195 protein-coding genes, 4 pseudogenes and 2 riboswitches (2 of these 201 cut by a window edge) are annotated in these 229,459 nt (G+C 71.3%); of the genes and pseudogenes, 118 read left to right on the plus strand and 81 right to left on the minus strand.

From position 1 onward, the window contains the following. Positions 1-45, plus strand: partial view of a polyprenol monophosphomannose synthase gene (locus tag ABZT06_RS18805; protein ID WP_355741558.1) — the 3' end only. The gene continues 717 nt to the left of window position 1, outside the view; 45 of the gene's 762 nt are visible here — the last part of the coding sequence; its start codon lies beyond the left edge, outside the window; its stop codon occupies positions 43-45. 8 nt (positions 46-53) lie between these two features. Continuing rightward, positions 54-581: a GtrA family protein gene (locus tag ABZT06_RS18810; RefSeq protein ID WP_355741560.1), complete on the plus strand. Its 528-nt coding sequence runs from the start codon at positions 54-56 to the stop codon at positions 579-581. 51 nt (positions 582-632) lie between these two features. Here ABZT06_RS18810 and ABZT06_RS18815 read toward each other — a convergent pair whose 3' ends face one another. Continuing rightward, the gene (locus tag ABZT06_RS18815; protein WP_355741562.1) at positions 633-1,523 is read right to left on the minus strand and encodes a hypothetical protein; all 891 of its coding nucleotides are present in this window, start codon (positions 1,521-1,523) and stop codon (positions 633-635) included. Between the two features lie 325 nt (positions 1,524-1,848). On the opposite strand from ABZT06_RS18815, the gene rplM reads away from it, so the two are divergent. The 3 genes from rplM to glmM all read left to right on the plus strand — a co-directional run bounded on the left by rplM (position 1,849) and on the right by glmM (position 4,405). Then, positions 1,849-2,292, plus strand: a complete 444-nt coding sequence (gene rplM, locus ABZT06_RS18820) for a 50S ribosomal protein L13 (protein WP_355741564.1) — start codon at positions 1,849-1,851, stop codon at positions 2,290-2,292. A gap of 42 nt (positions 2,293-2,334) precedes the next feature. Further along, positions 2,335-2,856: a 30S ribosomal protein S9 gene (gene rpsI / locus ABZT06_RS18825; protein ID WP_007384094.1), complete on the plus strand. Its 522-nt coding sequence runs from the start codon at positions 2,335-2,337 to the stop codon at positions 2,854-2,856. A gap of 190 nt (positions 2,857-3,046) precedes the next feature. Next, the gene (gene glmM, locus ABZT06_RS18830) at positions 3,047-4,405 is read left to right on the plus strand and encodes a phosphoglucosamine mutase (protein WP_355741567.1); all 1,359 of its coding nucleotides are present in this window, start codon (positions 3,047-3,049) and stop codon (positions 4,403-4,405) included. A gap of 182 nt (positions 4,406-4,587) precedes the next feature. Here the strand turns inward: glmM and ABZT06_RS18835 are convergent, their stop codons facing one another. Both ABZT06_RS18835 and coaA read right to left on the minus strand, forming a co-directional pair. Further along, complete coding sequence (locus tag ABZT06_RS18835) at positions 4,588-5,508, minus strand: DUF389 domain-containing protein (protein ID WP_355741569.1); 921 nt, start codon at positions 5,506-5,508, stop codon at positions 4,588-4,590. A gap of 26 nt (positions 5,509-5,534) precedes the next feature. After that, positions 5,535-6,503, minus strand: a complete 969-nt coding sequence (gene coaA, locus ABZT06_RS18840) for a type I pantothenate kinase (RefSeq protein WP_355741571.1) — start codon at positions 6,501-6,503, stop codon at positions 5,535-5,537. Between the two features lie 194 nt (positions 6,504-6,697). Between coaA and glmS the strand changes: the two genes are divergently transcribed. Continuing rightward, positions 6,698-8,545 (plus strand): glutamine--fructose-6-phosphate transaminase (isomerizing), encoded by a 1,848-nt coding sequence (gene glmS, locus ABZT06_RS18845; protein ID WP_355741573.1) that lies wholly within the window; start codon positions 6,698-6,700, stop codon positions 8,543-8,545. Here the strand turns inward: glmS and ABZT06_RS18850 are convergent. From ABZT06_RS18850 to ABZT06_RS18865, 4 genes are all read right to left on the minus strand, one after another. Beyond that, positions 8,532-10,310 carry an insulinase family protein gene (locus ABZT06_RS18850; RefSeq protein ID WP_355741575.1) on the minus strand — a complete coding sequence of 593 codons (1,779 nt, stop codon included), beginning with the start codon at positions 10,308-10,310 and terminating at the stop codon, positions 8,532-8,534. The two genes, glmS and ABZT06_RS18850, sit on opposite strands and share 14 nt — an antisense overlap. A gap of 17 nt (positions 10,311-10,327) precedes the next feature. Continuing rightward, positions 10,328-11,287 carry a hypothetical protein gene (locus ABZT06_RS18855; protein WP_355741576.1) on the minus strand — a complete coding sequence of 320 codons (960 nt, stop codon included), beginning with the start codon at positions 11,285-11,287 and terminating at the stop codon, positions 10,328-10,330. A gap of 66 nt (positions 11,288-11,353) precedes the next feature. Beyond that, the gene (locus ABZT06_RS18860) at positions 11,354-11,542 is read right to left on the minus strand and encodes a DUF397 domain-containing protein (protein WP_355741578.1); all 189 of its coding nucleotides are present in this window, start codon (positions 11,540-11,542) and stop codon (positions 11,354-11,356) included. Between the two features lie 8 nt (positions 11,543-11,550). Further along, positions 11,551-12,387 (minus strand): helix-turn-helix transcriptional regulator, encoded by an 837-nt coding sequence (locus ABZT06_RS18865; protein WP_355741580.1) that lies wholly within the window; start codon positions 12,385-12,387, stop codon positions 11,551-11,553. A 174-nt stretch (positions 12,388-12,561) separates the two neighbouring features. Between ABZT06_RS18865 and ABZT06_RS18870 the strand changes: the two genes are divergently transcribed. Next, entirely contained in the window at positions 12,562-12,963 is a 402-nt protein-coding gene (locus ABZT06_RS18870) for an ATP-binding protein (protein WP_355741582.1), read from the plus strand. Between the two features lie 8 nt (positions 12,964-12,971). Here ABZT06_RS18870 and ABZT06_RS18875 read toward each other — a convergent pair whose 3' ends face one another. Both ABZT06_RS18875 and ABZT06_RS18880 read right to left on the minus strand, forming a co-directional pair. Continuing rightward, the gene (locus tag ABZT06_RS18875) at positions 12,972-13,595 is read right to left on the minus strand and encodes a histidine phosphatase family protein (protein ID WP_355742216.1); all 624 of its coding nucleotides are present in this window, start codon (positions 13,593-13,595) and stop codon (positions 12,972-12,974) included. A gap of 23 nt (positions 13,596-13,618) precedes the next feature. Continuing rightward, a complete protein-coding gene (locus ABZT06_RS18880; protein WP_355741584.1) occupies positions 13,619-17,947 on the minus strand; it encodes a choice-of-anchor D domain-containing protein in 4,329 nt (1,442 codons plus the stop codon). 294 nt (positions 17,948-18,241) lie between these two features. Between ABZT06_RS18880 and ABZT06_RS18885 the strand changes: the two genes are divergently transcribed. Next, on the plus strand, positions 18,242-18,613 hold the full coding sequence (locus ABZT06_RS18885; RefSeq protein WP_355741586.1) for a holo-ACP synthase: 372 nt from the start codon (positions 18,242-18,244) through the stop codon (positions 18,611-18,613). A gap of 23 nt (positions 18,614-18,636) precedes the next feature. On the opposite strand, the gene ABZT06_RS18890 is transcribed toward ABZT06_RS18885, so the two are convergent. Beyond that, positions 18,637-18,924 carry a hypothetical protein gene (locus tag ABZT06_RS18890; RefSeq protein ID WP_355741588.1) on the minus strand — a complete coding sequence of 96 codons (288 nt, stop codon included), beginning with the start codon at positions 18,922-18,924 and terminating at the stop codon, positions 18,637-18,639. Positions 18,925-19,429: 505 nt separating this feature from the next. Here ABZT06_RS18890 and ABZT06_RS18895 point away from each other — a divergent pair. The 8 genes from ABZT06_RS18895 to ABZT06_RS18930 all read left to right on the plus strand — a co-directional run bounded on the left by ABZT06_RS18895 (position 19,430) and on the right by ABZT06_RS18930 (position 25,920). Beyond that, a complete protein-coding gene (locus ABZT06_RS18895) occupies positions 19,430-19,558 on the plus strand; it encodes a hypothetical protein (RefSeq protein WP_355741590.1) in 129 nt (42 codons plus the stop codon). 15 nt (positions 19,559-19,573) lie between these two features. Beyond that, positions 19,574-19,765, plus strand: coding sequence for a hypothetical protein (locus ABZT06_RS18900; protein WP_355741592.1), 192 nt, complete (start codon positions 19,574-19,576; stop codon positions 19,763-19,765). 71 nt (positions 19,766-19,836) lie between these two features. Continuing rightward, positions 19,837-21,270: an NAD(P)H-hydrate dehydratase gene (locus ABZT06_RS18905; protein ID WP_355741594.1), complete on the plus strand. Its 1,434-nt coding sequence runs from the start codon at positions 19,837-19,839 to the stop codon at positions 21,268-21,270. 716 nt (positions 21,271-21,986) lie between these two features. Continuing rightward, entirely contained in the window at positions 21,987-22,502 is a 516-nt protein-coding gene (locus ABZT06_RS18910) for a M23 family metallopeptidase (protein ID WP_355741596.1), read from the plus strand. A gap of 104 nt (positions 22,503-22,606) precedes the next feature. Then, positions 22,607-23,776, plus strand: a complete 1,170-nt coding sequence (gene alr / locus ABZT06_RS18915; protein ID WP_355741598.1) for an alanine racemase — start codon at positions 22,607-22,609, stop codon at positions 23,774-23,776. 83 nt (positions 23,777-23,859) lie between these two features. Then, positions 23,860-25,113 (plus strand): alpha/beta hydrolase, encoded by a 1,254-nt coding sequence (locus ABZT06_RS18920; RefSeq protein WP_355741600.1) that lies wholly within the window; start codon positions 23,860-23,862, stop codon positions 25,111-25,113. Then, the gene (gene tsaE / locus ABZT06_RS18925; RefSeq protein ID WP_355741602.1) at positions 25,085-25,591 is read left to right on the plus strand and encodes a tRNA (adenosine(37)-N6)-threonylcarbamoyltransferase complex ATPase subunit type 1 TsaE; all 507 of its coding nucleotides are present in this window, start codon (positions 25,085-25,087) and stop codon (positions 25,589-25,591) included. The genes ABZT06_RS18920 and tsaE overlap by 29 nt, the downstream gene beginning before the upstream one ends. Before the next feature lie 155 nt (positions 25,592-25,746). Further along, a complete protein-coding gene (locus tag ABZT06_RS18930) occupies positions 25,747-25,920 on the plus strand; it encodes a hypothetical protein (RefSeq protein ID WP_355741604.1) in 174 nt (57 codons plus the stop codon). 5 nt (positions 25,921-25,925) lie between these two features. Here ABZT06_RS18930 and ABZT06_RS18935 read toward each other — a convergent pair whose 3' ends face one another. After that, positions 25,926-26,468 (minus strand): hypothetical protein, encoded by a 543-nt coding sequence (locus ABZT06_RS18935; protein ID WP_355741605.1) that lies wholly within the window; start codon positions 26,466-26,468, stop codon positions 25,926-25,928. 141 nt (positions 26,469-26,609) lie between these two features. Here ABZT06_RS18935 and tsaB point away from each other — a divergent pair, with 141 nt between their 5' ends. The 7 genes from tsaB to ABZT06_RS18970 all read left to right on the plus strand — a co-directional run bounded on the left by tsaB (position 26,610) and on the right by ABZT06_RS18970 (position 30,968). After that, on the plus strand, positions 26,610-27,266 hold the full coding sequence (tsaB, locus tag ABZT06_RS18940) for a tRNA (adenosine(37)-N6)-threonylcarbamoyltransferase complex dimerization subunit type 1 TsaB (protein ID WP_355741607.1): 657 nt from the start codon (positions 26,610-26,612) through the stop codon (positions 27,264-27,266). Then, positions 27,263-27,817, plus strand: coding sequence for a ribosomal protein S18-alanine N-acetyltransferase (rimI, locus tag ABZT06_RS18945; protein ID WP_355741609.1), 555 nt, complete (start codon positions 27,263-27,265; stop codon positions 27,815-27,817). The genes tsaB and rimI overlap by 4 nt, the downstream gene beginning before the upstream one ends. Then, positions 27,810-28,895, plus strand: coding sequence for a tRNA (adenosine(37)-N6)-threonylcarbamoyltransferase complex transferase subunit TsaD (gene tsaD / locus ABZT06_RS18950; RefSeq protein ID WP_355741611.1), 1,086 nt, complete (start codon positions 27,810-27,812; stop codon positions 28,893-28,895). Before rimI ends, tsaD begins: the two co-directional genes overlap by 8 nt. Next, positions 28,892-29,149 carry a hypothetical protein gene (locus ABZT06_RS18955; protein WP_355741613.1) on the plus strand — a complete coding sequence of 86 codons (258 nt, stop codon included), beginning with the start codon at positions 28,892-28,894 and terminating at the stop codon, positions 29,147-29,149. The genes tsaD and ABZT06_RS18955 overlap by 4 nt, the downstream gene beginning before the upstream one ends. A gap of 235 nt (positions 29,150-29,384) precedes the next feature. Then, positions 29,385-30,140: a hypothetical protein gene (locus tag ABZT06_RS18960; protein WP_355741615.1), complete on the plus strand. Its 756-nt coding sequence runs from the start codon at positions 29,385-29,387 to the stop codon at positions 30,138-30,140. Positions 30,141-30,157: 17 nt separating this feature from the next. Further along, positions 30,158-30,439, plus strand: a complete 282-nt coding sequence (locus tag ABZT06_RS18965) for a hypothetical protein (protein WP_355741616.1) — start codon at positions 30,158-30,160, stop codon at positions 30,437-30,439. Between the two features lie 10 nt (positions 30,440-30,449). Continuing rightward, positions 30,450-30,968 (plus strand): hypothetical protein, encoded by a 519-nt coding sequence (locus ABZT06_RS18970; protein ID WP_355741618.1) that lies wholly within the window; start codon positions 30,450-30,452, stop codon positions 30,966-30,968. On the opposite strand, the gene ABZT06_RS18975 is transcribed toward ABZT06_RS18970, so the two are convergent. Continuing rightward, entirely contained in the window at positions 30,965-33,301 is a 2,337-nt protein-coding gene (locus ABZT06_RS18975) for a glycoside hydrolase family 3 N-terminal domain-containing protein (RefSeq protein ID WP_355741620.1), read from the minus strand. The genes ABZT06_RS18970 and ABZT06_RS18975 overlap by 4 nt on opposite strands. Before the next feature lie 135 nt (positions 33,302-33,436). On the opposite strand from ABZT06_RS18975, the gene ABZT06_RS18980 reads away from it, so the two are divergent. From ABZT06_RS18980 to ABZT06_RS19010, 7 genes and pseudogenes are all read left to right on the plus strand, one after another. After that, positions 33,437-34,513 carry a LacI family DNA-binding transcriptional regulator gene (locus ABZT06_RS18980; RefSeq protein ID WP_355741622.1) on the plus strand — a complete coding sequence of 359 codons (1,077 nt, stop codon included), beginning with the start codon at positions 33,437-33,439 and terminating at the stop codon, positions 34,511-34,513. Positions 34,514-34,714: 201 nt separating this feature from the next. Further along, a pseudogene (locus ABZT06_RS18985) lies at positions 34,715-35,263 on the plus strand (cellulose binding domain-containing protein); the annotation flags it as partial. 124 nt (positions 35,264-35,387) lie between these two features. After that, complete coding sequence (locus ABZT06_RS18990) at positions 35,388-36,371, plus strand: LCP family protein (RefSeq protein WP_355741624.1); 984 nt, start codon at positions 35,388-35,390, stop codon at positions 36,369-36,371. Between the two features lie 83 nt (positions 36,372-36,454). After that, positions 36,455-37,846, plus strand: coding sequence for an FG-GAP-like repeat-containing protein (locus ABZT06_RS18995; RefSeq protein ID WP_355741626.1), 1,392 nt, complete (start codon positions 36,455-36,457; stop codon positions 37,844-37,846). A gap of 136 nt (positions 37,847-37,982) precedes the next feature. Continuing rightward, positions 37,983-38,339: a YciI family protein gene (locus ABZT06_RS19000; protein ID WP_355741628.1), complete on the plus strand. Its 357-nt coding sequence runs from the start codon at positions 37,983-37,985 to the stop codon at positions 38,337-38,339. A gap of 132 nt (positions 38,340-38,471) precedes the next feature. Continuing rightward, the gene (locus ABZT06_RS19005; RefSeq protein ID WP_355742218.1) at positions 38,472-39,680 is read left to right on the plus strand and encodes a sigma-70 family RNA polymerase sigma factor; all 1,209 of its coding nucleotides are present in this window, start codon (positions 38,472-38,474) and stop codon (positions 39,678-39,680) included. 125 nt (positions 39,681-39,805) lie between these two features. Further along, positions 39,806-41,848, plus strand: a complete 2,043-nt coding sequence (locus ABZT06_RS19010) for a cell wall-binding repeat-containing protein (RefSeq protein WP_355741630.1) — start codon at positions 39,806-39,808, stop codon at positions 41,846-41,848. On the opposite strand, the gene ABZT06_RS19015 is transcribed toward ABZT06_RS19010, so the two are convergent. After that, the gene (locus tag ABZT06_RS19015; protein WP_355741632.1) at positions 41,826-43,019 is read right to left on the minus strand and encodes a methyltransferase domain-containing protein; all 1,194 of its coding nucleotides are present in this window, start codon (positions 43,017-43,019) and stop codon (positions 41,826-41,828) included. The two genes, ABZT06_RS19010 and ABZT06_RS19015, sit on opposite strands and share 23 nt — an antisense overlap. Positions 43,020-43,110: 91 nt before the next feature. Between ABZT06_RS19015 and ABZT06_RS19020 the strand changes: the two genes are divergently transcribed. The 4 genes from ABZT06_RS19020 (at position 43,111) to groL (ending at position 47,080) form a co-directional block, all read left to right on the plus strand. Further along, complete coding sequence (locus ABZT06_RS19020) at positions 43,111-44,043, plus strand: polysaccharide deacetylase family protein (protein WP_355741634.1); 933 nt, start codon at positions 43,111-43,113, stop codon at positions 44,041-44,043. Further along, entirely contained in the window at positions 44,040-44,831 is a 792-nt protein-coding gene (locus tag ABZT06_RS19025; RefSeq protein WP_355741636.1) for a polysaccharide deacetylase family protein, read from the plus strand. Before ABZT06_RS19020 ends, ABZT06_RS19025 begins: the two co-directional genes overlap by 4 nt. A gap of 202 nt (positions 44,832-45,033) precedes the next feature. Continuing rightward, entirely contained in the window at positions 45,034-45,342 is a 309-nt protein-coding gene (gene groES, locus ABZT06_RS19030) for a co-chaperone GroES (protein WP_028807844.1), read from the plus strand. Between the two features lie 112 nt (positions 45,343-45,454). Continuing rightward, entirely contained in the window at positions 45,455-47,080 is a 1,626-nt protein-coding gene (gene groL / locus ABZT06_RS19035) for a chaperonin GroEL (protein ID WP_355741639.1), read from the plus strand. 90 nt (positions 47,081-47,170) lie between these two features. On the opposite strand, the gene ABZT06_RS19040 is transcribed toward groL, so the two are convergent. From ABZT06_RS19040 to ABZT06_RS19050, 3 genes are all read right to left on the minus strand, one after another. Then, positions 47,171-47,860, minus strand: a complete 690-nt coding sequence (locus ABZT06_RS19040) for an ester cyclase (RefSeq protein ID WP_355741641.1) — start codon at positions 47,858-47,860, stop codon at positions 47,171-47,173. 64 nt (positions 47,861-47,924) lie between these two features. Next, the gene (locus ABZT06_RS19045) at positions 47,925-48,698 is read right to left on the minus strand and encodes an SDR family oxidoreductase (RefSeq protein WP_355741643.1); all 774 of its coding nucleotides are present in this window, start codon (positions 48,696-48,698) and stop codon (positions 47,925-47,927) included. A 50-nt stretch (positions 48,699-48,748) separates the two neighbouring features. After that, positions 48,749-49,417: an MOSC domain-containing protein gene (locus ABZT06_RS19050; protein WP_355741645.1), complete on the minus strand. Its 669-nt coding sequence runs from the start codon at positions 49,415-49,417 to the stop codon at positions 48,749-48,751. A gap of 80 nt (positions 49,418-49,497) precedes the next feature. Here ABZT06_RS19050 and ABZT06_RS19055 point away from each other — a divergent pair, with 80 nt between their 5' ends. Then, on the plus strand, positions 49,498-50,394 hold the full coding sequence (locus tag ABZT06_RS19055) for a LysR family transcriptional regulator (RefSeq protein ID WP_355741647.1): 897 nt from the start codon (positions 49,498-49,500) through the stop codon (positions 50,392-50,394). A 56-nt stretch (positions 50,395-50,450) separates the two neighbouring features. Here ABZT06_RS19055 and ABZT06_RS19060 read toward each other — a convergent pair whose 3' ends face one another. Then, positions 50,451-50,777, minus strand: a complete 327-nt coding sequence (locus tag ABZT06_RS19060; RefSeq protein WP_355741649.1) for a WhiB family transcriptional regulator — start codon at positions 50,775-50,777, stop codon at positions 50,451-50,453. A 381-nt stretch (positions 50,778-51,158) separates the two neighbouring features. Here ABZT06_RS19060 and ABZT06_RS19065 point away from each other — a divergent pair, with 381 nt between their 5' ends. From ABZT06_RS19065 to ABZT06_RS19080, 4 genes are all read left to right on the plus strand, one after another. Further along, positions 51,159-51,770 carry a response regulator transcription factor gene (locus ABZT06_RS19065; protein WP_003948568.1) on the plus strand — a complete coding sequence of 204 codons (612 nt, stop codon included), beginning with the start codon at positions 51,159-51,161 and terminating at the stop codon, positions 51,768-51,770. 286 nt (positions 51,771-52,056) lie between these two features. Next, positions 52,057-52,644: a sigma-70 family RNA polymerase sigma factor gene (locus tag ABZT06_RS19070; protein ID WP_007384137.1), complete on the plus strand. Its 588-nt coding sequence runs from the start codon at positions 52,057-52,059 to the stop codon at positions 52,642-52,644. Positions 52,645-52,807: 163 nt separating this feature from the next. Continuing rightward, positions 52,808-54,310 carry an IMP dehydrogenase gene (guaB, locus tag ABZT06_RS19075; RefSeq protein ID WP_355741652.1) on the plus strand — a complete coding sequence of 501 codons (1,503 nt, stop codon included), beginning with the start codon at positions 52,808-52,810 and terminating at the stop codon, positions 54,308-54,310. A 117-nt stretch (positions 54,311-54,427) separates the two neighbouring features. Beyond that, positions 54,428-55,552: a GuaB3 family IMP dehydrogenase-related protein gene (locus ABZT06_RS19080; RefSeq protein WP_020135750.1), complete on the plus strand. Its 1,125-nt coding sequence runs from the start codon at positions 54,428-54,430 to the stop codon at positions 55,550-55,552. A 700-nt stretch (positions 55,553-56,252) separates the two neighbouring features. Here the strand turns inward: ABZT06_RS19080 and ABZT06_RS19085 are convergent. Both ABZT06_RS19085 and ABZT06_RS19090 read right to left on the minus strand, forming a co-directional pair. After that, positions 56,253-56,837: a hypothetical protein gene (locus ABZT06_RS19085; protein WP_355741655.1), complete on the minus strand. Its 585-nt coding sequence runs from the start codon at positions 56,835-56,837 to the stop codon at positions 56,253-56,255. Positions 56,838-56,960: 123 nt separating this feature from the next. After that, positions 56,961-58,166 (minus strand): nucleotide sugar dehydrogenase, encoded by a 1,206-nt coding sequence (locus tag ABZT06_RS19090; RefSeq protein WP_355741657.1) that lies wholly within the window; start codon positions 58,164-58,166, stop codon positions 56,961-56,963. Between the two features lie 312 nt (positions 58,167-58,478). Here ABZT06_RS19090 and ABZT06_RS19095 point away from each other — a divergent pair, with 312 nt between their 5' ends. After that, entirely contained in the window at positions 58,479-60,185 is a 1,707-nt protein-coding gene (locus ABZT06_RS19095; RefSeq protein WP_355741659.1) for a glycerol-3-phosphate dehydrogenase/oxidase, read from the plus strand. Positions 60,186-60,288: 103 nt separating this feature from the next. Here the strand turns inward: ABZT06_RS19095 and ABZT06_RS19100 are convergent, their stop codons facing one another. Next, on the minus strand, positions 60,289-61,350 hold the full coding sequence (locus ABZT06_RS19100; RefSeq protein ID WP_355741661.1) for a serine hydrolase domain-containing protein: 1,062 nt from the start codon (positions 61,348-61,350) through the stop codon (positions 60,289-60,291). A gap of 386 nt (positions 61,351-61,736) precedes the next feature. Between ABZT06_RS19100 and ABZT06_RS19105 the strand changes: the two genes are divergently transcribed. The 8 genes from ABZT06_RS19105 (at position 61,737) to ABZT06_RS19140 (ending at position 77,266) form a co-directional block, all read left to right on the plus strand. Further along, entirely contained in the window at positions 61,737-63,881 is a 2,145-nt protein-coding gene (locus ABZT06_RS19105; protein WP_355741663.1) for a serine/threonine-protein kinase, read from the plus strand. A 144-nt stretch (positions 63,882-64,025) separates the two neighbouring features. Next, the gene (locus ABZT06_RS19110; protein WP_355741666.1) at positions 64,026-66,758 is read left to right on the plus strand and encodes a protein kinase; all 2,733 of its coding nucleotides are present in this window, start codon (positions 64,026-64,028) and stop codon (positions 66,756-66,758) included. 152 nt (positions 66,759-66,910) lie between these two features. Next, complete coding sequence (locus ABZT06_RS19115) at positions 66,911-68,632, plus strand: serine/threonine-protein kinase (protein WP_355742221.1); 1,722 nt, start codon at positions 66,911-66,913, stop codon at positions 68,630-68,632. A 762-nt stretch (positions 68,633-69,394) separates the two neighbouring features. Further along, entirely contained in the window at positions 69,395-70,978 is a 1,584-nt protein-coding gene (locus ABZT06_RS19120; protein WP_355741669.1) for a serine/threonine-protein kinase, read from the plus strand. Positions 70,979-71,088: 110 nt separating this feature from the next. Further along, entirely contained in the window at positions 71,089-72,660 is a 1,572-nt protein-coding gene (locus ABZT06_RS19125; protein WP_355741672.1) for a serine/threonine-protein kinase, read from the plus strand. 56 nt (positions 72,661-72,716) lie between these two features. After that, positions 72,717-73,667 carry a serine/threonine-protein kinase gene (locus ABZT06_RS19130; RefSeq protein ID WP_355741675.1) on the plus strand — a complete coding sequence of 317 codons (951 nt, stop codon included), beginning with the start codon at positions 72,717-72,719 and terminating at the stop codon, positions 73,665-73,667. 136 nt (positions 73,668-73,803) lie between these two features. Continuing rightward, on the plus strand, positions 73,804-75,417 hold the full coding sequence (locus ABZT06_RS19135) for a succinic semialdehyde dehydrogenase (protein WP_355741678.1): 1,614 nt from the start codon (positions 73,804-73,806) through the stop codon (positions 75,415-75,417). 73 nt (positions 75,418-75,490) lie between these two features. Next, a complete protein-coding gene (locus tag ABZT06_RS19140; protein WP_355741681.1) occupies positions 75,491-77,266 on the plus strand; it encodes a GMC family oxidoreductase in 1,776 nt (591 codons plus the stop codon). Positions 77,267-77,369: 103 nt separating this feature from the next. On the opposite strand, the gene ABZT06_RS19145 is transcribed toward ABZT06_RS19140, so the two are convergent. Then, positions 77,370-78,395, minus strand: coding sequence for an LPXTG cell wall anchor domain-containing protein (locus ABZT06_RS19145; protein WP_355741684.1), 1,026 nt, complete (start codon positions 78,393-78,395; stop codon positions 77,370-77,372). A gap of 178 nt (positions 78,396-78,573) precedes the next feature. On the opposite strand from ABZT06_RS19145, the gene ABZT06_RS19150 reads away from it, so the two are divergent. Next, entirely contained in the window at positions 78,574-79,716 is a 1,143-nt protein-coding gene (locus tag ABZT06_RS19150; protein ID WP_355741687.1) for a hypothetical protein, read from the plus strand. Between the two features lie 532 nt (positions 79,717-80,248). Here ABZT06_RS19150 and ABZT06_RS19155 read toward each other — a convergent pair. Beyond that, the gene (locus tag ABZT06_RS19155; protein WP_355741690.1) at positions 80,249-80,503 is read right to left on the minus strand and encodes a chorismate mutase; all 255 of its coding nucleotides are present in this window, start codon (positions 80,501-80,503) and stop codon (positions 80,249-80,251) included. Between the two features lie 315 nt (positions 80,504-80,818). Here ABZT06_RS19155 and guaA point away from each other — a divergent pair, with 315 nt between their 5' ends. Next, complete coding sequence (guaA, locus tag ABZT06_RS19160; protein ID WP_007384156.1) at positions 80,819-82,396, plus strand: glutamine-hydrolyzing GMP synthase; 1,578 nt, start codon at positions 80,819-80,821, stop codon at positions 82,394-82,396. Between the two features lie 30 nt (positions 82,397-82,426). Here the strand turns inward: guaA and ABZT06_RS19165 are convergent, their stop codons facing one another. After that, on the minus strand, positions 82,427-82,894 hold the full coding sequence (locus tag ABZT06_RS19165) for a pyridoxamine 5'-phosphate oxidase family protein (RefSeq protein ID WP_355741694.1): 468 nt from the start codon (positions 82,892-82,894) through the stop codon (positions 82,427-82,429). Positions 82,895-83,033: 139 nt separating this feature from the next. Between ABZT06_RS19165 and ABZT06_RS19170 the strand changes: the two genes are divergently transcribed. After that, entirely contained in the window at positions 83,034-83,840 is an 807-nt protein-coding gene (locus ABZT06_RS19170; protein WP_355741697.1) for a class II aldolase/adducin family protein, read from the plus strand. Here the strand turns inward: ABZT06_RS19170 and ABZT06_RS19175 are convergent. Continuing rightward, positions 83,837-84,727, minus strand: a complete 891-nt coding sequence (locus ABZT06_RS19175) for a DUF4429 domain-containing protein (protein ID WP_355741700.1) — start codon at positions 84,725-84,727, stop codon at positions 83,837-83,839. The genes ABZT06_RS19170 and ABZT06_RS19175 overlap by 4 nt on opposite strands. A 233-nt stretch (positions 84,728-84,960) precedes the next feature. On the opposite strand from ABZT06_RS19175, the gene ABZT06_RS19180 reads away from it, so the two are divergent. Both ABZT06_RS19180 and ABZT06_RS19185 read left to right on the plus strand, forming a co-directional pair. Continuing rightward, positions 84,961-86,250 carry a hypothetical protein gene (locus ABZT06_RS19180; RefSeq protein WP_355741703.1) on the plus strand — a complete coding sequence of 430 codons (1,290 nt, stop codon included), beginning with the start codon at positions 84,961-84,963 and terminating at the stop codon, positions 86,248-86,250. An 82-nt stretch (positions 86,251-86,332) separates the two neighbouring features. Then, positions 86,333-86,863: a DoxX family protein gene (locus ABZT06_RS19185; protein WP_355741706.1), complete on the plus strand. Its 531-nt coding sequence runs from the start codon at positions 86,333-86,335 to the stop codon at positions 86,861-86,863. A gap of 40 nt (positions 86,864-86,903) precedes the next feature. Here ABZT06_RS19185 and ABZT06_RS19190 read toward each other — a convergent pair whose 3' ends face one another. Continuing rightward, positions 86,904-87,161 (minus strand): hypothetical protein, encoded by a 258-nt coding sequence (locus tag ABZT06_RS19190; protein WP_355741709.1) that lies wholly within the window; start codon positions 87,159-87,161, stop codon positions 86,904-86,906. Next, entirely contained in the window at positions 87,148-88,644 is a 1,497-nt protein-coding gene (locus ABZT06_RS19195) for a PspC domain-containing protein (RefSeq protein ID WP_355741712.1), read from the minus strand. Before ABZT06_RS19195 ends, ABZT06_RS19190 begins: the two co-directional genes overlap by 14 nt. A gap of 144 nt (positions 88,645-88,788) precedes the next feature. Here ABZT06_RS19195 and ABZT06_RS19200 point away from each other — a divergent pair, with 144 nt between their 5' ends. The 3 genes and pseudogenes from ABZT06_RS19200 to ABZT06_RS19210 all read left to right on the plus strand — a co-directional run. Then, positions 88,789-90,117, plus strand: a complete 1,329-nt coding sequence (locus tag ABZT06_RS19200) for a PspC domain-containing protein (RefSeq protein WP_355741715.1) — start codon at positions 88,789-88,791, stop codon at positions 90,115-90,117. Continuing rightward, the gene (locus tag ABZT06_RS19205; RefSeq protein WP_355741718.1) at positions 90,114-90,824 is read left to right on the plus strand and encodes a response regulator transcription factor; all 711 of its coding nucleotides are present in this window, start codon (positions 90,114-90,116) and stop codon (positions 90,822-90,824) included. Before ABZT06_RS19200 ends, ABZT06_RS19205 begins: the two co-directional genes overlap by 4 nt. Before the next feature lie 62 nt (positions 90,825-90,886). Next, positions 90,887-91,614: pseudogene (locus ABZT06_RS19210) on the plus strand (transposase); the annotation flags it as partial. A gap of 205 nt (positions 91,615-91,819) precedes the next feature. Here the strand turns inward: ABZT06_RS19210 and ABZT06_RS19215 are convergent. After that, on the minus strand, positions 91,820-94,567 hold the full coding sequence (locus ABZT06_RS19215) for a hypothetical protein (protein WP_355741721.1): 2,748 nt from the start codon (positions 94,565-94,567) through the stop codon (positions 91,820-91,822). A 599-nt stretch (positions 94,568-95,166) separates the two neighbouring features. Here ABZT06_RS19215 and ABZT06_RS19220 point away from each other — a divergent pair. Next, entirely contained in the window at positions 95,167-95,541 is a 375-nt protein-coding gene (locus ABZT06_RS19220; RefSeq protein WP_355742223.1) for a M48 family metallopeptidase, read from the plus strand. A gap of 40 nt (positions 95,542-95,581) precedes the next feature. Here the strand turns inward: ABZT06_RS19220 and ABZT06_RS19225 are convergent, their stop codons facing one another. Further along, positions 95,582-96,643 carry an NlpC/P60 family protein gene (locus ABZT06_RS19225; RefSeq protein WP_355741724.1) on the minus strand — a complete coding sequence of 354 codons (1,062 nt, stop codon included), beginning with the start codon at positions 96,641-96,643 and terminating at the stop codon, positions 95,582-95,584. Between the two features lie 465 nt (positions 96,644-97,108). On the opposite strand from ABZT06_RS19225, the gene ABZT06_RS19230 reads away from it, so the two are divergent. Continuing rightward, on the plus strand, positions 97,109-97,462 hold the full coding sequence (locus ABZT06_RS19230) for a hypothetical protein (protein ID WP_355741727.1): 354 nt from the start codon (positions 97,109-97,111) through the stop codon (positions 97,460-97,462). On the opposite strand, the gene ABZT06_RS19235 is transcribed toward ABZT06_RS19230, so the two are convergent. Then, positions 97,440-98,423, minus strand: coding sequence for a tellurite resistance/C4-dicarboxylate transporter family protein (locus ABZT06_RS19235; RefSeq protein WP_355741730.1), 984 nt, complete (start codon positions 98,421-98,423; stop codon positions 97,440-97,442). The genes ABZT06_RS19230 and ABZT06_RS19235 overlap by 23 nt on opposite strands. A gap of 114 nt (positions 98,424-98,537) precedes the next feature. After that, positions 98,538-99,671 (minus strand): NlpC/P60 family protein, encoded by a 1,134-nt coding sequence (locus ABZT06_RS19240; protein WP_355741733.1) that lies wholly within the window; start codon positions 99,669-99,671, stop codon positions 98,538-98,540. A gap of 8 nt (positions 99,672-99,679) precedes the next feature. Next, positions 99,680-99,849: riboswitch (cyclic di-AMP (ydaO/yuaA leader) on the minus strand. 1,052 nt (positions 99,850-100,901) lie between these two features. Here ABZT06_RS19240 and pcrA point away from each other — a divergent pair. Next, a complete protein-coding gene (gene pcrA / locus ABZT06_RS19245) occupies positions 100,902-103,385 on the plus strand; it encodes a DNA helicase PcrA (RefSeq protein ID WP_355741736.1) in 2,484 nt (827 codons plus the stop codon). 36 nt (positions 103,386-103,421) lie between these two features. Here pcrA and ABZT06_RS19250 read toward each other — a convergent pair whose 3' ends face one another. Together ABZT06_RS19250 and ABZT06_RS19255 are read right to left on the minus strand one after the other, a co-directional pair. Beyond that, positions 103,422-104,900 (minus strand): M23 family metallopeptidase, encoded by a 1,479-nt coding sequence (locus ABZT06_RS19250; protein WP_355742226.1) that lies wholly within the window; start codon positions 104,898-104,900, stop codon positions 103,422-103,424. A gap of 291 nt (positions 104,901-105,191) precedes the next feature. Continuing rightward, positions 105,192-106,061, minus strand: coding sequence for an alpha/beta fold hydrolase (locus tag ABZT06_RS19255; protein ID WP_355741739.1), 870 nt, complete (start codon positions 106,059-106,061; stop codon positions 105,192-105,194). Positions 106,062-106,618: 557 nt separating this feature from the next. Between ABZT06_RS19255 and ABZT06_RS19260 the strand changes: the two genes are divergently transcribed. Beyond that, positions 106,619-107,035: a cobalamin B12-binding domain-containing protein gene (locus tag ABZT06_RS19260; RefSeq protein WP_355741742.1), complete on the plus strand. Its 417-nt coding sequence runs from the start codon at positions 106,619-106,621 to the stop codon at positions 107,033-107,035. A 181-nt stretch (positions 107,036-107,216) separates the two neighbouring features. On the opposite strand, the gene ABZT06_RS19265 is transcribed toward ABZT06_RS19260, so the two are convergent. Further along, complete coding sequence (locus ABZT06_RS19265; RefSeq protein WP_355741745.1) at positions 107,217-108,827, minus strand: DUF5691 domain-containing protein; 1,611 nt, start codon at positions 108,825-108,827, stop codon at positions 107,217-107,219. 74 nt (positions 108,828-108,901) lie between these two features. After that, positions 108,902-110,257 (minus strand): SWIM zinc finger family protein, encoded by a 1,356-nt coding sequence (locus tag ABZT06_RS19270; RefSeq protein WP_355741747.1) that lies wholly within the window; start codon positions 110,255-110,257, stop codon positions 108,902-108,904. Between the two features lie 157 nt (positions 110,258-110,414). Between ABZT06_RS19270 and ABZT06_RS19275 the strand changes: the two genes are divergently transcribed. The 7 genes from ABZT06_RS19275 (at position 110,415) to sucD (ending at position 122,207) form a co-directional block, all read left to right on the plus strand. Further along, positions 110,415-111,545 (plus strand): AAA family ATPase, encoded by a 1,131-nt coding sequence (locus ABZT06_RS19275; RefSeq protein WP_355741748.1) that lies wholly within the window; start codon positions 110,415-110,417, stop codon positions 111,543-111,545. A 480-nt stretch (positions 111,546-112,025) separates the two neighbouring features. After that, positions 112,026-114,704, plus strand: coding sequence for a DUF5682 family protein (locus tag ABZT06_RS19280; protein WP_355741751.1), 2,679 nt, complete (start codon positions 112,026-112,028; stop codon positions 114,702-114,704). A 481-nt stretch (positions 114,705-115,185) separates the two neighbouring features. Beyond that, positions 115,186-116,316, plus strand: coding sequence for a VWA domain-containing protein (locus ABZT06_RS19285; protein WP_355742229.1), 1,131 nt, complete (start codon positions 115,186-115,188; stop codon positions 116,314-116,316). Positions 116,317-116,562: 246 nt separating this feature from the next. Beyond that, the gene (locus ABZT06_RS19290) at positions 116,563-117,600 is read left to right on the plus strand and encodes a hypothetical protein (RefSeq protein ID WP_355741754.1); all 1,038 of its coding nucleotides are present in this window, start codon (positions 116,563-116,565) and stop codon (positions 117,598-117,600) included. 177 nt (positions 117,601-117,777) lie between these two features. Then, entirely contained in the window at positions 117,778-119,700 is a 1,923-nt protein-coding gene (locus tag ABZT06_RS19295) for a hypothetical protein (protein ID WP_355741756.1), read from the plus strand. Between the two features lie 422 nt (positions 119,701-120,122). Continuing rightward, on the plus strand, positions 120,123-121,301 hold the full coding sequence (sucC, locus tag ABZT06_RS19300; protein WP_355741759.1) for an ADP-forming succinate--CoA ligase subunit beta: 1,179 nt from the start codon (positions 120,123-120,125) through the stop codon (positions 121,299-121,301). Between the two features lie 21 nt (positions 121,302-121,322). After that, positions 121,323-122,207 (plus strand): succinate--CoA ligase subunit alpha, encoded by an 885-nt coding sequence (gene sucD / locus ABZT06_RS19305; protein WP_355741762.1) that lies wholly within the window; start codon positions 121,323-121,325, stop codon positions 122,205-122,207. A gap of 215 nt (positions 122,208-122,422) precedes the next feature. Here the strand turns inward: sucD and ABZT06_RS19310 are convergent, their stop codons facing one another. Further along, positions 122,423-123,307: a sigma factor-like helix-turn-helix DNA-binding protein gene (locus tag ABZT06_RS19310; protein ID WP_355741765.1), complete on the minus strand. Its 885-nt coding sequence runs from the start codon at positions 123,305-123,307 to the stop codon at positions 122,423-122,425. 45 nt (positions 123,308-123,352) lie between these two features. Here ABZT06_RS19310 and ABZT06_RS19315 point away from each other — a divergent pair, with 45 nt between their 5' ends. Beyond that, positions 123,353-125,014, plus strand: a complete 1,662-nt coding sequence (locus ABZT06_RS19315; protein ID WP_355741768.1) for a DUF6350 family protein — start codon at positions 123,353-123,355, stop codon at positions 125,012-125,014. A gap of 3 nt (positions 125,015-125,017) precedes the next feature. Here ABZT06_RS19315 and ABZT06_RS19320 read toward each other — a convergent pair whose 3' ends face one another. After that, the gene (locus tag ABZT06_RS19320) at positions 125,018-125,860 is read right to left on the minus strand and encodes a hypothetical protein (protein WP_355741771.1); all 843 of its coding nucleotides are present in this window, start codon (positions 125,858-125,860) and stop codon (positions 125,018-125,020) included. Positions 125,861-126,152: 292 nt separating this feature from the next. On the opposite strand from ABZT06_RS19320, the gene purN reads away from it, so the two are divergent. Next, positions 126,153-126,800 carry a phosphoribosylglycinamide formyltransferase gene (gene purN / locus ABZT06_RS19325; RefSeq protein WP_355741774.1) on the plus strand — a complete coding sequence of 216 codons (648 nt, stop codon included), beginning with the start codon at positions 126,153-126,155 and terminating at the stop codon, positions 126,798-126,800. Then, positions 126,797-128,371, plus strand: coding sequence for a bifunctional phosphoribosylaminoimidazolecarboxamide formyltransferase/IMP cyclohydrolase (gene purH, locus ABZT06_RS19330; protein WP_355741777.1), 1,575 nt, complete (start codon positions 126,797-126,799; stop codon positions 128,369-128,371). The genes purN and purH overlap by 4 nt, the downstream gene beginning before the upstream one ends. A 28-nt stretch (positions 128,372-128,399) precedes the next feature. Here the strand turns inward: purH and ABZT06_RS19335 are convergent, their stop codons facing one another. Together ABZT06_RS19335 and ABZT06_RS19340 are read right to left on the minus strand one after the other, a co-directional pair. Then, positions 128,400-130,064, minus strand: coding sequence for a protein kinase (locus ABZT06_RS19335; protein ID WP_355741780.1), 1,665 nt, complete (start codon positions 130,062-130,064; stop codon positions 128,400-128,402). Between the two features lie 199 nt (positions 130,065-130,263). Further along, complete coding sequence (locus ABZT06_RS19340; RefSeq protein ID WP_355741783.1) at positions 130,264-130,917, minus strand: RDD family protein; 654 nt, start codon at positions 130,915-130,917, stop codon at positions 130,264-130,266. Positions 130,918-131,156: 239 nt separating this feature from the next. Between ABZT06_RS19340 and ABZT06_RS19345 the strand changes: the two genes are divergently transcribed. The 7 genes and pseudogenes from ABZT06_RS19345 to ABZT06_RS19375 all read left to right on the plus strand — a co-directional run. Then, positions 131,157-132,011, plus strand: a complete 855-nt coding sequence (locus ABZT06_RS19345) for a bifunctional methylenetetrahydrofolate dehydrogenase/methenyltetrahydrofolate cyclohydrolase (RefSeq protein WP_020118645.1) — start codon at positions 131,157-131,159, stop codon at positions 132,009-132,011. Next, the gene (locus tag ABZT06_RS19350) at positions 132,001-132,729 is read left to right on the plus strand and encodes a DUF3017 domain-containing protein (RefSeq protein ID WP_355741787.1); all 729 of its coding nucleotides are present in this window, start codon (positions 132,001-132,003) and stop codon (positions 132,727-132,729) included. The genes ABZT06_RS19345 and ABZT06_RS19350 overlap by 11 nt, the downstream gene beginning before the upstream one ends. Before the next feature lie 247 nt (positions 132,730-132,976). After that, a complete protein-coding gene (locus tag ABZT06_RS19355; protein ID WP_355741790.1) occupies positions 132,977-133,450 on the plus strand; it encodes a helix-turn-helix transcriptional regulator in 474 nt (157 codons plus the stop codon). Between the two features lie 235 nt (positions 133,451-133,685). After that, positions 133,686-134,861: a DUF2690 domain-containing protein gene (locus ABZT06_RS19360; protein WP_355741793.1), complete on the plus strand. Its 1,176-nt coding sequence runs from the start codon at positions 133,686-133,688 to the stop codon at positions 134,859-134,861. Between the two features lie 325 nt (positions 134,862-135,186). Beyond that, the gene (locus ABZT06_RS19365) at positions 135,187-136,176 is read left to right on the plus strand and encodes a malate dehydrogenase (RefSeq protein WP_355741796.1); all 990 of its coding nucleotides are present in this window, start codon (positions 135,187-135,189) and stop codon (positions 136,174-136,176) included. Positions 136,177-136,303: 127 nt separating this feature from the next. Next, on the plus strand, positions 136,304-137,173 hold the full coding sequence (locus ABZT06_RS19370; RefSeq protein ID WP_355741799.1) for a hypothetical protein: 870 nt from the start codon (positions 136,304-136,306) through the stop codon (positions 137,171-137,173). 194 nt (positions 137,174-137,367) lie between these two features. Then, positions 137,368-137,823 (plus strand): annotated as a pseudogene (locus ABZT06_RS19375) (LysR substrate-binding domain-containing protein); the annotation flags it as partial. Here the strand turns inward: ABZT06_RS19375 and ABZT06_RS19380 are convergent. Next, positions 137,784-138,680, minus strand: a complete 897-nt coding sequence (locus ABZT06_RS19380; protein ID WP_355741802.1) for a bifunctional helix-turn-helix transcriptional regulator/GNAT family N-acetyltransferase — start codon at positions 138,678-138,680, stop codon at positions 137,784-137,786. The pseudogene ABZT06_RS19375 and the gene ABZT06_RS19380 sit on opposite strands and share 40 nt — an antisense overlap. A gap of 140 nt (positions 138,681-138,820) precedes the next feature. Between ABZT06_RS19380 and ABZT06_RS19385 the strand changes: the two genes are divergently transcribed. The 8 genes from ABZT06_RS19385 to ABZT06_RS19420 all read left to right on the plus strand — a co-directional run bounded on the left by ABZT06_RS19385 (position 138,821) and on the right by ABZT06_RS19420 (position 149,544). Then, positions 138,821-140,605, plus strand: a complete 1,785-nt coding sequence (locus ABZT06_RS19385; RefSeq protein WP_355741804.1) for a hypothetical protein — start codon at positions 138,821-138,823, stop codon at positions 140,603-140,605. Then, the gene (locus tag ABZT06_RS19390; protein WP_355741807.1) at positions 140,592-140,948 is read left to right on the plus strand and encodes a hypothetical protein; all 357 of its coding nucleotides are present in this window, start codon (positions 140,592-140,594) and stop codon (positions 140,946-140,948) included. The genes ABZT06_RS19385 and ABZT06_RS19390 overlap by 14 nt, the downstream gene beginning before the upstream one ends. Before the next feature lie 94 nt (positions 140,949-141,042). Further along, on the plus strand, positions 141,043-142,230 hold the full coding sequence (locus ABZT06_RS19395; protein WP_355741810.1) for a hypothetical protein: 1,188 nt from the start codon (positions 141,043-141,045) through the stop codon (positions 142,228-142,230). Between the two features lie 208 nt (positions 142,231-142,438). Then, complete coding sequence (locus ABZT06_RS19400) at positions 142,439-143,965, plus strand: aldehyde dehydrogenase family protein (protein WP_355741813.1); 1,527 nt, start codon at positions 142,439-142,441, stop codon at positions 143,963-143,965. Positions 143,966-144,013: 48 nt separating this feature from the next. Next, complete coding sequence (locus tag ABZT06_RS19405; protein WP_355741816.1) at positions 144,014-145,543, plus strand: GMC oxidoreductase; 1,530 nt, start codon at positions 144,014-144,016, stop codon at positions 145,541-145,543. After that, complete coding sequence (locus ABZT06_RS19410) at positions 145,543-146,649, plus strand: glycine betaine/L-proline ABC transporter ATP-binding protein (RefSeq protein ID WP_355741819.1); 1,107 nt, start codon at positions 145,543-145,545, stop codon at positions 146,647-146,649. The genes ABZT06_RS19405 and ABZT06_RS19410 overlap by 1 nt, the downstream gene beginning before the upstream one ends. After that, positions 146,649-148,595 (plus strand): ABC transporter permease subunit, encoded by a 1,947-nt coding sequence (locus tag ABZT06_RS19415; protein ID WP_355741822.1) that lies wholly within the window; start codon positions 146,649-146,651, stop codon positions 148,593-148,595. The genes ABZT06_RS19410 and ABZT06_RS19415 overlap by 1 nt, the downstream gene beginning before the upstream one ends. A gap of 1 nt (position 148,596) precedes the next feature. Further along, positions 148,597-149,544, plus strand: coding sequence for an ABC transporter substrate-binding protein (locus tag ABZT06_RS19420; protein ID WP_355741825.1), 948 nt, complete (start codon positions 148,597-148,599; stop codon positions 149,542-149,544). Between the two features lie 6 nt (positions 149,545-149,550). Here ABZT06_RS19420 and ABZT06_RS19425 read toward each other — a convergent pair whose 3' ends face one another. The 3 genes from ABZT06_RS19425 to ABZT06_RS19435 are packed head-to-tail and all read right to left on the minus strand — an operon-like array spanning position 149,551 to position 151,207. Next, positions 149,551-150,273, minus strand: a complete 723-nt coding sequence (locus ABZT06_RS19425) for an isocitrate lyase/phosphoenolpyruvate mutase family protein (protein WP_355741828.1) — start codon at positions 150,271-150,273, stop codon at positions 149,551-149,553. Then, complete coding sequence (locus ABZT06_RS19430; RefSeq protein WP_355741831.1) at positions 150,270-150,713, minus strand: carboxymuconolactone decarboxylase family protein; 444 nt, start codon at positions 150,711-150,713, stop codon at positions 150,270-150,272. Before ABZT06_RS19430 ends, ABZT06_RS19425 begins: the two co-directional genes overlap by 4 nt. Continuing rightward, the gene (locus tag ABZT06_RS19435; protein WP_355741834.1) at positions 150,710-151,207 is read right to left on the minus strand and encodes a carboxymuconolactone decarboxylase family protein; all 498 of its coding nucleotides are present in this window, start codon (positions 151,205-151,207) and stop codon (positions 150,710-150,712) included. The genes ABZT06_RS19430 and ABZT06_RS19435 overlap by 4 nt, the downstream gene beginning before the upstream one ends. 46 nt (positions 151,208-151,253) lie before the next feature. On the opposite strand from ABZT06_RS19435, the gene ABZT06_RS19440 reads away from it, so the two are divergent. After that, entirely contained in the window at positions 151,254-152,654 is a 1,401-nt protein-coding gene (locus ABZT06_RS19440) for a PLP-dependent aminotransferase family protein (protein WP_355741837.1), read from the plus strand. Between the two features lie 75 nt (positions 152,655-152,729). Continuing rightward, on the plus strand, positions 152,730-153,215 hold the full coding sequence (locus ABZT06_RS19445) for a carboxymuconolactone decarboxylase family protein (protein ID WP_355741840.1): 486 nt from the start codon (positions 152,730-152,732) through the stop codon (positions 153,213-153,215). Between the two features lie 52 nt (positions 153,216-153,267). On the opposite strand, the gene ABZT06_RS19450 is transcribed toward ABZT06_RS19445, so the two are convergent. From ABZT06_RS19450 to ABZT06_RS19480, 7 genes are all read right to left on the minus strand, one after another. Next, positions 153,268-154,062 carry an aminotransferase class IV gene (locus ABZT06_RS19450; RefSeq protein WP_355742232.1) on the minus strand — a complete coding sequence of 265 codons (795 nt, stop codon included), beginning with the start codon at positions 154,060-154,062 and terminating at the stop codon, positions 153,268-153,270. A gap of 19 nt (positions 154,063-154,081) precedes the next feature. Beyond that, a complete protein-coding gene (locus ABZT06_RS19455; protein WP_355741843.1) occupies positions 154,082-155,251 on the minus strand; it encodes an FAD-dependent oxidoreductase in 1,170 nt (389 codons plus the stop codon). Beyond that, positions 155,248-156,810, minus strand: coding sequence for an AMP-binding protein (locus ABZT06_RS19460; RefSeq protein ID WP_355741846.1), 1,563 nt, complete (start codon positions 156,808-156,810; stop codon positions 155,248-155,250). Before ABZT06_RS19460 ends, ABZT06_RS19455 begins: the two co-directional genes overlap by 4 nt. Positions 156,811-156,866: 56 nt before the next feature. Beyond that, positions 156,867-158,393, minus strand: coding sequence for an AMP-binding protein (locus ABZT06_RS19465; RefSeq protein WP_355741849.1), 1,527 nt, complete (start codon positions 158,391-158,393; stop codon positions 156,867-156,869). Continuing rightward, on the minus strand, positions 158,390-160,630 hold the full coding sequence (gene pabB, locus ABZT06_RS19470) for an aminodeoxychorismate synthase component I (protein WP_355741852.1): 2,241 nt from the start codon (positions 160,628-160,630) through the stop codon (positions 158,390-158,392). Before pabB ends, ABZT06_RS19465 begins: the two co-directional genes overlap by 4 nt. Positions 160,631-160,659: 29 nt before the next feature. After that, complete coding sequence (locus ABZT06_RS19475; RefSeq protein ID WP_355741855.1) at positions 160,660-161,238, minus strand: antibiotic biosynthesis monooxygenase; 579 nt, start codon at positions 161,236-161,238, stop codon at positions 160,660-160,662. A gap of 143 nt (positions 161,239-161,381) precedes the next feature. After that, the gene (locus ABZT06_RS19480) at positions 161,382-162,245 is read right to left on the minus strand and encodes a hypothetical protein (RefSeq protein ID WP_355742235.1); all 864 of its coding nucleotides are present in this window, start codon (positions 162,243-162,245) and stop codon (positions 161,382-161,384) included. Positions 162,246-162,678: 433 nt separating this feature from the next. Between ABZT06_RS19480 and ABZT06_RS19485 the strand changes: the two genes are divergently transcribed. After that, positions 162,679-163,530, plus strand: coding sequence for an LLM class flavin-dependent oxidoreductase (locus tag ABZT06_RS19485; RefSeq protein ID WP_355741858.1), 852 nt, complete (start codon positions 162,679-162,681; stop codon positions 163,528-163,530). A 110-nt stretch (positions 163,531-163,640) separates the two neighbouring features. Continuing rightward, a riboswitch (ZMP/ZTP riboswitch) is annotated at positions 163,641-163,730 on the plus strand. A 41-nt stretch (positions 163,731-163,771) separates the two neighbouring features. After that, positions 163,772-165,223: a glycine hydroxymethyltransferase gene (locus ABZT06_RS19490; protein WP_355741861.1), complete on the plus strand. Its 1,452-nt coding sequence runs from the start codon at positions 163,772-163,774 to the stop codon at positions 165,221-165,223. Between the two features lie 38 nt (positions 165,224-165,261). On the opposite strand, the gene ABZT06_RS19495 is transcribed toward ABZT06_RS19490, so the two are convergent. From ABZT06_RS19495 to ABZT06_RS19505, 3 genes are all read right to left on the minus strand, one after another. Further along, a complete protein-coding gene (locus tag ABZT06_RS19495; RefSeq protein WP_355742238.1) occupies positions 165,262-165,906 on the minus strand; it encodes a hypothetical protein in 645 nt (214 codons plus the stop codon). A gap of 265 nt (positions 165,907-166,171) precedes the next feature. Next, entirely contained in the window at positions 166,172-167,086 is a 915-nt protein-coding gene (locus tag ABZT06_RS19500) for a hypothetical protein (protein WP_355742241.1), read from the minus strand. After that, positions 167,079-167,639, minus strand: a complete 561-nt coding sequence (locus ABZT06_RS19505) for an RNA polymerase sigma factor (protein WP_355741864.1) — start codon at positions 167,637-167,639, stop codon at positions 167,079-167,081. Before ABZT06_RS19505 ends, ABZT06_RS19500 begins: the two co-directional genes overlap by 8 nt. Before the next feature lie 142 nt (positions 167,640-167,781). Here ABZT06_RS19505 and trpS point away from each other — a divergent pair, with 142 nt between their 5' ends. Both trpS and ABZT06_RS19515 read left to right on the plus strand, forming a co-directional pair. Then, entirely contained in the window at positions 167,782-168,795 is a 1,014-nt protein-coding gene (gene trpS / locus ABZT06_RS19510; protein WP_355741867.1) for a tryptophan--tRNA ligase, read from the plus strand. A gap of 187 nt (positions 168,796-168,982) precedes the next feature. Then, on the plus strand, positions 168,983-169,567 hold the full coding sequence (locus ABZT06_RS19515; RefSeq protein WP_355741870.1) for a 2'-5' RNA ligase family protein: 585 nt from the start codon (positions 168,983-168,985) through the stop codon (positions 169,565-169,567). A 91-nt stretch (positions 169,568-169,658) separates the two neighbouring features. Here ABZT06_RS19515 and ABZT06_RS19520 read toward each other — a convergent pair whose 3' ends face one another. Together ABZT06_RS19520 and ABZT06_RS19525 are read right to left on the minus strand one after the other, a co-directional pair. Continuing rightward, positions 169,659-170,414 carry a decaprenylphospho-beta-D-erythro-pentofuranosid-2-ulose 2-reductase gene (locus ABZT06_RS19520; protein ID WP_355741873.1) on the minus strand — a complete coding sequence of 252 codons (756 nt, stop codon included), beginning with the start codon at positions 170,412-170,414 and terminating at the stop codon, positions 169,659-169,661. A 130-nt stretch (positions 170,415-170,544) separates the two neighbouring features. Then, positions 170,545-171,272, minus strand: a pseudogene (locus tag ABZT06_RS19525) (FAD-binding oxidoreductase); the annotation flags it as partial. A 224-nt stretch (positions 171,273-171,496) separates the two neighbouring features. Here ABZT06_RS19525 and ABZT06_RS19530 point away from each other — a divergent pair. Then, complete coding sequence (locus ABZT06_RS19530; RefSeq protein ID WP_355741876.1) at positions 171,497-172,408, plus strand: YihY/virulence factor BrkB family protein; 912 nt, start codon at positions 171,497-171,499, stop codon at positions 172,406-172,408. Here the strand turns inward: ABZT06_RS19530 and ABZT06_RS19535 are convergent. Beyond that, a complete protein-coding gene (locus ABZT06_RS19535; RefSeq protein ID WP_355741879.1) occupies positions 172,353-173,648 on the minus strand; it encodes a D-alanyl-D-alanine carboxypeptidase in 1,296 nt (431 codons plus the stop codon). The genes ABZT06_RS19530 and ABZT06_RS19535 overlap by 56 nt on opposite strands. 91 nt (positions 173,649-173,739) lie before the next feature. Between ABZT06_RS19535 and ABZT06_RS19540 the strand changes: the two genes are divergently transcribed. The 4 genes from ABZT06_RS19540 to ABZT06_RS19555 all read left to right on the plus strand — a co-directional run bounded on the left by ABZT06_RS19540 (position 173,740) and on the right by ABZT06_RS19555 (position 177,500). Continuing rightward, complete coding sequence (locus ABZT06_RS19540) at positions 173,740-174,000, plus strand: hypothetical protein (RefSeq protein ID WP_355741882.1); 261 nt, start codon at positions 173,740-173,742, stop codon at positions 173,998-174,000. 6 nt (positions 174,001-174,006) lie between these two features. Then, positions 174,007-175,323 carry a metallophosphoesterase gene (locus tag ABZT06_RS19545; RefSeq protein ID WP_355741885.1) on the plus strand — a complete coding sequence of 439 codons (1,317 nt, stop codon included), beginning with the start codon at positions 174,007-174,009 and terminating at the stop codon, positions 175,321-175,323. Positions 175,324-175,517: 194 nt separating this feature from the next. Further along, positions 175,518-177,074 carry an ABC transporter substrate-binding protein gene (locus ABZT06_RS19550; RefSeq protein WP_355741888.1) on the plus strand — a complete coding sequence of 519 codons (1,557 nt, stop codon included), beginning with the start codon at positions 175,518-175,520 and terminating at the stop codon, positions 177,072-177,074. A gap of 27 nt (positions 177,075-177,101) precedes the next feature. After that, on the plus strand, positions 177,102-177,500 hold the full coding sequence (locus ABZT06_RS19555; protein ID WP_355741891.1) for an ATP-binding protein: 399 nt from the start codon (positions 177,102-177,104) through the stop codon (positions 177,498-177,500). Positions 177,501-177,557: 57 nt separating this feature from the next. Here ABZT06_RS19555 and ABZT06_RS19560 read toward each other — a convergent pair whose 3' ends face one another. Beyond that, positions 177,558-179,018, minus strand: a complete 1,461-nt coding sequence (locus tag ABZT06_RS19560) for a HAMP domain-containing sensor histidine kinase (RefSeq protein ID WP_355741894.1) — start codon at positions 179,016-179,018, stop codon at positions 177,558-177,560. Then, a complete protein-coding gene (locus ABZT06_RS19565; RefSeq protein ID WP_355741897.1) occupies positions 179,015-179,716 on the minus strand; it encodes a response regulator transcription factor in 702 nt (233 codons plus the stop codon). The genes ABZT06_RS19560 and ABZT06_RS19565 overlap by 4 nt, the downstream gene beginning before the upstream one ends. Positions 179,717-179,883: 167 nt before the next feature. Here ABZT06_RS19565 and ABZT06_RS19570 point away from each other — a divergent pair, with 167 nt between their 5' ends. Next, positions 179,884-182,295: an MMPL family transporter gene (locus ABZT06_RS19570; RefSeq protein WP_355742244.1), complete on the plus strand. Its 2,412-nt coding sequence runs from the start codon at positions 179,884-179,886 to the stop codon at positions 182,293-182,295. Between the two features lie 5 nt (positions 182,296-182,300). Here the strand turns inward: ABZT06_RS19570 and ABZT06_RS19575 are convergent, their stop codons facing one another. From ABZT06_RS19575 to ABZT06_RS19590, 4 genes are all read right to left on the minus strand, one after another. Continuing rightward, on the minus strand, positions 182,301-183,053 hold the full coding sequence (locus ABZT06_RS19575; RefSeq protein ID WP_355741900.1) for a TetR family transcriptional regulator: 753 nt from the start codon (positions 183,051-183,053) through the stop codon (positions 182,301-182,303). Positions 183,054-183,064: 11 nt separating this feature from the next. Beyond that, positions 183,065-183,571, minus strand: coding sequence for a DCC1-like thiol-disulfide oxidoreductase family protein (locus ABZT06_RS19580; RefSeq protein ID WP_355741903.1), 507 nt, complete (start codon positions 183,569-183,571; stop codon positions 183,065-183,067). After that, entirely contained in the window at positions 183,568-183,963 is a 396-nt protein-coding gene (locus tag ABZT06_RS19585) for a hypothetical protein (protein ID WP_355741906.1), read from the minus strand. The genes ABZT06_RS19580 and ABZT06_RS19585 overlap by 4 nt, the downstream gene beginning before the upstream one ends. Positions 183,964-184,080: 117 nt before the next feature. Beyond that, positions 184,081-184,491 (minus strand): VOC family protein, encoded by a 411-nt coding sequence (locus ABZT06_RS19590; RefSeq protein WP_355741909.1) that lies wholly within the window; start codon positions 184,489-184,491, stop codon positions 184,081-184,083. A gap of 126 nt (positions 184,492-184,617) precedes the next feature. Here ABZT06_RS19590 and ABZT06_RS19595 point away from each other — a divergent pair, with 126 nt between their 5' ends. Together ABZT06_RS19595 and ABZT06_RS19600 are read left to right on the plus strand one after the other, a co-directional pair. Next, positions 184,618-185,082, plus strand: coding sequence for a TM2 domain-containing protein (locus tag ABZT06_RS19595; protein ID WP_355741912.1), 465 nt, complete (start codon positions 184,618-184,620; stop codon positions 185,080-185,082). Then, the gene (locus ABZT06_RS19600) at positions 185,054-185,500 is read left to right on the plus strand and encodes a DUF2752 domain-containing protein (RefSeq protein WP_355741914.1); all 447 of its coding nucleotides are present in this window, start codon (positions 185,054-185,056) and stop codon (positions 185,498-185,500) included. The genes ABZT06_RS19595 and ABZT06_RS19600 overlap by 29 nt, the downstream gene beginning before the upstream one ends. 234 nt (positions 185,501-185,734) lie before the next feature. On the opposite strand, the gene ABZT06_RS19605 is transcribed toward ABZT06_RS19600, so the two are convergent. The 6 genes from ABZT06_RS19605 to ABZT06_RS19630 all read right to left on the minus strand — a co-directional run bounded on the left by ABZT06_RS19605 (position 185,735) and on the right by ABZT06_RS19630 (position 190,558). Beyond that, a complete protein-coding gene (locus ABZT06_RS19605) occupies positions 185,735-186,280 on the minus strand; it encodes a hypothetical protein (RefSeq protein WP_355741917.1) in 546 nt (181 codons plus the stop codon). Between the two features lie 127 nt (positions 186,281-186,407). Continuing rightward, complete coding sequence (locus ABZT06_RS19610; RefSeq protein ID WP_329266536.1) at positions 186,408-187,187, minus strand: succinate dehydrogenase iron-sulfur subunit; 780 nt, start codon at positions 187,185-187,187, stop codon at positions 186,408-186,410. Next, a complete protein-coding gene (gene sdhA / locus ABZT06_RS19615) occupies positions 187,187-188,941 on the minus strand; it encodes a succinate dehydrogenase flavoprotein subunit (protein ID WP_355741921.1) in 1,755 nt (584 codons plus the stop codon). Before sdhA ends, ABZT06_RS19610 begins: the two co-directional genes overlap by 1 nt. Before the next feature lie 19 nt (positions 188,942-188,960). Further along, positions 188,961-189,443 carry a succinate dehydrogenase hydrophobic membrane anchor subunit gene (locus ABZT06_RS19620; protein ID WP_355741924.1) on the minus strand — a complete coding sequence of 161 codons (483 nt, stop codon included), beginning with the start codon at positions 189,441-189,443 and terminating at the stop codon, positions 188,961-188,963. Positions 189,444-189,448: 5 nt separating this feature from the next. Beyond that, positions 189,449-189,829, minus strand: a complete 381-nt coding sequence (gene sdhC, locus ABZT06_RS19625; protein ID WP_007384241.1) for a succinate dehydrogenase, cytochrome b556 subunit — start codon at positions 189,827-189,829, stop codon at positions 189,449-189,451. Positions 189,830-190,018: 189 nt separating this feature from the next. Continuing rightward, on the minus strand, positions 190,019-190,558 hold the full coding sequence (locus tag ABZT06_RS19630) for a 2-oxo-4-hydroxy-4-carboxy-5-ureidoimidazoline decarboxylase (RefSeq protein WP_355741928.1): 540 nt from the start codon (positions 190,556-190,558) through the stop codon (positions 190,019-190,021). 155 nt (positions 190,559-190,713) lie between these two features. Here ABZT06_RS19630 and ABZT06_RS19635 point away from each other — a divergent pair, with 155 nt between their 5' ends. The 4 genes from ABZT06_RS19635 to ABZT06_RS19650 all read left to right on the plus strand — a co-directional run bounded on the left by ABZT06_RS19635 (position 190,714) and on the right by ABZT06_RS19650 (position 194,531). Then, on the plus strand, positions 190,714-192,375 hold the full coding sequence (locus tag ABZT06_RS19635) for a glycoside hydrolase family 20 protein (RefSeq protein ID WP_355741931.1): 1,662 nt from the start codon (positions 190,714-190,716) through the stop codon (positions 192,373-192,375). A 139-nt stretch (positions 192,376-192,514) separates the two neighbouring features. Next, positions 192,515-193,282 (plus strand): DUF4328 domain-containing protein, encoded by a 768-nt coding sequence (locus ABZT06_RS19640; RefSeq protein ID WP_355741934.1) that lies wholly within the window; start codon positions 192,515-192,517, stop codon positions 193,280-193,282. 87 nt (positions 193,283-193,369) lie between these two features. Further along, positions 193,370-193,873 carry a hypothetical protein gene (locus ABZT06_RS19645; protein WP_355741937.1) on the plus strand — a complete coding sequence of 168 codons (504 nt, stop codon included), beginning with the start codon at positions 193,370-193,372 and terminating at the stop codon, positions 193,871-193,873. 76 nt (positions 193,874-193,949) lie between these two features. After that, positions 193,950-194,531 carry a hypothetical protein gene (locus ABZT06_RS19650; protein WP_355741940.1) on the plus strand — a complete coding sequence of 194 codons (582 nt, stop codon included), beginning with the start codon at positions 193,950-193,952 and terminating at the stop codon, positions 194,529-194,531. Positions 194,532-194,575: 44 nt separating this feature from the next. Here ABZT06_RS19650 and ABZT06_RS19655 read toward each other — a convergent pair whose 3' ends face one another. Beyond that, complete coding sequence (locus tag ABZT06_RS19655; RefSeq protein WP_355742247.1) at positions 194,576-195,037, minus strand: DUF1877 domain-containing protein; 462 nt, start codon at positions 195,035-195,037, stop codon at positions 194,576-194,578. Positions 195,038-195,261: 224 nt separating this feature from the next. Between ABZT06_RS19655 and ABZT06_RS19660 the strand changes: the two genes are divergently transcribed. Then, on the plus strand, positions 195,262-195,654 hold the full coding sequence (locus tag ABZT06_RS19660) for a hypothetical protein (protein WP_355741943.1): 393 nt from the start codon (positions 195,262-195,264) through the stop codon (positions 195,652-195,654). A gap of 106 nt (positions 195,655-195,760) precedes the next feature. On the opposite strand, the gene ABZT06_RS19665 is transcribed toward ABZT06_RS19660, so the two are convergent. Further along, entirely contained in the window at positions 195,761-197,995 is a 2,235-nt protein-coding gene (locus tag ABZT06_RS19665) for a peptidoglycan recognition protein (protein WP_355741946.1), read from the minus strand. A gap of 266 nt (positions 197,996-198,261) precedes the next feature. Between ABZT06_RS19665 and ABZT06_RS19670 the strand changes: the two genes are divergently transcribed. The 5 genes from ABZT06_RS19670 to ABZT06_RS19690 all read left to right on the plus strand — a co-directional run bounded on the left by ABZT06_RS19670 (position 198,262) and on the right by ABZT06_RS19690 (position 205,559). Then, the gene (locus ABZT06_RS19670; RefSeq protein ID WP_355741949.1) at positions 198,262-198,879 is read left to right on the plus strand and encodes an RNA polymerase sigma factor; all 618 of its coding nucleotides are present in this window, start codon (positions 198,262-198,264) and stop codon (positions 198,877-198,879) included. Continuing rightward, entirely contained in the window at positions 198,876-199,742 is an 867-nt protein-coding gene (locus ABZT06_RS19675; RefSeq protein WP_355741952.1) for a hypothetical protein, read from the plus strand. Before ABZT06_RS19670 ends, ABZT06_RS19675 begins: the two co-directional genes overlap by 4 nt. Before the next feature lie 407 nt (positions 199,743-200,149). Beyond that, positions 200,150-201,655 (plus strand): ATP-binding protein, encoded by a 1,506-nt coding sequence (locus ABZT06_RS19680; protein ID WP_355741955.1) that lies wholly within the window; start codon positions 200,150-200,152, stop codon positions 201,653-201,655. Positions 201,656-201,770: 115 nt separating this feature from the next. Further along, positions 201,771-202,208 carry an ATP-binding protein gene (locus tag ABZT06_RS19685; protein ID WP_355741958.1) on the plus strand — a complete coding sequence of 146 codons (438 nt, stop codon included), beginning with the start codon at positions 201,771-201,773 and terminating at the stop codon, positions 202,206-202,208. 453 nt (positions 202,209-202,661) lie between these two features. Then, positions 202,662-205,559, plus strand: a complete 2,898-nt coding sequence (locus ABZT06_RS19690; protein ID WP_355741960.1) for an AAA family ATPase — start codon at positions 202,662-202,664, stop codon at positions 205,557-205,559. Positions 205,560-205,823: 264 nt separating this feature from the next. On the opposite strand, the gene ABZT06_RS19695 is transcribed toward ABZT06_RS19690, so the two are convergent. The 3 genes from ABZT06_RS19695 to ABZT06_RS19705 form a co-directional block, all read right to left on the minus strand. After that, a complete protein-coding gene (locus ABZT06_RS19695; protein ID WP_355741963.1) occupies positions 205,824-206,522 on the minus strand; it encodes a tetratricopeptide repeat protein in 699 nt (232 codons plus the stop codon). Positions 206,523-206,744: 222 nt separating this feature from the next. After that, on the minus strand, positions 206,745-207,257 hold the full coding sequence (locus tag ABZT06_RS19700) for a hypothetical protein (protein ID WP_355741966.1): 513 nt from the start codon (positions 207,255-207,257) through the stop codon (positions 206,745-206,747). Between the two features lie 209 nt (positions 207,258-207,466). After that, positions 207,467-207,985 (minus strand): hypothetical protein, encoded by a 519-nt coding sequence (locus tag ABZT06_RS19705; RefSeq protein WP_355741969.1) that lies wholly within the window; start codon positions 207,983-207,985, stop codon positions 207,467-207,469. A gap of 764 nt (positions 207,986-208,749) precedes the next feature. Between ABZT06_RS19705 and ABZT06_RS19710 the strand changes: the two genes are divergently transcribed. The 3 genes from ABZT06_RS19710 to ABZT06_RS19720 all read left to right on the plus strand — a co-directional run bounded on the left by ABZT06_RS19710 (position 208,750) and on the right by ABZT06_RS19720 (position 210,737). Continuing rightward, on the plus strand, positions 208,750-209,412 hold the full coding sequence (locus ABZT06_RS19710) for an RNA polymerase sigma factor (RefSeq protein WP_355741971.1): 663 nt from the start codon (positions 208,750-208,752) through the stop codon (positions 209,410-209,412). Next, positions 209,412-210,458: a hypothetical protein gene (locus ABZT06_RS19715; RefSeq protein ID WP_355741974.1), complete on the plus strand. Its 1,047-nt coding sequence runs from the start codon at positions 209,412-209,414 to the stop codon at positions 210,456-210,458. Before ABZT06_RS19710 ends, ABZT06_RS19715 begins: the two co-directional genes overlap by 1 nt. Before the next feature lie 141 nt (positions 210,459-210,599). Beyond that, positions 210,600-210,737 (plus strand): hypothetical protein, encoded by a 138-nt coding sequence (locus tag ABZT06_RS19720; protein WP_355741977.1) that lies wholly within the window; start codon positions 210,600-210,602, stop codon positions 210,735-210,737. 226 nt (positions 210,738-210,963) lie between these two features. Here ABZT06_RS19720 and ABZT06_RS19725 read toward each other — a convergent pair whose 3' ends face one another. Next, a complete protein-coding gene (locus ABZT06_RS19725) occupies positions 210,964-211,851 on the minus strand; it encodes a L,D-transpeptidase family protein (RefSeq protein WP_355741980.1) in 888 nt (295 codons plus the stop codon). Positions 211,852-211,972: 121 nt separating this feature from the next. Between ABZT06_RS19725 and ABZT06_RS19730 the strand changes: the two genes are divergently transcribed. Together ABZT06_RS19730 and leuE are read left to right on the plus strand one after the other, a co-directional pair. Continuing rightward, entirely contained in the window at positions 211,973-213,553 is a 1,581-nt protein-coding gene (locus ABZT06_RS19730; RefSeq protein WP_355741982.1) for a methylmalonyl-CoA mutase family protein, read from the plus strand. Between the two features lie 17 nt (positions 213,554-213,570). Further along, positions 213,571-214,221 carry a leucine efflux protein LeuE gene (gene leuE, locus ABZT06_RS19735; protein WP_355741985.1) on the plus strand — a complete coding sequence of 217 codons (651 nt, stop codon included), beginning with the start codon at positions 213,571-213,573 and terminating at the stop codon, positions 214,219-214,221. Here the strand turns inward: leuE and ABZT06_RS19740 are convergent. Beyond that, the gene (locus tag ABZT06_RS19740) at positions 214,211-215,611 is read right to left on the minus strand and encodes an FAD-dependent oxidoreductase (RefSeq protein ID WP_355741988.1); all 1,401 of its coding nucleotides are present in this window, start codon (positions 215,609-215,611) and stop codon (positions 214,211-214,213) included. The two genes, leuE and ABZT06_RS19740, sit on opposite strands and share 11 nt — an antisense overlap. A 70-nt stretch (positions 215,612-215,681) precedes the next feature. On the opposite strand from ABZT06_RS19740, the gene ABZT06_RS19745 reads away from it, so the two are divergent. Beyond that, positions 215,682-216,329, plus strand: coding sequence for a TetR/AcrR family transcriptional regulator (locus ABZT06_RS19745; RefSeq protein WP_355741991.1), 648 nt, complete (start codon positions 215,682-215,684; stop codon positions 216,327-216,329). Positions 216,330-216,520: 191 nt separating this feature from the next. Here ABZT06_RS19745 and ABZT06_RS19750 read toward each other — a convergent pair whose 3' ends face one another. Beyond that, positions 216,521-217,636, minus strand: a complete 1,116-nt coding sequence (locus ABZT06_RS19750) for an acyltransferase (protein WP_355742250.1) — start codon at positions 217,634-217,636, stop codon at positions 216,521-216,523. 240 nt (positions 217,637-217,876) lie between these two features. Between ABZT06_RS19750 and ABZT06_RS19755 the strand changes: the two genes are divergently transcribed. Genes ABZT06_RS19755 through ABZT06_RS19765 form a run of 3 tightly spaced genes read left to right on the plus strand, consistent with a single transcriptional unit; the run spans position 217,877 to position 223,369 of the window. Further along, complete coding sequence (locus tag ABZT06_RS19755) at positions 217,877-219,340, plus strand: glycosyltransferase family 29 protein (protein ID WP_355741993.1); 1,464 nt, start codon at positions 217,877-217,879, stop codon at positions 219,338-219,340. Then, positions 219,337-221,670, plus strand: coding sequence for a glycosyltransferase (locus tag ABZT06_RS19760; protein WP_355741996.1), 2,334 nt, complete (start codon positions 219,337-219,339; stop codon positions 221,668-221,670). Before ABZT06_RS19755 ends, ABZT06_RS19760 begins: the two co-directional genes overlap by 4 nt. A gap of 7 nt (positions 221,671-221,677) precedes the next feature. Further along, positions 221,678-223,369: a hypothetical protein gene (locus ABZT06_RS19765; protein WP_355741999.1), complete on the plus strand. Its 1,692-nt coding sequence runs from the start codon at positions 221,678-221,680 to the stop codon at positions 223,367-223,369. Here the strand turns inward: ABZT06_RS19765 and ABZT06_RS19770 are convergent. The 6 genes from ABZT06_RS19770 to ABZT06_RS19795 all read right to left on the minus strand — a co-directional run. Further along, entirely contained in the window at positions 223,359-224,627 is a 1,269-nt protein-coding gene (locus ABZT06_RS19770; RefSeq protein WP_355742002.1) for an NAD(P)/FAD-dependent oxidoreductase, read from the minus strand. The two genes, ABZT06_RS19765 and ABZT06_RS19770, sit on opposite strands and share 11 nt — an antisense overlap. Then, a complete protein-coding gene (locus tag ABZT06_RS19775; protein WP_355742005.1) occupies positions 224,624-225,046 on the minus strand; it encodes a GtrA family protein in 423 nt (140 codons plus the stop codon). Before ABZT06_RS19775 ends, ABZT06_RS19770 begins: the two co-directional genes overlap by 4 nt. Further along, complete coding sequence (locus ABZT06_RS19780; RefSeq protein WP_355742008.1) at positions 225,036-226,058, minus strand: glycosyltransferase family 2 protein; 1,023 nt, start codon at positions 226,056-226,058, stop codon at positions 225,036-225,038. Before ABZT06_RS19780 ends, ABZT06_RS19775 begins: the two co-directional genes overlap by 11 nt. Before the next feature lie 99 nt (positions 226,059-226,157). After that, on the minus strand, positions 226,158-227,000 hold the full coding sequence (locus ABZT06_RS19785; protein ID WP_355742011.1) for an FkbM family methyltransferase: 843 nt from the start codon (positions 226,998-227,000) through the stop codon (positions 226,158-226,160). Positions 227,001-227,134: 134 nt separating this feature from the next. Beyond that, positions 227,135-228,478: an alpha-2,8-polysialyltransferase family protein gene (locus ABZT06_RS19790; protein WP_355742013.1), complete on the minus strand. Its 1,344-nt coding sequence runs from the start codon at positions 228,476-228,478 to the stop codon at positions 227,135-227,137. Continuing rightward, positions 228,478-229,459, minus strand: partial view of a glycosyltransferase family 2 protein gene (locus ABZT06_RS19795; RefSeq protein WP_355742015.1) — the 3' portion only. 5 nt of this gene lie beyond the right edge of the window; 982 of the gene's 987 nt are visible here — the last part of the coding sequence; its start codon lies off the right edge, out of view — the gene reads right to left on this strand; the stop codon is at positions 228,478-228,480. Before ABZT06_RS19795 ends, ABZT06_RS19790 begins: the two co-directional genes overlap by 1 nt.

The raw sequence follows: 229,459 nt of genomic DNA on the forward strand, positions 1-229,459 counted from the left end.
GCGGTGATGCCGGTACGGCTGCGACTGCGCAACCGACGGGGCTGAGCGGCACGGTGAGCAGCGGACGTCACGCGCTTCCCTCCAGGGGCGGGAAGCTGTACCGCGAGATCGCGAAGTTCGGCATGGTGGGCGCGTCGGGCTTCGTGGTCAACCTCGCGGTCTTCAACCTCATCAGGACCGTCACGGACTGGCAGACCGTCCGGGCGAGCGTCCTGGCCACGGTCGTCGCGATCCTGAGCAACTATCTCGGCCTGCGCTACTTCGCGTACCGCAACCGGGAGCAGGAGGACCGCAACAGCCGCAGGAAGGAGCTGACCCTCTTCCTGTTCTTCAGCGCGATCGGACTGGTCATCGAGAACTCGGTCCTCTACGCGACGACCTACGGGCTCGGCTGGGACGGGACGCTCGCCACCAACGTCAGCAAGTTCCTCGGCATCGGGGTGGCCACCCTCTTCCGCTTCTGGTCCTACCGCACCTGGGTCTTCAGGACGGCCGGGAGCCGGGAGACGGCCGACAGCCTGCCGGAACCCGTCGTGCCGTATCCCGAGCCGGTCCTGAGCGGCTCCTGGGAGCGGAACTGAACCGGTAGCCCACCTGAACGAACCGGACCCGGTGCGCCTCGGCGCGCCGGGTCACTCGCTCGCGGCCGTGGAAGCCTGAGCCTCGCCGCGGCGGTGGATCTGGCGGAAGGTGAACTCGGCCAGGTTGTCGCCGATGCCGAAGACCGCGGTGTCCTTCTCCGTGACGTTCTTGCCGCTGGCGAAGCCGGCGATGGTGAAGTACGCGTAGCGGCCGTAGGAGTTCGAGGTCGTGCGGCAGATCGCGGAGTTGCAGAAGGCCTTGACCGCACCGCCGGACAGCGACTTGACGATGTCCTTCTTCGTGTTGACCTGGCTCTTCGCCTTCGCCGCCTGGGCCTCGGTGTCGAAGACGGCCACGCCGACCGTCACCGAGACGCCGTCCTTGGTGTAGCTGACGCGCATGAACTGGGTGCAGCTGTTGGCGGTGAGGATCTTGCCGAGGCTGGCCTGGACGTTGTCGGCCGCGGCGCAGTTCTTCGTGTCGGAGGTCGTGCCCTTCTTGTACACGGTCGAGCCCATGGTCAGCTGGGTGCCCGGGAAGAGGATCGGGGCGCTGAGCGGTGCCGTGTCCTTGGCCTTGCTGGCGATGAAGTCCTTCGGGTCCAGCGGTGGCGGGGCGCTGGTCGGCGCGAACGACGGGGCGGTCCCGGTCGCGCTGGGGATCGCGGCGGACGACACGGAGGACGTCGGCTTGTTCGCCTCGTCGTCGCTGCCGTTCGCCGAGACGACGGCCATCGCCACGGCGGTGCCTATCCCGACCGTGGCGAGCGCTCCGCCGACGATGAAGAACAGCCGACGCCGTCTGTTGCGGATCTCGGAGGCCTCGGCGAGCGCGGCCCAGTCCGGAGTCTGCTCGCCCCCGCCGCTGCTCCACGGCTGCTGTGACTGCGGTTTCCAGGGATCCCACTGGGACGGGGGTCCACCCTGCTGCCCAAAGCTCATGGGGCGCATCTTAGACGGGGGACGGGAGGTGCCGTCGGGCCTGTGGAGACTGGCCTCGGGACCTTTCCGGCACTGGTGCACATCTCGGCCGCGGAGGTGCCGTGAGGGCCTCGTTTTGACCCGTCCGTGGAACCACGGGTATCCTGCCTCTTCGTTGTGTATTGGCTCGCTCGTTCTCACGCGAGAGACCTTTACCTAGGTTCCCTGGAGCAGTTACCAGTGGGCGGCATACGGGCAGTGCCCCGGCCATTGTCGTCCCCAGCTGCACGATCGCTTCAGTGATGCCATGTCTCAGCACCCATCCACTGAAGAAGAAGGCTGCGAAGTGCGTACGTACAGCCCTAAGCCCGGCGATGTGACTCGCCAGTGGCACGTCATTGACGCTCAGGACGTCGTCCTGGGTCGTCTGGCTACCACTGCCGCGAACCTCCTCCGTGGCAAGCACAAGCCGACCTATGCCCCGCACATGGACATGGGCGACTTCGTCATCATCATCAACGCCGACAAGGTTCACCTGTCCGGCAACAAGCGGACCCAGAAGATGGCGTACCGCCACTCCGGCTTCCCGGGTGGTCTGCGCTCCGTCCGCTACGACGAGCTCCTCGACAAGAACCCCGAGAAGGCCGTCGAGAAGGCCATCAAGGGCATGATCCCCAAGAACAGCCTGGGCCGTCAGATGCTCTCCAAGCTGAAGGTCTACTCGGGCGACCAGCACCCGCACGCTGCCCAGCAGCCGGTGCCGTTCGAGATCACCCAGGTCGCGCAGTAAGTCCGGCCACCCCCTAAGACTGAACAGAATCTGAGGAGAATCGTGGCCGAGACCACCGTCGAGACGCCCGTCGAGGGCGAAGAGATCGTCGACATCGACAGCTACACCACCGAGTCCGAGGTTCCCGTCGAGGGCGAGTACACCTCGGAGTCGCTCGCGGGCCGCTTCGGCGACCCGCAGCCCGCGGCCGGCCTGGGCCGTCGCAAGAACGCCATCGCCCGCGTCCGGATCGTCCCGGGCACCGGCAAGTGGAAGATCAACGGTCGCACCCTTGAGGACTACTTCCCCAACAAGGTGCACCAGCAGGAAGTCAACGAGCCCTTCAAGGTGCTCGAGCTCGAGGGCCGCTACGACGTCATCGCCCGCATCGCGGGTGGCGGTGTCTCCGGTCAGGCCGGTGCGCTCCGTCTCGGTGTCGCCCGCGCGCTGAACGAGGCCGACGTGGACAACAACCGCGGCGCCCTCAAGAAGGCCGGCTTCCTCCGTCGCGACGACCGTGCGGTCGAGCGCAAGAAGGCCGGTCTCAAGAAGGCCCGTAAGGCTCCGCAGTACAGCAAGCGTTAATCTTCGCTGCCTGTTCTGCTCGTACCTGCTCGTTCCCGCGAGTCAGCAGTACGTCCGTTCGCCCCGGCGGCACGCCACAGTGCCGCCGGGGCGTTCGTTTATCACTGCCCTGGGCGTATAACGGCACAAGACGCTCAAAGGCTCATGTGATCGGATGATCTCCGTAACTGACGCTTCCTCAGGAGGACAAGTGGGACGACTCTTCGGCACGGACGGCGTGCGCGGTGTCGCCAACGCGGATCTGACGGCCGAGATGGCGCTCGGTCTCTCCGTCGCGGCGGCGCACGTGCTGGCCGAGGCGGGTTCGTTCCAGGGCCACCGGCCGACCGCGGTGGTCGGACGGGACCCGCGCGCGTCCGGGGAGTTCCTGGAGGCCGCCGTGGTGGCGGGCCTCGCGAGCGCCGGCGTGGACGTCCTGCGCGTCGGAGTGCTGCCCACGCCGGCGGTGGCGTATCTCACCGGTGTGCTCGGCGCCGACCTCGGTGTCATGCTCTCCGCCAGCCACAACGCCATGCCCGACAACGGCATCAAGTTCCTCGCACGCGGCGGGCACAAGCTCGACGACGCGCTGGAGGAGCGCATCGAGGCCGTCTACGAGGAGCACAAGGGCGGTGAGCCCTGGGAGCGGCCGACCGGCGGTGGCGTCGGCCGGGTCCGCGAGTACACCGAGGGCTTCGACAAGTACGTGGCGCATCTGATCGCCGTACTGCCCAACCGCCTCGACGGACTGAAGATCGTCCTCGACGAGGCGCACGGCGCTGCCGCCCGGGTGTCGCCGGAGGCCTTCTCCCGGGCCGGCGCCGAGGTGATCACCATCGGCGCCCAGCCGGACGGGCTCAACATCAACGACGGGTGCGGCTCCACGCACCTCGGGCTCCTGAAGGCCGCCGTCGTCGAGCACGGAGCCGATTTCGGCATCGCGCACGACGGGGACGCGGACCGGTGCCTGGCCGTCGACCACACCGGTGAGGAGGTGGACGGCGACCAGATCATGGCCGTGCTCGCGCTGGCGATGAGGGACCGGTCGGCGCTGCGGTCCGACACCGTGGTCGCGACGGTCATGTCGAACCTGGGGTTCAAGCTGGCGCTGGAGCGGGAGGGGCTCCGGCTCGTCCAGACCGCCGTCGGTGACCGGTATGTGCTCGAGGAGATGAAGCAGCACGGGTACGCCCTCGGCGGTGAGCAGTCCGGGCACGTCATCATCCTGGACCACGCCACGACCGGGGACGGGACGCTGACCGGGCTGATGCTGGCGGCTCGCGTCGCGGAGAGCGGGCGGTCGCTGAAGGAGCTGGCTTCCGTGATGGAGCGGCTGCCGCAGGTGCTGATCAACGTGCCCGACGTGGACCGGTCGCGGGTCGCCACGTCCGGGGAGCTTTCGGCGGCGGTGGCTGAGGCCGAGCGTGAACTCGGGGCGACGGGGCGGGTGTTGCTGCGGCCGTCGGGTACCGAGCCGTTGGTTCGGGTGATGGTCGAGGCGGCTGACATCGATCAGGCTCGGTCGGTCGCGGGGCGGCTGGCTGATGCGGTGAAGTCGGCGCTGGGCTGATTTTCGGGTGCGGGTGCGTGGGGGCTGGTCGCGCAGTTCCCCGCGCCCCTGAGGGCGCCGCGGCGGTGTCCGAGGCCGAGCGGGAACTCGGGGCGGCGGAGGCTCGGTCGGTTGCGGCCGGCCGGCTGACGCGGTGAAGTCGGCGCTGGGCTGATTTCTGGGTACCGGGTGGGGCCTGTGCGTCAGGTGCGTTTCCGCCAGGCCCACTTCTGGAGCAGCAGGGTCACCGTTCCCGCCAGGATGATGCCCAGGAGGTTCAGGAGGAGTTGTTCCGTCGAGCCCCAGGTCTGTTCGGTGTCGCCGTAGCTGAGGGCCACCGCCGCGTTGGCGGCCGCGGGGACCGTGGTGACCGAGATGGCCACACCCACCAGGGCACCGGACTTCGCCGAGGTCAGGGAGAGGGTGCCGGCGGCGCCGGCCAGGACGGCGACGATGAAGGAGAAGGCGTCGGGGGCGTAGACGAAGCCGGTCTGGGGGCGGTCGGCCTCCAGCTGGTCCTTGCTGAACAGGTCCAGCGCGTCCATGAAGAGGCTGAAGCCCACGGTCACCACCATGGCCACGGCGAAGCCCACCAGGAGCGCGATCAGTGAGCGCAGGGCCAGGCGGGGGGCGCGCTGCACTATCGAGGTGGAGATGCCGGCGAGCGGGCCGAACTCCGGACCCACGGCCATCGCGCCCACGATGAGGACCGCGTTGTCGAGCACCACACCGCAGGCCGCGATCATCGTGGCCAGGGTGATGAAGGCGAGGTAGGTGGCCGAGAGCGTCGACTCCTCGTGCGTGGCTTCCGTCAGGTGCTCCCACAGGACCGCGTCCGCCCCTTCGCCGGGAGCCTCCGCCTCGGCCTTGTCGGCGCGTTTCGACAGGGACAGGTCGATGTTCTCGACCGCGATGGAGCCGGTGTTGTCGAGGCCCAACCTCTGGAGTTCGGTGAGGAGTTCGTCCCCCGCCTCGCGCGCCACGTCACACATCACGACGTCGCCCTCCGGATTGCGGGCGGTGCCCGGCAGCACGACGAGGTGGGTGGTGCCGACCGTCCTCTCGATCAGTCGGACCACGTCGTCGGTCTTCTCGGCCGGGGTGATCAGGCGCAGATGCAGCATGACGCCTTTTTAACAGGCGGCGGTTGCTAGAGCTTACGGAGGCTGAGCTTGCGCACCTTGTGGTCCTGGCCCTTGCGGATGACGAGGGTGGCGCGGCCGCGGGTGGGGGCGATGTTCTCCACCAGGTTGGGCTTGTTGATGGTGCGCCAGAGGGTGCGGGCGTAGTCGACGGCCTCCTCCTCCGAGACCTGCGTGTACTTCCTGAAGTACGAGTCCGGGTTCTGGAAGGCGGTCTGCCGGAGCTTCTTGAACCGGCTGAGGTACCAGCGCTCGATGTCCTCGGCGCTCGCGTCGACGTACACGCTGAAGTCGAAGTAGTCGGCGAGACCGACGCGGGTGCGGCCGTCCGTGCCGGGCAGGGCGGGCTGCAGGACGTTGAGGCCCTCGACGATCAGGATGTCGGGGCGGCGCACGGTGAGCCGCTGGTCCGGGACGATGTCGTAGATCAGGTGGGAGTAGACGGGGGCGGTGACCTCGCCCTTGCCCGCCTTGATGTCGGCGACGAAACGGGTCAGCGCGCGACGGTCGTACGACTCCGGGAAGCCCTTGCGCGACATGAGCCCGCGGGCCTCCAGTTCCCGGGTGGGCAGCAGGAAGCCGTCGGTGGTGACCAGCTCGACGCGCGGGTGCTCGGGCCAGCGGGAGAGGAGGGCCTGGAGGAGACGGGCGACGGTCGACTTCCCCACGGCGACCGATCCCGCGACCCCTATGACGAACGGGGTGCCGGACTGGGAGCCCTGTTCGCCCAGGAAGGTGTTCAGGGCGCCTCTGAGGCCGTCCGTGGCGCCGACGTAGAGGTTCAGGAGCCGGGACAGCGGGAGGTAGATGTCCCGCACCTCGTCGAGGTCGATGACGTCACCGAGGCCGCGCAGCTTCTCGACCTCTTCGGCGTTCAGCGGGAGGGGCGTCTTCTCGCGCAGCGCACTCCACTCTGAGCGGGTGAGATCGACGTAAGGAGTCGCCTCCGGCTTGTGCCGGTGGGCGCTCCGGGGCATCGGGGAGACCGGAGAGATCACAGTCCATTGTTAACGGAGTTTGAACGGGGTGGGGGGTGGGGTGCGTCACGCGGGGCGGTGAGACCGTGGGGGTGACGAGGGCAAAGTCGGCCCGATACCGCCCCTGCCGCAATATCCGGAATCGGGCACGAAGAGCCGTGTTCTGGTGCCGCTCGCCCCCTAGGCTGCCGCGCATGTGCGGAATCGTGGGTTACGTGGGGTCGCAGTCGGCGCTTGATGTCGTGATGGCCGGGCTGAAGCGGCTGGAGTACCGGGGGTACGACTCGGCGGGCGTCGCCGTGCTGGCGGACGGCGGGCTGGCGGCGGCGAAGAAGGCCGGGAAGCTGGTCAATCTGGAGAAGGAGCTGGTGCACCGGCCGTTGCCGACGGGGCTCACCGGCATCGGGCACACGCGGTGGGCCACGCACGGTGGGCCGACGGACGTCAACGCGCACCCTCATCTGGACAACGCGGGCCGGGTCTCGGTCGTCCACAACGGGATCATCGAGAACTTCGCCGCGCTGCGGGCCGAGTTGGAGGAGCGGGGCCACGAGCTGGCGTCCGAGACCGACACCGAGGTCGTCGCGCATCTGCTCGCCGAGGAGTTCTCCGCGACCGCCGACCTCGCGGAGGCCATGCGGCTGGTGTGCCGGCGGCTGGAGGGGGCGTTCACGCTGGTGGCCGTCCACGCGGACGAGCCGGACGTCGTCGTGGGCGCCCGCCGGAACTCGCCGCTGGTGGTGGGCGTGGGGGAGGGGGAGGCGTTCCTGGCCTCGGACGTGGCGGCCTTCATCGCCCACACCCGCTCCGCGATCGAGCTCGGTCAGGACCAGGTCGTGGAGCTGCGCAGGGACGGGGTGACCGTCACCGGCTTCGACGGGCGCCCGGCCGACGTCCGCTCGTTCCATGTCGACTGGGACGCCTCCGCCGCCGAGAAGGGCGGCTACGACTACTTCATGCTCAAGGAGATCGCCGAGCAGCCGAAGGCGGTCGCCGACACACTGCTCGGCCGTATCGACGCGGCCGGCTCCCTGACGCTGGACGAGGTCCGGATCTCCGACGCCGAACTGCGGGAGATCGACAAGGTCGTCATCGTGGCCTGCGGTACGGCCTTCCACGCGGGGATGATCGCCAAGTACGCCATCGAGCACTGGACCCGTATCCCCTGCGAGGTGGAGCTGGCGAGCGAGTTCCGCTACCGGGACCCGATCCTGGGCCCCCGGTCCCTCGTGATCGCCATCTCCCAGTCCGGGGAGACCATGGACACGCTCATGGCGCTGCGGCACGCCCGCGAGCAGGGTTCCAGGGTGCTGGCGATCTGCAACACCAACGGGTCGACGATCCCGCGGGAGTCCGACGCGGTGCTGTACACGCACGCGGGGCCCGAGGTGGCCGTCGCGTCGACGAAGGCGTTCCTCACGCAGCTCGTGGCGTGCTACCTGGTGGCGCTGTACCTGGGGCAGGTGCGCGGGACCAAGTGGGGCGACGAGATCACCGCCGTGATCCGGGACCTGTCGCACATCTCCGGCGAGGTCGAGCGCGTCCTCGAGACCATGGAGCCGGTACGGGCGCTGGCGCGGTCGCTGGCGGACAAGGACACCGTGCTGTTCCTCGGCCGTCACGTCGGCTACCCGGTCGCCCTCGAAGGCGCGCTGAAGCTGAAGGAACTCGCCTACATGCACGCCGAGGGCTTCGCGGCGGGCGAGCTGAAGCACGGGCCCATCGCGCTGATCGAGGAGGACCTGCCGGTCGTGGTGGTCGTACCGTCGCCCCGGGGGCGGTCGGTGATCCACGACAAGATCGTGTCCAACATCCAGGAGATCCGGGCCCGGGGCGCGCGGACCATCGTGATCGCGGAGGAGGGGGACGAGGCGGTGGCGCCGTACGCCGACCACCTGATCCGGATCCCGGCCACGCCGACGCTGCTTCAGCCGCTGGTGGCGACCGTGCCGTTGCAGGTGTTCGCGTGTGAGCTGGCGACGGCTCGCGGGAACGAGGTGGACCAGCCCCGGAACCTGGCGAAGTCGGTCACTGTGGAGTAGTCGGCTGCCCGGTCCGGTACAGGTTGCGCGCCGCGCGGATCAGCAGGAACTCCAGCGCGAACCCGGCGATCGCGGCGAGTCCCATCGGGGACGAGTCCTTGATCCCGTTGACGACAAGGGCGACGAGGAGGACGGGCCACAGCGTGGCCAGCGCGGTCACGAGGAGGAAGTGGCCCGTCACGCGTCCGACCGGCTCCCGGCCTTCGGGCTCCTTCCGTCCGTCGGTCGGGGCCGGGGCCGTCCGTTCGCGCGGCTGGGGGATCACCTCAGCCGGGCGGGCCGGGAGGGGAACGATCGCTGCCGCGGGAACGGCCCTGTCCAGTACGGCGATCCGCTCGGCCGTGACGTCGCCGAACAGGGTCGGCTCCACGGCCACACCGAAGCCGTCGAGGCCGGTCAGGCTCCGGGCCCCGTCGGGGCGGGTGGTCATCGCGGCGCAGGCGTCGTACCGCACGGTGACCAGGCCGCCCGGCGTCGACAGCGTCACGCCCGCCTCCCCGATGATCAGGGTGACGTCGTCGTCCTCCAGGGACGGGTGCAGGGTGCCGGAGACACCGGACGCCGAGAAGCGCGGGGCGTGGGTGAGGCCCGCCCAGCCGGCGTCCCGGGCCGGTACCTGGAGCAGGCCGCCGTCCCACGCCTCGCGGGCGACCGCGCGCAGATCTTCCACGTCGACCGCCTCCAGGTCTTCCCTGAGCTGCTCGGGGCTCTGTATCCGGTGCCCGGTCAACAGACTGAGCGCGTACGACGGAAGCAGGGTCGCGCCGAGGTCGGGGACGTCGTAGCGCTTGAGCAACTTGCCGCGCGCGGAGTCCAGTTCGGCCTGCTCGATCCGGCCCGCGCGCAGCCGGGCGAAGGCGTCGACGAACCCGCCGACCGCCGCGTCCTGCTTCTGCGGCAGCGCGTCGGCGTACGCGGTGAGGGTGGCGAACTCGGCGTCGCGCGAGGAGTAGTCGGCCTCCGCCGAGTAGGAGTAGCCGCCCTTCTGGCGCAGGTCCTGGAACAGTGCGCGGCCCAGCACCTCGGCGAACACGGCGGCCGCGGTGGAGCGGCGCACGACGGAGGTGAAGACGAGGTGACCGTCCTCGCCGCGGAGACAGGCGGGCGTGACGGGGAGCGCGCTGGACGGGGCGGGTGTGGGGAAGCGGCGGCCAGCGGGCAGGGTGAGGTCCAGGCCGGCCGGAACGCGGTCCGCGGTGAGGAACAGCACGGCGTTGTCCCGGGTGAAGCGGGTCTCGGCCCAGTGGCGCACCTGGTCGGCCGTCAGGCTCCGGGTGCCGAGTTCGTCGTAGCTGGACAGGCCGTAGCCCTGGGCGCCGTAACGCCACAGCGGCATCTGGGAGAGGGGGCCTTTCCCGCGGCTGCCCGCCTCCGTGCGCAGTATCTCCTTCTCCGTCTCCAGTCGCTCCATCGGGAGATCGCGCAGGGCCGCGCAGACGCTGTTGAGGTACGTGACGACCTCGTCCTCGTCGCCCGTGACGTGGAAGAGGGTGTAGGTGTCGGCGGTGGCGCCGTTGTAGTGCAGGTCGGACAGGCCCAGGTGGTACAGGGCGAGGTGTTCGACGAGATGGGTGATTCCGGAGGTGGGCAGGGTCTCGTCGGCGTGGCCCACGCGGAAGGCGAGACCGGCGGTGATCTCGCCGGGGCGCGGGGCGAAGAGGGTGGGGACGCCGTGGACGGTGGTGTGGCGGACGAGGCCGTCGAGGGCGTCGAGTTCCGGGCGGGCGTCGAGTTCCGGGGCGGTCGGGTGCTCGTGCGTGGTCATGTCGGGTGTCGTCTTCCTCAGAGCGTCGCCGACGCGGCGGTGCGGTACTCCGTGAACCGGGTCTTCCAGTCGGGCACGTTCCGCCAGAAGGACTCGGACACCGTGTCGCCCAGGGCGGCGAAGTGCCGGGCGGCGTCGCCGAGATGGCCGCCGAGGGAGAAGGCCAGGGCGAAGGTGCTGTGGCTGTCGGTCCAGTGCCAGTCGCGGTGGTGGTCGGGGTGCAGGACGGAGGCGTGGGCGGCGCGGCGCAGTTCGTCGCGGACGGACACGTTCCGCAAGTACTCCCTGGCCTGGGCACCGGCCAGCTCGGCGCAGTGCTCGATGTGGGCCTCGGCGACCAGGACGGCGGAGTGCGACCCCTCGGGCGCGGCGCTCGCGCACTCCTGGGCGAAGCCGTGCGCGGCCTCCCACGAACCGCCCCACTTGGGGCACAGCTGCTGCAGCAGGTGCGACTGCGCGCGAACGTGGTGCGGGTGCTGCTCCGCCAGCCGGTCGTAGCGCCGCCGGGCCTCGGACTGCCCCAGCACCAGCCCGCGGGCCGTCGCCAGCCGGGCGGTCCACGCCGGGACGTACGCCGGCTGCTCCGCGCACACCTCGATCAGCAGCAACTCCGCCTTGCGCAGCCAGTCGTGGAACAACTCGGCCTGGTCCCACGAGACATCCTTGCCGAGACCCCGGCCGCGGGCACGCCAGCCGAGGTGGATGTACCGCTCGGCGAGGAGGGTGCGGGGGAGGGGGTCGGCGGGTTGTGCTTTCGCCGCCTTCTCCAGGTACCACTCGGTCCGGTCGACACCGGCGAGGAGCGCTGCCGCGAAGGAGACGTCGGCGGGGGAGGTGATCTTCTCGAAGAATGCCTGCGTGGCCGCCCAGTCCCCGTCCCACGCGGCGGTGCGGAGCGGGGCGAGTTCGGGCACGGCGTCGAACGGGTCGGTCACCAGTGGTCTGGCCCCGCCGGCAGTACTTTCGCTTTCGCCCATACGACGGTCCCCCTGGCCTGGTCGATACGCGGTGCTGCGCAGGCTAGCAGGAGGGGTTACGCGGGGTTACTGGGTTTCTGAGGTGCGCTTGAGGGCGTTGAGGAAGGTGGTGAAGGTGAGGGTGGGGAGGGTGAGGGTGGCCCTGGCAGGGGCCTTGGAGTCACGGATGGATACATGGGTGGGGGAGTTGGCTATCTCGACGCATTCGTTACCGTCGCCGCCGCCGGAGTGGGACGACTTCCGCCAGTTGTCCATGGGGTCCCTCACAACTCCTCTGCCAGCCGGTGGATGAAGTCACGGGTATGGTCCGGTTCGAGTGATACGGCCTCCACCTTATGGAAGCGCGTTCGATAAGTGCGGAGCTGAGCCTCGGCGTCGACAAAGATTGAGCCATGGGGCGTGTCCCGTACCACCGTGTCCAGCTTGGGCAAAGGGCCGCCCACGTACGTCATGGTGCTTGAGGCTCTGGCGAAGCCGTCCAGGTCGAAGGGGATGGCGCGCAAGGTGATGTGGTCCGCCTCGGACAGCTCAAGGAGCCGGGCGAGTTGGGCCTTCGAGGCGGTGCGGTCGCTGACTCTGATCCGAAGCGCGGCCTCATGGATCACCGCTCTGTACGGGATGGTGATCTGCTGGCGTGCCTTTCGGTGCTGGATGCGCACCTCGATCTCGTCATAGGTGAGTTCGGGCAGCCTGTCCGAGAAGACGGCACGGGCGTAGTCCTCCGTCTGCAGCAGGCCCGGCACGTACAGGACGGCAACGTGGTGCTGGAACCGGGCATGGTGCTCCAGCTCGGACAGGTCCAGGAAAGACGTGGGCAACAGGCCTCGATACTTCTCCCACCAGCCACGGGTCCGGTCGGTCGCCATCGCGACCAACGCTTCGATGAACTCCTTGTCCGTACAGGCGTAGTGGCTCGCGAGGCGACGTAGACGATCCTCGCTCACGCCTGCGAGCCCGGATTCGATGTGGCTCATCTGGGCGCGGTTCGCCCCGAGTAGTGCTGCGGCCTCGATAGCGGTGAGTCCTGCCGCCTCGCGGAGTCTGCGCAGTTCGGTCCCCAGCCGCACCTGGCGTGCGGTGGGTTCGCGCCTCAGGACCATGGGTTGCTCCTCGTTCGGGGGCGGCTCACGTGATCCGCTTGCTCCGGTCCACATGTTAGCCCTACCGTCGGTGACGCAACGCACACGCTGCGGAAGCGCACCGCTCCGTCCTGCCGTGACGGCCGCGGCACTGCCACCGCGCCCAACCACCCACCACCGAAACGGAGTTGACGCATGTCCGAAAGTCAACCCTGGGAGTACACCCTCTACATCCCGAACGACCTCCGAGCCGTCACCGTCGCCCGCCGCACCCTCCGCCTCATCCTCACGATGCACGGCCTGATCCGCCTGACCGACACCGCGGAGCTCCTCGCGGCGGAGTTGGTGTCGAACGCCGTACGGCACACCAAGGGGCCCGGCGCGCTGCGGGTGCGGTGGGCGGCGGGGGTGTTGCGGATCGGGGCGTGGGACGCCGATCCCCAACCTCCAGAGCCGCCAGGGGAGTTCGATCTGCTGGAGGAAAACGGGCGGGGGCTGGCCCTGGTCGCGGCCTGTGCGGATCTCTGGGGGTGGCAGCCGTTGGCCAGGCATGGCAATCGGGGGAAGTTGGTGTGGTGTGAGCTGGCCGCGGCCTGAGGGTGCGTTCAGATGTGCTCCTCGGGAGGGAAGCCCGTCCAGCGCAGTTCGGTGGGCAGGTGCCGCATGTCGTTGGAGACGAGGACGGAGGCCGCTCGGCCGGGCGCGTAACGGATGACCGTGAGCGCCGCGTTGGCGTGGTTGAGGCCGAGCCAGCGCCACTCGGGTGCGTACATGGCGTGCCGGACGAGCCAGGCGACGAGGAAGTTGTGGGTGACGACCAGCTCGTGCCGGTCCTCCTCGCCGTCCACCGGTCCGGTGAACAGGTCGAGTGCCTGGCGGGCCAGCGCGGCGCCCTGCTTCCGCTCCTCGTCGGTGGTGTCGGCGAGGAAGCGGAGGTACAAGTCGGCGGATTCGGCGGGGAGTTCGTCTCGCCGGGGGAAGTGGGGCACGTAGTCGCCCGCGACTTCCGACACGAGCAGGGGGACGTCCTTGAGCTGGTCGTGGATCAGGCGGGCGGTCTGTGCCGCTCGTGGCAGTGGACCGTGGTGCACGGCCGTGAAGGGGACGTCCTGGAGGCGCCGGCCGAGCAGGGTGGCCTGCTGGCGGCCGGCCAGGGTCAGCCCGCTCTCGTCGGGCAACGCCTCGCCGTGCCGGACGAGATAGAGGTATCGGGTGGCTGTGCCAGGCAACTTGAACTCCACGGTGAGCGGTCTCATTGCCTGACGGTGAAGTACTGCCAGGCGCCCCAGGTGCTGAGGTTGGTGTTGTCCCTGCTGCTGTGGACGTACTCCGCGGCGATGCGGAACCTGCTGCCCACGGAGCTGGTCAGCGACATCTTATGGCGGCCGGTGCTGGTGGAACTCAGGGCCGCGCAGGGAGTGGTGGTCTGCGTGTGCCAGGCGCCGCTGTAGTAGCGCTGCACGCGGAAGAGGAGGCACTGGCCGGCCTTGTTGGGGGTGACGGTGACGTCCAGTTGCTCCTTGGCGGTGTGGTGGTACACCCGGTAGGGAGTGCTGCCGTACTGCGTGTTCGTGTAATAGCCGGACAACGTCTCCGAGACCCGTACCTGGGTCTGCGCGGTTCGGGCGACGGTTTTCGGGGCGTACCGGTAGTCGCCGGCGAACACCGCGCTGATGGTGGTGTTGCGGGTGAGTTTGTAGGACCCGACCAGGTTGCCGTTGCTGTCCACCGTGCCCGACTTCACCAGGACCGACGTGCCGCCGAACGGCTGGGCGTAGATCGCCACCGTGCGCTTGTTGTACGTCGTACCGAGGTGAGCGGTGACCTTCGCGGTCTGACCGTACGCGTACGTCGTGTGGTTGGTGGCGATGGTGAGGGACGTAGCGGTCCGGGAGACCTGGATGGTGGCGCTGGTGCTGCCCGGCTTGTGCGAGACGTCGCCGCCGTAGGCCACCTTGTAGGTGTTGGCGCCGCCGATCTGCGGGGTGTCCGAGAAGGTGAACGAACCGTCCGCGGCGACCTGCGCGTCGGCGAGGGCGGTGCCGGAGGTGTGGCCGAGGTCGGTCTTCGTCACCTTGACGACCCCGCCGGCGGCGAAGGGCGAACCCGAGAGCGTGCCGGACACGGTCAGCTTCTGTGCGCGGGTGGCCGTGGCCGGGGCCGTCAGACCGACCGAGGTGGTCAGCCTGGACACCTGGACGAGGCTCGTCGTGCTCGCCGCCCCGTGTGTCACGTCCCCCGCGTAACTCGCGGCGTAGGTGCAGGTGCCCTCCGCCGGCGGGGTGTCGGTGAAGGTGAAGGAGCCGTCCGCCTGCGTGGTCACGTCGGGCAGCGCCGTCCCGTTCCGCGTGATGTGCGCGACCTGGCCCGCTGGAAGCGCCGCGGACGAGGTCAGGGTGCCGGTGACGGTCAGCGCCCGGCCCGGGACGCCCGTGCTCGGGGCGGTGAGGTGGAGCGAGGTGGCCGCCGGCGGCCCCTGGGCGATGACCGGGCCGCTCACCGTCTGCACGTCGGAGCTGTCGGCGTTGGCACCGGAGAAGGCGAGCAGCGCGGTGGAGGTCAGCGTCGGTGTCGCGTCCACCACCTGGGTCCCGTCGACCCAGACGTACACATGGCCGGTGGCCACCTGGACGTCGACCTGGTGCGTGCCCTGGCGCAGGGAGGTGGTGAGCGGGACCACCGACTGGTAGTTGATCGTCGACGAGCCGGCCGAACTGCGGCCGACCCCCACGAAGTTCTGTGCCTTCAGCGTCTGGTTCCAGCCGGTGCCGAGCGCTATCACCGTGCCGGGCCGCCCCGCGATGCCCAGGCTGTCACCGGACCCGCCCAACGCCGAGGCGGAGTTCTGGGCCGGGTCGAGGAGAGCGAGCGTCATTCCCTTCCCGCCGGTGCCGGGGCCCAACTTGGTGGTGAAGGTGGCCCGCAGACCGTCCGTGCGCAACGGCTTGGTGTAGACCGCCGAACCCGCCTGGTTGCTGGTGGCCGGGGTCAGCTGGACGCCGCCGCCGTCGGCCTGCACCGCCGAGCCGTTGGTCTGCCACAGTCCGTCGGCGGTCGACGTGCTCGTGGCCGTGCCGGTACCGGTGCCCTTGACCTGTACGTACATGGCGCCCTGTGCGTTGCCGTTGGTGTCGGTCCCGGTGCCGGTGACCTCGTAGGAGGCGCTCAGGTCCGCGGCCGAACGCGGAGTGAACGTCACGCTCTGCACCGCGGTCTGCTCGGGACCGATGACGAGGCCCTCCGACAGCTGAACCGGGCTGTTGAAGTCACCGGTCGGCGCCTTGGCCTTGGTCACCGTCACCGGGATGTTGCCGGTGTTGGTGAGGGTGAACGACAGCGACTTCGAGCTGCCGATGGGGACCTGGCCGAAGTCCAGCGAGCTCGCGGAGAACTCCAGGTGCCCCTGCCCGGTGATGGCCGTCGCGCTGACCGGCACGCTCAGGGTGTGGGCGGCGCCTCCGCCGCTGCTGCTGACCACGAGCGCGTCGCTGTCGACCTGGGCGCCGGCCGGCGTGTAGGTGACCGAGAGCACGAACGAGCCACCGGCCGGTACGACCGTCCCCGTGCTCGGCAGACCCGAGGCGGAGAAGGCGCCGCCGGGCGCGTCGACGGAGGTGATGGTCTCCGGCGCGGTACCGGTGTTGGTGACCTGGAGGTTCAGCGTCGAGGTGCTGCCGGTGGGCACCGCGCCGAAGTCCAGGGCGGCGGGCGCCGCCCCGAAGCCCGGCTTGGTGCCGATGCCGTGGAGGGCGAAGACCAGCTTCTGGCCGTCCGACAGGTTCGCGGTCAGTGTGCCGTTGACGCCGCCGGTGGTGGTGGGGGCGAAGCTGATCGGAACGTCGAGGGTGGCGTCCGCCGCCAGCGGGGTGGGCTGATCGGGGGTGGGTACGACGGACGGGTCGACCGAGAACGCCCCGGAGGCCTTGAGTCCGGTGATGCTGACGTCCTGCGTGGCGGTCAGCTTCATGTCGGCCGAACCGCTGCCGCCCACGCCGACCTGGCCGAAGTCCAGCGAGGCCGCGGTCAGGGCGGTTCTGGCGGGGCTGCCGAAGCCGTAGAGCACACCGTCCCGGGTGCCGACGTACACCTTGCCGCTCTCGGCGGTCGGTGTGCTGAACTTCGTCGCGGTGCCGATCGGTGCCGACCACAGCAGCTGGAGGCGGCCGTTGCCGTCGGGGGTGGGGCTGTAGGCGCGCAGGGTGCCGTCGGCCCCCGAGGCGTTGCTCGCCGAGGTCATCCACACCAGGGCGCTGGACTCGTCCGTGCCGTCGGAGGTGACCAGGGGTGAGCCGCTGGTGTAGCCGAAGGTGTCCTGGCTCTGGCCGGTGAGGGTGAGCGTGGGCGTACCGCCGTTGCGCACGCCGTACTTGAGGGCGCGCAGCGGACCCTGGTTGCCGACGACGTAGACGTAGCCGCCGTCGCCGCCCCAGAACGCGGGGTGACCCCACATGCCCTGGTACGGGCCGGACACGCTCACCGCGGCGTCGCCGCCCTGGGGGCCCTGGCCCATGCCGCCGAGGTTGTCGCGGTCGAGCAGGAACACCCGCCCGTCCTTGCCCTGCTGGACCAGCAGATGCGGGTGCTCGGCGGTGCCGAAGCCGTCCGGCAGGGCCATCGGGGCGCCCGAGGAGATGTCCTGGTCGTTGAGGTCCAGGGTGGCGGCGTTGCTGGGGCTGAAGAAGTCGGCCGTACTGAGGCTGTTGTCGGCGCCGACCTGGAGGCGTACGACGGACTCGGCCAGGGTTCCCTGAACGGTCTTGCCCGGGCCGGGCGCCGGGCTGATGCCGTTCCCGGTGCTGAAGAAGATCCGGCCGGACCCGTCCGAGACCAGTCCGCCGCCTGCCTGCCAGATGCCGGCGCCCCCGATGCCGGCACCGGTAGCCGTGGCCCACATCGAGGTGATGCTGTGCCCGGTGGTGCTCACGCCGACCACATAGCCGCGGTACGGCCATGCGTCGCAGTGGGCGCCGAAGCCCGCGTAGACGACGCCGTTCATCAGCAGCAGGCCGGGGCGCTGCTGTTCGTAGTAGGCGTCGAAGGTGGCGCTCGGGTCGTTGACGGGGCTGCCGGCGATGGTGACCGGCCACCCGGAGCGCTCGGCCCCGGAGGCCGGGTCCACCGCGTGCATCAGCCACTTGGGGTGGCGGTGGGTGGAGGTGCCGTCGTCGACCTTGGTGGTGAAGTAGAGGGAGTTGGTGGCGGGGTCGTAGACGGGCGTCGCGGTCGCGCCGATGTCGGGGACCAGGTCACCGCAGCCGATCGCCGACGCAGGCCACGAGGGTCCGTAGTTCTTGCTCCACTCGATCGCGCCGGTGGTGCGGTCGAGGCCGTACAGGGTGTTGCTCTCGGTGACGGCGATCACCTGGTCGCCGAGCACCAGCGGCTGGGCGTATATCTGCCCGTTCAGTTTGGTGGCGAAGAGCCGGCCGAAGGCGGAGGACTGGACGGTCGCCGGGGAGAGAGTGGCTTCGTCCTGGTCCCAGTTGGTGCGCAGGTTGTCCACGCCCTGGGTGGTCTGGTCGGCCTGGGCCGACGGCATCAGCAGACCGACCGTCGTGCCGATCAGCGCAGCTGCGGCCACGGCCGCCAAGGCCAACAGACGTCTGTGTCGTCGGTCGCGGTGGCGGCCACGGCGTACAGGCAAGGGAAACCCGGACAAACCAGGACCTCCTCCAGTGTTCGCTCCTGGAGCGGTCACAGGTGCGGGGCAAAAGTAACGACCGAGCGGTTTTTCCTATCATCAACTGCACTATTTCTGCACGTGTTGCACACAGGTCGTGTCTGGAACGTCATGTGTGGGCGTGGCGTGGTGCCGCGAGTGCATCACCCGCCGGGAGCCGAGCCCAGAGGGCCGGGCGGATCGTAAAGTGCGCGGATGAGCATCATCGGGGTCGGTATCGACGTAGCCGAGATCGAGCGGTTCGCGGCGTCGCTGGAGCGTACGCCGGGCATGGCCCGGCGGCTGTTCCTGGACAGTGAGTTGACGCTGCCCAGCGGGGAGCGGCGGGGGGTCGCCTCGCTCGCCGCCCGGTTCGCCGCGAAGGAGGCGCTGGCCAAGGCGCTCGGCGCTCCGGCGGGGCTGTACTGGACCGATGCCGAGGTGTACGTCGAGGAGAGCGGGCAGCCTCGGCTGCGGGTCACCGGGACCGTCGCCGCGCGGGCCGCCGTTCTCGGGGTGCGTTCGTGGCACGTGTCGCTCAGTCATGACGCCGGGATCGCATCGGCCGTGGTGATCGCGGAGGGGTGACCATCGACGCCCCGCGTCGGCTCTCAGGCGGCCTGGTCCCAGTCCGTGCGGACGTCCTGTTCGCTCAGGGGGTCGCGGCGCCCGCCGCCGGTCGACTTCTCGCGAGCGCGCAGGGCGGCCCAGGCGGCGGCCGACGCGCAGGTGAGGTACCAGGGCAGCGGCCAGAGGGTGTGCCACCAGCCGGTGTGCGGCGAGGCGGTGATGTCGACGGCGGCCGTGGCCATGGCGGTGGCCAGGCTCCAGCACAGCAGGCGTCCGGCCCGGCGGACAGCCAGGGTGAGGGATCCGACGGGTCTGTCCGGGTCGGTCATCGCGGGAACGTCCTCCACGGGATGGGCGACGGCCGCGGATGCGGCTGCGCTCGCCGAAACGCCCTCAGTGTGCGGTTTGTGGAGCGTTCCGCACAGGGTTGAGACGGGGCGGCCGTGACGTCTGAGACGCCCTCAGGTCCGGGCATATGCCCACAAGTGCGTGATGGTGCCTGGTGAGCGCTTACGTGTCCAGTAGGGAACGGGAATGAATCTGGCCGAAAGTGATCGTCTCGGGCCCCATTTTCCTGCCCGGTCTGGCCGAGAATGCGCTTTCGGACAACCTTGCGGACCTCTGTCGGCCGGAACTGATCGTTCCTCACCTCTGCGTGGACCGACGGGGTGCTTTCGTCCTGGTATTTCCCCACGAAGAGGTGGGTCTGATTCCGGCCCGTATGCAAAGTGCCTTCAGGGGCATGGCGGGCCAACTCGTCTGCGATCCCGGGCACCCGGCATGTACTCCGGCCCTGCCGACCACACCTTCTGACACGCCACGGGGAGACCGTCCATGCCTGCGTTCATCAGCCTCGCCAACGACCGGCCGGACGGCCCCTCGTGGTCTCCTTACCTGGCTATCGGCCTGTTCATCGCGGCCGCGATCTTCGTCGGCATCATGTATGCCAAACGTCGTCGCTGAGTGGGGAGAGCCGACATGAACGTCGTCGTGGGTGTCCTCATCGCTCTCTTCGGGCTGATCATCGCGTTCATGGGCCCGCGTATGGCGACCACGCTCGGTGGCCGGTCCAACGGGCGGTTCGGAGCGTCCAACGCGCTTGCTTTCCGCCTGATCGGGACGGTCCTGGCCGTCCTCGGGCTGCTCTATGCCACAGGCGTGGTGGGCTGACACTGCCGGGCATGGCGGTCCTCAGCGGCAGGGCTGCTCCCTGAGCCGGTTGCGCCTGCAAGACTCGACCCATGCGTACTGCGTACAACGTGGAGACCGTCAGGGCCGCCGAGCGGGAGCTCATGGCACGGCTGCCGGAGGGCGCGCTGATGCAACGGGCGGCCGCCGGGCTCGCCGCCGCCTGCGCGGATCTGCTGGGGCGGGTGTACGGCCGCCGGGTCGTGCTGCTCGTCGGCAGCGGGGACAACGGCGGCGACGCCCTGTACGCCGGGGCCCGCCTCGCGCGCCGGGGCGCCGGGGTCACCGCCGTGCTGCTCGCACCCGAACGCGCCCACTCCGCGGGGCTGTCCGCACTGCGGCGGGCCGGAGGGCGGGCCGTGGGGGCCGACGGCGCCGAGCGGCTCATCGAGCAGGCCGACCTCCTCCTCGACGGGATCGTCGGCATCGGCGGAAAGGGCGGGCTGCGGCCCGACGCCGCCCGGCTGGCCGAGGTCGCCGACCGTGCCCGCGCCGCCGTGGTCGCCGTGGACCTGCCGAGCGGGGTCGACGCCGACACCGGGGAGGTGCGCGGCGCGGCCGTGCGGGCCGACCTGACCGTCACGTTCGGGACGCACAAGCCGGGACTGCTGATCGATCCCGCGCGGGAGTACGCCGGGTCGGTGCGGCTCGTCGACATCGGGCTCGCCCTCCCGCAGGAGGCCGAGCTGGAGGCCCTCCAACACGCCGACGTACGGCGGCTGTTGCCCGTGCCCGGCGGTGAGAGCGACAAGTACCGGCGAGGCGTCGTCGGGATCGCCGCCGGGTCCGCGCGGTATCCGGGAGCCGCCGTGCTCGCCGTGTACGGGGCGCTGCGGGGCGGCGCCGGGGCCGTGCGGTACGTCGGGCCCGCCGCGGACGCCGTGATCGCCCGCTTCCCCGAGACGCTCGTCTCCGACCGGGGGCCCAAGCACGCCGGGCGGGTGCAGGCGTGGGTCGTCGGACCGGGGGCCGGTGACGACGCGTCGGCCGTCGCGGAGGTGCTGGCGTCGGACGTGCCGGTGCTCATCGACGCGGACGGGCTGCGGCTCGCCGACCGGGACGCCGTACGCGCGCGTACCGCGGCCACCCTCATGACCCCGCACGCCGGGGAGGCCGCCGCGCTCCTCGGGGTGCCGCGTGAGGAGGTCGAGGGGGCCCGGCTGGCCTCCGCGCGGGAACTCGCCGGGCGTTATGACGCGACCGTGCTGCTCAAGGGGTCGACCACGCTGGTCGCCGACGCCGGCGGCGGGGCCGTACGCGTGAACCCGACCGGGACGGCATGGCTGGCCACAGCAGGCAGCGGGGACGTCCTGTCCGGTCTCGCGGGGTCCCTGCTCGCGTCCGGGCTGAGCGCTCTGGACGCCGGCAGCGTGGGCGCGTATCTGCACGGCCTGGCCGCTCGGTTCGCGGCGGACGGGGCGCCGGTGGGGGCGCACGACGTGGCGGAGGCGGTGCCGGTGGCCTGGAGGGACGTGACGGACGCGTGACGCGATGGCCAGGCGGTGGGGGAACGCGCGACCACGGTCCGCCGGACGGACGCCGACAGCGCGGGGCGCGTATCTGCGCGGCCTGGCCGGTCGGTTCGCGGCGGACGGGGCGCAGGACGTGACGGACGCGTGACGCACGGCAGGAACGCATGATGGCCGGACAGCGGGAGAACGCGCGACCACGGTCCGCCGGACGGACGCCAGCAGCGTGGGCGCGTATCTGCACGGCCTGGCCGGTCGGTTCGCGGCGGACGGGGCGCCGGTGGGGGCGCACGACGTGGCGGAGGCGGTGCCGGTGGCCTGGAGGGACGTGACGGACGCGTGACGCGATGGCCAGGCGGTGGGGGAACGCGCGACCACGGTCCGGCGGACGGACGCGGGCAGTGTGGGCGCGTATCTGCACGGCCTGGCCGGTCGGTTCGCGGCGGACGGGGCGCAGGACGTGGCGGACGCGTGACGCACGGCAGGAACGCATGATGGCCAGTCAGCGGGAGAACGCGCCAGCACGGGTCCGGCAAACGGACGACCGGCCGCGAACTACTACCTGATGGGACCAATACCGGTCGGCCGAATATGCGGAGCCGAAAGGGCGATGTTTCGCTGGCCGCATGGATGAGCCAAATATACGCGGCACCACCCGGCGTGAATTGCTGGGAGGAGCGGCAGTCGTTCTGGGGAGTCCCGTTCTCGGTTTCCGAGGGGACCACCCGGAACCCTTGGAGGAAGAGCCCGGCGGTAACTGCGGCAGCGACTACGACGATGAATACGAGGAGCTGCTGGCGGCCGCCGAGGATGTCGAGGTCAGCGACCGCTCCCTCGCACCGGCCAAGTGGAGTCGCCCCATCCGAAAGCGGGTCAGGGTGACGATGCGGTACGGAGTGCGGGGGAACTGGCTGGCCGGATACCACACCGGAGTGGATCTTGCTGTGCCCACCGGAACCCCGGTTTACGCGGTCAGTACTGGCGTCGTCGTCCTGGCCAGCTGGTCGGGGTCGTACGGAAAGGCCGTGACGCTCAAGCTGAGCGACTCCCGGTACGTCGTCTACGGCCATCTCTCGCGCATCTCGGTCGCGCGCGGCGCCAAGGTCAAGGCCGGCACCCGGCTCGGGAGCAGCGGCGCCACCGGGCGCGCCACCGGCCCGCACCTGCACTTCGAGGTGCGCGCCCGGCGCCCGTACGGCTCCGACATCGACCCGGTGAAGTACCTGGCCCGGCACGGTCTGATCCTCTGAAACACCCGCGCACGCGCGCGTGGGTGCGTCCTGGGTGCGTCCTGGGTGCGTTCCGGGACGTGCTCATCGGCGGTGTCAGTCGCCTCTGAGACACTGGGGGCGCCATGAACGAGACAGCAACCGCCCCGACCGCACCGCTGCGCGCCCGCGCCGAGATCGACCTGGCCGCGCTGCGGGCCAATGTGCGGACCCTGCGCGCCCGCGCGTCGGGTGCCGCCCTCATGGCCGTGGTCAAGTCCGACGCGTACGGCCACGGCGCGGTGCCCTGTGCCCGCGCCGCGGTCGAGGCGGGGGCGCGATGGCTCGGGACCGCCACGCCGGAGGAGGCTCTGGCGCTGCGGAAGGCGGGGCTGCCGGGGCGGATCATGTGCTGGCTGTGGACGCCCGGCGGCCCCTGGCGGGAGGCGATCGAGGCCGACCTCGACGTGTCCGTCAGCGGGATGTGGGCGCTGCGGGAGCTCGTCGCGGCGGCCCGCGAGGCCGGCGTCCCCGCGCGCGTGCAGCTCAAGGCCGATACCGGCCTCGGGCGGGGCGGCTGCCAGCCCGGCGAGGACTGGGCCGAGCTGGTCGCCGAGGCCCTGCGCGCGGAGGCCGAAGGACTTCTGCGCGTCACCGGGCTCTGGTCGCACTTCGCCTGCGCCGACGAGCCCGGGCACCCCTCCATCACCGCCCAGCTCACCCTCTTCCGGGAGATGCTGGCCTACGCCGAGGGCCAGGGCGTGCGCCCCGAGGTGCGGCACATCGCCAACTCGCCCGCCACGCTCACCCTTCCGGAGAGCCACTTCGATCTCGTCCGCACCGGCATCGCGACCTACGGCATCTCGCCCAGCCCCGAGATCGGTGACCCCGCCGACTTCGGACTGCGCCCGGTGATGACGCTGTCGGCGTCGCTCGCGCTGGTCAAGCGCGTTCCGGGCGGCCATGGCGTCAGTTACGGCCATCACTACGTCACCCCCGGCGAAACCACCCTCGGCCTGGTGCCCGTCGGCTACGCGGACGGCATCCCGCGCCACGCCTCCGGTGCCGGACCGGTGCTGGTCGACGGCAAGTGGCGCACGGTCGCCGGGCGGATCGCGATGGACCAGTTCGTCGTGGACCTCGGCGGCGACGAGCCGCCCACCGGCACCCGGGCCGTGCTCTTCGGGCCCGGCGACGCGGGCGAACCCACCGCCGAGGACTGGGCGCAGGCCGCGGGCACCATCGCGTACGAAATCGTGACCCGCATCGGAACGCGCGTTCCCCGCGTCTACGTGAATGAGGAACAAGCGGGGTAACCGCACAGTGCGCGTCAGTACAGCGAGTCCCGCGACACCGGTATCACCAGACTGTCACCCGACCCAGCGAACAGGAGCGGTACGTGAGCGAGAGCAGTGCGGAGGCCGTCGTAGAGGCCGCCGCCTCGGTGGCCCTCGCCTCCGCGACGGGGGCGGGCGCCGGCTGGCGCCGGGCGACCGGGATCGCCGGCGCCGCGATAGGCGTGATCGCCGCGGGTGCCGCGGCGGGGGTGGCCGTGGAGCGCCTCACCGTCGGACGCGGGATGCGGCAGCGGGCGAGGCTCGCCCTCGACTCGACCGGGCCGTACGGCTCCCTGCGTGGCACTCCGGGCAAGGCGTACGCCGACGACGGCACCGAGCTGTACTACGAGGTCGACGACGTCGACCCGGAGGCCGCGCCCGCCCTGTCACCGCGCCGGCGCCGGCTGTTCGGGCGCAAGGCCCCGGCTCCCGTCACCGTCGTCTTCAGCCACGGCTACTGCCTCAGCCAGGACTCCTGGCACTTCCAGCGCGCGGCCCTGCGGGGTGTCGTACGGACCGTGCACTGGGACCAGCGCAGCCACGGGCGGTCCGGGCGGGGCATGCGGCAGGTGCGGGACGGGGTGCCGGTCGACATCGATCAGCTCGGGCAGGACCTGAAGGCCGTCATCGACGCGGCCGTGCCGGAGGGGCCGATCGTGCTCGTCGGACACTCCATGGGCGGGATGACCGTCATGGCACTCGCCGACCAGTGCCCCGAACTGATCCGCGACCGGGTGGTCGCGGTGGCCCTGGTCGGCACGTCGTCCGGACGCCTCGGCGAGGTCAACTTCGGGCTGCCCGTCGCGGGCGTCAACGCCGTACGGCGGGTGCTCCCGGGCGTACTCAAGGCGCTGGGGCAGCGGGCCGACCTGGTGGAGAAGGGGCGCCGGGCCACCGCCGACCTGTTCGCCGGGATCATCAAGCGGTACTCCTTCGCGTCCCGGGACGTCGATCCTGCCGTCGTCCGGTTCGCCGAGCGGATGATCGAGGGCACCCCGATCGACGTGGTCGCCGAGTACTACCCGGCGTTCGACAACCACGACAAGACCGCCGCCCTCGCCCACTTCGCGGACCTGCCGGTGCTCGTGCTGGCCGGCGTGGGCGACATGGTGACGCCCAGCGAGCACAGCGAGGCGATCGCCTCCCTGCTGCCGGAGGCGGAGCTGGTGCTGGTCCCGGACGCCGGGCACCTCGTCATGCTGGAACACCCGGAAGTGGTCACCGACCGCCTGGCCGACCTCCTCACCCGCGCGGGGGCGGTCCCCGCAGGGGCTACCGTTGGCGGTTATGGAAGCAGTACCGCGCAACCCGGTTGAGACCGAGCTGACCGTCACCTCCCCCGAGCAGATGTGCGAGCTGGGTCTGAAGCTCGCCAAGCTGCTGCGCGCCGGGGACCTCGTGATGCTCAGCGGCGAGCTCGGCGCGGGCAAGACGACGCTGACCCGTGGACTCGGTGAGGGCCTCGGGGTGCGAGGGGCCGTCACCTCGCCGACCTTCGTGATCGCCCGGGTGCATCCCTCCCTGGGGGACGGGCCGCCGCTCGTCCACGTGGACGCGTACCGCCTGGGCGGCGGACTCGACGAGATGGAGGACCTCGATCTCGACGTCTCGCTGCCCGACTCGGTGATCGTCGTGGAGTGGGGCGAGGGCAAGGTCGAGGAACTGACCGACGACCGGCTCCAGGTGCAGATCCACCGCGCGGTCGGTGACACCACCGATGAGGTGCGGCACGTGACGCTGACGCCGGTCGGCGAGCGCTGGGCCGCGGCCGACCTCGGCGTCCTCACGGCCTGAGAACGCCTCGCGGCTTCCCGCGGACTTTTACTGTGAACGTTCCGACAAACGGTCGGCAAGATATTGCACTGGACGTCTTGTGCGTGGTCACATGGTACCCAGCTCGTAGTTAGGTGTACCTAACCACGCCCGCCCCCGAACTTCAGGAGGCGTCCATGTCGGCCACCGAGAACCGGCCCCAGCCGCAGCCGTACGCGATCGTCGGCGGCGTGTCCATGCGTGACCTGCTGGCGTCCTGCGCGGCGGCGGAGGCCGTCTCCACACCGCCGCGGCTGCCCGATCCGGGGACGGCGCGGGCCGCTGCCGCCGAGCGTCCGAAAGCGGCCTGACCCGCTCAGTGGATCACCGCGACCTTCGCGCCGATCGTCGCGAAGGCCCACATCGCGTCGCCGTCCTCGCGGGACTCCCGGATGCCGCCCGTCGGCACGGTGGTGGCTGGAGCACCAGCCTTCCGCACGGCCGCGCTGAAGCCGATCGCCACACCGTCGATGCTGGTGAAGCGGACCACGTGCTCGATGGGGATGCCGTCGGTGCCGGTCACGGAGTTCGAGCGGGAGGTGACCACGTAGACGCCGGGGGCGGGATCGATGGTGCCGGGGGCGACCTCGAAGGTGCGGGTGACCGTGTTGCCGGCGCTGACCAGCCAGACGCGGTTGTCGTCCAGGGAGTACACGACGCGTGCGCCGGCGCCGGAGCCCGGCGGCAGGGGGGCGGGGTTGCGCTCGTCGCGCGAGACCTCCGAAGTGACGGCCGCGGCGGTGCCGCCGGTGTGTGCCCTGGTGGGGACCGTCGCGGAGGCCTGGTAGGCGAGGAAGCCGACGGTCGCGACGGCCGCCGTGGTGAGGGCGGTCACAAAAGCCGCGTTGCTGATTGCCACCGGTCACCTCTCGAGTATTTGGTCCTGATTTGTGGCGACCGTAGCAGGTCGTCGAGCCGGTGCCGTGCCGTCGTGGCTGGTCGCGAGCGCCTGTATCGGCCTGCGGCAACTCAGGCCCTCCCGGAGCCGTAGGCTGTTTGCGTGCTCTTGCTCGCTCTGGATACCGCCACCCCCGCCGTGACCGTCGCCCTGCATGACGGGCGGGACGTCGTCGCCTCGTTCAGTCAGGTGGACGCCCGCCGGCACGGGGAGCTGTTGTTGCCGGCCGTCGACCGGGTGCTCGCGGACGCGGGGGTGAAGCTGGACGCGGTCACCGGGATCGTCGTGGGAATCGGACCCGGGCCCTACACCGGGCTGCGCGTCGGGCTCATGACCGCCGACACCTTCGGGCTCGCGCTCGGCGTCCCCGTGCACGGGATGTGCACCCTGGACGGACTCGCCTACGCGGCCGCCCTCGAGGAGGGCCCCTTCGTCGTGGCGACCGACGCGCGGCGCAAGGAGGTCTACTGGGCCACCTACTCCGACCCGCGCACCCGGCTCGGCGATCCCGCGGTCGACCGCCCCGCCGACATCGCCGAGCGGGTCGGGGGACTGCCCGCCGTGGGCGCCGGTGCGCTGCTCTACCCCGACACCTTCCCCGACGCCCGCGAGCCCGAACACGTCCAGGCCGCCGCGCTCGCCGCCCTCGCCGCCGAGCGGATCGAGGCCGGGGAGGAACTGCCCGCCCCGCGGCCGCTGTATCTGCGGCGGCCCGACGCACAGGTGCCCAAGAACTACAAGGTGGTCACCCCCAAGTGACCACACCCGTGATTCCCGTACTGCGTGAGATGCGCTGGTGGGACATCGACCCCGTCCTGGAGCTGGAGAAGGACCTCTTCCCGGAGGACGCCTGGTCCCGGGGCATGTTCTGGTCCGAACTCGCGCACTCCCGGGGGCCCGAGGCCACCCGGCGGTACGTGGTGGCCGAGGCGGGCGAGCGGATCGTGGGGTATGCCGGGCTCGCCTCCGCCGGTACTGCATCCGACAGCGACTCCGCCGCGGGGGCCGACGTCCAGACGATCGCCGTCGCCCGCGACCACTGGGGCACCGGACTCGGGGCGACGCTGCTGACCGAGCTGCTGCGGGCCGCCACCGCCTTCGAGTGCGCCGAGGTGATGCTGGAGTGCCGGATCGACAACATCCGCGCCCAGAAGCTCTACGAGCGCTTCGGCTTCGAGGCCATCGGCTTCCGGCGCGGCTACTACCAGCCGGGCAACGTGGACGCCCTGGTCATGCGACTGACCACAGCATCCGACAGCGGCTCCGCCGCAGGACCGACATCCGACCGAGGAACCGAGATCAATGGCTGACGAACCGCTTGTCCTGGGCATCGAGACCTCCTGTGACGAGACCGGCGTCGGCATCGTCCGGGGGACCACCCTGCTGGCCGACGCCATCGCGTCCAGCGTCGACGAGCACGCCCGGTTCGGCGGCGTGGTGCCGGAGGTGGCCAGCAGGGCGCACCTGGAGGCGATGGTGCCGACCATCGAGCGCGCCCTGAAGGAGGCCGGCGTCTCCGCGAAGGACCTCGACGGCATCGCCGTCACCGCCGGCCCCGGCCTCGCCGGTGCCCTCCTTGTCGGGGTCTCCGCCGCGAAGGCGTACGCCTACGCCCTCGGCAAGCCCCTCTACGGCGTCAACCACCTCGCCTCCCACATCTGCGTCGACCAGCTGGAGCACGGGGCGCTGCCCGAGCCGACGATGGCGCTGCTGGTGTCCGGCGGGCACTCCTCCCTGCTGCTGTCCTCGGACATCACCTCCGACGTCCGTCCGATGGGCGCGACCATCGACGACGCGGCCGGCGAGGCCTTCGACAAGATCGCCCGGGTGCTGAACCTCGGCTTCCCCGGCGGTCCGGTCATCGACCGGTACGCGCGCGAGGGCGACCCGTCGGCGATCGCGTTCCCGCGCGGACTGACCGGGCCGCGCGACCCGGCGTACGACTTCTCCTTCTCCGGTCTGAAGACGTCGGTCGCCCGCTGGATCGAGGCCAAGCGGGCCGCGGGGGAGGAGGTGCCGGTGCGCGATGTGGCCGCGTCCTTCCAGGAGGCGGTGGTGGACGTGCTGACCCGCAAGGCCGTGCGGGCCTGCAAGGACGAGGGCGTCGACCACCTCATGATCGGCGGCGGTGTGGCCGCCAACTCCCGGCTGCGGGTCCTGGCCCAGGAGCGCTGCGAGGCGGCCGGTATCCGGCTCCGGGTGCCCCGGCCCAAGTTGTGCACCGACAACGGCGCCATGGTCGCGGCGCTGGGCGCGGAGATGGTCGCGCGGAACCGGCCCGCGTCCAGCTGGGACCTGTCCGCCGACTCCTCCCTGCCGGTGACCGACCCGCACGTGCCGGGCCACGACCACGTGCACGAGGTCAGCAAGGAGAACCTGTACTCGTGACGGTCGCGTTGATGTGGGAGGCGCGGGCGGTCGAGGGCCGGGGGCGTGAACTGCTGACCTGGGCGCGCGCGCAGACACTGCCCGCGCGCCCCCTGCGCCGTGAGACCTTCCACGGCTCGCACGACCGCGTCCTCGTCATCACGTGGTGGGATGCGGAGTTGGACGCCGAGCTCCCCGAACTCCCGGAGCCTGAAGGGGAGTTGGTGACCCGGATGGTGCACCGGTGGCGGTTCGAGTCGATGGGGTCCGACTGATTTCACCCGAAATCCCATGACATGCATGGCATATGACCTATGCCTATCTGTTCCGTTACATGTCTCGCTTGTGTAAAACTCAATAGCTTCACCTGCCCTTCACACCTTTCGGACCGCTACATTCCTCTCCTTCGGTATGCGCCTTCTGGCCGCTCCGTCCCATGACGGACCGACATGTCCGACGGCCGGCGCACACCATCGGGGGAAGGGCTGGGGACCCATGCAGGTGAGTGACGTGGCGGTCGACGCTGTCCGCATCCTGGCGCAGCACATCGCATCGGCGACGGCAGGCGCCGGCGAGGTCGTACAGGGGGTGGCGACCCGGCTGCTGGGCGATCTGGTCGCGCAGCGCCTGCGGAGCAGGGGCAACGAGCGTGAGTGGCAGGACTTCACCCGCGACCCGCGCAACAACTCCCTCGTCGAGTACCTGCTTAGACAGGCCGTCGAGGAGGACGAGGACTTCCGGCTCGCGCTGGCCGACGCGGTGCGCGGAGCGAAGTCCGAGCGGCCGGCCGGCACCAGCGTGAGGTCGATCAGCATCGGCCGGGACGGCGACGCGCAGATCGGCGACCGAGGTGACACCTACGGCGACCACAACCGTGTGGTCAGCGGCGGCGGTTCGTTCTACGAGGGTGACGTCACCCAGCACCGGGACGGCGACACCTACGAGGGTGACGTCACCCACCACAGTCCGGTCGGACGCTATGTGGTGATCGCCCTCGTCGTCCTGGCGCTGATCCTCATCGTGTTCAAGGCGGTTCCGGCCGTCCTGGGCGACGGCGGCGACGGCCTCTCCGCCTCCTCGACCTGCCAGGAGTTCCTGAAGACGGACCAGGGGACCGAGGCGCAGGCCCTGGTCGACATCGCCACGTCCAAGGGGCTCGGCGGCTTCGGCAGCCCGCTCGCGCTGCCCGCCATCCGCTACGAGTGCAGCTTCCATCCGACCGAGTCACTGGGCTCGGTGATCGAGCAGTACAAGGGTCAGTTCTGACAATGGGGGGATCGATCATGCATTGGGGTGTCCACGAAGTCTTCTCCGTGATCTCGGGGATCATTCTGCTGGTGTGCGGGCTGCTGCTGCCCAACGTCACCGTGAAGGACAGGGCCTGGTCGGTGATCGGCGGTGCATTCCTGCTGGTCTACGGCATCTATGTGGCCAAGCAGACCACCGGTACGTACGTCTTCCCGGTCGGCGTCTTCATCATCCCGGTGGGCGCGGTGATCTATCTGCTCGCCGCCGCCTTCGGCGTGACGGAGTCCGGGGCCGCCCGCGTCGGCGACGACGAGTGAGGGGCACGCCATGACCGACGACATCGTGTACGGCCCCACCGACGCCCGTCCCGGGCAGCCCACCTGCCTGCGCCCCGGCTGCCGGCAGTTCAACAAGCTGGAGCTCGGCCTGAGTTGCCGGGGCTGCGGACACCGTACGGCGATGCGGCCCCAGCCGGACCTGTTCCAGACGCTGGGCTACCAGTCGCGGACCACACCGGCGCCGCCCATGCCATCGAATGCGCCCCCGGTGCCTGGGGTATCACCGACACCGGTGGTACCGCCGATGCCGGCGGCACCACCGTCGCCCCTGGACAACCTGGCGCCCTTGCCGCCGCGCGCCGGGCTCGGCGCGCGGGAGACCGCCTCCCGTGCGATCTTCGGCGGCTTCTGGTGCCTTGTCGCGGTGGGCGGGGTGATCGCCGCGTTCTCGCGGCTGGCGGACGGTGACTTCGGCAGCTTCCTGCTGTTCGCGCTGGTCGCCACGGCGAGCGGCTTCTACGCCCGCTACATCATCCGCGGCGGCCGGTTCCGCGTGCTCTTTTTCTAGAGGGACCCTCTTCCGGCAGGGGCCGCCCCGCCGGAGGGTCCCGTCACCTCCGACTCGCACCGCAGGCGGCGGTCCGTTCCGAGCGTTCTCACTGGTCCCGTGAGGTTCAGTCGCGTGGTGTGCCGTACATCCGCGCTGGATGCTCCCAGCCGTAGTTCCAGGGCGCCCGATTCGACCACCCTCGCACCCGAGCGGTCGGTGAAGGCCGACAGGTCAGCATGGAAGCGGAAGGTGACCCGGGCCGTCCCGCCCGGCTCCAGCTCCAGCCGCTGATAGCCGACCAGGCGGACGTCCGGGCGGGTCACCGAGGCGACCGGGTCGTGCAGATACAGCTGGACGACCTCGGCGCCCGCGCGCTCGCCCGTGTTGCGGACCGTGACCTGCAGGTCGTACGAGCCGTCCGTGCCGATCTCCGCCTCGGCGGCATCGGACTCCCAGGCGAACGTCGTGTACGACCGCCCGTGCCCGAAGGCGTACAGCGGGGTCGGGTCCAGGTTGCTGGCCCCGCCCGCGAGGCCGAGCGGCGGCTGGAGGTAGGTCCACGGCTGGCCGCCGGGCACCCTCGGCACACTCACCGGGAGGCGGCCCGAGGGGTTGACCCGGCCCGACAGCACGCCCGCGACCGCCGGGCCGCCCTCCTCGCCGGGGAAGAAGGCCTGGACGACCGCGCCGAGCCGGCCGTCCCAGCGGCCGAGCGCGTAGGGGCGGCCGGTCAGCAGGACCAGCACGACGGGAACCCCGGTCGCGACCAGCGAGTCCAGCAACTCGCCCTGGACGCCCGGCAGTCGCAGGTCCGTCACATCGCAGCCCTCGCCCGACGTGCCCCGGCCGAACAGGCCCGCCCGGTCGCCGAGCACCGCCACGCAGACGTCCGCCTCGGCGGTGCGGGCCACCGCCTCCTCGAAGCCCCCGGTGTCCGGGTCGTCGACCCCGCAGCCCTCGGTGAACGTCACCTTGGCGTCGGGGAGTTCGGCTCGCAGTGCCTGAAGGACCGTGGGGACCTCGATGCCCATCGGGACGTCGGGGTGGTGGGTGAGGACGTGGGAGGGGAAGGAGTAGCAGCCCAGCATGGCGAGGGCGTCGGCCGCGCGGGGGCCGACGACCGCGATCCTGGTGTCCGGGGCCAGCGGGAGCAGGCCGTCCGGGTTGTCGAGGAGGACCACCGACTCCTCGGCGAGACGTCGGGCCAGGGCGCGGTTCACCGTCGAGTCGAGGTCGATCCGCTCGGTGGGCTCCGGCGTCCAGTCCTCGTCCAGAAGGCCCAGCTCACACTTCTGGAGCAGGACCCGGCGGGCCGCCCGGTCGATCAGCGCCTCGGGGATCTCACCCGCGCGGACGGCCTCGATCAGGGGGGTGCCGTAGCACTTGAGGGTGGGCAGTTCGACGTCGAGGCCCGCCGCGAGCGCCGCGTGGGCCGCGCCCGCCTCGGTGCCGGCGACCCGGTGCTGGGTCTGCAGGAAGCCGACGCCGAAGTAGTCGGCGACCACCGTGCCGGTGAACCCCCACTGCTCGCGCAGCAGTTCGGTCAGCAGGCCGGGGTCGGCGGAAGCCGGGACGCCGTCGGTGTCGGTGTACGCGGCCATCACCGAGCGGGCCCCGCCCTCGCGCAGGGCGAACTCGAAGGGCGGCAGGGTGATGTCGGCGAACTCCCGCACGCCCGCCCGCACGGGCGCGAGGTTGCGGGCGCCGGCCGAGGAGGCATACCCGGCGAAGTGCTTGAGCGTGGCGACGATCCCGGCTGACTCCAGGCCCCGGACGTACGCGGCGCCGATCGTGCCCACCAGGTACGGGTCCTCGCCGATCGTCTCCTCGACCCGTCCCCAGCGCGGGTCGCGGACGACGTCCAGGACGGGGGCCAGGCCCTGGTGGACGCCGACCGCGCGCAGGTCGCGGCCGATGGCGCCGGCCATCTCCTCGACCAGTGCGGCGTCCCAGCTCGCGCCCCAGGCGAGCGGGACCGGATAGGCGGTGGCCCGCCAGGTGGTGAAGCCGGCCAGGCACTCCTCGTGGGCCAGCGCCGGGATGCCGAAGCGGCCGGCCTCGGCGATACGGCGCTGGGCGCGGGCCAGTGCCTGCGCGCCCAGCGCCGGGTCCACGGGGGCGGTGCCGAAGGGGCGGGTGAGCTGGCCCAGGCCCCGGGTGATCAGGTCGTCCCAGTCGTAGTCGGCGGTCATCTCGCGCTGGAGCGGGGCGACTCCGTCCCCGTCCGTGCTGGCGCCCACCCACACGCCGTAGAGCTGGGCGGTCTTCTCCTCCAGGGTCATCCGGGAGAGGAGGTCGTCGACTCGGGCGGAGGCGGTCAGGGCGGGGTCACGCCAGGGCGCGGTGGTCATGTAACTCCTGTCGGGCTCGACTGTCCGGTCGACGACGAACTTCGCGAATGTTTCGATATACGATCCGAATGTTTTGGGAACCTAGGGCCGTCAGGAGGGTTCGTCAAGAGGTCGTGCAGGGATACGATCGCCGCCATGACACCCCCGGAGCCCGCTGAAACCCGGACGACTTCCCCTGCGGTGGGACGGTCGCAGCAGACCGCGACCCTCGCCGAGATCGCTCGGGAGGCCGGCGTCTCGGCGCCGACAGTTTCGAAGGTCCTCAACGGCCGGGCCGACGTCGCGCCCGCGACCCGCGCCCGCGTCGAGGACCTGCTGCGCGCGCACGGCTACCGGCGCCGACGTGCCGAGGCGAGCCGTTCGCCCCTGATCGACCTGGTCTTCCACGAGCTGGAGAGCGCGTGGGCGATGGAGGTCATCCGGGGCGTGGAGAACGTGGCCCGCGACGCCGGGCTCAGTGTCGTGCTGAGCGAGAGCGCGGGGCGGCTGACACCCGGGCGCACCTGGGCCGACCAGGTCGCCGCCCGCCGCCCGCACGGGGTGGTCCTCGTGCTGTCCGGGCTCGACGAGTCCCAGCGCGCGCTGCTGGGCAGCAGGTCGATCCCGTTCGTGGTGATGGACCCGGCCGGCGACCCGGGCGCCGACGTGCCCTCCATCGGGGCCACGAACTGGCAGGGCGGGCTCGCCGCGACCCGGCACCTCGTCGAGCTCGGGCACCGCAGGATCGGCGCGATCACCGGGCCCTCCCGCATGATGTGCAGCCGCGCCCGTATCGACGGTTACCGGGCCGCCCTGGAGACCGCGGGTCTGCCCGTCGATCCCGAGCTGATCATGGCCGGCGACTTCCACCACGAGACCGGCTACCGCCAGGGCCTGGACCTGCTGCGCCGCCCGGACCGGCCCACCGCGGTCTTCGCCGGCAACGACCTCCAGGCGCTCGGCCTGTACGAGGCGGCCCGCGAGCTGGGGCTGCGCATCCCGGAGGACCTGAGCGTGGTCGGCTTCGACGACCTTCCGGTGGCGCCCTGGGTGGGGCCGCCGCTGACGACCGTACGGCAGCCGCTGACCGAGATGGCCGAGGCCGCGGCCAAGCTGGTGCTCGACCTGGGCCGGGAGGGCGGGAGCCCGGCGGCGACCCGGGTGGAGCTGGCGACGAGCCTGGTGGTGCGCAGCAGCACGGCGCGCTGCGCTGGGCTTGAGCGGGGCGCCTAGGGGGTGCTGGGCGGGTGCGGGCCGGCGGGGGCTGGTCGCGCGCGCCTTGAGTGGGTGACCTTGGCGGGTGGGATGGCTGGCGCCCACACTTCACCGAAGCCAATCGGTTGTACGACCGAAACTTTCGGAGGCACCCGCAAGTGGGATCTCTGAGAACCGGGCCGCGCGCCCCGAACGGTCTTGGGCGAGCTGGTCCATGGCCGGATGACGCTGCCCTCCGACAGCGCCAACTTCGTGCAGCAGGCCGCCGACTACAAGGCCGTCATGAACGCGTGCGTGGCGGTCGCGCGCTGCGCGGGCGTCACCGTCTGGGGCTTCACCGACTCCGACTCCTGGATCCCGAGCACCTTCCCGGGACAGGGCGCGGCGACTCCGTACGACGAGAACTACGCGCCGAAACCGGCGTATTACGCGATCGCGGAGGCGCTCGGCGCTACGACCACACCGCCGCCGACGGGTGCGTGCAGCGCGGCCTACAGCGTGAACAGTCAGTGGAACACCGGCTTCACGGGTCAGGTGAGGATCTCCTGCTCGGGTGCCGCACTGTCGTCCTGGAAGGTCGGCTGGACGTACGGCGCAGGGCAGCGGGTCACCCAGGTCTGGAACGCGACCTGCACCCAGTCCGGGACCGCGGTCAGCTGCTCCGACGCCTCCTACAACGGGACCGTGCCGGACGGTGGTTCGGTGACCTTCGGATTCAACGGCTCGTGGAGCGGCAGCAATCCGGTACCGGTCGTGACGCTGGAATGAGAAGTCTGAGATTTTCCGAAGAAAGCCCTCGGGGAGGCGTGCCTCGTAATAATTCGGACTTACGTTCCTCCCTGTGACCGGAGACGATGCGGGAAGGCGAGTGGGCCGGCGGCCGAGAGTGCTGATGGCCGTCGGTCTCACCCTCGCGGGTGTGCTGGTCGCGGGGTGCGCGGCGGCGGGCTGGGCGTACTGGCACCTCAACAGCAACATCAAGAGTGTCGACATCGACAGCGCGCTCGGCGACGACCGCCCCGCCAAGGTGACCCCGACCCCGTCGGCCTCGCAGGAGGCGCCGCTGCCCACCGGGGCCGTCAACATCCTGGTCCTCGGCTCCGACTCGCGCAGCGGCAAGGAGAACCAGGCGCTCGGCGGCGGGAGCAGCACCGGGGCCCGGTCCGACACCGCGATGGTCGTGCACATCGACGCGGGCCGCACCACGGCCACCGTCGTCAGCATCCCGCGCGACACCCTCGTCACCCGCCCGTCGTGCCCGCTGTCCGACGGCGGCTCCACGGCGGTGGCCTACGGCGCGATGTTCAACAGCGCCTATGCGGTGGGCGGTCCGGTGTGCGCGGTCAAGACCGTCGAGTCGATCACCGGCGTCCGCATGGACCACTACATCGAGGTCGACTTCTCCGGCTTCGCGAAACTGGTGAACGCCCTCGGCGGGGTCACGGTCACCACGGACGAGGACATTGACGACGACGACAGCCACCTGCATCTGAAGGCGGGCACCCACCACCTGGACGGCCGGCAGGCCCTCGCGCTCGCCCGCACCCGGCACGGCATAGGCGACGGCAGCGACCTGGGCCGCATCGGCCTCCAGCAGAAGCTGGTGAAGGCCCTGCTGCAGCAGATCTCCGCCACCAGCCTCCTGACCAGCCCCACCAAGCTGTACTCCGTCGCGGACGCCGTCACCGGCAGCCTCACCACCGACACCGGCCTCGACTCCCTGACCGAGCTGATGAGCCTCGGCGAGAGCCTGAAGGGCCTGTCGAGCGACGACGCGAAGACGGTGACCATGCCGGTCGTGACCGCGCCCTCGAACCCCAACCGGGTGGTGGCGGAGGAACCGGCGGCGAGTGAGCTGTGGGAATCCCTGCGCTGAAAGTGAACCGGCGCAATGCAACCCTCGGATGACCCGGATGGTCTCTTGCGGTGACCACACTGCAGTAACCAGGGGGATTTCCGATGTCCAACTCGCGTTCGTACAAAGCCTGGTCCGTGCCGCTGATCGCCGGAGTGCTCGCGCTCGGCGGGATACCCGCCCTCGCGGGCAGCGCCGCGGCGGCCGAATCGAAGGCCGTCCAGGACGACTTCAACGGCGACGGCTACAAGGACCTCGCCGTCGGCGCCCCGATCGCCACCGTCGGCGGCAAGCAGGGGGCGGGGTACGTCACCGTCATGTACGGCGGCCCGCACGGCCTGGCCAAGGACCACCGCACCATCATCAGCCGTTCCACCAGCGGAATCCCGGGCGATCCCGCCGCGCGCGAGAACTTCGGCTACCAGCTGTCCACGGGGGACCTGGACGGCGACGGGCGCACCGACCTGATCATCGGACAGGCGGACTCGAACCGGGACGCGGTCGTCGTCTGGGGCGCCAAGGAGGGCCTGTCCGGCGGGGTGTCCGTGCCCGCGGCGACCACCCAGGCGGGCGACTTCGACGGCGACACCTGGCCGGACCTGGTCCTGTTCCGCGGCGGCCGTGCCCCGGGCGACGACCCGCTCGGCACCGAGGCCACCGTCTGGCGGGGCCCGATCTCCAGGGCCGGGAAACCGACCGCCACGCAGGACTTCGGCTCGACCAGGGTGGAGTCCTTCGACGTGATGTACGCGGCATCCGGGGACGTCAACGGCGACGGCCGCGACGACCTCGCGCTGACCGTCTACACCGGCGACGGCGGCATCGGCTCCCAGCTCTATCTGGCCAACGCCTCCGGAGGCGCCTTCACCTATGCCGCCGGCCCCGAGGGCTCCGGCCAGGTGGCCTTCGGCGACGTCAACCACGACGGCTACGACGACGTCGTCCGGGGCGTCCCGAACCAGTCCACGGTCACCGTGGCCCTCGGCTCGGCCTCCGGTCTGAAGCCGGAGTCGACCTGGAAGTCGTACAGCCAGGACACCGAAGGGGTCCCCGGCGCCACGGAGGAGGAGGACCGTTTCGGCGACGCGGTGACGGCCGGTGACGTCAACGGCGACGGCTACGCCGACGTGGCCGTGGGCGCGCCCGGCGAGAAGCTCGGCGACAAGGACGGGGCGGGCATGGTCGACGTCCTGTACGGCAGCCGCGGCGGCCTGACCGGCAAGGGCGCCCAGGGCTTCACCCAGGACACCAAGGGCGTCCCGGGGGCCGTGGAGGCGAGCGACACCTTCGGTGGCTCGGTCAGGCTCCTCGACATCAACGGGAACGGCTACGCGGACCTCGCCGCGGCGGCGCCGCGCGAGAACACCGGTGAGGGCGCGGTCTGGTCGCTGCGGGGGCGTCCGACGGGCATCGTGACGGACGCGGCGTTCACCTTCGGCCCCCGCTCGGTCGGGGCGCCGTACGCGAAGGCATGGTTCGGCGGGTCGCTGTCGTAGCAGGTCAGGCCGATGCTTGAGGGCCCGGGAAAAACTCCCGAAGAAATCCGTGGAGTCTGTCGATCCCGGGCCCTCCCGATCGACGCACTGGTGAGAGGCCGGGAAGGACCGGCCCCGCAGCGACCGAGGAGTCACCATGCCGCGTTACCTGTCGATGGTCCAGATCGACGAGAAGACCGCCCCCGCCGAGGGGCCCAGCGACGCCCTGATGCAGCGCATGGGCGAGCTGATCGAGGAGATGACGAAGGCCGGGGTGCTGCTCGACACCGCCGGGCTCACGCCGGCCGCGCAGGGCGCCAGGGTGCGCTGGGAGAAGGGGCAGCTGTCGGTGACCGACGGGCCCTTCACCGAGGCGAAGGAGGTCGTCGGGGGCTACGCGATCGTCCAGGCCAAGGACATGGCCGAGGCGATCGAGTGGACCAAGCGCTTCCTGAAGGTGCACGAGGAGCACTGGACGGTCACCTGCGAGGTCCGGGAGATCGCGGAGGGCTGAGCGCCTTCCCCGGCCGCGGGACCGGCTCACCTTCCTTGGCTGGACGGCCGTGACGGTGTCGAATGGGGGGCTGTGACCACCTCACAGCCCTCCCACACCGACGCCCGAGCCTCCGTCGAGACCGTCTTCCGCATGGAGTCGCCGCGCATCATCGCCGGTGTCACCCGTGTCGTCCGGGACGTCGGCATCGCCGAGGAGCTCGCGCAGGACGCGCTGGTCGCCGCCCTGGAGCAGTGGCCGCGCGACGGCGTCCCCGACAACCCGGGCGCCTGGCTCATGGCCATCGCGCGGCGCCGCGCCGTGGACCTGGTCCGCCGCCGGGAGAACTACGCCCGCAAGCTGGCCGAGATCGGCCGGGACCTGTCGGAGACCGCCCCACCGGAGGAGCCCGCCGACCCCGAGGACATCGACGACGACCTGCTCAGGCTCGTCTTCACCACCTGTCACCCGGTGCTGTCCGCCGAGGCCCGCACCGCCCTCACCCTGCGTCTCCTCGGCGGTCTGACCACCCCGGAGATCGCCCGGGCCTTCCTGGTCCCGGAGGCGACGGTCGCCCAGCGCATCGTGCGCGCCAAGCGGACCCTCGCCACGAAGAACATCGCCTTCGAGGTGCCCTACGGCCCCGACCGCGAAGCCCGTCTCGGGTCCGTCCTGGACGTCATCTACCTGATCTTCAACGAGGGTTACGCGGCCACGGCGGGCGACGACTGGCTGCGCCCCTCCCTGTGCGAGGACGCTCTGCGCCTGGCCCGCCTGCTGTCCGCCCTCATGCCCAAGGAACCCGAAGTGCACGGCCTGGCGGCCCTGCTGGAGTTCCAGGCCTCCCGTACGGCCGCCCGCACCGGGCCGGGCGGTGAGCCGGTCCTCCTCAGGGACCAGAACCGCAGCCGCTGGAACCGCATGCTCATCGCCCGCGGCATCAAGGCCCTGGGCCGTGCCGAGGCCACGGTCACCGGAGCCCCCGGCCCCTATGTCCTCCAGGCCACCATCGCCGCCTGCCACGCGCACGCGTACTCCTACGAGGAGACCGACTGGCCGGCCATCGCCACCCTCTACGCCCTGCTCGCCGCCCGGGCCCCCTCCCCGGTCGTCGAACTCAACCGCGCGGTCGCGGTCTCGATGGCCCAGGGCCCGGCCCCGGCCCTGGAGATCGTCGACGCGCTCACCAAGGAACCCGCCCTGCTCGACTACCACCTGCTGCCGAGCGTGCGCGGCGATCTCCTCGCCCGCCTCGGCCGTACGACGGAGGCGCGGGCCGAGTTCGAACGGGCGGCCGCGCTGACCCGCAACGAACGGGAGCGGGAGCTGCTGCTGGCCAGAGCGCGGGAGTGCGGTCCCTGACGGTCAGCGATCCGCAGTCGAACGGTTGCGCATCAGCAAATTCGTTCCCTTCGCGTCCCGTTCACGCTTTACAGTGACCCAGCCTCTGTGGAGAGGCTGTGAAGACCTGTGTGGGGGATGACAACTTGAGACTGTTCACGCGCCGCCGTGCCGCGGCGCTCGCGACCGCGGCGGCGCTCGCCGCGGTGGGCACCCTGGCCGCCGCGCCCGGCGCCGCCGCCGACGACGCGGGGCCCTGGCCGGGCACCGAGGGCCGGATCCTGACCGACGGCCCGGTGCTCGTCGACACCGTCACCGGCAAGCAGACCGCGGTGCCCAACACCTACGGCACCTATGCCGCCTGGGCCCCGGACGGCAGCCGGCTGGTCACCTCCTGGAGCCAGATCAGCAGCATCCGCCCCAGCGGCGGCTCGAAGTTCACTCTGCCCTGGGCGGAGGGAGTGCGCTCCAGCGCCCAGTACCAGGACCTCACCTTCTGGTGGGGTGGTCGGTACGTCGTCTTCTCCACCGGCGGCCAGCTCGCCTACGGCCCCTCCGACGCCTCCTGGGCGCCCCGCCCGCTGCTTTCGTCGGCCCTGGAGCCGTCCACCGTCTGCGACACCGACCCGACGGTGAGCCCGTCCGGCACGGTCGCTTTCGAACGCCGTATCAACTACGGCTGCTACGACAACGCCGGCGTGTACGTCTACGACCCGTCCGCCAAGACGGTCAAGCGGGTCCTCGCCAACGCCGGGCAGCCCGCCTACTCGCCCGACGGCACCAAGCTGGCCTTCGTCCGCAAGGACACCGACGGCAAGCAGCAGATCTTCACGGCCAAGGCCGACGGCACCGACGTCGAGCAGCTCACCACCGGCCCGGGCTACGTCGCCAACCCGTCCTGGTCGCCCACTGGCAAGCGCATCGTCTTCGACGCGCACACCACGGGCGACAGTACCGACGTACAGACCACCGAGTACGCCGACCCGGCCACGGGTGAGCGCACGGCCGTCCCGGGCACCCCGCAGGGCAGCAACCCGAGCTGGCAGCCGCTGCGCAAGAACAACACCGCCCGGATCTGGGGTTCCGGCAGCACCCCGACCGCAGTCGCGGCCTCCCGCTGGACCTGGAACAAGGTCGGCACCAGCGTGCCGGGCCTGATGGACGCCAAGGCGGCCGTGCTGACCAACCAGGACAGCACCGCGTACTCGCTGACCGCGCCTGCGCTGGCCGGCAAGAAGCAGGGGCCGGTCCTGGGGACCCCGAAGGGCGGGCTGTCGGCGGCGGTGAAGGCCGAGCTGAAGCGGGTGCTGAAGCGGGGGGCCAACGTCTATCTCCTCGGCTCCACGTCCGTCCTGAGCTCGACGGTCACCTCCCAGGTGCAGTCCCTCGGCTTCACCCCCAAACGGCTGACCGGCGCGGACCGCTTCGCGACCTCGGTCGCCGCCGCCAAGACGATCACCACCAGCCCGAAGTACGTCTTCCTGGCCTCCGGCACCGACGCCTACGCGTCCCTCCCGGCGGCCGCCGCGGCCGGCGCCGACGGCACGAGCAGCGCGGGCGGTCTGGTTCTCACCAACGGCAAGAAGCTGTCGGCGTCGGTGAAGTCGTACCTCAACGGTCTGAACCCCAACAAGACCATGGTCATCACGGTGGGTTCGGACGCCAGGTACGCGCTGACCCACACGAACTTCTCCAGGTGGCCCTCCTCGTGCTCGTACTACCCGATCACGGGGACGACCAGAGCGGCCCTCTCGGTGGCCGTCGCCAAGTTCTGGTGGAGCACGCCGAGCAACGTAGCCCTCGCCTACTCCGGTTCCTGGCGCGACGGACTGTCGGCGGCCGGGGCGATGAGCGTCTTCGGGCCGGTGCTGTGGACCTCCCGCGCCACCCTCTCGTCCGAGCTGACGAGCTATCTGCTGCGCGAGTCCGCGAGCACCAACTCCGTGGTCGCCTTCGGTGGTACGGGCAACCTCTCGGCGGGCACTCTCAGTTCGGCGGGTGCCTCGGTCGCCGCGAACGGCGCCCAGGTCGTCTACACGCCGTTCCCCAACGGCGACGAGCCGGCGAGCAGCCGGACGAGCGCCCTGCGCACCGGCGGCGACGAGACCCGGAACGCCACCGCGGCGCGGACCGGCCCGGTCGGCGCCGACCCGCACCTGGAGCAGCTCAGGACGGTCCAGCACCAGTGACGGCCCGCGCGGGGGCGCCGATCAGCATGGTCGGCGCCCCCGCGACCCGGGTCAGGAACACCGTCGCCGAGTGCGGCCCCTGCGGCTTGGGCAGAGCCTTCCGCCGCAACTCCTCCGGCTCGACGGCCGACCCCCGCTTCTTCACGGTCAGGATCCCGACCTCCCGCTCCCGCAGCAGGGCCTTCAACCTCTTCACGTTGAAGGGGAGCCGGTCGGTGATCTCGTAGGCGGTGGCGTACGGCGTCGGACGCAGCGAGTCCGACGTCACGTACGCGATGGTGGCGTCGACGAGTCCGCCCTCGACCTCCTCCGCCACCTCGGCGACCAGATGGGCCCGGATGGCGGCGCCGTCGGGCTCGTACAGGTACCGCCCGACGGAACGGACTTCGGGGTCGGGGAGCCCCCGGCCGAGCAGCGTCCGGGGGCCCGGCAGCAGCGTCGCCCGCACCGCCCCCGGCGCGGTGCCGAACCACAGCACCGCCTCCTTCACGTCCCCGCCGTCGGAGATCCACTCCGCCTCGGCCTCCGCCGGGACCGCCTCGTGCGGAATGCCGGGCGCGACCTTCAGCGCGGCGTGCGGGGCCTTGAGGGCCGCCTGCACGGCCCAGGACAGCGGCGGCGAGTAGGCCTCCGGATCGAAGATGCGGCCCCGCCCGCCCCGCCGCGCGGGGTCCACGAACACGGCGTCGTACGAGGCCGTGTCGACCTCCGTGACGTCCGCCTCCCGTACGTCGATCAGGCCGGCGAGTCCGAGCGCGTCCGCGTTCGCCCGTGCGGCCGCCGCCGTCAGCGGATCCCGGTCCACCGCGAGGACCCGGATCCCGGCGCGGGCCAGCGCGATCGCGTCGCCGCCGATCCCGCAGCACAGGTCCGCGACGGAGCTGACGCCCAGGGCGCGCAGCCGCTCCGCCCGGTACGCCGCCACGCTCGCCCGCGTCGACTGCTCGACGCCGTTCGGTGTGAAGAACATCCGCGCCGCGTCCTCGGCCCCGAACTTCACCCCCGCCCGCTGCCGCAGCCGGGCCTGGCCGAGCGCCGCGGAGACCAGTTCGGCGGGGTGCTCGCGGCGCAGCCGGGTGGCGACGGCGAGTTCGTCGGCGGGGGCGGTGCCGCGCACTTCGTCGAGGAGGGCACGGCCCTCGGGGGTGAGGAGGAGGGCGAGGTCGTTCACCGGGTCATTGTGGGCCAGTCGGTGGACGGTCCGCTTCCGAGCGGCGTTGTCAGCCCGGGGGTGACGCCGTGACCTGCGAGGATCCGGCGCCATGGGAACAGTAGGACAAAACTATAAAAATGGTTCGTTGAGGGTATCGATCCACGGCGGACTGGTCCTCCTGGCCGTGGCCGCACTGGTCTCCGGCTGCGCCCGCCCGGCCGAGACCGACGCACGGCCGCAACGGCCCCTCAAGGCACCCCCGGCCCCCGTCGCCGATCTCCAGGCCGACAAGGCGGTCGTCCGGGCCGCCAGGCTCCGCGCCGAGCAGGCCCGGATCGCCGCCGCCAGACGCTGGGGCCTGAAGGAGGTCCCGCTGACGGCCCCGCCGGCGCCCGTGACCAAGCCCCGCATCACCACCCGCGACGGCTTCGAGGTCGACGGCCATGAGAAGGGGCTGCCGCCGGTCTTCACCACGATCCCCACCGAGCAGAAGATCGTCTTCCTCACCATCGACGACGGCGCCGAGAAGGACCCCGCGTTCCTGCGGATGATGAGCGACCTGAAGATCCCGTACACCGCCTTCCTCAGCGACTACCTGATCAAGGACGACTACGGCTACTTCCGGAAGATGCAGGACACGGGGGTCGTGCTCGACAATCACACGCTCCACCACCCCTATCTGCCCGGGCTGTCGTACGCCCGCCAGAAGCGCGAGATCTGCGGGATGCAGGACGTCATGGAGAAGCGCTACGGCACGCGGCCCGCGCTCTTCCGCCCGCCCTACGGCAACTACAACGAGGACACCCTGCGCGCGGCCGGGTCCTGCGGCATCAGGTACGCGCCGATCTGGAACGAAGAGGTCTTCGTCGACCACTGGGAGTACCGCGAGGAGGATCAGCGGATCCACCCCGGCGACATCGTGCTCAGCCACTTCCGCGGCCGCGAGGACTGGAAGGGCACGATGCCCGACATGGTCCGCCGCTTCCTGGACAAGGTCACGGCCGAGGGATACGCCGTCGCACGCCTCGAGGACTACCTGTGAGACCGCGGACGCTGGTCGCCGCGGGGCTGGCGGCCGTACTCCTCGCCGGCTGCGCCCAGTCCGTCGACCCCATCGAGCGGCTGGGGAAGAAGGCGGCCCAGCGGGTCGGGTCGTACGGGCCGGCGAGGGCGGACGGGCGGCCGTACCGCCGCTGGGGCCTGGCGGCCCCGCTGCCGGAGCCCCCGCGGGAGCCGCGGCGCGCGGCGGTGGGCCGGGGCGGCCTGCCACCGGTCGTGAGGCGGGTCAGGACGTCCGACAAAGTCGTCTTCCTCACCTACGACGACGGCGCGGAGAAGGACCCGCGGTTCGTCGACCTGGTCCGTGAACTGCGGCTGCCCGTCAGCATGTTCCTCACGGACAGCGTCGTCGGCCCCGGGTACGGCCACTTCGCGCGCCTCCAGTCGGTCGGCGCGAGCATCCAGAACCACACCCTCGACCATCCGGCCCTGCCCGGCCTGCCGTACCCCGGCCAGCGCGCCGAGATCTGCGGCCAGCAGGGGAAGGTCCGCTCCCGCTTCGGCATCCGGCCGCGGCTGTTCCGGCCGCCCTACGGCACGTACGACCGCACGACCCTGCGCGCGGCGGCCGACTGCGGCCTCTCGGCGGTGGTGCTGTGGAGCGTGACGGCGCCGGACGGCACGCCGGAGCGGCCGCTGCGGGCGGGAGACATCGTCTCGGTGGCGTCGGGGGAGACGACAGGGCCGACCCTGACGGAGCGGACGACGAGGGTGCTGCGGGAGATCCAGCGCGAAGGGCTGACGGTGGGGCGGCTGGACGACTATCTGTAGGGCCCCGGACCGCCCCGCCGGAGACGCGATTGGCACTCCGCTTGACCGAGTGCTAATCACGGTCATAGTCTCGGGTCTGGCACTCCCCCCTGGAGAGTGCCAACACAGCGACGGGCAGGTCCGGCACCCGCGACGACGGATCGACCTGGTCGCCACCTCAGACAGTTAACCCCGTGAGATCTCCGAAGGGGGAGGTCGGATCGTGACGACCACCAGCTCCAAGGTTGCCATCAAGCCGCTCGAGGACCGCATTGTGGTCCAGCCGCTCGACGCCGAGCAGACCACCGCCTCTGGCCTGGTCATCCCGGACACCGCGAAGGAGAAGCCCCAGGAGGGCGTCGTCCTCGCGGTGGGCCCGGGCCGCTTCGAGAACGGCGAGCGCCTGCCGCTCGACGTTCAGACCGGCGACATCGTGCTGTACAGCAAGTACGGCGGCACCGAGGTGAAGTACAACGGCGAGGAGTACCTCGTCCTCTCGGCCCGCGACGTGCTCGCGATCATCGAGAAGTAATTCACCCCAGCATTTCTCTGAGCTGCGCCCCTGGCCCCCGCGATCACCAACAAGCCGGGCGCCCGGGGCGCAGTCTCTTTTCACCTAGATTTCCGAGAGGGCTCACGCTCCCATGGCGAAGATCCTGAAGTTCGACGAGGACGCCCGTCGCGCCCTCGAGCGCGGCGTCAACAAGCTTGCCGACACGGTCAAGGTGACGATCGGCCCCAAGGGCCGCAACGTCGTCATCGACAAGAAGTTCGGCGCTCCCACCATCACCAACGACGGCGTCACGATCGCCCGTGAGGTCGAGATCGAGGACCCGTACGAGAACCTCGGCGCGCAGCTGGTGAAGGAGGTGGCGACCAAGACCAACGACATCGCGGGTGACGGCACCACCACCGCCACCGTGCTGGCCCAGGCGCTCGTGCGCGAGGGCCTGAAGAACGTCGCCGCGGGTGCCTCCCCGGCCGCCCTGAAGAAGGGCATCGACGCCGCCGTCAAGGCCATCTCCGACGAGCTGCTCGCCACCGCGCGCCCGATCGACGAGAAGTCCGACATCGCCGCCGTCGCCGGTCTGTCCGCCCAGGACTCCCAGGTCGGCGAGCTCATCGCCGAGGCGATGGACAAGGTCGGCAAGGACGGTGTCATCACCGTCGAGGAGTCCAACACCTTCGGTCTGGAGCTGGACTTCACCGAGGGCATGGCCTTCGACAAGGGCTACCTGTCCCCGTACATGGTGTCCGACCAGGAGCGTATGGAGGCCGTCCTCGACGACCCGTACATCCTGATCAACCAGGGCAAGATCTCCTCGATCCAGGACCTGCTGCCGCTGCTCGAGAAGGTCATCCAGGCGGGCGCCTCCAAGCCGCTGCTGATCATCGCCGAGGACGTCGAGGGCGAGGCCCTGTCGACCCTGGTCGTCAACAAGATCCGCGGCACCTTCAACGCGGTCGCCGTCAAGGCCCCCGGCTTCGGTGACCGCCGCAAGGCGATGCTCCAGGACCTGGCGACCCTCACCGGCGCCGAGGTCATCTCCGAGGAGGTCGGCCTCAAGCTCGACCAGGTCGGCCTGGAGGTGCTGGGCACCGCCCGCCGCGTCACGGTCACCAAGGACGACACCACGGTCGTCGACGGCGCCGGCGACTCCGCCGCCGTCGCGGGCCGCGTGGCCCAGATCAAGGCCGAGATCGAGAACACCGACTCCGACTGGGACCGCGAGAAGCTCCAGGAGCGCCTCGCGAAGCTGGCCGGCGGCGTGTGCGTGATCAAGGTCGGCGCCGCCACCGAGGTGGAGCTGAAGGAGAAGAAGCACCGTCTGGAGGACGCCATCTCCGCGACCCGCGCCGCGGTCGAGGAGGGCATCGTCTCCGGTGGTGGCTCTGCTCTGGTCCACGCCGCCAAGGTGCTCGAGGGCGGCCTCGGCAAGACCGGCGACGAGGCCACCGGTGTCGCCGTCGTCCGCAAGGCCGTCGTCGAGCCGCTGCGCTGGATCGCCGAGAACGCCGGCCTGGAGGGCTACGTCATCACCTCCAAGGTCGCCGAGCTCGACAAGGGTCAGGGCTTCAACGCCGCGACCGGCGAGTACGGCGACCTGGTCAAGGCCGGCGTCATCGACCCGGTCAAGGTCACCCGCTCCGCCCTGGAGAACGCCGCCTCCATCGCCTCCCTCCTGCTCACGACCGAGACCCTGGTCGTCGAGAAGAAGGAAGAGGAGGAGCCGGCCGCCGGTGGTCACAGCCACGGCCACTCCCACTGAGCCCACAGCTCGAAAAGGAGCCCCCGCTTCCTCTCTTTCCGGAGAGGGAGCGGGGGCTTTCCCCTTCGCGGGCCTTGTCGGGTCACCCGGTCACTGCCCGAGCACCCCGAGCTGTTCCAGCAGCCCCGCCCGGTCGTACTGCCACCAGCCCTCGCAGATCATCCCGTCCCGGAACCGGTGCCAGGTGGTGCCGCTCATGGTGACGTTCTGGCCGGTGGCCGGGATCCCGAGGAAATCGCCCTTGTGCCGGCCGGCCACGGTCCACCGGGTGCACACCCGGTCGTCCTGGGCGATCTGGTCGTCGACCCGGAAGGCGAGTTCGAAGGCCTGTAGCCACCCGGCATACACCTCGCGCGACCCCTGCAGCCCGACGTCGCCGGGGTTGGCCGGGTCATGCTCCAGGTAGTCGTCGGAGAACCGTTCGTACACCACGTCCGTCTCGGACCGCCCGGCCCGCTCGAAGAACTCCCGTGACGTCGCCGGGTTGAGCCGCTCGTCCCGCACCACGTCCAGATCCGTGAAGGTCGGCATCTCGTCGCACAGCGCGACCATCCCCTGGAAAATCCGCTCGGTCTCCGGCAGTCCCGAGTTCCGCATCGCCTCCTCGTACGACGGGAACTCCACGATCTCGACGAAGTGCGATGTGTCGGACCGGTCCTTGCCGACCACCGCGTGCGTCGCGGTCCGCTTCCCCTTGGTCTGCTCGACCCAGGTGTCCATCAGCCGGTCCATCTCGTCGAAACGGCTGGTCCTGCAGTCGATGAGCTGTACGAACGTCATACGCGATCACCTCCGGCCCCCCTGGGTCCGGTTCGAACAGCACCATTGTCCGCCTTTTCGGGCCCTACTGCGGCCCGTACTTACGCCCCGTCCTCGACGTGATCCCGCCCAGCAGTCCTCGCGGTGCCACCTTCACCAGTCCCATGAGGGCCTTGTACCGCGGGTCCGGGATGGACAGGGTCTTGCCGTGGGACAGGTCGGTGAGGGCCGCGGCGACCAGCTTGTCCGCGTCGAGCCACATCCAGCCGGGGATGTTGTCCGTGCCCATACCGGCCCGCTGGTGGAACTCGGTCCGCACGAAGCCCGGGCACAGGGCCATCAGACGGACCCCGCTGCCCGCCAGATCCCGCGCCGCGCCCTGCGTGAACTGCACGACCCACGCCTTCGAGGCGCCGTACGTCCCGCGCGGCACGAAGGCCGCCACCGACGCGACGTTGACGACACCGCCCCGCCCCCGCTCCCGCATCGCCTCCGACGCCGCCGACGTCAGTCGCAGCACCGCCTCGCAGTGCACCTTGAGCATCTTCAGCTCGTCGGCCATGGAGACGTCGAGATAGCGCCCCTTGTTGCCGAAGCCGGCGTTGTTGACGAGGAGGTCGACGGGGGACCTGCGGTCACCGAGGCGGGCGGCGACCGCCTCGATGCCGGGGTCGGTGGCGAGGTCGGCGGTGAGGACCTCGGCCTCGATGCCGTGGCGGTCGTGGAGTTCGGTCGCCTGTTCCTGGAGCCGCTTGGTGTCGCGGGCCACCAGCACCAGGTTGTGCCCGTCAGCCGCCAGCCGTCGTGCGAACGCGGCACCGATGCCCGCGGTCGATCCCGTGATCAATGCCGTTGTCATGGCGCAAGGTTAATGACCGGGGCCGACAGTGTCCGCTTGCCGAGGGCCGGTCAGGCGCCGTGCTTCTCCACATACTGAAGCGCCGACTTCCGCAGCTCCGGATGGAGAGCCTCGCCCGCCGCCAACAGCCGCGGCTGGAGCGGCCGTTCGGTGGTCATGGCCCGGAACGCCAGAGCGACGGTCACGTCGTGGTCCGGCCGGTGCACGATCTCGACCGGGTCTCCGGTCCGGATCTCGCCCGGTCGGATCACCCGCAGGTACGCCCCGGGCGCGCCCTTCTGCGTGAACCGCTTCACCCAGTGCTGTTCGCCCATGTGGCCCTGGAAGGTGCCGCACGGGATGCGCGCGCTGGTGACCTCGAGCACCACCTCGGGTCCGATGCGCCAGCGTTCGCCTATCAGCGCGCCGGAGACGTCGATGCCCTCGGTCGTGAGGTTCTCGCCGAAGGCGCCGTCGGCCAGCGCGCGGCCCAGCTCGCCCTCCCACTCGTCCAGGTCCTCGCGCGCCATCGCGTACACCGCCTGGTCGTCACCGCCGTGGTGCTGCCTCTTGCACACCGCGTCCCCGGCGAGCGCGCTCCCGCCGATGCCCTTGGGGCCGGGCGCGGCCACCCGCACGGCTCCGTCGACCCGTCGCTTGGCGATACCGGTGACGCCCTCCGGGTTGTCCGTGTACGGAACGGCCTTCGCGCGGCCCACATTCACCGACAGAAGCTTCATGGCGGCACGCTAGGGGAGCGGGGCCCAAAGGTGCCACGCATTATTCGGCGCCGTATCAAAGCACCGCTTATCCTCGAAGGGTGATCGAGGCCCGACATCTCCGAGTCCTGCGCGCCGTCGCCGCCACCGGCTCCTTCTCCGCCGCGGGGCGCGAACTGGGCTGCACCCAGCCCGCCGTCAGCCAGCAGATGAAGGCTCTGGAGACGTCCGTGGGCACGCCGTTGCTCATCCGCAGCGGACGCGAGATGCGGCTGACCGAGGCGGGCCAGGCCCTGGTGCGGCACGCCGCCGGCATCCTGGCGGGGCTCACGGCGGCGGAGGAGGAGGTCGCCGCCATCGCCGGGCTGCGGGCCGGGCGCGTCCGGCTCGTCTCCTTCCCCAGCGGCAGCTCCACCCTCGTCCCCACCGCCCTCGCGGCCCTGCGCGCCGCCCACCCCGGCACCCGGGTTTCCCTGGAGGAGGCCGAACCCCCGCAGTCCGTGGGCCTGTTGAGGGAGGGCGACTGCGACATCGCGCTCGCCTTCCGGTACGAGGGGGCCGCGGGCGGCGACGAGTGGGACGACCTCGTCGTACGGCCCCTGCTGAGCGACCGGCTCGTCGCCCTGGTACCGGAGCGGCACCGGCTCGCGCGCGCGGGGTCCGTGGCCATCGGGGAGCTCGCCGGGGAGTCGTGGATCGCCGGATGCCCGCGCTGCCGCGGCCAGTTGGTCGAGGTGTGCGAGGGTGCCGGCTTCATCCCCCGCATCGACTTCGCCACCGACGACTACCCGGCGGTCGTCGGCCTGGTGGGCGCCGGTCTCGGCGTCGCCGTCCTGCCCCAGCTCGCCGTCGAGTCCGTACGGCCACGGAGCGCGCGCACGGTGACGCTGGAACCGGCGGTCCGGCGGGAGATCGTCGCGCTCACCCTGCCCGACCTGGCGCAGGTGCCCGCGGTGGCGGCGACGCTGGAGCAGCTGGCCCGCGCTGCCGACCGGTAGGCCCGCGGACACAGGGAAGGGCACGCGCGTGCGTGCCCTTCAGGAGAAACGTTCCTTCAGTTGTTCGACGTGCCGCTCCCGATGGCTGACGCCGACACCAGCCGGTGCCGCGCCCGCCCCATGAGCTCCTCGCGCTCGTCCTCGGTCAGCCCGCCCCACACGCCGTACGGCTCTCTCACCGCCAACGCGTGCGCCGCACACTGTGCGCGCACCGGGCACCTCATGCAGACCTCCTTGGCCGAGTTCTCGCGAGCGCTCCTCGCCGCACCGCGCTCACCCTCCGGATGGAAGAAGAGCGAGCTGTCCACCCCGCGACAGGCGGCCAGGAGCTGCCAGTCCCACAGGTCCGCGTTCGGTCCGGGAAGGCGGGAGAAATCTGCCATTGCGTGACCCCTTGTAGCCGTTCTGGGCGGATACGGTGTCCACGACCGTACATCTACGATCTAAGGAGATGAAAATATGACTCATTGCGAATCTAGCCTCAGACACCAGAAAATGGGAAGAAAAGGGTCTGAATGGGGCATGGGTTGTGATGAAACGTTGTGGGTCCGTCGTGCATGTCTGCACCGTGTCCGCGCCCTCACGTAGAGTGCCGAAGACAGTGCGCAGCCCCGTAACTCTTTCGGGTGACCGTCGTTGAGAGTGCGGAGGCGGTTGAAGCAACAAGCGCTCGGGCAGGCGTCCGAGACGGTCGACCGCACAGGTGACGATTTCGTACCAGCCTGGAGGCTCAAGGTGACGTGCATCAGCTGCGGAGGGCGGCCATGACATCCGTCCTCGTCTGCGACGACTCCCCGCTTGCCCGAGAGGCGCTGCGCCGCGCGGTCGCGACCGTGCCCGGCGTCGAGCGCGTGACGACCGCGGCCAACGGCGAGGAAGTCCTCCGCCGCTGGGGCGCGGACCGCTCGGACCTGATCCTGATGGACGTACGCATGCCCGGCCTGGGCGGCGTCGAGACCGTGCGGCGGCTGCTGTCCGCGGACCCCGGTGCGCGCATCATCATGCTCACGGTCGCCGAGGACCTCGACGGGGTCGCTCTCGCGGTCGCCGCCGGGGCGCGTGGCTACCTCCACAAGGACGCCTCGCGCGCGGAGTTGCGCGCCACGGTGACGCAGGCGCTCGCCGACCCGACCTGGCGGCTCGCTCCGCGCCGGCTGCGGTCGGCGGAGATGGGCGCGGCGCCGACGCTCACCGCGCGTGAGATCCAGGTGCTCGAAGGAATGAGCCACGGGCGGTCCAACGCGGAGATCGGGCGCGAGCTGTTTCTCTCCGAGGACACCGTCAAGACGCACGCGCGGCGGTTGTTCAAGAAGCTGGGTGCTTCGGACCGGGCGCACGCGGTGGCGCTCGGGTTCCGGTGGGGCCTGGTCCGCTGAGTGTTCCGTCGCGTGCGGTCGTAGTAATGCTGCGGGTTGTTCGTGGCTGGTCGCGCAGTTCCCCGCGCCCCTGAGGGGGCGCGGTCGAGCGGCCCCTTCGATGCCCCGCTGCCTGTTTCGTGGCGGATGCCGCATCCTTGGAGATGTGGAGTCTCTCGGGGACGAGTCGGTCGAGCGGAAGGGGAGGGCGCAGGGTATGGGTTCCGGCGCACCTGCTCATAACGCTTCGGTGCACAACAACCAGCGCGATGCCACGGATCCAACGACGCCAGGGCACCATGGACCGATGCGTGACGACGAGGCGGCTCATCCCCATGGGGCGATCGGTGCGCTCGTCCACAGTGCCGTGGAGGGGGACGAGCAGGCCACGCACGACCTGCTCGCCCATGTCCACCCGCTGGCCCTGCGCTACTGCCGCACCCGGCTGTCGCGTCTTCCGGGTGATGCCCGGCACTTCGTGGAGGACCTCGCGCAGGAGGTCTGCGTAGCCGTCCTCCTCGCCCTGCCGCGCTACCGCGACACCGGGCGCCCCTTCGAGGCGTTCGTCTTCGCCATCGCCGCGCACAAGGTCGCCGACCTGCAGCGCGCCGCGATGCGCCACCCCGGTTCCACGGCCGTCCCCTCGGACGAGATGCCCGAGCGGCCGGACGACTCGCTCGGGCCCGAGGAGCGGGCACTGCTCAGCAGTGACGCCGAATGGGCCAAGAAGCTGCTGGCCAACCTCCCCGAGAACCAGCGCGAGCTGTTGCTGCTGCGCATCGCCGTGGGGTTGACGGCGGAGGAGACGGGTCAGATGTTGGGAATGTCACCCGGTGCGGTCCGTGTGGCCCAGCACCGGGCGCTGAGCAGGCTGCGGGCGCTGGCCGAGCAGTAGGGCGGCGCTGGGCAGGGCGCGCTCCTGAACGGGCGGCACGCCGCTTCCGTACGAACATACGAAGCCCGGAGCGGGTCCGGACCGTGAAATCGGTGGAATTTGCCACCCTTGCTTCCCGTTAGCATGGACATCCGCACCGATCAAGGCCATTGGGGAAGGTGTCATGACTGCAAACGTCGACGGAGTGCCCGCTAAATTCGCGACGCTCGGGCTCACCTACGACGACGTGCTGCTGCTGCCGGGAGCGTCCGAGGTGCTCCCCAACGCGGTCGACACCTCGTCCCGCATCTCCCGCAACGTCCGGGTCAACATCCCGCTGCTCTCGGCCGCCATGGACAAGGTGACCGAGTCCCGCATGGCGATCGCGATGGCCCGCCTCGGCGGCGTCGGCGTGCTGCACCGCAACCTCTCCGTCGAGGACCAGGTCAACCAGGTCGACCTGGTGAAGCGGTCCGAGTCCGGCATGGTCACCGACCCGATCACCGTGCACCCGGAGGCGACCCTCGCCGAGGCCGACGCGCTGTGCGCCAAGTTCCGCATCAGCGGCGTCCCGGTCACCGACCCGGCAGGCAAGCTCCTCGGCATCGTCACCAACCGCGACATGGCCTTCGAGTCGGACCGCGGCCGTCAGGTGCGCGAGGTCATGACGCCGATGCCGCTGGTCACCGGCCAGGTCGGCATCTCCGGCACCGACGCCATGGAACTGCTGCGCCGCCACAAGATCGAGAAGCTTCCCCTCGTCGACGAGGCGGGCGTCCTCAAGGGCCTGATCACCGTCAAGGACTTCGTCAAGGCGGAGAAGTACCCCAACGCCGCCAAGGACTCCGAGGGCCGCCTGCTCGTCGGTGCCGCCGTCGGCGCCAGCCCCGAGGCCCTGGAGCGCGCCCAGGCGCTCGCCGAGGCCGGGGTGGACTTCCTCGTCGTGGACACCTCGCACGGCCACAACAGCAACGCGCTGAGCTGGATGTCGAAGATCAAGTCCAGCGTCGGCGTCGACGTGATCGGCGGCAACGTCGCCACCCGCGACGGCGCCCAGGCGCTGATCGACGCCGGTGTCGACGGCATCAAGGTGGGCGTGGGCCCCGGCTCGATCTGCACCACCCGCGTGGTCGCCGGCATCGGCGTCCCCCAGGTCACCGCCATCTACGAGGCCTCCCTCGCCGCCCGTCCGGCGGGCATCCCGCTGATCGGTGACGGCGGCCTGCAGTACTCCGGTGACATCGGCAAGGCGCTCGCCGCCGGCGCCGACACCGTGATGCTCGGCTCGCTGCTCGCCGGCTGCGAGGAGTCGCCCGGCGAGCTGCAGTTCATCAACGGCAAGCAGTTCAAGTCGTACCGCGGTATGGGTTCGCTGGGTGCCATGCAGTCGCGCGGCCAGGCGAAGTCGTACTCGAAGGACCGCTACTTCCAGGCCGAGGTCGGCTCCGACGACAAGCTCGTGCCCGAGGGCATCGAGGGCCAGGTGCCCTACCGCGGCCCGCTCTCCAGCGTCCTGCACCAGCTCGTCGGCGGACTGCGCCAGACCATGGGTTACGTGGGCGCGGCCACCATCGACGAGATGGAGTCCAAGGGCCGCTTCGTGCGGATCACCTCGGCGGGTCTGAAGGAGTCGCACCCGCACGACATCCAGATGACGGTCGAGGCCCCGAACTACAGCCGCAAGTGAGCCTTTGCTGAGAGCCACGCACGCGTGAGGGCGGTCCCGGGGCATCCGGGGCCGCCCTTGTCGTACCCGTCGGGGATACTGGAAGGCGCTGCAACGCATCAGGGAAAGGCCACACACGTGACTGAGATCGAGATCGGGCGCGGCAAGCGCGGCCGCCGGGCGTACGCCTTCGACGACATCGCCGTCGTCCCCAGCCGTCGTACGCGCGACCCGAAGGAGGTCTCGATCGCCTGGCAGATCGACGCCTACCGCTTCGAGCTGCCGTTCCTGGCCGCCCCCATGGACTCGGTCGTCTCCCCGGCCACCGCGATCCGCATCGGCGAGCTCGGCGGCCTGGGCGTGCTGAACCTCGAGGGCCTGTGGACGCGGCACGAGGACCCGCAGCCGCTGCTCGACGAGATCGTCGGCCTGGACTCCGAGACGGCGACCCGGCGGCTCCAGGAGATCTACTCCGCCCCCATCAAGGAGGAGCTGATCGGCGCGCGCATCAAGGAGGTGCGCGACTCCGGCGTGGTCACGGCCGCCGCGCTCTCCCCGCAGCGCACCGCGCAGTTCTCCAAGGCCGTCGTGGACGCGGGCGTGGACATCTTCGTCATCCGCGGTACGACGGTCTCGGCGGAGCACGTCTCCGGTTCGCACGAGCCGCTGAACCTCAAGCAGTTCATCTACGAGCTCGACGTCCCGGTGATCGTCGGCGGCTGCGCCACGTACACGGCCGCCCTGCACCTGATGCGCACCGGCGCCGCGGGCGTCCTGGTCGGCTTCGGCGGCGGCGCGGCGCACACGACGCGGAACGTGCTGGGCATCCAGGTCCCGATGGCGACCGCGGTGGCCGACGTGGCCGCGGCCCGACGGGACTACATGGACGAGTCCGGCGGCCGGTACGTGCACGTGATCGCCGACGGCGGTGTCGGCTGGTCCGGCGACCTCCCCAAGGCGATCGCCTGCGGCGCGGACGCCGTGATGATGGGCTCCCCGCTCGCCCGCGCCACCGACGGGCCGGGCCGCGGCCACCACTGGGGCATGGAGGCCGTCAATGAGGAGCTTCCGCGCGGCAAGAAGGTCGACCTCGGCACGGTCGGCACGATCGAGGAGGTGCTCACCGGTCCGTCGCACATCCCCGACGGTTCGATGAACTTCTTCGGGGCGCTGAAGCGGGCCATGGCCACCACCGGGTACAGCGAGCTGAAGGAGTTCCAGCGCGTCGAGGTGACGGTGGCTGACTCGCAGCACAAGCGGTAGCGGCAGGGCTTACGGCGGCTTGAGGGCCGGTCATCCCGGATGGGGTGGCCGGCCTTTCGCGTGCCCTGGGCCCTGCGAGGCGGGCGGCGCGTGGGGTGGTGCGGGGGCGCGCGGTTGCGTTCGGGGCGGAAACAGGCTGGTCAGCCGGGGTGGGGGCGATAACGTCCGTCTCGGCGCCCCAGTCTTCTGGAGCGCCCCCTTCCAAGGATTTGGTTCCGGACCCCGCTCCTCGGGGCCCGGCCCGATTTCCGACGAACCGTCTCACCGGGCCACTGGGCGGTGTCGTGGAAGGGGGCGCCGATGGGTCGCCACCGTAAGCCCACCCGTTGGGACCGGATCCGTCTTCGGATGGTGAAGTGCCGGAGGAGGTGGATCTTGCGGATTTTCGGATGGTGAGCGGCCGCCCCCAGAAGACGTAGGGGCGGACACTCCGTGAACCATCCAGGAGCCTGCCGCAGCGGTCACTGCGGTGGGCTCCACCCGGTGGGTGTGAAGGTGAGCGGCCGCCCCCAAGTGGACTAGGGGCGGACACTTCGTGATCCATCCACGAGCCTGCCGCAGGGCCTACTGCGACCGACCCCCACCTGTCTCCGTAAGGTACCCGCGCCGCCCCCCGCGTGCCACCAGCCCCGGAGCCCGCCGCACCCGCGCGCCCCCCTTCACCACCGATGCGCCGCCCCTTCGCCGGGCACCGGCAGCGTCAGAGCGCCGCCTTCCTGGCGCCGGTGAAGGCGACGTACGCGGCGATCGCGAAGAACACGAACGTCAGCGGGTCGGCGTCCGCCTTCCAGGCCTCCTGGAGGACGTCGAAGTGCTGGAAGAAGAGTTCGCTGAAGCTCAGCGGGGTCTCCTTGGCGGCGATCATGGCCTCGCCCACCAGCTGGCCGATGTAGACGGCACCCAGCGACAGGACCGCGCTCGCGACCGGCAGCACGGGGTTGCGGCCACCGAGACGCCCTGCGGCGAGGCCGACCAGGAAGCCGACGCCGACCGCCGCCCAGCCGATCTCGTGCTTGGTCAGGCCGATGATCGCGCCGTAGACCCCGCCGGCGACCACGGCGGCGACGAAGGCGGCCACCAGACCGAGGCCGACGTTGTTGCGCACCGGAGCGGGGGCGGGGACGGCCCCGTACGGGACCCCCGGTGCCGGAGGCGGGGGTACGGCGCCCGGCTGCGGGGCGTCCGGAGCGCCGTCGGCAGGCTGCTGCGCGTACGGGTTGCCGTCGACCGGCTCGGGCTGGGGCTGGGCAGGCGGCTGGGCAGGCGGTGGAGCTGACTGGCTCATGACAGGAATCCCCCCACGGGATGGAACGAGCGGAATGGTGAAGCAGAGAAGCGTGCGCACGACTGTGCGACGAGTGAGGGGAGATTAACAGGTGGGTCCGACAGAGCCACCGGCGTTTTGGCGTCAGAGGCGGTGCGCCGCGCCTGTCGGTGTTGCCCCCCGCGTGTCCAGCAGCAGCTGCGCCTTCACCGACAAGCCCTGCAGGTCGTACGTCCGGTGCTGCTGGAGCAGGATCGTCAGGTCCGCGTCGGCCGCCGCCTCGTAGAGGGAGTCCGCGCGGGGGACCGGGCGGTCCAGGACGCTCCAGGACGGGATGTGGGGGTCGTGGTAGCTGACGGACGCGCCGAGTTCCATCAGGCGTACGGCGACCTCCTGGGCGGGCGTGCCCTGCTGGTCGGCGAGGTCGGGCTTGTAGGTGATACCGAGGAGGAGGACACGGGCACCGCGGGCGGACTTGCCGTGCTCGTTGAGGAGGGCCGCGGCGCGCTGGACGACGTAACGGGGCATCTGGTCGTTGACCTGCCGGGCGAGTTCGACCATGCGCAGGGAGCGGCCGGCGCCGCGGAAGTCCCGGGGGACCGCGTGGCCGCCGACGCCCGGGCCGGGGCGGAAGGCCTGGAAGCCGAAGGGCTTGGTCTCCGCGCAGCGGATGACGTCCCAGAGGTCGACGCCGAGGTCGTGGCAGAGGACGGCCATCTCGTTGACGAGGGCGATGTTGACGTGCCGGAAGTTTGTCTCCAGGAGCTGGACCGTCTCCGCCTCACGCGGGCCACGCGCGCGTACCACCTTGTCGGTGAGACGCGAGTAGAAGGCGGCTGCCGACTCCGTGCACGCGGGCGTGAGGCCGCCGATCACCTTGGGGGTGGTGGCGGGCGTGAAGTCGCGGTTGCCGGGGTCCACGCGGGTGGGGGAGTAGGCGAGGTGGAAGTCACGGCCCGCGCGCAGACCCGAGCCCTTTTCGAGGAGCGGGCGCAGGAATTCCTCGGTGGTGCCCGGCGGGACCGGGGACTCCAGGATGACGGTGGTGTGCGGGCGCAGGTGGGTGCTCAGGGTGCGGGCGGCCGCCTCTACCTGGCTCAGGTCCAGGCCGCCGTCCGGACCCGCCGGGGTCGGCGCGCAGATGACCGCCGTACGGACGCGGCCGAGTTCGGCCGGGCCCGCGGCCGTCCGGAAGCCCCCCGAGAGCATCCGGCGCAGTTCGGCGGGGCTGAGGGAGCCGGCCTCGGGGCCGGTGCGGTAGCCGAGGGTGGAGATGCCGGCGGCGACAGCGGCCTGGGCCAGGGGCAGTCCGTAGGGACCGAGTCCGATCACGGCGAGATCTGCGGGCATGGCGTGGGCCGTCCTTCCCAGTAACCGAAGCGGGACAGGTGCGCAAGCCCTGTGGACTGGACGAGCGAGCGCAATGTCAGACTAGGAGTAAATATGACCGAAATACGGGATTGATCCCGTGTGTCTTCCTGTGGGGTTGTGAGCTTTGGCCTACGCAGCGGTGAAAGTTATCCACAGGCTGAGGGCGACTGGTGGCTGAAGTCGGGCAACCCGGTCAGAATTTGGGCATGGGGGATACGGACCGGGCCACTCCCCAAGGAAGATCCGGCCCTCGACGGTGACCGGTGCGATCTACAGCTGGAGGCAGCAGTGGTGAGGACAGCGACACTGGGGCCGGCGCAGCGCGCCGAGTCACTCGCGGCGATGGCCGAGCGCGAACTGGACATTCTGGTGGTGGGAGCCGGCGTGGTCGGTGCGGGTACCGCGCTCGACGCGGTGACCCGGGGCCTGTCCGTGGGGCTGGTCGAGGCGCGTGACTGGGCGTCAGGCACCTCCAGCCGCTCCAGCAAGCTGATACACGGCGGCCTGCGCTATCTGGAGATGCTCGACTTCGCCCTCGTACGCGAGGCGTTGAAGGAGCGGGGGCTCTTGCTGGAGCGGCTCGCCCCGCATCTCGTGAAGCCCGTTGCCTTCCTGTACCCCTTGCAGCACAAGGGCTGGGAGCGCCTGTACGCGGGCTCGGGCGTCGCGCTCTACGACGCCATGTCGATGGCCCGGGGACACGGCCGGGGTCTGCCCGCCCACCGCCACCTGAGCCACCGTCACGCCCTGCGTGTCGCGCCCGCCTTGAGGAAGGACGCGCTGGTCGGGGCGTTGCAGTACTACGACGCCCAGATGGACGACGCCCGCTTCGTGGCCACCCTCGTGCGCACGGCGACCGCCTACGGCGCCAAGACCGCCAACCGGGCGCGGGTGACCGGGTTCCTGCGCGAGGGCGAGCGCGTGGTCGGGGCCCGGGTGCAGGACGTCGAGGCGGGCGGCGAGTACGAGATCCGCGCCAAGCAGGTGGTCAACGCGACCGGGGTGTGGACCGACGACACCCAGGCGATGGTCGGCGAGCGGGGACAGTTCCACGTCCGCGCCTCGAAGGGCATCCACCTCGTCGTGCCCAAGGACCGCATCCACTCCTCGACCGGACTGATCCTGCGCACCGAGAAGTCCGTGCTGTTCGTCATCCCCTGGGGCCGGCACTGGATCATCGGCACCACCGACACCGACTGGGACCTCGACAAGGCCCACCCGGCCGCCTCCAGCGCGGACATCGACTATCTGCTGGAGCACGTGAACTCGGTGCTCGCGGTGCCGCTGACCAGGGACGACGTCCAGGGCGTGTACGCGGGCCTGCGGCCCCTGCTCGCCGGTGAGTCGGACGCCACCAGCAAGCTCTCCCGCGAGCACACCGTGGCGCATCCGGTGCCGGGACTCGTCGTCGTGGCGGGCGGCAAGTACACGACCTACCGCGTGATGGCCAAGGACGCCGTCGACGAGGCGGTGCACGGGCTCGACACCCGGGTCGCCGAATGTGTCACGGAGGACGTACCGCTGCTGGGCGCCGAGGGCTACCGGGCGCTGTGGAACGCGCGGGCGCGGATCGCGGCGCGGACGGGGCTTCACGTCGTCCGGGTCGAACATCTGCTGAATCGGTACGGCAGCCTCGCGGAGGAGGTCCTCGACCTCATCGCGTCCGACGCCACGCTGGGCGAGCCGCTGCAGGCCGCCGACGACTATCTGCGCGCCGAGATCGTCTACGCCGCCTCGCACGAGGGTGCGCGGCATCTGGACGACGTCCTGACCCGGCGCACCCGTATCTCCATCGAGACCTTCGACCGGGGGGTGCGCTCGGCCCGCGAGGCCGCCGAGCTGATGGCGCCGGTGCTGGGCTGGGACAAGGACCAGATCGAGCGCGAGGTCGAGCACTACGAGAAGCGGGTGGAGGCGGAGCGGGAGTCGCAGCGGCAGCCGGACGACCTGACCGCGGACGCGGCGCGGTTGGGGGCGCCGGACATCGCGCCGCTCTGAAGCCGGGCTGAGTCCGCGTACGGCTCAGCTGCCGACCCCGTTTGACCGAGCGTCACTCGAACGAGTGTCGCGAGCCGGGATCTTCGTTCGGAACCCGGTCGTTCTACGAGGTGCGGGGGCAGAACTCGGCGGCGAGCAGGGCCGGTTCGAGGTCGGGGTCTGCGACCGACGTCGTGTTCACGCGGAAGGTGAGGACGCGACGGCCGTCGACCGTGGCTGCGGTGCGCACGTAGCTGCCGGTGATGCGGCCGTTGTGCCCCCACACCGTCGTGCCGCACGGCAGCTTCACCGGGAACAGCCCCATGCCGTACAGGCCATGTGCGGTGCGGGTGTCCGTCATCTCGTGCAGCCAGTACGGGGACAGCAGCCGTCCGCCGAGCAGTGCCGCGTAGAAGCGGTCCAGATCGGCGAGGGTGCTCACCAGCTCGCCCGCGGCCCCGGCCACCCGCGGGTCGAGCGCGGTGATGTCGGACCCGCCGGCGGTGTAGGCACGGCCGTGCGGGGAGGGGAGCGAGGTGCGCGAACCAGGAAAGGAGGTGCCCGTCAGACGCAGCGGGACGATGATTCGCCGCTCGGCCTCGGCGGCGTAGGAGTCGCCGGTGACCTGCTGGATCACCATGCCGAGCACGACGTAGTTGGTGTTCGAGTAGGAGTAGCGGCCGGGATGGGCCGGAGGGTGGGTGAGCGCGATACGGACGGCTTGGACAGGAGTGAGGGGAACCAGGCCCCGGGTGTCCGCGGTGAAGTCGTGCAGGCCGCTGGTGTGGGTGAGCAGAGCGCGCAGGGTCAGCGCGCGGCCGTCGTTGCCCGCTCCGCGCACCAGGCCGGGCAGGTGCTGCTCGACCGTGTCGGACAGCTTCAGCCGGTGTTCCGCGGCCAGTTGGAGGACGACCGTCGCGATGAAGGTCTTGGTGATGCTGCCGGCGCGGAAGTGGTCGGCGCGGGTGATCCCGGGGCCCGCCTCGGCGTAACGGGTTCCGGTCTGCTCCCGGGCCAGGAGCGCCGTGGCGGGGGCGCCGCCCTGCGCCACCAGCAGCGGGAGCAGCGCGTCCGTGGGCGATGACGAGGGCGATGGCGATGACGAGGGGGCCGGGGAGGCGGGCGGAGACAGGGCGAGCAGCGCCACGGACACCGGGACGGCCAGTAGTGTCCGTAGTGGCGGCATCGCGAACCTCCCTTGTCAGGGCCATCATGCACGGTCGCGCAGCGGGATCTGCCCCCGGTCCACGAGGGGGGCCTGCCGGGGTGACGGAGGTCGGGCGCCGGTGGGTGCCGGGGACCGGCCGGGCCGGGTGCGGAAGGAGAGGGCGAGGGGGCTCGCGGGGGCCGGGTGCGAAAGGGGGTCGAGGGCGGTCGGGGTCTGTGGGAGTGACGGTTCTGTGAGCAGGCGGGAACTGTGCGTCGAGGGTGGCCGCGGGCCGACGGGACCTTTGTGCCGACATCGCCGGGCCGTGCCGCGGGCGAGGCGGAGCCAGGGGCACCCTGGGCGTCGCGCACTTGTCGGGTGAGGGACAATGGAGGCTCTGTCAGGGCGGGTTCATGAGGGGACGCATGTCGGACGCGGAGCGGGCGGGAGCATCCCGGCAGGACGAGAGCAAGCGTCTCCTCGCCGGGCGGTACCGGCTGGGAGGAGTGCTCGGCCGCGGAGGCATGGGCACGGTGTGGCGCGCCGAGGACGAGACCCTGGGCAGGACGGTGGCCGTCAAGGAACTCCGGTTCCCGTCCAGCATCGACGAGGACGAGAAGCGCCGGCTGATCACGCGCACGCTGCGTGAGGCCAAGGCGATCGCGCGGATCCGCAACACCAGCGCGGTGACCGTGTACGACGTGGTCGACGAGGACGACCGGCCGTGGATCGTGATGGAGCTCGTCGAGGGCAAGTCGCTCGCCGAGGTCATCCGGGAGGACGGGCTGCTGGAGCCCAAGCGGGCGGCGGAGGTGGGCCTCGCCATCCTCGACGTGCTCAGGTCCGCGCACCGCGAGGGCATCCTGCACCGGGACGTGAAGCCGTCCAACGTGCTGATCTCCGAGGACGGCCGGGTCGTGCTCACCGACTTCGGCATCGCCCAGGTCGAGGGCGACCCGTCCATCACCTCCACCGGCATGCTCGTCGGGGCGCCCTCCTACATCTCCCCGGAGCGGGCCCGCGGGCACAAGCCGGGGCCCGCGGCAGACCTGTGGTCGCTCGGCGGGCTGCTGTACGCGGCGGTCGAGGGCGCGCCGCCGTACGACAAGGGGTCCGCGATAGCCACGCTCACGGCGGTGATGACCGAGCCGCTGGAGGAGCCGAAGAACGCGGGTCCGCTGAGGGACGTCATCTACGGCCTGCTCACCAAGGACCCCGCCCAGCGGCTCGACGACAGCCGTGCGCGGGCCATGCTCACCGCGGTGATCCACGCGCCCGCGCCCAAGGAGGCCGAGCCGGAGCCGGAGGCTGACGCGACCCGGGTGGTGCCGTTGCCGGCGCAGCCGCAGGAGCGTGCGGGTGGGGAGCGGCTGCGCGGGGCGCTGCGTTCCGTGCGGAAGGTCGCCGGGGCGGCCGCGACGTCCGCGGCCGTGTCCCGCACCAAGTCCGGGAGCGGTACGGCGGGTTCGGGCAGCGCGGGTTCCAGTGGCGGCAAGGTGCCCGCCCAGGCGTCCGAGGCTGCTTCGGCCGCCCAGGCTTCCCCGCCGTCTCCGGCTTCTCCGGCGGCTTCTGGCTCCCCGGCTTCCTCGGCGACTTCCGCGTCCCGGGAGAAGGGCGCGGCGAGTGTGTCGTCCGCGTCCGGGGCGGCCTCGGCTCCGGCGTCTGCGTCGGCCTCGGCATCGAGTGGGGCGGCCGGGGTCCGGGACGGGAAGACCCGGCAGGCCGACGCGGTCTCGGACGGCCGCAGTTCGGGATGGCCCGTGATGACGCCGCCGCCGGACCTGGCGCCGAGGCCGGTGCCCAGGGCGCCGTTGACCGACGTGGTGCCGCGGCGGACGCTGGTGATCATCGCGGTGGTCGTGGCGCTCGCGGTGATCGGCACCGTGCTGGCCCTCACGCTCGGCGGGGACGATGGCAGCGGCGACGGGGCGAAGGGCGGCGGCACCAAGGTGACGGCCGGCGCGAGCGCCAGTGCCGACACCAAGGAGGACGAGAGCGGGGGCACCCAGACCGACGCGTCCACAACTGCGTCCGCGTCCGCGTCGTCGGAGGCGGGTTCCGCCAACACGCCGAGTACGGAGGAGAGCGGCCGGAGTTCGGACGGGTCCTCCGGTTCGGGGGGCTCTGCCGATGACGGTGCGGTGGCCTCGACGTACCAGGGCAGCCAGGGGTACTCGATCGGGCTGCCCGCGGGGTGGAAGTTCCGGACCAGCAGTTCCGCGGGCGACCGGTTCACCGGGCCCGACGGGCAGAAGCTGCTCGTCGCCTGGACCAGCACGCCCAAGGGCGACCCGGTGGCGGACTGGGAGAACCAGGAGCGGGGCATGCGCCGCTCGGGGTACACCAAGATCCGAATAGAGAAGGTGAGCTACCGGGGCTGGAACACGGCCGACTGGGAGTTCACCTATGTGGAGAGCGGGACGAAGTACCGGACGATCGACCGTGGATTCGTCGTCAACGGCCATCTCGGATATGCGTTGATGTACACCGCGAAAGCCGCGAACTGGGGCACTGAGCTGCGCAAGGAGACATGGCAGACGCTCGCTCGCACCTTCGAACCGAAGTCGTGAAGCCCTGTGCGGTAAACGGTCATGTGTTTGAGCCCTGATATCTGGATTCCCCTCTTTGCGGGTTGCCTCCGGCACGTATCGTGAATGAGCGTGGACCGTCCGCATCCAGGTTCGGATACGGAACGGGCCGCGAGGCGAACGGAATTGACCAACCGGGCGGCCGGGGGAGGCAACGTGGACGACTATGCGGGTCGGGTACTCGCCGACCGCTACCGCCTGCCGCTGCCTCCGTCCGACGAGTACGAACTCACCGAGACGCGCGCCTTCGACACGTACAGCGGGCAGGAAGTCCTGGTCAGGCAGGTCCCGTTGCCCGAGGTCCTCGAGGCGGAGGTGCTGGACGCGGAGGGGCTGCCCGACGGGTTCACGGCCCGGGAACCGCAGGGTGCGCGGCGGACCTCGGGGCGGGGCGGCGCACGGCGGCCCACCGAGCCTGCCGTGCGGCGGGCCGTCGAGGCCGCGCAGGCCGCCGCCCGGATCCCCGACCATCCGCGCCTCGACCAGGTCTTCGACGTGTTCGCCGAGGGCGGTTCGCTGTGGGTGGTCAGCGAGTTGGTCGCCGCGCGGCCGCTGGCGGCACTGCTCGCCGAGAAGCCGCTGACGCCTTATCGGGCGGCCGAGGTCGCCTCCGACGTGCTCATGGCGCTGCGGGTGCTGCACGCCCACGGCTGGGTGCACCGCAACATCACCGCCCGCACGGTGCTGGTCTGCGACGACGGCCGGGTCATGCTCACCGGCCTCGCGGTGGGCGCGGCCGAGGAGGCGCTGTGCGGCTATGACCCGGTGCCGGCCGAGGCGGGCGAATGGGGCGCCGGGGGCGGGGAGCCGGGGGCCGGGGCGGGCGAGGGCCCGGGCCATGGGACCGACCGGCGTGGCGGACCTGGCGCACACCCGGTTCCCGGGCAGTCGACGGGCCCGGCCGGTGGACGAGGCGGTGCGGGCGGCGCTCGTACGGCTCCGGGCAACGGCGGCACCGGTGCGGCCTTCGGGCTGGGCGCTCAGAACGCCGGGCCGGGTCCGGGTGGTGCGGTCACCTTCGGTGGAGGCGATCCCGAGGCCGCCCGGCGGGCCGCGATCGAGGCGCGGGAGGCCCGAGGGCTGCCCAGCGCCGGTGTGGAGGGGGCGGAGGGCACCGGGGCGTCGGCCGAGCTCGTCCGCCGGGAGCCCGACGGCGGTACGGACATCCGGGCGGCGCGGGCCGGGGCGATCGCCGCCTATCGCGCGGGCGCCCGGGCCGCGGCCCGGGTCCAGGAGGCGCAGAACGGCAGGGCCGCACTGCCCGGAGCCCGCCCGGCACCGGAAGCCGGTCCCGCCGCACGAACGCGCGGCGCCGACCCCGCCGTACAGACCAACGGGGGCGTGCCGCAGTCGCCGTATCCGTCGGCCAACGGGCTTGCGCAGTCGCCGTATCCCGCCGTGGGTGGTGTCGAGCAGGCGCCCGGGGGTGGGGCTGCGGGGCGGACAGCCGACCCCTATGGAGTGCGCCCCGCTCCCTGGCACGGTGCTGTGCCGCGGGGTGGGGGTGCGGCGCCCGTCGACGAGGTGCCCGCTTCTGACGCCGTGCCCGCCGTTGACCGGGCGGCCGCGCCCACCCGCTGGGAGGACCTCCCGCCCACCGACGCCCCCGCCCGCCGCGGCCCCGCCACCGCGCTCGCCGCCGAGCGGGCGCGGCAGGCGCGGATGGCCGTGGTGGGGCCCGTCACCGAGCGATGGGCGCCGGAGCAGGCCGGGCCGGTGCACGAGAACTGGCAGCTGGCCGCGCCCATCGGGCCCGCGACCGATCTGTGGGCGCTCGGGGCGTTGTTGTTCCGGGCCGTGCAGGGGCACGCGCCCTATCCCGAGGAGTCGACGGCCGAGCTGGTGCAGCTGGTGTGCGCCGAGCCGCCCGCCTTCGCGGAGGAGTGCGGCCCGCTGAGGCCGGTCGTGGAGTCGCTGCTGCGGCAGGACCCGACCGAGCGGCTGGACTTCGAGGAACTGCGCGGCTGGCTGCGGTCGCTGGTGCGGTCCGCGCCCGAGCCGGAGGCCGGTGCCCATGTCGTCGCCGCGCCGCCCGTGGACGCGAGCCGGCTGCCGATCGTGCGGCGGCGGGGCGAGTTGGTGCGCAGGCGGCGCGCCGGACTGCCCGCGACGCACGGACGGCACAAGCGGGCCCGGGAGGAGGTTGCCGCTTCACCGCGCCGTCTCGGCCGCAATCTGCTGCTGCTCATCCTGCTGGTGATGGCCGCGGCGATCGCGTACGCCATGTACTTCATGCCGAAGGCGGGCTCCGGCGACAAGGGCGCCGCGCAGGAGACGGGTTCCACCAGTCAGGCCGGTCCGGCGCAGTCCCCGGAGGCCGGCGGTGGGCCCCGGCCGGAGCCGACCACCCCTGAGCCGTCGCAGTCCAGCGGTGCCGCCGAGACCCAGACCGCCGGGCCCGAGGTCGCCGACGGCTTCACCCTGCGCACGGACGCCGAGGGCTTCAAGGTCGCGGTGGCCGACGGCTGGGACCGCACCCCGAGGAACGGCCGCAGCCAGGTGGTCTACTCGCGGGGCGGCTTCGAGCTGATCGTCGTCCCCGGGCGGGACACCGCGGCCGCGAACGGCGGCGATCCGATGGTCTACCAGCGCGAGAAGGAGCCCGAGCTCCAGCCGTACCGCGACTCCAGCTGGGCCACCGCCACCGGGCTGAAGTCGATCCAGGTGGGCACCAGGAGCATGGCCGAGGGGCAGTTCACCTGGACCGGCGACGACGGGCGCGAGCTGTACGTGCGCAATCTGTCGATCCTGATCGGCGGGAAGTACCACGTGGTGCAGGTGCGCGGCCCGGAGGCGGAGCGGGACGAGGTGACCCGGCTGTACGAGCAGGCGTCGGCCACATACCAGGTGACCGGCTGACGGACGCCGTGGCGGCGGCGCGGGTTCACTCGTACTTCGCGGAAGCGACAACCGTCACAGTGAGGTCTCCTTGAGGCCCCCCTGGTTCCCCTCGGTGCGGGCCGGTCCTTAGTCTGACTGCGTCAAGAGCATTGCGGGGCAACGTGAATCAGATGCAGGGCCTGCTCCTCGCGGGGCGCTACCGGCTCGCCGACCCGATAGGCAAGGGCGGCATGGGCCGGGTCTGGCGTGCCCACGACGAGGTGCTGCACCGGGCCGTGGCGATCAAGGAGCTGACCGCCGCGCTCTACGTTTCCGAGAGCGACCAGGCCGTGCTGCTGGCCCGTACCCGCGCCGAGGCCCGCGCGGCCGCCCGGATCAACCACTCGGCCGTCGTCACCGTGCACGACGTGCTCGACCACGACGGCCGGCCCTGGATCGTGATGGAGCTGGTCGAGGGCCGCTCGCTGGCCGACGCCGTCAAGGAGGAGGGGCGCGTCGAGGCGCGTGAGGCGGCCCGGATCGGGCTGTGGGTGCTGCGGGCCCTGCGTGCCGCGCACTCCGCCGGGGTCCTGCACAGGGATGTGAAACCCGGCAACGTCCTCCTCGCGCGGGACGGCCGCGTCCTGCTCACCGACTTCGGGATCGCCCAGATCGAGGGCGACACCACCATCACCCGCACCGGAGAGGTCGTCGGCTCGGTCGACTACCTCGCCCCCGAGCGGGTCCGCGGCGCCGACCCCGGTCCCTCCGCCGACCTGTGGGCGCTCGGTGCCACGCTGTACACGGCGGTCGAAGGACGGTCGCCGTTCCGCCGTACGACCCCGCTGACCACCATGCAGGCCGTCGTCGACGAGGAGCCCGCCGAGCCGCGGAGCGCCGGCCCGCTCGGGCCCGTCATCGCCGCCCTGCTGCGCAAGGACCCCGCCGTGCGGCCCGGCCCCGCCGAGGCCGAGCAGATGCTCGCCGAGGCGGCGGAGGGGCGGCGGCCGGGCACGGCACAGGCGTATCTGCCGACGCAGCACATGGATTCCCGCTATGAGCCGGGGGCGCACAGGAACTCCCACAGTGGGCTCGGCGCACCGACCACGGGCACACCGGTCGGCGGAACGTCGTATCCCTCGGCCACGGGACCGTCGTACTCCTCGGGCACGGGCCCGACGTACCAGTCGGGCACCCCGTACGCCCAGGCCCCCGTTTCCACGGTCGTCGGCCCGCCGCACCACACCGGCACGACCTCGGCAGCCCCGCCCAGGCGCCGCCGGCTGCGGTCCGTCGCGCTCGTCGTCGCGCTCGCCGCGGTCGTCAGCGCCGGGACCGCGGTCGCCCTGCAGAAGTGGGACGAGGGGCGGGACAAGGGCGGCACTTCGGCCTCGTCGAGCACCTCGCCCAGCCCCACGTCGAGCCCGGCCACGGGTGGGGTTCCGGCCGATTGGGAGCGGCGCAACGACCCGGTGGGGTTCAGTGTCTCCTTGCCCAAGGGGTGGAAGCGGTCCGTCTCCATCGACCAGGACGGCCTTCGGCAGGTCGACTACTCGCCCGACAAGGGCAAGCACCTCGTGCGGATTGCCGTCGACACCGCGCCGGACTTCAGCACCGCGTATGAGCACATGAGCAACTTGGAGCAGCGGGTCTCAAAGCTGCAGCATTACCATCGGGTGAGCCTCAAGGAGGAGCTGTTCCGCGACCTGCCGGGCGTCCGTTGGGAGTACACGTGGAACGCACTGGCCAAAGACCCGCCGCACTACTTCCCGGGGCCCTACCGTGCGATTGACGTCGGGTACGTGGACAGTGACGGCACCGAGTACGCCATCTACGCGGCTTCGCCGGCCGACGAGTGGCCTACCACCAGAAAGCAGTTCGACTGGATCCTGCGGGGCTTCCAGGAGGGTTGATCCGAGTGGAACAGAAGGTTCCGCTGTCGCCGGTTCCGCGCCCCCGCCCGAGGGGGCGTCAAAAGGCGGCACCCGGCTCGATCGCAAGACACTGTTCGGGCTCGGCGCGGTGGTCGTCGTGGCCTCGGCCCGTTCGTGGGGCCGCTGCCGGTCGGCCGGGAGAGTGGCGTAGAAGACGGACGTCGCGGTGTCACCGGCGATGCCGAAGGGCTATGTGCGCTTCCCGATTGTTCCTGGGCACCCGAGGTCGCTCAACGTCGCCTTGATCGTCTGCGTCGATTCCGTCCCCGTTGCCACCTCAGGCAGAGCCGGAGCTGGAACGAACTATTTTATCCCCAGGGCCATTCCGTTACCCATGAAGTGCCGGCATCCACGGAAAACAGCCGTATGGCCACGTGGTGGCCATCGGCGGCGGTGTCCTTGGCCCAACCGCTGATGTCCACATGGTGGGCCGTCCAGTTGGTGAACGTGAGGCTTCCCGAGGCGCCAGTCACCGAGCGCGCGGCTCAGCCACTCGCCGCGCCGGCATTGGTCACTGTGGTCGTGGCAAATGTTGCCACCGCAGCGACACTCGTGACAGGTTTGGCCAAAAATGATCATCTCTGGCCGCCGGCCCGACTGGTCACGCATGCCGACGAACCGACCGAACGGTGGCGGGCGTTGCGGCGCCGTGGCGTTGTGTACCAGCCGTCCCGGGGCGGAGGCACACTTGGCCGGTCACCGCCCCGGAAGGGGTCCGTCCGTTGCGGCATGATGAGGCGCATGGGGACCGAGGGGGCCAACTTCCTTGTGATCGCGGGGCGTTACCGTCTCGAAGCGAAGCTCGGGCATGGTGGCATGGGCGTCGTATGGCGGGCCACGGACCAGTTGCTCGGGCGCGGTGTGGCGGTCAAGGCGCTTCCCCTGGACGAGACGTTCTCCGCGGAAGAGGCCAGGTGGCAGCGTGAGCGCACCCTGCGGGAGGCGCGTGCGGTCGTGCAGTTGCGCCACCCGAACATCATCGTCGTCCACGATGTCATCGAGCACGACGAACGCCCCTACATGGTCATGGACTTGATCGAGGGAGGCTCCCTCGCCGACCGACTCGCGGCGAACGGCCCGGTCGACGCCGCCGAGGCCGCCCGGATCGGCGGCGACCTGCTGAGCGCGTTGCACACTGCCCACGCGGCCGGGGTTCTGCACCGCGACATCAAGCCGGCGAACGTCCTCATCGAGTCCGGCACCGGCCGGGTCGTCCTCACTGACTTCGGTATCGCTCAAGTCGCGGGCGCCACCACGCTCACCGAAAGCGGGTCCTTCGTCGGTTCGCCCGAGTACACCGCCCCCGAGCGGATGACCGGCGTCCGGACCGGACCCGAGTCCGACCTGTGGTCGGTGGGTGCACTGCTATGTGCGGCGCTGAGTGGGGAATCGCCGTTCCGCCGCGACTCGTTGGGCGGCACCGTGCACGCCGTCGTCATCGACGAGATCCGGCCGCCCACGCAGGCAGGGCCGCTCCTTCCGGTCGTACGCGGACTGCTGGAGCGGGACCCCGAGCGGAGGCTGGACGCGGTGGAGGCGCAGCGGATGCTGCGGGCCTTCCTGGAGACGGGCCGCACGCCGCCGCGCCGGGCCCCCGAGCGGGCGTACACGCCTACCCAGCGGGATCTTCCGCTACGGCGGTCCCCGGCGCCCGAGCGGTCGAGGAGCGGCGGGCTACTGGCGCCGGCGCGGTCGAGGCGGGGCGTGCTCACGGCGGCGCTGCTGGTCGCCGTGCTGGCGGCGGCGGGGGTGTCGGCGGCGGTGCTGTGGACGGACCGGGGTGGGCGGGACGGTCGTACGGCGGTGGGGACCTCGGCACCCGGGACGCCCGCGAGCGGCTCCAGCGCCACGGCGGCGCCCGCGCCCACCACGACCCTGCCCTCCGCCCCCTCCGGGTACCACGTCGCCGAGGACCCCGCCGGGTTCGCGCTCGCCGTCCCCGACGGGTTCACCCGGGAGCCGCAGGGGGAGCGGGTCTTCTACCTGTCGCCCGGCGACACCTTCCGCCTCGGCGTCAAGGTCACCGATCCCCGGCCCGGCGGCCCGCTGGGCGTGATGCGGCGCGCGGCCGCCAAGGGCCCGGAGGCCAACCCCGGTTACCGCGACGGCCGGGTCACCTCGCTCACGCACCGCGGACACCCCGCCGCACTCTGGGAGTTCACCTGGGACGGCTTCAGCGCGGCCGAGGGCGCCCGGCACACCTACGACGTGTGCTGGGAGGAGGGCGGGCGGCTCTACGACGTGTGGGTGTCGTCGCCGGCCGGGAAGGTGCGGGAGGCCAAGGAGCACTTCGACGTGGCGGTCGACACGTTCACGGTGCCGTAGGGATTCGTCACGGGTTGGCGCCGTGGGGAACGTGGGGATACGTCACGGGTGTGTGACCGGAACGCATCACCTCTGGATGCCTGTGTGCCTGGCGCGATATGGATGAACCCATGAGCAGCAGCGGGGGAGTCGGCCACGAGTCCGACGAGACGACGAGTTATGTTCTGCAACCTCCCAGGCCCCCTCAGCCGGAGCCGGGGGTCGGCCGGCTCATCGCGAGCCGTTACCGCCTGCTGGCCAAGCTCGGGCACGGTGGCATGGGCACGGTATGGCGGGCCAAGGACGAGACGGTCGACCGCGAGGTGGCCGTCAAGGAACCCCGGGTCCCGGACCACCTTCCCGAACGGGAACAGGGAAACGCCTTCGAGCGGATGCGGCGGGAGGCGCGGGCCGCGGCCCGTCTCGACCACCCTTCCGTCGTGAACGTGCACGACGTGGCGGTCGTGGACGGCCGGCCGTGGATCGTGATGGAGCTCGTACAGGGCCGTTCGCTGGGCGACGCGTTGCAGGAGGGCACCCTCGGGGCGCGGGAAGCGGCGAGAATCGGCCTCGAGGTGCTCGGCGCGCTGGAGGCCGCGCACGCGGCGGGCATCCTGCACAGGGATGTGAAACCGGACAACGTCCTGCTCGGCCGCTACGACCGGGTCGTCCTCACCGACTTCGGCATCGCCCAGATCGAGGGCGAGACCAACCTGACCGACAACGGCGGCTTCGTCGGCTCGCCCGAGTTCATCGCCCCCGAGCGGGTGCTGGGTCAGCGCCCCGGCCCCGCCTCCGACCTCTGGTCTCTCGGCGTGGTCCTGTATGCGGCGACGGAGGGCGTCTCGCCGTTCCGCCGCAGCAACACCCCCGCTACCCTCCAGTCCGTCCTCAACGCCACGCCCGCGCCGCCCGCCGCCGCGCACGGCCCGCTCGCCGACGCCATCAACGGCCTCCTCCAGAAGGACCCGGCGCGCCGCCCGAACGCCGCGCAGGTCAGGGCACTTCTGGAGGCCACCGCCCACCCGCCCGTCCCGGAGCCCACCCAGATCGTGCGGACCGTGGAGGTGCCGGCGGGCGGCGGTCTGCGGCTGGGCCGCAAGGCGTGGCTCGGGCTCGGCGCGGCGGTCGTCGCGGCCGCGGTGGCGGCGTACCTGGTGATCGCCGACCCGTTCGCGGGCCCGCTGCCGGACGGCTGGACGAAGAAGCACACCAAGGATGTCGCCGCGACGCTGGCGGTGCCGGCGCACTACCGGCCCAGCACGCCCGACCGGAAGACGGACAAAACCCACTGGATCACGTACTCCGACTACAGCGGCAGCATCTGGATCGGGGTGACCCTGGACCGGAAGGCCGAGGACACTGCCCACGACATCGCGGGTTCCGCGGCCGCCGAGATGTACGACGACGACAGCCGGTTCAAGGAGAGCGGCGAGTACGACCTCAGCATGCCGAACACGGCGAAGACCCGGCCCGAGGACCAGACGTACCAGGGCCGGAAGGCCGCCAAGAACACCGTCACGTACACCACCACCGACAGCCAGCGCCCCCTCCCGCGCGAACTCCAGATCTTCTACTACCGCACCTCCACCGGAGACATGTACAAGCTCACCGTCAGTTATCCGGGCAAGGGGGACTTCACCGAGCGGGGGCGCGAGGTGGCGCGGGCGGCGATCGCGAATCTGGAGGTGGACAGGCTCTGAGTGGGCCTGAGCATGCCGCTTAGACAAGGGCATGACGCGCACGGTACTCATGTGCCATGAGTGAAGACGGCGAACACCCGCCCGACGGAGGTCTGGTCGGGGGGCGGTACCGGCTCGTCGAGCGGATCGGCTCCGGGCCGAGCGGCACGGTGTGGCGGGCTCGCGACGAGCAGGACGACCGGTACGTCGCCGTCAAGGAGCCCCGGCTGACCGGGGATCCGGAGGACGAGGAACGGCGCCGGGCCGCGCGCCGGCTGCCGCACGAGGCCCGTGCCGCCGCGCAGGTCGACCACCCGGCCGCCGTCGCCATCCATGACGTACTCCTCGACGACGAACTGCCTTGGATCGTCATGGAGTTGGTGGAGGGGGAGTCGCTGGACGCGGCTCTGGCCGGGCGGGGGCCGCTGGCGGACGCCGAGGCCGCCCGGATCGGGCTCGCCGTCCTCGGCGCGCTGCACGCCGCCCACGGCGTCGGCATCGTCCATCGCGACCTCAAGCCGGCCAACATCCTCCTCGAAGCCGAGAGCGGACGCGTCGTCGTCACCGACTTCGGGATCGGCGGCGCCGGGCATGCCGGTGGCCGGGAGGCCTCCGCCGGGTTCGCCGCACCGGAGTGCGCGTCGGGGCCCGGCGCGGGGCCCGCTTCCGATCTGTGGTCCCTCGGGGCGGTGCTCCGGGTGGCCGTGGCGGACGCGCGGTCCGGTCCGCTGGGGCCGTTGCTGGAGCGGCTCCTCGACTCCCGGCCGCAGGAGCGGCCGACGGCGGAGGAGACCGCCCGTGCGCTGGCCGAGGCCGCCGGGGCGAGCACGCCGGAGTGGGCCCTGGAAGCGGGCACGCCCGGTGCGCGACAGGATTCCGGGCGGGAAAGGGCCACAGCGGACCCCGCGCTCCCCGCTGCCGACCTCCACGACCCGTCCGGCGATCCGGTGACCGTTCCCGAACCCCGGCGCCTCTCCGCCCTGTCCGCCTTCGGTCTCCTCCTGCAGAAAAAACCGGAGCGTGGCTGAGCCGCGCTCATCATCGCCGCACAACGCCCTGATCAGCACATTCGCTGCCAGTCATCACTGGCGATGTGTGCGTACTCGGTGAACGCCCGTTACCGACGGGTACCCAAAGCCCCCGCTCCCGAATACCCTGCGGCTCATGACGGACGCGCAGGCCCCGGCCAAGACCGGCACGAACCCCCTCGCCCCCGCCCCGGAGGGCGCCCGTACCGCGGCCGACGTGGTCACCCCGGAGCTGGTCGTCCAGCTCGCGAAGGGGGTGACCGGGTCCGGCCGTACCGCCAACCACACGCCGTTCACCGGCGAGAAGCTGGCCGACCTGCCCGAGTCCACCCCCGAGGACGTGGAGAAGGCATTCGAGGCGGCCCGCCGGGCGCAGGCGGTGTGGGAGCAGACCCCCGTACGGCAGCGCGCGGCCGTCCTGCTCCGCTTCCACGACCTGATCCTGGAGCGCCAGGCCGAGGTCCTCGACCTCATCCAGCTGGAGACCGGCAAGGCCCGCCTGCACGCCCACGAGGAGGTGCAGGCGGTCGCCGTGGCCGCCCGGCACTACGGCCGCAAGGCGCCCGCCTATCTCCGGCCGAAGCGGCACACCGGTGCCGTGCCCACCCTCACCAAGGTCACCGAACTGCGTCACGCGCGTGGCGTCGTCGGCCAGATCGCCCCCTGGAACTACCCGCTCGAGCTGTCCGTCGGTGACGCGCTCCCCGCCTTCGTCGCGGGCAACGCGGTCGTGATGAAGCCGGACACCGAGACCTGCCTGACCGCCCTGTGGGCCCGCGACCTGCTCGTCGAGGCCGGACTGCCCGCCGAGGTCTTCCAGGTCGTCCTCGGCGAGGGGCCCGTCGTCGGCCCCGAGGTCGTCCGGCACGCCGACTACGTCTCCTTCACCGGCTCCACCCGCACAGGGCGTGAGGTCGCCCAGGGCGCCGCCGCCCGTCTGGTCGGCGTCTCCCTCGAACTCGGCGGCAAGAACGCCATGCTGGTCCTCGAGGACGCCGACATCGAGAAGGCCGCCGCCGGTGCCGTCCGCGCCTGCTTCTCCTCCGCCGGCCAACTGTGCATCTCCATCGAGCGGTTGTACGTCCACGAGTCGATCGCGGACGCGTTCGTCGAGCGTTTCGCCGCCCGTACGAAGGCCATGCGGCTCGGCACGTCCCTCGCCTACGGCGCCGACATGGGCTCCCTGGTCGGGGAACGGCAGCTGGAGACCGTCACCCGGCATGTCGAGGAGGCCGTGTCCAAGGGCGCGAAGGTCGTCGCCGGTGGTGTCGCCCGCCCGGACATCGGCCCGTACTTCTTCGAGCCGACCATCCTCGACGGGGTCACCGAGCCGATGGCCGTGTGCTCCGAGGAGACCTTCGGCCCGGTCGTGTCCATCTACCGCTTCAAGACCGAGGACGAGGCGGTCCAGCTCGCCAACTCCACGCCCTACGGCCTGAATTCGTCGGTGTGGACGAAGGACGGCAAGCGCGGCCGCGAGATCGCCTCCCGGGTGCGGGCCGGCACCGTCAACGTCAACGAGGGCTACGCCTCCGCCTACGGCAGCGTCCAGTCCCCGATGGGCGGCATGAAGGACTCCGGCCTCGGCCGCCGACACGGCTCCGAGGGCATCCTCAAGTACACCGAGGCCCAGACCATCGCCCAGCAGCGACTGCTGCCGATGGCGCCCTCGCTGGGGATGGACGACGAGGCGTACGCCCAGTTCATGAGCCGCAGTCTCCGGCTGATGAAGGCATTCAGGTTCAGGTAGCCGATCCAGGGGCGCGGGGAACTGCGCGCCCAGCCACGAATCACCCGCACGCGAGACTCAACGAGGAGCACCCGTGCCTCAGGACACCTACGACTACGACGTCATCGTCGTCGGCTCCGGCTTCGGCGGCAGCGTCACCGCCCTTCGCCTCACCGAGAAGGGCTACCGCGTAGGTGTCCTGGAAGCCGGGCGCCGCTTCACCCGCGAGACGCTCCCGAGGAACTCCTGGGACCTGAAGAACTACCTCTGGGCGCCGAAGCTCGGCATGTTCGGCATCCAGCGCATCCACCTCCTGGGCAACGTCATGGTCCTCGCGGGGGCAGGCGTGGGCGGCGGCTCCCTCAACTACGCCAACACCCTCTACGTCCCCCCGAAGCCCTTCTTCGAGGACCCCCAGTGGCGTGACATCACCGACTGGCAGGAGGAGCTCAAGCCGTACTACGACCAGGCCCGGCGCATGCTCGGCGTACGGCTCAACCCGACGATGACCCCCTCCGACGTCCACCTGAAGGCGGCCGCCGAACGGATGGGCGTCGGCGACACCTTCCACATGGCCCCGGTCGGTGTCTTCTTCGGCGACGGCGAGGACGCCGAGGGCAGGACCAAGGCGGCCCCCGGCGAGCAGGTCGAGGACCCCTACTTCGGCGGCGCCGGCCCTGCCCGCAAGGCCTGCATCGAGTGCGGCGAGTGCATGACCGGCTGCCGGCACGGCGCCAAGAACACCCTGAACGAGAACTACCTCTACCTCGCCGAGAAGGAGGGCGCGGTCGTCCACCCCCTCACCACCGTCGTGTCCGTCACGGACGACTCCCAGGGTGGCTACGCGATCGCGACCCTGCCCACCGACGACCGCAAGGCGAAGGGCCGCACCTTCAAGGCCCGCCAGGTCGTCATCGCCGCCGGCACCTACGGCACCCAGACCCTCCTGCACCGCATGAAGGCGGGCGGCCAACTGCCGTACGTCTCGGAGAAGCTGGGCGAGCTCACCCGCACCAACTCCGAGGCCCTGGTCGGCGCCCAGACCGACAACCGCCGCTACCGCAGGGCGACGGGCGTGCCGAAGGTCGACTTCACCCAGGGCGTCGCCATCACCTCGTCCATCCACCCGGACGAGAACACCCACATCGAGCCGGTCCGCTACGGCAAGGGCTCCAACTCGATGGGCGGACTGTCGATCCTGCAAGTGCCGTACACGGAAGGGTCCTCGCGCGTGCTGGCCTGGCTGCGCAACGCGGCCCGCCACCCCACCCTCGTGCTGCGCTCCCTGTCCAATCGCCGCTGGTCGGAGCGGACCATCATCGGGCTGGTCATGCAGTCGCTGGACAACTCCCTGACGACGTATCTGAAACCGGACGGTGTCGGCAAGGGCCTGCTCACCGCCCGCCAGGGCCACGGCGCCCCCAACCCCAAGCAGATCAGGGCCGCTTCGGAGAGCGCCTCGGTGATCGCCGCCGACATCAACGGCTTCGCCGGCTCGAACGTCGGCGAGCTGATGGGCACCCCGCTCACCGCCCACTTCCTCGGCGGCTGTCCCATCGGCTCCTCCCGCGAGACCGGCGTCATCGACCCGTACCACCGGCTCTACGGCCACCCCGGGATCTCGGTCGTGGACGGCGCCGCGGTCTCCGCCAACCTCGGTGTGAACCCCTCGCTGACGATCACAGCCCAGGCCGAGCGGGCGATGTCGTACTGGCCCAACAAGGGCGAGGAGGACCCGCGTCCGGCGCAGGGCGAGGCGTACGTCCGTCTCGGCGCCGTCGAGCCCAGGTCGCCCGCGGTCCCGGCGGAGGCCTTCGGCGCGCTGAAGCTGCCGTTCCTGGGGATGCCGGCGGTCCCGAAGAAGTCGTAGCGCCGATAGAGCCGGAAAAAGGCAGAAGAGAAGGACCCGCACCCCCCTCCGAGTGCGGGTCCTTCTCTTTTCCTGCGTCAAGCCGTGCTTACCGCGCTACGACTCAGGCGTGGGCGCCGGCGGCACCCTTGCGGCGCTTCATCGCGAAGACCACACCGGTTCCGGCGACGACGGCGAAGCCGCCGACGAGGCCGAGGACCGGCAGGGCCGAGCTCGAACCGGTCTCGGCGAGCTGGCCGTCCACGTCGACGCCGTTGACGTCGGAGATCGGGTTCTTGCCACCGGTCTGCGGCTTGGTGTCGTTCGGCTTGCCGGCGTCGGAGCCGGCGGGCAGGACCTCGAAGTAGTAGATGCCCATGTTCTCGTCGTCGGAGATCCAGCAGCCCTGGTCGTCCGAGTACTCGGCGAGACCGATGGCGATGCCGATCGCGCTCGGGACCTCACGGTCGACCTTCACCCGCAGCTGGTAGCTGAGGGAGTCGCCGCCGTCGAGGTCGAAGGCGTTGAACGAGCCGCCCTCGCCGAACTGCGTGGCCACGTCGACCCAGGAGCCGCCCTGCTTCACCTGCACGGTGACCAGGTCGCTGTAGTCCTCCTCGAAGTCCCAGTCGACCGCGCCGACACCGACGATGGGCTGAATGCCCTTGATCGTCTCGTCGCCGGAGTTGCTGACGTTGAACTTGAAGTTCGTCCAGCCGCTGCCCGCCACGATGCTCTCGGGCAGACCGGTCAGCGAGCTGTGCAGCACGTCGCTGTCGCCGGGGACCGGGGCGTCCTCGTCGTCGACCTCGCACTGGTCGACAGGCTCGCCGCTCTCGCCCGGGGAGGGGCTGGCGCTCGCGGAGCCGGACGGGCTTCCGGAGGGGGTTGTGGAGGCGGCCGGGCTGGACTCGCCGGCGGCGGGGGAGCTCTCGCCCGTGGCGGGCGTGGTCTCCGGAGCGGCCGGGGTCGTCTCCGGGGCCGCCGGGGTGGTCTCAGGGGCCGCCGGGGTGGTCTCGCCGGCGGGCGTGCTCTCGGCCGCGGTCGGCGTGGGGGTCTCGTCCGCGAACGCGCTCGGCGCGGCGAACAGGGCCAGCGGCGCTATCGCGGCGGTCGCGGCGGCGGCGGCCAGTGCACGACGAAGCTTCATGAAGACCTCGGAAGTCAGGTGCGCCGCACTTTCCGCGGCACGCGTCAGGGAGAGGCCTCCGCGTGTGGGGCGCGGGTGGGGCCCGTGGTTCGTGAGGTTTGATCCGCGACACCTGTGAATGGTTGTGCGAACGTTCACAGAAAACTTATGTGGGCTGAGTCACACATGGGTTCTTCTTGTGAACGGCCTTTCCCAGGCCCTAGAACTGACCCACGTGTCAGAAGACCCCAAGATCCCCGACGACGTCTGGGAACAGTTCGCCCGTGACTCCGAGCGGGACATCCGAGACTCCGCCCCCAAGGAACCGTCCGCGCGGGCCCGTGAGGTGACGGAGCGACTGCGGCGGCAGGAAGCGCGCGGCGAACTGCCGGAGGGCTGGCGCACCGGGCCGGCCTGGCAGGAGAAGAAGAGCCGAAAGGGCCTGTGGGGCGTCCTCGGTGTCGCCGTCGCGGTCGTGGTGGCCGTCGTCGCGGTGAAGCCCTCGCTGGTGCCGGGCGACCTCTTCGGCGGGGGAACTGCCCCCGAGGCCGCGTCCTCCCCGCTGCCTCAGGAGACGGCAGCGCCGACCGCCGCGCCTTCCGCCGAGGCCTCCCAAGTCCCCACCCTGGACGACCCGTTCGCCGGTTCGCCCGCCAAGCGCTGGGCCGACGGCGCCGCCGGGATCGCCGTACCGAAGGCGAAGTCCGTCGGCGGCCAGTCCGAGGCGAAGGCCGAACAGGCGCTGGAGCTGACCAAAAAGCTTCTCGTCGAGTCCAACCTCGACCCGGCGACCCTGCGCGGCGAACGGCCCGAGGCGGCGCTCGATGTGCTGGACCCGCTGCAGAAGAACGTCCGCGGGATCCTTGAGGCCGGCCTGCGCAAGCCGGACGACAAGCATGACCCGCTGTGGATGTTCAGCCGCTTCGACCCCAAGGAGGTCCGGACGGTCGGCGACGTCGTGAAGACCCGCGGCCGTATGACCTTCAAAGCCGGCGACCACGCCTCGGTCCTCGTGCACGCCGACTACACCTTCGTCTACCCGGTGGTGCAGACCAACGGCTCCCCCGAGGTCACCCGCACCATCGTCCGCCGCATTCTCGACGTCGAGATCTCCGACCCGGCCAAGTACCAGGTCACCCCGGGCAAACTCAGTGTCGTGAAGTGGGACCAGGACATCAACAACTCGGCCTGCGAGGTGTACGACGGTTATCTGCACCCGTCGTTCCGCTCGGCCGAACCCACGGGACCGGACCCGACGGGACCGACCAAGGACCCGTACGACCGCAGCAAGCCCCTCGATCCCGGCCGTGACAAAGCCTGCGGAACGGTCTCCCGCGTCTGAACCCCGGTACCGGGCAGGCGAAGGGCCCCGCGGGACGGATCCGCGGGGCCCTTCTTTCGTCAGCACCGACGTCAGGGCAGCGCCGGTGCCTGGGAGCGGCGCCGGGGGGGTTGCGCCGCTTGCTCGTGTCTCTGTGTGCGCCCGCAGATGGTCTGGACCTCTGGCAGTACGGTGACGCACGGCGAATGCGGTTGTCTGCGGAGGGACTTGGGGGCTTTCTAGGCATCGTGCTGGATGGACGCGGCCTCCGCAACCGTTTGACCCAGCCTTGTGCCGGTATTTGCCCCGCCGGCCGGCCCCGGGCGTCCCCGGAGCCGGCCGTCTCTTGGGTGACCGGGCTGCTGTCCCCTGCCGTCCGGTCACTTCCTGGAGCGAGGTCCCACGGCGCACGCACGCACGATCCGTACGCCTCATCGCTCCAGCGAGCCACGCGTGGTTCAGTCGCGCCCGCCCCTGGCTGGCGCGGACACCACCACCAACGAAGCGGTGCGCGCCGCGGTCACGCGCCGTACGGGTGAGGCGGGACCCGAACTCAGATGCGACCGCGGGACAGTTCGAGGAGCGTCATGGCGAGGGAGGTGCCGGGCCTGCCGAGGGCCTTGCGGTAGCGGCCGAGGATCTCCATCTCGCGGGCCAGGTGGACCCGTCGGCCGCCGGAGGCGATGCGGGTCTGCTGGACGACGGACGAGACGGCCATCCGCTCCTGGATCAGACCGATGATCCGGTCGTCGAGCGCGTCGATGCGCTCGCGGGCGTCCGCAATGGTCGCTTCCGGTGTGGTGGTCACGTAGGGCTCCTGGGTGGGGTGGATGCCCCGGAGCGGCAAGGTCCGGAAAACACCAGGCGCCCCGGACCTTGTCGGCCCGGGGCGCCTGGGAAGTCGCTTGTCAGTTGCTCAAGCAGCACGACCATGGCAGCCGGCGGGCCGGGTGCCATAGGTAAAGAGGAAGGTCGTCTGCGTGAGCATGGCAGCAGTATGCCGGGCCCCGGGGGAGTGTCCAACCCGGTTCGCATCCTGAGACGAGCTCGGCCCCGAGCCGGCCCCGCGGCTCCCGGTAGACTCGGTACCACACACACCTCGCTCACCGCCGGAAGGCAACCCGTGTCATCAGCGAACCCCGCCGCCGCCCCCGACACCGTCCTGGTCGTCGACTTCGGTGCGCAGTACGCCCAGCTCATCGCCCGTCGTGTCCGCGAGGCCCGGGTCTACAGCGAGATCGTGCCGAGCACCATGCCGGTCGCGGAGATGCTCGCCAAGAACCCGGCGGCGATCATCCTCTCCGGCGGTCCCTCGTCGGTGTACGCGGAGGGTGCCCCGCGCCTGGACCGCGAGCTGTTCGAGTCCGGCGTCCCGGTCTTCGGCATGTGCTACGGCTTCCAGCTGATGGCCACCACCCTCGGCGGCACCGTCGACAACACCGGAGCGCGTGAGTACGGCCGTACTCCGCTGCACGTCTCGAAGTCCGGCTCGACCCTCTTCGAGGGCACCCCGGACGAGCAGTCGGTGTGGATGTCCCACGGCGATGCCTGCTCCGCCGCCCCCGAGGGCTTCACCGTGACCGCGTCCACGGACGTCGTCCCGGTCGCCGCCTTCGAGAACGACGAGAAGAAGCTCTACGGCGTCCAGTACCACCCCGAGGTCATGCACTCCACGCACGGCCAGCAGGTTCTGGAGCACTTCCTGTACCGGGGCGCCGGTCTGAAGCCTGACTGGACGACCGGCAACGTGATCGAGGAGCAGGTCGCTGAGATCCGCTCGCGCGTCGGCGACAAGCGTGCGATCTGCGGTCTCTCCGGCGGCGTCGACTCCGCCGTGGCCGCCGCCCTGGTCGCGCGCGCCATCGGCGACCAGCTGACCTGCGTGTACGTCGACCACGGTCTGATGCGCAAGGGCGAGACCGAGCAGGTCGAGAAGGACTTCGTGGCCGCGACCGGCGTCAAGCTGGTCGTCGTCGACGCGGAGGAGCGCTTCCTGACCGCGCTCAAGGGCGTCTCCGACCCCGAGGAGAAGCGGAAGATCATCGGCCGGGAGTTCATCCGGGTCTTCGAGCAGGCGCAGGCCGAGATCATCGCGGACGAGGGCCCGGCGGTGGAGTTCCTCGTCCAGGGCACGCTCTACCCGGACGTCGTCGAGTCCGGCGGCGGCACCGGCACCGCCAACATCAAGTCCCACCACAACGTGGGCGGCCTCCCCGAGGACCTCGAGTTCCAGCTCATCGAGCCGCTGCGCAAGCTGTTCAAGGACGAGGTGCGGATGGTCGGCCAGGAGCTCGGGCTCCCCGACGAGATCGTCCAGCGCCAGCCGTTCCCCGGCCCCGGCCTCGGCATCCGGATCGTCGGCGAGGTCACCAAGGAGCGCCTGGACCTGCTGCGCGACGCCGACGCCATCGCCCGCGAGGAGCTCACCGCGGCCGGCCTCGACCGCGACATCTGGCAGTGCCCGGTCGTCCTGCTCGCCGACGTCCGCTCCGTCGGCGTCCAGGGCGACGGCCGCACCTACGGTCACCCGATCGTCCTGCGCCCGGTGTCGAGCGAGGACGCCATGACGGCCGACTGGTCGCGACTGCCGTACGACGTCCTCGCGAAGATCTCGACGCGGATCACCAACGAGGTGGCCGACGTCAACCGCGTGGTGCTCGACGTGACGTCGAAGCCGCCGGGGACCATCGAGTGGGAGTAGGGCTCCCCTTTTGAAGGTCAGATTTGAAGGTCAGGTCCGCTTGAGAGTGCGCACCGGCTCTCCGGGCTTCCAGATCTGGACGACGAGATACGTGTCGTCCTCGACGTAGGTCCGCACGACCTCGGTCAGCTCGGTGCGGAAGAGGTGGAACGGCTCCGGCGGTTTCACCTCTTCGACGTATGCGGCCCTGGTCCGCGCGTCGTCGACCTCGATCGCCCGCCCGGCGATCCGTACGTCGCCCCCGCCCATGGACTGCCCCTCCCCGGGGTTCGCCTGGAGCGCGAACCGCGGGTCCCGGCGCAGGTCGAGGGCCTTGAGCGAGTCCGGCATCATGCCGAACCACAGCTCACCGTCCAGGAAGCGGACCTCCAGGCCGGTGGTGCGGGGGGAGCCGTCCTTGCGAAGCGTGGCGAGGACGTGGTGAGTGAAGGCGCCGAAGCGTGCCTCGACGGTCTTGGCCAGGTCGGGTTCCGCGGAGTCGAAAGCTGCCCAGTTCATATCGGTCAGTGTTCCGTCGATACCCGACATCTGCTGTCCGGTATCGACTCCGTGCGCCATCTTTACAAACCACCCCTGTTCTCTTGCGCGGACCGACGGTAACTTCCGCCCCGTAAGCAACCCAGTGCTGGAGGAGCACATGCACGAGACGCCCCTCGGGCCCACTCCGCCGATGCCGCTGCCCACCGAGAAGCTGCAGTTCGCGATGCCGCCGATGTACGACTCCGTCGAGGAGGAACGCCGGCACCGCAAGGAGCGGCTCGCGGGCGCGCTGCGGATCTTCGGACGGCTCGGCTTCGAGGACGGGGTGTCCGGGCACATCACGGCACGCGACCCGGAGTTCACCGACTGCTTCTGGGTCAACCCCTTCGGCATGCCGTTCAAGCACGTCACCGTGAGCGACCTCGTGCTCGCCAACTCCGACGGGCAGGTGCTCGACGGCCGCTACCACGTCAACCAGGCGGCCTTCACCGTGCACTCCCAGGTGCACGCCGCCCGCCCCGACGTCGTCGCCGTCGCCCACTGCCACTCCGTGCACGGGCGGGCGCTGTCCGCCCTCGGTGAGCTCCTCGACCCGATCAGCCAGGAGAGCTGCGCCTTCTACGAGGACCACGCGCTGTACGAGGCCTACACCGGGGTCGCCGTCGACGCCGAGGAGGGCCGCCGGATCGCCGCCGCGCTCGGATCCCGCAAGGCACTGGTGCTGCGCAACCACGGGCTGCTGACCGTCGGGGATTCGGTGGACGCGGCGGCCTGGTGGTTCCTGTCGATGGAACGCTCCAGCCAGGTGCAACTGCTGGCGCGGGCGGCGGGACGGCCCGTGCTCATCGACCATCGCGCGGCGGTGGCGACCCGGGAGCAGCTGGGCGGGGATCTGGTGGCCTGGATCAACTACCAGCCGACGTGGCAGGACATCAGCCGCAGCGAGCCGGACCTGCTGAGCTAGAAGCCCCGGAGCACAGCGGCCTTCGTCATCGCGAACTCCTCGTCCGTGAGCACCCCGTCCCGGTGCAGCTCGCCCAGCTCCCGCAGCCTGCGCAGGAGCACGTCGTGATGGTCGGCCGAGGGGGGAACGGCGAGCCGGCGGCGGTGGGCGCGTTCGCCGTCGTACCCGATGTCCCCTCTGGTGGAGGGGTGCGGCAGCCGGGCCGTGACCGCCGTCGCCACGAGGGCCGTGAGCAGGTCGCGGCGGGTGCTGCCCCACAGGTCGAGGGCGTACGGGTCCTTCTCCGGCGGCAGTTTCGAGAAGGACGTCTCGCGGGTCACGAACCGCATGAAGCCGTCCTCGTAACCGGAGTTGGGCAGCCACTCCACCTGGACGAGGTCACCCACGTCGATGATCCGCGGGCCGGTCGCCCGCTTGACGCGGTCGGAGGTCTCGGTCCAGTCGATGCGGACCTGGGTGCCGTCGAAGGAGACCGTGCCGTCGGAGGAACGCACCGAGACCGGAACCGGTGGGCCGGACAGCAGATACGTCTTCGTCGGCTCCTTCGGGATCTCGTCGAGGAGGAGGGCGCGGCGGATCTCCTCGGCCACGTACTCGGCGACCCCGGCGCGGTCGACGTCCACGATCAGGCGATAGGGATCGGCCGGGTCCGGCAGTCGTCCGCCGGTCGCGTGCAGCAACGGGTCCGCGCCCTCGCGCAGCCGCATCCGCAGCCGGCCGCGCCTGCGTTCCGGCTCGAACGCCACGCCCGAAATGGCCTCCAGGGGTACGGCGACCTCGCCGTACGTCTGCCGGAACAGCGGCACGGAGCGGTGGAGTCCCGGCGTGATTCTGACCGTGGTGCCGTCGAAGGCCCAGGTCCCGTCACGCTGGATGATCTCGGACATAAAGAAATTCTCGCAGCCGGGTCAACACGGCGGGCCGCCCTTCACCCGCGCTGACCACACCTGCCGGACGCGGGTGGTGTGCCGTAGGGCACAATTCGCTGTCATCACGGGGGAGTTGTCCGGGGTTCTTCGTGGGGCGTGGGGCGTGGGAGCCTGCGGGTGCTGCGGCCGGTCCGGCCGTGCGGTCATATGGGGCCAGAGGGCCAAGGGTTGTGGGAAGGCGGGCGTCGGGCGTGGCGGTGCAGGAAGCGAGACAGAGCGCGGCCGGGGGCGTGCCCTCAGGTGTGCACGAGGGCGGCTGCACCTGTGGGGACTGTCCGCACGGGGCGCGGGCCGGACATCGGCGGGCGGTGGCCGAATTCCTCCTGAAACGGGACGAGTTCGCCGCCGGGCAGGGCCTGCCCGCGGCCGTGGCGCACTCCGCGTCGGCCTCCCGGCAGTGGGTCTCGGAGGAACTGACCCAGTCCGCGGAGGCCGTGGCCGAGCGGGGGCGGGCGGACGGTGTCGCCTGGCTCACGCGGCTGTGGCGCCGTACCGCGTACGCGGTGTGGGCCGCTGTCGTGGTGCTGCTCCTCGTGCAGGCGCTGACGGCCATCGGGGCGGGGTGGACCGCGGCGCGTACGGCCGGGCTGGTGGCCGCGCTCGTGGTCGCGGGTGCGCTGACCGCGGCGTCCTGGTTCCACCGGGCCCGGGGCGGGGTGCTCGCGCCGGTCATCGGTGAGGACAACCGGCTGTCCACCTCGCGGGCCGTCGCGGTGGCGTGGGTGCTGTTCGTCGCCTACGCGGTGCTGGTCCTGGTGGGCCGGCTGACCGCGGCCTCCGACGGCCGCGAGCGGGACGCGCTGATCTCCGGGCTCGGACTCGCCCGGGGTGCGGGGATCGTGACCGTACTGGCCGTGGTGTGCGGGATCGCCGTGCTGGTGCGGCGGGTGATCGGGCTGCGGGTGCTCGGGCAGCGGCTGCAGAAGGTACGGGCGGACCGGCCCCGCGCCACCGACCTGCTGACGGACGACTCCGGGCGGGGCGCCTTCGCCGACATCCAGTACGTCGTGATCAGCGGGGTCGCTCTGCTGTTCGCGGCGGTGCGGCTGGCCCGGCGGCCGGATCAACTGCCGGATCTGCCCTGGGGTCTGGCGGTGGTCGTGCTGGTGTCCGCGGCCACCTATGTGGCGGGGAAGTACGCGGAGGGCGGGCGGCCGGTGATCCTGTCCGTGGTGCGGTCGCGGGAGGCCGGCGACCTGGACGGGCCCATCCGCACCGGGGACGACATCGAGATCCGGGGGGCCGGGTTCGTGCCGCCGGGGGCGCAGCGGGCGGACCGGCTGTCCCGGATGGTGGTGCGGATCGGGCCGGTGAACGTGCACGTGCCGTTGGTGCCGGTCGCCGGGGGCTTCAGCAACCCCACCGACGAGGTGCTGACCGTGCCGGTACCGGCGGATGTGGAGCCGGGGCGAGTGGAGGTACAGGTGGTGACGGCCGCCGGGGTGGAGACGAACCGGTACGCGATCGATGTGACGGATTGACATCGCATTGAGCCCCGCCGCCCCGCCGTACGTATCGTCCTGTGAGGGGTCTCGGCACGCTGTTGAGAGGCGGCTCGGAGCGATGACTCACAGTTTTCGTACAGACACGCACGCCCCCTATTACGACGAAGAACGATCCTGGCGGGACAGCATCGGCCAGTACGCCCTACTGCCCTTGCGCATCTTCCTCGGTGTCACCTTCATCTACGCCGGGTTGGACAAGCTGACCGACAGCGCCTTCATGAAGAGCTCCGGCTCGGGCTCCATCGGCGACATGATGCGCAGCGTCCGGGACTCCTCGGCCATCCCCGCACTGGTCGACCTGTCCCTGAAGAACCCCGTCGGCTTCGGCTACGCCATCGCCTTCGGTGAACTCGCCGTCGGTATCGGCACCCTGCTCGGCATCCTCGCCCGCCTGGCCGCACTCGGCGGTGCGCTGATCTCGCTCAGCCTGTGGCTGACCGTGAGCTGGGCGTCCGACCCCTACTACTACGGCAACGACCTCGCCTATCTGATGGCCTGGCTGCCCCTCGTCCTCGCGGGCGCCTCCGTGTTCTCCGTGGACGCCGCCTTGCGGACCCGACGACGGCAGCGGGCGGGAGGCTATCGGTAGCGCCCTGGCCGGCCGTCGCGCCCGTGCCGAGTGCCCGTGCTCAGTGGGGTGTTGACGGCCCGGGCGTGCCGTCGGCCTCGGCCGGTGCGCTGGTACGTCGGCGGTCGCGGCGGTTGCGTACGGCCCGGGCCAGCAGGCCCACCGTGCCCGCGAGGCAGAGGCCGCCGACGACCATGGGGATCACCGCGAACCACGGGGTGTCCCAGGCGCCGCCCGCGTCACCGGCGTAGGTGATGCCCGCGGCGGTCAGGAAGAGGCCGGCGACCAGCTTTCCCGGTCGGAACTCATGACGCAGCACGGCTCACCTCCGCCTGGCCGATGCCGACCCGTAGATCGAGCTCGAGGGTAGCGGTGTTCTTGGCGCCCGGGTCCGGTTTCAGGGTGATCTCCTTGCGTTTGCCCGGTGCCACGTCCACGTCCGCCTGGTCGTCGCCCGGCAACTGGATGTCGCCCACTCCCACGTCGACGACGGCCTTCACGGTCACGTCCGGCGGCACGATCACCACCAGTCGGCCCACGCCGACCTCGGCCTCGGTCGTCATCGTCCGGCCCTTGGCGAAGTCGACGCGGGACAGGTCCAAGGTGCCCACTCCGGTGCCGAGTTCGTAGTGCTGGCGGATGTTCTGCGTCGCTGCCGGTGTCCAGTTCGTGCGGACCCAGTGGGTGGTGATGTCCTTCGGGAGAGCGGCCGACGTGGCGAGCAGGCCCGCTGTGATGATCGCCAGGAGGATCGAGCCCGCTCCGGTGCGGCCCAGGAAGGAGCTGATCGCTATGCCGAGGCCCAGGACGATCAGCGCGCAGGACAGACCGGTCTGCAGGCTGGTGCCCAGGGCGTGGTCCTGCCAGGTCGCCTCTGTGCCGAGGCCGCCCGCCAGCAGGGCCAGCAGGAAGACCCAGCCGCCGATCCAGCGGGGGCCCTGGGGCTTCGGCGGCTGGATCCGGGCCGACTGGATGTCCTCGCGTCGGCTCCAGGAGGCGCCCCGGCCGATGTTGACGGCCGCCGCGATGTCACGGTCGCGGGAGTCGCTCGGGCCCCACAGATAACCCGTGCCGCCGACGTGGGTGCCGTCCTTGACGATGGGGTCGCGCCACCAGGACGGGTAGCCGGCGGGCACCGGAGGCGCCTGGGCCTCCGGCGGGGCGTCGGCGACGGCCTGGGCGGAGAGCGGATCGGGGTCGGGGGTGCCGCGGTTGCGCGACCAGTACCCGGCGCCTGCCAGGAGCAGGGAGAGGACCACGGCGAAGGTCAGCACGCTGGTGTTGCCCAGCATGGTGAGGAAAACCCCGCAGCCGACCAGGGCGAAGAGCACGCCGGTCAGGGCCTGGCCGTCCACCCGGCCGGTGAGCAGCTTGCGCACCTCGTTCTCGTCGTCGTCCTCGTACGGGACGAAGAGCCAGGCGAAGCCGTAGAAGATGAGACCGATCCCGCCGGTGGCCGACAGCACGGCCAGCGTGATCCGGAAGATCACCGGGTCCATGTCGCACTGCCGCCCGAGTCCGGCGCACACCCCGGCCAGCAGCTGGTGCCGCCGGTCCCGCCGGAAGCGCGGGGGGGCCGTGTCCTGGGGTGTGACGGGCGGGGCGGGAGGCGCGGTCGTCGTCCGGTGCCCGAGGGGCTCGGTGGGCGGGTCCGCCGGTGTGCCTCCTTCTTTCCGCATGCCCGCCCGCACGTGCGCGCGGGAGGCCTCGCCGGTGTCGGCGGACGCGCCCGCACCGGGGCCGGTGCCCGGGTCCGGACCGCCGCCGGATCCGGCGCCCGCGGCGTGCTGGTGATCTGTCATGTGTCCATGGTGACGGGCGAGGGGGCGCGACGGGAGTCGGAACGACCCTGGCCCGACCCTGATATCGGCCCTGAGAGGGGGGCGGGGGAAGCATTCGCAAGGCGCGCCGTCCGAAGATCAGGGGAGTCTCGGGGGCCGACCCTGATGCCCCCGTACTCCGGCCGTGTGACCATCGATGGCATGCCGGAAGCCGCAGCAGCGCCACTCGTCGAACCGCGGCCGCCGCGCAAGCTCTACCGCAGCAGCGACGGACGCTGGCTGGGTGGTGTGGCGCGGGGGCTCGCCGGGCATCTCGGGCTGCCCGTGATCTGGGTGCGGCTTGTCTTCGTCGGCCTGTTCATGGCGGACGGTCTCGGCGCGTTGCTGTACGCCGCGTTCTGGTTCTTCGTGCCGCTCGGCGTCGGCGGGGTCGGCGGGCAGAAGCCCCCGTCCCTGGTCTCCACCGAGACCTCCCCGGACGGCCGCCGCAGACTGGTCGCCCGCCGCCCGGACAAGGGCCAGATCGTGGCCCTGCTGCTCATGGTCGTCGTGGCCATGGTCTTCGTCGGCAATGTCAACGTGGGCAACGGTGCCAAGGCCTACCTCTGGCCCGCGGTGCTGGTCGGCGCGGGTGTCGCCCTGGTCTGGCGCCAGGCGGACAACGCCCGCCGGGCCCGCTGGATGGAGGTGGGCCGCCGCCGGCGCACCCTGAGTCTGCTGCGTGCCGCGGGCGGCGTCCTCCTCGTCACCGCCGGTGTCTCCGGGGTCTTCGTCCTCCAGGGCTCCGCGGCCCACCTCGGCTCCGTCCTCCAGGCGGCCCTCGCGGTCCTCGTCGGGACAACGCTCCTCGCGGGGCCGTATCTCGTCCGTATGACCCAGGACCTCTCCGAGGAGCGCCTGATGCGCATCCGTGCCCAGGAGCGCGCGGAGGTCGCGGCCCACGTCCACGACTCGGTGCTGCACACCCTGACCCTGATCCAGCGCAACGCGGAGAACCCGGGCGAGGTGCGGCGCCTCGCCCGCGCCCAGGAGCGCGACCTGCGCACCTGGCTGTACAAACCCGAGGGCACCGGCAAGGACGAGGCCGACGAACCCACCGACCTCGCCGACGCCGTGCGACGTAACGCGGCCGAGGTCGAGGACAAGCACGGCGTCCCCATAGAGGTGGTCGTCGTCGGCGACTGCCCGCTCGACGAGAGAACCGGCGCGCAGATGCAGGCCGCGCGTGAGGCGATGGTCAACGCCGCCAAGTACGGTGGCGAGGGCGGTGCCGTACAGGTCTACGCCGAAGTCGAGGGCAGGACGGTGTTCGTGTCCGTCCGGGACCGCGGCCCCGGCTTCGACCTCGACTCGATACCCGCCGACCGGATGGGTGTCAGAGAATCGATCATCGGCCGCATGGAGCGCCATGGCGGCACGGCCCGGCTGCGTGCGGTGCCGGGCGGCGGCACGGAGGTCGAGCTGGAGATGGAGAGGGCGGAGAAGACGTCATGAGCGACGAGGCGAACGGCACGGCGGAGGTCACCGGGGGCGCGGACGGGCGCCGGGTGCGTGTGGTCCTCGTCGACGACCACCGCATGTTCCGTACGGGCGTCCAGGCCGAGATCGGCCGGACCGAGGAGACCGGCGTCGAGGTGGTCGGGGAGGCCGCCGACGTCGACCAGGCCGTCACCGTCATCACCGCGACCCGTCCCGAGGTCGTTCTCCTCGACGTCCATCTCCCGGGCGGCGGCGGGGTCGAGGTGCTGCGCCGGTGCGCCCCGTTGATGGCCGACGCCGAACAGCCCGTCCGCTTCCTCGCGCTGTCCGTCTCGGACGCGGCCGAGGACGTGATCGGGGTGATCCGGGGCGGTGCGCGCGGCTATGTGACCAAGACGATCACGGGCACCGACCTCGTCGACTCCGTCTTCCGCGTCCAGGAGGGCGACGCCGTGTTCTCGCCGCGCCTGGCCGGCTTCGTCCTGGACGCCTTCGCCTCCACCGACGCCCCGCCGGTCGACGAGGACATGGACCGTCTCACCCAGCGCGAGCGCGAGGTGCTGAGGCTCATCGCGCGCGGTTACGCGTACAAGGAGATCGCCAAGCAGCTGTTCATCTCGGTGAAGACAGTCGAGTCCCATGTCTCGGCGGTGCTGCGGAAGTTGCAACTGTCGAACCGTCACGAGCTGACCCGGTGGGCGACGGCGCGCCGGCTGGTGTGACCGTGCGGTAGGCGCGCTGACGATCACACCGTTACGCTGTGGCCGACGCGAGGAGGGCTCACATCCTCATCCGCACCGACAGCGCCCGATCCGCGAAAGCCTTCCTCGCCCACGTCCGCGCCCTGCACAAACGAGGAATCCGTACCTCCTTCTCCGTCGGATACGCCATCACCGAACCGGTCCGCCGCGCCATCCGGGCCATACCCGACCGCCTCGGGTTCCCGCCCTCAACCAGGACGGGACACTGCGAGACGGCGCCGAGGTCACCGAGCTGACCGGCATGGTCGACCTGGACGGCTAACCGGCCGGCACGCGCATCATCCTGCGCCTCGAGCGCCCGCACCCCGGAGCCCAGCTCTCCCTGTTCGACCAGGACGAGGGCCTGCGCCACCAGGTGTTCCTCACCGACACCCCGCACTCCGGCGGCGGCTCCGCCCAGTTCCTGGAGGTCCGTCACCGCGGGCACGCATGCGTCGAGGACCACATCCGGTGCGGCAAGACCACCGGCTTCGGCCGCTTCCCCTCCCGCGGCTTCGCCGTCAACGCCGTCTGGCTCGAACTCAGCCTCACGGCGATCGACCTGCTGGCCTGGATGCGTGTCCTGCTGCTGGACGGCGAGCTCGCGGCTGCCGAGCCGAAGAAGCTCCGCTACCGGCTGCTGCATGTGGCCGCCCGTCTCACTCGCGGCGGCCACCGCCTGCGCTTGCGGATATCGGCGACCTGGCCCTGGAGACACGAACTCGCCACAGCCTTCCATCACCTCGCCGCACTGCCCCGTCCCGCCGGCTGACCGGCAGACCCTGGCCGCCACGACTCGAAGGACCTTGGAGAACCCGACCAATGCGTCGGGACTCCGCCATACCCGAACACCGAAACTGCCTCGGCCACTCGACACCGGGCCCTCAGCGGCACCTCATCACCCGAACCGAAACGGCGAGGCTAACCAACTACCGCTAATTGATGGTGCCCGCGCAGCGGATCACGTTCCGGTGCCGCTACTGCTGCACCTTTTCCGGTGCCGGGCACCAGTCCGCCCCGTCGTCCTTCCCCTGCCGCCCGCAGAATCCCATCTGCTTCGGGCGCTGTGCCCCTTCCACCCGCTGGATCGAGACGAGCTTGTCCAGCGGCACCTGCTGGTCCACCCGTCCGCCGAAGTCGATGCGGCCGCTCTCCCCGGCGAGCGCGGCGTCGTCGTGGATACCGCTGAGAGCGTGCCAGACGGCGCTCGGCGTCAGCGGTACGTCGGGGGCGGCGGACCGGAGGCGGGTGATGGCCTTCACGTAGAGGTTCACGGCGTCGAAGGCCAGTGCCGCGTGCCCGTCCAGCGAGGTGTCCCTGACATCGCGGCACTCGTCGGGGAACAGGTCCTTCATCGTGCTGTAGAGGTCGCTGGGGTCGTCGCAGGAGGCCGATCCGACGGTGAAGTCGAGGAACTCGTAGGGGACTCGCGGGAAGGCCTTGCGTCGGACCGGGTCGGCGCCGAGACGGGCCACGTCGTCGCCGCCGAGGAAGACCGGCGTATTGGAGCCGCCACAGGTGTTGTTGGTGGCGTTCAGGATCGTCTCGAAGTCCTCGCTGCGGCCCGCGAAGAAGACCAGCCCCGAGAATTTGCAGGCCTCCTCCCCGACCTTCAGCGCGGACGGCCCGGGCGGGGTCCCGGCGGCCGGGTGCGCGGGGACGTACCCCCGCGGATACGTGTCAAAGCCCGCATCATGGAAGGAGTTCAGGGTGTCCAGGCGCAGGTTGTCGCTGTACTCGTCGGTCGGGTCGAGGGAGTACACGATGCGCACGGCCTTCCGCTTCAGCCGCTTCTCGGTGAGGAGATGGCCCGCGTACGCGACGGAAATCTGCGCCTCGCGCCTGTTCTGCGGTGAGACCTGGTAGTACAGCGCGGACGCACCGGGCAGCGAGTCGGCGGACAGGGTCGTGGCGACCATGGGCAGTCCCACCCGGGTCAGTTCGGCGATCGTCCTGAAGGTGGCCTTGCGGCTCTGGTCGAGGCCGGTGACGCCGACGATCGTCGAGTCGCTCTTCATCATCCGCTCGATCATGCGCACGGCATCGGCCCCGAACCCCATGCCGGCTCCCGCGCTGGCCGGGTAGATCCGCAGGACGGGGTCATCGTTGCCTGTCCCCAGCAGGCGCTGCTGCGCGCTTGCCACGCCCTGCAACTGCTCGCGGGCGTAGGACAGGGTCTGGGAGATGCCGCTCTTGGGGGTGCTGAGCAGAGCGGAGAGATGGACGAGAGTGACGATCGGGCGGGTGGGGTCCCCGGCATGTATCTCCTCGGCCCTCCGGTTTTGCCTGGCGATGATGCTCAGGGTCCTGCGCACGGCCGGGTCCTTGGCGCCGAAGGCGAACCCGTGCGGGGCGACACCGACGCACTCGCCGGTCGAGGCCCGCCACACCGTGCGCGCGTCGGGGTCGGAGGGGCCCAGCCCGCAGTGCTGCTGTCGCCAGTCCCAGGCGTCGACCACGGTGATGCCCACGCCGGTGGCGAGCACCGCCAGTGCGGTGGTGGCGGCCACGGCGGTCGCCGCGCGGCCCGCCCAGACGGGAGGGCGGGGAACGGTCAGCCGGCTCGCGATCGTCGTGCGTTCACCCTGCTGGACCCGTCTGTCGTCGCCGTCCGGTATCGGCTCCGGCACCCGCACCGGCAGGTGCCAGAACTCGGCGTTCCGGCCGCCGCCGGCCGCCCGCAACCGCTCGCACCAGGCCTGGTAGGGAGTGGGGCTGTCGGTCAGCTCGCGCACCAGCACCGGCTCGACCGGTTCCTCGGGCCGACTGGTCACAAGGAGCAGCGGGTCGAAGGCACCGGTGTCGTTGCGCACCTCGGCGAGCAGCCGTACCAGTTCCAGGCCGCCGTTCTGGTCACTCACCCCTTGCAGAAAGGCGACGCAGTAGGCCGTACGACGGTGGGCGTGCCGACGCCACGGCCGCCGGCGGTAGGCTACCCGCAGATCCTCCAGGAAGGCGTTGATCATCAACTTGCTGATCTGCTGCGGGTCTTCACGCCCCCACCGGGGCTGGGTGAGACGTAACGCGAACCCGATGAAGGTCCCCGGATCGGCCGGCGCCATGTACGGCTGGCGCAGCAGCCACCGGTACTCGCTGCCTACACCGCGCCAGACACGGAACCAGAAGACCGGCAGCAGATGCAGTCCCAGGAGGTAAGCCCACCAGGGCACGTGCCCCTGCAGGGCGACCTCGGTGCTCGGGCTGCGCATGAACCCGAACAGCCGTCTGCGCTCCAGCTCGCGGTCGCGTAGCCGGCGCAGCATGATCTGGCCGTGGTCGCTGTCGGGCTGGTCGGCCGTGTGCGTCATCTCCAGCAGCCAGTTAACGAGCCCCAGCCGCCGGAACCGTACCCGCCTGTCGTGTCCGTGGCGTGCGGAGGAGAACTCGGCGGCGAGGTCGACGAGGACGCGTCGGCACAGTTCGGCCCGTTGCCATTCGACGGACAGATACTTGGCCTCCGCCGGGTTGCCGCGCTCAGCGACGACCTCGCTCCACTTGGCGGTCATGTCGACCAACTGGTTCGGGACCACCTGGGGTTCGGCCGCTTTCAGCGCCTGCTCGACCTGGAGCGCGAGGGCGTCCTCCTGCCGGCCGAGCAGGCCGAGTATCGGTATGCCGTCGCGCTTGGGGACCTCCCCCGGCAACTCGCCCCTCTTCGGCCTGCGCACCAGGGTGCCAAGCAGCTCGAAGAGCCGGTCGCCGTGCTCGAACACGGGTCCGTCCACGGATCCCCCGATTCCCTGGTACTCACCCACCGCATCCGACACGGCCGGATTGGAGCACTCACTCTAATAATCGGGGAATACGCTTTCCGGCCCTGTCACGAACCCTTTACAAGCGGCACAACCGGCACGCGCGCATCAGCGGAGTATCCGCGCCGCCTCCCCTCGGATCGACCCGGCCGTCTCATGCCGGAGTGCACCGACTGCGGCGTGCCAGGACGCCCCGCCGCCTTCTCCGGCGGCCTGTGCCGGGGCTGCCGTACTCCCACCACCGCCTCACCGGGCGCCCCCATGGCGGCGTCTCGGACCAGTTCGCCACCGTGCCGTCAGAGCGCGCTCGTCCTCGCCCGTGAAGCTCTCGCCGCCCGGGACCGTCGACAAGCGGCCTCCCGTCCCAGCATGGCAGGACAGCGGCAGTAGCTGCGCGGACTCGTGTCACCCGCGCCCCACCCGCCGCAGAATGAGGGAACGGTCAGCGGCTTGACGGTCGTTGTCCGAAACGACAGCGCGGTCGTACGGAGGGGCACCGGGTACATGACGCGAGGTACGGCCGAGCGGGACGAGACGCTACTGCCGATCATCGACCAGTTGAAGGCGATGGGCTGGCGGCACGTCCACGGGCCCGACGGGGAACGGGACAGCGTTGGGCAACGGGAAGGCTTCAGCCGTGGGCCGCGCGGATGGAGGTCCAGGAGCCAGACGTCGTTGTACGTGATGTCGGCAACCGATGGGGGACCTACCGGCCGGGCGACGGCGCTCGCGGGACCATGGCGCTGCATTGGGCTCTGTTCCAGCTGCCCGCTCATCTCGTCGACTACGTGATTGCCCACGAACTCCCTCACATAAGGATCCCGGGTCACGGAGGCGACTACTGGGCCCTGCTCCGACAAGCCATTCCCGAGTGCGAGGAACGCAAGGAAGAGTTGGATGATCTTGGGCGTCGGCTGGGGCTTGGAGACATTCGCGACAATGGATGACGCCCCGGTTCCCTTGGCAGCGCAGTCCTCCGATGAGCTCTCACACGACCCGAGTAGCCCCCGCGAACGGCATCTGGTCGATCGGCGCCACCCGTACCGGTGCGGACGGGTTCGGGGCGTGGATCATCTGCCCGTTGCCGATGTAGAGGCCGACGTGGCTGATGCCCGAGTAGAAGAACACCAGGTCGCCGGGGAGGAGTTCGGAGCGGGAGACGCGCCGGCCGGCGTCGATCTGGGCGTAGGTCGTGCGGGGCAGGGAGATGCCCGCGGAGCGGTACGCGGCCTGGACGAGGCCCGAGCAGTCGAAGGCGTCCGGCCCGGTGGCGCCCCAGACGTAGGGGCTGCCGAGCTTGCCGTAGGCGTAGGAAACGGCCGCTGCGGCACGGGAGTCGGGGGCTTCGGTGGTCGCCGCGCCGGGCGTCGTCAGATCCTCGCGTGCGCCCGTCACGGCTCGTGAGGCGCGATCCCCGCCGTCCCCGAGCACCGCCCGTTCCTCGGTCGGCAGCTGGGACATCAGTCGGCGGGCGGTGCCCAGTTTGCCGGTGATCGTCTTCTTGTGGCGCTTCAGCTCCGCCTGGCGCGACTTCAGCGAAGCCAACTCGATGTGCGCGGCCCCGCGCAGCTGCTCGATCTCCCGCAGCTGCTGGCGTACGTTCGCCACGGAGGCGGCCTGGCGGGTGCCGGCCCGTTCGACGAACTCGGCGCTGTCCAGGTACCGGTCGGGGTCGTCGGTGAAGGCGAGCTGCATCGCGGGGTCGAGGCCGCCGCCGCGGTACTGCGCCGCGGCGATCGTCCCGAGCGCGTCCCGCGCCTCGTTGAGCTGCTGCGTCCTGCGGGCCGCCTCGTCCCGCAGGGTGTCCAGCCGGGTCTCGGCCGCCTCCGCCTTCTCCTTCGCCCCGTTGTACTTCTCGGTGGCGGCCTCGGCCTCCTGGTACAGCTGGTCCACCTTCGCCTTGACCTGCTCCGGTGTGAGCTGCGGCTCGGCGTGTCCGATCCCGTTGAAGCCCGTCGCGCTCGCGGCCCCCGCGAGGGCGATCGTCGCTGCCGTACGGACCGTATGGCCGCCGGCCGAGCGGCTACGGGGCTTGCGGTGTGCTGCCAAGTGGACTGCACGTCCTTTCCTACGATCGGCCGCCCCGAGGCTCGCGGACGTACGAACGCCAGGGGAAGCGGCCGTACGACCGCCAGGGGCGGTGTGCGCGTCCGGCGACGGCCTGCACAGGGGGAGCGGGCCGCCGCCGGACCTTCTCGGCGGTGGTGGCCGACTGCCGCCCCTGGCCCGGGCGGCGGTGGGGAGCCGGTCACCTGGTGGAGGACGCTAAACCTGACCGTGTCCGGGAGGTAACGCGTTGTGCGGAAGTGCCGCCAGGGGACCGCCGGGTGACCGAAGGTGACCGTGATCCCGGGGTGGCACCGTCGACTTCGCGCGGTGCGCTGACCGAAGTCGCGATTCCGGGACCGGTGACGGGCGGGGAGTGCTATGGGCCGCATATATGCACCCTCTGCCCCGGACCGCTCAAGGGGCCGGTGCGAGTCGCCCTGGCACCCAGGAATAGGCTCCCGCCTCATGGACGTACTCATCCATCTCTTCGTCGGCCTGCACATCATCGGCATCGCCTCGCTGCTCGGAGGCTTCCTCACGCAGATGAAGGCGATGGGCCGGGGCACCGCCCGGTTCGTCCCCGCGATGCTCCACGGCGCCGCGACGATGCTGGTGACCGGCGTGATCCTGGTCGGCCTCAATCAGGCCGACGACCAGCACGTCAACAACATCAAGATCGGCGTGAAGCTGGCCCTGCTGATCGTGATCCTGGGCCTGGTCTATGTGAAGCGGGACGACGAGAAGGTGGACAAGAGGCTGTTCGGCCTGGTCGGCGCGCTGACCACGGCCAACGTCTTCATCGCGGTGCTGTGGACCTGACGGCGGCACGGGCGGCGTCGACGGTCCCCGCGGCGACGGCCAGCCAGGCCGCCACGGAGACCCACAGCAGCACCTCACCCGGCGTCCTGAGCCACGGGACGTCCACGGTGGCGCAGACCGACAGGGCCGCGACCGCCGTCATGCCCATGGGGAACACGGTGGCCCAGCGGCGCACGTCGTAGCGCAGGCGCGGCCGTACGAACTCCGCCAGCAGCAGGACGGCGTACCAGGCCAGGTCGAGCACCAGCAGGGCGACGGTCACCGCGCGCAGGACACCGCGGTCGTCGTCGTTCCACAGGTACAGGCGCGCGCTGTCGGCGGCGAGGAGTTTCGAGCCGGCGAGTGCCGAGATCGCGAGCGCGCCGCCCGCGATCCACTGGTCGCCCGGCCCCTCCAGCACCTGGCGCGGGTCGAAGAGGAAGAGCGCGACGCCGTAGAGGACCAGGCCGAGCCAGAACAGCACGAGCGCCGCGTGCGCGAGCCAGGCCGCCGACTCGGCCGCGGCGAGCGTGGCGCCGAGGACCGCGAGGCCCTGGGTGGCCACACAGCAGAGGAACACCCCGCCGGGCATCCGCCGCTTCCAGTGCCGCACGACGAGCACGAGCAGCACCGGCCACAGCAGCGCCGACAGGGCCAGCAGCGCCTCGGCGAGGGTCTGCCGGCCGAGTGCGGAGAACCGGGTGCCGAGTACGGTGGTCGCCGCCACGGCCGTCAGGGCGCCCGGTGTCCCGGCGTCCGCGACCCATCGCGGGCGCTCCCGCAGCAGTCGTACGGCGAACTCGGCGGCCAGCCCCAGCCAGGCCGCGCAGCTGATCACCAGGGCGATCCGGGACAGCGTCTCGTGACCGGTCAGAAGGAGCCCGACCGACACGATGCCGGTCGCCATCACGGCGGACGCGGCCGCGGGTGGGTGCCGCGTCCACCAGACGCGCAGGGGGGAGTGGGGGGAGGTACCGGGCATGTGCCGATGCTAGGAAGCTCCCCGTGCCGTGCGAGCGGGGCGCGCACGCGCGCGTGGGGAAATGGGGGAAATGCACGCGAGTGCGGGCTCTTCGCCCGCCCCCGGTACCCGGCCTCAGGCCGGGCGGACCACGCTGTGGATCCCCGACTCGCCGTCGTAGTAGATCGACTCCTCGCGGACGTACGCGCCCGGCTTCGGGGCGTGGATCATCATGCCGTTGCCGATGTAGAGGCCGACGTGGCTGATGTCGTCGTAGAAGAAGACCAGGTCACCGGGTTGGGCGTCGGCCAGGGAGACCGTGGTGCCGGCGTTGACCTGGTCATAGGTGACGCGGGGGAGGTCGACGCCGGCGGCCTTCCAGGCGGCCTGGGTGAGCCCTGAGCAGTCGTAGGAGTCGGGGCCGGTGGCGCCCCAGACGTACGGCTTGCCGATCTGTGCACGGGCGAAGGCGAGGGCCTTGGCGGCCTTGGTGGCGTACGAGGAGTCGGTCGCCGGCGACGTGCTCTCCTGCGGGGCGGTGGTCTCCTGCGCCGCCTTCTCCGCCGCGGCCTGCTGCTGCGCCAGCTCCGCCGCCTTGCGGGCCGCCTCCTGCTGCTTGCGCTTCTCGATCACCGCGAGACGCGCCTTCTCCTGGGCGGTCAGTTCCGACAGCAGCTCGCGCGCGTCGGCGAGCTTCTTCTGGACGGTCGCCTTGGCGGTCTTCAGGTCGCTCTGCGTCTCGTTCAGCGTCTGAAGGCTCTGGGAGGCCTCCTGGCGCTTCTTCATCGTCGCGGACTGCTCGGAGACGTAGTCGTCGACCGCGCCCTTCTGACGGCTCGTCAAGCGGCTCATCAGCTGCGCCTGGTCGAAGTAGTCCTGCGGGGTGTCGGCGAGCAGGAAGGTCGCCGTGTCGGGCGCGCCGGCGCCGGTGCGGTACTGGGCCGCGGCGAAGGAACCGAGTTCCTCCCGCGCCTCGTTGAGCTTCTGGGTGCGCTGGGCGACGTCGTCGAGGAGCGTGTCGACCTGCTTGCGCTGCTTGGCCGTCTTCTCCTTGGCCGCGTTGTAGCCGTCGGTCGCCGACTCGGCCTGGCGGTAGAGGTCGTCGACCTTCTTCTCGACCTCTTCGAGACTCGGCTTGTCATCGGCCGGCGCGGCGTTCGCCGACTGGGACAGCAGGGCCACGGAGGTGAGGGCGGCCGTCGCGAGGGCCGGGGTCCGTATGCCTGCCACGCGCGTACCGGCGGGACGCGACTTGCGGTGCGACGCCAAGGGAGGCGACTCCTTCCCATGCTCCGCCTACCGGGTTAGCTGTCGGGTTCGGGCGAAGTGCTTCGGAAGGTTTGCCCTACGGCGCTCCCCTGCGCGGGAGTCGGCCGATTCACCCCGGGTTCGGTGGGTCCCCGGCTCCGGGCGCGCGGCGGCGCTGCGGACTCGGCGGAGGCCGTGCGGCCCGGCGAGGTTCGCCGGAGGGGGTCGTACGGCCTGATCGGAACGGTAGCCAACTGGTGTGGCCCCTGTGAAGGTTGATGTTCGATATGCCCGATACATTTTCGTGACCTTGGCCCCAGGGGGCGCTCCGCATGGCCGATTCGGTGTGATGTGCCGTGGATGGGGCGGTCTCTTGCTGGAGTGCCCCTGTTCGATCGCCTTTGGGGACTGGCTCGGGCAACCGGTGACCCGCGTGATCGCCGAGGGGGCAACGATCCGTGCCGTCTGCTCTGCCGACGAAGAGCGACTCGCGCAAGGCGGTGGTGGAGTCCCACGCGTACGGCGTCGCTGCCACCCGGAGGGCTGAGGATCGCCGTCGGCGCGGGCGGGGTGGCCTGACCCTCGTTCCTGCCGGACGACAGGGCGGGCGGCGGGGCCCTTCATGGTCTCCGGGCCACGACGAAAGGGGGCTTGCGCAAGGCGTGAGTGGAGTCCCACGCGTACCGCGTCCTCGCCCTTCCGGAGGGTCGAGGGTCGCCGCGGGCGCGGGCGCGGGCGCGGGCGCGGGCGCGGGCGCGGGCGGGGTGGCCTGACCCTCGTTCCTGCCGGACGACAAGGCGGGCGGCGCGGCCTTTCATGGCTCCGGGCCACGACGAGGGGGGCTCGCGCTAGGCGCTGGTGGAGTCCCACGCGTACCGCGTCCTCGCCCTTCCGGAGGGTCGAGGGTCGCCGCGGGCGCGGGCGCGGGCGGCCTGGGCGTCGTCCCTGCTGCGCGGCAGGGCGCTGCGCGGCCGTTCATGGTTTTCCGGGCCACGACGAGAGGCGGCCCGTCCGCAGGTCCCCGGCGCTCGGCCCTGACGGCCGGCCGGGTCGGCGCCCGTGCCGTGACGAAGGTCTCGTACGGCATGCGCGGGAGCGTGCGGGTGCCGTGCCGCGGCGGGTCTCGCCGTCGACCAGGAAGGCAGGAGGGCGCCGGGAGGCCGGGTCCGGAAGATCGTCGGGTTCCGGTACGGGTGGATGTTCTCGGGGCGGCGGCGGGCTGTCAGTGGGGAGCCCTAGACTCGGAGAGCGATGAGCAGCCTCTTTGACGACAGCTTCCTGGCGGACCTCCAGGCCCCTCGCGGGCATGGGGAGGAACCCCCGCCGCCGCCCGAGGACGAGCACGGACCGGAGCAGGTTCCGGACGACCTGTTCGGTGGGAAGTTCGACGTGCCCCCGGACCGGGACGCCTACTACCGCGACGGCGCCCCGCGCCCGGTGGTGGACCCGGCCACCCTCCTGGAGGGGCTGAACGAGAACCAGCGCGCGGCCGTCGTGCACTCCGGCACCCCGCTGCTCATCGTGGCCGGCGCCGGCTCCGGCAAGACCCGGGTCCTCACCCACCGCATCGCCCACCTCCTCGGCGAGCGCCATGTCCACCCGGGCCAGATCCTCGCGATCACCTTCACCAACAAGGCCGCGGGCGAGATGAAGGAGCGCGTCGAGCAGCTCGTCGGCCCGCGCGCGAACGCGATGTGGGTGATGACCTTCCACAGCGCCTGCGTGCGGATCCTGCGCAGGGAGTCGAAGAAGCTCGGTTTCACCTCCTCCTTCTCGATCTACGACGCCGCTGACTCCAAGCGGCTCATGGCGCTGGTCTGCCGCGACCTGGACCTCGACCCCAAGAAGTTCCCGCCGAAGTCCTTCAGCGCCAAGATCAGCAACCTGAAGAACGAGCTGATCGACGAGGAGGACTTCGCCGCCCAGGCCACCGACGGCTTCGAGAAGACCCTCGCCCAGGCCTACGCCATGTACCAGTCGCGCCTCCGCGAGGCGAACGCCCTCGACTTCGACGACCTGATCATGACGACGGTCAACCTGCTCCGGGCGTTCCCCGACGTCTCCGAGCACTACCGCCGCCGCTTCCGGCATGTCCTGGTCGACGAGTACCAGGACACCAACCACGCGCAGTACGCGCTGGTCAGGGAGCTGGTCGGGACCTCCGAGCACCCGGTGGACGTACCCCCGAGCGAGCACGACCTGCCGCCCGCCGAGCTCTGTGTCGTCGGTGACGCAGACCAGTCGATCTACGCCTTCCGCGGCGCGACCATCCGCAACATCCTCCAGTTCGAGGAGGACTACCCGGACGCGACGACGATCCTCCTGGAGCAGAACTACCGCTCCACCCAGACGATCCTCACCGCCGCCAACGCCGTCATCGAGCGCAACGAGTCCCGCCGCCCCAAGAACCTGTGGACCAACGCGGGCGCGGGCGCGCGCATCACCGGCTATGTCGCCGACACCGAGCACGACGAGGCGCAGTTCGTCGCCGACGAGATAGACCGCCTCACCGACGCGGGCGACGCGAAGGCCGGCGATGTCGCCGTCTTCTACCGGACCAACGCCCAGTCCCGTGTCTTCGAAGAGGTCTTCATCCGCGTGGGCCTGCCCTACAAGGTCGTCGGCGGCGTCCGCTTCTACGAGCGCAAGGAGGTCCGGGACGTCCTGGCCTACCTGCGGGTCCTCGCCAACCCCGAGGACTCGGTGCCGCTGCGCCGGATCCTCAACGTCCCCAAGCGCGGTATCGGTGACCGCGCCGAGGCGATGATCGACGCCCTGTCCCAGCGCGAGAAGATCAGCTTCCCGCAGGCCCTCAAGCGCGTCGACGAGGCGTACGGCATGGCCGCGCGCTCCACCAACGCCGTGAAGCGGTTCAACGTGCTGATGGAGGAGCTCCGTACGATCGTCGAGTCCGGCGCGGGCCCGGCGACCGTCCTGGAAGCGGTCCTCGAACGCACCGGCTATCTCGCCGAGTTGCAGGCCTCCACCGACCCGCAGGACGAGACACGGATCGAGAACCTCCAGGAACTCGCCGCCGTGGCCCTGGAGTTCGAGCAGGAGTCGGGCGAAGGCGAGGAGACCGGCTCGCTCTCCGACTTCCTGGAGCGGGTCGCGCTTGTCGCCGACTCCGACCAGATCCCCGACGAGGACGAGGACGGCTCCGGCGTCATCACCCTGATGACCCTGCACACCGCCAAGGGCCTGGAGTTCCCGGTCGTCTTCCTCACCGGCATGGAGGACGGCGTTTTCCCGCACATGCGCGCCCTCGGCCAGACCAAGGAGCTGGAGGAGGAGCGGCGCCTGGCGTACGTCGGCATCACGCGTGCGCGTGAGCGGCTGTACCTGACCCGGTCCTCCCTGCGCAGCGCGTGGGGGCAGCCGTCGTACAACCCGCCCTCCCGCTTCCTGGAGGAGATCCCGGCGCAGCACGTCGACTGGAAGCGCACCGGGGCGGCCGGCGCTCCCGCGGGGCCGGTCTCGGGGGTCGCCGCGTCGCTGTCGTCGTCCCGTTCCCGCTCCTCGGCGTCGGGTGCGTCCGGCTTCGCGACGCGCAGGACCTCGGAGAAGCCGGTGGTGTCCCTGGCCGTCGGCGACCGTGTCACCCACGACCAGTTCGGGCTCGGCACGGTGGTCGGCGTGAAGGGCACGGGCGCGAACGCCGAGGCGACGATCGACTTCGGGGAAGCGAAGCCGAAGCGGCTGCTGCTGCGGTACGCGCCGGTGGAGAGGCTGTAGCTCAGGAAGCTCAGGAAGGGGGCTGGGCCCGCAGGGTTACGTCGGGTCCAGCCCGTGGCTGCGCAGCCACGGCAGCGGGTCTATGGCCGAACCGCCCGCCGGGTGCACCTCCAGGTGCAGGTGCGGGCCGGTCGAGTTGCCCGAGTTGCCGGAGTACGCGATCGGGTCGCCGGCCTTGACCGTCGTACCGGAGGCGACGCGGTAGCTGGAGAGGTGGCAGTACCACGTCTCCGTGCCGTCCTTCGCCGTCACGACCATCATGTTGCCGTAGGCGCTGTTCCACTGCGTGCGGACGGTGCCGTCGGTCACGGCCATCACCGTCGTGCCGTACGACACGGGGAAGTCGATGCCGGTGTGGACGGACATCCAGTTGACGCCGGACTGGCCGAAGTAGGCGCTGAGGCCCCGCTGCGCGACCGGAAGCGCGAATTTCGGGCGCAGCCGCTCCTTGCGGGCCGCCTCCTCCGCCGCCTTCCTCTTCTCGGCCACCTGCTGGGCCTTGAGGTCGATGCGTTCCTGCGTACGGCTGGCCCGGTCGGCGAAGTCGTCGGCACCGGCCGAGAGGCTCGCGAGCTGGGTGTCCAGCTTGTTGTTCGCGATGGCCGGGTGGACGGCGGTCGTGTCCGCGAGGGTCGTCGAGGTGGTGCCGTTGTCGTCGCCGGTCAGCGTGCCCACGGAGGCAGCGGCGATCCCGGCGACACCCATGACGCACGCCGAGGGGACGGCGATCGTCAGCAGCGCGGAGCGCTTGGCGGGCATACGGCGGCGGGAGCGGTTGGCGTTGCGCGCGGCGACGCGGGAGCCGGGGGCGGCGGCCGGAGGAACCTCTTCCTGGTCGTCCAGGAGGGGGGCGTCGGCGTCGTGTACGGCCGGCATCTCACCGGTGGTGGTGAGGGCGTCGGCGTCCGGCTCGTTGTCGTGCGTGGTGTGTTCGGCGTACGGGTCGCCGTAGGGATTCGCCTCGTCGTGCGCGTGGCTCTCGCCGTACGCGTCGGCCGCCGTGCCCTCGGAGTTCCACTGCGTGGCGTCGTACGCACCGGTGTCGAAGGTCTGCGTGCCCCATTCCCAGTGCTGGGTCTGGTCGGCCGGGGCCGCGGACTGGTCCGGCTGGTGCCAGGAACTCGCGTCCCACTGGCCGCTGTGCTCGGTGCTGCCGGCCTGCGGCGGGATCGCGGCGAGCTGCTGCTGGTCGGCGCCCCACTGCGTGGCGTCGTACGCGCCGGTGTCGTAGGCGGCGTGGTGCTGGGCCGCGTACATGTCGTAGTTCAGGGTCTGGTGACCGCCGGTGGTCCACGTGCAGGCTTCGTACGAACCGGTGGCGTCGCCGGGCATGTTGCCGAAGAGCGGGTCGGCCTCGAAGGTGCCGGTGGCGTGCGCGCCGTTCGTGCCGGTGGCGTCGAAACCAGTGGCGTCATAGCCGCCGTACGGGGTGAGGTCGCCGTACTGGGCCTCCTGGGTGCCGTACGGCGCGTAGTGCGACGAGTCGGCGTCGGAAGCCGGAGCCGGGGTGGTCATGGTCCCCGACGGGTGACGGTCGTTCACCAACTTCTCTTTCGCCTCGACAACAGGGGCTGCCAGAGCAGTGCGGCGACTGTACCCGGCGGTACGCGGGCGCGACAATCTTCAACTGGTTTTGGGCGCGCAGGAAACGGGCATTCGGCTGTGTTTCGGGGGACTGCGGGCGCGACTTTGGTTCTGTGTTCGAAGACTGTTCGATGTCGATCCGGCGTCCGGCGACTGTCGACGCGCTGTCGGCGGCCTGCGGGGCGGACTTTCGGTAACCCGGGTCGGTGACCTATATGACCGTTATGCCACGGTCAGTCCGCCCGCGCGCTCGGCCGTCTCCTCCCCGGGCCGCGCGGTGTCCAGCACCTGCCGTATGCCGGTCGCGACGGCGGGGTGCACGGGCAGGGCGAGATGTCCGATCCCGCTGACCTGGACGTTCTCCACCATCAGGTCCTCGTGGTCGATGCAGGCGCTCTCCAGCGGGTCCATCAGGTGGTCGAGGTCGCTCCAGAAGCTGACGAAATGCGTACGGCACCCAGGGGCCGGCTGGGTGAGCTCCTCGAGCAACTCCGAGCCGGGGCGCATCTGGCGCACGATCGGGTGCGCGTTCGCCAGCGGCGCCACCCGGGTGCCGGAGTGCGGGGTGCCCAGCGTCACCAGCGTGCGGACCCGCGTGTCGCCGCCGAGCCGCTGGACGTAGTACCGCGCGATCAAACCGCCGAGGCTGTGCCCGACGACATCGACCCGCTCGCTGCCGGTGCGCTCGCAGATCACCTCTATGTGGCGGCCGAGCAGCTCCGCCGCCGCGCGGATGTCGCAGGTCAGCGGGGAGTAGTTGAGCGACTCGATCTGCTGCCTGCCGTGCTGGGCGAGGCTGCGGCGCAGGAGCACGAAGACCGAGCGGTTGTCGACGAGACCGTGCAGCAGGACGACCGGGGGCTTGGCCTCCGTCGGGAGCTGTGCCGCGCCGTCCTCCGGGCCAGGGAGCGGGGGAAGGGGGGAGCGGCGCTCCTGGACGATGCCGGACGGGTACAGGAGGAGGTGTCCCGCGAGGATCGCGATCTCGAGCGCGGTTGCCTTCAGGAGGGCCAGGGACAGTCCCGCCAGCCTGCCGGGAAGCAGACGCTGGCAGAGCGGGAGAAGGGGCAGCGCCACCTTGGTGACCTTCATGGCCGACCTCCTGTCGGCACACGGGAGGACTGCTCCGTCCCCCGTGTGCGCTCATGGGGAGTCGCGGTGAAGGCCGTCGTCGACGCGGCGCGAGAGGGGCGCGGGGGGTGGGTGTGGCGGTCGGCGCCCGGTTCCGGAGCCGCCGGGTGGGCCGGCGGAGCTGACGGAGCCGGTGGTGCGGGCGATGCCGACGGTGCCGGTGCTTGTCCCGGTCGTATCGGTGGTGCCGATGGTACTCGCGGTGCTGGTGGTGCGCCGGTGACGTGACGGGTAGCCCTGTCGGTGTGGCGACGAGGCTCCCCGCTGTCGTGCCTTACCTGTCCTACGTGCCCTTCGTGCCGTCGCCGGCGCGCCGCACCACCGCGGCGCGCGGTCTGCGGCGCGGCGGTGCGGCGACCTCGTTGCGGCTCCCGAACGTGTCCCACCATATGATTTCCCCCTCGGTGTCCACTGCGAAACTGCATGGTGCGAGATGGTGGCGATAACGTTCGTTCACATTCCCGGTCTGTGCGGTACTAGTCGGTGGGAATGGACGCAGTCGCTTCATGGAGGCAGTGATGGGTGTGACAGCCGGTCCGATCCGCGTAGTGGTGGCCAAGCCGGGGCTCGACGGTCACGATCGCGGAGCCAAGGTGATCGCGAGGGCGCTGCGCGACGCGGGCATGGAGGTCATCTACACCGGCCTCCACCAGACTCCCGAGCAGATCGTCGACACGGCGATCCAGGAGGACGCCGACGCGATCGGTCTCTCCATCCTCTCCGGCGCCCACAACACGTTGTTCGCCGCGGTGATCGACCTGCTCAAGGAGCGGGAGGCCGAGGACATCCTGGTGTTCGGTGGCGGGATCATCCCGGAGGCGGACATCCCTCCGCTGAAGGAGAAGGGGGTCGCGGAGATCTTCACGCCGGGGGCGACGACTCAGTCGATCGTGGACTGGGTCCGGGAGAACGTGCGGCAGCCTGCGGGGGCGTAGGGGCCTGGCCTGTCGGATCTGGCCTGTGGGATCTGTCCTGCTCGGATCCCGGGTGCGGACCGGTGGGGGCTGGTCGCGCAGTTCCCCGCGCCCCTGGTGCCTGGTGTCGGGCGGATCCTCACCCTCCCCCTCCGCCTCCCCTCGCTCCCACAGGGAACCGTCGCCGGACAGCACCCTTGAGCTACAGCGCGCCCAGCTCCTCCGCCATCGCCGCCCGCAACCGCAAGGTCGTCACCAAGCGCTGGAACGCCTCGGCCCAGTAGCCCCCCGCCCCGGGGCTCGCGTCCTCCCCCTCGTCCGGCACCGCCATCAGGCCCTCGAGGCGTCCCGCCTCGGCCGGATCGAGACAGCGCTCCGCCAGCCCCATCACCCCGCTGAAACTCCACGGATAACTCCCCGCGTCCCGAGCGATGTTGAGCGCGTCGACCACCGCCCGCCCGAGCGGCGCGGCCCACGGCACCCCGCACACCCCCAGCAGCTGAAACGCCTCCGACAACCCGTGCGTCGCGATGAACCCGGCGACCCACTCGGCCCGTTCGGCGGAGCCCAACGTGCCCAACAGCTTGGCCCGCTCCGCCAGTGACACCGCCCCCGGCCCCCCGGCCTCCGGCGCCGCGGGCGTCCCGAGCAGCGCGCGCGCCCACCCGGCGTCCCGCTGCCGTACGGCAGCCCGGCACCACGCGGCGTGCAGTTCGTTGCGCCAGTCGTCCGCCACCGGCAGCGCCACGATCTCCGCGGGCGTCCGACCGCCGAGCCGCCCCGGCCACACCCGCAACGGCGCGGCCTCCACCAACTGCCCGAACCACCACGACCGCTCCCCGCGTCCCGAGGGCGGCTTCGCCACGACGCCGTCGCGCTCCATGCCCGGGTCGCACTCATGGGGCGCCTCGACGAGGATCGTCGGCGTGTCCTGGGTGTGGTCGACGGCCACGCACGCCCCGGCCCTGACCGCCATCCGCGCCGCCAGCGCCGAACCCGGAAGCGCCGACAGCAACTCCGCGGCCGTGGCCCGTACGTTGCGGCTCCGGTCGGCCAGCGCCTGCTCCAGGAACGGCTCGTCGTCCGGCCCCAGACCCGTGCGCAGCGAGTCGAGGAACATCAGCCGGTCCTCGGCCCGCTCGGTCGCCCAGGTCGTCGCGAGCAGCTCGCGCGCGGCGCCGGGCTCCCGGGCGCGGATCGCCGCCAGGAGGGCCACCCGCTCCGCGAACAGGCCTTCCTCCCAGAGCAGTTGGATACCGGCCGTGTCCTGCCGCGGCGGCAGCGCCGTTCCGCCGCCGGGTGCCGCCCGCAGGGCGAACCGCCAGTCCGGGTTCAGCCGGGCGAGCCAGGTGGCACGCGAGCCCGCGAACGCCAGCGCCGCCGGCCGCAGATCGGTACGCCCCCGGGCCGCGTCCAGCAATGCGGGCAGCAGCTGCGGGGGCGCCGCGTAACCGCGGGCGTTCGCCGCCGCGAGCCACTGCGGGAGCAGCTCCATCAGATCGGGTGCCGTACCCCTGCGACCGCCGCCGCCCGTGACCGGCCGGTCGGCGAGCAGCATCGAGAGCCGCCGGGCCGCCGCCGCGGGCAGCGCAGGGCGCGAGTCCTCGGGTGCCGGCTGCGGCCGCCGCGCAGCGCGCGCGGGCCTGAGACCGGCCCGCCGCCGTACGGTCTCCACGGCTGCCGCGTCCAGCAACGCCACCGGCGCCTCGGGACCGGGCGCGACCGCGGGTGGCGTGCGGCGCGCGGTGCCGAGCAGGGCCGAGGTGACGAGCTCCTCCCAGGCGTCCGGCGCGGGAGCGGAGGTCTTGTCCATGCGGTTCCTTTCCGTCCGGTCGGGTGCTGGGCCGGATCCGTTAAGCAGCCGACCCGGTGCTCGGTCGGTTCCGTTCAGCACAGTCGCACCGCCTCGCCCGCACCCTCCGGCCACGCCGTCAGCGGGGTGAAGCCGCGGTGGCCGCACTCGCCGAAGACCTTCACCGGGGCCCCGCCCGAGAGCGAGACCAGGCGCCACAGGCCCGGACGGGAGCGGGCGGAGGCGGTCAGCGGCAGCGCCGAGTCGTCCTCGGCGTCGGCCAGTTGCCAGGAGTCCCCGTCCGGGGCCGGTATCACCCGATCCAGGGTGACGGGGACGGAGTCGAGCCACGGGTCGTCCCGCAGCGCTTCGCCGTAGTGGGCGGCCGCCTGTTCGGTCGTCACTCCCGGCGGACGGGCCGCCGAGGGCGCGGGCGGTGCGAACTGCTCGCCGAGCGCCGCCCGCAGCTGACCGGTACCGGGATGGGCGGACACCTCCGCGTCCAGCTCCAGCCCCACCGGCAGCGCCAGTTCGGGAGCGCGGCCGGCGGCGCCGTAGGAGAGGAGCAGGGCCGTGCGGCCCGAGTCCGTGCCGTGCAGCCAGATCCGGCGGGTGGTCAGGCGGGCGTCCGCGGTGTCGTACTGGGCGAGGACCAGCCAGCGGTCCCGTATCGCGGGTCCGTCCGCCGAGGCGGGCAGGCCGATCCGGGAACGGACCGTCGACGCCAGGCCTTCCGGCAGCCGCTCGCGGCGCAGCCAGCCCTGGTCGAGGAGGTGGATGAGGGCACACTCCTCCAGCAGCCGCACCGGCCAGCCAGGACCGGACGACGGGATCGACCCCAGCTCCCTGACTCGCGCGGCGAGTCCCGGCGCCTGGGCATCGACCATGCGGGCGGCCGTCTCCTCCCACATGCCGTATCCCGCCTGCTCCGCCCCCGCCAGACCACCGCGCAGCAGATCCGTCAGCCGCTGCTCCAGCTCCGTGGCGCCCGCCGTGATCCGCACGGCCCGGCGCTCCGCTCTGCGCCGCGCCGCCTCGGGATCACCGGACCCGGCGGCGGCACCGGCCGCGCCCGCCGTCCGCTTCTCCTGCGCGCGCTGCCTTCTTCCCGCTATCCACTGCTCCGCCCAGTCCGGCGTCGGCCCCGGCGGCACCGCGCCCTCCCCGCCTGCCCAGAGCAGCAGCAGCCCGAGCGCGTGTTTGCACGGGAACTTGCGGCTCGGGCAGCTGCACTTGTACGCGGGCCCCGCGGCGTCCGCGATGTCGATGACCGTCTGATACGGCTTGCTGCCACTGCCCTTGCACAGCCCCCACACCGTCCCCTCGTCGGAACTCCCCGCCTCGGACCATGGCCCGGCCGCGCCGAGTTTGCTTCCCGCTTTGCGTGAGGCGGCGTCAGGAGCCAGTGCCAGCACCTGATCCGCTGTCCAGCGCACCCCCTGCTGAGTCATGTCATCGAAGGTAGATCCCCCCACTGACAATCGACCCCGGGCCGACCGCCGCGCCAGCCCTCGTGAGCACGTTTCCGCAGGTCGGATCGCATTGTCAGTGGCGTGGTGCACGGTTGGTGACAGATCCGAACCGGCCGAGCTGGAGGGGGCCTCAGCCATGTCTGTGTCCGTAGAACCGACGACCATGGAACCGAAGCAGGCAGAACCTGACGAGGCGTTGCGGCCGCATGCCGAGGAAGCCTTCGCCGCCGAGCTCGCCGGGCTGGCCGCGCAGGACGACCGCCCGCGCCCGGCCCGCTGGAAGCTGTCGCCGTGGGCGGTGGCCACGTACCTTCTCGGCGGCACCCTGCCGGACGGCACGGTGATCACGCCGAAGTACGTGGGCCCCCGGCGCCTCGTCGAGGTCGCCGTCACCACCCTCGCCACCGACCGCGCCCTGCTCCTGCTGGGTGTGCCCGGCACCGCGAAGACCTGGGTGTCCGAGCACCTCGCCGCGGCGGTCAGCGGCGACTCGACGCTCCTCGTGCAGGGCACGGCGGGCACGCCGGAGGAGGCGATCCGCTACGGCTGGAACTACGCGCAGCTGCTCGCCAACGGCCCGAGCCGCGACGCCCTCGTGCCCAGCCCGGTGATGCGGGCCATGGCGGAGGGGATGACGGCGCGGGTGGAGGAGCTGACCCGTATCCCGGCCGACGTACAGGACTCGCTGATCACGATCCTGTCCGAGAAGACACTGCCGATACCGGAGTTGGGCTCGGAGGTGCAGGCGGTGCGCGGCTTCAACCTCATCGCCACGGCCAACGACCGCGACCGCGGGGTGAACGACCTGTCCAGCGCCCTGCGCCGCCGTTTCAACACGGTCGTACTGCCGCTGCCGGAGAGCGTCGAGGCCGAGGTCGACATCGTCTCGCGCCGCGTCGACCAGATCGGCCGCTCCCTCGACCTGCCGGCCGCGCCCGACGGCATCGCCGAGATCCGCCGTGTCGTGACGGTCTTCCGCGAGCTGCGGGACGGGATGACGTCCGACGGCCGTACGAAGCTCAAGTCGCCCAGCGGCACGCTGTCGACGGCCGAGGCCATCTCCGTCGTCACCAACGGTCTCGCCCTCGCCGCCCACTTCGGCGACGGCGTCCTGCGGGCCGGAGACGTCGCCGCGGGCATCCTCGGCGCCGTCGTCCGCGATCCAGCGGCAGACCGGGTCATCTGGCAGGAGTACCTGGAGGCGGTCGTCCGCGAGCGGGACGGCTGGAAGGACTTCTACCGGGCCTGCCGGGAGGTGAGTGCGTGAGGGACAGCCTGGGGCGGGGCCGCAGGGAGCCCACGGGGGCAGAGGTGCGAGGGCGGCCCGCCGTTCGGGGACGCACCGGGACGTACGGAAGCGCCGGGGATGGGCGCGGGGGCCGGTGCGGAGTGCCGAGGGACGCGGAGACAAGGGGGACGGCTATGACGGGCCTTGAGGGGTACGGCGACGGCGTAGGGGTCGGGAGCGTCGGCGAGGACGACTCCAAGTGGCCTCGGAGGCGAGGGGGACGGTGTGACGGACGCGGGTGAGGAAGGGAGCGGGGGCACTGGCGGCGCCGGGTCGCGGAGTGAAGCGGCGGGCGGCTTCGGAGAGTCTCGGGGCGCGGGGAGCACCGGGGCCGGCGGGCCGGGATGCGGGGGTGTGGCTCAAGACGACACGTCCGGGAGCGGAGCGGCGAGCGGCTCGCGCGCGTCAGCCGAAGAGGGAAGGAGGGGAGGCAGGGTGTCCGGGAGGGGGAGCGGGAGCGTGGTCGGCGTAGAGGGTCGCGGGGGCCGGGAGGCCGGTGTGGGGCCCTTGCTGCTCGGGGTGCGGCATCACGGGCCCGGGTCGGCGCGGGCCGTGCGGGCGGCGCTGGACGCGGCCCGGCCCCGGGCCGTGCTGATCGAGGGGCCGCCCGAGGCCGACGCGTTGATCGCGCTGGCCGCCGAGGAGGACATGCGACCGCCGGTGGCGCTGCTCGCCCATGCCGTGGACGAGCCCGGCCGTTCGGCGTTCTGGCCGCTGGCCGAGTTCTCCCCGGAGTGGGTGGCGATCCGCTGGGCGCTGGAGCATGAGGTCCCGGCCCGTTTCGTCGACCTGCCGGCCACACACACGTTGGCGTGGGGGAGGGAAGAGGCGGACGAGAGGGCAGCGGACCTACCGGACGGACCCGCCACCGAGGTGTCGGCCCCGAGCGGTCCCGGGACGGAGGCCGGTGGTGCCGCCGGACCGGGCGCGCAGGGCACCCCGGCGTCGGGTGCGGGCGGCGTCGGGGCGCCGGACGCGCGTGGTACCGGCCCGGTCGGTGGGCGCTCTGCTCCAGCCGACGAGAACACCGACCCGGGAGGCGTGGAGGGCCCTTCCGCCGGTGAGGACACCGCTCCGGGCGACGAGCCCGCCGTTCAGAACGCGGTCCGTGTCGATCCGCTCGGTGTGCTGGCCGAGGCTGCCGGATACGACGACCCCGAGCGGTGGTGGGAGGACGTCGTCGAGCACCGGGGAGCGGGGCAGGGGGACGTGTTCGAGCCGTTCACCGTCCTGGAAGAGGCGATGGGGGTGCTGCGGGAGACGTACGGGACCGGCGGACATGACCGGGACCTCGTACGGGAGGCCTACATGCGGCTCCAGATGCGGGCGGCACAGCGGGAGTTCGGGGACGACGTGGCCGTGGTGTGCGGGGCATGGCACGTGCCCGCGCTGCGGCGCAAGAGCACGGTCGCCGCCGACAAGGCGCTGCTGAAGGGGCTCCCCAAGGTCAAGTCGGACATGACCTGGGTGCCGTGGACGTACCGCAGGCTCTCGCGGCACAGCGGCTACGGCGCCGGGATCGACTCGCCCGGCTGGTACGGGCACCTGTTCGGCGCGCCGGACCGGCCCGTCGAGCGGTGGCTGACCAAGGTGGCGGGGCTGCTGCGGGACGAGGACCGGATCGTGTCCTCGGCGCACGTCATCGAGGCCGTACGGCTGGCCGAGACGCTCGCAGCGATGCGCGGCCGTCCCCTGCCGGGTCTGAGCGAGACGACCGACGCGGTACGGGCCGTGATGTGCGAGGGCTCGGACGTCCCGTTGGCGCTGGTGCACGACCGGCTGGTGGTCGGGGACGTCCTGGGGGAGGTGCCGCAGGCGGCGCCCGCGGTTCCGCTGCAGCGGGACCTCGACCGGATCCAGCGGCGGCTGCGGCTCAAACCGGAGGCATTGGAGCGGGAGCTGGAGCTGGACCTGCGCAAGGAGAACGACGCCGAGCGCAGCAGGCTGCTGCACCGGCTGCGGCTTCTGGGCGTGGCGTGGGGTGAGCCGGCGGTCGCGCGGGGGAGCACGGGCACGTTCCGCGAGACGTGGCGGCTGCGGTGGGAACCGGAGCTGTCGGTGCGGGTCGCCGAGGCAGGCGTGTGGGGCACCACCGTGCTCGACGCCGCGACGGCCAAGGCGGAGGCGGACGCCGTTTCCGCGTCGGGGCTCGCCGATGTCACCGCCCTCGCCGAGCGCTGCCTGCTGGCCGAACTCCCCGACGCCCTGCCCACGGTGATGCAGATCCTCGCCGACCGCGCCGCACTGGACGCGGACGTCGGCCACCTCGCCCAGGCCCTGCCGGCCCTCGTCCGCTCCCTGCGCTACGGCGATGTGCGCGGCACCGACACCGGCGCGCTGACGGAGGTCGCCGCGGGCCTCGCGGAGCGGGTCTTCGTCGGCCTGCCCCCGGCCTGTGCCGCGCTCGACGCGGAGGCGGCGGAGGAGATGCGGCGTCATGTGGACGCGGTCCACGGGGCGGTGGGGCTGCTGGGCGAGGCGGCGGCTGCCGGGGAGGCGACCGTCGCTTCGGGGCAGGGCGGCAGGGGCGATGCGCAGGCTCACCGGGGTCTCCGTGGCCGTTGGCAGGCCGTGCTCAAGGTGCTGTCCCTGCGGGACACCGTGCCCGGTGTCATTCGGGGGCGGGCCGTTCGACTGCTGCTGGATGAGGGGGAGTTGGCGCAGGACGAGGCGGCGCGGCTCATGGGGCTCGTGCTGTCGCCGGGGACGGAGCCGGGGGACGCGGCCGCGTGGATCGAGGGTTTCGTCGGGGGCGGGTCCGGCGGCGGGATGCTTCTCGTGCACGACGAGCGGCTGCTCGGACTGGTCGACGCCTGGCTGACCGGGGTGTCGGCGGAGGCGTTCACCGATGTGCTGCCGTTGCTGCGGCGCACGTTCTCGGCGTACGAGCCGGGAGTGCGCCGGACCCTGGGTGAACTGGTCCGGCGGGGCCCGGGACAGCGGGGGAGCGCGGCGAGCGCCGGTTCCGGGATACCGGGCTTCGGGGCCGGCCTCGACAGCGACCGGGCCGACGCCGTGCTGCCGGTGCTGCGGCTGCTGCTCGGCCTGGACAACGAGCACGACGAGCACGATCACCGCGACGAGCACGATGGCTTGGCGCAGACCGAGGACAACGACCTTTCGGGGGTGGCGGGATGATGACCCAGGTATCGCGGACACCGAGGGGCGGGGCCGGCAGGACGGTCGCCGCTGCCGGGGACGGTCGCGCAGTCGCACCCGGGAACAGGACCGGGGCACGGGCGAAGCGCGGCTCGTTGACGAGCGTGGCCGTGGTCCCGCTCTGGGACCGGTTCCGGACGGGGGCAGGGGCATGACGACCGAGCCGAACGACGGGACGGCACCGGTGACTCCGAGGACGACGGAACCGGCCACGAGCCCGCGCCCCCGGATGAATCCGGTGCGGCATCGGGCCGGGGGGCCGGAGTCGGTCCCGCCCGTGAAGCGGTCGGCGCACCCCGTGCGGGATCCGGCTGACGGGCAGGCACCGGACACCGGGCAAGGGGCGGACGTGAACCCGGCGGAAGAGGCGACCACAGCACGGGACCCAGCCGACGCTTCCCCCGTACCCGTACCCGCACCCGCACCCGCACCCGCCCCCGCTTCCACCCCCGACGAGCGCCTGCGGCGTTGGCGGCTCGTGCTGGGCGGGGACGCGGCCGACGGGACCGGGTGTGCGCTCAGTGGCCAGGACGCGGCGATGGACGGGGCGTTGAGCGCGCTCTACGGCAGGGGAGACGGAAAGGGGCAGGCGGGGAAGGAGCGTTCGGCGGGGCTCGGGGCCTCGGCACCGTCCGTGGCGCGGTGGCTCGGGGACATCAGGACGTACTTCCCCTCCTCCGTCGTCCAGGTCATGCAGCGGGACGCCATCGACCGGCTCGGGCTGTCCACCCTGCTTCTCGAACCGGAGATGCTGGAGGCCGTCGAGGCCGACGTGCACCTGGTCGGCACGCTGCTCTCGCTCAACAAGGCGATGCCGGAGACGACGAAGGAGACGGCACGGGCCGTCGTGCGCAAGGTCGTCGAGGATCTGGAGAAGCGGCTCGCCACCCGCACCCGCGCCACGCTCACCGGCGCCCTCGACCGCAGCGCCCGGATCAGCCGGCCGCGCCACCACGACATCGACTGGAACCGCACGATCTCGGCCAACCTCAAGCACTATCTCCCGGAGTACCGGACGATCGTGCCGGAGCGGCTGGTCGGATACGGCCGGGCCTCCCGGTCGGTGAAGAAGGAAGTCGTCCTCTGCATCGACCAGTCGGGGTCGATGGCGGCGTCCGTCGTCTACGCGTCCGTGTTCGGCGCGGTGCTGGCGTCCATGCGGTCGATCGACACGCGGCTCGTCGTCTTCGACACGGCCGTCGTCGACCTCACCGACCAGCTCGACGACCCGGTGGACGTGCTCTTCGGCACGCAGCTCGGCGGGGGCACGGACATCAACCGGGCGCTGGCGTACTGCCAGTCGCAGATCACCCGGCCCGCGGAGACGGTGATGGTGCTGATCAGCGACCTCTACGAGGGCGGCATACGCAACGAGATGCTCAAGCGGGTCGCGGCGATGAAGGCGTCCGGGGTGCAGTTCGTGACGCTGCTCGCACTCTCGGACGAGGGGGCGCCCGCCTACGACAGGGAGCACGCGGCCGCGCTCGCCGCGCTGGGCGCACCGGCCTTCGCCTGCACTCCCGACCTGTTCCCCGAGGTGATGGCGGCGGCCATCGAGAAGCGCCCGCTTCCGATACCGGACCCCGTGTGAACCCGAGCCGCCGGTTGGTGATTTGTCGACCCGGCGACCTGCGGCTACGTCCAGCAAAACGGACATGACTACGCATCGGTAACAGGGGACTTGCGCGACCTCGGGCTCCCCGTGCAAGGATCGGCTTCTCCACAGTTTTCACCCTTCCCCTCCGTTTCCCTTTCGCGTTTGTTCCGCTTGGCCTGCGTTCTGTTTCACTTCGTTCCGTTCAGCTTCGTTCTGTCGCACGGAAGGATCCGCCCCCTCTTGATCTGGTCAGCAGCCTTTCCCGGTGCCGCTGTGCGCGTGCTGCGCGCGGTGGCCGGGCGGCGAGCGCTGCAACTGGGACTGCTGGTGGGCGGGTTGTTCGTGCTCGGCTTCCTCTGCGGGGAGCAGGCACACGCGGCGGACGGTATCGGGGCGTTGCCGGGCCAGACGGTCGGTCAGCTGGTGAACCCCCCGGTCGAGCCGAGGCCCACTCACACGGCCGCCGCCATACCCACGGTCACGGGGACGGACACGGAGACAGGCGCTGACACGGACGGGGATGCAGACACGGACACGGCGACGACTGGCGTTCCCGAGCCGGTCGCTTCCGACCCGGTTGCCTCCGATCCCCTCGCCATCACCCCTCTCGCCCACCCGGCCGACGACAAGGTTCTCCGTCCGGAGGCTGAGGACGTCGTCGGGGCCGTGGCCCACCGTGTCGTGCAGCCGGTGGGTGATCTGGTCGAGACGGTGACCGCGGGGTTGACCGAGGCGGTCGGGACACCGGCGCGGCCCACGCTGCCGGGGTGGCCGACCTTGCCGTCGCTCCCGGCGTCCCCGTCGTGGCCGACCCTGCCGACACCGACGGTGCCGGGTCTCCCCACGGTGCCGGGCCTGCCCGGAACCCCGGGCCAGACCCTGCCCGCCCCTTCGCCGGTCACCTCGGCGCCGCAGCCCCAGGCGGGTGAGCACGCGGCGAGGAAGCCCGCCGGTGGCGAGGGCTCCGCGGACGCCGGTGCCCGGTTCGGGCCGCGGTTCGCCGGTCGTGGCACCGTGACCGAGCCCGTCGCACATCCCTCCGGCCACCGAGCCACCTCTCCGGCCCACGCCCCCGCCCACCAGGCACCCTCCGACAACCCGGGCGGGGCCCTGGGCGGCAAGCCGGCGGTGGACAACGGCTCGTCGCGCCACGTCGACGCACATGCCCTCACCCCCGACCACCGGGCGCCGCTGCGGCTCGTGCCCGGTGCCGCCGCGGGTGTCGACGCGGCCGGGACCCGGGACAGGCACCGGGACATCCCCGTCTTCCCCGGCTAGGGCAGACCTCCCCCCCGTCGCCGACCTTCAGCGCGGCGGCGGAACAGGTCTGCCCCAGCCGTTCGGACACCCCCCAGATCTCCTCAGATCTCCGGACGGATCCCCCTGGAGCCCCGTGGCTCCGGATGTCCCCATGCCTCTCCAGGCACCCCCAAGATCCAGGGATCTGACGCACTCATGAACAAGAACATCCGCCGTTCCCTCGTCATAGCCGCCGGCGTCACCGGTGCGTGGGCACTCGGCTCCGCCGCGGCCAGCGCGGACGAGCTCCCGGCCACCTTCCTCTCCGCGACGGACACGGCATCCGACACGACGTCCAACACGACGTCCGACGCCGCCTCCGACACGACCACCACCACCGTCACCGACACCCTCGGCACGGTCACCGACACCCTCGGCACGGTCACCGACACCCTCGACGGCACGGTCGACGGCCTCGTCTCCGACGTCACCACCACCGCGCACACGGCGGCCACCGGCACCGCCGGTCAGGCCCACCGTGACGCGGCCGCGAAGGCCACCGTCGTCCCGCAGGTGTCTCAGGCCGCCAGGACGAAGGCGTCCAAGGTGAAGGGCGCCGCGGCCATCCAGGGCGCGAAGGCGGCCCGGGCCGCGCAGGCCGAGGCGAAGGCCGACGCCGCTCAGGCGACCGCCACCAAGGCCGCCGACCTCACCGCGACCACCGCCTCCAGCGCGCCCAGCGCCCCCACCACCCCCCACCCCGACGTCGACTACCTCTTCGGCCCCCTCTCCGCCTTCGCCCCCGAGGTGGAGCGGGCCCTGGCCGGCGCCCAGACGAAGCTGCAGGGCGCCCAGACGGCGGCCCGTGCCCAGGCGCAGGGCGTCGACGGCGTCGTACGGACGAAGAAGCAGCACACCCTCGCGGGCGCGGGCCGCACCGCGACGGGTGCGACCGGCGCGGCGCAGGCCACGCGCACCGCAGCGCAGGGCCGGATCGCCGGCGTCCTTGCCACCGCCGGGACCGAGGCCACCGCCGCGACGGCCACCGTCGAGGCCACGGCCTCCTCCGTCCCCGGCCACGTCACGGGCACGGTGAACGGTGCCGGCGGGCAGGTCGTCGGCACGGTCACGCCCGTCGTCGGCCAGACGGCGGCCGCCGTCGTGCCGCCCGTCGTGGCGGTCACCGTGGACGGCGTGGTGCCCGTCGTCGCGCACGCGGTGGACGGGGTGGCGCCGGTCGCCGAAGGTGTCGTGCCCGTCGTCGGGCGGACCGTGGACGGCGCGACCCCGGTTGTCACCGGCGCGGTGGCCGGAGTGACGCCGGTCGCAGCGGGAGCCGTCGGCGGGGTCGCGGGGACCGCCGGGCACGCCGTGGGCGCCGCGACCGCGGTGGCGTACGGCGTCGTCGGGGACGTGTCCCCGGCCGTGGGCGGCACCGTCCAGGGCGTGCGGCCCGTGGTCGGCGGCGCGGTCGCCGGAGTCGGGGAGATCCAGGACGGCGTCGCCGGGTACGCCACCGGCACGGTCGCCGGCGTGCTCCCGGTCGCCGGCGGTGTCGTCTCCGACGTCCCGCCCTACGCCACCGGTCTCGTCGGACAGGTCGCCCACCACACCACCGACGCCGTGCTGCCCCCGGTCGTGAACACCGCCGTGCACGGGGTGGTGCCGGTCGCCGGGCAGGCCGTCGCCGACGCGTCCACCCTGGCGTACGGAGTCACCCAGGACGTCCGGCCCTTCGCGTCCGGGGTCGCCGGCGACGTCGCGCCGCTCGCGTACGGCGTGACGGGCCACACCACCGACCTGGCGTACGGCGTCGCGGGCGAGGTCCCGGCCTTCGCGCACGGTGTCACCGGGGCGGTCCGGCCCGTCGTCGACACCGTCACCCGAACGGTGGAACCGGTCGCCGACAGCGCCACGGCGGCGGCGTACGGCGTGACGGGTGACGTCACGCCCTTCGCGTACGGCGTCGTCGGCGAGGCCGCCCCCGTCGCCGGGCGGGTCGGCCCCTTCGCCGACGGCCTGACGGGGACCGTCCAGGACACCGCGGGACCGCTCGCCGGGCACGCCGTCACCGGCGTCCAGGGCGTGGCCGGGTCCGTCACCCCGGGTTGGGCGCAGGACCTCCGGTACCGCGCCTGACCGTCCCCCACCACCGACTCCGTGAGGCGACGGGCCCGGACGGCCGAAAGCCGTCGGTCTGTCCTGCCGGAACCTCACGGGCGGGGCGAAGAGGTCCCCATTGGGGTGGGGATCAACCGCCCTGAGCCCCTCGCAGGGCTGTTCAAGGGGCCTCACCGGGCCAACCCCAGCCCGGTGAGGCCCTTCACCTGCGGCACGCCGTGCCAGTGAGCGCGGCATCATGTGACAGGTATCACCGCTCAGGTGTGACCCTCGATTTAGGGGCCTCCCGCAAGCAGCGATAACCTGCGAGACGGACATGCCGCGCGCTCGGACACCGTGTGCGCCTCCCTTGTGACAGACAGCGGTCGGACGTCACGTTGCCCTCGCGGCACGCCCACGCAGACAACGAACCGCGAGATCACTGATAGGGACGGAAGCGCGTGGACCTGTTCGAGTACCAGGCGAGGGACCTCTTCGCCAAGCACGATGTACCGGTGCTGGCCGGTGAAGTCATCGACACGCCTGAGGCGGCCCGCGCAGCCACCGAGCGTCTCGGTGGCAAGTCCGTAGTCAAGGCCCAGGTGAAGGTCGGCGGCCGCGGCAAGGCCGGTGGCGTCAAGCTCGCCGCCTCGACCGACGAGGCCGTCGAGCACGCCACCAACATCCTCGGCATGGACATCAAGGGCCACACGGTCCACAAGGTGATGATCGCCGAGACGGCCCCGGAGATCGTGGAGGAGTACTACGTCTCCTTCCTCCTGGACCGGGCCAACCGCACCTTCCTCTCCATCGCGTCCGTCGAGGGCGGCATGGAGATCGAGGAGGTGGCGGAGACCCGCCCCGAGGCCGTCGCCAAGACGCCGATCGACGCCAACGTGGGTGTGACCCCCGAGGTCGCCCGCCAGATCGTCGAGGCCGCGAAGTTCCCGGCCGAGGTCGCCGACAAGGTCGCGAACGTCCTGGTCACCCTGTGGAAGACCTTCATCGAGGAGGACGCTCTCCTCGTCGAGGTCAACCCGCTGGCCAAGGTCGCCTCCGGCGAGGTCATCGCCCTCGACGGCAAGGTCTCCCTCGACGAGAACGCCGAGTTCCGTCAGCCGGGACACGAGGCACTCCAGGACAAGGACGCGGCCAACCCGCTCGAGGCCGCCGCCAAGGAGAAGAACCTCAACTACGTCAAGCTCGACGGCGAGGTCGGCATCATCGGCAACGGCGCGGGTCTCGTCATGAGCACCCTGGACGTCGTCGCGTACGCCGGTGAGGCGCACGGTGGCGTCAAGCCCGCCAACTTCCTCGACATCGGCGGCGGCGCGTCCGCGGCCGTGATGGCGAACGGCCTGGAGATCATCCTGGGCGACCCCGACGTCAAGTCGGTCTTCGTCAACGTCTTCGGCGGCATCACCGCGTGCGACGAGGTCGCCAACGGCATCGTGCAGGCGCTGCAGCTGCTCGCGGACAAGGGCGAGGAAGTCACCAAGCCCCTCGTCGTCCGCCTGGACGGCAACAACGCCGAGCTGGGTCGCAAGATCCTCTCCGACGCCAACCACCCGCTGGTCCAGCGCGTGGACACCATGGACGGCGCGGCCGACAAGGCCGCCGAGCTCGCGGCTGCGAAGTAAGGGAAGAGGGACAGAACAGCCATGGCTATCTTCCTGAACAAGGACAGCAAGGTCATCGTCCAGGGCATGACCGGCTCCACGGGCATGAAGCACACCAAGCTCATGCTCGCCGACGGCACGAACATCGTCGGTGGCGTGAACCCGCGCAAGGCGGGCACGTCCGTGGACATCGACGGCACCGACATCCCGGTGTTCGGCACGGTCGCCGAGGCGATCGAGAAGACGGGTGCGAACGTGTCCGTCCTCTTCGTACCGCCGGCCTTCGCCAAGGCCGCCGTGGTCGAGGCGATCGACGCCGAGATCCCGCTCGCGGTCGTCATCACCGAGGGCATTGCGGTCCACGACTCGGCCGCGTTCTACGCGTACGCCGTTTCCCAGGGCAACAAGACCCGGATCATCGGCCCGAACTGCCCCGGTCTCATCACCCCGGGCCAGTCGAACGCCGGCATCATCCCGGGCGACATCACCAAGCCGGGCCGCATCGGCCTGGTCTCGAAGTCCGGCACGCTGACGTACCAGATGATGTACGAGCTGCGTGACATCGGCTTCTCCTCCGCCGTCGGCATCGGTGGTGACCCGATCATCGGCACCACGCACATCGACGCGCTCGCCGCGTTCGAGGCCGACCCCGACACCGACCTGATCGTGATGATCGGTGAGATCGGTGGCGACGCCGAGGAGCGGGCCGCGGCCTTCATCAAGGAGAACGTGACGAAGCCGGTCGTCGGCTACGTCGCGGGCTTCACCGCGCCCGAGGGCAAGACCATGGGCCACGCCGGCGCCATCGTCTCCGGCTCCTCCGGCACGGCCGCCGCGAAGAAGGAGGCCCTCGAGGCCGCCGGCGTCAAGGTCGGCAAGACGCCGACCGAGACGGCGAAGCTGGCGCGGGAGATCCTCGCCGGCTGAACGGTACCCAGCTGAACGTCTATGGGCTCGCTCCGTGGGTTGGGGCGGGCCCATCGACGCGTTATGGGGTGCCTGTCGGGTTGTCGGGCGGCCGCGGGTGCGTCGTGGTTGCTCGCGCAGTTCCCCGCGCCCCCAAGAAGAGGCAGGTCCAGTGGAGGCTCTTTCAGGGGCGCGGGGAACTGCGCGAACAGCCCCCACCGGCCCGCAGCCGGCCCCTAACGAGCAAGTGGCACCACCTTCTCCGGGCCGCTCCCCATCGACTCGCGCAGCTTCCTGCGCAGCGACACCTCCGCCTCCGACAACGCCCCCTGCCCCACCCTCGGCGGCACCCCCTGGATCTCCGCCCCCGGCGGGACCGGCGGCTCGTAATGCGTCGGAGCCGTCCGCAGCGTGAGCGCCGTCGTGCCGATCAGCGTCACCGTGAACGCGATCGCCGCCCGCGTCCAGAAACGTGCCCGGCGCTCGCTCCCGGTCCTCACCGCGGGCGGCTGCGCGGCCCGCAGGCGTTCCACGGAGGCCAGCACGGTCAGGCTGTCGTGCAGGGCGGACGGGTCGGCCAGATCGGGAAGCCGGGCCGCGATGGCCGACCGCGCGTTCATCAACCGGTACGCCGTCGCCGGTGTACTCGCCTCCGTCTCCGCCGCCGTCTCCGGAAGGTCGAGGCCGACGCCGTCGTACAGCAGGAGCGTGCGCCGCTGCGACGGCGGGAGCTTCAGGAGTACGGCCATCAGCGCGCGGGCCGACGGGTCGGCGACGGGTGCCTCGGGGTGGCGGTGGCGAGGGCGGAAACGGTGCCAGGGAGAGAGGGCGTACTCGTACGCCATGATCCGTACCCAGCCCGCCGGGTCCCGGTCCAACGCCACCTCGGGCCAGCGCTGCCAGGCGAGTTGGAAGGCCCGCTCGACCGACTCGCGGGCGAGTTCGCGGCGCCCGGTGAGCAGGTAGGTCTGCCGGACGAGGGCGGGCGCGCAGAACGCGTACAGCGCGTCGAAGGCCTGAGCGGGTGTCAGGGAAACGCCGACCGGGTTCGCGACCTGATCCTGCGTCACAGGACGCCCCTTCGTGCGAAAAAGTACATAGTCATATATTGAGCGACACATCGGGTGTTGGCATGTTGCGACGAGAAAGCGCGTGTCGTTGGGAGCATGGCGGTCGTGATCCAGCTGACCGCTCGCCGAACGTCGTTGTCCCCCCTGCTCACCCGGTTGCGCGACCGGACACCCGGCCTGGCCGCCGGCCTCCTGGGAGGTGTGGTGGCCGCCGGGCTGGGGCTCGGTTCGTTCGCCGTGCTCGTGATCGCGCTGTGGATCAGCTCGCCGTATCCCGACAGCGGTCCGGGGGGTGCGCTGCACGTGGCCGCGGCGCTGTGGCTGCTGGCGCACGGGGCGGAGCTGGTCCGCACGGACACGCTCTCCGGTGTCCCGGCGCCCGTCGGCGTCACCCCGCTCCTGCTGCTCGCGCTGCCGTTGTGGCTGGTGCACCGGGCGGCGCGGGACGTGGCCTCCGGGGAGGAGGAGCCGCCGCGGGCGTCCGGGCGGACGGCGTGGACGGGGGTCGTGCTCGGGTACCTCGCCGTCGGCGCGGCCGTCGCCCTGTACGCGTCCGGCGGGGCGCTGCGCCCCTCGTGGACATGGACCTGCGTGTGCCTGCCGGCCGTCGTCATGGGCGCGGCCGGCGTAGGCGTGTGGACGGCGTACGGCCGTCCCTCCGAGGCGTTGGACGGAGTGCTGGTGCTGCTGCCCGCCGGGGTGCGGCGCCTCGTCCTCGGTGCGGAGGCGCGGGCGCGGCTCGCCGTGGCGGCACGAGCGGCGGGGGCCGGGGTCTGCGTGCTCGCCGGGGGCGGGGCGGTGTTGCTGGGGGTGTCGCTGGTGGCGCACGGCGATGCGACACGGGAGTCGTTCCTCCGGCTGACGGAGGGGTGGTCGGGGCGGTTCGCGGTCCTGCTGCTGTGTCTGACGCTGGTGCCGAACGCGGCGGTGTGGGCGGTGGGGTACGCCGCCGGACCCGGGTTCGTCCTCGGCGCGGGACATGTCGTGGCGCCGCTGTCGTCGGATCCCGCGCCGATGCTGCCGCCGTTCCCGCTGCTGGCGGCGGTACCGGAAGCGGGGGCCGGGGGGCCGGTGCACTGGGCGGCGGGGGCGGTGCCGGTGGTGGCCGGGGCCGTGGTGGGGTGGTTCGTGGGGCGGGACGCGGGCGCGGGAGGGCCGTGGCGGCGGACGGCGGGCGCGGTGGTGTGGGCGGCGGCGCTGTGCGCGGGGGCGGTCGCCCTGCTGACCGCGCCGGCCGGCGGACCGCTCGGGGTGGGGGCGCTGGCCCGGTTCGGACCGGTGTGGTGGCAGGTCGGCGCCGCGGTGATGGGGTGGATCACGGCGGTGGGGGTTCCGGTGGCGTGCGCGGTACGGGCTTGGCGGGGCCGCTCACGGGGCGGGCTGTGGACCCTGGTGCCGTCGGTGCGGGGCCGGCTCTCGCGGCGCGAGCGCGGGGAGGCGGGCGGGGCCGAGACCGCTCCCGGGGCCGTTTCCGCGGGCGCGCCCGGCACCGCCCCGGTGGCGGCGAGTGGCCAGGACACCCCTCATGGGCACGGCGCCCTGCACGGCCAGGAATTCTCGTACGACGAAGACGACACCTACGGCCAGGACGACTCCTACGAGCCCTACGACTTCCTGCCCGCCGACCCTCGGGCGGAGCCGGTGCCTTCGCCGACGCCCTGGTACGACGACGCCTCGCGCGAGTCCCGCTGGGCGGTCCTGAAGGAGGCGGCCACGCCGCTGGAGGAGTCTCCCGAGAAGTCTTCGCCCGCCGACTGACCGTCAGCCGTTCGTGCTCAGCACACCCCGGAGTTCCTTCGGGAGGAGGTCCGCGCAGGACTGCTGGGCCTGGTTGGTGAGGGCGTCGTTCATGCAGGTGTAGTAGTCGTCGTAGACCAGTCGCGCGGTGAAGCTCGCCGCCACGAAGACGATGGCCAGGGAAGCCGTGACCACGCCACTCACCGCGGCCGTGGTCTGCGGGCGGGCCGACTGGGGCGGGGCCGGGCTGTCGGGGTCCGGGTTGCGCGGCTTGGCGCGCAGGGCGCTGATGCCCCAGTAGAGGGCCAGCGCGCCCAGCAGCAGGCTCACGTACGGCCAGCCGAAGAGGACGAAGAAGAAGGCCCACATGCCGCACAGCAGGGCGTAGCGGGCGCGGCGCTGGGAAGGGTCCGTGGGGTCCCAGCGCAGACCGGGTCCGGTGCTGCCCTGCCCCTGCGGGCCGCCCCCGGGGCCCGCGCCGGGGCGCTCGCCGAAATTGCCGTCGGAGCGGCCCGGCTGGCGGTCGCTCCACTGGCTGCCCCACGGGGTGCGGCTGCCGTCGCCCCGGTCGCCGTCGCCCCGGTCGCCGTCCGAGTCCTCGGGGCGGCGCGGCTGCCACGGGCGGTCCGGGCTGCCCTCCGGCGGCGGGGCGAAGGGGTTGTCGCCCTCTGTCGCACCGCCCTGCTCCTCGCCGCTCTTCCTGCCGGACCGCTTGTCGGCCTTCTCCGACTTCTCGGACTTCTTGTCGGAGGAGGAGGGGGCGTCCGGCGGCGAGGCGGGCTGCTCCCGCAGCAGCATGCCGCTGCGCTTCCCTTCCTGCACCGACTGCTGGGGGAGCGTGAGGAGTCGCAGGCTGCGGTCGGACATCAAGTGAGCGTCTTCCCCTTGAAGGATGTGACTGGCCATGGCTTACGTGGATCGAGCGGTGCGGTGGGCCCGTCGGCGCGAGCCTCACCCCGTGAACGCACCGCGTACCACCCGCGTTCCCGGACCGGTCCCTCCCAGACGCTACCTTCCGGCCACGCCCCCGTCCCGTGGGGGCCTTCCGATGTGCCGGTATCGTTGCTGACGTTCGGCCGCTTCGTAGACTTCCCCGTATCCCGGGGCTCGAAGCATTCGTACGACCGTACAAACGCTCCCCCGAGAAAGGGCCCCCGCCGTGGCCGCCAAGCCCGTGGCCGAGCAGGCCAGGCCGGTTCAGCGCCTGGTCGTGCTGGTCTCCGGATCCGGTACGAACCTCCAGGCGCTGCTGGACGCCATCGCGGCGACCGGCGCCCAGGCCTACGGTGCCGAGATCGTGGCCGTAGGGGCCGACCGGGAGAACATCGAGGGGCTGGCGCGGGCCGAGCGGGCCGGGATTCCCACCTTCGTCAGCAAGGTCAAGGACTTCGGGACGCGCGAGGAGTGGGACGCCGCGCTCGCCGAGGCCGTCTCCGCGTACGAACCCGACCTCGTGGTGTCCGCCGGGTTCATGAAGATCGTGGGGAAGGAGTTCCTCGCGCGCTTCGGCGGGCGGTTCGTGAACACCCACCCCGCGCTGCTGCCCAGTTTTCCGGGGGCCCACGGAGTGCGCGACGCGCTCGCGTACGGAGCCAGGGTCACCGGCTGCACCGTCCACTTCGTCGACGACGGCGTCGACACCGGTCCGATCATCGCCCAGGGCGTGGTGGAGATCCGGGACGAGGACGACGAGAGCGCTCTGCACGAGCGCATCAAGGAAGTCGAGCGAAGACTGCTCGTCGAGGTCGTGGGGCGGCTCGCCCGCAACGGCTATCGCATTGAGGGACGAAAGGTAGTTATCCAGTGACCGCCGAGAGCATCGAGAACGGCAAGCGGGCCATCCGTCGCGCGCTCGTCAGCGTCTACGACAAGACCGGGCTCGAAGAGCTGGCCCGCGGGCTGCACGAAGCCGGCGTCGAACTCGTCTCCACCGGGTCCACCGCGGGCCGTATCGCCGCCGCCGGCGTCCCGGTCACCAAGGTCGAGGAGCTCACCGGCTTCCCCGAGTGCCTGGACGGCCGCGTCAAGACCCTGCACCCGCGCGTGCACGCCGGCATCCTCGCCGACCTGCGCCTCGACAGCCACCGCGAGCAGCTCGCCGAGCTCGGTGTCGAGCCGTTCGACCTCGTCGTCGTCAACCTGTACCCGTTCCGCGAGACCGTCGCGTCCGGTGCCTCCCCCGACGAGTGCGTCGAGCAGATCGACATCGGCGGCCCGTCCATGGTGCGCGCCGCCGCCAAGAACCACCCGTCGGTCGCCGTCGTCACCAGCCCCGAGCGGTACGCCGACGTCCTGACCGCGGTGAAGGACGGCGGGTTCGACCTCACTTCCCGCAAGCGGCTCGCCGCCGAGGCCTTCCGGCACACCGCCGAGTACGACATCGCGGTGTCGAGCTGGTTCGCCAGCGCCTACGCCCCCGCGGACGACTCCCCCTTCCCCGAGTTCATCGCCGCGGCCCTGGAGCGCAAGAGCACCCTGCGCTACGGCGAGAACCCGCACCAGCCCGCCGCGCTCTACGTCGACGGCACGGGCGTCGGTCTCGCCGAGGCCGAGCAGCTGCACGGCAAGGAGATGTCGTACAACAACTACACGGACACGGACGCCGCCCGCCGTGCCGCGTACGACCACACCGAGCCGGCCGTCGCGATCATCAAGCACGCCAACCCCTGCGGTATCGCGGTCGGTTCGGACGTCGCCGAGGCGCACCGCAAGGCACACGCGTGTGACCCGCTGTCGGCCTTCGGCGGGGTCATCGCGGTGAACCGTCCGGTCTCCAAGGAGATGGCCGAGCAGGTCGCCGAGATCTTCACCGAGGTCATCGTCGCGCCGGACTACGAGGACGGCGCCCTCGAAGCCCTCGCCAGGAAGAAGAACATCCGCGTCCTGAAGGCCCCGGCCGCGCCCGCGCACCCCGCCGAGGTCAAGCCCATCGACGGCGGCGCGCTCCTCCAGGTCACCGACCGCCTCCAGGCCGAGGGCGACGACCCGGCGAACTGGACCCTGGCGACCGGTGAGGCCCTGAGCGCGGACGAGCTGGGCGAGCTGGCCTTCGCGTGGCGGGCCTGCCGGGCCGTCAAGTCCAACGCCATCCTCCTCGCCAAGGACGGTGCCTCGGTCGGCGTCGGCATGGGGCAGGTCAACCGGGTCGACTCCGCGAAGCTCGCCGTCGAGCGGGCCGGTGCCGAGCGCGCGCAGGGCTCGTACGCCGCCTCGGACGCCTTCTTCCCGTTCCCGGACGGCCTGGAGGTCCTCCTGGAGGCCGGTGTGAAGGCGGTCGTCCAGCCGGGCGGCTCGGTCCGTGACGAACTCGTCGTCGAGGCCGCCAAGAAGGCCGGCGTCACGATGTACTTCACCGGGACGCGGCACTTCTTCCACTGACGGAACCGGAACACCGACCTGGGCGGCGCTACGTGGAACTGCGGAGCGCCGCCCACGTGTTGGGTCCCACCTGGCCGTCCACCTCCAGCCCCTTGGCGCTCTGGAACTGCTTGACCGCCGACTGGGTGTCCTTGCCGAACTCGCCGTCCACGCCCGAACCGCCCACGCTGTAGCCGCGCTTGGTGAGCATGCACTGCACCTGGACGACCCGCTGGCCCTTGTCGCCGTATTCGGTCTGTTCGGTGCCCGAGTAGTAGGTGCAGCCGGAGATCCAGGCCGGGGTGGCCGGGGGCGCGGCCGTCTTCGTCACGGTGGCGGTGGGGGTGGGGGCTTCGGTGCTGCCGCCGCCCTGAGCGGCTGTCGCGGACGGCGTGCTGTCCGGTGCGCTGCTGCTCTCCTCGGGGGCGGCCGTCTGCACCTCCCTCTTGTCCGTCTTCTTCTCGTCGGCCTTCTTCTCGCCGGCGTCCTTGCCGGAGGGCGAGGCGGAGGCGCCGGCCTTCGCAGCGGTCGGTGTGGCGGAGGCGGTCACGCTGCTCGCGCCCGTCGGGGCGGCGGCCGGGGAGCCGGCGTCCGGGCGGGTGAGGAGGAAGGCGCCGACGGCCACGGCCCCGACGGCGATGCCCGCGACGGCGGCCAGCAGGGCCCTGCGCCGCTTGCCGGTCCCGGTGGCCGGGGCCGAGACCGGTGAGAGCACCGGCTCCAGGGGCGTGCGGAAGTGGGGCGACTGCCGGACGGACCCGCCTTCCAGCACCGCGCACCCCTGCTGCCGGTCGCGGAGCCGGGCGGCCAGCGGGCCGTGCCAGTCGGTCGCGCGCCCGTGCCCGGCGGCCGTGGCCGCGTCGATCAGCTGCCGTGGGGTGGGGCGCCCGGCGGGGTCCTTGGCCAGGCAGGCGGACAGCAGCGCGGCCAACGCGGAATCCCTTTGCGCGAGTTCGGCCATGACCTCGGTGTCGGGTGCCTCGAAGGCGACCCGGTGCATGACGTCCACGCCGGTCCCGTCGCCGAACGGGGCGTGCCCCGTGGCGGCGTAGACGATGGTGCAGCCGAGGGAGAAGACGTCGGAGGCGGCGTCGCAGCGGCCCTCGCGCAGATACTCGGGCGCCATGTACGCGGCCGTGCCGACCCGGTGGCCGGTCGTGGTGATCGCGCTGCTGTCGGCCGCGCGGGAGATGCCGAAGTCGATGACGTGCGTGCCCCGGGGGGACAGGATGACGTTGGACGGCTTGAGGTCCCGGTGCACGACCCCGGCGGCGGCCAGCGCCGACAGGGCCTCGCCGAGCTCCGCCACCAGCCGCCACACCCCGGCCGGCTCCAACAGCCCGCACTCGCGGACGGCCTCGGCGAGGCTGAGGCCGGGCAGGTACTCGGTGGCCATCCACAGCAGCGCGTCGTCGAACCCGGTACCGAGGAGGTGCGGCGCGCGCGGGGTGCGGACCCGCCCGTGCACGGCGGCCTCCCGCTCGAACCGCCGCCGGAAGTCCGGCCCTTCGGCGTACTCGGGCCGGATCACCTTCACGGCGGCGAGCCCCGGGCCGTCGTCGGCGCGCCGGGCCAGGTAGACGCGGCCCATGCCGCCGCTGCCCAGCAGCCCGAGCGGGGCGTAGGGCCCGATGCGCCCGGGGTCGGCGGGCAGCAGCGGGACCGCGCCCGCCTGCCGCAGCGCGGTGTCACCGGCCGCCGGTATGTCTGTCACGGTCCCCCCGACCTGCCTCTTCGTTGCTCAACGTGCTCTCGCGTCACGCCAGTTGACTGAGGAGAGGCTAGCGCCCCGCTGCCGGGAGTGCCGGGATACGGGGGGAACCCGGCGGGCGCGCAGCCGGCGGACCAACGCCTCGGGGCCGTGTCACGACGTGACACGGCCCCGAGGAAAGCACGGCGACAGGCAGATGCGCTCAGTTGGTGCGGATGACGATGGTCGAGCAGACCTTGTCGGCGAAGGTCTGACGCTTGGCGTCCCAGGCCGGCCACAGCCAGCCGAGGTAGCACGCGAGGCTGTCCAGGAAGTGCGCGAGACGGCGGACGAAGGCCATGCCGACGCCGATGGGCTGCCCGTCGATCTCCCGCACCAGGCGGATGCCGAGCGCCTTCTTGCCGAGCGTCTGGCCGTTCTTGCCCTCGATGATCAGCTGGTAGATCGCGAGGCCGAGGAGCGCGAGGCCGCCGATCAGCGACAGGAACGTCATCTTGGCGCTGCCGCCGACGATGACGAGGATGTACGGGACCGCGAAGACGAGCCCGTCGACCAGGGTGCCGAGGAAGCGCTGGCCCCAGTTCGCGTACGGCGGCTGCGCGCCGTAGCCCGGCTGCTGCGGGTAGCCGTAGGCGGCGGCCGGGACCTGCGGCGCCTGCGGGTAGCCGTAGCCCGGCTGCTGGGGGTAGCCCTGCTGCTGCGGCACGCCCTGGGGGGCCTGCTGCGGGTAGCCGTAACCGGGCTGCTGCTGCGGCGGCTGCTGGGGGTAGCCGTAACCGGGCTGCTGCGGCGGCTGCTGCGGGTTCTGAGGGTTCTGCGGCTTTTCGTACGGGTTGTTGGGCGAGCCGAAACTCATGGTGATCCTCCGTCGGCCAAGCTGGGGACAATGCGGACTGCGCGGAGGAACGTCATGTCTGAGCGGTCTGCCCCCCGTACATCAACCGCGATACTGCGCCAGACATCGTTCTAGGCAGGTGTGTTGTTGTCCAGACCCATTCGGTATGTGTTGTGCAAGTGCAACCTCGTCGATCTTGGACGGGCCGATGGGGGAACCCGGATTGGAACCGGGGCCGGGTCATCCGGGAGGATGGGGTCATGACCGCCCAGATTCTCGATGGCAAGGCCACCGCAGCCGCGATCAAGTCCGATCTGACCGCCCGCGTGGCGGCGCTGAAGGAGAAGGGCGTCACGCCCGGCCTCGGCACGATCCTCGTCGGGAGCGACCCCGGCAGCCAGAAGTACGTCGCAGGCAAGCACCGGGACTGCGCGCAGGTCGGTATCGCCTCCATCCAGCGTGAACTGCCCGAGACGGCCACGCAGGAGGAGATCGAGGCGGTCGTCCGCGAGCTGAACGACGACCCCGCGTGCACCGGTTACATCGTCCAGCTGCCGCTGCCCAAGGGCATCGACGAGAACCGCATCCTGGAACTCATGGACCCGGACAAGGACGCGGACGGCCTGCACCCGATGAACCTCGGGCGCCTGGTCCTCAACGAGCCCGCGCCGCTGCCCTGCACCCCCAACGGTGTCCTGACCCTGCTGCGTCGCTACGGCGTCGAGATCAAGGGCGCCGAGGTCGTGGTCGTCGGCCGCGGTGTGACCATCGGCCGTCCGATGCCGCTGCTGCTGACCCGGCGCAGCGAGAACGCGACGGTGACCCAGTGCCACACCGGCACCCGTGACCTGTCCTCGCACCTCAAGCGCGCGGACATCATCGTCGCCGCCGCCGGTTCCGCCCACCTGATCCGCCCCGAGGACGTGAAGCCGGGCGCCGCCGTCCTCGACGTGGGTGTGTCCCGCAACGCCGAGGGGAAGATCGTGGGCGACGTCCACCCCGGCGTCGCCGAGGTCGCCGGCTTCATCTCGCCGAACCCGGGCGGCGTCGGCCCGATGACCCGCGCCCAGCTGCTCGTCAACGTGGTCGAGGCGGCGGAGCGCAGTGTCGGCTGAGGCGCGCGGCCCCGAGAAGCGGGGAGCGACCACGACGGGGGCCACCGCGGCGCGGGGCTCTCAGGAGGCGGACGGGTCGCAGGAGACCGACGGGTCGCAGGCGGCGGGCGCGGACGCGAGTCCGCACGAGGCGCGAGGGCGCCGGGAGCCGGGTGCCGGAGCCGCCGAGGCGGGTCAGGTCCGTGAGGGCGTTGCCGTGGGCGAGGCGGTTCGGGAGTCCGGTGGTGTCGATGCCGGGTCGGACGAGGGGCCGGATCCCGAGGACCAGGCCGAGATCGTCGTACGGGACGCGATCAGCGCGCCCGACGTAGACGGACGGCCGCGGCGGGCGACACGGCGGTTCCCGCTGTTCACCAGGGACACCGCGCCGCCCGAGGGCGGCGGCCGCGCCGCACCGCGGGACGCTCCGGCGCCCGCCCGGCAGTGGCCGGTGCTCGCCGTGCTGGCCGTGGTGGGGCTCGGGCTGCTGCTGACCGCCCTCGACCGGTTCCGCGTCGGCACGCTGCTCATCGGTGTCGCCCTGCTCGCCGGTGCCGTGCTGCGCTGGCTGCTGCCGGACGTCGGCATGCTCGCCGTCCGCTCCCGCTTCACCGACATCGCCACCTACGGCGTGCTCGGCACCGTCATCGTCCTGCTGGCGATGATGGTGCAGCCGCATCCGTGGCTGGTGATCCCCTTCCTCAAGGACACCCTGCACTTCACGGTCAGCAGCAGCTGACCCGCGGCAGGCCGGCGGTCCGCCCCCACCCCCGATGAGGGACGGGCCGCCGTCGCCACCCAGCCTCCCGTGCCGTGAACGGCCTGTTCAACCGCTGTCAGTTCGCTGTGGCACAGCGGTGACCGTTCCGGCACGGTGTGCGCGACCTGCCACAGCGAACCCCGGACCAGGAACCGATCAGCCCTCTGACGTCGTCATTTGCCTGGAACAGGTCTGGATGCAGGTGAGGACGCCGTGGAGGTGGGCGATGAGTGGCTGGCAGGCGCTGCCTGACGATCTGCCGCCGGAGGTGCGGCACTTCGTGGAGCAGCTCAGGCAGCTCAAGGACCGTACGGGGCTCAGCCTCGTCGCGCTCGGCGCCCGCACCGCGTACAGCAAGTCCTCCTGGCACCGCTATCTCAACGCCACCCAGCCCCCGCCCCGCCAGGCCGTCGCCGCCCTGTGCCGGATCGCGGACCTCGACACCACCGACGCCGAACGTTTCGGCGTGCGCTGGGAACTGGCCGTCCAGGCCTGGCCCCGTCCGGCTGCGCCCACGCGGGCCGCCGAGGGCGGGAAGGGCGCGGACGGCGAACGGTACGAGGACGATCCCACGCTGCCGTGGTGGGAGGAGCCCCCCAAGGAGCGCGCGAGCGGCATGAACCGGCTCCTGCTGGCCGCCGCGCTGCTGCTCGTCCTCGTCCTGCTGCTCGGGGTGGCCGGTGCCGTTGCGTCTGGGTGATCCGAAGACTTCCGTGGCGGCCGTTATTTCCGGTGTGTTCCACCTGTGACGATGTATCGACAAGTTTGCGTATTTGATATGGGACTGTTCGACAGCACGGCTAACGTGTCGAACTTGCCGATGCTCCCGTGCGCCCCCACCCGGGGAGCTGAGATCCTTACGGCACGGGGAAGAGCGGGGAACAGCCAGCACCGACCGGGGGGAAAGAGGGGGAGCAATGCCTCGTTGGAGGGCCTTGCCGGATGAACTGGATCCGCAGGTCAGGGAGTTCGCGAGCCAGCTGCGGCGGCTCGTGGACCGCAGCGGCCTGAGCATCGCGGCCGTCGCCGACCGCACGGGTTACAGCAAGACGTCCTGGGACCGGTATCTGAACGGCCGGCTGCTCGCGCCGAAGGGCGCGATCGTGGCCCTGGCCGAGGTCACCGGCACCAATCCGATTCACCTGACGACGATGTGGGAGCTCGCCGAACGCGCCTGGAGCCGTTCGGAGATGCGCCACGACATGACCATGGAGGCCATCCGCATCTCCCAGGCGCGGGCCGCGCTCGGCGAGTTCGGGGCACCGCCCGCGAACGCCAAGGGCGCCAAGACGGCCCGTAAGAGCGGCAGCGCGACGGCGACGCCGGGAGTGGCGGGACCGGCGGGGGTCGCGCCCACGGTGCCGCCGCAGCCGACGGCGGCGGAAGCGGACAAGGTCTCCTCGGGCGGTAACTCCTGGGGCGTGGCCGGGTTCCAGGGGCCGTCACAGGGTTCTTCGGGACGTACGGCCGCGGCGGCACCCGTCTCCGCCGGCAGTACGGGGTGGGCGCCGGGGACGCCCGGGCCGTACGACGAGCCGCAGGACGCGCGTCCCGGCGACGGGGCCGCCGACGGCTCCCGTGGTTCAGGGAGCTCCAGTGACTCCGGCGGTTCCCGCGGAGGGAAGCGGCGGCTGACGATGTTCCTCGCCGGGATCGTCGGGGTGCTGGTGGTGGTCGCCGCCGTGTTCTACCTGACCGACCCGGGCGGGGACAAGAAGAACCAGACCGAGAAGTCGCCCTCGCCGTCCGCCAGCGCGACCGTCTCGCTGCCCGCCGGGGTGAAGTGCAGTGGTCAGGGGTGCACCGGGAAGGACGCCGAGGCCATGGGATGCAGCGGCGATCTGGTGACGACCGCCAAGACCGCGACGGTGGGGGCGACCGTGGTCGAGGTGCGCTACAGCGAGACCTGCGGGGCGGCCTGGGGGCGGGTCACCCAGGCCGGGCAGGGGGACAAGGTCGAGGTGAGCGCGGGCAAGGTGGCCGAACAGAGCGGGAGCATCACCGAGGCCGGGGACACGATCGCCTACACGCCGATGGTCGCCGTGAAGGACGCGGGGGAGGCGAAGGCCTGTGTGACGCTGGCTTCCGGGCAGCAGGGGTGCACCGGCTGAGGAGGTGCCGGGGGCCCCGCGCTCGTGAGGAGTAAATCCTCTCGGAGCGCGCATGGGATCTGGAATCGGGGGCACGCGAACCGTTACCCCCACGGGAGTCCGGAAACGGTACCCCCATACGGCGGCCGCCTCCGTCCCCCCTCTCCCGGACGGGCGGCCGCCTTTTCTGTCGGGGCAGCGGTTTGTGGGCTGGGCCACACGGGGGCGGACGTCCGGGATCCCGGATGCGCGATAGCCTGACCGCTGGAGATCTCTTGACGCCGAGAGATCGATCAAACGTCCGGGGCAGGGACGCCCCACCGCCAGCTGTCATACGGAGAACGCCATGACCCGCACTCCCGTGAACGTCACCGTCACCGGCGCGGCCGGCCAGATCGGTTACGCCCTGCTCTTCCGCATCGCCTCCGGCCAGCTGCTCGGCGCGGACGTGCCGGTCAAGCTCCGCCTCCTGGAGATCACCCCCGCGCTCAAGGCCGCCGAGGGCACCGCCATGGAGCTCGACGACTGCGCCTTCCCGCTCCTCCAGGGCATCGACATCACGGACGACCCGAACGTGGCCTTCGACGGCACAAACGTCGGTCTGCTCGTCGGCGCCCGCCCCCGCACCAAGGGCATGGAGCGCGGTGACCTCCTGGAGGCCAACGGCGGCATCTTCAAGCCACAGGGCAAGGCCATCAACGACAACGCCGCGGACGACATCAAGGTCCTCGTCGTCGGCAACCCGGCCAACACCAACGCGCTGATCGCCCAGGCCGCCGCCCCGGACGTACCGGCCGAGCGCTTCACCGCGATGACCCGCCTCGACCACAACCGCGCGCTGACCCAGCTCGCGAAGAAGACGGGCTCCACGGTCGCCGACATCAAGCGTCTGACCATCTGGGGCAACCACTCCGCCACCCAGTACCCGGACATCTTCCACGCCACGGTCGCCGGCAAGAACGCCGCCGAGACCGTGAACGACGAGAAGTGGCTGGCCGAGGACTTCATCCCGACCGTCGCCAAGCGTGGCGCCGCGATCATCGAGGCCCGGGGCGCGTCCTCCGCCGCCTCGGCCGCCAACGCCGCCATCGACCACGTGTACACGTGGGTCAACGGCACCGCGGACGGCGACTGGGCCTCCATGGGCATCCCGTCGGACGGCTCCTACGGCGTCCCGGAGGGCCTGATCTCCTCCTTCCCCGTCACCACCAAGGACGGCGTGTACGAGATCGTCCAGGGCCTGGAGATCAACGAGTTCTCCCGCGCCCGTATCGACGCCTCCGTGAAGGAGCTGGAGGAGGAGCGCGAGGCGGTCCGCGCGCTCGGCCTCATCTGAGGTTTCTCCACAGCTGTGTCACGAGCCTGCACGGGCCCTGTTCCGGTTTCCTCCGGAACAGGGCCCGTGGCCGATTTCCGCCGTACGGTCGAAGCCTTACCCGGTGGGGTGATTCGGGGGGTTCGCGATGAACGGCTGGAACGGCTACAGCTCCGGTTCCGGGGCGGGACACGAGCCGAGCGAGGAGAGAGGCCGGTCGGCCTGGAGCTCGGGGGAGACGGGGGCCGCTCCGCCGTGGGCCTCCGCACAGACGCAGACCTCGTTCGCGCCGCCCTGGGCGACGGACAGGACGCCGGCCTCGCCCGTCCCGCCCTGGACCCAGGTGACGCCGGCTTCGGCGGATCCCGGGCACGCCCCCCATCGGGTCGGGCGGGTGCTCGCCGCCCTTGCGGTGGCCGTCCTGGTTGGCGTCTCGGTCGGGGCCGGTGTCTGGTGGTTCCTCCGGGACACCTCCCTCGGGTCCGGTACCCGCACGGGCGCCGGTCCGGCCCCGAGCCTCACGGCCCCCTCGTCCCCGTCCTCGTCGCCCTCCCCTTCCACCGCCTCCGGATACCGCCGTCTCCAGGACCCCGTCGGCTACACCGTCGACGTCCCCCGGGGCTGGACCCGCAACGAGAAGCAGGGCCGGTCCGCTCCGGTCGTCGTCTACGACGCCCCCGCCGACGGCCGCCGGCTCCAGGTCTTCCGGATCACGGAGGACACCCCGGCCCAGTCCCTCGACCTGGCCGAGAACGACCCCGGCTACGGCTTCGCGCGCCAGCCCGGATACCAGGTCCTCGACCGGGCCTCCGGCACCACCTGGGCCGAGCTCGCCTATCGCTACGACGACACGGACCTCGGTGCCCGCCAGGTCGTCGACCACCGCTTCCAGGCCGCCGACGGGACGCTCTACGCGATCCGCGCCACCGGCCCCGCCTCCCTCACGCCCGCCCTGGTACGCGAACCGCTCACCAGGGCACTGAGCTCCTTCTGCCCGGCGGACACGGAGTGCCGTTGAGCGGATTCACCACAGAGGGCAGGCGGCAGCAGTAGGGAACGGCGTCGCCGCACGGGGCGGTGGGGACGCACACCTCGACCGCACCGGACAACTCGTGGCCCCGCAACGCGCGTACGGACGAGAGGCGGGGCCGGGGCAGGCCTCGGGGCCGGCGAGGGTGTCGCCCTCGACGCGCACGCGGAGCATCAGCAATGCTCCACGAGGACCGCTTGGTGGGGGTCGTGCGGGCCGGACACCCTTTGCTGGACGGGGAGTTGACGGCCGAGCGGTTCGCGACGGAGGCCGGTCACCTGATCGTGTCCCGGCGGGGCAGGCTGCACGGGCCGGTTGACGAGGCGCTCACCGAACTGGGCCTCGAGCGCCGGGTGGTGGCGACCGTCGGGACCTTTCCCTCGTCCCTGTTCGTCCTGCGGGACACCGATCTGGTCAGCCTGATCAACTCCTGGGCCCTGCCGCTCGCGGCCGCGCTCGACCTGGTCACCTTCGACGTGCCGCTGCGGCTGCCGCCGCTGAGGCTGGGTCTGGCCTGGCATCCACGGCACGACGCCGACCCGGCGCACGCGTGGCTGCGGCGGACCGTGCGGGAACTGCTCGCGCAGTGGTCGGGCGGTCAGCTCGCCGGGCCGGACAGCCGCTTCTCGAACCAGTGATCGCCGTAGACGTGATCGGTGTAGGGCGGGATCTCGGTGTAGCCACTGGCCCGGTACATCGTCTGCGCCTCGGTGAGCGAGGCGTGGGTGTCGAGCCGTAGGACGGTGAAGCCGCGGGCGGCGGCCTCCGTCTCCAGGGCCGACAGGATTCGGCGGGCCAGGCCCAGGCGGCGGGCGTCCGGGTGCACCCACACATGGCGCAGCTCGCCGACCCGCGGCTCCAGCCGTCGCAGCGCGCCGCAGCCCACGGGGCGGCCCTCCTCGTAGGCCACGAAGAACGCGCCCGCGTCCCCGGAGACCTCCTCGGGGCGCACCAGGTCGGACCTGTCGAAGCCCTCCGGGAAGCGGGCGTCGATGTCGGCGGCGTAGGCGTCGAGGCAGGCGCGGGCGTCGGGGGCGGCGCCGTCGACCGGGGCGACGGTGATGCCGGCCAGGCGCAGCAGGCGCTGGGCGGTGCTCATCGCCTCGGTGAGCCGGTCGCGCTGGGCCGGGGTGAGTCCGTCGAGCAGGCCGGCGGCGAGGGCGTCGGCCCGGCGGTTCTGCTCCTTGAGCTCGGTCCGTCCGGCGCGGGTCAGCTCGACCCTGCGCAGCCGGCTGTCGCCGGGGTGGACGCTGATCCGGACCAGGCCCTGCGCCTGGAGGGTCTTCGCCAACCGGCTCAGATATCCGGCGTCCAGCCCGAGCCGGGTCCTGAGCTCACGCAGCGAGACCCCCTCGTCGATCTCGAACAGCAGCCGCGCCTCGCCGAGCGGGCGGTCCTGGCCGAGGTAGTGGTCGTCCAGGGCGCCGATGCGGCGGGTGAAGTAGCGGTTGAACCGGCGGAACTCCGCCACGTGCCGTGTCGAGACCGGGTCCATAATATTTGACTGTAGTCAAAGAACTGCCGTGGCGTCCACCGAGATGCGATTCCGGTTTCCTGTTCCCACCCGCCCCTCTATGCTGATGGTTTGTCAACAACTGACTTGAGCAAGGTCTTTGCACGCATCGGGGGAGTCGCGTGACAACTACATCTGTGCCCCGGCAACCGCAGGCCGCACCGCCGGGCCCCGCCACGCAGCCGCACGCCAGTGAGGCGACCCGGCTGCTGTGCGCGGGCACCTACCTGGATTCCGGTTACCGGGACAAGGTCATCGAGCAGCTCCACCTGAACGAACAGCGGATCGTGGCGCCCTCGCTCGGCCTCGACGCGGCCCGGGTGCTCGCGCACGCGCTGCGGGCCCGGCGCCAGGAGCTGCTGTGGGCCGGGCTGATCCTGGGCCTGTGGGTGATCGGGCTGCCGCTGACCGGCGGCCTGTTGTTCATGTTCCTCGGCCCCAGCCTGCTGCTCGCGGCCGCCTCGTGGGTCCGCGGCAAGGGCGCCAACCCGCCGCTGTACCGACGGCTGCCGGCCTTCGCCATGCGCTGGTGGGGGCGCCTGCTCTTCGCGACGTTCCTCATCGTGGCCCTCGTGGTCGCGTTCGGCGGAGGCGACGACGACTCCTCGTCCTACGGCGGCTCGGGCTCCTTCGGCGACTCCTACGGCTACGGCGAGTCGTACGGCTCCTACAACGACTCGTCCGACCTGTCCGGTCTGCTGTTCCCCGACTTCGACGGGGTCAGCGGGCTGATCGGGCCGTTGCAGGCCTGGATGGTGATCGTCGTCTTCGCGCTGATCGCGGTGTGCGTGGCGGCGCAGCGCGGCCAGTTCGCCAGGGCGGTCGGCGCCGAGCTGTCCCCGCAGCGCTTCCCGGACGTGGCCGGTGACCCCGCCGAGCGCGCCGAGGGGCAGCGGTTCCAGCGGCTGAAGCAGCGCATCCGGATCGAGCAGCACGCGCCGCTGGTCATGTACCACGAGAAGCGTCCCTTCTGCGGGGCCGGGGTCGCCTACGAGACCTGGGTGCTCGCCGTCGAGCTGCGGCCCGACGAGATGAAGAAGGAGCAGCTGCCGCTGAACAACCGCGCGGTCCTGGAGAAGATCCGCCCGCTGCTCGAACAGCTGCGGCTGCCCTCGGAGTTCGCCGGGCACACGGTCCGCGACCGGCTGCGCTGGCTGGAGATCGACGAGTGCGTGTTTCTCCCCGCGGAGGGGCTGCGCCGGCGCGAGGAGGCGCCGTACCACCCGCAGGCCTTCGAGGACCACCGGGCACGCGCGGTCGAGGAGGGTGCCGAGAAGCGGCGGCACTTCCTGCGGATCAGGGTCGGCGGCTGGGAGGAGGAACTGGTCGTCACGGTCTTCGTGCGCGTCCACACCCAGGGCCGGATGCTCATGCTGGAGATCGCCCCGCATGTGCTGCTGCCGGTGCGCGAGGACTTCAAGGACGCCGACCGCACCGCCCACACCTACCGGCACAACAACGCGCTCGGCAAGGCGGCCTGGGCGGTGGCCCGGGTGCCGGGCTCCGCGGCCCGTTCCCTCGCCACCCTCGGCCGGGGCGTGGGGTACGCGTGGAAGCTGCTGACCGGCGGGTACGCGGGCGCGCTGCCCGACGGTCCGGCGCTGTCGGTGCGGGAGCTCGGCTCGACGGACGAGGGGTCCCGCTTCCAGGAGATGGACGCCTACCGCTACCTCAGGAGCGTGCAGGACCGGGTCGCGCACGGCGTGCTGACCGCGCTGGCCGAGTCCGGCTACCAGACCGGAGAGTTCGTCCAGAAGATCGTGAACATCAGCAGTGGCGGCGTGAACGTCGAGGGCGGCGTCCACGGCAGCACCTTCGCGGTGGGCAAGCACGCCACCGCGTCCTCCACCGACGGCGGCGCGGGGGCCGCGCCACAGAAGGGAACCAGCGGCAATGGCAACGGATGAGCCGGGCGTCAGCATCAGCGGCGGTGTCCACGGCAGCACCTTCGCGATCGGCAGTCACGCGCACGCCGAGAGCCACCACGGTACGACTCCCCAGCGGGACGAGGCCGCCGAGGCGCTCCTGATCGCCGTACGGGAGTTCCGCGAGGACCTCACGCGCCTGCGGGCCACGGACGAGACGGCCGCGCTGGACAGCGCGCTGGCCGAGACGGAGGAGGAGATCGTCACGACCGGGCAGGCGGGGCCGACCCGTCGGGAACGCCTGCGGGCCCTGCTGGACGACTCGCAGGCGCTGGTGAGCCTGGTCGCGTCGGCGGGGGCGGTGGCCGGGCTGCTGGGGTTGTGAGGGCAGGCGTACGGTTCCGGTCTGTGAGGTCCGCGGTGAGTGGGCCTTCACGGCTCGGGTGAACGGGGGGCGCGGTGAGCGGGAAGGGGACGCCATGAGCGGGGGCGTGCGGTACTGGAACGAGGAGACCCAGCGGTGGGAGGACGGGGACGGCAAGGAGACCGCGACCGGTCCGGTCACGCCGCCACCACCACCGGCCCGGCCGGACGCGATGCCGTCGGCAGGCGCGTCCGCCACCCCCTCCACGGGGCCGGCGCCCGTGTGGCCGCCGGCGGCGGGGTCGGACGGGGCGAAGGGGGATCCCGACCCGACCGTGGCGTCCGTCTCCGGGAAACCGCCGACCTCCCCCGTCCCCTCCCCGCCGCCCGCGCCTCCCGTCGGCTGGCCCGGTGCCGGTGACGGCAGTACCTGGCACGGGCCCGGCGCTCCCGAGGGACCCGGTGGGGGCTGGTCCTCGGTCGAGCAGATCGGTGGCGGGTCCGTCCCGTCGGCGGAGTGGTCCGGGGCCGCCTGGTCGACCGCCGGTCAGACGGCCGTTCCCGGGCCCCCCGCCCGGACGAACCGCCGGCTCCTCTGGTCCGCGCTCGTCGGTGTCGCCGCCGTCGGCGTCGCCGTGACCCTGGTGCTGACGCTGGTCGTCGGCGTCGGGGACCAGGACGACAAGGCCGGTGACGCGAGCCCGACGCCCACGCAGGCCGTCTCGCAGCAGAGCGGACCCGACGGATCACCGTTCCCCTCGCCGACCCCCTCGCCCACCGAGGACACCGCGTCCCCGCTCGCCTCGACGCCCGCACTCCCGCCCGGATACGAGCTGTTCGAGGACAAGGAGGGCTTCCGTATCGCACGGCCCCAGGGCTGGTCGCGTACCACCGTGGCCTCCCAGTTCGGCATCGACGTGGTGAACTACCGCAGCGCGGACGGCGAACGCCGGCTCCAGGTGTACCAGGTCGCGGAGGAGTCCCCGGAGGCGTCCTTCGAGCTGTACCTCTCCGCCGACACCCGCAAGCCCAACGGCTTCGAGAAGGTGGACCTCCAGCCCGTCGAGGAGGACGGGTTCACCGGCGAGCGCCTGGAGTACCGGGCCGACACCCTCAGCGGCGAGCCGGACATCGGCCCCTGGCACGTCTACGACGAGCGCTTCGTCGCCCAGGACGGCCGCATCTACGCGGTCGCCGCCTACGGCTTGGAGGACGACGGCGGCCAGGACGAACTGGAACTCCTGACCACCGCTCTCTCCGGCTTCTGCGCGCCCTACGCCTGCGACGCGGCGTCGATCGACTGAACCCGGCGTCAGGCCGATCGAACCCGGCGTCCGACCGCACGCGCCGCCATGCTTTTCGACCTGTTTGTCTGCATTTTCCGTGAGTCAGCGCACTTTCAGCCATCGATTGCGCATGCAATCGAGGCGCGGGGGCATGCGACGACGGTCCCCGTGAGTGACACCTGTGTGACACAGGGGAACCGAACAGGAACGGAAGGCAACACCGATCATGGCCGGACAGCACGCGCGGCAGGAGCCGCACACCATCCACGCGGGCGGCGAATGGCGCGCAGCCGTCTCCGGAGCCACCCGCGAGATCCTCGACCCCGCCGACGCGCGGCCGTTCGCCGTGGTCGCCGAGGGTGACGAGAAGGACACCGATCTGGCGGTCGCCGCCGCCCGCCAGGCGTTCGATTCAGGACAGGGCCCCTGGCCGCTCACCCCCGTCGCCGAACGCGCCGCACTGCTGCGCCGCGTCGCCGATCTTCTCGTACGCGACCGCGAAGAACTCGGCCTCCTGGAGAGCCGGGACGCGGGCAAGACGGTGGAGGAGGGCCGGGTCGACATCGACTGTGTCGCCGACGCCTTCCGCTACTTCGCCGACCTGGTCGCCGCCGAGTCCCCCGGCCGGGTCGTCGACGCCGGCTCGTCCGACATCCACAGCGTCGTCGTCCACGAACCCGTCGGTGTGTGCGCGCTGATCACCCCGTGGAACTACCCGCTCCTCCAGGCCAGTTGGAAGATCGCGCCGGCGCTCGCGGCGGGCAACACCTTCGTGGTCAAGCCGAGCGAGATCACCCCGATGACGACGATCGCGCTCATCGAGCTGCTGGTCGAGGCCGGTCTGCAGGAAGGGGTGGCCAACATCGTGACCGGTCCCGGCCACACCGTCGGCGCCCGGCTCGCCGAGCACCCCGACGTCGACCTGGTCTCCTTCACCGGCGGCCTGGTCAGCGGCACCAAGGTCGCGCAGGCCGCCGCCGTCTCGGTGAAGAAGGTCGCCCTCGAACTCGGCGGCAAGAACCCCAACGTGGTCTTCGCCGACGCCTGCGCCACCCCCGAGGGCTTCGACACCGCCGTCGACCAGGCCCTCAACGCCGCCTTCATCCACAGCGGCCAGGTCTGTTCCGCCGGTGGCCGCCTCATCGTGGAGGAGTCCGTCCGGGACCGTTTCGTCGCCGAACTCGCCCGCCGGGCCTCGAAGATCCGTCTCGGCCGCGGCACCGAGGACGGTGTCGAGTGCGGGCCGCTGGTCTCCGAGCAGCAGCGCGCCAAGGTCGAGTCCTACGTCGCCTCCGCGCTCGCCGAGGGCGCGGTGCTGCGCTCCGGCGGACAGCGCCCCGAGCCGTCGGCCGAGCGTCCCGCCGACGGTTACTTCTACGAGCCGACCGTCCTCGACCGCTGCCACCGCGAGATGCGGGTCGTGCGGGAGGAGGTCTTCGGACCGGTGCTCACCGTCGAGACCTTCCGCACCGAGGACGAGGCGATCGCCCTCGCCAACGACACCGAGTACGGCCTCGCCGGCGGCGTCTGGACCACCGACGCCGGCCGCGCCCGCCGCGTCGCCGGACGGCTGCGCCACGGCACCGTCTGGATCAACGACTTCCACCCCTACCTCCCGCAGGCGGAGTGGGGCGGCTTCGGCAAGAGCGGAGTGGGCCGCGAACTGGGCCCCACCGGACTCGCCGAGTACCGCGAGAGCAAGCACGTCTACCAGAACCTCGCGCCGAAGCCCGTGCGCTGGTTCGCCGGTTGAGCCCACTCGCCCCCCTCTCCTCTCCCAAGACTTCCCTGGAGTACCCCCATGTCCGAGATCAAACAGGAGTACGACTACGTAGTCGTCGGCGGCGGGACGGCAGGCTCCGTCATAGCCGCGCGCCTCACCGAGAACCCCGACGTCACCGTCGCCGTCATCGAGGGCGGCCCCAGTGACGTCGGCCGGGACGACGTCCTCACGCTCCGCCGCTGGATGGGCCTGCTCGGCGGCGAACTCGACTACGACTACCCGACCACCGAACAGCCACGCGGCAACTCCCACATCCGGCACAGCCGCGCCCGCGTCCTCGGCGGCTGCTCCTCCCACAACACCCTGATCGCCTTCAAGCCGCTGCCGTCCGACTGGGACGAGTGGGAGGAGGCCGGCGCCAAGGGCTGGGGCGCGGTCCCGATGGAGGCGTACTACGCCCGGCTGAAGAACAACATCGTCCCGGTCGACGAGAAGGACCGGAACGCCATCGCCCGCGACTTCGTCGACGCGGCCCAGAAGGCCCTCGAGGTCCCCCGGGTCGAGGGCTTCAACAAGAAGCCCTTCGACGACGGCGTCGGCTTCTTCGACCTGGCCTACCACCCCGAGAACAACAAGCGCTCGTCCGCCTCGGTGGCGTATCTGCACCCGGTGATGGACGAGCGGCCCAACCTCACGATCCTGCTGGAGACCTGGGCGTACCGGCTGGAGCTGGACGGCAGGCGCGCGCAGGGCGTGCACGTACGGTCCAAGGACGGCCAGGAGACCCTGATCAGGGCCCGCCGTGAAGTGGTCCTCTGCGCGGGCGCCGTCGACTCGCCCCGCCTGCTGCTGCACTCCGGCATCGGCCCCCGCCAGGACCTCGAAGCCCTCGGCATCCCGGTCGTCCACGACCTGCCGGGCGTCGGCGAGAACCTTCTCGACCACCCCGAGTCGGTGATCGTCTGGGAGACCGACGGCCCGATCCCCGAGAACTCCGCGATGGACTCCGACGCGGGCCTGTTCGTGCGCCGCGACCCCGACCACGCGGGCCCCGACCTGATGTTCCACTTCTACCAGGTCCCCTTCACCGACAACCCGGAGCGTCTCGGCTACGAACGCCCGGCGCACGGCGTCTCGATGACCCCGAACATCCCCAAGCCCAAGAGCCGCGGCCGCCTGTACCTGACCAGCGCGGACCCGGAGGTCAAGCCCGCCCTCGACTTCCGGTACTTCACCGACGAGGACGACTACGACGCCCGCACCCTCGTCGACGGCATCAGGATCGCCCGCGAGATCGCGGCGACCGAACCGCTGGCCGGCTGGCTGAAGCGGGAGGTGTGCCCCGGCCCCGACGTCACCGGTGACGAGGAGCTGAGCGAGTACGCCCGCAAGGTCGCGCACACCGTGTACCACCCGGCGGGCACCTGCCGTATGGGTGCCGCCGACGACGAACTGGCCGTGGTGGACCCCGAGTTGAGGATCCGCGGCCTGGACGGCATCCGCATCGCGGACGCGTCCGTGTTCCCGACCATGACCGCCGTGAATCCCATGATCGGGGTGCTCATGGTCGGTGAGAAAGCCGTGGACCTGCTGGGAGGTGGTGCGTGATGAGTACGACCGCGACCATGGAGAAGCCGCCGACGACGGACAATCCCGTGTTCTCCGTCGACGGACTGTGGAAGGTCTTCGGTCCCAAGGCGGACCGCGTTCCCGAGGACGCCGAGCTGGCCGCCCTCGCCCCCGCCGAGCTGCGCGCGCAGACGGGCTGTACGGCCGCCGTGCGCGACGTGAGCTTCGACGTCCGCAAGGGCGAGGTCTTCGTCGTCATGGGCCTGTCCGGCTCGGGCAAGTCCACGCTGGTGCGCTGTCTGACCCGGCTGATCGAGCCGACGGCGGGCACCATCTGCATCGACGGCGAGGACGTCCGCGCGATGGACAAGTCCCGGCTGCGTGAACTGCGCCGCCACCGCGCCGCGATGGTCTTCCAGCACTTCGGCCTCCTCCCGCACCGCACGGTCCTCGACAACGTGGCGTACGGCCTGGAGGTCCAGGGCATGGGGAAGGCCGAGCGCCGGGCGCGGGCCGCCGAGGTCGTCGCCAAGGTCGGCCTGGAGGGCATGGAACAGCGCAAGCCCTCCCAGCTCTCCGGCGGCCAGCAGCAGCGCGTCGGCCTGGCGCGGGCGCTCGCGGTGGACCCGCAGGTCCTCCTGTTCGACGAGCCGTTCAGCGCGCTCGACCCGCTGATCCGGCGGGACATGCAGGAGGAGGTCGTGCGCCTGCACCGCGAGGAGGGCCGCACGATGGTCTTCATCACGCACGACCTGAGCGAGGCGCTCAAGCTCGGCGACCGCATCGCCCTGATGCGCGACGGAAAGGTCGTCCAGCTCGGCACCCCCGAGGAGATCGTCGGCTCCCCGGCCGACGGCTATGTCCGCGAGTTCGTCCGGGACGTGCCGCGCGAACAGGTCATGACGGTCCGCAGGGCCATGAAGCCCGGAGACTGCGCGGGCCCGACCCACCCGGGCGCCCTGGCCCCGAACTCCGTGGTCGCCGACGCGATCAAGGTCGTCGCGAGCAGCGGCAGGCCGGCGTGCGTCGTGGAGAACGGACGCTGCCTCGGCGTCGTCGACCACGAGCGGCTGCTCGGCGTGGTCGCCGGAACGGAACCGGGCGGGGGAGCTGTCGGAACGGAGCTTCGCAAGGAGGCCGTCTGATGGCTACCGTCACCGCGTCCACGCCCGGCGCCCTGCCCACCGGTCTGCTCAAGCACCGGGCGGTCCACAAGCTCCTGCTCATCGCCCTCGCCGCAGCGGTCCTGGTCCCCCTCGCCAACGCCCGCTGGGCCAGCGGCAGTTGGCCCGGGGCTCTCACCGTCGACCTCACCAAGCCGCTCGGCAGCGCGAGCGACTGGATCATCGACAACCGCGACAGCCACCCGCTGTTCCTCTACGGCTTCGGCTACGTCAGCAACGCGGTCGTGATCTCCGTACGTGCCGTGTATCTCGTCCTGCTCGGCGCGGGCTGGGCCGGCGTCACCGCGCTCGGCGCCCTCGTGGCCTGGCGCGTCGCCGGAGTCAGGCTCGCCCTCGGCACGACGGCCGCGTTCCTCGCCTGCGGTCTGCTCGGCATGTGGGTCCCCACCATGCAGACCCTCGCCCTGATGGTCGTCGCCGTGTTCGCCTCGGTCGTCGTCGGCGTCCTGCTGGGCCTCGCCGCAGGACTGTCCAGCCGGATGGACAGGATCCTGCGCCCGGTCCTGGACACCATGCAGGTCATGCCCGCCTACGCCTACCTCCTCCCGGTGGTCCTCGTCTTCGGCATGGGTGTGCCCGCCGCCGTCCTCGCGACCGTCGTCTACGCCGCCCCGCCCATGGCCCGCCTGACCGCGCTCGGCCTCCAGGGCGCGGACAAGGAGGTCCTGGAGGCGGTCGAGTCGCTCGGCACCACCGCCCGCCAGCGGCTGCTGACCGCCCGTATCCCGCTGGCCCGCAAGGAACTCCTCCTCGGCCTCAACCAGACGATCATGATGGCGCTGTCGATGGCCGTCATCGCGTCCGTGATCGGCGCCGCCGGCCTCGGTGACCGCGTCTACCAGGCGCTCGCCTCGGTCGACGTGGGCGCGGCCCTCGCGGCCGGCATCCCGATCGTGCTGCTGGCCGTCGTTCTCGACCGGGTGACCGGCGCGGCGGGCGCGGCGGCGGACGGTGCCGATCGCCCGGGGCGCGCGGGATGGGCGTACGCCCTCGCCGGGACCGTCGTCGTGGCGGTCGCCGGACGTCTGCTCGGCCGTGTCGACTGGCCCGACGCCTGGACCCTGAACATCGCCGAGCCCGTCAACCGGGCCGTCGACTGGATGACGGCCCACCTCTACTCCGGTGTCCCCGTCATCGGCGGCACCGCCGACTGGGCGGGCCACTTCACCACCTGGGTCCTCGACCCGGTCCGCGACGGACTCCAGGGGCTGCCCTGGTGGTCCGTGCTGCTCATCGTCGCCACCCTGGCCTGGCTGATCGGCACCTGGCGCACCGCGCTCACCGCGGTCCTCGCCATGGCCGCGATCGGTGTCCTCGGCGTGTGGGCACCCGCGCTGGACACCCTGTCGCAGGTCCTCGCGGCCGTCGCCGTCACCCTCGTCCTCGGCTTCGCGACCGCCGTCGCGGCGGCCCGCAGCGACCGCGTCGAACGGCTGCTCCGGCCCGTCCTGGACGTCTTCCAGACCATGCCGCAGTTCGTGTACCTGATCCCGGTGGTCGCGCTGTTCGGCGTGGGCCGCGCGCCGGCCGCCGCGGCGGCCGTCGTCTACGCGCTGCCCGCCGTCGTCCGCATCACCACGCAGGGCCTGCGCCAGGTCGACCCGGCCGCGATGGAGTCCTCACGGTCGCTCGGCGCGACCAGCTGGCAGCAGCTGCGGCAGGTCCAGCTCCCGCTCGCCCGGCCCGCGTTGCTGCTCGCCGTCAACCAGGGCGTGGTCCTCGTGCTCGCCGTCGTCGTCATCGGCGGCCTGGTCGGCGGAGGCGCGCTCGGCTACGACACCGTCTTCGGCCTGGCCCAGGGCGACCTGGCGACCGGCCTGGTCGCCGGTGCCGCCATCGTCTGCCTCGGCCTGATGCTCGACCGGGTCACCCAGCCGACCGAACGCCGCACGGGGAAGGGAGCCTGACATGCGACTCCGTACGATCGCGGCGGCGAGCTCGCTGCTGCTCCTCACCGGCTGCGGTGCCGCCGACATGACCAAGCAGGCCTCGCCCTTCGCCAACGCCCAGGGCGCCAAGTCGGTGACCCTGTCCGTGCAGTCCTGGGTCGGCGCGCAGGCCAACGTGGCCGTCGCCCAGTACCTCCTCGAGCACAAGCTCGGCTACCGCGTCGACACCGTCCAGGTCGACGAGGTCCCCGCCTGGGACGCGCTCAGCCAGGGCCGCGTCGACGCCATCCTGGAGGACTGGGGCCACCCCGAGCAGGAACAGCGGTACGTCAAGGACAAGAAGACGATCACGCCGGGCGGCGGGCTCGGGGTGACCGGGCACATCGGCTGGTACGTCCCGACGTACTTCGCCAAGCAGCACCCGGACGTCACCAATTGGAAGAACCTCAACAAGTACGCCTCGCAGCTCCGTACGGCGGAGAGCGGTGGCAAGGGCCAGCTGATGGACGGCTCCCCGTCCTACGTCACCAACGACAAGGCGCTGGTGAAGAACCTGGACCTGGACTACCAGGTGGTGTTCGCCGGTTCGGAGGCCGCGCAGATCACCCAGATGAGGCAGTTCGCCAAGGAGAAGAAGCCGTTCCTGACCTACTGGTACGCCCCCCAGTGGCTGTTCGAGAAGGTCCCGATGACCGAGGTGAAGCTGCCCGCCTACAAGGAGGGCTGCGACGCGGACCCGACGAAGATCACCTGCGCCTACCCGCGCACCCCGCTCCAGAAGTACCTCAACACGGACTTCGCCAAGTCCGGCGGCAAGGCGGCGGCCTTCCTGAAGAAGTTCAAGTGGACGACCGAGGACCAGAACCAGGTCTCCCTGATGATCGCCGACCAGAAGCTGACGCCGGAGGAGGCGGCGAAGAAGTGGGTGGACAGCCACGAGTCCACCTGGAAGGCGTGGCTGTCCTGAACGCCCCTATGTGCGCAGGCTCTTGGCGGTCTCACGCAGCTGCTGGGCCGCCCTCCGCTGGAGCCCCGGCCCGAACGTGACACGAGTGGCCCCGAGTTCACCGAGTCCGGTGGGCGAGGGGCCCTCGCCGTCCAGTCTCCCGAACACATTCAGCGGCCCCTGGATGCCGGACCGCAGCAACGGCAGTACGCCCGCCGGGGCGCCGATCGGATACACGCAGTCGGCGCCCGCGGCGACGTACAGCGCGGCCCGCTCGATGGCCCGTTCGGGATCGCCGTCGCCGTAGGCGAACGTGTCCACACGGGCGTTGACGAACAACTGGTCCCCGGCCGCGTACCGCACCTCGGCGAGCCACTCGGCGTGCTCGCGCGGGTCCTTGAGGACACCCTGGTGGGAGTCCTCCAGGTTGCAGCCCACGGCCCCCGCCTCCAGCAGCCGCTCCACCAGCTCCTTCGGCGCCAGTCCGTACCCGCCCTCGACGTCCGCCGACACGGGGATGTCCACGGCCGCGCAGATGCGCGCGACCGCGGCGAACATCTCGTCGGCCGGCGTCGACCCGTCCTCGTGGCCGAGCGCGGCGGCGATCCCCGCGCTGGGCGTGGCGAGCGCCGGAAACCCGGCCTCCTCGCACACCCGGGCGCTGACCGCGTCCCAGGGGCCGGGCAGGACGAGAGGGTCGCCCGGAAGGCGGTTGCGGTGCAGGGCGCGAAAGACGTCCACCATGCTCACGGCCGGTGACCCCCCGGCGGAATCCGGCGGGCGACCATCACCCGGTTCCAGTTGTTGATGGCGACGATCAGCGCAAGGAGATGGGCGAGCGGGCCTTCGTCGAAGTGCCGGGCGGCTGTGGCGTACACGTCGTCCGCCACGAAGCCCTCCGTCAGCACGGTCACCGCCTCCGTCAGCGCGAGCGCGGCCCGCTCCCGTTCGTCGAAGACGCCCTCCGCCTCCTCCCAGGCGGCGAGCAGGTCCAGCTGCTTCTCGCTCACCCCGTGCTTCCGGGCGATCGCGAGGTGCATGTCCAGGCAGAACGCGCAGTGGTTGAGCTGCGAGGCCCGGATGACGACGAGTTCGGCGAGGGCCGGGTCGCCGAGCCCCTGCTTCGCGGTGGCGCTGAGCGCGGACAGGGCCTGGGCGACCTCGCGGTCCAGGACGTCCGTACGGCTCACTGGTGCCGGCCCGCCTCGTAGTGGCCCGGGACCATACGGCAGGTCACACCGAACCGGTTCCACGCGTTGATCACCGTGATCGCGGCGATCAGCTGGGCCAGCTCGGCCTCCTCGAAGTGCTTGGCCGCGTGGTCGTACACCTCGTCCGGTACGAAGCCGTCCGTCAGGACCGTGACCGCGTCGGTCAGCGCGAGGGCCGCGACCTCCTTCTCCGTGTAGAAGTGCTGCGACTCCTCCCACGCGCCCAGCTGGATGATCCGCTCGACGCTCTCGCCGGCCGCGAGGGCGTCCTTGGAGTGCATGTCGAGGCAGAACGCGCAGTGGTTGAGCTGTGAGGCGCGGATCTTGACCAGCTCCAGCAGCCGCGGTTCGAGACCCCGGCGGGCGGCCGTGTCCAGGCGCAGCATCGCCTTGTAGACCTCGGGGGCGTGCTGGGCCCAGGACAGACGGGGCGTGTGCTCGGGGGCGTGGCGGACGGTTTCCTCTGTGGTCATGTCTCGACCCTAGGAGTCGGGCAGCCCAAGGGTATGGTCCACTTTCATGGCGAAACCCTGGGCCACTTTCGGCGTCGACCTGCACCTGGAACCCGCCGCAGGGGGCGTGCGGCGCGGTCTCACCGACGCCCTGCGCGAGGCCGTCCGCACCGGCCGCCTCGCCCCCGGCACCCGGCTGCCCTCCTCCCGCGCCCTCGCCGCCGATCTGGGCATCGCCCGCAACACCGTCGCCGACGCCTACGCCGACCTGGTCGCCGAGGGCTGGCTCACCGCCCGCCAGGGCTCGGGCACCCGCGTCTCTGACCGGACGGTCGTCCCGCCCGCCGGCACCGCACCTCGGACCCGCGAACCAGGGCGCGAACCGGGGCGCCCCACCCACAACCTCGTCCCCGGCACCCCCGACCTGGCCTCCTTCCCGCGCGCTCAGTGGCTCAAGGCCGCCCGCCGTGCCCTCGACACCGCCCCCCACCAGGCCCTCGACTACGGCGATCCGCGCGGCCGCGTCGCACTGCGCACCGCCCTCGCCGAGTACCTCTCCCGCGCCCGCGGGGTGCGCGCCGACCCCGAACGCATCCTGGTCTGCGCCGGGTTCTCGCACGGCCTGCGGCTCCTCGGCGCGGTCCTGCGGGCCCGCGGCGCCCGCACGGTCGCCGTGGAGTCGTACGGCCTCGACGTGCACTGGAACCTGCTCGCGGCCGCCGGTCTGCGGACCGTCCCGCTGCCGTTCGACGAACGCGGCACCGATCCACGGGAGTTGACCGACCAGGGCGCGGTGCTGCTCACCCCCGCCCACCAGTTCCCGATGGGCGGCACCCTGCACCGCGACCGCCGTTCGGCCGTCGTCGAGTGGGCGCGCCGCACCGGCGGGCTGGTCGTCGAGGACGACTACGACGGCGAGTTCCGCTACGACCGCCAGCCCGTCGGCGCCCTCCAGGGCCTGGACCCCGACCACGTCGTCCACGCGGGCACGGCCAGCAAGTCCCTCGCCCCCGGCCTGCGACTGGGCTGGCTGGTGCTGCCGCCCGGCCTCATGGAGGAGGTGCTGGCGGCCAAGGGCGGCATCGACGCCTGCGGAGTCCTCGACCAGTTGACCCTCGCCGAGTTCCTGACGTCCGGCGCCTACGACCGTCATGTGCGCGCCTCCCGGCTGCGCTACCGGCGCCGCCGCGACGCCCTCGTCGCCGAACTCGCGCGGCGGGCCCCGCGGGTCCACGCCACCGGGATCGCGGCCGGCCTGCACGTGGTGCTGCGGCTCCCGCCGGGCACCGAGCAACCGGCGCTGCGGGCGGCGGCCTGGCAGGGCCTCGCGGTCCACGGCCTGCACCGCTACCAGCACCCCGAGGCCGTCGTCGAGCGACGCGACGCGCTCGTCGTCGGCTACGGGACACCGCCCGACCACGCCTGGTCGGGAGCGCTGGAGGCACTGTGCGCGGTGCTGCCCGAATGACGCCGTTCAGTTCGAGCTGTTCGCCATTCCCGAACAAGGGCACGCGAATTGGGTCGCGCGGATAGAGTCGCCCCCATGAGTAATAGTGCAGCCATATCCCGTGTGGCCCTCAAGAAAATCACCCCCGACGTGTCCGCGGCGATGGGCTCCCTGCATGCCGCCGCCGTTTCCGCGGCCCAGGACGCCAAGGTCGAACCGGAACTCCTCGAACTGATCCGGATTCGCGCCTCGCAGATCAACGGCTGTGCCTTCTGCATCGACATGCACACCAAGGACGCCCGGGCGGCCGGCGAGACCGAGCAGCGCGTCCACGCCCTGAACGCCTGGCAGGAGACCCCCTTCTTCACCGCCCGCGAGCGCGCCGCACTGGCGTTGACCGAGGCCGTGACCCTGGTGCACGACGGCCGGGTGCCGGACGCGGTGTACGCCGAGGCGGCGGAGGTCTTCGACGAGTCACAGGTCGCGGCACTGATCTGGGCGGCGACCGTCATCAACGCGTACAACCGGATCGCCATTGCCACGCGGATGGCGCCGGGGGGTTATCAGCCCGCCAAGAAATAACGCCGAATACGGGTATCGGCAATTCACGCCGATACCCGTCCGTCCCGTCGCTCTATCTTTTCGGCAGCGGCTCCATGATGTCGTCCAGCCAAGCTCGCCATTCCGGGGCGCGGTCCGCCGGTGCCGCTTTAAGTGACCCGCCCGTCCACCTCGTCACCGGCCGGATTCCGTGCAACGCGTTCACCAGCCACACCTCCCGGCCGTCCAGTTCGGCCACGGTCCGCTCGCGGTGGGCGACGGGAATGCCCTCCCGTCCGGCCCGCTCCTGGACGAGGGCGCTGGTCACCCCGGGCAGGACCGGCAGCTGGGGCGGGGGCAGGCACAGGGTGTCGTCCTCCCACCACAGGACGCTGGCGGTGGCCGCCTCCAGGACGGTGCCGGAGGGCGCGACCAGCACCGCCTCCTCCGCGCCCGCGCCGCCCGCCCGCTCGCGCACCCGGGCGAGCGCGGCGAGGTCGGGCCCCTTGCGGCGGGGCAGGCTCCGTGGGTCGCACTGGCCGGTCGCCCAGACTCGTACGGCCGCCCCGAGCGGGGGAGCCGGCCGCAGCAGCAGTCGCAACCCGGGGGAGCCGGGCGCGAGTTCGACACGCGGGAACCACTCGCCCGTGCGGGGCAGCGCGTCGGTCATGTCCCGCCAGAACTCCAGCAGTCTGCGCAACGGAGGTCCGTCCACCTCGCCGCAGGCCCGCAGGAACCGCTCCCGGTGCCGTTCGAACCCGCGCACCCGGCCGTCCCGCACCAGCCAGGAGTCCGCGACGAGGAGAGGTGCCGTCGCCTCCGCGGCCGGGGTCAGCCCACGGGCCGGCGACCACACCGACAGCCCCTCCGCGACGACCGGTTGTGTCACCGTCACAGCCACTGCCTCCTCAGTACTTGAGACCGGCGTTCACCGGCGCCCCGTGCCGCGGCCCGTACGGGGCGTGCTCCAGCCACGAGCCGCACCACGGCAGTACCGGCGCGAGCACGGCCGCCGCCCGCTGACGGGCCCGGACGATCCGGCGCCGGGGCCGCAGATGGTCCAGCGCGGCACCGGCGGCGGCACTGTTGAACAGCGCCGCGGACCGCCGTACGGCGGCGAAGTCCTCGACCGTCCCACCGGCGACGGCCTCCGCCGCGCCCGCCGCGTCCGCGATGCCGCTGTTCATGCCGCGCGCCCCGAACGGCGGGAAGAGATGCGCCGCCTCCCCGGCCAGCAGCACCCGCCGGTGCGGATCGGTGAACGAGGCGGCCACCTTGCGCAGGAAGCGGTACGTCGACACCCACAGGACGCGATCCCCGTACCCCTCGCCCGCGACCGCCGGCAGCCAGCGCCGTACGGCCTCCTCCGTCCCGAACTCCTCCTCCAGGTCGTCGTCCCGGCACTGCAGGTCGACCTGGAAGCCCCCGGTGAACGGCACCCGCATCACACTGCGGCCGCCGACGCCCGGATGCTCGTAGTGGAAGATCCGCTCGGGCGACGGCTCGGCACCCGGTGGGTGGGCCACGTCGACGACCACGTGGAAGCCCTCGCCCCGCTCGCCCTCCATGGCGATGCCCAGGGCGCCCCGTACGGCGGACCGGGCGCCGTCGGCGGCCACGGCGTACTCGCAGCTCCACTCCCGGCCGTCGGCACACCCCAGCCACACCCCGGTCGCCGTCGTGCGGACGCCCAGCACGCGTGCGTCCCACACGAACTCCACGCCCGCCCGCTCGCACGCGGCCCGCAGGAAGCGCTCGGTGTCCACCTGGCGCAGGCTGGTGAAGGGCGGCGGGCCCTCCGTCGGCGGATGGGTGCGGGAGTACACCTCACGCCCCCGGTACAGGGTCCTCCTGGTCCGCCAGGTCTGTCCGTACGCGGTGATCTCGCCGGCCAGTCCCGGCCGCATCGCGTCGAGCAGGGCGAGGGTCTCGCGATGCACGAACAGGGCCCGGCTGCCAGGCCGTTCACGGTCCTTCGGGTCCGCCTCCAACAGCACGACCTCCCGGCCGCGAGCCCGCAGCGCGAGCGCAGCCGACAGACCCACGGGTCCGGCGCCGACCACCACGACCGGTGTCACGCGCGTGCACCCTCCGCCAGCATCCGCGTGATCTCGACCCGCTTCACCTTCCAGGTCGCCGTCATCGGCAGCTCCTCGAACCGCCACTGCCGCGGCTCGGCCATCACCGGCAGATCCGCCGTCGCCTCCCGCCAGCGCACGGGGTCCAGCGGCCGGTCCCCGCGCACGCACACCACCGGCACCGGCTCCCGGTCCGCACCCGGCACGATGACGACCTCCCGCAGCTCCTCCAGACGTTCCATCAGGGCGTCCTCGACCTCCAGACTGCTGGGCACGGAGTCGATCCGGTCGATCTCCCGGTCGGTCAGATGCAGGGTGCCGAGGCGACTGCGGTAACCCATGTCGCCCATCTCCCACCAGCCGTCGTGGAGTTGACGGTCGTAGCGGTCCTGCGAGCCGAGATAGGTGAGGATGCGGCCCCGGGTACGGGCCTCGATCCTGCCGTTCGTGCCGGCGGCGACCCGCTCACCGCCCGGTCCCGTCACCCGCACGCGCGTGAAGCCGGGTATGCCGATCCCGACCCGCCGCCCGTCCGCGCGCGCCGCACTGCGCCGGGTGAACCACTGGAAGGCCACCGGCCCCGTCTCGCTCTGCCCGTACAGCTGGATCAGCCAGGGGGTACGGCGCTTCGAGGCGTTCAGCAACCGCCGCACCGTACGCGGATGGATCGCGTCGAACGTCGAGCCGTACGACCGCACCCGCGACAGCGGAGCTCCGGGGGCGTCGGCCAGCTCCTCCCACAGCACGAAGGTGTTGGGGTGCGTCTCCACGATGCCGGGCCGGTGCCGGGTGAACAGCGGCCCCACGGCGGCCGGGTCCGGGTCGGTGATCAGCACCAGCGGGCTGCCGAAGTGCAGCAGGACACCGAGCAGATGGTAGAAGCGCGAGTGCACGAACGACATGTGCAGCGCCGCGGTCTCCCCGCGCGTCGGCCAGCCCATCGCCTTCTGCGGCACGAGCCGGTTCCACATGGTGTTCGCGCAGTGCACGGCGAGCTTGGGCAGGCCGGTGGTGCCCGAACTGTGGGTGATCAGCGCCGGTTCGCGGGGATGGAGACGTACGGGCGGCGGGGGCTCGGTACCGGCGTATTTCTCCAGGGGCTCGGCGCCCGGCGCGTCGTCCACGGCGAGAACCTGCCGCACCCGGAGGCCGACCCCCTGCAGCGGTCCCTCCAGCTTGGCCCGGTCGGTGACCAGCCACGGCTGCCTGAGCCGCTCGATCAACTCCCCGACCACCTCACCGGCCAGCCCGGGGGAGAGCAGCACGGGCACCGCGCCGATACGGGAGACCGCGCAGGTCAGCAGCACGATGTCGACGTTGTCCGTCTTGTGTACGACCACCTGCTCCGAGGGCCTGACCCCCGCCTCCCACAGGCGTCCGGACAACTCCTCGACGACCTCCGCCAGCGCCGGGTAGGTCAGATCGACACCGAGGGCGGGGTGGGTGTCCAGCGGCCGGTCCAGGGTGACGAACACGGCGCCGTGCCGGTCGGCCGCCCGGCGGAACACCGGGCCCAGGTAGAACCCCCGGTCGGTGAAAGGGGGTTGCTGTTCTCGCATGGGGCCGTTCCTCTCTGGGGTGCATCTACGCTGCTTGTGCGGTGCTCTCGAGGGGGTCACCAGGCGCCCTGGCGGACCAGGTGCCGGCGGAGCTTGCCGGTCGGGGTGCGGGGGAGCGACGGGACGAGGCTCACGCTTCTGGGCACCTTGAAGGCGGCCAACTTCTCGCGGGCCAGCCGGAGGAGCTCCTCCTGGAGGCTCCCGTCGGGGACCGGCGCGACGGGGACGACGAACGCTCGCAGCCGCCTGGCCCCCCTCCCGTCGGTGACGGCCACGACCGCGACCTCCCGTACCGCCGGGTGGGCACGCAGTACGGCCTCCACCTCCAGCGGCGAGACGGTGATGCCGCCGACCATCTCCATGTCGTCGGCGCGGCCCAGATGCCGGTAGGTGCCGTCGGGCTCGCGGACCGCCCGGTCGTGGGTGGCCAGCCAGCCGCGGACCAGGGCGCGCCCGGTCTCCTCGGGCCGGTTGAGATAGCCGGGCGTCACCGTCGGGCCGCGCACCCACAGCTCGCCCTCCGTGCCCTCCGGGACGGGCTCCCCCGCGCGGTCGCGCAGTTCCACCTCGAAGCCGGGCACGGGGCGGCCGACGGTGCCCGGGCGGTTGTGGTCGAAGCCGTTGGCACAGAAGGCGTGCCCGGCCTCGGTGGAGCCGATCTGCTCCAGCACCGGCGCGCCGAGCAGTTCCGCGACCCGCCTGCCCAGCTCCTCCGGCAGTCCCTCACCGGCCGACACCGCGGCCCGCACCGAGGCGAAGCACGCCCCGTGCCCGCTGCCCCGGTCGGCCACCAGCGCGGCGTACGCCGACGGCACCGAGTAGAGCAGCGTCACCCGGTGCCGGACGACGAGTTCGTCGACGGCGGCCGGGGTCGGACGCCGGTCCACGAGGACGGCCGAGGAACCGGAGAACAGCGGGAAGACGAACGCGTTTCCGAAGCCGTAGGCGAAGTACAGCTTCGACACCGAGAGGGTCACGTCGTCCGCGGTGACCCGCAGCAGCCGCCGCCCGATCAGGTCGTGGTACGCCTTCGGGTCGCCGTGCGTGTGCACGACCCCCTTGGGACGGCCCGTGGTGCCCGACGTGTACTGGACGTACAACGGCGCGTGCGCGTCGACCGGATGGGCGGGCGCCGGCTCGGCGGAGGCGGTCAGCGCGAGCAGCTGGTCGGCGCCGAGCCGGGGCCGCCCGGCGAAGCGGTCCTCCAGGCCCGGCCCCGTCACACACAGCGCGGCTTCGGCGTCCGCGGCCATGAACGCGTGGTCGGCGGCGGGGAGTTCGGGGTTGACGAGGACGGCGACGGCCCCGAGACGCGCGACGGCGAGGAAGGCCGTCACCCAGGCGATCCCGTCCGGCAACGCCAGCACCACCCGGTCACCCGGCCCAGTGCCTTGCCCCGCGAGCCCGGTCGCCGCCCGGGCCGCGAGCGCGTGCACCTCACCGTGCGTCCAGGCCCGGTGGCCCTGGTGGAAGGCGGGCCGGTCCCCCCAGCCGCGCCGCTCGGCGAGATCGGCGAGCTGGGCGGCGAGATTGCCGGGGGAGTCGAAACCGGCCGGGGACAGCACGTTCTGCGCAGTCGTCATCGGACCGGCTCCTCGGTGGCCGGGTGACCCCCGCGGGCGTCCGCGCGGACCGTCGCGTGCCGCCGCTGCTCCAGCGTCCGCTCCGCGGTGTGCAGGTGCAGGGCTCTCATCTGCGCCGCCGTCTTCAGCAGCATCTCGTCGTACTCGGCCACCGGATCGGAGTCGAGGACGATCGCACCTCCGGCCCCCAGCTGCATCAGCCCGTCGGCGAACACGGCCGTACGGATCACGATGTTGAGATCCGCGCCCCCACCGCACCCCAGATAGCCGAGAGCACCGGAGTAGACCCCGCGGGCCTCGGTCTCCAGGGAGTCGATGATCTCCATCGTGCGCAGCTTCGGCGCCCCGGTCATCGAGCCGCCGGGAAAGCAGGCCCGCACGCACTTCACCGCGTCGATCCCCTCCCGCAGCCGCCCCTCCACGGTGGACACGAGCTGGTGCACGGTCGCGTACGTCTCCGTGGCCATCAGCCGGGTCACCCGCACCGAGCCGGTCCGGGACACCCGCCCCAGGTCGTTGCGGAGCAGGTCGACGATCATCAGGTTCTCGGCGCGCGTCTTGGCGTCCGCCGCCAGCGCGTCCCGCAACCGGGCGTCCTCCTCCGGTCCGGCCCCGCGCGGCGCGGTGCCCTTGATGGGCCGGGCCTCGGCGATCCCGTCCCGGGTGATCCGCAGGAACCGCTCGGGCGAGGAACCAGCCACGTCGACGTCCCCGAACCTCAGGAACGCCGCGTAGGGGGCCGGGTTGACCCGGCGCAGCACCCGGTAGAACTCGTACGCGTCCGGCGGGGCGGGTAACCGGGCCGCGTTCGTCAGGCAGACCTCGTAGCTGCTGCCCGCCCGCAGCTCGCGTCCGCAGGACTCGATGTCGGCGAGATAGGTCTCCCGGTCCCGCACCAGCCAGGGCTCGGCGGCACCGAGATCGGGACCGGTGCGGGCGGCGGGCGCCGAAGGGCCGGGTGCCGGCTGTCCGAGGGCCGACGTCGGCTCCGGCTCGGTGGCGACGAAGGTCAGCTGGGCCAGCGCGCTCTCCAGCCAGTCCTCGGCCTCCCGCGCGGCCTGCGGGGTGTCCTCGGCCAGGCAGACCGCGTACGTGAACCTCTTCAGATGGTCCACCGCGATCAGCCGGTCGGCGAACAGCCAGCAGGCGTCCGGGACGTCGGAGGTGTGCCGGCTCGGCGATCCGCAGTCGGCCTTCATCTCGTAACCGAAGTAGCCGACATAACCGCCGGTGAAGTCGAAGGGCAGCCCGGCGCCGTCCACCCGGCGGCTCGTCAACTGCCGTCCCAGATAGTCGAAGGCGCTCGCCGTGACCTTCCGCGTCGGCCGCCCGGCCCGCTCGATCTCGCATCGGCCGCTTTCGACGTCGTACCGGACGAACTCCGCGAGCGGACCGCTGTCGTCACCGAAGAACGAGAACCGCGAACGTCCTTCCTCCACCAGCGCGCTGTCCAGCCAGAACGCCCGCCGCGACGCCGCGTACATCCGGGTGAAGGCGGCCTCCGTGTCGACCGCCCCGGCGATGCGCCGGGTGTGCAGCCGATAGGCGGGAGCGGCGGCCCGCCGGGGGCGCGGGACGAGCCGCGCGGGCCGGGGGATCACTGCCTCGGGCGGGGGCACCGCGGTGTTCTTCGAACGCGTCCTGCGGGCCCGTTCCGCCGTGAGATTGCGGAAGTTGACCAGCATGCGGTGGCCGTACTCGGTGAGCACGGACTCCGGGTGGAACTGCACGCCCCACAGCGGCCGGCTGCGGTGTCTGAGCCCCATCAGCACGCCGTCCTCGGCCCAGGCGGTGGCCTCCAGCGTCGGCGGGAGCGGCTCGGACACGGCCAGCGAGTGGTAACGGACCGCGGTGAAGTCCTGCGGCAGCCCCTGGAACAGGTCCCGTCCGTCGTGCCGGACCGCCGACAAATACCCGTGCCGCGGCTCCGGGGCGGCCTCCACCCGGGCCTCCTCCCCGAGCGCGATGCCCTGGTGCCCCAGACAGACGCCCAGCACCGGGATCGACGACGCGGCGAGCACGGCGCCACTCAGCCCGAAGTCCCGCGGCTCGGCCGGGTGCCCTGGTCCGGGCGAGACAACGACATTGTCGAACCGCCCAAGGTATTCCCCGAGATCGGGAAGGCCGCCGAACGCGTCGTTGAGGACGACGACCGGTTCCTCGCCGTTGACCTCGGCGACCAGCTGGAACAGGTTGTACGTGTACGAGTCGTAATTGTCGATGAGCAGGGTCTTCACCCGCCCACCTCCCTCGGTTCGTTCCGGACCTATGCGGTCCGTCTTTTGTGCCGTCCGCGAAGTGCCTGGAGCGGCGGATACAGCCATTTCTTGAAGAAACGCTGAAGCCGGGGCATGAGAATCCAGGTGACGAGAGCCGTCACACACAGGCACAACAGCAGCGTGCGGACGAGCGGATTGAGTCCGCCGAGATAAGGAAGAACGATCAGATTGAACAGGAGCACCGGCGGAAATACCGCGCTCATGTTCACGAACCACAGTTTCCATTTCGCCGGCGGGGCGGGCGCCTTCGGTGCGGTGGTCTGGGAGTCGAACCATGTCTTGGAGCCCCGCACGCTCCTGCGCTCCGTCTGCCGGGCGAAGCCCACCGTCCGGGCGTCCCACTGGGTCCCGGTGGCGGAATCCTCCCAGGCCCGGGCCGTTTGCTCGCTGGCGAAGCGATAGACCACATGCCACTCCGCCTCTCGGTCGACAAGGACGCCACCCCCAAGGAAACCCGGCTGCCGGGAACTCGCGGCCAGCATGGCCCACCCCCAGGAGTGGAAGTCGGCCTCACGGCCCGGCACCACGTGATAAGCCACGGTGACGGTGACGGGATTACTGCTCACGCCGTCGTATACGCGACACCTTCACATCACGTTCAAATATTCAACGAAGCTTTTTTCGACTGTCCGGATCGTGACTCTTTATCGGTCTTTCGGTCGGCATGGCTCACTCTGTCGAGCTGTGTCGGAAGTAACGCAGACGCCCCTCACGTAATTCGCGCGGGGGATTGCGGAGCGGTATTCGCCGGGGCCTCGCCGAACCTGGCCAGGGCCAACGCCCCCGCGACGGCCACCGCGAAACCCAGCACCGCCACCCACGCCAGCCCCTCCCGGGTGCGGTCCCCGAGCCACACCACCCCGACCAGTGCCGGCCCGATCGTCTCCCCGATCACCATCCCGGCGGTCGCCGTGGTCACCGACCCCCGCTGCAGCGCCGAAGTCAGCGACAGAAACGCCGCAGCACCGCCGACGACAAGCGCGTACGTCGCCGGGTTGGCCAGCAGTGCCGACGGGGCGAGCGAGTCGATCAGCCGTACCGCCACCTCGACCACCCCGAACCCGAACCCGGCACCCAGCCCGAGCGCCAACGCCCGCCCCCGCTCCGGCAGTCGGCCACCCAGCAGCGCCAGCGCCAGCACGGCAAGGGCCGTCCCGAGCATCGCGTACTTCAAGGCCGCGGGGCCGCCCCGGTCGCCTTCCGTCCCGGACGCGATCCCCAGCAGCGCCATCCCCGCGCACACCACCCCGACCGCGCCCCACTCACTCCCGCTCAGCCGGACCCGCAGCAGGCGCGCCGACACCACCGCCGTCACCGCGAGACTCGACGCGAGTGCCGCGCCGACCGCGTAGATCGGGACCGACCGCAACGCGGCGATCTGCAACAGGAACCCCACCCCGTCCAGGGCGAGCCCCGCCAGATACCGCCACTGCCGCACCGCCCGCAGGAACAGCGTCACCGCGAACGCCGTCCCCTCGCCGTCACCGCCGCCCGCGTCCGCCGCCCGTGCCGCCATCGCCTGCAGCACGGTGGCCGTCCCGAAGCAGACCGAGGCACCAAGAGCACACACCATTCCGAAGAGCACGAAGTGACCTTAGGGGAGGAGGTGAGAGACGGGCTGCCTCCGGACAGGCTCTTACCGATCTCTGAGCTGTCCGCCGGACATGCGCACACCGGCCCCACGGCCTGACCAAGGGGGAGGACAGGGGGCGCGGCTTCGGCGGGCTGAGCGTGCTGCCAGGGGGGTGCCGGGGGCACGCCGGTGAGCCCGCCCGACCGGGTGTCCCCCGAGCCGTGCCCCGAGACCGTGTCAGCGGGCACCGGTCGAAAACGCTTTGCCGCACCTCGCCCGACCGCGTTACGGTCGGCGCACTCTGACGCACACGCTCTCTTGAACCATCGCCGCAGAACGGGAGCAGGTCCGCGCACAGCGCGCGGCACCACGGAGGGGCGGCACCGGATCCGGCCGACCGGCGGATCCCGTACGCCCTCCGGAGGACTCTCCCATGCACATCGGCCTCGGCCTCCCCATCGACGACCCCGCCCAGCTGCTCACCTGGGCCCGGCGCGCCGACGCGAGCCCCTTCCGCACCCTCGGCCTGCTCGACCGCCTCGTCTACGACAACCCCGAGCCCCTCGTCACCCTTGCGGCCCTCGCCGGCGCCACCTCCCGCATCCGTGTCCAGACCGAGGTGCTGATCGCGCCCCTCCACAACACCGCCCTGCTCGCCAAGCAGACCGCGACCCTCGACCGGCTCTCGGGCGGCCGCTTCACGCTCGGCATCGGTGTCGGAAGCCGCGAGGACGACTGTCTGGCCGCCGGCACCGACCTCCACCGCCGAGGCCGCCGCCTCGACGAACAACTGACCCTGCTGCGCCGCGCCTGGTCCGGCGAGCCGTACGGAGACGGCGTCGGCCCCATCGGGCCCAGCCCCACCACCCCCGGTGGCCCCGAGGTCCTGTTCGGCGGCTTCGCCCCCGCCGCCCTCGAACGCGTCGGCCGCTTCGGCGACGGCTTCCTCGGCGCCGCCCTGCCGCCCTCCTTCATGTCCAACCTGTTCCGCGACGCCGAAACGGCCTGGCAGAAGCACGACCGCCCCGGCCGCCCCCGCCTGGTCGCCCAGGCGAACGTCGCCCTCGGCCCGGACAGCACCCTGGACCGGGCCCGCCACAACCTCCGTGACTACTACGCCTTCAGTGGCCACGTCGCGTACATGGAGGCCGGCCTGCTCACCACACCGCGGCAGGTCCGTAAGGCCGCCGACGCCTACTTCGGTATCGGTGCCGACGAGGTGATGCTCTACTGCTGGGCCTCGGACCCCGACCAGATCGACCGCCTCGCCGACGCCCTGTCCTGACGTCCACCACCGCCACGGCTTCGAGGCCCGGAACCCGCGGCCCGGCCTCGAAGCCGTCGCTCGCATGGCGGACGCCGCACAGGTGCCCTCCGACGTGCCCGGTAGGCTGGCCGACAGGCCGTGACTGGCGCGCTGGGATGGGACGGACCATCAGGGAGCGGCCTGTGAGTGACCAAGTGCCGTGCGCCTGGGCCGAACCGTGATCCGTGACCGCTTCAAGCCACGCAGCCCGGAGGCCGCCATGTCAGAGCAGCAGCCCCTGTCCACCGAGTCCACAGCCTTCCGCGCCGCCCTCGACGTGATCCGCGCCGTCGAGCCGCGCGTCGCCGACGCCATCGGCCAGGAGGTCCACGACCAGCGCGAGATGCTCAAGCTGATCGCCTCCGAGAACTACGCCTCCCCGGCCACCCTCCTCGCGATGGGCAACTGGTTCAGCGACAAGTACGCCGAGGGCACCGTCGGCCGCCGCTTCTACGCCGGATGCCGCAACGTCGACACGGTCGAATCCCTCGCCGCCGAGCACGCCAGGGAACTCTTCGGCGCTCGCCACGCCTACGTCCAGCCGCACTCCGGCATCGACGCCAACCTCGTCGCCTTCTGGTCCGTCCTCGCCCAGCGCGTCGAGGTCCCCGCCCTGGAGAAGGCCGGCGTCCGTCAGGTCAACGACCTCTCCGACGCCGACTGGGCCGAGCTCCGCCAGGCCTTCGGCAACCAGCGCATGCTGGGCATGTCCCTGGACGCCGGCGGCCACCTCACCCACGGCTTCCGCCCCAACATCTCCGGCAAGATGTTCGACCAGCGCTCCTACGGCACCGACCCCGCCACCGGCCTCGTCGACTACGACGCCCTGCGCGCCTCGGCCCGCGAGTTCAAGCCGCTGATCATCGTCGCCGGTTACTCGGCCTACCCCCGGCTGGTGAACTTCCGGATCATGCGCGAGATCGCCGACGAGGTCGGCGCCACGCTCATGGTCGACATGGCCCACTTCGCCGGTCTCGTCGCCGGCAAGGTCCTCACCGGCGACTTCGACCCCGTGCCGCACGCCCAGATCGTCACCACCACCACCCACAAGTCGCTGCGTGGCCCGCGCGGCGGCATGGTGCTGTGCGACGACTCCCTCAAGGACCAGGTCGACCGCGGCTGCCCGATGGTCCTCGGCGGCCCGCTCCCGCACGTCATGGCCGCCAAGGCCGTCGCCCTCGCCGAGGCCCGCCAGCCCTCCTTCCAGGACTACGCCCAGCGGATCGTGCACAACTCCCGCGCCCTGGCGGCGGGCCTGATGCGCCGCGGCGCCACCCTGGTCACCGGCGGCACCGACAACCACCTCAACCTGATCGACGTGACCTCCTCCTACGGCCTCACCGGCCGCCAGGCCGAGGCCGCGCTGCTGGAGTCGGGCATCGTCACCAACCGCAACGCCATCCCGGCCGACCCCAACGGCGCCTGGTACACCTCCGGCATCCGCATCGGCACCCCCGCCCTGACCACCCGTGGTCTCGGCACCGCCGAGATGGACGAGGTGGCCGGTCTCATCGACCGCGTCCTGACCACCACGGAGCCCGGCACCACCAGCAAGGGCGCCCCCTCCAAGGCCCAGCACATCCTGGACCCGAAGGTCGCGGACGAGATCTCCCACCGGGCCACCGACCTCGTGGCCGGCTTCCCGCTGTACCCGGAGATCGACCTCGGCTGACACGCGTCCTCTCTTGAGTTGTCAAAGACCGGCGACTCTCAGAGATCGATGAGTTCCTGTCGTGGCTCATCCCGCGGCGGCCCGGCTCCTGGCCCGGCCGCCGCGCGGCGTATCAGCCGCGTGCCGCCGACTCCCGCCGCGAATCCCACGACGAGCCCGGGCACCGCCCACCACACGGCACGGTCCGGGCCCGCCGAACCCTTGGACCTCTCGTCCCGCTGCCCCCCGACGCTGCCCGCGAGGCCCGCCCGGTCCAGCCGGTCGAAAACCTCCCGGGGCGCCCGGTGCCAGCGGATGTCGTCGTCCTCCCGCTCCGGCGCCGGATCCGAGCGCACCCACGGCGTGCCGTCCCCGGCCAGGAACAACTGGTCCTGCCGCGCCACCGCCACATCACCCCCCGGCGCCGAATCCGTCCGAGGCCAGCCACCCACCCCCGTCAGCCCCCACAGCACGGTGAACCGCACCGGCGGGTACCGGCCCTCCTCCCAGCCGTCCGAGACCCGCTCCGTGCCCGTGTACGTCGGCTGCAGCAGCTGCCACAGGCGAGTGAAGTACGGCTCGTCGGCACGCACGGCCTTCGTCCGGCCCGAATCGCCGGTGACGACCATCGCCAGATCGGGCCTGTCCAGGCCCGCCTCCCGCGTCGGCGGTGTCGCCGCGCCGGCCGCAGGCGCCGCGAGCACGGTCACCACCGCGACCAATGGTGCGAGCGCCGCGAGCGCTCTGCGCGGCCCGAGCCGCAGTCCTGTGAGTCTGCTCCGCACAGCCATCCCCCTCGATCGACTCAGCCTCGCTTCCTCAAGCTCGCGAGCACGTCCTTTCGTCACACATCGCGTAATTCCTGGCGCGGCACCTGCCCCGGCCAAAGGTCCCCGTGCGGCCCGTCCGTGAGCCGCGTGTCACTTCTGGTACACCGCCCGGCCCGACGCGGTTCCCACCCCGCCCGCACTAATCCGAGGACTTCTCGGCGCCCACGCTCCTGGTCTCGCCGAGGGACTTCGCGATCGCCGCAGCCCGCGCCTTCGACGCGACCCCCTCCAGCCGCAGCGTCACCTGTGGCACGTCCAGGGCGCCCGACCGGTGCATCCACAGCAAGGTCGGTCCGGCGGTCCGCTCCTCGCGGGTGTAGGAGGAGCCGGCCGCGTCCACCAGCCAGAAGCTCAGCAGGTGCGGCCGCGGAAACCACAGAGCCGTGTCATCGACCGCCCCGGAGCCGGAGGAGTCCCCGTCCAGCGAGAGCCATTCCGGCTGCTCCCGCACACTCTTGGTGAAGCCGATGTCCAGCCGGGCCCGGTACTCGTCCAGCCGGACGGTGCGCCCTCGCTCACGCCAGCACAGGCTCACCAGAGACCGCGCCTGCGGCTCGGCCGTCACCGTCACCACGTCCGGAGTGCCGAGCGCCCTCGGCACCAGCGGCTCGAACCCGGCCCGCCGCTCGGCCTGCGCGAGTGACACCGAGCGCCCGCAACCGGGCACCTCGGCCCCCGGCGAGGGCACCGCCGACGGGTCGTACCGCACCTCCACCCCGCCGAAGGCGAACCAGTCCAGGACCGCCGCCCGCACCGGGGGTGTGAGCGCGAGGACCGCCAGCAGCCCGCACAGGGTCGCGGTCAGCGAACGCCACCGCACGCGCGCCCACCGCCGCGCCGCCCGCAGCCGCTCACCGGGACCCGAAGCCTGGGCCACCGGGACCGGCAGCCGCTCGGCGAGTATCTGCTCCAGCACCCGTTCCACCATCGACTCGGACCCGCCCGCACCCGGCACGTCCAGCGAACGCCCGAGCGCCCGCAGCTCCTCGGGCAGCCGGGACCCACGCTCGCGCCCGCTGTCGCCGGCGCCCTCACCGCCGTAGGACTCACTCACGCTCATCACCCCCTTCCCCAGGCTCAAAATCGGGCAGCAGCTTGCCGAGCTTGCGCAGCGCGCGGTTCAGCCGGGACTTCACCGTCCCCCGGGGCCAGCCGAGGGCCTGGGCCGTCTCGGACTCGTCCATCTCCAGCAGATAGCGGTAGGTGACGACCAGACGGTGCTCCTCGCTCAGCCTCTCCAGCGCGGACTCCAGTGCGGCGCGGCGCTCTATCTCGACGGCCGCGACCGCCGGGTCGGCCGACTCCGGTATCAGCGGCTCGGCCCCGGCGAAGGCCGCCTCGCGGCCGGCGAGCGTGCGCTGGCGTGCCGCCGTCCGCACTGTGTTCCTCGTCTCATTGGCCACGATCGACATGAACCACGGCTTGAACGCCGAGCCCTCCTTGAAGCGGCCCAGTGAGCAGTAGGCCTTGACGAAGGCCTGCTGCACCACGTCCTCCGCGTCCGCACCCGCCCCGAGCGCGGCGGCCGCTCGCATGGCCAGGCCCGTATGGGCTCGCACCAGCTCCGCGTACGCCTCCGGCTCTCCGGCGCGTACGCGTGCGATCACCGCGGCCTCATCGACGATGCGGCCCCCCTCCCGCGTCCTCACACGATTGGTACACCGCCCGGACCGGATCGGTTCCCACCCGTGGCGCATCTGTTTCCGACTGGTTCCGGATCGGCCGCCGACACCTGAGAGAATGGTGAGCATGGCCTCTGATCGACCCCGCGTGCTCTCCGGAATCCAGCCCACCGCAGGCTCGTTCCACCTCGGCAACTACCTCGGCGCCGTCCGCCAGTGGGTGGCCCTGCAGGAGTCCCACGACGCGTTCTACATGGTCGTCGACCTGCACGCGATCACGGTTCCGCAGGACCCGAAGGAGCTCACGGCCAACACCCGCCTGGCCGCGGCCCAGCTCCTCGCCGCGGGCCTCGACCCGGAGCGCTGCACGCTCTTCGTCCAGAGCCACGTCCCCGAGCACGCCCAGCTCGCCTGGGTCATGAACTGCCTCACCGGCTTCGGCGAGGCCTCCCGCATGACCCAGTTCAAGGACAAGTCCGCCCGGCAGGGCGCCGACAGCGCCAGCGTCGGCCTGTTCACGTACCCGATCCTCCAGGTCGCGGACATTCTGCTCTACCAGGCCAACGAGGTCCCGGTGGGCGAGGACCAGCGCCAGCACGTCGAGCTGACCCGTGACCTCGCCACGCGCTTCAACGGCCGCTTCGGCGAGACCTTCACGATCCCGAAGCCGTACATCCTCAAGGAGACGGCGAAGATCTACGACCTCCAGGACCCGTCGATCAAGATGAGCAAGTCGGCGTCCACGCCGAAGGGCCTCATCAACCTTCTCGACGAGCCGAAGGCCACCGCCAAGAAGGTCAAGAGCGCGGTCACGGACACCGACACCGTCATCCGCTACGACGCCGAGAACAAGCCGGGCGTCAGCAACCTGCTCACCATCTACTCGACCCTGACCGGCACCGGCGTCCCGGAGCTGGAGCAGCAGTACGAGGGCAAGCTCTACGGCGCTCTCAAGACGGACCTCGCCGAGGTCGTCGTCGAGTTCGTCACGCCGTTCCGGGAGCGGACCCAGCAGTACCTGGACGACCCGGAGACGCTGGACTCGATCCTGGCCAAGGGCGCGGAGAAGGCCCGCGCGGTCGCCGCGGAGACCCTTTCCCAGACGTACGAGAAGGTGGGCTTCCTGCCCGCCAAGCACTGACCGCCGGCACAGCCCGGCGGCACCGGCTGCCGGGCACGGGGCGCACCACCGCACACCAGCACCACCGGGCAGAGCGCTGCACATCACTATGCCTGCGCCTGCCCACAGCACAGCCGTGGCCGTACAGTCGATAGCCGGACGGCTGGGAACGAATCCGACAGGACGACCGGGACGAACAGGAGACGACGTGGGGACCGTAACGATCGGTGTGTCGATCGCGGTCCCGGAGCCTCACGGCAGCCTGCTCCAGGAGCGGCGCGCGGGCTTCGGCGACGCCGCGGCTCACGGCATCCCCACCCATGTCACCCTGCTGCCGCCCACCGAGGTCGCGGACACCGCGCTGACCGCCATCGAGGCGCACCTCACCGAGGTCGCCGCGGCGGGCCGGCCGTTCCCGATGAAGCTGTCGGGCACCGGCACCTTCCGGCCGCTGTCACCCGTCGTCTTCGTCCAGGTCGCCCAGGGCGCCGAGGCATGCACCTGGCTCCAGAAGCAGGTCCGTGACGCGTCGGGGCCGGTCGCGCGGGAACTCCAGTTCCCCTACCACCCGCATGTCACGGTGGCCCACGGCATCGACGAGGCGGCCATGGACCGCGCCTTCGAGGAGCTCGCCGACTTCGAGGCGGAGTGGCCGTGCACCGGCTTCGCCCTCTACGAGCAGGGCGCCGACGGGGTGTGGCGCAAGCTGCGCGAGTTCGCCTTCGGGGGGTCGGTCGTGCCGCCCCAGGCCGGCCATGTGGAGCGCGGCTCCCTGCCCACGAGCCAGCTGTAACTCCTGGTACAGGGTCTGTAACCGCGGTTCCACCAGCCGTACCCGCAGCTTCACCGGGCCATACCCGGAGTCACAGCGGACATACCCGGAGTTACAGCGGCAGCCGCCGGAACACCGCCCGCGGCACGTGCCGCAGCGCCGACATCACCACCCGCAGCGCTCCCGGTACCCATACCGTCTCCGAGCGGCGCCGCAGACCCAGCTCGATGGCCGTCGCGACGGCGTCCGGAGTGGTGGCGAAAAGTGCTCCCTCGAGACCGGCCGTCATCTTCGACCGCACGAACCCCGGGCGTACGACCATGACGTGGACGCCCGTGCCGTGCAGGGCGTCGCCCAGCCCCTGCGTGAAGACGTCGAGGCCCGCCTTGCTGGAGCCGTAGATGAAGTCGGCCCGGCGGGCGCGCTCACCGGCGACGGAGGACAGCGCGACGAGCGAGCCGTGCCCCTGGGCCTGCAACGCGCGCGCGGACACCAGGCCGGCCGAGACGGCGCCCGTGTAGTTGGTCTGCGCCACCCGCACCGCGGCGACCGGCTCGCGCTCGTCGTGGGCCTGGTCGCCGAGGATCCCGAAGGCGAGGAGCACCATGTCGATGTCGCCCTCGGCGAACACCTTGCCGAGCACCGACTCGTGGGACTCGGGGGCCAGCGCGTCGAAGGCGACGGTGTGGACCTCGGCCCCCAGGGTGCGCAGCTGCGTGGCGGCCGACTCCAGGCCGGGGGAGGGGCGCCCCGCCAGCCACACCGTGCGGGTACGACGGGCGACGAGACGACGGACGGTGGCCAGCGCGATCTCGGACGTACCGCCGAGGACGAGCAGGGACTCGGGGATGCCGAAGGCGTCCTTCACGAACAGCTCCTTGAGAGGGCCGGGGATCTTCAGTGGACTCAGTGGAGTCGGAGGACTCGGGAGACGCAGAGGGCGCAGAGGACTCAGAGGACTCAGAGGGAGAGACGGCGGGCCAGGTCGGAGGTGAACACATCGCGTCCAGCGGTGCGTGGTCGCCCCGGGTGAGCACCGCCCGTCCCGTCGCGGCCCCGCGGGCCAGCAGGTCGATCCGGGCGACCGAATAGCGGTATCCGCGATCTCCGGTCGTCAGACGGGTCATCAGGTCGTCGAGGTCCCGCGCGCGTTCCGTGTCGACCGACATCAGCGAGGTCTCGACAGGCTGGAGCTGGACCGTCGCGGTGAGGACCATCCCGGTCAGGCCCATGCCGCCGGTGGTCGCGTCGAACAGGGGCGTGCCGCGGCGCACGGTGCGGATCTCGCCGTCGGCGGTGAGGAGTTCGAAGGACAGCACATGGCGGGAGAAGGAGCCGGACACATGGTGGTTCTTGCCGTGGATGTCCGCGCCGATCGCGCCGCCGACGGTGATGTAGCGGGTGCCGGGCGTCACCGGCACGAGCCGGCCGAGGAGCAGCAGCACCTCCATGAGCCGGTGCAGGGATCCCCCCGCGTGGCACAGCACGGTGTCGCTGTCGGCGTCGATCGCGTGGACGCGGTTCAGGGCGGTCATGTCGAACACCGCGCCGCCGGCGTTCTGTGCCGCGTCCGCGTAGGCCCGCCCCAGGCCCCTCGGGATGCCGCCGCGGGTCCCGCAGCCCCGGACGGCGGCCACGGCCTCCTCGTAGCTCCGCAGGCGGACGGGAGGGGCCGCGGTGGGGCGGTGCGGCCCCATCCCGTGACGGGAACGGTGTCGGCAGACATGCGGGTGACCGTATCGCCGCTATAGGGACAATTTGCCAGCAAACATCAGCTCTCTACCCGAGATGGGTGATTAATGGGATGTCGTTCAATATTGCGGAGTTGCAGCGCACGGTGCCGGCCGAGTGGTAGCGGGCACGCTGACTCATCTGCACCGCACGCGCCGCTTGCACGTGTTTTCGGGGTACTCACACATCGGTCTTCCACACGGAGGGCAAGATCCGATCATGGACTGGCTGAAGAGACTCCCCGTCGTCGGGCCGCTCTGGGTGCGCCTGACCGCCTCGCACGCGTGGCGGTCGTACGAACGGCTGGACCGGGTGAAGTGGACCCGGCTGGCCGCGGCGATGACGTTCACCAGCTTCGTCGCGCTGTTCCCGCTGCTCACCGTGGCCGCCGCGATCGCCGCCGCCACGCTCAGCACGAAGCAGCAGAACGACCTCCAGGACAAGATCGCGGACCAGGTCCCCGGCATCTCCGACCAGCTGAACATCGGTGACCTGGTGCAGAACGCCGGCACCGTCGGCCTCATCGCCGCGGCCGCCCTGTTGTTCACCGGCATCGGCTGGGCCGGCTCGATGCGCGAGTGTCTGCGCGCGGTGTGGGAGCTGCCCGACGAGGACGAGAACGCGATCCTGCGCAAGGGCAAGGACCTGGGCATCCTGGTAGGGCTCGGCGGCGCCGTCCTGGTCACGCTCGCCATCTCCACCGTCGCCTCCGCGCTGGTCGACTGGATCGGCGGGGAACTCGGCCTCCAGGAGGGCAGCGCGGGACGGGTCCTGCTGCGGATCGCCGCGTTCGTCGTCGCCGTACTCGCCGACTTCCTGCTCCTGCTGTACGTCCTGACCCTGCTGCCCGGGGTTGAGCCGGGGCGCCGCCGGCTGGTCGTCGCCGCACTGACCGGCGCGGTCGGCTTCGAGCTGCTGAAGCTGCTGCTGAGCGGCTATATGCAGGGCGTGGCGACGAAGAGCATGTACGGCGCGTTCGGCGTCCCCGTCGCCCTGCTGCTGTGGATCAACTTCACGGCGAAACTGGTGCTGTTCTGCGCCGCGTGGACGGCGACGGGGAGCAAGGCGCAGGAGCTCACGGACGAGGCGAGCGACGACGTACCAGATCCGGCAGCGGCCAGCGGCGGTTGACGAGGTACGCCGCGCCGGCGAGCAGCACGAGGAGGCCGCCGGCGATCGCGAAGGCGGTCTCCATGCCGCGGGAGCCCCCGTTGGCCGTGGCGGACGCGACGGGCTTCGCCGAAGCCCCGGGACCCGCGGACTGCCCGGAGCCGCCGGAACCGCCCCCGGCCTCACCGGAGGTCTCCTGCCGCGCGGCACCCTTCGGCGGCACCAGCTCACCCACCGGCTCCACCTTGCCGGCCGCCTTGAAGCCCCAGTCGAAGAGCTTCGCGGTCTCCTTGTAGACCTCGTTGTGCTCTTCCTTCGACGGGTGCATGATCGTGACGAGCAGCACCCTGCCATTGCGCTCGGCGACACCGGTGAAGGTGGCGCCGGCATTGGTGGTGTTGCCGTTCTTCACACCTGCGATGCCCTGGTACTGCGAGATGTCGTAGTCGCCGCTCAGCAGCCGGTTGGTGTTCTGGATCGCGAAGGGCTTGCGGACGATCTTGCCCTTCTTGTCCGTCTTCGTCTCACCCGGGAACTTCGCGGTGACCGTCGAGCAGTACTCGCGGAAGTCCTTCTTCTGCAGCCCGGAGCGGGCGAACAGGGTCAGGTCGTAGGCGGAGGAGACCTGGCCGGGGGCGTCGTAGCCGTCGGGGCTGACCACGTGCGTGTCGAGGGCCTGGAGCTCCTCGGCGTGCTCGTTCATCTCGGTGACGGTCTTGGTGACGCCCTTGTTCATCGCCGACAGGACGTGCACCGCGTCGTTGCCGGAGCGAAGGAAAACACCGAGCCACAGATCGTGGACCGTGTACGTCTCGCCCTCCTTTATCCCGACCAGGCTGGAACCGGCGCCCATGCCCGCGAGGTCGGAGGGCACGACCTTGTGCTGCTCGGTCTTGGCGAACTTCGGCAGCACGGTGTCCGCGAAGAGCATCTTCATGGTGCTCGCCGGGGGCAGCCGCCAGTGCGCGTTGTGCGCGGCGAGCACATCGCCGGACTCGGCGTCGGTGACGATCCAGGACCGCGCCGTGATGTCCTTCGGCAGCGCCGGGACCCCGCTGGCGAGATTGACCTGGGTGCCCGCCTGGCCGAGCCGCGTGCCGCCCACGGTCGACATCTTCGCCGGGGGCGTGGCGCTCGGGGAGGCGCTCGGTGACGGACTGGGGGCCGCGAGGGCGACAGGCGCGGTCAGCGCGAGGGACGACAGGGCGGCGGAGGTGACCAGCAGGGATCGCCTGGCGGTCTTCTTCAGGGGAGCGGACACGCTCAGGAACGTACAGGCCGCGGACGGTGAAGTCCCGTTGCCCTCCCCACCCCGCCCGCCCGACCGGGTGGCGGACGGCGATACTGGACCCATGAAGCTCAGCCGCCCCGTCTCCTGGTTCCTGCTCGCCTTCGGGGTGTGGAGCTGGGTCATCTGGCTCACTTTCGTCAAGAACCTCGTCAAGGACGCCAGCGGGCTCGCGTTCGACGACGCGGGCGACCCGACGGGGTACTTCTGGGTGCACCTGCTGCTGGCCGTCGTCTCCTTCGTATTGGGGACGGTCGTCGGGCTCATCGGGTTGCGTGGAGTGCGCGCACTGCGCCGGAACTCACAGCCGACCCCCGAGAGTTAGCAGACCGTGGTCATCGTTTTCGCACTGCTCGCCCTGACCGTCCTCGTGACGGCCAACTGGTACCTGTGGCGCCGCCTGTTCCGCGACACGACCAGCGGCCCGGGGCGGGCCCGCCGCGTGGGCGCGGTGCTCATCGGGGGCGGCTGGCTGCTGGCGATCGGCGCCCTGGTCGCGGAGCGGACCGGCGCCCCCTTCTGGCTCCAGCGTGTGCTCGCGTGGCCCGGCTTCCTGTGGCTGGCGCTGTCGATCTACCTGCTGCTCGCGGTCGTGGCGGGAGAGGTCGTACGGCCCCTGCTGCGCCGTTTCCTCGAACGCCGGGACGGGCGCGGGCAGCCGGCCGCGCAAGCCGTACCGCGTCCGGAGCGGGTGCCGGCGGGAGCGCCGACCGAGAAGCCGCGGGAGCCGGGAGAGGGCGGGCAGGCGTCCGAGAAGCCGCGGGAGCCGGGGCAGACGTCCGGGCAGGTGCAGGAATCCGGCCCGCCCCCTCTCGTCGCCGCCCCCTCCCGCCGCCTCTTCGTCTCCCGGGTCGTCGCCGGAGCCGCCGCCGCGGCCGCCGTGGGGACCGTCGGCTACGGAACCTACGGAGTGCTGCGCGGGCCGAAGGTCAAGCGGGTCACCGTGGCGCTGGCGAAGCTCCCGCGCGCGGCGCACGGCTACCGGATCGCGGTGGTCAGCGACATCCACCTGAGCCCGGTGCTGGGGCGCGGTTTCGCCCAGAAGGTCGTCGACACCATCAACTCCACCCGGCCCGACCTGATCGCGGTGGTCGGCGACCTGGTCGACGGCAGCGTGAAGGACCTCGGTCCGGCGGCCGCCCCCCTCGCCCGGCTCGAGGCACGGCACGGCTCGTTCTTCGTCACCGGCAACCACGAGTACTTCTCCGGCGCCGAGCAGTGGGTCGAGGAGGTACGGCGGCTCGGTCTGACCCCGCTGGAGAACGACCGTACGGAACTGGCGTGGTTCGACCTCGCGGGGGTCAACGACATCGCGGGCGAGAGCGAGGGCCAGGGCCCCGACTTCGCCAAGGCCCTCGGCGACCGGGACACGGCACGCGCGTGCGTGCTCCTCGCCCACCAGCCGGTCCAGATCCACGACGCGGTCGACCACGGCGTCGACCTCCAGCTCTCCGGCCACACCCACGGCGGCCAGCTCTGGCCCGGCAACTTCCTCGCCGAGGCCGCGAACCCGACGGTCGCCGGCCTGGAGCGCTACGGCGACACACAGCTCTACGTCAGCCGCGGCGCCGGCGCCTGGGGCCCGCCCACGCGCGTGGGCGCCCCTTCGGACATCACGGTGATCGAACTGGCGTCGAAGCAGACCTGACAGCGTCCGGAGGACTTACGCGGGGAGAGGCTGTGAGAGACCTGTGAAACATGGCTGAAATTTCTTGCGGTAACGTCTTGCCCAACTCGACAAATCCCTCTTCCCCCAGGTGAAACACCTGTGATTAGGTGATCCGCGCCACTAGGGGGTGGCATGTGCACTGGGACCCACTGGGGTCCGGGGAGGGCAAACCGATGCGGTCGGTTCGCATGCGGATTCTCGCGACGCTGCTGGTTCTCGGGGCTGTGGGAGTAGGCGGTTGGCAGTTGCTCCCGTCCGGAGGCGCGACGGGCAGGACGATCAAGGTGGGGACGACCGACGAGGTCACCGCACTCGATCCGGCCGGCGCCTACGACGCCGGTTCCTGGGCGCTGTTCAACAACGTTTTCCAGTCACTGCTGGCCTTCGAGCCGGGCAGCGTCACGCCCGTGCCCGACGCGGCCGAGAGCTGCGCGTTCGAGGGCAGTGATCTGCGGACCTACCAATGTGTGCTGCGCGAGGGTCTCAAGTTCCCGAGCGGCCGCGAGATGACCGCGAAGGACGTCAAGTACTCCTTCGACCGGGTCAAGAAGATCAACTCCGACGTGGGTCCTGCCACCCTGCTGGACACCCTGGAGTCGGTCCGCGCCAGCGGCCGGACGGTCACCTTCCGGCTGTCCTCGCCCGACGCCACCTTCCCGTTCAAGGTGGCCACAGGGGCCGGCGCCATCGTCGACAGCACCAAGTACCCCGCCAACTCCCTGCGCACCGACAACGGCGTCGACGGCACCGGGCCGTACGAGCTGACGACGTACAGGAAGGGCAAGAAGGCGGTCCTCACGCCCAACGGCGACTACAAGGGCGAGATCAAGAGCACCGGCCGCCCGGTCGAACTCGACTACTACGGCGACTCGGACAAGCTGAGCAGCGCCTGGAAGTCCAAGCAGCTCGACGTCGCCTACCGCCAGCTGCCGCCGGACGTCCTCGCCGGACTCAACCCGAGCGATCCCGGTCAGCGCGTCTCGGAGGCCGACAGCTCCGAGGTCCGCAACCTCTACCTCAACACCCGCGCGGGCAAGCCGCTGCACGACGACAAGGTGCGTCAGGCGATGGCCTGGCTCATCAACCGCGAGCAGCTGGCCGCCACGGTGTACGAGGGCACCGTCGACCCGCTCTACTCGCTGATCCCGACGGGCATCACCGGCCACACCACGTCGTTCTTCGACGCCTACCCGGAGCCGAGCGTCAAGAAGGCACGCGCCCTGCTCACCGAGGCCGGCGTGACCACGCCGGTCAGCTTCACCTACGGCTACGGCCTGAACAGCGGCTCCGCCGCCGCTGAGGCCAAGGAGCTCAAGAAGCAGCTGGAGGCGAGTGGCCTGTTCAAGGTGACGCTCAAGGGTTACGAGTGGACCGACTTCCAAAAGCGCTGGGCGAGCGGGAAGCTCGACGCCTACGCGGTCGGCTGGGTGGCCGACTTCCCCGACCCGGACACCTACGGCTCCCCGCTGGTCGGCACCGACGGCACCATGAACACCGGCTACAGCAGCAACGAGGTCGACCATCTGATCCAGGACAGCCAGCGCTACGCCGACCGCAGCGACGCCGAGCAGGACTTCCGCGACCTCCAGACCTCGGTCGCCCACGATGTGCCGGTCATCCCCCTGTGGCAGGCCAAGGACTACGTCGTGACCACAGAGGACGTCGGCGGCGGCCAGTACCTCTCGGACGGCACCGGAGTCTTCCGGCTCTGGCGCCTGAGCTGGATCTGATCCCGACGCGATCGCGCCGGAGCAGACGTGTTGAGGCGCAACTCCTTCCGGCTGCCCCGGCATCCGGCTTCCGTCGGTCTCGCCCGGCGCCGGGTCCGGGACCATCTGGCCGACTGGGGACACGGGCCGGATGGCTCGTCGCTGGCCGACGCGGTCCTGCTGGTGTCGGAACTGGCCACCAACGTGGTGCGCCACGGGCCGCTCCTGGAGCGGGAGTTCGAGGTCGCGGTGACCGCTCTCGCGGACGGCTCCTGTCTCATAGAGGTCTCCGACGAGGGCGGGCCTGCACCGCGGCTGCGGGCGGCCGGCCAGTTCGAGGAGACCGGCCGGGGTCTGCACGTGGTGGAGAACGTCGCCGCCGCGTGGGGCGTGTGGAGCCGGGGCGGGCACGGCAAGACCGTGTGGGCCCTGGTGACGGCCGACTGAGCGGACGTACGCGGCGGACCGCGCGCAGGCTCGCCGAGCACGTCCGGGCGGCCTGAGTCACTGCCCCGCACACTCCCGCACCGGCAGGGTGACGGTCACCGCCAGCCCCTCGCCCGGCGCCGTGCGCACCGCCACCTCGCCGCCGTGGGCCCGGACCACGCCCTGCACGATCGCCAGGCCAAGGCCGCTGCCCGCGCCGCCGCCGACCCGGAAGAACCGGTCGAAGACGCGGGCCGCGTCGTCCGCGCACAGCCCCGGTCCCTGGTCCGCGACAGACAGCCGTACGACTCCGTCCTCGCGCTCCACCCCCAGCCGCACCGGCACCTCGGCGGGCGTGTGCGTGCGCACGTTGCCCACCAGGTTGCCCAGGACCTGTCTGAGCCCCGACTCGTCGGCCCGCACCAGCAGGGAGCCCTCGGCGGCGACCTCGACGGGCCGGTCGGGCTGCTGCACCCGCAGATCCTCGGCCGCGTCCCGCACCAGCCGGCTCAGGTCGACGTTCCTGAACCGCAGTTCGGGCTGCTGGTCGAGGCGGGCGAGGGTGAGCAGCTCGTCGACGAGCCGCCCCATCCGGTCGGTCTCGGCGAGGACCCGCGCCCAGGCACGCTTGCGCTCGTCCGGGTCGGAGAGCATGCCCTTGTCGTACAGCTGGAGGTAGCCGCGTATCGCGGACAGCGGGGTGCGCAGCTCGTGCGAGGCGTCGGCGACGAAACTGCGCAGCTGGGCCGCGCTGCGCTCGCGCGTGCGGTACGCCGACTCGACCTGGTGGAGCATGGAGTTGAGGGCGACCCGCAGCTGCTCGACCTCCAGGGTGGCGTCGCAGCTGGAGGGGATGCGCCGGGTCAGATCGCCTTCGGCGATGGCCGACGAGGTCTCGACCATGTCCTCCAGCGGCCGCATCCGGCGCCGGACGCTGAACATCGTCAGACAGGCCAGCAGCGCGAGGAGCAGGCTGCCGATCGCGAGGTCGAGCCGGACGGCCTTGGCGACGCCCTGGTGCAGGACGTCGGTGGGCGCGGCGAGCAGCGCGTACGAGCCGTCGCCGAGCCGGGCCGCCGTGGCGCGGTAGGTGGAGCCGTCCAGGGTGACGTCGTGCGGCTCTGAGTCGGCAGCGAGCGCGCGCGGGTCGCCTGCGGCCTTCGCCAGGCCCTGCTGGGACTCGGTCGGATCGAAGCCGAGGATTCCGATCGGCACGCCCCGGCGGTCGACCAGCGCGAAGACGGTCTCCGCCGAGCGCTCACCGCTCGATTCCTGCCGCGCGGGCATGAGCCGGTCGCGCACGAAGCCCAGCATGCTCAGCGAGTCGATCTCCCGCAGGGTGAGCTGCGAACCGCCCAGGGAGTCGCGGGTCTTGAGGAGTTCGCCGTCGATCTGGTCGAGCAGGTAGTACCGCATGCCCATCACGCTGACCGCGGTCGCGGCGACGATGCCGATCGCGAGCAGCACCACGTTGGCCAGCGTCAGCTTGCCGCGCAGCGAGTGGATGCCGTGTCGGCGACGAGCCAGGCGCACCCTCATGCGAGCCCGTATCCGACACCGCGCCGGGTGGTGATCACCGGCGGTCCCAGGGTGTCCAGCTTGCGCCGCAGGTAGCTGATGTACGTCTCGACGACCGTCGACTCCGGCGGGGTGTGCTCGTACTGCCAGACGTGGCGCAGGAGTTGCTCCTTGGGCACGATCCGGCCGCCGTTGCGCACCAGGAAGCGCAGCAGCGCGTACTCGGTGGGGGTGAGCTGGACGGTGCGGCCGTCGCGGTGCACCGAGTACGTCGTCTCGTCCAGCTCCAGGTCGCCGTAGCGCAGCGGCGGGTGCTGCGGCAGGACGTCGGCCGGGCGGGTGCGGCGCAGGACCGCGGTGATCCTGGCGACGACCTCGTCGATGTTGAACGGCTTGGTGATGTAGTCGTCGCCGAAGCCGAGGGCGCCGACGATCTCGGCGGGGGAGTCCCGCGCGGTGAGGAAGACCAGCGCCAGGTCGGGCCGCCGCGCGCGCAGTTCACGGCCGAGGGCGCGGCCGTCGCCGTCGGGCAGCATGACGTCGAGCAGGGCCGCGTCCGGGCGGGTGCGGTCGGTGAGCGCGAGCGCCTCGCGGACCGAGCCCGCGACCATCACCTCGAACCGGTGGTAGCGCAGGGCGATGGCGAGGACGTCGGCGATGCTCTCCTCGTCCTCCACCACCAGCACCGTGCCCGGACTCTTCGTCTCTCCCCCAGTCATGTCCCCAGTATCGGCCGGGCCACTGACAGCCGGGCCGGTTCGCCCTTTGGAGTTCCTTGAGAGTCATGGGCCTCTCATGTGCACGCGCGCGTGCCGCCGCCGATCCTGTTGCGAGGACCTGGGGGACCGACCGACGACCGACAAGGGGAGTGTGGAGCGTGGCGGTATTGGCACGCTGGTGCTATCGGCACCGGCTGGTGGTCCTGTTGCTGTGGGTGGGGGCGTTGTTCGGGCTGGGCTTCTCGGCCTCGGCGGCGGGCACGAACTACGCGAACGTGTTCTCCCTGCCCGACACGGACTCCAAGAGCGCGTATGACCTGATGGAGAAGGCCTTCCCGGACACCTCGGGCGACACCGACACGGTGGTCTGGAAGGTCGACGACGGCTCGGTGCGGGACCAGGCGGTCCAGGACCGTATCCGGCCCGCACTGGAGAAGATCGCGAAGATGCCGGGCGTCGGCGCGGTGACCGGTCCCTACGGCGCCCAGGGGGCCGCGCAGGTCAGCCGGGACGGCACGATCGCGTACGCCCAGGTGACCTTCGTCAAGCGCGCGAACGAGGTGCCCAAGGGACTTGTCGAGGACGTCGTGGACACCGCGCAGGGGGCCGAGCGGGCCGGCCTGCAGGTGGAACTGGGCGGCCAGGCGATCCAGCGCGTGCAGGAACCGCCGCAGGGGCTGTCGGAGACGGTCGGCATCGTCGCGGCGGCGGTCGTGCTGTTCCTGGCGTTCGGCTCCTTCTTCGCGATGATGCTGCCGATCGCGATCGCCGTCTTCGGTGTGGGCATGGGCCTGTTCGCCACCCAGCTGCTCAGCCACACCACCGACGTCCCCGACATCGCCCCGCTGCTCGCCTCCCTGATCGGCCTCGGCGTCGGCATCGACTACGCCCTGTTCATCGTCACCCGCCACCGGCGCGGCATCCTGCGGGGCCTGGACCCCGAGGAGTCGGCGGTCACCGCCCTCAACACCTCGGGCCGGGCGGTGCTGTTCGCGGGCGGCACGGTCTGCATCGCCCTCGCCGGCATGCTGGTGACGCGACTGCGCTTCCTGGACGGCGTGGTCATCGGCACCTCCCTGACCGTGGTGCTGAGTGTCCTGGCCGCCACGACCCTCCTGCCGGCCCTGCTCGGCTTCCTCGGCCCGCGCGTGCTCAGCCGCCGCCAGCGGCGCCGGCTGGCCGCCCAGGGGCCCGAGCCGGAGAACGCCTCCGGTCTCGCCGCCCGCTGGTCGACGGGGGTCCAGAAGCGCCCCCGCAGGACCGCCGCGCTCGCCCTGGTCCTCATGGCCGTCCTGGCCGTTCCGGTGCTGTCGCTCCGCCTCGGCGCCACCGACCAGGGCAACGACGACGCCTCGACGACCACCAGGAAGGCCTACGACCTGCTCGCCGAGGGCTTCGGTCCCGGCTTCAACGGACCGCTCCAGGTGGTCACCGAGGGCGGCGCGACGGGCACCCTGGTGAAGAGCCTCAAAGACACGCCCGGCGTGGCACAGGTGGCCGCGCTGCCGCCCGCGCGGGGTGTGACGGTGATCCAGGTCGTGCCGACGACGTCACCGCAGTCCGCGGAGACGGACCGGCTCATCGACCGGCTGCGTGACGACGTCATCCCCGCGGCCGGGGCACAGGCCCACGTGGGCGGGGTGACGGCCGTCTCGAAGGACTTCGCGTCCGTCACGGGCGACCGCCTCCCGCTGTTCATCGCCACGATCATCGGACTCGGCTTCCTGCTCCTGCTGGTCGCCTTCCGCTCCCTGGTGGTGCCGCTGACGGCGGCCCTGATGAACCTGATCGCCGCCGCGGCCTCCTTCGGCGTCCTGGTCGCGGTCTTCCAGTGGGGCTGGGGCCTGGAACTGCTCGGCCTCGGCAAGGAGGGCCCGATCAACGCCTTCCTGCCGGTCATCATGCTGTCCCTGCTCTTCGGGCTCTCGATGGACTACCAGGTCTTCCTGGTGAGCCGCATGCACGAGGAGTGGGTGCACACCCGCGACAACGCGCGCGCGGTACGCGTCGGCCTCGCGGAGACCAGCCGGGTCATCAACTCCGCCGCCCTGATCATGGTCTGCGTCTTCATGGCGTTCGTCCTCAGCGGCGACTCGGGCGCCGCCATGGCGGGCGTCGGTCTCGCCGCCGCCGTCGCCCTGGACGCCTTCATCCTGCGCACGGCCCTGGTGCCCGCCGCGATGCATCTGCTCGGCGACTCCAACTGGTGGCTGCCCAAGGGGCTGGACAAGCGGCTGCCGCACCTGGCGGTGGAACCGAAGGAGGAGCCGGCACCTTCGGCCGCGGCCCGCGCGGACGACGGCCCGGCATCGGCCGTCCACGGCTTCGTCCGTACGGCCGACGGGGAGCCCATAGCGGGCGCGGCCGTATCGCTCCTGTCGGGCGGGGGGCGTCAGCTGGACCGGGTGGAGTCGCTGGCCGACGGCTCATACATCGTCTCGGTCCCGGAGCCGGGGACGTACCTGCTGGCGGCCACGGCACCCTCGTACGGTTCACGTGCTCGGCACGTCGTCGTGGGGGAGGGGCCGTTGGTGTACGACGTCGAACTGGCCGAGGGGGAGGTCGACGCCGTCAACTGACGTGACTACGCCTTCCTGCCGGGGTCCGGCATCACCTTCGTCATCCCTGGCAGGAAGTCCGTGAACAGCTCGTGCACCTCCCGTACGAGCGGCCTGAGCACCCGGAACCGGGCCAGCGACACGCCCCTCGCGGTGAGCTTGGCGCCGCGCTCCGCGAGCCGGTAGCTCCGCTCGCGGCCCTCCGTGCGGTCGAAGATCCAGTACAGGACGAGTCCCATCTGGGACAGCCACATCAACTCGGGGAGGATGTCCCGGAGTTCCTCGGGCACCTTGGTCCTCGTCGCGCCCCGCAGTACCTCTCGGTGCACCGCGATCGCCTCCACGCGCGCGTGCTCCGACTCGGGCGAGAAGGGACTGAGCGGGCTGTCGGGATCGGCGGCGTTCTTGAAGAACTGCACCGCGAACTCGTGATACGGCTGCGCGATGTCCAGCCAGACCTTCAGAACCCCCGCGAGCCGCGCCTCCAGGTCGCTCTCCCGGGCCAGGACCTCCCGGACCGCCACCTGGTGTTCGGCGGCGATCCGGTCGTAGAAGCCCTGGATCAGGTGTTCCTTGCCCGCGAAGTAGTAGTACGCGTTGCCGACGGAGACGCCGGCCTCCTGGGCGATGGCCCGCATGGTGGTCTTGTCGTACCCCCGCTCCTGGAACAGCCGCATCGCGGTCTCCAGGATCAGCGCGCGCGTCTGTTCGGACTTGCTCGTCTGTTCGGACTTGCTCGGGGTACTGCCCTCGTCGGGGCCGTCGTTGTTCGCAGGCACGGAAAGAGAGCCTAACCAGTGACGCAGCCGCCGCCGTCGCACCCCGGTGCGGTGTGGGGCCAGCCCCGCCCGGCCTCGTACGACCAGCCGTCCGCGCGGCGGTACACCGTGCCGTCCCACCGACCCACCGGGCGCTGCGCGCCACGCCACTTGGCGGCGGCGAGCACCGCGCCCCTCGCGAGCCGCGCCCCGGACGGGGTGCTGAGCCGGTGGGCGAGCGGCCGGTGCTCGCGCAGCACCCACAGCGTCACGATCCAGGCGGCGGTGTCGCGGTAGACCTGCCCGGCGTCGCCGACGACGGTGATCTCCTCCAGGGTGGCGCGGTGATCGAGCCCGGGATACCTGCGCCGGGCCTCCTCCGACCCGGCCGGCACCATCTCCAGCGGCACCAGCTGCGGCTGCCGTACGAGCCAGTCGCGCACGTAGGCGCACAGGGAGCAGTCGGCGTCGTACAGGACGGTGAGCCGGCGGACCGGGGTGCGGTCCGCCGTGCTGCCGGTGGCTGTCGGGCCTGTCATGCCCGGACCCAGTCCTGCGGCGGGACGGGCGGCACCTGCTCCCGCTCCATGGTGCCCCGCCTGCGGATCCGGTTGAGGACGTACACGTTGGCCAGGTGCATCACGCCGAGGACCAGCAGCACCACGCCCAGCTTGGTCGACAGGGCCTCGAAGACTCCGCGGGTGTCCTCGATCGTCCCGTCGCCGCTGAGGTACAGCGCGACGAACCCTAGGTTCACCAGGTAGAAGCCGACCACCAGGAGGTGGTTGACGGCCTCGGCGAGCTTCTCGTTCCCGCGCAGTACGTCGGCGAGGAAGATCCGTCCGTTTTTGCTGAGCGTGCGGGCCACCCAGACCGTCAGGGCGATGCTGACGACGAGGTAGATGACGTAGGCGACGACCGTGCGGTCCATGCGCCTCCCCATTCTTGAACGCGTTCAAAACGCTGACGGGAGAGACTCTAGACCTCCTTTTGAACGTGTTCAACTCGCTGGCGCAGAGGTCTGCGTCACGTCCGCGCGCGCTCCGCCTCAGGCCCGCCGGCCGAGCTCCGGACGCTTGGTGTAGTCGGTGAACCCGAGGACGTTGCCCCAGGGGTCGGCGACCTCGACGGTCCAGCCGGTGACCACGGAGAAGGGGGCGTCGAGCAGTTCGACGCCGGCTGCATGGAGCTCCTCGGCGGCGGTCCTGGCGTCGGGTACCTCCAGCCACACGCGTGTGGCGGGCCACGGCGGCGGCCGGTGCCCCATGGCCTCCTCCTGCCGGAGCAGGATCCCGGGTGTCTCGCCGCCGACCTTCAGCAGCGCGATCCCGGCCTCGTCGAGCCGGAAGCCCACCGTGAAGCCCGCGCGCTCGTAGAAGGAGACGGCCTCGCCGAGGTTCCCGACGGGCAGCAGTACGTTGTCGAAACCGAGCAGCTCGTACGACTGGTCATCTGACATGTCGTCAGATTAAGCCGGAGGTGGCGGAACGGGCTTCTGCGACGCGGTGTCCGTCGGGCATGATGACCGGGCGCATTGTCGTCTTTTCGCGGGTCCTCCCGCTTCGGTCCCCAGGAGCAGTCCCCCTTGAGCGAACAGCAGGGTCACGAACAGCAGGACCCCGAGCAGGGCCCCCAGCCGGGATATCAGCAGCAGGGCCCGCCGCCCGGGTACCCGCCGCCGGGCCCGCAGCCCGGATACCAGCAGCCGGGCCCCCAGCCGGGATACCCGCCGCCGGGCTACCCGCCTCCCGGGTTCCCGCCGCCGGGCTACTACCCGCCCCCGGGGACGTACACCGGAGACCCCAACGCCCCTTACGGCTACGACCCGTACGGGCGGCCGTACTCCGACAAGTCGAAGGTCATCGCGGGCATCCTCCAGCTCACCCTCGGCAGCCTCGGCGTCGGCCGCTTCTACCTGGGCGACGTCGGCATCGGCCTCGCTCAGCTCTTCACCTGCGGCGGCCTCGGCGTCTGGTCGCTGATCGACGGCATCCTGCTGCTCACGGGGAACGACCACACCGATGAACACGGCCGGATCCTCCGGAGCTAGGGCGCCGGGGACCGAGGCCCCGGTGCCCCCGCGGCGCTCACCGCTGCGCCACCCCGCGACGGCACCCTCGGCGGTGCTCGCCGCGGGAGCCGCCGGTGCGGTCTACCTCTACGACACCGACCCGCACGAGCCCGGCCACGTCCTGCCGCAGTGCCCGTTCCGCCTGCTCACCGGCCTGCTGTGCCCGGCCTGCGGCGGCACCCGCATGGTGTACGACCTGATGCACGGCCACTTCACCGAAGCGTGGCTGGACAACCGGGCCCTGCTGCTCGCCTCGCCGTACGCCCTGTTCCTGCTGGGCCGTTGGGCGTGGGCGGGCCTGCACGGCCGCCACTGGAGGCCCACGCTGAGCCCCCGGGGGCAGGTGGTCGTCCTCGCGGTGGCCCTGGCGTGGACGGTGGCCCGCAACATCGTCTAGCGCCGCTCGTCCGGGGCCCGTTGTCAGTGCCGCCTCGTACTGTCGTCGGCATCGGCGTACGGCTTCGGAGAGCTCCACCAGAGCGCCGAGACCCGCCGTCTCCTCCTGGACGACCAGTACCTCTGCATCGTCCCGAAGTCCGCCCCGTCCGCCCCGCAGGCCGGTTACCTCCCCTACGAGGGCGACCGGATGCTCGCGGTCATCCTCAGCCAGCCGTGACCGTGGGCCGCCGGCTCACATGGTGCTGAGCGAGCGGGCGTAGTTGATCTGGCCCATGACCTGCGGGAAAGTCTGCGGTCCGAAGGCCGGCAGCATCGTCGAGTGGTGGCGTCCCGCGCTCGTCACGGTGACCTGGATGTAGCCCGTGGTCCTCTTCTCCTTCATCAGGAGGAAGAACAGCCCGAGGAGGCAGAACACGAAGAAGATGATCGCGAGCACGATGGCGTGCGCCGGGATCTTCTCCTCGGTGTGCGACATGTCGGTGGCGTTCCACACCGCGCCGCGCAGGGGAAGGGGCCCGGCCGGTGTGATGATCTGGTCGCCCATCACCGTGATGTCCCCGATGGACAACAGCGGGGCGCTACCGCCCGCGAGGGCGCCCGGAGCGGTCTGCTGCTGGGGGAAGCCGTACGCCGGAGTGGGCGGCGGCTGCGGATAGCCGTACCCCGGGGCCGCGTTGGGGTATCCGTAGCCGGGCGGCGGGACCGCGGGGGGCAGGGCCGGCGGGTTGTCCGGGCCCCACTGGGGCGCTCCGCCCTGGTACGGATTCGGCTCGGCCATGTTCTCGTCCCCCGTCTCATCAGCCGTAGGAGATCCGGCTGCTGGATCAGCGCCTCATACTGCCAGCAGGGCCGTTCCCCCCGCCACCGGAGGGAACGGCCCTGCTGTCGTCTTGCCGGACGGACCGTCAGAACCGCCGAGTGATCAGCGCCCTCTTCACTTCCTGGATCGCCTTCGTCACCTCGATGCCGCGCGGGCAGGCGTCCGTGCAGTTGAACGTGGTGCGGCAGCGCCACACGCCGTCGCGGTCGTTCAGGATCTCCAGGCGCTGCTCGCCCGCCTCGTCACGCGAGTCGAAGATGAAGCGGTGGGCGTTGACGATGGCGGCCGGGCCGAAGTACTGGCCGTCGTTCCAGAAGACCGGGCACGAGGAGGTGCAGGCCGCGCACAGGATGCACTTCGTGGTGTCGTCGAAGCGCTCGCGGTCCTCCGCCGTCTGGAGGCGTTCCCGGGTCGGCTCGTTCGTGTCCTTCGTGATGAGGAAGGGCATGACGTCGCGGTACGCCTGGAAGAACGGCTCCATGTCGACCACGAGGTCCTTCAGGACCGTGAGGCCCTTGATGGGCTCGACCGTGATCGGCTTCGACGGGTTGAGGTCCTTGATCAGCGTCTTGCACGCCAGACGGTTCTTGCCGTTGATCCGCATCGCGTCCGAACCGCAGATGCCGTGCGCGCAGGAGCGGCGGAAGGTGAGCGTGCCGTCCTGTTCCCACTTGATCTTGTGGAGGGCGTCGAGGACACGCTCCTTCGGGTCGATCTCCAGCTGGAAGTCTTCCCAGGTCGCCTCCGCCGAGACCTCCGAGTTGAAGCGGCGGATGCGGAAGGTGGCGGTGATGTACGGGGAGTCGGCGAAGCCGGGCTCGGGTGTGCCGGCCGCGTCCGCCTTGTCCAGGGTCGGGGTTGCCATCAGTACTTACGCTCCATCGGCTGGTAGCGGGTCTGGACGACCGGCTTGTAGTCGAGACGGATGGACTCGGTGCCGTCGTCGCCCACCTCGCGGTACGCCATGGTGTGGCGCATGAAGTTGACGTCGTCGCGGTTCGGGTAGTCCTCGCGGTAGTGGCCGCCGCGGGACTCCTTGCGGGCCAGCGCGGACACCGCCATGACCTCGGCGAGGTCCAGCAGGTTGCCGAGCTCGATCGCCTCCAGCAGGTCCGTGTTGAAACGCCGGCCCTTGTCCTGGATCGAGACGTTCCTGTAGCGCTCGCGCAGCTCCGCGATCTTCTCGACCGCCGTCTTGATCGTCTGCTCGGTGCGGAACACCATGACGTTGGCGTCCATGGTCTCCTGCAGCTCGCGGCGCAGCACCGACACGCGCTCGGTGCCGGTGGCGTCGCGCAGCCGCTCGACCTGGTCGAGCACCAGTCGCGCCGGGTCCTCGGGCAACTCGACGTAGTCGGCCTTCTGGGAGTACTCGGCGGCGGCGATGCCCGCCCGCTTGCCGAACACGTTGATGTCCAGCAGCGAGTTGGTGCCCAGACGGTTGGCTCCGTGCACCGACACGCACGCGACCTCGCCGGCCGCGTACAGGCCGGGGACGACCGTCGTGTTGTCCGCCAGGACCTCGCCCTCGACGTTCGTCGGGATGCCGCCCATCGCGTAGTGCGCGGTGGGCTGGATCGGGATCGGGTCCGTGTACGGCTCGATACCGAGGTACGTGCGGGCGAACTCGGTGATGTCCGGGAGCTTGGCGTCCAGCTGCTCCGGCGGGAGGTGCGTGAGGTCGAGGTAGACGTGATCGCCCTCGGGACCGCAGCCGCGGCCCTCGCGGATCTCCGTGTAGATGGAGCGGGAGACGACGTCACGGGACGCGAGGTCCTTCATGACCGGCGCGTACTTCTCCATGAAGCGCTCGCCGTCCTTGTTGCGGAGGATGCCGCCCTCACCGCGGGCGCCCTCCGTCAGCAGGATGCCCATGCGCCAGATGCCGGTCGGGTGGAACTGGAAGAACTCCATGTCCTCCAGGGGCAGCCCGCGACGGTAGACGGCCGCCTGGCCGTCACCGGTCAGCGTGTGCGCGTTCGACGTCACCTTGAAGAACTTGCCGCAGCCGCCGGACGCGTAGATCACGGCCTTCGCCTGGAAGACGTGGATCTCACCGGTGGCGAGTTCGTACGCGACCACGCCCGCCGACCGCTTCACGCCGTCGACCTCGGTGATCAGCTGGTCCAGGACGTAGAACTCGTTGAAGAACTCCACGCCCTCCTTCACGCAGTTCTGGTACAGCGTCTGAAGGATCATGTGGCCGGTGCGGTCGGCCGCGTAGCAGGAGCGGCGGACCGGGGCCTCGCCGTGGTTGCGGGAGTGACCGCCGAAGCGGCGCTGGTCGATCGTGCCGTTCGGCGTGCGGTTGAACGGCAGGCCCATCTTCTCCAGGTCGAGGACCGAGTCGATGGCCTCCTTCGCCAGGATCTCGGCGGCGTCCTGGTCGACCAGGTAGTCACCGCCCTTGACCGTGTCGAAGGTGTGCCACTCCCAGTTGTCCTCCTCCACGTTGGCGAGCGCGGCGGCCATGCCGCCCTGCGCGGCGCCCGTGTGGGAGCGGGTGGGGTAGAGCTTGGTCAGGACCGCGGTGCGGCTGCGCTTCGTCGACTCGATGGCCGCGCGCATGCCCGCGCCACCGGCGCCGACGATGACGGTGTCGTACTTGTGGATCTTCATGATTCTCGCAGCCCCGTGCCTAGCGGATGTTCGGGTCGAAGGTGAAGATCACCAGCGTGCCGAGCAGGATGGTGAACACCGTGGCGGTGTAGAGCAGGCCCTTGAGCCACAGGCGGGTGTTCGGGCGCTCCGCGTAGTCGTTGATGATCGTGCGCAGACCGTTGGCGCCGTGCAGCATCGCGAGCCACAGCATCAACAGGTCCCAGACCTGCCAGAACGGGGACGCCCAGCGGCCCGCGACGAACGCGAAGCCGATCTTCGACACGCCGCCGTCCAGCACCAGCTGGATCAGCAGGTGCCCGATGACCAGGACGACCAGCACGACACCCGACAGGCGCATGAACAGCCACGCGGCCATCTCGAAGTTGCCACGGGTCGAGCGAGGGGTCTTCTTGGTGCGCTTGCGCGGGGCCTCGATGAGGGGCGCCGGGTTGTCGACGCCGTAACCGGAGGCGCCCTCGACGGGGCCGATGCCGTTAGCGGTGGTTTCAGTGGTCGCCATCGGTATCAGCTCCCGAACAGTTCACGAGCGGCGTGGCCGAGGACGGGGTAGATCGCCCCGATCATGAGCACGACCCACAGGCCCACGACGGACCAGAGCATCTGCTTCTGGTAGCGCGGGCCCTTCGACCAGAAGTCGACGGCGATGACGCGCAGGCCGTTGAGCGCGTGGAAGAGGATGGCGGCCACGAGGCCGTACTCCAGGCACGCGACGAGCGGGGTCTTGTAGGTGGCTACGACCTTGTCGTAGTCCTCGGGTGAGACACGGACGAGAGCGGTGTCCAGCACGTGAACGAACAGGAAGAAGAAGATGAGGACGCCGGTGACTCGATGAGCCACCCAGGACCACATTCCTTCCCGGCCGCGGTACAGCGTTCCAGCCGGCACGGAAGTCCCTCCGGGAGCGGGGTGTCGGGGCCTGCCGGCTTGTGCTGTCGGTCGGCCCGGCCGGGTACGGTCCACCGGCCCTCAGCATCGTAGCGATGCGCTGCCGCTGGGCTTAGCCGGGGCCTACCTGTGTGATCAAAGTGGCACGCAGATGGGGGAACCGGGTGGCTAATGAGGTGGGATGTCCGGTTATGTGCCGGGTGTGGGTTCGTGGTGGCCGGTCCCCGCGCCCCTCAGGGAGGACACCAGACGGCCCCTTGCGATGCGGCGGAGTTCCTCTGCCGCCACCACCCGTTCTTCCTCCGGATCGTTTGTCAATCGTGACCGGATGCCTGCCAGGACGTGGTCGAGGGCCTCGGCCGGAGCCAGGCCGTCCAGGCAGATGACGAAGGCGTGGCCGAAGCGTGCCTCGTAGGCCGCGTGGGCCGCGTCCATGGCCATGTGGGCCGCGGAGTAGGCCCCGTCCGGCAGGGCCAGCAGCGTCTCGGCCGCCAGGGCCTCGGAGAGATCCGACACGGTCAGGTCGTACGCCGCCTCGTCCGCGGCCGCGAGCAGCGCGTCCACGGTCGGATAGGGGCGGTGGGCCACGACCCGCTCCGCCCAGCGGAGGCTGCGCAGACAGTCCAGGAGCAGGGGCCGCGCCTCGTCGGAGGGCGCGTGGTTGAAGGCGTCCAGGACGGTGGGCAGGGACGGTATGGCCAGTCGGCCGGGAGAATGTGTGGGCGTCACGTGTGTTTCGGCAGGGGAAGCTGTGAGCGGTGTGACCCTACGTTATCGAGAGTGGACATGACCTGTCCGACGGATGCCCGAATTTCACCCGCACGGGAGAGTTTCGGAACGGGTGGTGGACACGGGCTCCGCTCTCGAGGCCCTAGGTTGACGATGTGAGCCAGCACAGGAAGCGACCGGAGAAGCAGGAGAAGCAGGCGCGCGGGCTGATCGCGGGTGCGGTCGCCGTGACCGTCGTGGCCGGAGTGGGCCTCGGGCTGTGGGCGGGCAGCGACGGCGACCCGGCCGGATCGGCCCGGTCCCAGGCCCAGTCACCCTCCGGCGGCAGCGCGGAGAACTCCCCGACCCCGTCGAGAGCCCCGAGCCCGGCCCCCAGCCCCACCCGGTCCTACCCCCTGTCCACCACCCCCCGCACCATCCCCGCCGTCCGCGCCCACACCCCGGCGCACGGCCCCGGCTGGCGTCCCGCCTCCGGCCTGCGCGTGGTCGTGAACAACGCCGGCCTCGCCGACGAGGGACGCCTTCTCGCCGGCGAGCTGGGACTGACCTACGCCGGGCAGAAGGACGACGTACACGCCGGGGACGTACGCCTCACGCTCGGCGGCGACAAGGGCGCGGGCCCGGAGTCGTACCGGATGACCGTGCGCGACGGGCGGGTCGCCATCAGCGGGCCGAGTGACGCGGGCGTGTTCTACGGCACCCGCACCCTCAAGCAGGAGGTGCACGGCGGCGGTACGGCGCCGGAGGGTGTCGTGCGCGACGAGCCCGCCAAACCCGTGCGCGGGTTCTCCCTGGACATCGCGCGCAAGAACTTCACGGCCGGCTGGATCGAGGACCGGGTCCGGGAGCTGGGCGACCTGAAGTACAACGAACTCCAGCTGCACTTCTCCGACGACCAGGCGTTCCGGATCGAGTCCGACTCGCACCCGGAGATCGTGTCCGCGCGGCACCTGACCAAGGCGCAGGTGAAGAGGATCGTCGCGCTCGCGGCCCAGCGGCACATCACCGTCGTACCGGAGATCGACTCGCCCGGCCACCTGGGGGCCGTCATCGCCGCGCACCCCGAGCTGCAGCTGCGCAGTGCGGCGGGGAACGCGGCGCGCGGGGCCGTCGACATCTCCGACCCCGCCGCCGCCAAGATCGTCGACGACCTGCTGAACGAGTACGCCGGACTCTTCCCCGGCGCCGACTGGCACCTCGGCGGCGACGAGTACCGCGCGCTGACGGTGTCCGACCCGGAGGCGACGTACCCGCAGCTCGCCACCGCCGCCAGGAAGGCCTACGGCAGCGGCGCCACCGTCGAGGACCTGACCACGGGCTGGCTCAACGACCGCGCCCGCACCGTCCGCGCCCACGGCAAGACCCCGCGCGCGTGGAACGACGGCTTCTTCCGGGGTACGTCCGTCCGGCCGGACAAGGACATCCAGGTCGGGTACTGGACGGGCAAGGAGATCGGCGCCCGGCAGCCGGTGGAGTACCTGAGCGCGGGGCGCAAGGTCGTCGACTACAACGACGAGTTCCTCTACTACGTCCTCGGTCAGCCCAACACGTTCTCCTACCCGACCGGCCGGCGGATCTACGAGGAGTGGACCCCGAGAGTCGTACGCGGCACGACGGCCGTCTCCTCGACGTACGACGGCCAGATCCTCGGCGGGTCCTTCGCGGTCTGGTGCGACTTCCCGAACGCGCAGACGCAGGACCAGGTCGCCGCCGGCATCCGGATGCCGCTGCGGGCCACCGCGCAGAAGCTGTGGGACCCGGGGAAGCCCGCGCTGACCTGGACGCGGTTCAAGGCGCTCGGGGACCGGCTGAGCTGAGGTTCCGGGGATTCCGGCTAGACGTACGAGCCTGGCGAACGTATGTTCCGCATGCCGCGCGTGAGGCTCTGGGGAGAACCCGCGCGGCCTGTGGAACATCCACGGCTCGCTGATCATCCACGTCTCGGGGGACCTCGCCATGCTCTGCACGCGCTGCCATCACTTCGAAGCGGCACCGGACGGCGTCCTGTGCACCCAGTGCGCCGCCGCGCCCGGGTTCCAGGCCCCGCCGGCCGGCGCCGCGCCCACGGTCTGGCTGCGCTCCCCGGTCGGGCTCGGGTGGGCGACCGCGGTGCTGCTCGCGGTGGCCGCGGCCGTCGACCTGTTCTCCCTCGGCGCGGACCTCTACCTGTACGACGTCACGGGCGACCTCCTCGGGGGCGGCGCCGGGGACGCCGTACGGGACGGGTCCGACCTGGCGGACACGCTGACCGTCGTGGCCGGTGCCGCCCAGGCGCTCATGCTGTTCGTCTGCGCCGTCGTCTTCGTGGTCTGGCTGTGGCGGGTGCGGCGCAACGCCGAGGTGTTCGCACCCGACGGGCACCGCAAGGCGCGCCCCTGGGTGATCGCCGGCTGGGTCGTGCCGATCGTGAGCCTGTGGTACCCGCGCCGGGTCGTGGTCGACATCTGGGACGCGAGCAGCACGGGGGAGAAGTCCGAGGGGCACGCCCTGATCAACGCCTGGTGGACGCTGTGGCTCATCTCCAACACGGTCGGGCAGCTGCTGTACGTGGCGTTCGAGGAGGCCGACACCTCACGGGAGATCCACGACTCCATGACGCAGGCGATGGCGGGCGACGCTCTCGACCTCGTGGCCGCCCTGCTCGCCGCCGCCGTGGTGCTGCGGCTGACCCGGATGCAGGACGAGATGGCACGCCGGGGCCCCGCGGTACCCGTCGCCATGTGACGGAATGGGTCCTTCCTGCTGCGAACTGCCGTACGACTGTGGTGTATTCGGCGACCTAGCCGTACCGAGCAGCCAGGGGGACCGGGGATGGGCTACTGGGGTTACTTCGTCGTGGGCCGCGGGGAGCGGCCGCTCGCCGAGCTGGACGCGCTGGCCGGCGCCGAGGGCATGGTCCTGTGCGAGTCGGCGCCCGGCGGATGGCAGGTCTGGGAGTACGCGAACGGCGAGGGCGATGTGGGGAACATGAACGCCCTTGCGCTGGAGAGCGGTTCGCCCGCGCTCTTCGGATACGTCATGGACAGCGCGTCGGTGGTGGTGGAGGCGGCGGGGCCGGAGAGCGGGGCCTGGACGACCTGTCTGGCCCGGGCGGCCATGGCCGGGTACCTCGGGGACGGTGAGGAGGGGCTGACCGTGGAGGACTACTTCCTCGAACCCGGGGACGCGGCCGCGCGGGCCGTCGCCTGGGCCGCGGAGGCGGGACACGAGGTGCCCGAGGAGCCACTGCTCGACGTACTGAGGGCGGAACCCGACCTGTTGGCCGAAAACCTCTTCTTCCGTATGCTCGACCGACTCGGTGTGGTGCCCCTGTGACACTCCGGGGCCGTCGCGCGCAGTAAGGGGAAGTGCGGGTTCCGTCAGGGGACACCGCTCGGCGAGGGAGGCGTGGATGAGTCTGGTGGAGCTGATCGGCCAGGCCGACGAACGCGGACTGGCCGCCAGCGGGTTGGCTTGTTTGGATCGGTGCGTACCGCTGCTCGGCGGCGACGACGAGGTCCTTCGGCCCCTGTGGGCGGGGCTCGCGGACGACGCCGGGGCCGAGGCGTGGGGCGAACGGCTGGAGCAGGTGCGGGGGAAGCTGGGCGGGGACGGGGAGTTCGGGTCGGCCGACGCCGATCTGAGCGAGGACGAGGCCGTGCTGCTGGCCCGCCGGATGCTCGCCGCCGCACCGGTGGAACCGTCCGCCCCCGCCTTGCGGGTGTGGGCCGACGCCTGTTCGGTCGCGGCGCTGCGCATCCACCGGCTGCTCGACCCCCTGAAAGACGCCGGCGACTCCGTCGACGCCCGCCGCGAGGGCCGTACGGAGGGCATGTCCCCCCTGGTCGCCGCCGAGCTGCGCCGCCAGATCACCGTCCTGGAACTGCTCGCCGGCCACGGCCCGGCGGGCCTGCGCCCGGCTCTCGACGTCTCGACCGAGGGCCGTCGGGTGTTGCGCGCGGTGGTGTCCCGGAGGAGCCGGCGGCGAGGGTGAGAGCCGGTGGCTCAGTGGGTCGAGTGGCCCACTGGCCAAGTGACTCAGTGGATGAGCCACTTGACCACCGCGTCCCCGTACTGCGCCGTCTGCCCGTAGAACGCCGTCAGATCCCGGTGCGCCGCCGCGAACACCCCCCGCGCCTCCCGTTCCGCGGCCGTTCCGCCGTATCTCGGCAGCAGTTCCTCGCGGGCGAGGAGCCACAGGGCCTCGAAGTCGGCCGCACCCAGGTACGCCGAGACGCGGTTCGCCCGGGCCGCGGTCAGGAGCAGGAACGGGGGTTTGTCGTGGTCGCCCGGGTAGACCGGCAGACCGCCGAGGACCACCTCGGCGCCGGCGTACAGGAGTTCGTGGTCCAGGTAGGACTTGTTCAGTACCTCCTCCCGGTGTCGTCCGATGCGTTCGCGCACGGCGTCCCAGTCGTCCTCGAACAGCCGTTGCATCCAGTTGGCGCTGTTGCGCAGGGCCGAGGGCGGCACCGCGCGGAGATGGAAGTAGTCGCTCATCAGAGACAGGAGCGCACGGGAGGGGGGAATCGTCACACCGGCGTCAACCTCGCTACCGAGAGGGTCCTGTGACCGTCCGAGGAGGGTTGCGGTGAAGGTGCGTCGGTCCTGCACCGGTCCCGCCGAGACCCCTCGATCCGGGTGACGAAACACCCCGCCGAAACGCTTTCACCCCTGTGACGACTGATGTGACGGCTCAGGCAACCGCCCCTACGACAGCTGATGTGACCACCCGCCGGACCAGCCGCCCCGCCGCCGCCGCCAGACCAGTGCGGTGGGCCGCCGACGCGGTGTCGGCCCTGCGCGAGGGCGCCCGCGTCCGGCTCGACTACTCGGCGCAGAGCCTGTGGCGCGTCGACCGGCTGATCGAGGAGATACGGCGCGAGGGGGCGCCGTACGCCGCCGTCGAGACCGTGCTGCGCGGGCTCGGCGCCTACGCCGGTGAGGTCGTGGTCCACCAGGCCGGTGCCGAGTGGTGGACGAGCGGCGGCGAGCACTGGGTCCGTACGCCCGACGGACGGCTGTGGGACCCGGTGGACGAGGCCCGCCGCTGCTTCGCCGGAGACGGCTCGCTGCGGCTGCTGTGCCGCGACGCGACGGGTGCCGACCGGCGCTGATCGCGGGAGCCGTGGTGAACGCGGAACGGGCGCCCGCTCCCCGGAATGCGGGGGAGCGGACGCCCGGGCCGTCGGATCCGGCGCTTCAGCAGCGCTGTCCGGACGTCTACTTGATGTAGACCAGCCCGTCCGTCGTGACCGTCGGACGGCCGCTGGTGCCGACCACCACGATCTTGACGGTGTGCTTGGCGCTGGTGGACCAGGACTTGGTCCAGATCGCGTCGCGGTACTTCGTGGTCGAGGACTTCAGGTCAACGGTCGCGACCTTGGTGCCGTCCACGTACACGTACGCCTGCCCGGAGGTGGACGCCCGCGAGACCACCCAGGAGGCGGACCGGCCGGTGAACGTCCAGCTCAGGCTCGCGCCCTTGGAGCCGCTGGAGTACGACTTCCCGCCGAGGTAGCTCGTGGACGAACGGGCCGTCCAGCTGCCCGACTTGGTGGCCGAGGTCTCCTGAAGGATCATCGGCGTGTAGGAGGGCGACGAGGTGCGGGTGTTGCCCGCGACGTCGTACGCCTTCATCGACCAGGTGCTCGCGGTGCCGGGCTTGGCGGTGCGGCTGGAGCTGGTGGTGGTCGGGCCGAAGGTGGCCGTCGTCGGGGACAGCAGGCTCACCGACTTCAGGTCCTGGGAGTCGGCGGCCTTCCAGCCGAGGGTGATCGGGACGGCGGTGGTGTTGACCGTGCCGGTGCGCAGGGTGATCTTCGGCGTGGTGGAGAAGGTCGGCGCGGTGGTGTCGGTGACGACGGTCAGCGCGGTGGTCGCAGGTGTGGTCTTGCCGGACTGGTGCACGGCCCGTACGGCGACCTTGTGGCTGCCCGCGGTCAGGGTCGTGCTCGCCGAGGTGGCCGTACCGGACGCGGTGGCGGCGACCTTGCCGTCGACCAGCAGCTCGAACTTCGAGATCAGCGAAGCCGGCGTGGTGGCCGCCCACTTCGCCGTGATCGCGCCCTTGGTGTAGTACGTCGAGCCGGACAGGGTCGTACCGGTCAGCGTGGTGACCTTCAGGCCCTGCACCGGCCCGGACGCCCAGGCGCGGATGGTCGGGAGCTGGCCGTACAGCGAGGTGCCCGGGCACTCGGTGGCGTAGCCGTCGCGGTGGGCGGAGACCCGGTTGAACGTGTAGAGGCTGCCCGCGGTGAAGCTGGTGCCGGCGAGGTTCTTCTGGGTCGCGCCCGCCGTCAGCTGGACCGTCGAGTCGGGGTCGACCCCGTACTGGCCGAGCTTCCAGGCGGCGATCCGGGCGACCGAGGTGAGGGCGGCGTTCGAGGCGCCCGCGTCGGTGTAGTTGCCGAGGACCGCGATGCCGGCGGACTCACGGTTCCAGCCGTAGGTGTGCGCGCCGAGGACCGGCAGGTCCACCCCGCCCTTGCGGCCCTCGAAGATCGTGCCGCACTTGTCGACCAGGAAGTTGTAGCCGATGTCGTTCCAGCCGTTGGTCTGCGTGTGATACGCGTAGATGCCCCGGACGATCGCGGCCGAGTCGGTGCACGAGTAGTCGTTGGTGCCGTCCGTGTGGTGGACGAAGACGGCCTTCACATCGGCGTTGTACTCCGACGGGTCGGGGCTGAGCTTCTCGTCGGCGCCCCAGCCGGCGCGGGAGACGATCGGCGGCTCGGGGACCGTCGACGGGGGCGCGGTGGGGGTGGTGGCGGTCGGCGTCGGCGTCGGCGTCGGGGAGACGGTGGCGGGCGCCGAAGCCGAGGCGGAGGTGGCCGGGTCGGTCGGGGTCGGAGAGCTGGACGTGCTCTCGCTCTCGACGGGGGCCGGGGTCGGCGTGCCGGTCTCGTCCGCGGCAGCGGCGAAAGCAGCCGGTTCCTTGTCGTCGCCCGTGTCCCTCTGCTCCGCGGCGGTCGCGATGCCCGGGTCGACGAGATTGACCTCAAGTCCCTTCGGCAGTCCGGCACTTGTGGTGCCGTCCTCGTGGACGACCTGCACCTGCACGCCGTCCGAGGGGCCCACCCACAGCGGTTCGGACGCGCCGCGCGCGCCGCTCCGCTCGTCGGGGTCCTCCGGCGGGTCGATGTTGGTCTCCAGGTCCTGCCAGGCGGTCCACTCGCCCGTCTCGCTGCTGCGGGTCCGGACCTGCGCCTTGCCCTCCAACGGCTTGGTCACGCCCGTCCACGAGACACCGAGCAGCGAGAACTGCTTGGTCTCGGTGCGCGGCAGCTCCCGCTTGCCGGTCGCGGTGCCCTTCAGCGTCAGGTCGTAGACCTTCACCGGCCGCTTGGGCTGCACGTCCCCCGCGGCGTCGGTCGACGGACTGGCGACGGCGTAGGTCGCGATGCCGCCACCCCCCAGAACCACCGCACCGAGCGTCAGCCAGGCCCGCCGCTTCATGCTGAGCGGTCTGTACGCACGGCTTTTACGACTCACTACCCCACCCCTGATTTGGTCACAGAAACACCACCTGTCACACAGGTGGCACCTACACAGCGTACGAACACTGCCAGGTGTCACAGGAGTTGGAGGTGGGGTGCCCGGGATGTCCGGCCCGCTGTGACACTTCTGTGAGGTCCGGCGCTGTTGACCGTGGGGGACATGGGCAAGGGCGACCGTGCCGTACGGTGCGGAATCGCCACGAACCGGTACGGACGGGAAAGTTCTTGGGCCAGGGAGGGGAACCCCGCCGCGTGCAGGCGTACGACGGGGAACTGGGCGCGGCCGTGGCGCGGGCCCAGGAGGGGGACGAGGCCGCCTTCGCGGTCGCCTACCGGCTGGTGCAGCCCGGACTGCTCGGGTATCTGCGCGGGCTGGTCGGGGAGGACGCGGAGGACGTGGCGTCGGACGCCTGGCTGGAGATCGCCCGGGACCTGGGCAGGTTCAGGGGGGACGGGGCGGGCTTCCGCGGCTGGACCGCGACCATCGCCCGGCACCGGGCCCTGGACCATCTGCGCCGGCAGAAGGTGCGGCCCCGGTCGGCGGCGCTGGAGCAGGACATGCTGGACCTGCCCGGCCCGCACAGCACCCACGACCAGGCACTGGAGTCCCTCTCCACGGAGTACGCCCTGGAGCTGGTCCGGGGGCTGCCGCGCGACCAGGCCGAGGCGGTGCTGCTGCGGGTGGTGGTCGGACTGGACGGCCCCGCCGCGGCCCGCGTCCTCGGCAAGCGCCCCGGCGCGGTGCGCACGGCGGCGTACCGGGGGCTGAAGCGGCTGGCGCACCAACTGGGCGCCGAGAGTGTGACGGATGACGGCCCCCGGACGCTGGGGGAGTCGACATGACAGGTGACGACGGCACATCGGACAGGAACGGACACGGCATGGGTGACGAGCGGAGCGGCAATGCCTCCGGCCGCCGGCATGCGGGTCCGGAGGAGACCGTGCGGGGCCAGGTCCGGGGCGAGCGCTCCACGCCAGGCCGGAAGCAGCCGTACGACCATGAGTCCCCCTACGAGGACAGCCCCCTGGAGGCGCTGCTCGCCGCGGCCATCCGTGGGGGGAAGTCCGAGGGCGAGGCGGAGCGGCTGGCCGTGGCCGCGTTCCGGGAGGCGAGGGACTCCGGGGCACATCGGGCGCGGACGCGGCGGCGGGACGACTGGCGGCCCCGCGCGCAGCGGCGCCGGGCGCGTTCGCTGCGGGCGACGCTCTCCGTGCTCCTTGCGAGCCTCACCCTGGGCGGTGTCGCCTACGCGGCGATCGGCTCGGTGGGCGGCGGTCCGGACAAGGGCGCGGCAGGGGACAAGGGCGTACACGCGAGCGCCTCGCCGAGCACCCCCGCCGAGTCGCACAGCAGCGCGCGCCCCTCCCCGTCGGCACCCGCCGAGCGCCCGCCCACCGCGCAGGACACCCTGGCCCACTGCCGTGCCTACGAGAAGGTCCGGGGCAGCGGCAAGGCGCTGGACTCCACGGCGTTCCAGCGGCTTGTGACGGCGGCCGGCGGTGAGGCGAACGTGAGCGCTTACTGCGCCGCGCTGGCGGACCCGTCCGCTGGGAAGGGCGCGGGTGACGGGAACGGCGCGGGCAACGCGAACGGCGGAGGCAACGCGAACGGCGGGGGTAACGCCGGCGACGCGAATCCGGGCAAGCAGAACGACAAGGCGAGCGGCCGGCCGAACGCGGACCAGAACAAGTCCGACAAGCAGTGACCCGGCGCGGCCGCGGCAACGGCCGGGGCCGCCACCCCTCGCCCGACAGAAGCATGAAGGGCCTCTGACCAGGCATTTTGTTGCTCGGGTGCAGGTTCTCACTTCCCGTCTGGACCGGCCCTCATCCAGGTGTTTCTGGCTGTTCCTGACCGCTACTGGTCACGCGCTGGTCACGTGTCCAACGGTCGGTCAGCCCCTGCGGGCTGCCGCGCCAGAAGGTGCCATCACTCAGGTGGGACGGCCTGCAGCGGAGGCTGAGGAGAAGTGCCGGATGGCGTCGTGCATCTGCCCGCGCATCGGACGGATCCTGGGCTCGGCTGCCGAAGCTCCGCGATAAATCCAGTACGACGTTTCTTGTCGAAGTAGACTTAGACATATTCCGTCGAAGTTGATGTGCAGGAGACCGCGTGAAGAAGAGCCTGCCGGCCAAGCCGGACGATGTGGTCGACCGGGTCCGGGAGTGGGGTCTGCTCGCGGAGTTCCTCACTGATCCGGATCCGGCGATGCGGCTCGGCATCGTGTCGGGGCGGCGGCGGCATGGGAAGTCGTACCTTCTGCAGGCCCTGTCCGAACAGGTCGGCGGCCTCTATGTCACAGCGGTCCGGGAGGAGGGGCGGCTGCCCGCGATCCAGCGGTTCAGTGATGCGGTCGCCTCCCACGCCGGCCTGCGGCCGGGGAGTCTGCGGCTGACCGACTGGCGTGACGTGTTGTCCAATGCCCTTGATGTGACGGCCCGTTCGGCGCATCCGCTTCTGGTGATCGACGAGTTGCCGTACCTGCTCCAGCACTCGCCCGAGATTCCGGGGCTGCTACAACAGCTCTACGACGAACGCCAACGGGGTGCCCGGCCCGGTGCCGGGCCGGGTCCGAGACTGATCCTGTGCGGCTCCGCGATGAGCGTCATGCACGAACTGCTCTCTGGAACCAAGCCGCTGCGGGGACGAGCCGTGGTCGATCTGCGGCTGGGCGCCTTCGACTACCGTGACAGCAGGGTCTTTTGGCAGATCGCCGACCCGCTGACCGCGCTGAAGGTGCACGCGGTCCTGGGCGGGGCTCCCGGCTACCGGCCGGTGGCTGCCCGGCCCCATCCGGACGACGGCTTCGACTCCTGGCTCACGCGGACGCTGCTCGATCCGGGGCGGGCGGTGTACTCGCGTACCGAGACCGAGTACCTGCTGCGCGAGGACCCGAGAATCACTCAGCACACGCTGTACTACGACATCCTCACCGCGATCGCGAACGGCGCCACCACTCCCAGCAAGATCGGCGCCGCCCTGGAACGCCCGCGCAACGCCGTCGCACACCCTCTCGGAGTACTGGAATCGACCGGCTACATCCGCCGCGAGCAGGACATCCTCCGCTCCCGCCATCCCGTCATCACCCTCGCCGACCCGGTCATCCGCTTCAACCAGCTCATCACGATCCCGCAGGCCGCCGCCGTGGAGCAGGGTTTCGCCGAGCAGGTGTGGCAGCAGGCCGCCCCCACCTTCAACTCCAAGATCCTCGGCCCGCACTTCGAGGACCTGGCCCGCGACTTCACACGTCGTTATGCCCACACCCTGTTGCCCGGTGGACTGCCCGGCCCGGTCGGTACCACCGAGGTCGCCGACCAGGTCGCCCGGACCAAACACGAGGTCGATGTCATCGCCCTGGCCGCCGGCGAGCGCCCGCAGGCTCCCCGCGCGAGGATCGCGCTGCTGGGCGAGGCCAAGGCGACCGCCGCCCGCCGGGGGACCGGTGACCTGGAGCGCCTGGAACGTATCCGTGCCCTGCTCGCAGACCAGGGGTACGACACCGCTACCACCACCCTGGCCCTGTACTCCCTGCACGGCTTCTACCCCGACCTGGCCGACCTGGCCAACCGCCGTGACGACCTCCTCCTGGTCGATCTGCCCACCCTCTACGGCAGCTGACACCAGGAGCTGCCCACGAGCGGAGGAGCGAAGGTGAGGCCGGTCCTGCTTCGTCGCGGACGGTCTGGGCGAGGGTGCCGGCGCCACCGCCGGGCGGGTGGAGGAGGCGCCGCGGATGGTGCGAACCACCGGGGATCCGCGCAAGCCGGCCGCGATCGAGGACCAGCCGATGGAACACGGCCCGGTGCCACTGGCGGAACTGCTGGAGGCGTCAGGGGAACTCGCCCGCGACCTTCCGGGCGGCGACGACCGGAAGGCCACCGTGATCGTGTCCGACGTGCCATGGCCACTGCCGAAGCCGCCTGGTGACGCTGGTCTGCTGGAGCCGGCGCTGCGCAATCTGGTCGCCGACGCGGTCAAGTACAGCGGGTCGGGGTCCTCCGTCGAGTTGCGCGCCTTCGAGGAGAGCGCACATGTCGTGGTGGAGGTCGCTGACACCGGCCAGGGCATTCCCGCCGAGGAACTCCCTTACATCTGGGGAGAGTTGGTGCAAGGCAGCGAAGTGCGGGACCTCCCTGGCACCGTCGTCCGGGTGCGCCTGCCGCTGGGCTGAGCTGCGGGTTCCGAGCCGTTCCGGGGCCGGGACGGCATGTCGCGGATCAGGCACATCGGAGCCGCCTCGGTGCGACAACGGCACCGCCAACAACGTCGTCGAGATCAGCGACGCCGACTACGACGAGGAAGTCGGGGACACGAACTGAGAGCCCGTTGCCCGGTGTTCAACCGCACCTCAGAGTGGAGATCACTGTGCTTGACCTTCCGAGCCACGACCGCACGGCCCTGACCACGCTGACACCCGTGCCGAACTCCCCCTGCTCCGGGCCAGGGCCCTCGGCATCGCGGGCGAACGCGCATCGAGAAGCGGGCGTCCAGTTCTCGCCACGGCCCAGCGGCCGGCGCCGCGTACAGCGATCCCAGCAGTTCCACCAGCGCCTGTTCCTCGGTCTGGTGCTGTCGGTGGCGTGCGATAGAAATCTCCCAGGCAGCAAGACTCTTGGGAGGGCACGTGGCTGAGCCGTATGGCGAACATGCGGCCGGCGGGCACCGCGCTCCGCTGGTGAGCCGGTCGGCGGAGATCCGGCGGCTCGACCATGTGCTCGACGGGATGCGGAAAGGCGGCGGGCCGGCCGTCGTCGACATCACCGGTGAGGCCGGTATCGGCAAGAGCCGGCTGATGAGAGAACTCTGCTCGCGGGCCGGGCAGCGCGGGATGACGGTGCTACGGGGCAGGGCGACGGAGTACGAACAGCACATCCCGTTCCAGCCCTTCACCGATGCCGTCGCCGACCTCGACCCGGGGGTGTTGGCGGCCTTTCCGGCGCTCGCCGAGGTCACACCCGTGCTGTACGCCGCCGCGGGTGGGCCTTCGCCGGGGCGGAGCGAGGTCGACCGCTTCGGGCTTCACCGGGCAACGGCCGGACTGCTGAACCGGATCGGCGGCTCGGGGCTGTTGGTGGCGCTCGACGACATGCACTGGGCGGACCCGGCATCACTGGAACTGCTCGACCATCTCGTCCGGCACCCCGCGGGTGCTTCTGTTGTCGTCGTTGTGGCACGCCGCGCCCGCCAGACCCCCGTCCCGCTGGACGCGGCGCTCACCCGCGGGGTCGACACCGGAGCCGTACTCCGGATGGGACTCGGCCCGCTCGCCGAACACGATTGCGTCGAAGGGCTGACGCCGGACCTGCCACGCGGCGAGGCTTTGGAACTCTACGCCGCCAGTGAGGGCAATCCGCTGTACTTCCTCACCCTGCTGCAGGCGCACCGCGCGGGCGCGCCGATGCGCAGACTCTCCACGGCCGGGCTGGGATCCTTGCTCCTGAACGAGCTGACACCGCTGACGCCGGAGCAACGCCATGTCGTCGAGGCGGTCACCGCACTGGGCGACCACGCCACGCCCTCCATGCTCGCCCTGGTCACCGGCCGTACCGATGCCGAACTCAAAGCCGATCTGGGCACCCTGGCCCGGCGTGACCTGCTCCGTACCGGTGCCCAGGGCCGGTTGACCCTGCGCCATCCGGTGCTGCGGACCCTCGTCCACGACAGCACCGACCCCTGGGTGCGCACCGGGATCCATCGCCTGGCCGCCGCCGAACTGGCCCGCACCGGTGCTCCGTTGGCCGAGCGGGCGCACCACGCGGAGCGCTCGCTGACCGGCTGGGACCCGCAGGCCGCCGCCGTGCTGACCGAGGCCGCGGAGCAGGCCGCGCAGACGGCTCCGGCCAGCTGCGCGCACTGGCTGGAGGCGGTGCTCCGGCACTTGCCGCACACCCCCGAGCACCGGGCGCGGCGGCGGGATCTGATGCTGTTGCGGGCCCGCGCGTTGGGCGTGTGCGGCGGCCTGCGAGAGAGCCGGGACCTGCTGCACGAGGTGATCGCCCTGGCGGGCCGGCACGACGATACCGACACCGCAACCGACACCGGGTCGCGGGCGTCGGCGGTGGTGCTCTGCGCCGTGATGGAACGCCACCTCGGACGGTATGCGGAGGCCGTCGCCCTGCTGCGCCGCGAACTGTCCCGGAGCCCGGGTCCCTCGCCGTCCGCCATGGTCGCCCTGGGGATGGAACTGGGGTCCTCCGCACCGCATCACACCTCGTATCCGACCGTACGGGCCGAGATCGCCAGAACGCTCTCGGTGGCCCGCGTCCTCGGGGACGAGGTCGCCGAGGCGGGAGCACTGGCGGTCTGCGCTCTGGGAGAGGCGTACGAAGGGGACATGACCGCGGCCGGCGGATTCGCCCGTCAGGCCGCCGGGATCGTGGACGCGCTGCCCGACAGCGACCTGACCGGTCTGTGCGAGGCGCTGGGGAGACTGGGCTGGGCGGAAGCGTTCATGAACCGCTTCGCCGACGCCGAACGGCACACCGACCGCGGCCTTGCCATCGCCCGGCGCACGGGCCAGATCTACCTCCTGCCCCACCTGCTCCTGTGCAAGGCGCACGTACGGATCCAGACCTGTCGGCTACCGTCGGCGCTGGAGTTTGCGGAGGAGGCCGAGGACATCGCCCGTGGCATCGGCAGCGAAGAATTGCTCGCGTTCGTCCTCGGGACCAAGACCCATGTGCTGGTGGAGGCCTGCCCACCCGGCGATCCGCGTCCGCTCGCCACCGCCGAGGAAGCCGTCACCGCGGCCGCGGCCGGTCCGGGCGACAACTGGTGGGCGTCGATCGCGTGGTCCACGCTCGGCTACGCGGCCCTCATCAGCGGCGACCCACAGCGGGCACGGGACGCCCTGCTCCACGCGGGCGGGAACGGGGTTGATCGGCTGCAGCCCTCGATGCGCCCCGTCCTCCTGGAGGTCCTGGTGGTCGCGGCCCTCGCCACCGGTGATGCCGATTCCGCCCGGACCTGGGCCGAGCGGGCCTGGAAGGATGCGGAGCAGCTCGCACTGCCCGTGCAACGCTCGGCGGCGATGCGCTGCGCCGGCCATGTCTCACTGAGCCGCGGCGACACGACCGCGGCGGCCGGGCTGTTCGCGTCCGCCGCCGAGACCAGCGCCCAGTGCGGTGCCGTGATCTGGGAGGCGTACTCCTCCTTGCTCGCCGCCTCGATTCCGGCCTCCGCCGACGGCGGCGCGTCCGCCGAGGCCGCCTGGCTCAGGGGCCATCAGCTGGCCTCCGCCGGGGGCGCCCGAATGCTGGTCGGCCTGGCCGAAGTGGTACGGCCGCCCGTGACCGAAGCGGCCACCGGTCCGCAACAGTTGCTCGCCGCGCTGACCGCGCGGGAAACGGAGATCGCCGAACTGGTCGCCGAGGGCCACACCAGCCAGGAGATCGCCGCCCGGCTCTACATCAGCCGTCGTACGGTCGAGACCCACATATCCAAGATCTACCGCAAGACCGGCGTCGCCTCCCGCGTCGCGCTGGCGGCACTGATGGCCCGCCGGACGCAGGACAGGCGGTAGCCGGTGCTGCGGCAGCGAGCCAGAGCCACTTGCTTGAAGATGTGCGCGAGGTTGGCCCGCAGGGTGCAGGGCAGATCGAGCCGGCCGCCGGGTCGGACGCGGTGTCACCAGTCCGGTCAGCGCGGTGACGTCGTCGTCGGTTCTTGGTGACCTGTGCGGTGATCCCTGTAGGACTGTCCATGGGGCGGGGTGCATGGAGTTGGATGGGCTGCTCTGACGCCGCGTTTTCGGGATTCGGGATTCGGGATTCGGGATATTGAAGCCCTATGCGCCGCTGCCCGCCCCTGTGTTCTGCCACTGAGTGAGAAGTCGCCTGGTGGAGGCTGCCGTCGGATGGGCGGGGCCGAGGGTCCGTTCCATGTCGACTACGAGAGTGGCCATGTCGTCGACGGCCGCACCGCTGTCGGGGCCGCCGCGGTTGTAGCGCAGGATGGTGAGACTACTGCGGGCTATCAGGATGAGGTTGTGGTCGGCGCCCAGATGCTCGGTGCCGGTGGCGACGACATCCTCGTACGCCGCTTCGGCCTCGTCGGTGCGGCCGTCCTCGTTGAGCCACTCGCCGAGGCAGTGGTGGGCCGCCAGGGTGTCGGGGTGGCCGGGCCCCAGGGCCGGGGTGATGTCGCCGATCAGTTCCCGTATCGCAGTGAGGCGGTCGGGCAGGTCACCCGTCTCGCCCCGCACCTGCAGGCTCAGCAGACGGGCCGACAGGGTGTCGGGATGGCCCGCTCCCAGAACGCGGGTCAGGTCCGGCAGGACCGACTTCAGCCGTTGGGCCGCGAGTTCGAGCCTGCCCTGCTCCAGCCAGGCCGCCGCCGCCGACAGGGCACGGGCGCGCAGAACGGCCGGGGCGTCGCCGCCGAGGCGCAACTGCGCCAAGGCCACCGGGAACGGGACCTCACGATGCGCCAGTCGCACGAGCACCACCACCGCGCAGAGGGCCACGAGCAGGTGAATCCAGAGCATCCCGCCGACAGGAACGAACAGGGCGCCCACACCGGCAAGGACCGCCCCCGCCAAGGGCCAGCGCCATGAATTCGAAATCCGCTGCATTCGAGACGTCATCTCGTTTCCATTGATCCGAAGGGAAGTGAATGGCCCGCCGGACAAAGGTCGTGTTCTATGTGGTGAGGCGGGGCAGCCCCTTGTCACGGCACAGGGTCGCGGCGAGGCCGAGAAAGATCGAGGCTAGGGGAGCTTGTGGCCTTTCGTCAGCGTGGACACAGAGCCGTCAGGTTTTACGAGGCGCAGTTTCTTGATGCCCGAGTATTTGCGGCCGCTGAAGTAGAGAGGAAGACCGACAAAGAGTGAGACGGCCGTCAGGGCGACGAGGCTGCCCACTGACAGGATGGCAGAGGAGGCCGCGTCCTCGTCGACTGTTTGGCTGCCGAAGTGAACCAACATGGGCAGCCATACCAGCAGTGACATCGCGAGAACGGCGCCGACAACCGTGTAGGTACGGCTCTTTACCGTAGCCTTCTTCAGGTTTTCCACTCTGACGGTGAATATTCGTTTGCAGCGTGGACATTCCATCGTGGCCGAAGTGTCGCCACTTTCGGGCCGCACAAATGCGGGTGACGATATTCTATTGTATTGCCATTTCGTGGTGATGAGGCTACCGCTGGACTTTGCCTCGATGAGGCAGCCAAGCAGCAGTGCGTAGCTTTGCTGCAGCGCTGACCTTTTTTCCACGAACCACACACCCTTTCGTTGGAACTTTCCGAGTCGCGATGTGAATGAGAGAGGTTGAGGATTCGCGTTTCGAGCCGGCCGGTGAGCCGCGGCCGTCGACGGCCGGGTGGACCTCGCCGGTCAGCCCGCCGCTCAGGAACGCAGCTTGGGCAGCAGCGCCCGGACGGTCTTCGCCATGGCCGGCCAGGCCGCCGTGACCTGCTGATCCGTCAAGGGGGTCAAGCTCTGCACCTGGACGTCGCACTCCAGGTTGCTGTCCCGGACCACCAGCCGGAGTCGCTACGGAACACCGCGGCCTCCTCGACGCTCTCGTAGCGGAAGGCCCCGCCGCCAAGCCCCGGTACCTGCACCACCGGGCCCTGGGCCTCCTTCGACGCCGAGGACAGCACGTGCTTGTACTGTCCGATCGCGGTGGCCACGTCCTTCCACGCGGTGCAGTAGACAGTGGAACGACCATCCGCCTTCGCCCCGGCCGACTTGAAGCCCTGTAGGCAGGCGGCGCCGCTGCCCTCCGCCGGATCGGAGCCGGTCTCCTGCCCCTTCGTCGGCCCGTCCGTCGGCGCGACGGCGGCGGACAGCGGGCCGAAGCCGACCTTCGGGCAGAGGTCGTTCGGCGCACGGTAGCCGCCCGGCCCGTTCGTTGGTTCGGCTGCCGATGTCGGCGTACCTCCGACATCGGCGGACGCCTTCCCGTCCCCGCTGCCGCACCCGGCCAGTGAGCCGAGGACGAGCACCATGCCCGTACCCCATCTCGCCGCACGAGTGCATGTGCCTGTCTGGGACAACCCCACGTTTCCCCCCTGAGCGCTGGCCCGGCTACGGCCAATGGCGTCACCACCATCGCAAAGCGCAGCCCCGAAGCCATCGGTGAAAGTACGTAATCCTCTACGTACGTGCGGACGGACGGGGACGGGAACCGGCCGCGGCACCCTTCCTGCGGCGGTCGACGCTCCACATGCGGTCGTCGCCGATCGAGTAGCAGCCGTGGACGTGCCGCCTTGCGCGGGGCGAGGTCGCGCTGGACGGCCCACTATGGCAAGCGCCGGGCCGAGGGACCCGCAAGCCGGCGTCCGGGACAGCTCGGCGCATCGGGCTGGGGACGATCGCCTGAGGTGTCCGGCCCGCTGGTCACGCGCTGGTCGCGCTGGTCACGGAATCCACGTAAAAGACCAGGTCAGAGCCGGTAAACCGCGGAGACGGCCGGGGCCGCCACCCCCCACAGGAGAGGCCCCGGCCGTCGCGCGGCACGGGCCGCGCGGCGGCCCGTACTTCCTTCAGCGTCATGAGTGCGGTTTCTGTCACACCCCGCCGGACCACCCTCGGATCACGAGGTAGTTGCATTTTGTACGGACATGGACGAGCAGCGGTTTCAGGTCGTAACGTGCCTTTCGCGCCGGGCGCGGAAGTTGAATGATCAACGCGACTCTCGAACGATCACCACAACCCCTCGACGGCTCGAAGCGGCGACCATCGATCGCGACCAGGTATTGAGGATTCACGGGTGCTGGGGGACGACGCGGAGCTGACTGCCGCGGTGCTTGCGGCACAGGACGGGGACGAGACCGCGTTCCGGACTGTGTACCGCGCGGTGCACCCGCGGCTGCTCGGATACGTCCGGACGCTGGTCGGTGACCCGGACGCCGAGGACGTGGCCTCCGAGGCATGGCTCCAAATAGCCCGTGACCTGGACCGGTTCGACGGAGACGCGGACCGTTTCCGCGGCTGGGCCGCCCGGATAGCCCGCAACCGCGCCCTCGACCACATCAGGATGCGCGGCCGCCGCCCCGCCATCGGGGGCGACGAGACCGAGCTGACCGGGAAGCCCGCCGAGTCGGACACCGCGGGCGAGGCCATCGAGGCGCTGGCCACCGGCACCGCCCTCTCGCTCATCGCCCGGCTGCCCCAGGACCAGGCCGAGGCCGTGGTGCTGCGCGTGGTCGTCGGCCTCGACGCCAAGACCGCGGCGGAGACCCTCGGCAAGCGTCCCGGCGCGGTACGGACGGCCGCGCACCGGGGTCTGAAGCGGCTCGCCGAACTCCTCGGCGAGGATCCGGAATCGGCCGGGGTGCTCGACGCCCTGCCGCCGCAGCGAGAACCGCAGGACAGCGCGGTGACGTCCGCGAGTGTGACGCATATGCGTCCGCGGACGCAGAAGGACATGTGATGGCCGACGAGAGCTATGGGTGGCTGGACCTCGAGACAGCGGAGCGGTTGCTGCGCGGCGAGTCACTGGAAGCTGTCGACGAGGCCGCCCGCGACCAGGCCGAACGGCTCGCGAAAACGCTCGACGCGCTGACCGTGGAACCCGCGCCGACCAGCGGCGCACTCCCCGGCGAGGAGGCCGCGCTGGCCGCGTTCCGCAAGGTGCGCGCCGATCGTGCGGACGACTGGGTGAGCCCGCCCGTCCGGGGCCGGCACCGGCCCGGAGCCGGTTCCGGCGACGCGGGTCTCGTACGGATCGGCGCCCCGGAGGCGGAGGCTGGCCGTCCCCGGCGACGGCGTCCCGCGCACCTCGCACTGGCCGCCGTCCTGACCGTCGGGATGGTGGGCGGAGTGGCCGTCGCGGCCGGAATCGGAGTCCTGCCGCACTTCGGGGACGGCGAACCGGAACCCGCGGCGTCGGTGTCAGCAGCCGCCACCCCGGACCGCCCGCTCGTCTCGCCGTCGGCCCCGGCCCCCCAGATCGCGCCCTCGCCCGAGGGCTCCCCCTCCGGTGGGTCCGGCTCCCGGGACACGGCCCGCGGCGGCACCGGCGCGGCGCCCGGCACGGGCTCCGAAGGGCTGGGCGTACGGCCCCGCGGCGACCGGGACGGGGCCGTCTCGGCCTGCCGGGACATGCGCGCCGGCAAGAAGCTCGACCCGACCCGCGAGCACTCCCTGGAAGGCGCGGCGGGCGGCACCTCGGTGTGGACGTACTGCAAGGGTGTCCTGGCCGGCGCCGGCACCCGGGGCGACGCCAGGTCCGACGAGGGCAAGGGCGACGGCAAGGGCGACGACACCGGTGCCCACGAGGACGACGACAAGGGCGGCGGCCACGACGGCAGGGGCGACAAGGACGGTCACCACGGTGGCCGGTTCACGTCCCCCCGCAAGAACCACCACGGCCCCGACGGCGGCACCTCCGACACCGCCTCCGGCGCCCCGCTCGCCACGACCCGGGCAACGATGTCACCGGACCCGGAGCCGAGCCCGTCGTACAGCGCGCTCTGACCCCGCCAGGCTGACCTGCGCTTTCTCGTCTCCCGCGGTTTCGGGCGCGGGAGATGTGACGTTTTCGGGTGCTCGGACGCAGCGTTGAGTGAGCCGACTGGTCAGGGGCCACGACATCCGTTCCTCTGAGGGAGGCCGTTCGTGGCACCGACACGCGAATTCTGGCGAACGATCCAGCTGGCCGTGGAGAAGGACACCTGGACCGCCCGTCTCGTCGTCGTTCTCCTTTTGGTGGGAGCCACGGTGCTGGGGGCCTGCGCGATTCTCGCCGCCGACTGACCGGTGCCCGCCGCGACTGTCTGACCTGGGGTTTCTCGCCCAGCCTCGATCTCCCGGCGGTGGGTGTGACGTTTTCGGGCGCTGGGGCGCAGTACTGAGTGAGCCGACTGGTCATCGGCCGTCGCACAGAGCCGGGGTTCCCCCCGTACCTACGGCTCGTGCACCTGGCGCGGGCGGGACACGTTCCCCCGGTCCCGTCCGCGCCCCTAACTCCTCCTCGCGCGCCTCACCAGTGGACGACGACCTTGTCGCCGTTCCGTACCTGGGTGAACAGGTCCGCGATCGCTCCCTCGTCCCGGACGTTGACGCAGCCGTGCGAGCCGCCCGCGTACCCGTGGGCGGCGAAGTCGGCCGAGTAGTGCACTGCCTGGCCGCCGCTGAAGAACATGGCGTACGGCATCGGGGAGTCGTAGAGCGTCGACACATGGTGCCGTGACTTCCAGTAGACGCTGAACACACCCTCACGGGTCGGTGTGCCCACCGAGCCGAAGCGGACCGACACGGTCATGAGCGTCCGCCCGTCGATCATCCAGCGCAGTGTCCGGCTCGTCTTGCTGATGCACAGCACCCGCCCGGTCAGACAGCGCGGGTCCGGCGCGTCGGCCGGCTGGCCGCCCATCAGGTACAGCTCCCACTTGCCCGGCTCGTGCGTCATGTCCTTCAGCCGCTTCCAGGTGACCGAGTCGGTCTTCCCGGTCCTCGGCAGTCCGCGCTTGCCCTGGAACCCCTTCACCGCGCGCTCGGTGAGATCGTCGTACGACCCCGTCGGCCCGTCGTAGAGCCACGCGACCTGACGCAGCCGGGCCTGCAACTCCCGTACGTCCCGCCCGGAGTCGCCCCGCGACCACAGCACGGCGGGCGCGGCCGCCCCGGCGGACGGTGCCGCACCAGCACCAGCACCAGCACCAGCACCAGCACTGGCACTAGCACTCGCACTCGGCTTCGGGTCGTCGTCCGCCGGCGCTGTGCTGTGCTTCGGGACCTCGATCCGCACCGGCAGACGCCGCTTGCCGTCCCCGTCGGCGGTCTGCACCGTACAGCCGCAGGCCAGCGCCAGGACCAGCAGCGCGGCGAGCGATCTCCCCGCGCTCCGCCCGGCGAACGCTCTCCCCATGCCCGTAGTGCGCATCCGGCCCCCTGTCGTCTCACCGGCATCCCTGAGATGTCTCCCCCCGGACGGCCGGTCGCGAACGACCCGGCGGCGCTTCGCCCGAGACCGCAATACGGTGGTGGGCATGACGCGTGAGTCGGAGTCCGGACTGCCCATCGAACCCGTCTACGGCCCCGAGGCCCTTGAGGGCTGGACCCCCGAGGAGAAGCTCGGCGAGCCCGGCGGGTACCCCTTCACGCGGGGCGTGTACCCGTCGATGTACACCGGCCGCCCCTGGACCATGCGCCAGTACGCCGGTTTCGGCACGGCGACGGAGTCCAACGCCCGCTACCGGCAGCTGATCGCCCACGGCACGACGGGCCTGTCGGTCGCCTTCGACCTGCCCACCCAGATGGGCCACGACTCGGACGCGCCGATCGCGCACGGTGAGGTCGGCAAGGTCGGTGTCGCCGTCGACTCGATCGACGACATGCGGGTGCTGTTCGGCGGGATCCCGCTGGACCAGGTCTCCACCTCGATGACGATCAACGCCCCGGCCGCACTCCTGCTCCTGCTGTACCAACTGGTCGCAGAGGAGCAGGGGGTCAGCGCCGACCGGCTCACCGGCACGATCCAGAACGACGTGCTGAAGGAGTACATCGCGCGGGGCACGTACATCTTCCCGCCGAAGCCCTCGCTCCGCCTGATCGCCGACATCTTCAGGTACTGCAAGGCCGAGATCCCCCGGTGGAACACGATCTCGATCTCCGGCTACCACATGGCCGAGGCGGGCGCCTCGCCCGCGCAGGAGATCGCGTTCACGCTCGCCGACGGCATCGAGTACGTCCGTACGGCGGTCGCGGCCGGCATGGACGTCGACGACTTCGCCCCGCGCCTGTCGTTCTTCTTCGTGGCGCGCACGACGATCCTGGAGGAGGTCGCCAAGTTCCGTGCCGCGAGGCGCATTTGGGCGCGGGTGATGCGAGAGGAGTTCGGCGCGCGGAACCCGAAGTCGCTGATGCTGCGCTTCCACACGCAGACGGCCGGGGTGCAGCTGACGGCCCAGCAGCCGGAGGTGAACCTGGTCCGGGTCGCCGTCCAGGGCCTCGCGGCCGTGCTCGGCGGCACCCAGTCCCTGCACACCAACTCCTTCGACGAGGCCATCGCCCTCCCGACCGACAAGTCCGCCCGCCTGGCGCTGCGCACCCAGCAGGTGCTGGCCTACGAGACCGATGTGACGGCGACGGTCGACCCGTTCGCCGGCTCGTACGTGGTCGAGAGGATGACCGACGACGTGGAGGCGGCCGCGCTGGACCTGATGCGGAAGGTCGAGGACCTCGGCGGCGCGGTCGCCGCCATCGAACACGGCTTCCAGAAGAACGAGATCGAGCACAACGCCTACCGCATCGCCCAGGAGACCGACTCCGGCGAGCGGGTCGTCGTGGGCGTCAACCGCTTCCGGCTCGACGAGGAGGAGCCGTACGAGCCGCTCCGCGTCGACCCCGCCATCGAGGCCCAGCAGGCCGAACGTCTCGCGAGGCTCCGCGCCGAACGCGACCGGTCCGCGGTGGACTCGGCCCTCGCCGCCCTCAAGAAGGCCGCGCAGGGCGAGGACAACGTCCTCTACCCGATGAAGGACGCGCTGAGGGCCTGGGCGACGGTGGGCGAGGTGTGCAACGCCCTGCGCGAGGTGTGGGGCACGCATGTCCCCTCGGACGCGTTCTGAGTGCGACACTCGTATCCATGTTCGGTGTCGTAGACCTCCCCACCTATCTGGCGGGCCTTGTCCTGATCGTCCTGCTGCCCGGCCCCAACTCGCTCTACGTCGTCTCCGTCGCCGCGCGGCGGGGAGTACGGACCGGGTACACCGCCGCGGCCGGGGTGTGGTGCGGGGACGCCGTGCTGATGACCCTGTCCGCGGCCGGGGTGGCCTCGCTGCTCCAGGCCAACGCCGTGCTGTTCGGGATCGTGAAGTACGCGGGCGCCGGGTATCTGACGTGGCTCGCGGTGGGGATGCTGCGGGCCGCGTGGGGGCTGTGGCGGTCGCGGCGGTCGCCGGTGGCCGCCGCGGAGGAAGCCGACGCGGGTCCGGGTGAGCGGCCGTATCGCAGGGCCCTCGTGATCAGCCTGTTCAACCCGAAGGCGATCCTGTTCTTCGTCGCCTTCTTCGTGCAGTTCGTGGACCCCGGGTACGCGTACCCGGCGCTGTCCTTCGTCGTCCTCGGGGCGTTCGCGCAGGCGGCCAGCTTCCTTTACCTCACCGCGCTGATCTTCGGCGGGACGAGACTGGCGGCCGCGTTCCGAAGCCGGCGGCGGTTGTCCGCGGGGGTGACGTCGGCGGCGGGAGCGCTGTTCCTAGGGTTCGCGGTGAAGCTGTCGCTCGCTAGCGCGTGATCCCCCGGCCGACGTAGCCCGCCAGCTTCGAGGCGTCCTCACCCGCCCAGCCCACATAGCCGTCCGGCCGCACCAGGAACAGCCCCTTCCCGTACGACGGCTGCTCCTCGCCGGTGACCACCCGCACCGGCTCCGGCAGCTCCGGTGCCGCGCATCCGACCGCGAGGAGCGTCCAGTGCGGGCCCCGGAACGCGTCGAAGAGGCGCGTCCCGCCGAGCTTGCCGTCGGGGGCGCGGTCGCCCGCACGGAGCCCGTCCGGAGCCGTACGGGTCTCCTCCGTCAGGGACGAATCCCGGTACCCCAGGCCCAGTTGGCGGGTCGCCTCACCGCGGCGGACCTCTCCCCGGTGCACGCCCGTGGAGATGCCGAGCATCTGCGCCGCGATGGGCCGGCGCTCCTCCTCGTAGGTGTCGAGGAGTGCGGCCGGGGCACCGCCCCGCAGCACCGCGCCCAGCTTCCAGCCGAGGTTGTACGCGTCCTGGACGCTGGTGTTCAGGCCCTGGCCGCCCGCGGGGGAGTGGACGTGGGCCGCGTCACCGGCGAGGAAGACCCGGCCGGTGCGGAAGCTGTCCGCGAGGGCCGCGCGGGGCCGGAAGTCGGAGGCCCAGCGGACCTCGGTCACCGCCTCGGGGGCCAGGTGGGAGCGGGCCGCGACGACCGCGCGGACGGCGTCGAGCGAGAGGTCCACCCGCGTGCCCTCCGGGAACTGTGCCACGACCTGGAAGTCCTCCGTGCCGGCGAGCGGGCAGATCGAGAGGTAGCCGGCGCCCTCGCCGCGGGGCGGGAACATGTGCCAGTTGTCCCGGTCGAGGCCGGTGATGCGGACGTCCGCGACGAGCAGCGGGTTCGGATCGACCGTCTCACCGGTCATGCCGATGCCGAGCGTCCGGCGAACCACCGAGCGTCCGCCGTCGGCGGCGACCACGTACCGGGCGCGGACGTCCGCGCCCGCCGCGAAGCGCACGGTCACCCCGTCGGTGTTCTGTTCGAACCCGACGACCTCCCGGCCGAAGGACACCCGTCCGCCGAGCTCCTCCAGCCGTGCGAACAGCACCTCCTGGGTGCGCCACTGCGGCACCATCCAGGGCGCGTTGTACGGCGAGTCCTCCGTCGGCTCGGCGGGGTCGAACATCCGGTGCTCGCCGACCCGCTCGCCGTCCTGCCAGACCATGCCGACCGGGTAGGTCCCGCCGGCCGCGAGGATCGCGTCGAGCACGCCGAGGTCGTCGAAGACCTCCATGGTGCGCGGCTGCAGGCCCTTGCCGCGGGAGCCCGGGAAGAGCCGGTCCGCCTTCTCCACCACGAGCGCGTCCACGCCCCGCCGGGCGAGGTCGATACCGAGCGCGAGTCCGGTGGGCCCTGCGCCGATGACCAGTACGTCCGTGTTCACGCCTGTCTCCTTAACGCTGTTAAGTGCCGTCGGCTCCGAGCGTGCCCTTAACGCTGTTAAGCTGTCAAGTGTGAGTACGGAGAAACGCCCGCCCCTCGACCGCGCCAGGGTCGCCGACACCGCCCTGAAACTCCTGAACGAGGTGGGCCTGGACGGCCTCACCCTGCGGGCCATCGCCAGGGAACTCGACGTCAAGGCCCCCGCCCTGTACTGGCACTTCAAGGACAAGCAGGCGCTGCTCGACGAGATGGCGACGGAGATGTTCCGGCGCATGGTCGCCGGCACCGAACTCGACCCGTCCGACACCTGGCGCGAGCGGCTCCTCAAGTCCAACCGCGGCCTGCGCACGGCGCTGCTCGGCTACCGCGACGGCGCCAAGGTCTACAGCGGCTCGCGCTTCACGGGCCTGGTCCACGTCGAGCAGATGGAGGAGACCCTGCGCCTGTTCACGGCCGCCGGCTTCACCCTCCCGCAGGCGGTCCGGGCCACCTCGACGACGTACCTCTACACCCTCGGCTTCGTGACGGAGGAGCAGGGCGTGGAGCCCCTGCCCGGCGAGCGCCGAGAAGGCTTCGACGTGTCGGAACGCGCCCGCCTGATGGCCGACTTCCCCTTGTCGGCGGCGGCGGGCGCGGAGATCTTCCAGGACTTCGACCGGCACTACGAGGAGGGGCTGGAGTTGGTGATCTCGGGGATCGAGGCGCGGCACGGCGGGTGATCCCGGGAACAGCGTCAGCCTTTTCCGAAGGCGTGGGCGTGATCCTTTTCCAGTTGCTCGCGGGACAAAAGAATTCGGACATTCCAGGTAGGGAAATGCCTGACGTGATTCAGCCGGCGCAAGCAGTCCCCGGCACAGCGGGCAATGAGAGCCGTCAGGCCGGCCGAGAAGGCACCGGAGGAGACACCGGGTCAGCGCAGCAGCGCCCCGCGCACCAGCGGGGTCAGCGGCTTCTCGACGAGCCGGTTCAGCAGCCAGGCCAGCGACAGCATCGCGGCGATCGTCAGGGCGAAGGTCACCGACGCCGGGACGCCGAGGCTGCGGTGCAGGGCGCGGATGACCACCCAGCCCAGGTGTTCGTGCACCAGGTAGAAGGGGTACGTCAGCGCCCCGGCCACCGTCAGCCAGCGCCAGTTGGCCCAGTTCAGCCAGCCCAGCGCGATCGCCGCGACCGCGACGAAGCCGAAGGCGACCACCAGCACGATGCCCAGTGAGGTGCGGTGGGCGAAGGCGTGGGGGTCGGACACGTTCCACAGCGACTTGACCGCGTAGTGCTGCCCGATCAGGAAGCTGACCACCACGATGCCCCAGGCATACACGTCACGCCGGTCGCGGTGGACGAGGTAGAGGCCGACACCGCCGATGAAGAAGGAGGCGTACTCGGGCATGAACACCACGTCGAGCAGCGGCTGGTGCGCGGCCTGGGTGATCGCCGCCGCCAGCGTCCAGCCGGCGCAGAACATGATCACGCGGCGCCGGGAGGCCCCGGGCAGGACCACGCACAGCGCGAACAGCACGTAGAAGCGGACCTCCGCCCACAGCGTCCAGCAGACGCCGAGCACCCGGTCGACGCCGAGCGGCATCTGCAGCATCGTCATGTTCACCATGACGTCACTCGGCGACAGCGCCTTGTAGGCGACCGTCGGCAGGGCGAACACCGCCGTGACCAGCAGGACCGCGACCCAGTAGGCGGGTAGCAGCCGGGAGGCGCGGGAGGCGAAGAACGACTTCAGGGGCCGGCCCCAGCCGCTCATGCAGATCACGAATCCGCTGATCACGAAAAAGACCTGGACGCCGAGGCAGCCGTAGGAGAAAAAGGTGTGCAGCGTCGGGAACTGGCGTTGTGCGGAGCTTCCCCAGGACTGGGTGATCTCGCCGCCGCGGCCGCCGTAGTGATACGCGGCCACCATCAGCGCGGCCACCAGCCGCAGTCCGTCCAGGGCCCGCAGCCGGGTCTCCCGGGGGCGCGGCGCGGGCAGTGGCCCTTCCGGCCGCCGGGGCAGGTCGGGTGCCGGCCGGACGGTCATGCTGGTCACGGATATTCCCTTCGCAAGCTCGGAAGAGCCTAAGTCACTCCTGTGGACGCGCCCCAGCACGTTAGTCCGAATCACGGTGATGTCTTACTGGCCGGACCAACGATTGGCCTTCTGGTCCCGGTGAGTTCACCTGAATGTCGTTTTGGCTTCCTAAGTTCGCCCAGAATCCCCCCACGTCGCAGTAAACCCATGAACTTGTCTTTGCTTTGGCAAGAAAACAACAGGAGTGCCATGACGACGGTCCAGAAGAGGCGTGCACGCGCGCGTGGAGGGGAGCTGGACGATTGCCTTCGCGCCTGCGCGGCGCACAGCGGCAAGGTCGTCGGCAGCGTCGACCGCCGCCGCGTCGAACTCGGCGAACAGCTGCGCAAGCTGCTCGTCGCCTGGGGCACCACGGCCACGGCCACCCCTGCGGCGCCCGCCCCGTCCGGTGCCACCGCCCTGCTGAAGCGCGCCGTCAAGGGTGCCGCGAGCCCCTCCTCGAACATCCCGGCCGATCTGCTCGACGCCCTGCTGGCCGTCGCCAACAAGGCCCTGGAATGCGGCTACGACGACGAGCTGAACCTCGCCCTCGTCATCAGCGACACCGTCCTCGCCCAGCGCAAGAACTCCCGCGCCGGCTGGCGTCTGCGGGCCCGGCTCCTCGAGGTCCTCGGCGAGGAGCGTGAGGCCCTGGAGGCGTACGAGAAGTACCTGGCCCTCACCGACGACGACGGCTTCGGAGTCGTTGCCCGGATCGCGGGCCTGCGCATCGCGGGAGAGAAGGAGCGCGAGCTCCTCGCACTCCTGGGGCAACAGGTCCCCGGCGCCCGCGCCTTCGCCGCCCGCCCCGCCACCGACGTGTGGGCCGAGGGCCTCGCCGCGCACGCCGTCGGCGACTGGACCGAGGCCGAGCCCCGGCTGGTGGGAGCGCTCCTCGCGCTGACCGACGAGAACGCCCCCGTGCAGGAGCGGCAGGAACTGCTCAGCCAGTACCTCGACCTGCGCTCCACCGAGGACACCGACGCCGCCGCTCTCACCCGGGTCGTCGCCCTCTACGCCGAACAGCGCCGCAACCGCATGCGGGGCCCCGTGGCCGACCCCACCATCGGCGGCGTGCAGTGGATCAGCCTCGGCGAGTTCCGCAACCAGATCGCCGGAAAGTCGATCTGCCTGATCGCCAACTCCGGCCGGGTGGGCGCGAGTTCGATGGGCGCCGAGATCGACGCGTACGACCTCGTCGTCCGCTTCAACTCCTACCGGATCGACCCGAAGCACACCGGCAGCAAGACGGACATCCACGTCACGATCCACAAGCACGGCTTCAACTGGGACCAGCAGGTCACCACGCGCCTCGTCTTCGGCGGCGTCTCGGGCGACTGGAAGTACTCGCTGCGCAACCGCCTGGTCCCCGGCGCCCAGACCTACCTCGGCGACGAGTCGCTGCGCTGGCCGCTGCGCAACATCGGCAAGGTCTCCACCGATGTCTGGTCCGGCATTCCGACCTCCGGCTTCAACATGCTGTGGCTGCTGGACTTCCTCGACGTGAGCCCGAAGCTCGACCTGATCGGCTTCGACTTCTACGAGAGCGGCGCCTACCGCGTCCAGGAGGCGATGAAGCTCGCCATCACGTCCGTGCACGAATACACCAGCGAGAAGGCATGGGTCATGGAGCGGGCCCAGAGCGTGACCGACATGAGGATATCCCTGCGATGACCACCAACTCCCTGATCGGGACCGCCGCCCCCCTGGCCCCGGTGACCGACGCGCACGCCCTCACCGGCAAGCGGAAGATCGCCTTCGCCAGCTTCGTGGACGAGAACTACCTGCCCGGCTTCCTCGCCCTGCTGCGCAGCCTCGCCCTGTCCAACCCGGGCGTGTGCGAGGACTTCGTCGTCCTCTACGACGACCTGCGCCCGGGCTCGATCGCCCGGATCCGCGCGCTGCACCCGCGGATCGTCCTCAAGCGTGTCGACGCGGACCACTACGACTCGTACAAGAAGGGGGACCAGGACAACTACCTGGTCCGCAAGGCGTACTTCATCCTGGACGTCTTCAAGATCCGCGAGTACGACACCGTCATCACGCTCGACACCGACATGGTCGTCCTCGGCGACCTCGGTGAACTCCTCCGGCTGCGCGAGGGTCTCGCGGCCGTCCCGCAGTTCTTCTACGGACAGCACAAGCTCAACTCGGGCCTGCTGGTCATCCAGCGCGAGTACCTGAGCGACTCCTTCTGCGCGAAGCTCGACAAGTGCGGCCGCTCCGGCGACTACGAACTCGACAAGCACGACCAGGGCATCCTCAACGCCGTCCTGGACGGCGACTTCGTGCGCCTCGACGCCCGCTACAACTTCGTCAAGCGGCGGCTGTCGGGCGATCTGCCCGTCCCGGACGACACCGCGATCCTGCACTTCACCGGCCGTCACAAGCCCTGGCAGGGCGGCGAGGCCGGCTACAGCCAGGCCGAGGAGCGCTGGCGCGAGTTCGAGCTGTCCGACGCCGAATTCCAGGCCGCGTACATGGACAAGCCGGGGGGCCTGCACCACGACCTGATCGTGCACTACGGCACCCCGCACGTGGCTCGCACCGGAGACGTCGAGACCGCCCGCAAGGTGGCCGCCGCCCACATCTCCTCCGGCGACTACCAGGACGCCGTCGACGTCCTGAGCAGCGTCCGCATCCCGCTCGACGAGGCATGGCCGCACGAGGTCCTCGGCCACGCCCTGATGAGCGTCTCGCGCTACGACGAGGCGAAGACACAGCTCCTGCTGGCCGCGGCGGCTCCCAACCGGGCCGCCACCGCCTACGCCCGCCTCGCCCAGATGGCCTGGGTGCACGGCGACAACGCCCAGGCCCTGCAGCACGCCACGGCCGGCATGGCCGTCGACCCGACCCACCGTCCCAGCCGACTGTGGGCGCAGCGCGCGGCCGCCGTGCCGGCCCAGGAACTGGGCGCCCCCGAGGACCAGTTGGCGCATGTCGCCTTCTACATGGACCGACAGGGCAACGCGGGCGACAAGCTCCTCCCGGAGAGCGTCCGTTCCGCCTTCGGCCCGGACACCACCTCCCGCCGCTGGCACTCGGTGCACGCCCACCGCCTCTTCGACGAGGGTGCCCTGCAGCGTGTCAACCGCCGTCGCGGCCTGGTCATCGGCGGCGGCGGCCTGTTCATCCCGGACACCATGCCCAACGGCAACAGCGCCTGGCAGTGGAACGTCCCGGACGAGCTCCTCAAGCGCATCGACGTGCCCATCGCGGTCTTCGCCGTCGGCTTCAACGCCTTCGACGGCCAGTCCTACCGGGCCAACCGATTCCGCGACTCGCTCCGGCTCCTCGTCGAGCAGTCCTCCTTCTTCGGACTGCGCAACCACGGATCGATCGAGAAGGTCCGGGCCATGGTCCCGGCCCATCTGCACGACAAGATCCGCTTCCAGCCCTGCCCGACGACGGTCACCCGCCACCTCGTGCCCGGCTGGCAGGACCCGGCCAAGCGCGACGACACGATCCTCATCAACGCCGCCTACGACCGGGCCGGCCTGCGCTTCGGCCACGACTACGGCCACTTCCTGGCCCAGATGGCCCAGGCCGTCCGTGACCTGGGCGAGCTGGCCGAGGTCCAGTGCGTGGCGCACTCCCTGGACGACGAGAAGATCGTCTTCGACCTGCGGCGCGAGCACGGCATCTCCATGCCGGTCATCCCGATGTACGACTTCGAGAACAAGGAGATCCTCGACCTCTACGCCCGCACCAAGCTGGTCATCGGCATGCGCGGCCACGCGGGCATGATCCCCTTCGGCTGCGGCACCCCGATCATCAGCCTCATCTCGCACCCCAAGATGGCCTACTTCCTGCGGGACATCGAGCGGCCCGACTGGGGCGTCTCGGTCCACGACCGCCATCTCGCCGACCGTCTGGTGGAGCGGTCGAAGGAACTGCTCGCGGACCACGACAGGACGGTCGCCGACGTCCACGGCCGCCAGCAGGAGCTGTGGAAGGTCACCGAGGCCAACGCGGCCGACCTGCGGGTCCTCCTGGGCGGCTGAGCACATCATGACGACGACGACGGCCGACGGCACATCCGTCCGGCCCGCCGCGCACAGCGGCCGCCGCTCACCCCTCAGGTGGGCGGCGGCCGCCGTGCCGTCCGCGGCCGCCGTGGTGTACACCGTGCTCACCCGCGGCCTCACCGGCGACCTCCACTACGTCCTGGCCGCCCTGCGCACCGGCCGCGCGGCCGGCTACTCCCCCTCCGAGGTCTTCACCCACCGCCCGTTCTTCTACCGGTGGTTCGTCGCGCTCCTCGACCGCCTCGCCTTCTTCGGGGACACGGCGGTGCGCGAGGCGGTGATGAACGCGGCGGGAGTCCTGCTCGCCGCCGCCGCCGCGTACGCCCTGTACGCGGCACTGCTGCGCCGGGTCACGGTGCGCGAGGCCGCGCTGACGGCCGGCGCCACCGGACTCGCCCTGACCCTCGCTCCCCGCAACGACTTCCTCCAGCCGGAGTGGACGGCCGTCGTCCTCACGGTGTTCGCCGTCGCCGCCGCCCTCGGGCCCCGGCGCCCCTGGCCCGCGGCCCTGCTCGCCGCGCTCCCGCTGGGCCTCGCGGTGATGATGAAGTACTCCACCGCCGCGACCGCCGCGATCGGGGTGCTCCTCGTCTACGCGGTCGACCGGGGCCGCGCCGTACGCATCGCCGCGGTCGGCATCCCGGCCGCACTGGCCCTGTTCGGCCTGAGCGTCCTCGCGGGCACCCGCGAGTGGCAGTGGACCGAGGACATGCCGCAGATCAACCAGTCCGCACTCAGCCGGACCGGCATCCACCCGCACTTCATCCTCGAACGCACGGTGGACTTCCTGGCCGACCGCGCGGTCACCAGCCCGGTGCTGCTGCTCCTGCCGGGCGCACTGCTGCTCGTCCTGACCCGGGTAGGGGGCCGGCTGCGCCGCGCCGAACTCCTCGCGATCGCGCTGCTCATCGGCCTCGCCGCGCAGGCGGTGGTGGTCGTCCAGGGCAACTGGTTCCTGTACCACGGCGCGCAGATGCCCGTGGTGGCGGCGGTCGTCTGGGGCGTCGCGGTGGGCGGCGCGCGCAGTTCTCCGCCGTGGTGCTTCGGGGCCGTGTCCCTGCTGTACGGCGTGCTGCCCGTGGTGTACGCGCAGCTGCCCGGCAGGTTCCAGCGCCCGTGGGAGGTCTGGGCGGCCGGACTGCTCGCGCTGCTCGCGGCCGCGGTGGACGTCCTGTTCGAGAAGCGGCTGAGGAACCGATCGGCCGTCCTGGTCGCCCTGTCCGGGGTCGTGCTGCTGGCCGCGAGCATCTGGCCCGGCTCCCCGCACCTCGTGCTGCACGGCCAGGTCACCGTCACCGGCTCCGGGTACCTGGCGGAGCAGCGGCGCACGGCGGACCAGGTCGACCGGATCGCCGCCGAACTGCCCCCCGGCGCATCGGTGCTGTACCTGGCCTTCGGGGAGACGGCGTACGACCTCGACCACCCGGCCCGGTGCCGCTACCCGATCGCCACGTTCCTCCAGCGCACCCGCTACCTGCCGGACGTGGCCGAGCTGAAGTCGTTCAAGGAGAACGCCGACTGCGTCGACCACGACCCGGCGCCGTACGCGGTGCTGGAACGGCCCTGGTTCCAGCCGGGCCACGTCGACCCGGAGCTGTGGCGCCGGGTCACCACGGTGTACGACTGCCCGCGCGGGAACACGGGGGAGCGGCTCGTGCTGTGCGTCAGACGTTGAGCCCGAGCGAGGCGGTGACCTCGCGGGCCATCGCCACCGAGTAGCTCTGCCCCCGATCCTGCGGGTAGATCTGCGCCATCGTGGCCAGCGTGACCCGGCTCATGGGCGTCTCATGGGCCGGGATCAGCGCACGGTACTCGGGCGTCACCACCGGCTGGGCGAACCCGGCCTTCGAGAAGTGCCAGTCCTTGATCCAGGATTTCTCGAAGGCCGGGTTGATCCGCTTCAGATGCGGCACGAACGCGTCGAGCAGCTCGCCCGGGTCCGTGGTGAACCGCCAGTCCTCACGCTCCACGTAGTTGCCGACGTAGAGGATGTGCCGGCCGCCGTACACGGACGGGTCGATCATCTTCGTGTGCTCGACCACCGCGAGGAACGGGAAGTCCGGCTCGTTGATGTTGAGCCAGTAGTACGGGATCGCGCTGCGGTCCAGCTCCAGGACGAAGCAGGTGGCGCCCAGGTACTGGTTCTTCCACACCGCGCTGTCGTCGGGCAGTCCGGCCGCCTTGGCGAAGGCGGGCTGCGGGGTGGTGACGATCAGCCGGTCGAAGGCGTACGTCGATCCGTCCGCGCAGGTCACGACGGCCTCGTCGGCGCCGGGCTGCCGGATCGAGTCCACCGCCTTGCCGAACTCGACCTTCCCGCCGTGCTCCTCGATCCCGTCCTTGAGCGCCGCGTACACCCGCTCGAACCCGCCGTCCACATAGCCGAGTTCGAAGGTCCGGCAGTGGATCCGCGCCCACAGCCAGGCCATCGACACCTGTTCGGCACGGTCGCCGAACTTGCCGCGCAGCAGCGGCTCCCAGATCGAGGCGGTGGCCTTCCGGCCGGCCCACCTGCGCAGCCAGGCCAGCGCGGTGAGGTCGTTGAAGCGGTCGCCCTTGCGGACCGCCTTCAGCACCGCCGACGAGGCGGCGAAGCGCACGGCGTCGACCGGCCCGAACTCCGGGTAGCGCAGCATGTCGAAGGGAGTGGTGAAGTCGATCAGCCTCCCGCCCCGGTAGATGCCGGTGGTCGGCTTGTGGAAGCGCAGGGCGTCACCCAGCCCCAGCTCCTCGATGAGCGCGATCATCGCCTTGTCGCTGCGGAAGATGTGGTGGTAGTAGCGCTCCAGCGGAACCCCGCCCACCTCCAACGAGGCGGCCAGCCCGCCGAGTTCGTCGGCCGCCTCCAGAACGGTGACCTGATGGCCGGCGCGTACGGCGTCCCAGGCGGCGGTGAGGCCGGTGGCACCCGCTCCGATGATGCCGAGGTTCATGCGAAACTCCACTTTCTGTTGAGCACGAACTGGAGCGCCAGGACCAGCGGCAGCGAACCCGCCTTGATCAGGTTGGCGTCGATCCCCAGACCGTCGGTGAAGGCGAGGAAGAGCAGGTTGGTGAAGACGATGCCGGTCAGGCCGACGGCGTAGAACCGCAGGAAGCGCACGACGAGGCGGTCGCGGCGCTCGAAGGTGAACCGGGCGTTCAGCACGAAGTTGTTGGCGATGCCGAGCGTGGTGCTGATCGCGTTGGCGAACTGCTCGTCCATCCCGGCCACGTTGTGCAGCAGCAGGAAGACGACGAGGTCGAGGGCGACTCCGCTGCCGCCGATCAGGGTGTAGCTGAGCAGTTGCCGGGACAGCCGTCGCCGGGCGGGAGCCGTGGTGGTCCCGGCCTCCGTGGTGTCAGCGGTCACCGTCGCCGCCGATCACGTCACGCACCAGATACAGCGGCCGGCCCTGCGCCTCGCTGTAGATGCGCCCTATGTAGGCGCCGATGACCCCCAGCGACAGCATCTGCGTGCCGCCCAGGAACAGCACGACGCACATCATCATCGTCCAGCCGGAGACGGTGATGTCGGGCCGGAAGAACTTCATCGCGAGCGCGTAGAGAATGCCGAGCAGCGACAGCGCGAGCACCACGAAACCGAGCCGGGTGATCATCTTCAGCGGGGCGGTGGAGAAGCTGGTCATGCCGTCGATCGCGAGGCGGGCCATCTTGCGCAGCGGGTACTTCGTCTCGCCCGCGAACCGTTCGTCGCGGTCGAAGGCCACCTCGGTCTGCCGGTACCCCATCGAGGCGACGATGCCGCGCACGAACCGGCTGCGCTCACGGTACTTGCGCAGCTCGTCCGCGACCCGCCGGTCCAGAAGCCGGAAGTCGCCGGTGTCCAGCGGGATGTCCACGTCGGTGGAGGAGCGCAGGACCCGGTAGTACAGGTGGGCGGTGGCCCGCTTGAACGCGGTGTCCTGCCTGGACCGCCGACGGGCGTGCACGATCTCGGCACCCGCCCGCCAGGCGTCGACCAGCTCCAGGCTGACCTTCGGCGGGTCCTGGAGGTCGGTGTCCATCACGATCACCGCGTCGCCCTGCGCGAGGTCGAGACCGGCGGTGATGGCGATCTGGTGCCCGAAGTTGCGGGCGAAGTCGACGACCCGGACCCGCTCGTCGTTCTTCGCCAGATCCCTGAGGATCGCCAGGGAACCGTCGCCAGAGCCGTCGTTGACGTACACCAACTCGTAGTCGAACTCGGGGCGTTCGGCGAGGGCCGCGGCCAGCTCGGTGTGGAACGCCTGGATGCCGTCTTCCTCGTCGTAGACCGGGAGGACGTACGAGACGAGGGATCGGCGGACGGGCTGCCGTTCCGGCGGTGCCGGCTGCGCCGGGACGACATCGGGTATGCGGGGTCGAACGTCCTGCTGGGGCATTGGGAGAAGCTATGGAAGGTCTGTGAACGTGCGCCGAACTGGCCGTGGCCGGGAGCCGTCCGCCCCCTTTCGCTTCCCTTTCGCCCCCCGGCGGGCGTGTCAGTCGTGCGGCGTGAACAGCAGGTTCCGGGTCTTGGGCGGCCTGGGCGCGTACCCCGGGACGAGGGTGCCGTCGTGCTCGGTGATCCAGTGGCAGTCGTAGCCGAGAGGATCGAACTCGGCGAGGAGGATCTGCATGTCCGCGTCCCGCAGCGCCTCGAGCAGTACGGTCGGCCGGTCGCGTTTGAGGACCTGGCGGGCTCCTTGGAGGACCGACATCTCATGACCCTCGACGTCGATCTTCATGAGGTCAAGCCTGGTCTCGGCGAAGACCTCGTCGAGGCAGACCAGCCGGATCCGCTTCTGCTCGGCGTCGGCGGCGCCGCCCTCCAGGGTCGAGCCCGTGGACAGGAGGTTGCCCGCGAAGCGGACACTGATCTCGGCCCAGCCCGCCTCGCTGGACACGCCCGCCTGGTGGAGTCTGACGTTCTGGGCACCGTTCGACCGGACGTTCACCGACAGCCGCGCGTGGATCTGGTCCACCGGTTCGAAGGAGTGCACCTTCGCCTTCGGGTTGGCGAGGGCGGCGATCATCGAGAAGTAGCCGACGTGCGCCCCGACATCGGCGATCGTCGTGCTCTTCGCGGCAAGCCGGGACCAGGTGGCGAGGCTGCCGGGCTCGTAGCCGAACCGGCCGTTCCACAGTGTGTCCAGGCCGACCGCGTCGTCATTCACGCAGAACATCACAAAAGGCGGGCAATAAGGGGAGTCGATCTCCACATAGCCGCGATAGGGGAATTTCTTCCGGTGGGTGCGGATGATGTCGCTCGTGGCGACCGGCCGGACGGATGGTGCGTGTGCCAGCATGCGGGCGTTGGCTTCTTCTAGCTGGGGAATACGCATCCCGCGATCGTAGGGGCGCCGTGTGGACTTGTCACAGGTCCTGCGACCATCGAAAAGGCCAGGTCATAAGCGCATGACCTGGCCTTTTACGAAAGGGCGCACGCGAGTTTCCCGCGGTTCACCCAGTATTTCGCCTAGCGTTTCACAGCCTTCTTCAGTGCCCGTGCCCGACGCACCACCCGGCGCGCGGTGGAACTGCGCGGCAGGAAGGTCAGCCGGTCGGGGATGCCGCCCGGCAGCCCGAGCGAGGTCAGGCGCTTCTTCCTGAAGTAGCGCCGGGTGCGCGGGCCGAAGTGCTGGGAGAGATAGCGTTCGGCGGCCGGGCGTAGCGCCGGGTGGATCTGCGGCTGCAACGTGAAGCCGAGCGCGGTGACCAGGGCGTTGAGCGTGTCCGCGGGAATGGCCTCCTGTCCCTCGCGGCCCTCCAGATCCGGCAGCACCGCGTCCGCCAGCACCACCGGTACCCGGTTGCTGTTCTGGTACGGCGTCAGCCGCTCGAGCAGCATCTCGGTGCCGATGCGCGCGGCCGGGAGGTCGTACAGGGCGGAGGCCGTGAACAGGGCGGTGGAGAAGCAGCCGACGACCAGGCCGGGCCGGGCCTTCTCGAACAGCACCTCGGCGAGCACCGGGGTGTCCAGGACGGTCAGGTCCACGCCGAGCTTCTGGGCCTCGGCCTCCAGGGTGCGGCTGAAGCGGGCCGGCGCGCTGGGGTGCGGCTTGAAGACGATCGAGCGGTGCCCCTTGGCGACCGCTCCCTTCAGCATCCGTACGTGCAGATCCTCCTCCTCCGTGGGGGAGAGGATGTCCAGCGCGGAGAGGTACTGGCCGAGCAGCAGCGCCGCGTTCTCCGGAAGCGGCGGCAACTCCTCCACGGCTGCCGTGAGTTCGCCCATCGCCTTCAGGAAGGCAGACGTCGGCACCACCACCGGCGGCACGTCGAACTCGGTCAGCAGCATCGGCGTGAGGCCCGCGACCAGGTCCAGGTGGAGCAGGCGGCGCACCCGCGTGCCGACCAGCGGGTCGAGCTTGTTGCGGGTGGGGCCGTAACTCATCAGGCCGTCGGCGTAGACGTCCACGGGGGCGCCGGTGAAGATCTGGGCGACGGTCAGGGCGGGGGTGACCTGGATGGACTCCATGACCAGTTCGACACGGTCGTCGCCGAGGCCCCACAGCAGCCGCAGATAGCGCTCGAAGAGGGGGATGTCGTCGGGGCGGGGCGTCCAGGAGCCCGGGTGGAAGGGGCGGATGGCCTCGTTCCAGGAGAGCACCTCGTCGAAGTGGTCGCGCAGCGGCGCGAAGCCCGGCATCTCGTCCAGCGGCGTCGAAGTCTCCGGTGTCGCCGTGTTGTTGAACACCAGCAGCACCCGGCGCTCGGGCTCCTCGAAGAGGTCGGAGTCGATCGCGGCGGCCAGCGTGACCGCGCCGTACAGCGTCGAGGCGCAGAAGATCTGGGTCGTTCGGGAACCGGTCGGGGACATCACGCGGCCGCCTTAGCAGTGGTGGCCCGCCGCCGCAGCCGCCGCAGCTTGGCGGAGCGGCGCAGGTCCATGGTGTCGAGCACGTCACCGAGCATGTCCTGCGGCATCCGCTTTATGGCCGCCGCGCTCATCGCCCGCAGCTGTTTGGCCACGGACGGCTCCCACTTGGACTCGTCGGAGAGATGGTGGGCGATGATCGCGCAGTAGGTGCGCACCGCCTTGGGCAGGAGCCGGTCGGCGTCCCGGTCCGCCGCCGTCTCCTCGATGACCTGGTCGAAGGCGCGGATGAAGTCGAGCTGGCGGGCGTCACCGATCTGGGTGAGGGAGGAGGCCACCCCGCGCCGGTAGAACACGCCCAGCAGGCTGACCACGGCGAACGACTCGGCCTCGCGGTGCAGCTTCCAGATCCACGGCCGGTCCTCGGCCGTGCGCAGCCCGTCGGTGAAGTGCAGCAGGCCCTTGTCGAGCAGGCGGCGGTGGTAGGCGCCGGCCCACGCGTACGCGTAGTCGACGGAGGTCGAGCGGTCGGCGGGCAGGATCGCGTCCCGCGGGTTCAGCACCTCGTTCCGCCGGCCGATCGGGACCCGGTGCACGGTCCGGGCGCGCGCCACGGTCTGCACATGGTCGGTGCGGACGAAGTCGCAGCCCAGCTCCTCGATGGCGGCCACCAGTTCGGCGAGGTAGCCCGGCGCGAGCCAGTCGTCGCCGTCGAGGAAGGTCAGGTACTCGCCGCGCGCCGCGTCCAGGCCGGTGTTGCGCGCGGTGGCGAGCCCTCCGTTCGTCTCGTGGTGGAGGACCTGCACCTGGGCGACGTCCGAGAGCGCGTCGGCCGCGCGGTCGAGAATCGCCGGGGTTTCGTCCTTGGATTTGTCGTTCACCAGCACGAACTCGAAGTCCCGCCGGGCATTCGAGCGGAGACTTCGGAGGGTGTCCGGGGCGTATTGCTGCACGTTGTAGAACGGCACGATGACGGAGAGCTTT

Source organism: Streptomyces sp. NPDC005483 (assembly GCF_040606035.1).
Lineage (GTDB): Bacteria > Actinomycetota > Actinomycetes > Streptomycetales > Streptomycetaceae > Streptomyces.

What these genes read in the sequence shown, in the direction of transcription:
- ABZT06_RS18815 (WP_355741562.1), bottom strand. Translation starts at nt 1,523, where the DNA reads ATGAGCTTTGGGCAGCAGGGTGGACCCCCGTCCCAGTGGGATCCCTGG.
- ABZT06_RS18835 (WP_355741569.1), bottom strand. Translation starts at nt 5,508, where the DNA reads ATGCTGCATCTGCGCCTGATCACCCCGGCCGAGAAGACCGACGACGTG.
- coaA (WP_355741571.1), bottom strand. Translation starts at nt 6,503, where the DNA reads ATGCCCCGGAGCGCCCACCGGCACAAGCCGGAGGCGACTCCTTACGTC.
- glmS (WP_355741573.1), top strand. Translation starts at nt 6,698, where the DNA reads ATGTGCGGAATCGTGGGTTACGTGGGGTCGCAGTCGGCGCTTGATGTC.
- ABZT06_RS18850 (WP_355741575.1), bottom strand. Translation starts at nt 10,310, where the DNA reads ATGACCACGCACGAGCACCCGACCGCCCCGGAACTCGACGCCCGCCCG.
- ABZT06_RS18855 (WP_355741576.1), bottom strand. Translation starts at nt 11,287, where the DNA reads ATGGGCGAAAGCGAAAGTACTGCCGGCGGGGCCAGACCACTGGTGACC.
- ABZT06_RS18860 (WP_355741578.1), bottom strand. Translation starts at nt 11,542, where the DNA reads ATGGACAACTGGCGGAAGTCGTCCCACTCCGGCGGCGGCGACGGTAAC.
- ABZT06_RS18865 (WP_355741580.1), bottom strand. Translation starts at nt 12,387, where the DNA reads ATGGTCCTGAGGCGCGAACCCACCGCACGCCAGGTGCGGCTGGGGACC.
- ABZT06_RS18870 (WP_355741582.1), top strand. Translation starts at nt 12,562, where the DNA reads ATGTCCGAAAGTCAACCCTGGGAGTACACCCTCTACATCCCGAACGAC.
- ABZT06_RS18885 (WP_355741586.1), top strand. Translation starts at nt 18,242, where the DNA reads ATGAGCATCATCGGGGTCGGTATCGACGTAGCCGAGATCGAGCGGTTC.
- ABZT06_RS18890 (WP_355741588.1), bottom strand. Translation starts at nt 18,924, where the DNA reads ATGACCGACCCGGACAGACCCGTCGGATCCCTCACCCTGGCTGTCCGC.
- ABZT06_RS18895 (WP_355741590.1), top strand. Translation starts at nt 19,430, where the DNA reads ATGCCTGCGTTCATCAGCCTCGCCAACGACCGGCCGGACGGCCCCTCG.
- ABZT06_RS18900 (WP_355741592.1), top strand. Translation starts at nt 19,574, where the DNA reads ATGAACGTCGTCGTGGGTGTCCTCATCGCTCTCTTCGGGCTGATCATC.
- ABZT06_RS18905 (WP_355741594.1), top strand. Translation starts at nt 19,837, where the DNA reads ATGCGTACTGCGTACAACGTGGAGACCGTCAGGGCCGCCGAGCGGGAG.
- alr (WP_355741598.1), top strand. Translation starts at nt 22,607, where the DNA reads ATGAACGAGACAGCAACCGCCCCGACCGCACCGCTGCGCGCCCGCGCC.
- tsaE (WP_355741602.1), top strand. Translation starts at nt 25,085, where the DNA reads ATGGAAGCAGTACCGCGCAACCCGGTTGAGACCGAGCTGACCGTCACC.
- ABZT06_RS18930 (WP_355741604.1), top strand. Translation starts at nt 25,747, where the DNA reads ATGTCGGCCACCGAGAACCGGCCCCAGCCGCAGCCGTACGCGATCGTC.
- tsaD (WP_355741611.1), top strand. Translation starts at nt 27,810, where the DNA reads ATGGCTGACGAACCGCTTGTCCTGGGCATCGAGACCTCCTGTGACGAG.
- ABZT06_RS18965 (WP_355741616.1), top strand. Translation starts at nt 30,158, where the DNA reads ATGCATTGGGGTGTCCACGAAGTCTTCTCCGTGATCTCGGGGATCATT.
- ABZT06_RS18970 (WP_355741618.1), top strand. Translation starts at nt 30,450, where the DNA reads ATGACCGACGACATCGTGTACGGCCCCACCGACGCCCGTCCCGGGCAG.
- ABZT06_RS18975 (WP_355741620.1), bottom strand. Translation starts at nt 33,301, where the DNA reads ATGACCACCGCGCCCTGGCGTGACCCCGCCCTGACCGCCTCCGCCCGA.
- ABZT06_RS18980 (WP_355741622.1), top strand. Translation starts at nt 33,437, where the DNA reads ATGACACCCCCGGAGCCCGCTGAAACCCGGACGACTTCCCCTGCGGTG.
- ABZT06_RS18990 (WP_355741624.1), top strand. Translation starts at nt 35,388, where the DNA reads ATGGCCGTCGGTCTCACCCTCGCGGGTGTGCTGGTCGCGGGGTGCGCG.
- ABZT06_RS18995 (WP_355741626.1), top strand. Translation starts at nt 36,455, where the DNA reads ATGTCCAACTCGCGTTCGTACAAAGCCTGGTCCGTGCCGCTGATCGCC.
- ABZT06_RS19000 (WP_355741628.1), top strand. Translation starts at nt 37,983, where the DNA reads ATGCCGCGTTACCTGTCGATGGTCCAGATCGACGAGAAGACCGCCCCC.
- ABZT06_RS19005 (WP_355742218.1), top strand. Translation starts at nt 38,472, where the DNA reads ATGGAGTCGCCGCGCATCATCGCCGGTGTCACCCGTGTCGTCCGGGAC.
- ABZT06_RS19020 (WP_355741634.1), top strand. Translation starts at nt 43,111, where the DNA reads ATGGGAACAGTAGGACAAAACTATAAAAATGGTTCGTTGAGGGTATCG.
- groL (WP_355741639.1), top strand. Translation starts at nt 45,455, where the DNA reads ATGGCGAAGATCCTGAAGTTCGACGAGGACGCCCGTCGCGCCCTCGAG.
- ABZT06_RS19040 (WP_355741641.1), bottom strand. Translation starts at nt 47,860, where the DNA reads ATGACGTTCGTACAGCTCATCGACTGCAGGACCAGCCGTTTCGACGAG.
- ABZT06_RS19045 (WP_355741643.1), bottom strand. Translation starts at nt 48,698, where the DNA reads ATGACAACGGCATTGATCACGGGATCGACCGCGGGCATCGGTGCCGCG.
- ABZT06_RS19050 (WP_355741645.1), bottom strand. Translation starts at nt 49,417, where the DNA reads ATGAAGCTTCTGTCGGTGAATGTGGGCCGCGCGAAGGCCGTTCCGTAC.
- ABZT06_RS19060 (WP_355741649.1), bottom strand. Translation starts at nt 50,777, where the DNA reads ATGGCAGATTTCTCCCGCCTTCCCGGACCGAACGCGGACCTGTGGGAC.
- ABZT06_RS19065 (WP_003948568.1), top strand. Translation starts at nt 51,159, where the DNA reads ATGACATCCGTCCTCGTCTGCGACGACTCCCCGCTTGCCCGAGAGGCG.
- ABZT06_RS19070 (WP_007384137.1), top strand. Translation starts at nt 52,057, where the DNA reads ATGCGTGACGACGAGGCGGCTCATCCCCATGGGGCGATCGGTGCGCTC.
- guaB (WP_355741652.1), top strand. Translation starts at nt 52,808, where the DNA reads ATGACTGCAAACGTCGACGGAGTGCCCGCTAAATTCGCGACGCTCGGG.
- ABZT06_RS19085 (WP_355741655.1), bottom strand. Translation starts at nt 56,837, where the DNA reads ATGAGCCAGTCAGCTCCACCGCCTGCCCAGCCGCCTGCCCAGCCCCAG.
- ABZT06_RS19090 (WP_355741657.1), bottom strand. Translation starts at nt 58,166, where the DNA reads ATGCCCGCAGATCTCGCCGTGATCGGACTCGGTCCCTACGGACTGCCC.
- ABZT06_RS19100 (WP_355741661.1), bottom strand. Translation starts at nt 61,350, where the DNA reads ATGCCGCCACTACGGACACTACTGGCCGTCCCGGTGTCCGTGGCGCTG.
- ABZT06_RS19105 (WP_355741663.1), top strand. Translation starts at nt 61,737, where the DNA reads ATGTCGGACGCGGAGCGGGCGGGAGCATCCCGGCAGGACGAGAGCAAG.
- ABZT06_RS19115 (WP_355742221.1), top strand. Translation starts at nt 66,911, where the DNA reads ATGCAGGGCCTGCTCCTCGCGGGGCGCTACCGGCTCGCCGACCCGATA.
- ABZT06_RS19120 (WP_355741669.1), top strand. Translation starts at nt 69,395, where the DNA reads ATGGGGACCGAGGGGGCCAACTTCCTTGTGATCGCGGGGCGTTACCGT.
- ABZT06_RS19125 (WP_355741672.1), top strand. Translation starts at nt 71,089, where the DNA reads ATGAGCAGCAGCGGGGGAGTCGGCCACGAGTCCGACGAGACGACGAGT.
- ABZT06_RS19130 (WP_355741675.1), top strand. Translation starts at nt 72,717, where the DNA reads ATGAGTGAAGACGGCGAACACCCGCCCGACGGAGGTCTGGTCGGGGGG.
- ABZT06_RS19135 (WP_355741678.1), top strand. Translation starts at nt 73,804, where the DNA reads ATGACGGACGCGCAGGCCCCGGCCAAGACCGGCACGAACCCCCTCGCC.
- ABZT06_RS19145 (WP_355741684.1), bottom strand. Translation starts at nt 78,395, where the DNA reads ATGAAGCTTCGTCGTGCACTGGCCGCCGCCGCCGCGACCGCCGCGATA.
- ABZT06_RS19165 (WP_355741694.1), bottom strand. Translation starts at nt 82,894, where the DNA reads ATGAACTGGGCAGCTTTCGACTCCGCGGAACCCGACCTGGCCAAGACC.
- ABZT06_RS19170 (WP_355741697.1), top strand. Translation starts at nt 83,034, where the DNA reads ATGCACGAGACGCCCCTCGGGCCCACTCCGCCGATGCCGCTGCCCACC.
- ABZT06_RS19175 (WP_355741700.1), bottom strand. Translation starts at nt 84,727, where the DNA reads ATGTCCGAGATCATCCAGCGTGACGGGACCTGGGCCTTCGACGGCACC.
- ABZT06_RS19185 (WP_355741706.1), top strand. Translation starts at nt 86,333, where the DNA reads ATGACTCACAGTTTTCGTACAGACACGCACGCCCCCTATTACGACGAA.
- ABZT06_RS19195 (WP_355741712.1), bottom strand. Translation starts at nt 88,644, where the DNA reads ATGACAGATCACCAGCACGCCGCGGGCGCCGGATCCGGCGGCGGTCCG.
- ABZT06_RS19200 (WP_355741715.1), top strand. Translation starts at nt 88,789, where the DNA reads ATGCCCCCGTACTCCGGCCGTGTGACCATCGATGGCATGCCGGAAGCC.
- ABZT06_RS19205 (WP_355741718.1), top strand. Translation starts at nt 90,114, where the DNA reads ATGAGCGACGAGGCGAACGGCACGGCGGAGGTCACCGGGGGCGCGGAC.
- ABZT06_RS19230 (WP_355741727.1), top strand. Translation starts at nt 97,109, where the DNA reads ATGGACGTACTCATCCATCTCTTCGTCGGCCTGCACATCATCGGCATC.
- ABZT06_RS19235 (WP_355741730.1), bottom strand. Translation starts at nt 98,423, where the DNA reads ATGCCCGGTACCTCCCCCCACTCCCCCCTGCGCGTCTGGTGGACGCGG.
- pcrA (WP_355741736.1), top strand. Translation starts at nt 100,902, where the DNA reads ATGAGCAGCCTCTTTGACGACAGCTTCCTGGCGGACCTCCAGGCCCCT.
- ABZT06_RS19250 (WP_355742226.1), bottom strand. Translation starts at nt 104,900, where the DNA reads ATGACCACCCCGGCTCCGGCTTCCGACGCCGACTCGTCGCACTACGCG.
- ABZT06_RS19255 (WP_355741739.1), bottom strand. Translation starts at nt 106,061, where the DNA reads ATGAAGGTCACCAAGGTGGCGCTGCCCCTTCTCCCGCTCTGCCAGCGT.
- ABZT06_RS19260 (WP_355741742.1), top strand. Translation starts at nt 106,619, where the DNA reads ATGGGTGTGACAGCCGGTCCGATCCGCGTAGTGGTGGCCAAGCCGGGG.
- ABZT06_RS19265 (WP_355741745.1), bottom strand. Translation starts at nt 108,827, where the DNA reads ATGGACAAGACCTCCGCTCCCGCGCCGGACGCCTGGGAGGAGCTCGTC.
- ABZT06_RS19270 (WP_355741747.1), bottom strand. Translation starts at nt 110,257, where the DNA reads ATGACTCAGCAGGGGGTGCGCTGGACAGCGGATCAGGTGCTGGCACTG.
- ABZT06_RS19275 (WP_355741748.1), top strand. Translation starts at nt 110,415, where the DNA reads ATGTCTGTGTCCGTAGAACCGACGACCATGGAACCGAAGCAGGCAGAA.
- ABZT06_RS19295 (WP_355741756.1), top strand. Translation starts at nt 117,778, where the DNA reads ATGAACAAGAACATCCGCCGTTCCCTCGTCATAGCCGCCGGCGTCACC.
- sucD (WP_355741762.1), top strand. Translation starts at nt 121,323, where the DNA reads ATGGCTATCTTCCTGAACAAGGACAGCAAGGTCATCGTCCAGGGCATG.
- ABZT06_RS19310 (WP_355741765.1), bottom strand. Translation starts at nt 123,307, where the DNA reads ATGTGTCGCTCAATATATGACTATGTACTTTTTCGCACGAAGGGGCGT.
- ABZT06_RS19315 (WP_355741768.1), top strand. Translation starts at nt 123,353, where the DNA reads ATGGCGGTCGTGATCCAGCTGACCGCTCGCCGAACGTCGTTGTCCCCC.
- ABZT06_RS19320 (WP_355741771.1), bottom strand. Translation starts at nt 125,860, where the DNA reads ATGTCCGACCGCAGCCTGCGACTCCTCACGCTCCCCCAGCAGTCGGTG.
- ABZT06_RS19340 (WP_355741783.1), bottom strand. Translation starts at nt 130,917, where the DNA reads ATGAGTTTCGGCTCGCCCAACAACCCGTACGAAAAGCCGCAGAACCCT.
- ABZT06_RS19345 (WP_020118645.1), top strand. Translation starts at nt 131,157, where the DNA reads ATGACCGCCCAGATTCTCGATGGCAAGGCCACCGCAGCCGCGATCAAG.
- ABZT06_RS19355 (WP_355741790.1), top strand. Translation starts at nt 132,977, where the DNA reads ATGAGTGGCTGGCAGGCGCTGCCTGACGATCTGCCGCCGGAGGTGCGG.
- ABZT06_RS19365 (WP_355741796.1), top strand. Translation starts at nt 135,187, where the DNA reads ATGACCCGCACTCCCGTGAACGTCACCGTCACCGGCGCGGCCGGCCAG.
- ABZT06_RS19370 (WP_355741799.1), top strand. Translation starts at nt 136,304, where the DNA reads ATGAACGGCTGGAACGGCTACAGCTCCGGTTCCGGGGCGGGACACGAG.
- ABZT06_RS19380 (WP_355741802.1), bottom strand. Translation starts at nt 138,680, where the DNA reads ATGGACCCGGTCTCGACACGGCACGTGGCGGAGTTCCGCCGGTTCAAC.
- ABZT06_RS19390 (WP_355741807.1), top strand. Translation starts at nt 140,592, where the DNA reads ATGGCAACGGATGAGCCGGGCGTCAGCATCAGCGGCGGTGTCCACGGC.
- ABZT06_RS19395 (WP_355741810.1), top strand. Translation starts at nt 141,043, where the DNA reads ATGAGCGGGGGCGTGCGGTACTGGAACGAGGAGACCCAGCGGTGGGAG.
- ABZT06_RS19400 (WP_355741813.1), top strand. Translation starts at nt 142,439, where the DNA reads ATGGCCGGACAGCACGCGCGGCAGGAGCCGCACACCATCCACGCGGGC.
- ABZT06_RS19405 (WP_355741816.1), top strand. Translation starts at nt 144,014, where the DNA reads ATGTCCGAGATCAAACAGGAGTACGACTACGTAGTCGTCGGCGGCGGG.
- ABZT06_RS19410 (WP_355741819.1), top strand. Translation starts at nt 145,543, where the DNA reads ATGAGTACGACCGCGACCATGGAGAAGCCGCCGACGACGGACAATCCC.
- ABZT06_RS19415 (WP_355741822.1), top strand. Translation starts at nt 146,649, where the DNA reads ATGGCTACCGTCACCGCGTCCACGCCCGGCGCCCTGCCCACCGGTCTG.
- ABZT06_RS19420 (WP_355741825.1), top strand. Translation starts at nt 148,597, where the DNA reads ATGCGACTCCGTACGATCGCGGCGGCGAGCTCGCTGCTGCTCCTCACC.
- ABZT06_RS19435 (WP_355741834.1), bottom strand. Translation starts at nt 151,207, where the DNA reads ATGACCACAGAGGAAACCGTCCGCCACGCCCCCGAGCACACGCCCCGT.
- ABZT06_RS19440 (WP_355741837.1), top strand. Translation starts at nt 151,254, where the DNA reads ATGGCGAAACCCTGGGCCACTTTCGGCGTCGACCTGCACCTGGAACCC.
- ABZT06_RS19445 (WP_355741840.1), top strand. Translation starts at nt 152,730, where the DNA reads ATGAGTAATAGTGCAGCCATATCCCGTGTGGCCCTCAAGAAAATCACC.
- ABZT06_RS19460 (WP_355741846.1), bottom strand. Translation starts at nt 156,810, where the DNA reads ATGCGAGAACAGCAACCCCCTTTCACCGACCGGGGGTTCTACCTGGGC.
- ABZT06_RS19465 (WP_355741849.1), bottom strand. Translation starts at nt 158,393, where the DNA reads ATGACGACTGCGCAGAACGTGCTGTCCCCGGCCGGTTTCGACTCCCCC.
- ABZT06_RS19480 (WP_355742235.1), bottom strand. Translation starts at nt 162,245, where the DNA reads ATGGTGTGTGCTCTTGGTGCCTCGGTCTGCTTCGGGACGGCCACCGTG.
- ABZT06_RS19485 (WP_355741858.1), top strand. Translation starts at nt 162,679, where the DNA reads ATGCACATCGGCCTCGGCCTCCCCATCGACGACCCCGCCCAGCTGCTC.
- ABZT06_RS19490 (WP_355741861.1), top strand. Translation starts at nt 163,772, where the DNA reads ATGTCAGAGCAGCAGCCCCTGTCCACCGAGTCCACAGCCTTCCGCGCC.
- trpS (WP_355741867.1), top strand. Translation starts at nt 167,782, where the DNA reads ATGGCCTCTGATCGACCCCGCGTGCTCTCCGGAATCCAGCCCACCGCA.
- ABZT06_RS19530 (WP_355741876.1), top strand. Translation starts at nt 171,497, where the DNA reads ATGGACTGGCTGAAGAGACTCCCCGTCGTCGGGCCGCTCTGGGTGCGC.
- ABZT06_RS19540 (WP_355741882.1), top strand. Translation starts at nt 173,740, where the DNA reads ATGAAGCTCAGCCGCCCCGTCTCCTGGTTCCTGCTCGCCTTCGGGGTG.
- ABZT06_RS19550 (WP_355741888.1), top strand. Translation starts at nt 175,518, where the DNA reads ATGCGGTCGGTTCGCATGCGGATTCTCGCGACGCTGCTGGTTCTCGGG.
- ABZT06_RS19560 (WP_355741894.1), bottom strand. Translation starts at nt 179,018, where the DNA reads ATGAGGGTGCGCCTGGCTCGTCGCCGACACGGCATCCACTCGCTGCGC.
- ABZT06_RS19565 (WP_355741897.1), bottom strand. Translation starts at nt 179,716, where the DNA reads ATGACTGGGGGAGAGACGAAGAGTCCGGGCACGGTGCTGGTGGTGGAG.
- ABZT06_RS19580 (WP_355741903.1), bottom strand. Translation starts at nt 183,571, where the DNA reads ATGACAGGCCCGACAGCCACCGGCAGCACGGCGGACCGCACCCCGGTC.
- ABZT06_RS19585 (WP_355741906.1), bottom strand. Translation starts at nt 183,963, where the DNA reads ATGGACCGCACGGTCGTCGCCTACGTCATCTACCTCGTCGTCAGCATC.
- ABZT06_RS19590 (WP_355741909.1), bottom strand. Translation starts at nt 184,491, where the DNA reads ATGTCAGATGACCAGTCGTACGAGCTGCTCGGTTTCGACAACGTACTG.
- ABZT06_RS19600 (WP_355741914.1), top strand. Translation starts at nt 185,054, where the DNA reads ATGAACACGGCCGGATCCTCCGGAGCTAGGGCGCCGGGGACCGAGGCC.
- ABZT06_RS19605 (WP_355741917.1), bottom strand. Translation starts at nt 186,280, where the DNA reads ATGGCCGAGCCGAATCCGTACCAGGGCGGAGCGCCCCAGTGGGGCCCG.
- ABZT06_RS19610 (WP_329266536.1), bottom strand. Translation starts at nt 187,187, where the DNA reads ATGGCAACCCCGACCCTGGACAAGGCGGACGCGGCCGGCACACCCGAG.
- sdhA (WP_355741921.1), bottom strand. Translation starts at nt 188,941, where the DNA reads ATGAAGATCCACAAGTACGACACCGTCATCGTCGGCGCCGGTGGCGCG.
- ABZT06_RS19620 (WP_355741924.1), bottom strand. Translation starts at nt 189,443, where the DNA reads ATGGCGACCACTGAAACCACCGCTAACGGCATCGGCCCCGTCGAGGGC.
- ABZT06_RS19640 (WP_355741934.1), top strand. Translation starts at nt 192,515, where the DNA reads ATGCTCTGCACGCGCTGCCATCACTTCGAAGCGGCACCGGACGGCGTC.
- ABZT06_RS19645 (WP_355741937.1), top strand. Translation starts at nt 193,370, where the DNA reads ATGGGCTACTGGGGTTACTTCGTCGTGGGCCGCGGGGAGCGGCCGCTC.
- ABZT06_RS19650 (WP_355741940.1), top strand. Translation starts at nt 193,950, where the DNA reads ATGAGTCTGGTGGAGCTGATCGGCCAGGCCGACGAACGCGGACTGGCC.
- ABZT06_RS19655 (WP_355742247.1), bottom strand. Translation starts at nt 195,037, where the DNA reads ATGAGCGACTACTTCCATCTCCGCGCGGTGCCGCCCTCGGCCCTGCGC.
- ABZT06_RS19665 (WP_355741946.1), bottom strand. Translation starts at nt 197,995, where the DNA reads ATGAAGCGGCGGGCCTGGCTGACGCTCGGTGCGGTGGTTCTGGGGGGT.
- ABZT06_RS19675 (WP_355741952.1), top strand. Translation starts at nt 198,876, where the DNA reads ATGACAGGTGACGACGGCACATCGGACAGGAACGGACACGGCATGGGT.
- ABZT06_RS19685 (WP_355741958.1), top strand. Translation starts at nt 201,771, where the DNA reads ATGGTGCGAACCACCGGGGATCCGCGCAAGCCGGCCGCGATCGAGGAC.
- ABZT06_RS19695 (WP_355741963.1), bottom strand. Translation starts at nt 206,522, where the DNA reads ATGCTCTGGATTCACCTGCTCGTGGCCCTCTGCGCGGTGGTGGTGCTC.
- ABZT06_RS19705 (WP_355741969.1), bottom strand. Translation starts at nt 207,985, where the DNA reads ATGGTGCTCGTCCTCGGCTCACTGGCCGGGTGCGGCAGCGGGGACGGG.
- ABZT06_RS19715 (WP_355741974.1), top strand. Translation starts at nt 209,412, where the DNA reads ATGGCCGACGAGAGCTATGGGTGGCTGGACCTCGAGACAGCGGAGCGG.
- ABZT06_RS19725 (WP_355741980.1), bottom strand. Translation starts at nt 211,851, where the DNA reads ATGGGGAGAGCGTTCGCCGGGCGGAGCGCGGGGAGATCGCTCGCCGCG.
- ABZT06_RS19730 (WP_355741982.1), top strand. Translation starts at nt 211,973, where the DNA reads ATGACGCGTGAGTCGGAGTCCGGACTGCCCATCGAACCCGTCTACGGC.
- leuE (WP_355741985.1), top strand. Translation starts at nt 213,571, where the DNA reads ATGTTCGGTGTCGTAGACCTCCCCACCTATCTGGCGGGCCTTGTCCTG.
- ABZT06_RS19750 (WP_355742250.1), bottom strand. Translation starts at nt 217,636, where the DNA reads ATGACCGTCCGGCCGGCACCCGACCTGCCCCGGCGGCCGGAAGGGCCA.
- ABZT06_RS19755 (WP_355741993.1), top strand. Translation starts at nt 217,877, where the DNA reads ATGACGACGGTCCAGAAGAGGCGTGCACGCGCGCGTGGAGGGGAGCTG.
- ABZT06_RS19760 (WP_355741996.1), top strand. Translation starts at nt 219,337, where the DNA reads ATGACCACCAACTCCCTGATCGGGACCGCCGCCCCCCTGGCCCCGGTG.
- ABZT06_RS19765 (WP_355741999.1), top strand. Translation starts at nt 221,678, where the DNA reads ATGACGACGACGACGGCCGACGGCACATCCGTCCGGCCCGCCGCGCAC.
- ABZT06_RS19770 (WP_355742002.1), bottom strand. Translation starts at nt 224,627, where the DNA reads ATGAACCTCGGCATCATCGGAGCGGGTGCCACCGGCCTCACCGCCGCC.
- ABZT06_RS19780 (WP_355742008.1), bottom strand. Translation starts at nt 226,058, where the DNA reads ATGCCCCAGCAGGACGTTCGACCCCGCATACCCGATGTCGTCCCGGCG.
- ABZT06_RS19785 (WP_355742011.1), bottom strand. Translation starts at nt 227,000, where the DNA reads ATGCGTATTCCCCAGCTAGAAGAAGCCAACGCCCGCATGCTGGCACAC.
- ABZT06_RS19790 (WP_355742013.1), bottom strand. Translation starts at nt 228,478, where the DNA reads ATGTCCCCGACCGGTTCCCGAACGACCCAGATCTTCTGCGCCTCGACG.